The sequence below is a fragment of the Delftia sp. BGA-UO-ETr-SB1 genome, from assembly GCF_059567865.1.
The window spans coordinates 649,927-874,606 of sequence record NZ_JCAQOW010000006.1; the positions used below are offsets into that span (position 1 = coordinate 649,927).

General features: G+C 67.5%; 191 protein-coding genes, 3 rRNA genes, 1 pseudogene, 1 riboswitch and 1 other annotated feature (2 of these 197 running past the window's edge). Of the genes and pseudogenes, 110 read left to right on the plus strand and 85 right to left on the minus strand.

All coding sequences use genetic code 11. The features are described from left to right. The 5 genes from AC57B5_RS21795 to AC57B5_RS21815 form a co-directional block, all read left to right on the plus strand. Window positions 1-1,408: ribosomal RNA gene (locus AC57B5_RS21795) — 23S ribosomal RNA — on the plus strand (it extends 1,475 nt beyond the left edge of the window). A gap of 31 nt (window positions 1,409-1,439) precedes the next feature. After that, a 5S ribosomal RNA gene (rrf, locus tag AC57B5_RS21800) occupies window positions 1,440-1,552 on the plus strand. Window positions 1,553-1,681: 129 nt separating this feature from the next. Beyond that, entirely contained in the window at window positions 1,682-2,425 is a 744-nt protein-coding gene (locus AC57B5_RS21805) for a 16S rRNA pseudouridine(516) synthase (RefSeq protein ID WP_013803370.1), read from the plus strand. A 19-nt stretch (window positions 2,426-2,444) separates the two neighbouring features. Continuing rightward, entirely contained in the window at window positions 2,445-3,863 is a 1,419-nt protein-coding gene (gene guaD, locus AC57B5_RS21810; RefSeq protein WP_496400302.1) for a guanine deaminase, read from the plus strand. Window positions 3,864-3,910: 47 nt separating this feature from the next. Beyond that, window positions 3,911-5,284 (plus strand): uracil-xanthine permease family protein, encoded by a 1,374-nt coding sequence (locus AC57B5_RS21815; protein WP_063326716.1) that lies wholly within the window; start codon window positions 3,911-3,913, stop codon window positions 5,282-5,284. Between the two features lie 106 nt (window positions 5,285-5,390). On the opposite strand, the gene AC57B5_RS21820 is transcribed toward AC57B5_RS21815, so the two are convergent. Genes AC57B5_RS21820 through AC57B5_RS21830 form a run of 3 tightly spaced genes read right to left on the minus strand, consistent with a single transcriptional unit; the run spans window position 5,391 to window position 8,085 of the window. Continuing rightward, window positions 5,391-5,840 carry an RNA-binding S4 domain-containing protein gene (locus tag AC57B5_RS21820; protein ID WP_063326715.1) on the minus strand — a complete coding sequence of 150 codons (450 nt, stop codon included), beginning with the start codon at window positions 5,838-5,840 and terminating at the stop codon, window positions 5,391-5,393. A 4-nt stretch (window positions 5,841-5,844) separates the two neighbouring features. Then, entirely contained in the window at window positions 5,845-7,332 is a 1,488-nt protein-coding gene (locus AC57B5_RS21825; protein ID WP_496400303.1) for a sensor histidine kinase, read from the minus strand. 30 nt (window positions 7,333-7,362) lie between these two features. Beyond that, the gene (locus AC57B5_RS21830; RefSeq protein WP_043819580.1) at window positions 7,363-8,085 is read right to left on the minus strand and encodes a response regulator transcription factor; all 723 of its coding nucleotides are present in this window, start codon (window positions 8,083-8,085) and stop codon (window positions 7,363-7,365) included. Between the two features lie 100 nt (window positions 8,086-8,185). Between AC57B5_RS21830 and AC57B5_RS21835 the strand changes: the two genes are divergently transcribed. The 15 genes and pseudogenes from AC57B5_RS21835 (at window position 8,186) to AC57B5_RS21905 (ending at window position 22,750) form a co-directional block, all read left to right on the plus strand. Then, window positions 8,186-9,145, plus strand: a complete 960-nt coding sequence (locus tag AC57B5_RS21835) for a Bug family tripartite tricarboxylate transporter substrate binding protein (RefSeq protein ID WP_013803365.1) — start codon at window positions 8,186-8,188, stop codon at window positions 9,143-9,145. Window positions 9,146-9,360: 215 nt separating this feature from the next. Next, window positions 9,361-9,930: a tripartite tricarboxylate transporter TctB family protein gene (locus AC57B5_RS21840; protein WP_043819577.1), complete on the plus strand. Its 570-nt coding sequence runs from the start codon at window positions 9,361-9,363 to the stop codon at window positions 9,928-9,930. Beyond that, on the plus strand, window positions 9,930-11,444 hold the full coding sequence (locus AC57B5_RS21845) for a tripartite tricarboxylate transporter permease (protein ID WP_012204439.1): 1,515 nt from the start codon (window positions 9,930-9,932) through the stop codon (window positions 11,442-11,444). The genes AC57B5_RS21840 and AC57B5_RS21845 overlap by 1 nt, the downstream gene beginning before the upstream one ends. 517 nt (window positions 11,445-11,961) lie before the next feature. After that, a pseudogene (locus AC57B5_RS21850) lies at window positions 11,962-12,327 on the plus strand (DUF6531 domain-containing protein); the annotation flags it as partial. Between the two features lie 200 nt (window positions 12,328-12,527). Then, window positions 12,528-12,729 (plus strand) — a sequence feature (23S ribosomal RNA rRNA prediction is too short). Between the two features lie 137 nt (window positions 12,730-12,866). Next, a 5S ribosomal RNA gene (rrf, locus tag AC57B5_RS21855) occupies window positions 12,867-12,979 on the plus strand. Between the two features lie 259 nt (window positions 12,980-13,238). Beyond that, window positions 13,239-13,640, plus strand: coding sequence for a MerR family transcriptional regulator (locus AC57B5_RS21860; protein WP_013800379.1), 402 nt, complete (start codon window positions 13,239-13,241; stop codon window positions 13,638-13,640). A gap of 36 nt (window positions 13,641-13,676) precedes the next feature. After that, the gene (locus AC57B5_RS21865) at window positions 13,677-14,135 is read left to right on the plus strand and encodes a PaaI family thioesterase (RefSeq protein ID WP_496400304.1); all 459 of its coding nucleotides are present in this window, start codon (window positions 13,677-13,679) and stop codon (window positions 14,133-14,135) included. Between the two features lie 43 nt (window positions 14,136-14,178). Beyond that, window positions 14,179-15,366, plus strand: coding sequence for an isovaleryl-CoA dehydrogenase (locus tag AC57B5_RS21870; RefSeq protein WP_034397421.1), 1,188 nt, complete (start codon window positions 14,179-14,181; stop codon window positions 15,364-15,366). A 55-nt stretch (window positions 15,367-15,421) separates the two neighbouring features. Then, entirely contained in the window at window positions 15,422-16,084 is a 663-nt protein-coding gene (gene can / locus AC57B5_RS21875; RefSeq protein ID WP_012207787.1) for a carbonate dehydratase, read from the plus strand. A 33-nt stretch (window positions 16,085-16,117) separates the two neighbouring features. Then, window positions 16,118-17,905 (plus strand): bifunctional isocitrate dehydrogenase kinase/phosphatase, encoded by a 1,788-nt coding sequence (aceK, locus tag AC57B5_RS21880; RefSeq protein ID WP_013800382.1) that lies wholly within the window; start codon window positions 16,118-16,120, stop codon window positions 17,903-17,905. A gap of 46 nt (window positions 17,906-17,951) precedes the next feature. Then, window positions 17,952-19,139, plus strand: a complete 1,188-nt coding sequence (locus AC57B5_RS21885) for an acetyl-CoA C-acyltransferase (RefSeq protein ID WP_013800383.1) — start codon at window positions 17,952-17,954, stop codon at window positions 19,137-19,139. A gap of 165 nt (window positions 19,140-19,304) precedes the next feature. Further along, window positions 19,305-19,928, plus strand: coding sequence for a pyridoxamine 5'-phosphate oxidase family protein (locus tag AC57B5_RS21890; protein ID WP_013800384.1), 624 nt, complete (start codon window positions 19,305-19,307; stop codon window positions 19,926-19,928). Between the two features lie 28 nt (window positions 19,929-19,956). Beyond that, entirely contained in the window at window positions 19,957-20,619 is a 663-nt protein-coding gene (locus AC57B5_RS21895; RefSeq protein ID WP_013800385.1) for an SDR family oxidoreductase, read from the plus strand. 66 nt (window positions 20,620-20,685) lie between these two features. Continuing rightward, entirely contained in the window at window positions 20,686-21,816 is a 1,131-nt protein-coding gene (locus AC57B5_RS21900) for an acyl-CoA dehydrogenase family protein (protein WP_012207782.1), read from the plus strand. Window positions 21,817-21,958: 142 nt separating this feature from the next. Continuing rightward, window positions 21,959-22,750, plus strand: a complete 792-nt coding sequence (locus tag AC57B5_RS21905) for an alpha/beta fold hydrolase (protein WP_013800386.1) — start codon at window positions 21,959-21,961, stop codon at window positions 22,748-22,750. A gap of 2 nt (window positions 22,751-22,752) precedes the next feature. On the opposite strand, the gene AC57B5_RS21910 is transcribed toward AC57B5_RS21905, so the two are convergent. Next, window positions 22,753-23,250 (minus strand): DUF421 domain-containing protein, encoded by a 498-nt coding sequence (locus AC57B5_RS21910; protein WP_012207780.1) that lies wholly within the window; start codon window positions 23,248-23,250, stop codon window positions 22,753-22,755. Between the two features lie 166 nt (window positions 23,251-23,416). Between AC57B5_RS21910 and AC57B5_RS21915 the strand changes: the two genes are divergently transcribed. Together AC57B5_RS21915 and AC57B5_RS21920 are read left to right on the plus strand one after the other, a co-directional pair. Then, a complete protein-coding gene (locus AC57B5_RS21915; RefSeq protein WP_496400305.1) occupies window positions 23,417-23,830 on the plus strand; it encodes a YchJ family protein in 414 nt (137 codons plus the stop codon). Next, window positions 23,814-25,667: a hybrid sensor histidine kinase/response regulator gene (locus AC57B5_RS21920; RefSeq protein ID WP_496400306.1), complete on the plus strand. Its 1,854-nt coding sequence runs from the start codon at window positions 23,814-23,816 to the stop codon at window positions 25,665-25,667. The genes AC57B5_RS21915 and AC57B5_RS21920 overlap by 17 nt, the downstream gene beginning before the upstream one ends. Here AC57B5_RS21920 and AC57B5_RS21925 read toward each other — a convergent pair. After that, window positions 25,637-26,374 carry a response regulator gene (locus AC57B5_RS21925; RefSeq protein WP_496400307.1) on the minus strand — a complete coding sequence of 246 codons (738 nt, stop codon included), beginning with the start codon at window positions 26,372-26,374 and terminating at the stop codon, window positions 25,637-25,639. The genes AC57B5_RS21920 and AC57B5_RS21925 overlap by 31 nt on opposite strands. A gap of 187 nt (window positions 26,375-26,561) precedes the next feature. On the opposite strand from AC57B5_RS21925, the gene AC57B5_RS21930 reads away from it, so the two are divergent. Together AC57B5_RS21930 and AC57B5_RS21935 are read left to right on the plus strand one after the other, a co-directional pair. Continuing rightward, on the plus strand, window positions 26,562-27,614 hold the full coding sequence (locus tag AC57B5_RS21930) for a hypothetical protein (protein ID WP_012207776.1): 1,053 nt from the start codon (window positions 26,562-26,564) through the stop codon (window positions 27,612-27,614). 99 nt (window positions 27,615-27,713) lie between these two features. Continuing rightward, a complete protein-coding gene (locus AC57B5_RS21935) occupies window positions 27,714-28,406 on the plus strand; it encodes an HAD family hydrolase (RefSeq protein WP_012207775.1) in 693 nt (230 codons plus the stop codon). Between the two features lie 19 nt (window positions 28,407-28,425). Here AC57B5_RS21935 and AC57B5_RS21940 read toward each other — a convergent pair whose 3' ends face one another. Continuing rightward, window positions 28,426-29,091: a glutathione S-transferase family protein gene (locus tag AC57B5_RS21940; RefSeq protein ID WP_013800391.1), complete on the minus strand. Its 666-nt coding sequence runs from the start codon at window positions 29,089-29,091 to the stop codon at window positions 28,426-28,428. Between the two features lie 75 nt (window positions 29,092-29,166). Continuing rightward, entirely contained in the window at window positions 29,167-30,243 is a 1,077-nt protein-coding gene (locus tag AC57B5_RS21945; RefSeq protein ID WP_496400308.1) for an AraC family transcriptional regulator, read from the minus strand. 136 nt (window positions 30,244-30,379) lie between these two features. Here AC57B5_RS21945 and AC57B5_RS21950 point away from each other — a divergent pair, with 136 nt between their 5' ends. After that, window positions 30,380-32,098 (plus strand): AMP-binding protein, encoded by a 1,719-nt coding sequence (locus tag AC57B5_RS21950; RefSeq protein WP_496400309.1) that lies wholly within the window; start codon window positions 30,380-30,382, stop codon window positions 32,096-32,098. 44 nt (window positions 32,099-32,142) lie between these two features. On the opposite strand, the gene AC57B5_RS21955 is transcribed toward AC57B5_RS21950, so the two are convergent. After that, window positions 32,143-33,876 carry a Na+/H+ antiporter gene (locus tag AC57B5_RS21955; protein ID WP_013800394.1) on the minus strand — a complete coding sequence of 578 codons (1,734 nt, stop codon included), beginning with the start codon at window positions 33,874-33,876 and terminating at the stop codon, window positions 32,143-32,145. Window positions 33,877-33,968: 92 nt separating this feature from the next. On the opposite strand from AC57B5_RS21955, the gene AC57B5_RS21960 reads away from it, so the two are divergent. The 5 genes from AC57B5_RS21960 (at window position 33,969) to AC57B5_RS21980 (ending at window position 40,273) form a co-directional block, all read left to right on the plus strand. Next, the gene (locus tag AC57B5_RS21960; RefSeq protein WP_034397395.1) at window positions 33,969-35,576 is read left to right on the plus strand and encodes a carboxyl transferase domain-containing protein; all 1,608 of its coding nucleotides are present in this window, start codon (window positions 33,969-33,971) and stop codon (window positions 35,574-35,576) included. A 34-nt stretch (window positions 35,577-35,610) separates the two neighbouring features. Then, complete coding sequence (locus AC57B5_RS21965; RefSeq protein WP_012207769.1) at window positions 35,611-36,396, plus strand: enoyl-CoA hydratase/isomerase family protein; 786 nt, start codon at window positions 35,611-35,613, stop codon at window positions 36,394-36,396. Between the two features lie 66 nt (window positions 36,397-36,462). After that, window positions 36,463-37,212 (plus strand): DUF4126 domain-containing protein, encoded by a 750-nt coding sequence (locus AC57B5_RS21970; RefSeq protein WP_496400310.1) that lies wholly within the window; start codon window positions 36,463-36,465, stop codon window positions 37,210-37,212. Between the two features lie 51 nt (window positions 37,213-37,263). Further along, entirely contained in the window at window positions 37,264-39,282 is a 2,019-nt protein-coding gene (locus AC57B5_RS21975; protein ID WP_496400311.1) for an acetyl/propionyl/methylcrotonyl-CoA carboxylase subunit alpha, read from the plus strand. Window positions 39,283-39,352: 70 nt separating this feature from the next. Then, the gene (locus AC57B5_RS21980) at window positions 39,353-40,273 is read left to right on the plus strand and encodes a 2-hydroxyacid dehydrogenase (protein ID WP_496400312.1); all 921 of its coding nucleotides are present in this window, start codon (window positions 39,353-39,355) and stop codon (window positions 40,271-40,273) included. A 9-nt stretch (window positions 40,274-40,282) separates the two neighbouring features. Here AC57B5_RS21980 and AC57B5_RS21985 read toward each other — a convergent pair whose 3' ends face one another. The 3 genes from AC57B5_RS21985 to AC57B5_RS21995 all read right to left on the minus strand — a co-directional run bounded on the left by AC57B5_RS21985 (window position 40,283) and on the right by AC57B5_RS21995 (window position 43,250). Continuing rightward, window positions 40,283-41,317 carry a Bug family tripartite tricarboxylate transporter substrate binding protein gene (locus tag AC57B5_RS21985; protein WP_496400313.1) on the minus strand — a complete coding sequence of 345 codons (1,035 nt, stop codon included), beginning with the start codon at window positions 41,315-41,317 and terminating at the stop codon, window positions 40,283-40,285. 92 nt (window positions 41,318-41,409) lie between these two features. Continuing rightward, window positions 41,410-42,291: a beta-keto acid cleavage family enzyme gene (locus AC57B5_RS21990; protein ID WP_496400314.1), complete on the minus strand. Its 882-nt coding sequence runs from the start codon at window positions 42,289-42,291 to the stop codon at window positions 41,410-41,412. Then, on the minus strand, window positions 42,288-43,250 hold the full coding sequence (locus AC57B5_RS21995; protein ID WP_496400315.1) for a 3-hydroxyacyl-CoA dehydrogenase family protein: 963 nt from the start codon (window positions 43,248-43,250) through the stop codon (window positions 42,288-42,290). The genes AC57B5_RS21990 and AC57B5_RS21995 overlap by 4 nt, the downstream gene beginning before the upstream one ends. A gap of 91 nt (window positions 43,251-43,341) precedes the next feature. Here AC57B5_RS21995 and AC57B5_RS22000 point away from each other — a divergent pair, with 91 nt between their 5' ends. The 7 genes from AC57B5_RS22000 (at window position 43,342) to AC57B5_RS22030 (ending at window position 49,212) form a co-directional block, all read left to right on the plus strand. Continuing rightward, complete coding sequence (locus AC57B5_RS22000; RefSeq protein WP_496400316.1) at window positions 43,342-44,250, plus strand: LysR family transcriptional regulator; 909 nt, start codon at window positions 43,342-43,344, stop codon at window positions 44,248-44,250. Window positions 44,251-44,359: 109 nt separating this feature from the next. Next, window positions 44,360-45,301: a hydroxymethylglutaryl-CoA lyase gene (locus AC57B5_RS22005; protein WP_043820259.1), complete on the plus strand. Its 942-nt coding sequence runs from the start codon at window positions 44,360-44,362 to the stop codon at window positions 45,299-45,301. Between the two features lie 2 nt (window positions 45,302-45,303). After that, window positions 45,304-45,807 (plus strand): YbaK/EbsC family protein, encoded by a 504-nt coding sequence (locus AC57B5_RS22010; RefSeq protein ID WP_013800403.1) that lies wholly within the window; start codon window positions 45,304-45,306, stop codon window positions 45,805-45,807. Further along, entirely contained in the window at window positions 45,807-46,049 is a 243-nt protein-coding gene (locus AC57B5_RS22015; protein ID WP_049801477.1) for a DUF1289 domain-containing protein, read from the plus strand. Before AC57B5_RS22010 ends, AC57B5_RS22015 begins: the two co-directional genes overlap by 1 nt. Before the next feature lie 23 nt (window positions 46,050-46,072). Further along, window positions 46,073-46,708, plus strand: a complete 636-nt coding sequence (locus AC57B5_RS22020; protein WP_207442743.1) for a DsbA family protein — start codon at window positions 46,073-46,075, stop codon at window positions 46,706-46,708. Then, window positions 46,709-48,562 carry a DUF294 nucleotidyltransferase-like domain-containing protein gene (locus AC57B5_RS22025; protein WP_099732655.1) on the plus strand — a complete coding sequence of 618 codons (1,854 nt, stop codon included), beginning with the start codon at window positions 46,709-46,711 and terminating at the stop codon, window positions 48,560-48,562. After that, window positions 48,559-49,212, plus strand: coding sequence for a 3'-5' exonuclease (locus tag AC57B5_RS22030; RefSeq protein ID WP_496400317.1), 654 nt, complete (start codon window positions 48,559-48,561; stop codon window positions 49,210-49,212). The genes AC57B5_RS22025 and AC57B5_RS22030 overlap by 4 nt, the downstream gene beginning before the upstream one ends. 21 nt (window positions 49,213-49,233) lie before the next feature. Here AC57B5_RS22030 and AC57B5_RS22035 read toward each other — a convergent pair whose 3' ends face one another. From AC57B5_RS22035 to AC57B5_RS22045, 3 genes are all read right to left on the minus strand, one after another. Continuing rightward, window positions 49,234-49,869 carry a YbhB/YbcL family Raf kinase inhibitor-like protein gene (locus tag AC57B5_RS22035; RefSeq protein ID WP_063328542.1) on the minus strand — a complete coding sequence of 212 codons (636 nt, stop codon included), beginning with the start codon at window positions 49,867-49,869 and terminating at the stop codon, window positions 49,234-49,236. 217 nt (window positions 49,870-50,086) lie between these two features. Then, window positions 50,087-51,820: a cation acetate symporter gene (locus tag AC57B5_RS22040; protein WP_012207754.1), complete on the minus strand. Its 1,734-nt coding sequence runs from the start codon at window positions 51,818-51,820 to the stop codon at window positions 50,087-50,089. After that, complete coding sequence (locus AC57B5_RS22045) at window positions 51,817-52,125, minus strand: DUF485 domain-containing protein (RefSeq protein ID WP_013800408.1); 309 nt, start codon at window positions 52,123-52,125, stop codon at window positions 51,817-51,819. Before AC57B5_RS22045 ends, AC57B5_RS22040 begins: the two co-directional genes overlap by 4 nt. Before the next feature lie 303 nt (window positions 52,126-52,428). Here AC57B5_RS22045 and AC57B5_RS22050 point away from each other — a divergent pair, with 303 nt between their 5' ends. The 3 genes from AC57B5_RS22050 to uvrA all read left to right on the plus strand — a co-directional run bounded on the left by AC57B5_RS22050 (window position 52,429) and on the right by uvrA (window position 61,884). Beyond that, window positions 52,429-54,111 carry an MFS transporter gene (locus AC57B5_RS22050; protein ID WP_013800409.1) on the plus strand — a complete coding sequence of 561 codons (1,683 nt, stop codon included), beginning with the start codon at window positions 52,429-52,431 and terminating at the stop codon, window positions 54,109-54,111. A gap of 396 nt (window positions 54,112-54,507) precedes the next feature. Continuing rightward, window positions 54,508-55,491, plus strand: coding sequence for a porin (locus AC57B5_RS22055; protein WP_013800410.1), 984 nt, complete (start codon window positions 54,508-54,510; stop codon window positions 55,489-55,491). 435 nt (window positions 55,492-55,926) lie between these two features. Then, a complete protein-coding gene (uvrA, locus tag AC57B5_RS22060; protein WP_496400318.1) occupies window positions 55,927-61,884 on the plus strand; it encodes an excinuclease ABC subunit UvrA in 5,958 nt (1,985 codons plus the stop codon). Between the two features lie 3 nt (window positions 61,885-61,887). On the opposite strand, the gene AC57B5_RS22065 is transcribed toward uvrA, so the two are convergent. Further along, on the minus strand, window positions 61,888-63,066 hold the full coding sequence (locus AC57B5_RS22065; protein ID WP_043820249.1) for an MFS transporter: 1,179 nt from the start codon (window positions 63,064-63,066) through the stop codon (window positions 61,888-61,890). 129 nt (window positions 63,067-63,195) lie between these two features. Between AC57B5_RS22065 and AC57B5_RS22070 the strand changes: the two genes are divergently transcribed. After that, complete coding sequence (locus AC57B5_RS22070) at window positions 63,196-64,161, plus strand: LysR substrate-binding domain-containing protein (protein WP_492806022.1); 966 nt, start codon at window positions 63,196-63,198, stop codon at window positions 64,159-64,161. A gap of 22 nt (window positions 64,162-64,183) precedes the next feature. On the opposite strand, the gene AC57B5_RS22075 is transcribed toward AC57B5_RS22070, so the two are convergent. The 3 genes from AC57B5_RS22075 to AC57B5_RS22085 form a co-directional block, all read right to left on the minus strand. Further along, window positions 64,184-65,044, minus strand: a complete 861-nt coding sequence (locus AC57B5_RS22075) for a hypothetical protein (protein WP_496400319.1) — start codon at window positions 65,042-65,044, stop codon at window positions 64,184-64,186. A 179-nt stretch (window positions 65,045-65,223) separates the two neighbouring features. Next, on the minus strand, window positions 65,224-66,552 hold the full coding sequence (locus tag AC57B5_RS22080; RefSeq protein WP_454707968.1) for an MFS transporter: 1,329 nt from the start codon (window positions 66,550-66,552) through the stop codon (window positions 65,224-65,226). 48 nt (window positions 66,553-66,600) lie between these two features. After that, window positions 66,601-68,253: a GMC family oxidoreductase gene (locus AC57B5_RS22085; RefSeq protein WP_496400320.1), complete on the minus strand. Its 1,653-nt coding sequence runs from the start codon at window positions 68,251-68,253 to the stop codon at window positions 66,601-66,603. A gap of 165 nt (window positions 68,254-68,418) precedes the next feature. Between AC57B5_RS22085 and AC57B5_RS22090 the strand changes: the two genes are divergently transcribed. Next, window positions 68,419-69,219 (plus strand): IclR family transcriptional regulator, encoded by an 801-nt coding sequence (locus AC57B5_RS22090; RefSeq protein WP_496400321.1) that lies wholly within the window; start codon window positions 68,419-68,421, stop codon window positions 69,217-69,219. Window positions 69,220-69,352: 133 nt separating this feature from the next. On the opposite strand, the gene AC57B5_RS22095 is transcribed toward AC57B5_RS22090, so the two are convergent. From AC57B5_RS22095 to AC57B5_RS22200, 22 genes are all read right to left on the minus strand, one after another. Then, window positions 69,353-70,639 (minus strand): TRAP transporter large permease, encoded by a 1,287-nt coding sequence (locus AC57B5_RS22095; RefSeq protein ID WP_013800418.1) that lies wholly within the window; start codon window positions 70,637-70,639, stop codon window positions 69,353-69,355. 134 nt (window positions 70,640-70,773) lie between these two features. Beyond that, the gene (locus AC57B5_RS22100; RefSeq protein ID WP_013800419.1) at window positions 70,774-71,289 is read right to left on the minus strand and encodes a TRAP transporter small permease; all 516 of its coding nucleotides are present in this window, start codon (window positions 71,287-71,289) and stop codon (window positions 70,774-70,776) included. Window positions 71,290-71,436: 147 nt separating this feature from the next. After that, entirely contained in the window at window positions 71,437-72,423 is a 987-nt protein-coding gene (locus tag AC57B5_RS22105; RefSeq protein WP_016450058.1) for a TRAP transporter substrate-binding protein, read from the minus strand. A gap of 232 nt (window positions 72,424-72,655) precedes the next feature. Continuing rightward, a complete protein-coding gene (locus AC57B5_RS22110; protein WP_013800421.1) occupies window positions 72,656-72,988 on the minus strand; it encodes a helix-turn-helix domain-containing protein in 333 nt (110 codons plus the stop codon). Continuing rightward, window positions 72,985-73,329, minus strand: coding sequence for a type II toxin-antitoxin system RelE/ParE family toxin (locus AC57B5_RS22115; protein WP_013800422.1), 345 nt, complete (start codon window positions 73,327-73,329; stop codon window positions 72,985-72,987). Before AC57B5_RS22115 ends, AC57B5_RS22110 begins: the two co-directional genes overlap by 4 nt. Before the next feature lie 152 nt (window positions 73,330-73,481). Then, complete coding sequence (putP, locus tag AC57B5_RS22120; protein ID WP_012207739.1) at window positions 73,482-74,984, minus strand: sodium/proline symporter PutP; 1,503 nt, start codon at window positions 74,982-74,984, stop codon at window positions 73,482-73,484. A 79-nt stretch (window positions 74,985-75,063) separates the two neighbouring features. Continuing rightward, the gene (putA, locus tag AC57B5_RS22125) at window positions 75,064-79,101 is read right to left on the minus strand and encodes a trifunctional transcriptional regulator/proline dehydrogenase/L-glutamate gamma-semialdehyde dehydrogenase (RefSeq protein ID WP_496400322.1); all 4,038 of its coding nucleotides are present in this window, start codon (window positions 79,099-79,101) and stop codon (window positions 75,064-75,066) included. A gap of 183 nt (window positions 79,102-79,284) precedes the next feature. Next, complete coding sequence (locus AC57B5_RS22130; protein WP_197944411.1) at window positions 79,285-80,292, minus strand: fimbrial protein; 1,008 nt, start codon at window positions 80,290-80,292, stop codon at window positions 79,285-79,287. A gap of 150 nt (window positions 80,293-80,442) precedes the next feature. After that, window positions 80,443-81,231, minus strand: coding sequence for a hypothetical protein (locus tag AC57B5_RS22135; protein WP_496400323.1), 789 nt, complete (start codon window positions 81,229-81,231; stop codon window positions 80,443-80,445). 115 nt (window positions 81,232-81,346) lie between these two features. Further along, the gene (locus AC57B5_RS22140; RefSeq protein ID WP_496400324.1) at window positions 81,347-84,241 is read right to left on the minus strand and encodes a fimbria/pilus outer membrane usher protein; all 2,895 of its coding nucleotides are present in this window, start codon (window positions 84,239-84,241) and stop codon (window positions 81,347-81,349) included. 123 nt (window positions 84,242-84,364) lie between these two features. Beyond that, complete coding sequence (locus AC57B5_RS22145) at window positions 84,365-85,105, minus strand: fimbrial biogenesis chaperone (protein ID WP_232245260.1); 741 nt, start codon at window positions 85,103-85,105, stop codon at window positions 84,365-84,367. A 150-nt stretch (window positions 85,106-85,255) separates the two neighbouring features. Further along, complete coding sequence (locus tag AC57B5_RS22150; RefSeq protein ID WP_199960208.1) at window positions 85,256-85,918, minus strand: fimbrial protein; 663 nt, start codon at window positions 85,916-85,918, stop codon at window positions 85,256-85,258. A 521-nt stretch (window positions 85,919-86,439) separates the two neighbouring features. Then, entirely contained in the window at window positions 86,440-89,466 is a 3,027-nt protein-coding gene (locus AC57B5_RS22155; RefSeq protein ID WP_496400325.1) for a fimbria/pilus outer membrane usher protein, read from the minus strand. Window positions 89,467-89,740: 274 nt separating this feature from the next. Then, a complete protein-coding gene (locus AC57B5_RS22160) occupies window positions 89,741-90,502 on the minus strand; it encodes a fimbrial biogenesis chaperone (RefSeq protein WP_197944405.1) in 762 nt (253 codons plus the stop codon). A 113-nt stretch (window positions 90,503-90,615) separates the two neighbouring features. Further along, window positions 90,616-91,203 carry a fimbrial protein gene (locus AC57B5_RS22165; protein ID WP_013800427.1) on the minus strand — a complete coding sequence of 196 codons (588 nt, stop codon included), beginning with the start codon at window positions 91,201-91,203 and terminating at the stop codon, window positions 90,616-90,618. 640 nt (window positions 91,204-91,843) lie between these two features. Next, window positions 91,844-92,641, minus strand: a complete 798-nt coding sequence (locus tag AC57B5_RS22170; RefSeq protein WP_496400326.1) for a Cof-type HAD-IIB family hydrolase — start codon at window positions 92,639-92,641, stop codon at window positions 91,844-91,846. Between the two features lie 86 nt (window positions 92,642-92,727). Continuing rightward, entirely contained in the window at window positions 92,728-94,566 is a 1,839-nt protein-coding gene (locus tag AC57B5_RS22175; protein ID WP_496400327.1) for a hypothetical protein, read from the minus strand. Window positions 94,567-94,607: 41 nt separating this feature from the next. After that, the gene (locus AC57B5_RS22180) at window positions 94,608-95,564 is read right to left on the minus strand and encodes a glycosyltransferase family 2 protein (protein ID WP_496400328.1); all 957 of its coding nucleotides are present in this window, start codon (window positions 95,562-95,564) and stop codon (window positions 94,608-94,610) included. A gap of 16 nt (window positions 95,565-95,580) precedes the next feature. After that, entirely contained in the window at window positions 95,581-95,925 is a 345-nt protein-coding gene (locus AC57B5_RS22185; RefSeq protein ID WP_043790455.1) for a DMT family transporter, read from the minus strand. A gap of 20 nt (window positions 95,926-95,945) precedes the next feature. After that, window positions 95,946-97,217 (minus strand): hypothetical protein, encoded by a 1,272-nt coding sequence (locus AC57B5_RS22190; RefSeq protein ID WP_496400329.1) that lies wholly within the window; start codon window positions 97,215-97,217, stop codon window positions 95,946-95,948. Between the two features lie 733 nt (window positions 97,218-97,950). Continuing rightward, window positions 97,951-99,579 carry a peptide chain release factor 3 gene (locus AC57B5_RS22195; protein WP_496400330.1) on the minus strand — a complete coding sequence of 543 codons (1,629 nt, stop codon included), beginning with the start codon at window positions 99,577-99,579 and terminating at the stop codon, window positions 97,951-97,953. Window positions 99,580-99,725: 146 nt separating this feature from the next. After that, window positions 99,726-101,123 (minus strand): hypothetical protein, encoded by a 1,398-nt coding sequence (locus AC57B5_RS22200; RefSeq protein ID WP_496400331.1) that lies wholly within the window; start codon window positions 101,121-101,123, stop codon window positions 99,726-99,728. Between the two features lie 207 nt (window positions 101,124-101,330). On the opposite strand from AC57B5_RS22200, the gene kdpF reads away from it, so the two are divergent. From kdpF to AC57B5_RS22255, 11 genes are all read left to right on the plus strand, one after another. After that, window positions 101,331-101,429 carry a K(+)-transporting ATPase subunit F gene (kdpF, locus tag AC57B5_RS22205; protein ID WP_034397326.1) on the plus strand — a complete coding sequence of 33 codons (99 nt, stop codon included), beginning with the start codon at window positions 101,331-101,333 and terminating at the stop codon, window positions 101,427-101,429. A 114-nt stretch (window positions 101,430-101,543) separates the two neighbouring features. Further along, window positions 101,544-103,250, plus strand: coding sequence for a potassium-transporting ATPase subunit KdpA (kdpA, locus tag AC57B5_RS22210; protein ID WP_496400332.1), 1,707 nt, complete (start codon window positions 101,544-101,546; stop codon window positions 103,248-103,250). Window positions 103,251-103,328: 78 nt separating this feature from the next. Next, complete coding sequence (kdpC, locus tag AC57B5_RS22215) at window positions 103,329-104,063, plus strand: potassium-transporting ATPase subunit KdpC (RefSeq protein WP_496400333.1); 735 nt, start codon at window positions 103,329-103,331, stop codon at window positions 104,061-104,063. A gap of 3 nt (window positions 104,064-104,066) precedes the next feature. After that, window positions 104,067-106,151, plus strand: coding sequence for a potassium-transporting ATPase subunit KdpB (gene kdpB / locus AC57B5_RS22220; RefSeq protein WP_197944397.1), 2,085 nt, complete (start codon window positions 104,067-104,069; stop codon window positions 106,149-106,151). A gap of 83 nt (window positions 106,152-106,234) precedes the next feature. Then, window positions 106,235-107,098 carry a TorF family putative porin gene (locus AC57B5_RS22225; RefSeq protein ID WP_496400870.1) on the plus strand — a complete coding sequence of 288 codons (864 nt, stop codon included), beginning with the start codon at window positions 106,235-106,237 and terminating at the stop codon, window positions 107,096-107,098. Between the two features lie 34 nt (window positions 107,099-107,132). Beyond that, a complete protein-coding gene (locus tag AC57B5_RS22230; protein ID WP_496400334.1) occupies window positions 107,133-109,847 on the plus strand; it encodes a DUF4118 domain-containing protein in 2,715 nt (904 codons plus the stop codon). 26 nt (window positions 109,848-109,873) lie between these two features. Continuing rightward, entirely contained in the window at window positions 109,874-110,617 is a 744-nt protein-coding gene (locus tag AC57B5_RS22235) for a response regulator (protein ID WP_197944395.1), read from the plus strand. 7 nt (window positions 110,618-110,624) lie between these two features. Next, window positions 110,625-110,709: riboswitch (S-adenosyl-L-homocysteine riboswitch) on the plus strand. A gap of 70 nt (window positions 110,710-110,779) precedes the next feature. Next, window positions 110,780-112,210: an adenosylhomocysteinase gene (gene ahcY, locus AC57B5_RS22240; RefSeq protein ID WP_013800445.1), complete on the plus strand. Its 1,431-nt coding sequence runs from the start codon at window positions 110,780-110,782 to the stop codon at window positions 112,208-112,210. A gap of 175 nt (window positions 112,211-112,385) precedes the next feature. After that, window positions 112,386-113,573 carry a TlyA family RNA methyltransferase gene (locus AC57B5_RS22245; RefSeq protein ID WP_099752520.1) on the plus strand — a complete coding sequence of 396 codons (1,188 nt, stop codon included), beginning with the start codon at window positions 112,386-112,388 and terminating at the stop codon, window positions 113,571-113,573. Window positions 113,574-113,595: 22 nt separating this feature from the next. Continuing rightward, entirely contained in the window at window positions 113,596-114,423 is an 828-nt protein-coding gene (gene metF / locus AC57B5_RS22250; RefSeq protein ID WP_034397320.1) for a methylenetetrahydrofolate reductase [NAD(P)H], read from the plus strand. A 78-nt stretch (window positions 114,424-114,501) separates the two neighbouring features. After that, window positions 114,502-115,413: a septal ring lytic transglycosylase RlpA family protein gene (locus AC57B5_RS22255; RefSeq protein ID WP_496400335.1), complete on the plus strand. Its 912-nt coding sequence runs from the start codon at window positions 114,502-114,504 to the stop codon at window positions 115,411-115,413. A 7-nt stretch (window positions 115,414-115,420) separates the two neighbouring features. On the opposite strand, the gene AC57B5_RS22260 is transcribed toward AC57B5_RS22255, so the two are convergent. Further along, a complete protein-coding gene (locus tag AC57B5_RS22260) occupies window positions 115,421-116,293 on the minus strand; it encodes a 23S rRNA (adenine(2030)-N(6))-methyltransferase RlmJ (RefSeq protein WP_063328516.1) in 873 nt (290 codons plus the stop codon). A 247-nt stretch (window positions 116,294-116,540) separates the two neighbouring features. Between AC57B5_RS22260 and rplM the strand changes: the two genes are divergently transcribed. The 7 genes from rplM (at window position 116,541) to AC57B5_RS22295 (ending at window position 125,316) form a co-directional block, all read left to right on the plus strand. Next, window positions 116,541-116,969, plus strand: coding sequence for a 50S ribosomal protein L13 (rplM, locus tag AC57B5_RS22265; RefSeq protein WP_496400336.1), 429 nt, complete (start codon window positions 116,541-116,543; stop codon window positions 116,967-116,969). Between the two features lie 10 nt (window positions 116,970-116,979). Beyond that, a complete protein-coding gene (gene rpsI, locus AC57B5_RS22270; protein ID WP_012207710.1) occupies window positions 116,980-117,372 on the plus strand; it encodes a 30S ribosomal protein S9 in 393 nt (130 codons plus the stop codon). A gap of 214 nt (window positions 117,373-117,586) precedes the next feature. After that, on the plus strand, window positions 117,587-117,961 hold the full coding sequence (gene erpA, locus AC57B5_RS22275; RefSeq protein ID WP_013800449.1) for an iron-sulfur cluster insertion protein ErpA: 375 nt from the start codon (window positions 117,587-117,589) through the stop codon (window positions 117,959-117,961). A 116-nt stretch (window positions 117,962-118,077) separates the two neighbouring features. Beyond that, window positions 118,078-119,520, plus strand: a complete 1,443-nt coding sequence (gene mdtD / locus AC57B5_RS22280) for a multidrug transporter subunit MdtD (protein ID WP_043820192.1) — start codon at window positions 118,078-118,080, stop codon at window positions 119,518-119,520. Between the two features lie 279 nt (window positions 119,521-119,799). Beyond that, window positions 119,800-121,413: a xanthine dehydrogenase small subunit gene (gene xdhA / locus AC57B5_RS22285; protein WP_496400337.1), complete on the plus strand. Its 1,614-nt coding sequence runs from the start codon at window positions 119,800-119,802 to the stop codon at window positions 121,411-121,413. A gap of 1 nt (window position 121,414) precedes the next feature. Beyond that, window positions 121,415-123,841 carry a xanthine dehydrogenase molybdopterin binding subunit gene (xdhB, locus tag AC57B5_RS22290; RefSeq protein WP_063328514.1) on the plus strand — a complete coding sequence of 809 codons (2,427 nt, stop codon included), beginning with the start codon at window positions 121,415-121,417 and terminating at the stop codon, window positions 123,839-123,841. A gap of 176 nt (window positions 123,842-124,017) precedes the next feature. Then, window positions 124,018-125,316, plus strand: coding sequence for an NCS2 family permease (locus AC57B5_RS22295; RefSeq protein ID WP_012207705.1), 1,299 nt, complete (start codon window positions 124,018-124,020; stop codon window positions 125,314-125,316). A 197-nt stretch (window positions 125,317-125,513) separates the two neighbouring features. Here the strand turns inward: AC57B5_RS22295 and AC57B5_RS22300 are convergent, their stop codons facing one another. After that, the gene (locus AC57B5_RS22300; RefSeq protein ID WP_496400338.1) at window positions 125,514-126,662 is read right to left on the minus strand and encodes an anhydro-N-acetylmuramic acid kinase; all 1,149 of its coding nucleotides are present in this window, start codon (window positions 126,660-126,662) and stop codon (window positions 125,514-125,516) included. Window positions 126,663-126,767: 105 nt separating this feature from the next. Next, window positions 126,768-128,162: a peptidoglycan DD-metalloendopeptidase family protein gene (locus AC57B5_RS22305; RefSeq protein ID WP_012207703.1), complete on the minus strand. Its 1,395-nt coding sequence runs from the start codon at window positions 128,160-128,162 to the stop codon at window positions 126,768-126,770. Window positions 128,163-128,329: 167 nt separating this feature from the next. Between AC57B5_RS22305 and tyrS the strand changes: the two genes are divergently transcribed. Further along, a complete protein-coding gene (gene tyrS / locus AC57B5_RS22310) occupies window positions 128,330-129,562 on the plus strand; it encodes a tyrosine--tRNA ligase (protein ID WP_012207702.1) in 1,233 nt (410 codons plus the stop codon). A 127-nt stretch (window positions 129,563-129,689) separates the two neighbouring features. Here tyrS and AC57B5_RS22315 read toward each other — a convergent pair whose 3' ends face one another. Further along, entirely contained in the window at window positions 129,690-130,664 is a 975-nt protein-coding gene (locus AC57B5_RS22315) for a LysR substrate-binding domain-containing protein (protein ID WP_012207701.1), read from the minus strand. A 104-nt stretch (window positions 130,665-130,768) separates the two neighbouring features. On the opposite strand from AC57B5_RS22315, the gene glmU reads away from it, so the two are divergent. Both glmU and AC57B5_RS22325 read left to right on the plus strand, forming a co-directional pair. Beyond that, on the plus strand, window positions 130,769-132,199 hold the full coding sequence (glmU, locus tag AC57B5_RS22320; RefSeq protein ID WP_454707984.1) for a bifunctional UDP-N-acetylglucosamine diphosphorylase/glucosamine-1-phosphate N-acetyltransferase GlmU: 1,431 nt from the start codon (window positions 130,769-130,771) through the stop codon (window positions 132,197-132,199). A 94-nt stretch (window positions 132,200-132,293) separates the two neighbouring features. Next, on the plus strand, window positions 132,294-133,154 hold the full coding sequence (locus tag AC57B5_RS22325; RefSeq protein ID WP_012207699.1) for a sensor histidine kinase: 861 nt from the start codon (window positions 132,294-132,296) through the stop codon (window positions 133,152-133,154). 25 nt (window positions 133,155-133,179) lie between these two features. Here the strand turns inward: AC57B5_RS22325 and AC57B5_RS22330 are convergent, their stop codons facing one another. After that, a complete protein-coding gene (locus tag AC57B5_RS22330) occupies window positions 133,180-134,340 on the minus strand; it encodes a sensor domain-containing diguanylate cyclase (RefSeq protein WP_099732678.1) in 1,161 nt (386 codons plus the stop codon). A gap of 217 nt (window positions 134,341-134,557) precedes the next feature. Next, the gene (locus AC57B5_RS22335) at window positions 134,558-135,073 is read right to left on the minus strand and encodes an Lrp/AsnC family transcriptional regulator (RefSeq protein ID WP_012207697.1); all 516 of its coding nucleotides are present in this window, start codon (window positions 135,071-135,073) and stop codon (window positions 134,558-134,560) included. A 137-nt stretch (window positions 135,074-135,210) separates the two neighbouring features. On the opposite strand from AC57B5_RS22335, the gene glmS reads away from it, so the two are divergent. The 3 genes from glmS (at window position 135,211) to AC57B5_RS22350 (ending at window position 138,949) form a co-directional block, all read left to right on the plus strand. Beyond that, window positions 135,211-137,130 carry a glutamine--fructose-6-phosphate transaminase (isomerizing) gene (gene glmS, locus AC57B5_RS22340; RefSeq protein ID WP_496400339.1) on the plus strand — a complete coding sequence of 640 codons (1,920 nt, stop codon included), beginning with the start codon at window positions 135,211-135,213 and terminating at the stop codon, window positions 137,128-137,130. A 268-nt stretch (window positions 137,131-137,398) separates the two neighbouring features. Continuing rightward, a complete protein-coding gene (locus AC57B5_RS22345; RefSeq protein ID WP_016448437.1) occupies window positions 137,399-137,557 on the plus strand; it encodes a hypothetical protein in 159 nt (52 codons plus the stop codon). Between the two features lie 345 nt (window positions 137,558-137,902). After that, window positions 137,903-138,949 carry a hypothetical protein gene (locus AC57B5_RS22350; protein ID WP_496400340.1) on the plus strand — a complete coding sequence of 349 codons (1,047 nt, stop codon included), beginning with the start codon at window positions 137,903-137,905 and terminating at the stop codon, window positions 138,947-138,949. Window positions 138,950-139,039: 90 nt separating this feature from the next. Here the strand turns inward: AC57B5_RS22350 and AC57B5_RS22355 are convergent, their stop codons facing one another. The 8 genes from AC57B5_RS22355 to AC57B5_RS22390 all read right to left on the minus strand — a co-directional run bounded on the left by AC57B5_RS22355 (window position 139,040) and on the right by AC57B5_RS22390 (window position 150,516). Next, on the minus strand, window positions 139,040-141,157 hold the full coding sequence (locus AC57B5_RS22355; RefSeq protein WP_065347283.1) for a TonB-dependent siderophore receptor: 2,118 nt from the start codon (window positions 141,155-141,157) through the stop codon (window positions 139,040-139,042). A gap of 175 nt (window positions 141,158-141,332) precedes the next feature. Continuing rightward, on the minus strand, window positions 141,333-143,816 hold the full coding sequence (locus AC57B5_RS22360; protein ID WP_496400341.1) for a TonB-dependent siderophore receptor: 2,484 nt from the start codon (window positions 143,814-143,816) through the stop codon (window positions 141,333-141,335). Window positions 143,817-143,969: 153 nt separating this feature from the next. Then, a complete protein-coding gene (locus AC57B5_RS22365; RefSeq protein WP_496400342.1) occupies window positions 143,970-145,031 on the minus strand; it encodes a FecR domain-containing protein in 1,062 nt (353 codons plus the stop codon). Continuing rightward, window positions 145,028-145,543 (minus strand): sigma-70 family RNA polymerase sigma factor, encoded by a 516-nt coding sequence (locus tag AC57B5_RS22370; protein WP_012207690.1) that lies wholly within the window; start codon window positions 145,541-145,543, stop codon window positions 145,028-145,030. Before AC57B5_RS22370 ends, AC57B5_RS22365 begins: the two co-directional genes overlap by 4 nt. A gap of 137 nt (window positions 145,544-145,680) precedes the next feature. After that, window positions 145,681-148,197, minus strand: coding sequence for a TonB-dependent receptor (locus tag AC57B5_RS22375; RefSeq protein ID WP_496400343.1), 2,517 nt, complete (start codon window positions 148,195-148,197; stop codon window positions 145,681-145,683). A 97-nt stretch (window positions 148,198-148,294) separates the two neighbouring features. Then, window positions 148,295-149,248, minus strand: a complete 954-nt coding sequence (locus AC57B5_RS22380) for a FecR domain-containing protein (protein WP_496400344.1) — start codon at window positions 149,246-149,248, stop codon at window positions 148,295-148,297. 2 nt (window positions 149,249-149,250) lie between these two features. Next, a complete protein-coding gene (locus AC57B5_RS22385; RefSeq protein WP_051941123.1) occupies window positions 149,251-149,730 on the minus strand; it encodes a sigma-70 family RNA polymerase sigma factor in 480 nt (159 codons plus the stop codon). A gap of 147 nt (window positions 149,731-149,877) precedes the next feature. Then, the gene (locus AC57B5_RS22390; RefSeq protein WP_063328501.1) at window positions 149,878-150,516 is read right to left on the minus strand and encodes a TetR/AcrR family transcriptional regulator; all 639 of its coding nucleotides are present in this window, start codon (window positions 150,514-150,516) and stop codon (window positions 149,878-149,880) included. Between the two features lie 140 nt (window positions 150,517-150,656). Here AC57B5_RS22390 and AC57B5_RS22395 point away from each other — a divergent pair, with 140 nt between their 5' ends. From AC57B5_RS22395 to AC57B5_RS22430, 8 genes are read left to right on the plus strand one after another with little or no spacing between them, the layout of a single operon-like run. Beyond that, window positions 150,657-152,003, plus strand: coding sequence for an NAD(P)/FAD-dependent oxidoreductase (locus tag AC57B5_RS22395; protein ID WP_043825165.1), 1,347 nt, complete (start codon window positions 150,657-150,659; stop codon window positions 152,001-152,003). Next, window positions 152,000-152,752: a DUF1365 domain-containing protein gene (locus AC57B5_RS22400; RefSeq protein ID WP_013800469.1), complete on the plus strand. Its 753-nt coding sequence runs from the start codon at window positions 152,000-152,002 to the stop codon at window positions 152,750-152,752. The genes AC57B5_RS22395 and AC57B5_RS22400 overlap by 4 nt, the downstream gene beginning before the upstream one ends. Then, a complete protein-coding gene (locus tag AC57B5_RS22405) occupies window positions 152,749-154,017 on the plus strand; it encodes a class I SAM-dependent methyltransferase (protein ID WP_496400345.1) in 1,269 nt (422 codons plus the stop codon). The genes AC57B5_RS22400 and AC57B5_RS22405 overlap by 4 nt, the downstream gene beginning before the upstream one ends. Continuing rightward, window positions 154,014-154,613, plus strand: a complete 600-nt coding sequence (locus tag AC57B5_RS22410) for a hypothetical protein (RefSeq protein WP_496400346.1) — start codon at window positions 154,014-154,016, stop codon at window positions 154,611-154,613. Before AC57B5_RS22405 ends, AC57B5_RS22410 begins: the two co-directional genes overlap by 4 nt. Before the next feature lie 18 nt (window positions 154,614-154,631). Then, window positions 154,632-155,969 carry an MFS transporter gene (locus AC57B5_RS22415; RefSeq protein ID WP_496400347.1) on the plus strand — a complete coding sequence of 446 codons (1,338 nt, stop codon included), beginning with the start codon at window positions 154,632-154,634 and terminating at the stop codon, window positions 155,967-155,969. Next, on the plus strand, window positions 155,966-156,526 hold the full coding sequence (locus AC57B5_RS22420; RefSeq protein WP_063328496.1) for a DUF3833 domain-containing protein: 561 nt from the start codon (window positions 155,966-155,968) through the stop codon (window positions 156,524-156,526). The genes AC57B5_RS22415 and AC57B5_RS22420 overlap by 4 nt, the downstream gene beginning before the upstream one ends. A 5-nt stretch (window positions 156,527-156,531) precedes the next feature. Further along, on the plus strand, window positions 156,532-157,323 hold the full coding sequence (locus AC57B5_RS22425; RefSeq protein WP_496400348.1) for an SDR family NAD(P)-dependent oxidoreductase: 792 nt from the start codon (window positions 156,532-156,534) through the stop codon (window positions 157,321-157,323). A 5-nt stretch (window positions 157,324-157,328) separates the two neighbouring features. After that, window positions 157,329-157,769 (plus strand): nuclear transport factor 2 family protein, encoded by a 441-nt coding sequence (locus tag AC57B5_RS22430; protein WP_496400349.1) that lies wholly within the window; start codon window positions 157,329-157,331, stop codon window positions 157,767-157,769. Here the strand turns inward: AC57B5_RS22430 and AC57B5_RS22435 are convergent. Continuing rightward, window positions 157,753-159,120, minus strand: a complete 1,368-nt coding sequence (locus tag AC57B5_RS22435) for an aminotransferase-like domain-containing protein (protein WP_496400350.1) — start codon at window positions 159,118-159,120, stop codon at window positions 157,753-157,755. The two genes, AC57B5_RS22430 and AC57B5_RS22435, sit on opposite strands and share 17 nt — an antisense overlap. 69 nt (window positions 159,121-159,189) lie before the next feature. Here AC57B5_RS22435 and AC57B5_RS22440 point away from each other — a divergent pair, with 69 nt between their 5' ends. The 3 genes from AC57B5_RS22440 to AC57B5_RS22450 all read left to right on the plus strand — a co-directional run bounded on the left by AC57B5_RS22440 (window position 159,190) and on the right by AC57B5_RS22450 (window position 161,102). Next, on the plus strand, window positions 159,190-159,594 hold the full coding sequence (locus tag AC57B5_RS22440) for a VOC family protein (RefSeq protein WP_192368273.1): 405 nt from the start codon (window positions 159,190-159,192) through the stop codon (window positions 159,592-159,594). A gap of 67 nt (window positions 159,595-159,661) precedes the next feature. After that, on the plus strand, window positions 159,662-160,519 hold the full coding sequence (locus AC57B5_RS22445) for a PhzF family phenazine biosynthesis protein (RefSeq protein ID WP_496400351.1): 858 nt from the start codon (window positions 159,662-159,664) through the stop codon (window positions 160,517-160,519). A 22-nt stretch (window positions 160,520-160,541) separates the two neighbouring features. Beyond that, a complete protein-coding gene (locus tag AC57B5_RS22450; protein ID WP_199962437.1) occupies window positions 160,542-161,102 on the plus strand; it encodes a DinB family protein in 561 nt (186 codons plus the stop codon). On the opposite strand, the gene AC57B5_RS22455 is transcribed toward AC57B5_RS22450, so the two are convergent. The 9 genes from AC57B5_RS22455 to AC57B5_RS22495 all read right to left on the minus strand — a co-directional run bounded on the left by AC57B5_RS22455 (window position 161,072) and on the right by AC57B5_RS22495 (window position 170,606). Then, complete coding sequence (locus AC57B5_RS22455; RefSeq protein ID WP_013800478.1) at window positions 161,072-161,830, minus strand: glycosyltransferase family 2 protein; 759 nt, start codon at window positions 161,828-161,830, stop codon at window positions 161,072-161,074. The two genes, AC57B5_RS22450 and AC57B5_RS22455, sit on opposite strands and share 31 nt — an antisense overlap. Beyond that, entirely contained in the window at window positions 161,827-162,435 is a 609-nt protein-coding gene (locus AC57B5_RS22460) for an SAM-dependent methyltransferase (RefSeq protein ID WP_013800479.1), read from the minus strand. The genes AC57B5_RS22455 and AC57B5_RS22460 overlap by 4 nt, the downstream gene beginning before the upstream one ends. Further along, on the minus strand, window positions 162,432-163,190 hold the full coding sequence (locus AC57B5_RS22465) for a PIG-L deacetylase family protein (RefSeq protein WP_496400352.1): 759 nt from the start codon (window positions 163,188-163,190) through the stop codon (window positions 162,432-162,434). Before AC57B5_RS22465 ends, AC57B5_RS22460 begins: the two co-directional genes overlap by 4 nt. Next, entirely contained in the window at window positions 163,178-164,266 is a 1,089-nt protein-coding gene (locus AC57B5_RS22470) for an acyl-CoA dehydrogenase family protein (RefSeq protein ID WP_496400353.1), read from the minus strand. The genes AC57B5_RS22465 and AC57B5_RS22470 overlap by 13 nt, the downstream gene beginning before the upstream one ends. A gap of 111 nt (window positions 164,267-164,377) precedes the next feature. Continuing rightward, window positions 164,378-165,904: an alpha,alpha-trehalose-phosphate synthase (UDP-forming) gene (locus AC57B5_RS22475; protein WP_496400354.1), complete on the minus strand. Its 1,527-nt coding sequence runs from the start codon at window positions 165,902-165,904 to the stop codon at window positions 164,378-164,380. Continuing rightward, complete coding sequence (otsB, locus tag AC57B5_RS22480; RefSeq protein WP_496400355.1) at window positions 165,901-166,656, minus strand: trehalose-phosphatase; 756 nt, start codon at window positions 166,654-166,656, stop codon at window positions 165,901-165,903. The genes AC57B5_RS22475 and otsB overlap by 4 nt, the downstream gene beginning before the upstream one ends. A gap of 100 nt (window positions 166,657-166,756) precedes the next feature. Next, a complete protein-coding gene (locus AC57B5_RS22485; protein WP_496400356.1) occupies window positions 166,757-169,306 on the minus strand; it encodes a cbb3-type cytochrome c oxidase subunit I in 2,550 nt (849 codons plus the stop codon). Further along, window positions 169,285-170,223 carry a cytochrome c oxidase subunit II gene (locus tag AC57B5_RS22490; protein WP_496400357.1) on the minus strand — a complete coding sequence of 313 codons (939 nt, stop codon included), beginning with the start codon at window positions 170,221-170,223 and terminating at the stop codon, window positions 169,285-169,287. The genes AC57B5_RS22485 and AC57B5_RS22490 overlap by 22 nt, the downstream gene beginning before the upstream one ends. Beyond that, window positions 170,220-170,606 (minus strand): c-type cytochrome, encoded by a 387-nt coding sequence (locus AC57B5_RS22495; protein ID WP_496400358.1) that lies wholly within the window; start codon window positions 170,604-170,606, stop codon window positions 170,220-170,222. The genes AC57B5_RS22490 and AC57B5_RS22495 overlap by 4 nt, the downstream gene beginning before the upstream one ends. Before the next feature lie 72 nt (window positions 170,607-170,678). On the opposite strand from AC57B5_RS22495, the gene AC57B5_RS22500 reads away from it, so the two are divergent. Further along, window positions 170,679-171,557, plus strand: coding sequence for a c-type cytochrome (locus AC57B5_RS22500; RefSeq protein ID WP_496400359.1), 879 nt, complete (start codon window positions 170,679-170,681; stop codon window positions 171,555-171,557). A 7-nt stretch (window positions 171,558-171,564) separates the two neighbouring features. Here the strand turns inward: AC57B5_RS22500 and AC57B5_RS22505 are convergent, their stop codons facing one another. Genes AC57B5_RS22505 through AC57B5_RS22515 form a run of 3 tightly spaced genes read right to left on the minus strand, consistent with a single transcriptional unit; the run spans window position 171,565 to window position 172,705 of the window. After that, complete coding sequence (locus AC57B5_RS22505) at window positions 171,565-171,798, minus strand: hypothetical protein (protein ID WP_013800488.1); 234 nt, start codon at window positions 171,796-171,798, stop codon at window positions 171,565-171,567. Window positions 171,799-171,832: 34 nt separating this feature from the next. Further along, window positions 171,833-172,354: a low affinity iron permease family protein gene (locus AC57B5_RS22510; protein WP_043821626.1), complete on the minus strand. Its 522-nt coding sequence runs from the start codon at window positions 172,352-172,354 to the stop codon at window positions 171,833-171,835. A gap of 27 nt (window positions 172,355-172,381) precedes the next feature. After that, window positions 172,382-172,705: a hypothetical protein gene (locus AC57B5_RS22515; protein ID WP_043821628.1), complete on the minus strand. Its 324-nt coding sequence runs from the start codon at window positions 172,703-172,705 to the stop codon at window positions 172,382-172,384. 271 nt (window positions 172,706-172,976) lie between these two features. Between AC57B5_RS22515 and AC57B5_RS22520 the strand changes: the two genes are divergently transcribed. After that, on the plus strand, window positions 172,977-173,183 hold the full coding sequence (locus tag AC57B5_RS22520) for a hypothetical protein (RefSeq protein ID WP_013800491.1): 207 nt from the start codon (window positions 172,977-172,979) through the stop codon (window positions 173,181-173,183). Window positions 173,184-173,247: 64 nt separating this feature from the next. Here AC57B5_RS22520 and AC57B5_RS22525 read toward each other — a convergent pair whose 3' ends face one another. Beyond that, the gene (locus tag AC57B5_RS22525; RefSeq protein ID WP_013800492.1) at window positions 173,248-173,598 is read right to left on the minus strand and encodes a hypothetical protein; all 351 of its coding nucleotides are present in this window, start codon (window positions 173,596-173,598) and stop codon (window positions 173,248-173,250) included. Window positions 173,599-173,930: 332 nt separating this feature from the next. On the opposite strand from AC57B5_RS22525, the gene AC57B5_RS22530 reads away from it, so the two are divergent. Then, window positions 173,931-174,896, plus strand: a complete 966-nt coding sequence (locus AC57B5_RS22530; protein ID WP_012207662.1) for a ferritin-like domain-containing protein — start codon at window positions 173,931-173,933, stop codon at window positions 174,894-174,896. 36 nt (window positions 174,897-174,932) lie between these two features. Here the strand turns inward: AC57B5_RS22530 and AC57B5_RS22535 are convergent, their stop codons facing one another. Beyond that, window positions 174,933-176,345 (minus strand): short-chain fatty acyl-CoA regulator family protein, encoded by a 1,413-nt coding sequence (locus AC57B5_RS22535; protein WP_496400360.1) that lies wholly within the window; start codon window positions 176,343-176,345, stop codon window positions 174,933-174,935. Between the two features lie 117 nt (window positions 176,346-176,462). On the opposite strand from AC57B5_RS22535, the gene AC57B5_RS22540 reads away from it, so the two are divergent. Genes AC57B5_RS22540 through acnD form a run of 3 tightly spaced genes read left to right on the plus strand, consistent with a single transcriptional unit; the run spans window position 176,463 to window position 180,733 of the window. After that, the gene (locus AC57B5_RS22540) at window positions 176,463-176,861 is read left to right on the plus strand and encodes an acyl-CoA thioesterase (protein ID WP_012207660.1); all 399 of its coding nucleotides are present in this window, start codon (window positions 176,463-176,465) and stop codon (window positions 176,859-176,861) included. Then, window positions 176,858-178,045, plus strand: a complete 1,188-nt coding sequence (gene prpC / locus AC57B5_RS22545) for a bifunctional 2-methylcitrate synthase/citrate synthase (RefSeq protein ID WP_496400361.1) — start codon at window positions 176,858-176,860, stop codon at window positions 178,043-178,045. Before AC57B5_RS22540 ends, prpC begins: the two co-directional genes overlap by 4 nt. A gap of 60 nt (window positions 178,046-178,105) precedes the next feature. Continuing rightward, window positions 178,106-180,733, plus strand: coding sequence for a Fe/S-dependent 2-methylisocitrate dehydratase AcnD (acnD, locus tag AC57B5_RS22550; RefSeq protein ID WP_496400362.1), 2,628 nt, complete (start codon window positions 178,106-178,108; stop codon window positions 180,731-180,733). Here the strand turns inward: acnD and AC57B5_RS22555 are convergent. Together AC57B5_RS22555 and AC57B5_RS22560 are read right to left on the minus strand one after the other, a co-directional pair. After that, window positions 180,721-181,635: a LysR family transcriptional regulator gene (locus AC57B5_RS22555; RefSeq protein ID WP_097205711.1), complete on the minus strand. Its 915-nt coding sequence runs from the start codon at window positions 181,633-181,635 to the stop codon at window positions 180,721-180,723. The two genes, acnD and AC57B5_RS22555, sit on opposite strands and share 13 nt — an antisense overlap. A gap of 144 nt (window positions 181,636-181,779) precedes the next feature. Beyond that, window positions 181,780-182,346: a TetR/AcrR family transcriptional regulator gene (locus AC57B5_RS22560; protein WP_496400363.1), complete on the minus strand. Its 567-nt coding sequence runs from the start codon at window positions 182,344-182,346 to the stop codon at window positions 181,780-181,782. A gap of 137 nt (window positions 182,347-182,483) precedes the next feature. On the opposite strand from AC57B5_RS22560, the gene AC57B5_RS22565 reads away from it, so the two are divergent. The 3 genes from AC57B5_RS22565 to AC57B5_RS22575 are packed head-to-tail and all read left to right on the plus strand — an operon-like array spanning window position 182,484 to window position 188,370. Continuing rightward, entirely contained in the window at window positions 182,484-183,704 is a 1,221-nt protein-coding gene (locus AC57B5_RS22565; protein ID WP_496400364.1) for an efflux RND transporter periplasmic adaptor subunit, read from the plus strand. Between the two features lie 26 nt (window positions 183,705-183,730). After that, window positions 183,731-186,886 (plus strand): multidrug efflux RND transporter permease subunit, encoded by a 3,156-nt coding sequence (locus AC57B5_RS22570; RefSeq protein ID WP_496400365.1) that lies wholly within the window; start codon window positions 183,731-183,733, stop codon window positions 186,884-186,886. Between the two features lie 5 nt (window positions 186,887-186,891). After that, entirely contained in the window at window positions 186,892-188,370 is a 1,479-nt protein-coding gene (locus AC57B5_RS22575) for an efflux transporter outer membrane subunit (RefSeq protein WP_496400366.1), read from the plus strand. 24 nt (window positions 188,371-188,394) lie between these two features. Here the strand turns inward: AC57B5_RS22575 and AC57B5_RS22580 are convergent, their stop codons facing one another. The 3 genes from AC57B5_RS22580 to AC57B5_RS22590 form a co-directional block, all read right to left on the minus strand. Continuing rightward, window positions 188,395-189,072, minus strand: coding sequence for a glutathione S-transferase family protein (locus AC57B5_RS22580; protein WP_232240429.1), 678 nt, complete (start codon window positions 189,070-189,072; stop codon window positions 188,395-188,397). A gap of 58 nt (window positions 189,073-189,130) precedes the next feature. Then, window positions 189,131-189,733 (minus strand): thiol:disulfide interchange protein DsbG, encoded by a 603-nt coding sequence (dsbG, locus tag AC57B5_RS22585; protein ID WP_016448401.1) that lies wholly within the window; start codon window positions 189,731-189,733, stop codon window positions 189,131-189,133. Window positions 189,734-189,897: 164 nt separating this feature from the next. After that, window positions 189,898-190,602, minus strand: coding sequence for a hypothetical protein (locus AC57B5_RS22590; protein WP_496400367.1), 705 nt, complete (start codon window positions 190,600-190,602; stop codon window positions 189,898-189,900). Between the two features lie 70 nt (window positions 190,603-190,672). On the opposite strand from AC57B5_RS22590, the gene AC57B5_RS22595 reads away from it, so the two are divergent. Further along, complete coding sequence (locus tag AC57B5_RS22595) at window positions 190,673-191,383, plus strand: LexA family protein (RefSeq protein ID WP_096914122.1); 711 nt, start codon at window positions 190,673-190,675, stop codon at window positions 191,381-191,383. A 54-nt stretch (window positions 191,384-191,437) separates the two neighbouring features. On the opposite strand, the gene AC57B5_RS22600 is transcribed toward AC57B5_RS22595, so the two are convergent. Beyond that, window positions 191,438-192,553 (minus strand): FecR family protein, encoded by a 1,116-nt coding sequence (locus AC57B5_RS22600; RefSeq protein ID WP_496400368.1) that lies wholly within the window; start codon window positions 192,551-192,553, stop codon window positions 191,438-191,440. A gap of 18 nt (window positions 192,554-192,571) precedes the next feature. Further along, window positions 192,572-194,335: a methyl-accepting chemotaxis protein gene (locus tag AC57B5_RS22605; RefSeq protein ID WP_315532912.1), complete on the minus strand. Its 1,764-nt coding sequence runs from the start codon at window positions 194,333-194,335 to the stop codon at window positions 192,572-192,574. A gap of 247 nt (window positions 194,336-194,582) precedes the next feature. Here AC57B5_RS22605 and AC57B5_RS22610 point away from each other — a divergent pair, with 247 nt between their 5' ends. The 4 genes from AC57B5_RS22610 to cobJ are packed head-to-tail and all read left to right on the plus strand — an operon-like array spanning window position 194,583 to window position 198,037. Continuing rightward, window positions 194,583-195,830, plus strand: a complete 1,248-nt coding sequence (locus AC57B5_RS22610) for a ferredoxin-like domain-containing protein (protein ID WP_496400369.1) — start codon at window positions 194,583-194,585, stop codon at window positions 195,828-195,830. Then, the gene (locus AC57B5_RS22615; protein WP_034397236.1) at window positions 195,830-196,459 is read left to right on the plus strand and encodes a precorrin-8X methylmutase; all 630 of its coding nucleotides are present in this window, start codon (window positions 195,830-195,832) and stop codon (window positions 196,457-196,459) included. The genes AC57B5_RS22610 and AC57B5_RS22615 overlap by 1 nt, the downstream gene beginning before the upstream one ends. Beyond that, on the plus strand, window positions 196,449-197,219 hold the full coding sequence (gene cobI / locus AC57B5_RS22620; protein WP_034397234.1) for a precorrin-2 C(20)-methyltransferase: 771 nt from the start codon (window positions 196,449-196,451) through the stop codon (window positions 197,217-197,219). The genes AC57B5_RS22615 and cobI overlap by 11 nt, the downstream gene beginning before the upstream one ends. Next, window positions 197,213-198,037, plus strand: coding sequence for a precorrin-3B C(17)-methyltransferase (cobJ, locus tag AC57B5_RS22625; RefSeq protein WP_496400370.1), 825 nt, complete (start codon window positions 197,213-197,215; stop codon window positions 198,035-198,037). Before cobI ends, cobJ begins: the two co-directional genes overlap by 7 nt. On the opposite strand, the gene AC57B5_RS22630 is transcribed toward cobJ, so the two are convergent. Further along, window positions 197,980-198,765 carry a cobalt-precorrin-6A reductase gene (locus AC57B5_RS22630; RefSeq protein ID WP_199961958.1) on the minus strand — a complete coding sequence of 262 codons (786 nt, stop codon included), beginning with the start codon at window positions 198,763-198,765 and terminating at the stop codon, window positions 197,980-197,982. The two genes, cobJ and AC57B5_RS22630, sit on opposite strands and share 58 nt — an antisense overlap. Here AC57B5_RS22630 and cbiE point away from each other — a divergent pair. The 6 genes from cbiE to AC57B5_RS22660 all read left to right on the plus strand — a co-directional run bounded on the left by cbiE (window position 198,764) and on the right by AC57B5_RS22660 (window position 202,924). Further along, window positions 198,764-199,966, plus strand: coding sequence for a precorrin-6y C5,15-methyltransferase (decarboxylating) subunit CbiE (gene cbiE, locus AC57B5_RS22635; protein WP_496400371.1), 1,203 nt, complete (start codon window positions 198,764-198,766; stop codon window positions 199,964-199,966). The two genes, AC57B5_RS22630 and cbiE, sit on opposite strands and share 2 nt — an antisense overlap. Continuing rightward, complete coding sequence (locus AC57B5_RS22640) at window positions 199,963-200,451, plus strand: cobalamin biosynthesis protein (RefSeq protein WP_496400372.1); 489 nt, start codon at window positions 199,963-199,965, stop codon at window positions 200,449-200,451. The genes cbiE and AC57B5_RS22640 overlap by 4 nt, the downstream gene beginning before the upstream one ends. Beyond that, window positions 200,448-201,326, plus strand: coding sequence for a precorrin-4 C(11)-methyltransferase (gene cobM, locus AC57B5_RS22645; protein WP_496400373.1), 879 nt, complete (start codon window positions 200,448-200,450; stop codon window positions 201,324-201,326). Before AC57B5_RS22640 ends, cobM begins: the two co-directional genes overlap by 4 nt. Further along, the gene (gene cobF, locus AC57B5_RS22650; RefSeq protein ID WP_496400374.1) at window positions 201,323-202,141 is read left to right on the plus strand and encodes a precorrin-6A synthase (deacetylating); all 819 of its coding nucleotides are present in this window, start codon (window positions 201,323-201,325) and stop codon (window positions 202,139-202,141) included. The genes cobM and cobF overlap by 4 nt, the downstream gene beginning before the upstream one ends. Before the next feature lie 103 nt (window positions 202,142-202,244). Further along, the gene (locus AC57B5_RS22655) at window positions 202,245-202,502 is read left to right on the plus strand and encodes a FitA-like ribbon-helix-helix domain-containing protein (protein WP_180318715.1); all 258 of its coding nucleotides are present in this window, start codon (window positions 202,245-202,247) and stop codon (window positions 202,500-202,502) included. After that, entirely contained in the window at window positions 202,499-202,924 is a 426-nt protein-coding gene (locus AC57B5_RS22660; RefSeq protein WP_180318716.1) for a type II toxin-antitoxin system VapC family toxin, read from the plus strand. The genes AC57B5_RS22655 and AC57B5_RS22660 overlap by 4 nt, the downstream gene beginning before the upstream one ends. A 38-nt stretch (window positions 202,925-202,962) precedes the next feature. On the opposite strand, the gene AC57B5_RS22665 is transcribed toward AC57B5_RS22660, so the two are convergent. Next, window positions 202,963-204,012, minus strand: coding sequence for an NAD(P)-dependent alcohol dehydrogenase (locus AC57B5_RS22665; protein ID WP_496400375.1), 1,050 nt, complete (start codon window positions 204,010-204,012; stop codon window positions 202,963-202,965). A 140-nt stretch (window positions 204,013-204,152) separates the two neighbouring features. Here AC57B5_RS22665 and AC57B5_RS22670 point away from each other — a divergent pair, with 140 nt between their 5' ends. From AC57B5_RS22670 to AC57B5_RS22680, 3 genes are all read left to right on the plus strand, one after another. Then, window positions 204,153-205,046 (plus strand): LysR family transcriptional regulator, encoded by an 894-nt coding sequence (locus tag AC57B5_RS22670; protein ID WP_496400376.1) that lies wholly within the window; start codon window positions 204,153-204,155, stop codon window positions 205,044-205,046. Between the two features lie 157 nt (window positions 205,047-205,203). After that, on the plus strand, window positions 205,204-206,661 hold the full coding sequence (locus tag AC57B5_RS22675; RefSeq protein ID WP_496400377.1) for a chloride channel protein: 1,458 nt from the start codon (window positions 205,204-205,206) through the stop codon (window positions 206,659-206,661). Window positions 206,662-206,776: 115 nt separating this feature from the next. Then, window positions 206,777-207,289 carry an MgtC/SapB family protein gene (locus AC57B5_RS22680; protein WP_012207634.1) on the plus strand — a complete coding sequence of 171 codons (513 nt, stop codon included), beginning with the start codon at window positions 206,777-206,779 and terminating at the stop codon, window positions 207,287-207,289. 176 nt (window positions 207,290-207,465) lie between these two features. Here AC57B5_RS22680 and AC57B5_RS22685 read toward each other — a convergent pair whose 3' ends face one another. Beyond that, window positions 207,466-209,706, minus strand: coding sequence for a TonB-dependent receptor (locus AC57B5_RS22685; RefSeq protein ID WP_123695672.1), 2,241 nt, complete (start codon window positions 209,704-209,706; stop codon window positions 207,466-207,468). A 421-nt stretch (window positions 209,707-210,127) separates the two neighbouring features. Here AC57B5_RS22685 and AC57B5_RS22690 point away from each other — a divergent pair, with 421 nt between their 5' ends. Next, window positions 210,128-210,481: a hypothetical protein gene (locus tag AC57B5_RS22690; RefSeq protein WP_496400378.1), complete on the plus strand. Its 354-nt coding sequence runs from the start codon at window positions 210,128-210,130 to the stop codon at window positions 210,479-210,481. Window positions 210,482-210,538: 57 nt separating this feature from the next. Here AC57B5_RS22690 and AC57B5_RS22695 read toward each other — a convergent pair whose 3' ends face one another. Then, the gene (locus AC57B5_RS22695; RefSeq protein ID WP_496400379.1) at window positions 210,539-210,943 is read right to left on the minus strand and encodes a hypothetical protein; all 405 of its coding nucleotides are present in this window, start codon (window positions 210,941-210,943) and stop codon (window positions 210,539-210,541) included. Between the two features lie 28 nt (window positions 210,944-210,971). Continuing rightward, on the minus strand, window positions 210,972-211,634 hold the full coding sequence (locus AC57B5_RS22700) for a pyridoxamine 5'-phosphate oxidase family protein (protein WP_216294705.1): 663 nt from the start codon (window positions 211,632-211,634) through the stop codon (window positions 210,972-210,974). 70 nt (window positions 211,635-211,704) lie between these two features. On the opposite strand from AC57B5_RS22700, the gene AC57B5_RS22705 reads away from it, so the two are divergent. Further along, window positions 211,705-212,538, plus strand: coding sequence for an AraC family transcriptional regulator (locus AC57B5_RS22705; RefSeq protein WP_013800526.1), 834 nt, complete (start codon window positions 211,705-211,707; stop codon window positions 212,536-212,538). Between the two features lie 34 nt (window positions 212,539-212,572). Here the strand turns inward: AC57B5_RS22705 and AC57B5_RS22710 are convergent, their stop codons facing one another. Further along, a complete protein-coding gene (locus AC57B5_RS22710) occupies window positions 212,573-213,265 on the minus strand; it encodes a GntR family transcriptional regulator (RefSeq protein ID WP_096914109.1) in 693 nt (230 codons plus the stop codon). Between the two features lie 57 nt (window positions 213,266-213,322). Then, on the minus strand, window positions 213,323-215,095 hold the full coding sequence (locus tag AC57B5_RS22715) for an IlvD/Edd family dehydratase (protein WP_012207628.1): 1,773 nt from the start codon (window positions 215,093-215,095) through the stop codon (window positions 213,323-213,325). Window positions 215,096-215,289: 194 nt separating this feature from the next. Between AC57B5_RS22715 and AC57B5_RS22720 the strand changes: the two genes are divergently transcribed. Beyond that, window positions 215,290-216,309 (plus strand): Bug family tripartite tricarboxylate transporter substrate binding protein, encoded by a 1,020-nt coding sequence (locus AC57B5_RS22720; protein WP_496400380.1) that lies wholly within the window; start codon window positions 215,290-215,292, stop codon window positions 216,307-216,309. 9 nt (window positions 216,310-216,318) lie between these two features. Here AC57B5_RS22720 and AC57B5_RS22725 read toward each other — a convergent pair whose 3' ends face one another. After that, window positions 216,319-217,587, minus strand: coding sequence for an MFS transporter (locus tag AC57B5_RS22725; RefSeq protein WP_496400381.1), 1,269 nt, complete (start codon window positions 217,585-217,587; stop codon window positions 216,319-216,321). A 181-nt stretch (window positions 217,588-217,768) separates the two neighbouring features. Between AC57B5_RS22725 and AC57B5_RS22730 the strand changes: the two genes are divergently transcribed. The 7 genes from AC57B5_RS22730 (at window position 217,769) to AC57B5_RS22760 (ending at window position 224,340) form a co-directional block, all read left to right on the plus strand. Next, window positions 217,769-218,542 carry an AraC family transcriptional regulator gene (locus tag AC57B5_RS22730; RefSeq protein WP_013800531.1) on the plus strand — a complete coding sequence of 258 codons (774 nt, stop codon included), beginning with the start codon at window positions 217,769-217,771 and terminating at the stop codon, window positions 218,540-218,542. A 154-nt stretch (window positions 218,543-218,696) separates the two neighbouring features. Next, a complete protein-coding gene (locus AC57B5_RS22735) occupies window positions 218,697-219,638 on the plus strand; it encodes an AraC family transcriptional regulator (protein ID WP_016448374.1) in 942 nt (313 codons plus the stop codon). Window positions 219,639-219,768: 130 nt separating this feature from the next. Next, on the plus strand, window positions 219,769-220,353 hold the full coding sequence (locus AC57B5_RS22740; protein WP_016448373.1) for a carboxymuconolactone decarboxylase family protein: 585 nt from the start codon (window positions 219,769-219,771) through the stop codon (window positions 220,351-220,353). Continuing rightward, window positions 220,343-221,440: an acyl-CoA dehydrogenase family protein gene (locus AC57B5_RS22745; RefSeq protein ID WP_496400382.1), complete on the plus strand. Its 1,098-nt coding sequence runs from the start codon at window positions 220,343-220,345 to the stop codon at window positions 221,438-221,440. The genes AC57B5_RS22740 and AC57B5_RS22745 overlap by 11 nt, the downstream gene beginning before the upstream one ends. After that, the gene (locus AC57B5_RS22750; protein WP_013800535.1) at window positions 221,437-222,252 is read left to right on the plus strand and encodes an ABC transporter ATP-binding protein; all 816 of its coding nucleotides are present in this window, start codon (window positions 221,437-221,439) and stop codon (window positions 222,250-222,252) included. The genes AC57B5_RS22745 and AC57B5_RS22750 overlap by 4 nt, the downstream gene beginning before the upstream one ends. A gap of 97 nt (window positions 222,253-222,349) precedes the next feature. Continuing rightward, complete coding sequence (locus AC57B5_RS22755) at window positions 222,350-223,591, plus strand: ABC transporter substrate-binding protein (RefSeq protein WP_016448371.1); 1,242 nt, start codon at window positions 222,350-222,352, stop codon at window positions 223,589-223,591. Next, on the plus strand, window positions 223,588-224,340 hold the full coding sequence (locus tag AC57B5_RS22760; RefSeq protein WP_496400383.1) for an ABC transporter permease: 753 nt from the start codon (window positions 223,588-223,590) through the stop codon (window positions 224,338-224,340). The genes AC57B5_RS22755 and AC57B5_RS22760 overlap by 4 nt, the downstream gene beginning before the upstream one ends. A 21-nt stretch (window positions 224,341-224,361) precedes the next feature. Here the strand turns inward: AC57B5_RS22760 and AC57B5_RS22765 are convergent, their stop codons facing one another. Next, window positions 224,362-224,680, minus strand: the 3' end of a protein-coding gene (locus AC57B5_RS22765) for a LysR family transcriptional regulator (protein ID WP_207442446.1). Its footprint extends 608 nt past the window's final position; 319 of the gene's 927 nt are visible here — the last part of the coding sequence; the start codon falls outside the window, past its right edge — the gene reads right to left on this strand; it ends in the stop codon at window positions 224,362-224,364.

The window sequence follows — 224,680 nt, forward strand, 5'->3', positions numbered from 1 at the left end:
TGCCTGGTAGGCAAATCCGCCGGGCTTAGATGAGGGGTGATAACGAGTCTGCTTGCAGACGAAGTGAGTGATACCCTGCTTCCAGGAAAAGCCACTAAGCTTCAGCTACACACGACCGTACCGCAAACCGACACTGGTGCGCGAGATGAGTATTCTAAGGCGCTTGAGAGAACTCTGGAGAAGGAACTCGGCAAATTGATACCGTAACTTCGGGAGAAGGTATGCCGCAAGTAGGTGAACTTGAACAAAGGGAGCCCAAAGCGGTTGCAAAAAATCGGTGGCTGCGACTGTTTAATAAAAACACAGCACTCTGCAAACACGAAAGTGGACGTATAGGGTGTGACGCCTGCCCGGTGCTGGAAGATTAAATGATGGGGTGCAAGCTCTTGATTGAAGTCCCAGTAAACGGCGGCCGTAACTATAACGGTCCTAAGGTAGCGAAATTCCTTGTCGGGTAAGTTCCGACCTGCACGAATGGCGTAACGATGGCCACACTGTCTCCTCCAGAGACTCAGCGAAGTTGAAATGTTTGTGATGATGCAATCTCCCCGCGGAAAGACGGAAAGACCCCATGAACCTTTACTGTAGCTTTGTATTGGATTTTGAACGGATCTGTGTAGGATAGGTGGGAGGCTTTGAAGTGAGGACGCTAGTTCTCATGGAGCCGACGTTGAAATACCACCCTGGTGCGTTTGAGGTTCTAACCCAGGTCCCTTATCGGGATCGGGGACAGTGCATGGTAGGCAGTTTGACTGGGGCGGTCTCCTCCCAAAGCGTAACGGAGGAGTTCGAAGGTACGCTAGTTACGGTCGGACATCGTGACGATAGTGCAATGGCATAAGCGTGCTTAACTGCGAGACTGACAAGTCGAGCAGATGCGAAAGCAGGACATAGTGATCCGGTGGTTCTGTATGGAAGGGCCATCGCTCAACGGATAAAAGGTACTCTGGGGATAACAGGCTGATACCGCCCAAGAGTTCATATCGACGGCGGTGTTTGGCACCTCGATGTCGGCTCATCTCATCCTGGGGCTGTAGTCGGTCCCAAGGGTATGGCTGTTCGCCATTTAAAGAGGTACGTGAGCTGGGTTTAAAACGTCGTGAGACAGTTTGGTCCCTATCTTCCGTGGGCGCTGCAGATTTGAGGAAGCCTGCTCCTAGTACGAGAGGACCGGAGTGGACACACCTCTGGTGTATCGGTTGTCACGCCAGTGGCATTGCCGAGTAGCTAAGTGTGGAAGAGATAACCGCTGAAAGCATCTAAGCGGGAAACTCGTTTCAAGATGAGATCTGCCGGGGCCTTGAGCCCCCTGAAGAGTCGTTCAAGACCAGGACGTTGATAGGTCAGGTGTGGAAGCGCAGTAATGCGTTAAGCTAACTGATACTAATTGCTCGTGAGGCTTGACCCTATAACTTTGATGACGTNGACAACAAGTTATGCCTGATGACCATAGCAAGTTGGTACCACTCCTTCCCATCCCGAACAGGACAGTGAAACGACTTTGCGCCGATGATAGTGCGGGTTCCCGTGTGAAAGTAGGTCATCGTCAGGCTCTTACAGCCCAAGAAACCCCGTAGCCTAAAGCTACGGGGTTTTTTGCTTGTTTGCGCAGAAGTACTTGTATCGTCGCCTGCGCGATGTGCGTGCGCCATGGTGGGCGCAAACGGCTTGAAAGATGAACATGCAACTGCAAGACATTCTGTATTCCCAAGGGTTCGGCATCCGCCGCGTGTGTTCCGGACTGGTCCAGCAGGGCTGGGTGGAACTGTGGGACACCGAGGCCAATGACTGGGTGCGTTGCCTCGACTCCACGCAGGACATCGATCCTGAAGGCCTGCGCTATCGCGTGCAGGGCGTGGAGTGGGCCTATCACGCGCTGGGCTATGTGCTGCTGCACAAGCCGGCGGGCACGGAGTGCTCGCAAAAACCGTCGACCTATCCGAGCATTTACTCGCTTTTGCCCTTGCCGCTGCGGCTGCGCCCGAACAAGGGTGCCGTGCAGGGCGTGCAAGCCGTGGGGCGGCTGGACCAGGACACGACGGGCCTGCTGCTGCTCAGCGATGACGGCCAGTTCATCCACCGCATGAGTTCGCCCAAGAAGCATGTGCCCAAGATCTATCGCGTGACCACCAAGCATCCGGTCGATGCCGGCCAGGTGCAGCGCCTGCTCGACGGCGTGGTGCTCGACGATGACCCCAAGCCCGTCAAGGCCGCTGCCTGCGAGCAGGTGAGCGAGCATGTGCTGGACCTCACGCTGACCGAAGGCAAGTACCACCAGGTCAAGCGCATGATCGCGGCCGTTGGCAACCGCGTCGAGGGCCTGCATCGCTGGAAGATCGGCGAGCTGGAGCTCACCGAGGACCTGCAGCCGGGCCAGTGGCGATGGTTGACGGCCGAGGACCTGGCCAAGCTCAAGGCCAAGTGAGGCAAGGAGCCGCGTTTCCATGATGAATTCCGCTGACCCTGGCCGGGGCTGGGCCCTGTTGTGCACTGCTTTCGATGCGCCCGTGCCGGATGCGCTGCGCATCCAGCAGGACGTGCTGATCGTGGTGGATGGCCGCGGCATGATCGATGCCGTGCTGGAGCGCGGTGATCCCCGCCGCGCCGCCCTGGAGGCCGCGCATGCGGCCGCAGGCACGCTGCAGCGCCTGCCCGAGGGCCAGTACCTTTTGCCCGGCATGGTGGACCTGCATGTGCATGCCCCGCAATGGCCGCAAAGCGGCAAGGCCCTGGATGTGCCGCTGGAAACCTGGCTGCAGGAGTACACCTTTCCCCTGGAAGCGCGCTACGGCGATGCCGGCTTTGCCACATCGGTCTACGACAGCGTGGTACGCACGCTGCTGGCCAATGGCACGACGACGGCCATGTACTTCGGCACCATCCACGCCGTGGGCAACCAGGTGCTGGCCGAACGCTGCCTGGCCCTGGGCCAGCGCGCCCTGGTGGGCAAGGTGGCGATGGACGAGCCGTCGCAATGCCCCCCGTACTACAAGGACGACAGCGCCGCCGAAGGCATTGCCGAGACGGCACGCTTCATCGACTGGCTGCGCCAGCATCCGGACAACGCGCAGCAGCGTGTGCTGCCGGTGATCACGCCGCGCTTCATTCCTTCGTGCACCGACGAGCTGCTGCGCGGGCTGGGCGACTTGGCTGGACGCACCGGCGCCCATGTGCAAACCCATTGCTCCGAGAGCGACTGGGCGCATGCCCATGTGCTGGAACGCCAGGGCCGCACCGATGCGCAAGCGCTGCATGATTTCGGCCTGCTCACGCGCCGCACGGTCGTGGCCCATGCCAACTTCCTCACGGCCGATGACGTGGCACTGATGGCGCGCACGGGCGCCTCGGTAGCGCATTGCCCTCTGTCCAACTTCTATTTCGCCAACAGCGTGTTCCCGGCCCGCAGCGGCCGTGAGCAGGGCCTGGGCATGGGGCTGGCCACGGACATCTCGGGCGGCTACAGCCCCAGCATGCTCGATGCCTGCCGCCACGCCATGACGGCCTCGCTGGCCTTGCATGAGGGGGTGGACCCGGCCCTGGGCGCTTTGCAGCGCGGCAGGGCGGGGCAGGGCGTTCAGGCCCGCATCGACCACGTCTTTGCGCTGTGGCTGGCCACGGCGGCGGGGGGCGATGCGCTGGACCTGCCGATTGGCCGCATCGAGCCCGGCCATGCCATGGACGCCCTGGCCATCGACTGCCAGGGGCCTGACTCCAATGTCCAGATCTGGCCCGGCGCGGATGGCCCGGCCGACATTCTGCAAAAGATCATCCACCACGCCACGCGCGCCAATGTGACCAGCACCTGGGTGCAGGGCGAGTGCGTGCACCGGCGCCAGGCCGCCGGCGCTGTCACTGCTGTCTGAGCGCCGCAGTCTTTGCGCTGCGGCCGTTTTCCGCATTTTTCCGTCCCATGACCGAACCGACCTCCTCCTACGAAGGGCGCCTGATCGCCCGCCCCGACGACCGCGTCTCGCTGTCACAGGCCCTGTTGCTGGGCCTGCAGCATGTGATGGCCATGGACGTGTATGTCGTGCCCTTCATCATTGCCTCGGCCCTGGCGCTGTCGCAGGCCGATGCGGCGTCCATGATCCAGTCCACTTTTCTTGCCGCAGGCGTGGGCACGTTGATCCAGACCGCCTGGTGCATGCGCATGCCTGTTGCGCAAGGGCCTTCCTACATTCCGCTGGGTGCCATCCTGGCCGTGGCCTTTGGCGCGGGCGGTGGCTTCGGCGGCATGGGAGCGGTCTATGGCGCGCTGATTCCGGGAGCGCTGATCGTCATTGCGCTGGGGGCGCTGGGCTGGTTCCACCGCGTGATCCGCTGGCTGGTGCCGCCCATCGTCGGCGGCACCATCATCCTCGTGGTGGGGCTGTCGCTGCTGCCGATTGCGCTCAGCGCCAACGTGTTCTCGGTGCATGGCGGCATGACGGTCAACCAGTCCATTGCCCTGGCTTCGGTGTCGGCGGCGCTGCTGATCGCGGCCATGATGCTGGGCCTGCGCTTTGACAACCGGCTGGGCCGCTGGATGCGCCTGTCGTCGGTGATCATTGCGCTGGCCGGCGGCACGGCCGTGGCCTGGGCCATGGGCCTGTTCGCCTGGCAGCCGGTTGCGGATGCGCCCTGGCTGACACTGCCCAAGCTGGCCGGCATCGACTACCCGCTGCAGTTCAGCCTGCCTGCCGTGCTGACCTTTGTCGTGATCTATCTGGTGGTCATGGCGGAAACCACGGGCACCTGGTTTGCGGTATCGGCCGTGATCAACCAGCCCATCACCAGCCGCCAGCTCGACCGTGGCGCCGTGGGCGAGGGCCTGAGCTGCAGCGTGGCCGCCCTGATAGGCGCAACGCCCGTCACCGGCTACTCCACCAATGCGGGCGTGATCTCTATCACCGGCGTGGCCAGCCGCATGGTTTTCATTGCAGCCGGCCTGGTGCTGGCCTGCCTGGGCTTTCTGGGCAAGTTCTCGGCGCTGATTGCGGCCATTCCCTCGCCCGTGATCGGCGGCATGTTCGCCGTGGTCTGCGTGACCATTGCCATGGCGGGCATCCGCATCCTGCGCCATGTGCGCCTGGACGAGCGCGCCATGCTGGTGGTGGGCGTGCCCATCATCTGCTCCTTCTTCGCCACGCTGGCTCCCAAGGACTGGGTCCAGACCCTGCCGGACATGCTGCAGTACCTGCTGGGCTCGGCCGTGACCGTGGGGGCCATGGCCGCCATGGTGATGAACCTCATCCTGCCCCGTGCGCAGGGGGACGACGCACCGGCCAAGGACCAGGTGGTCTGAACGCCGCAGGGGTCTGCGCCCGCAAACCCATGAGAAAAGGCCATGCGCAGCGGTTGCGCATGGCCTTTTTGCTGGAAGAGGCGTGAGGCGGGCAGGGCCGCGGGATTCAGCGCCGGTCCAGGTCGTCGATGGATGCGCTCCAGCGGCTGTCCCAGTTGCCGCGCTCGCGCACCTGATCGATCTGGCGGCGGTCGCGCTTGGTGGGGCGGCCGTCGTGCTGGTCGGCAATGCTGCTGGCGGGCTCGGGCGCCAGCCGGCGCTGCTCGGCCAGGCGCTCCCGCTCGGCCAGGCTTGCGGCGGTTTCTTCGTACAGGGCCTGGGCCACGGGCGCGGGGCCACGCATTCCGGACAGGCCACGAATGACCACGGTGCGCGGAATCTGGCCCTGGCGCAGCGCCACGGTGTCGCCGCAGCGCACCTCGCGCGCGGGCTTGACCAGGGCTCCGTTGACGGTGATGCGGCCCTTGCCGATCTCTTCTACCGCCAGGCTGCGCGTCTTGTAGAAACGCGCGCACCACAGCCATTTGTCCAGACGCATGGATTCGATATCGGTCATGGCGTTATTGTGCGCGCGGCGCGGGGTGCTTGCCAGTGGCCGGTTGCAGCGGAATCGCCACGTGCGCGTGCAATCCGCAGACCAGGCCTTGCCGGTAGATGTTGCGCAGTTCGATGGCGCCGCCCAGCGTCTGCACGATCTCGTGGCAGATGGCCAGCCCCAGGCCCGAGCCGCTGCGCGCATTGCCGGCCGAGAACGGCTGGAACAGCCGCTGGGCCAGATCGCTGTCTATGCCTGGCCCGCTGTCGCGCAGGCTGAGCACGGCCTGGCTGCCGGCCTGGTGCACGCTGATGTGCAGGCTGCCGGCTGCAGGCATGTGGCGTATGGCGTTGTGCAGCAGGTTGCGCGTGAGCTCGCGCAGCATCCATTCATGGGCCGGCACGGGGCAGGGCTCGGTGTCTATGGAGAAATCGATGTCCTGCTCGGCAATCAGCGGCGACAGTTCGATGGCCACGTCGCGCACCACTTCGTCCAGCAGGCTGGGGGCGGGCGACGCCGGCTCGGCGCTGTCTTCCTGCCGTAGCTGCTCGACCTTGGCCAGCGCCAGCATCTGGTTGGCCAGCCGCGTGGCGCGGTCCACGGTGGCGCCGATTTCCTCGAAGGCCTGCTCGGCCGGCACATCGCCGCGCTGGGCCGACTGCAGCTGGGCCTTGAGCACGGCCAGCGGTGTGCGCAACTGGTGCGATGCATCGCGCACAAAGCGCTTCTGGTCCGACAGCAGCTGGCGCAGCCGCAGCATGAGCTGGTTGATGGCCTCCAGCAGGGGCTGCAGTTCACGCGGCGCAGCGGGGGCCGACAGCGGGCTCAGGTCGCCGCGCGGGCGCGAGCGCAGGTCGCTGCTGAGCTGTCGCACGGGCTGGGTGGCCCGCTGCACCACAAAGATCACGATCAGCGCCACGGCAGCCACCAGCAGGGCCTGGCGTGCCAGCGTGGTGCGCAGGATCTGCAGGGCCAGGGTCTCGCGCAGCTCCAGCGTCTCGGCCACCTGGATCACGGCCATGCCGCGCCCGTTGGCGCTGGCCACGGGCTGCAGCAGCACGGCCATGCGCACGGGCCGGCCGCGGAACTGCGCGTCGTAGAAATCGACCAGGGCCGCGTAGGGCGGGCGCTGGGGGATGACGCCGTGCCACATGGGCAGCTCGCCAAAGCCCGACACCATTTCCCCGTCCAGCGTGGAGACGCGGTAGAACATGCGGCTCTGGTTGTCGGCCTCGAAGATCTCCAGCGCCGAGTAGGGAACGATGGCATGCAACTGGGCGGACTCGTCATAGCCCGTCACATCCAGCTGCTCGCTGATGCTCTTGGCCGATGCCAGCAGCGTCCGGTCATAGGCCGTGTTCAGCGCAGCCAGCGTCTGGTGGTACAGGCTCCAGGTATTGAAGCCAATGAACAGAATGACGGGTACGAGAATGCCCGTCAGCAGCTGGCGGCGCAGCGACCAGGGCTGGCGCGCGCGGGCGGGGGCGGGAAGGGGAAGACCGGGGTCGCGCATGGGCTTGCGGTGCGGGAATGCGGCAATGTGTCAGGCCGACTCGGCCTTGAGCAGATAGCCCAGGCCGCGCAGCGTGACCAGTTGCACGCCCGTGCCCGACAGCTTCTTGCGCAGCCGGTAGGCGACTACTTCCACGGCCTCGTACTGCACGTCGGACTCGCCGGGAAACACCAGCGCGAACAGCCGTTCCTTGGCCACGGCATGGCCGGGGCGCGCCAGCAGGGCGTGCATCAGGGCCAGCTCGCGGGGCGTCAGCTCCATGATCTCGCCATCGCGGTGGATGGCGCCGCTGGCCTTGTCGTAGCGCAGCGCGCCCATGGCAATGGTCTCGGGCGGCGGCTTGGGCGCGAAGCTGTCGCTGCTGCGGCGCAGCAGGGCGCGCAGCCGGGCCTCCAGCTCGTCGAGGTCGAAGGGCTTGGCCAGGTAGTCGTCCGCGCCGGCGTTCAGGCCCAGCACGCGGTCGCCCACGGTGCCGCGCGCAGTCAGGATGAGCACGGGCGTGCGCAGGCCCTGGCCGCGCGCACGCTCCAGCACCTGCAGGCCGTCCAGGCCGGGCAGGCTCAAATCCAGCACCACGGCGTCGGGCTCGCGCACCAGCCACTGCGCCAGGGCCGAGGGGCCGTCGGCCGCCGTCTCCACCTGGATGCCGCGCCGGATCAGCGTGCGCTGCAGCGTGGTGCGCATGGCGTTGTCATCTTCTACGAGCAGCAATTGCATGGCCCGCACGTTAGCACCGGGCGCGATGCAGGCCATCGCGCCAGGAGCGATCTAGGGATTCCCCTAGGGGTTTGGACAGCCATTTGACAGGTAGCGAACCGATCATCGACAGCCTTACAACACAAGGAGTCAAACCATGCGTCGTGATACTTTTCTGAAGTCGCTGGCCGCACTGGCCGCCGCAGGCAGCCTGCCGCTGTCTGCCCAGGCTGCGGTCGCCGTCAAGATGATGCTGCCGGCCAACCCCGGCGGCGGCTGGGACACCACGGGCCGTGCCCTGGGCAAGGCTTTGCAGGACGCTGGTCAGGCTGCTTCCGTCACCTATGACAACAAGGGCGGCGCCGCCGGCGCCATCGGTCTTGCGCAGTTCGTCAACGGCAGCAAGGGCGATCCCAACGCCATGATGGTCATGGGCGCCGTCATGCTGGGCGGCATCATCACGGGCAAGCCGCCCGTGAACCTGACGCAGGCCACGCCGCTGGCGCGCCTGACCAGCGAATACAACGTGTTCGTGCTGCCCGCCAACTCGCCCTTCAAGAACATGGCCGAGGTGATCGCCCAGCTCAAGAAGGACCCGGGCTCCGTCAAGTGGGGCGGCGGCTCGCGCGGCTCCACCGAGCACATTGCGGCGGCCATGATCGCGCGTGAAGTCGGCGTCGATCCCTCCAAGATCAACTACGTGGCTTTCCGTGGAGGCGGCGAGGCCATCTCCGCCATCCTGGGCGGCAACGTCACCGTGGGCGGCAGCGGCTTCAGCGAGTTCGCCGAGTACATCAGCACCGGCAAGATGAAGCCCATCGGCGTGACCTCGGGCCAGCGCCTGAAGGGCGTGGATGTGCCCACGCTCAAGGAGCAGGGCATCAACGTCGAGATCGGCAACTGGCGCGGCGTGTACGGCGCGCCCGGCATCACCAAGCCCCAGCGCGATGCGCTGGTCGCCATGCTGGAGAAGGCCACCAAGAGCAAGGCCTGGGCCGAGGCTCTGCAGAAGAACGACTGGACGCCCGCGTGGCTGGCCGGCGATGCCTTCGGCGAGTTCGTGGACCAGGAGTTCGCGAGCCTGCGCGCCACCATGGTCAAGTCCGGCATGGTGTGATCGAACGGCTGCACCGGCCTCCTGCGGGGCCGGTGCGGCCACAGGCCTGCACTCCTGCGGGCCACGGCAGGCGCCAGTCGCAGCGCCTGCTTCAAGAAGCGGAAGATGCCCGCGCGCCGCGCCAGCGGCCCGCAGGCCCCGGCGGCTTAATTTTTCCCCACGTCTGCAGCGGTGGCCAGCCCGGTCGCCGGTTCCGCTGCGGCCAGGAACTGACCATGTCCGAGTCCTCACAACCCAATCCACTTGCCACGGATGCCGCCCAGGCCGATGAGCCCAGCGGCTTTCCCTCGGTTCGCGCGCAGACCATCGTCGGCTCTGGCGTGCTGCTCGTCGCTGCAGGCCTGGCCTTCGGCGCGCTGCAGATTCCTTCCGACTCCGGCTACGGCGGCGTCGGCCCCAATTTCCTGCCCTGGCTGTGCGCCGTGGTGCTCGCGGTCTGCGGCGCCTGGCTGGTCTGGGAGGCGCGCACGGGCGGCTATCGCGAAGCCTCCGCACCTGGCGGCCATCCACGCGCCGACATCGGCGCCTTCGTCTGGGTGTCGGCCGGCCTGATGGTCAACGCCGCACTGATCGGCACCGTGGGCTTCATCGTCAGCTGCACCGTCTGCTACGTGCTGGCCGTGCAGGGCCTGCGCCGTGCTGGCGGCCAGGCCCAGGCGGGCGCACCCATCACCTGGGTCAAGGACGTGGTCACCGGGCTGCTCATCTCGGCGCCCGTGTTCTGGGCCTTCACGCAATTCCTGGCAATCAACCTGCCGGGCCTGACTGAGACGGGGTGGCTGTAATGGAAATCTTTGACGCACTGATGGCGGGCTTCGCCACCGCCATTACACCCGCCAACCTGCTGTGGGCCCTGGTCGGCTGCGCCCTGGGCACGGCCGTGGGCGTGCTGCCTGGCATCGGCCCGGCCGTGGCCGTGGCCATGCTGCTGCCCATTACCGCCAAGGTCGAGGTCACCGCCTCGATGATCTTCTTCGCGGGCATCTACTACGGCGCCATGTATGGCGGCTCCACCACCTCCATCCTGCTGAACACGCCCGGGGAGACCGCGAGCATGGTCACGGCCATGGAGGGCAACAAGATGGCCAAGAGCGGCCGCGCGGGCGCCGCGCTGGCCACCTCCGCCATCGGCTCCTTCGTGGCCGGCACCGTGGCCACCGTGGTCGTCACGCTGTTCGCGCCGTCGGTGGCCGACTTTGCCGTCAAGCTGGGCCCGCCCGAGTACTTCATGCTGATGGTGCTGGCCTTCACCACCGTCAGTGCCGTGCTCGGCCAAAGCGCGCTGCGCGGCATGACGGCCCTGTTCCTGGGGCTGGCGCTGGGCTGCATCGGCATGGACCAGATCTCGGGCGCTGCGCGCTACACCATGGGCAAGATGGAACTGCTGGACGGCGTGGACATCGTGCTCGTGGCCGTGGGCCTGTTCGCCGTGGCCGAGGTGCTGTATGCCGCCATGTACGAAGGCAAGGTCGTCGATACGCAAAACAGGATGGGCCGCGTGCACATGACCGGCCGCGACTGGAAGCGTTCGTGGCCCGCCTGGCTGCGCGGCACCGTCATCGGCACACCCTTCGGCTGCATCCCTGCCGGCGGCACCGAGATCCCCACCTTCCTGAGCTACGCCACCGAAAAGAAGCTGGCCAAGGGCGAGAACCGCGCCGAGTTCGGCACCAAGGGCGCCATCGAAGGCGTGGCCGGCCCAGAGGCCGCCAACAACGCCACCGTGACCGCCGCGCTGATCCCGCTGCTGACCCTGGGCATTCCCACCAGCAACACCACGGCCGTGCTGCTGGGCGCGTTCCAGAACTACGGCATCAACCCCGGCCCGCAGCTGTTCAGCTCTTCGGCTGCCCTGGTCTGGGCGCTGATCGCCTCGCTGTACATCGGCAACCTGATGCTGCTGGTGCTCAACCTGCCCATGGTGGGCCTGTGGGTCAAGCTGCTCAAGATCCCGCGTCCCCAGCTGTACGCAGGCATCCTGATCTTCGCCACCGTGGGTGCCTACGGCATGCGCCAGAGCGCCTTCGACCTGTTCCTGCTGTACGGCATCGGCGTGCTGGGCGTGATCATGCGCCGCTTCGACTTCCCCACCGCGCCCGTCGTGGTCGGCATGATCCTGGGCCCCCTGGCCGAGGCACAGATGCGCAATGCCGTGTCCATCGGCGAAGGCAGCTGGTGGATCTTCCTGCAGCGCCCCATGTCGCTGACGCTGATCATCATCGTGGCCTGCGTGCTCATCGTGCCGCGCGTGCTCAAGCGCCTGCAGCCCAAGCCCTCGCCGGAGGCGGCTGCCGGCTGATGCCAACCCGTTGCTAGCCGGCCCGGCGGTGCCACGCATGGCGCCCCGGGCCCCTGACAGCCCCTGCCTTTCGAGGCAGGGGCTTTTTTTATTGGCGCGCCTTGATGCGGGTCAGCAGGCGCCTCATCCCCATTGCACCAATGGCATGAGAAATTTATCGATATGTCCTTCCATTGGTGAGGCGGCATTCAATTGCTGATGTATCCAAGATAATCAATTTGCTTACATTTATAAGAGGAGTCTGACGCATAAATCAATTGCGCCATTGCCAGTGGCCTGTCTATGATTCCCGCTCATCGAGAGAGGGGGCCGTCCGTAGGGCGGTTGACACAATGACACGACCATTTGCCATCCGCACGCCATGGGGCGAGCCACTGCATTCTCATGAAATGCCTGGCCATCAGAGAATCCGCCACTGTTTCCATCTACCCGGAATGAGGCAATGTGAAGCAATTGCCGCCCTGGATACAGCGATACAGTGCGACTGCGCCATCAAGTCCACTCAGGAGAAGTCTGCATGAGTGGCAAACCCGCAGCCCGCATCACCGACAGCGTCGTCAAGGGCAAGATCGTCACCGGCTCGCTCACCGTGCTCATCGGCAGCCAGGGGGGCCTGGCCTGCTCCGTCTGCCCGGACGGCATCACCGTCAGCTCCCCCGTCAACCCCCAGCTGGGCGCCAAGGTCCTGCTGGGCGCACAAGACCTGGACTTTGCCCTGCCCTCGGCTGCGCTGCCTGTGGCCTGGCAGCGCCAGTACAGCAGCTACGTCAACCCCGAGCACGGCGCGGCCTGCGGCCTGCTGGGCCATGGCTGGCACCTGCTGCAGGAGCTCAGCATCCGCCTGCAGGACGAGGCCACCTTGCTGCTGGATGCCAGCGGCCGCGTCATCACCTTCGACCAGCCTCTGGTGCCGGGCGGCCAGCTGCACAGTGCCAGCGAGGACATCTGGCTGCTGCGCGGCGGCAGCACGGAGCCGGACGGAGGTACTGCGCCCTGGGCCGCCAATCCTCGGTGGTCGCATGTGGAACAGGCACTGGTGCGCAACCCGCAAGCCATCCTCGCGGTCAGCGGCGATGGCGACACGCTCTGGGGCTTTGGCCCTGCGCCCGGTGAACCTGTCGACGGTCNAGAGATAACCGCTGAAAGCATCTAAGCGGGAAACTCGTTTCAAGATGAGATCTGCCGGGGCCTTGAGCCCCCTGAAGAGTCGTTCAAGACCAGGACGTTGATAGGTCAGGTGTGGAAGCGCAGTAATGCGTTAAGCTAACCAGTACTAATTGCTCGTGAGGCTTGACCCTATAACTTTGATGACGTGATCATCAAGGTGGTTATGCCAAGTAAGGCGCAGTCAAAATACAAAGCTGATTACAGACTCTATGAATTCGTTGTGTTGCTCCGTGAGCAGCATGACAACAAGTTATGCCTGATGACCATAGCAAGTTGGTACCACTCCTTCCCATCCCGAACAGGACAGTGAAACGACTTTGCGCCGATGATAGTGCGGGTTCCCGTGTGAAAGTAGGTCATCGTCAGGCTCTTACAGCCCAAGAAACCCCGTAGCCCAAAGCTACGGGGTTTTTTGCATTGGGGTGCAGGAAACGGGAAACAGCCAAAACGAACATCCAAAACGGGCATCCCAAAAAAAAGAGAGCGCTGACGCGCTCTCTTTTTATTCCCGCACCCGGATGCGACATCCGGCGCAGTTTCCTGTGGCCAATTCCGCTAGCATTGACGTTAACGTCAACGTCGCATTCCCATGGCCGCCGGCTGTGGATGCTGGCGGACTCTCCAGCCATGTCGACCACCTACACCATCAGCGATCTTGCCAAGGAGTTCGATCTCACGACCCGGGCCATCCGCTTCTATGAAGACATGGGCTTGCTTGAGCCCGAGCGCGCCGGGCCTGGCGGGCGCAATCGCGTCTACAGCGCGCGTGATCGCACACGTCTTCGCCTGACCTTGCGGGCCAAGCGGCTGGGACTGTCTCTGAACGAAGCCAAGGAGATCATCGATCTCTACGACAGCCCCCGCGACACTGGCGTGCAACTGCGCAAATTCCTGGAAGTGCTGGCTGTGCATCGCCGCCAGCTCGAGGACCGCCTGGCCGATCTGCAGGCCAACCTGGCCGAGGTGCGAGAACAGGAATCCGAGGCCCGCACTCTGTTGAAACACCTGGATGGGAAAAATGCTTCATAATTGACGTTTACGTAAACGTAATTTGTGAGGCTTGCCTTGACCGTGCCCCGCCTGGAACCTGCCAACAGCGACTTTGCCCGCCGTGTGCGAGACAGTTTTGCACGCCAGGGCGCGATGCACACCCTGGGCGCCGAGCTGTCCCTGCTGGAGCCCGGTGCCGTCGATGTCTGCCTGGCCTGGGCCCCCGGGCTGACGCAGCAGCATGGCTTTTTGCATGCCGGCATGGTTTCCACGGCGCTGGATTCCGCCTGCGGCTATGCAGGGCTGACCCTGATGCCGGCCGATGCTGCCGTGCTCACCATCGAATTCAAGATCAATCTGCTGGCCCCCGCCAAGGGCCAGCGCTTTCGCATGGAAGGCCGGGTGATCAAGCCGGGCCGCACGATCATCGTGACCGAGGGGCGCGCCCATGCCATCGACGAAGGCCGCGAAAAACTGATTGCAACCATGGGCTGCACGCTGATGTGCGTGCAGGGCCGCGATCTGGCCGACTGAGCCGGGCGGCGTTCTTTCACCAAATTTCCACAGGAGACACGAGATGAGCCTTTCCAACCTGCCGGGCCTGAACTTCCAACTGGGCGAGGACATCGACGCGCTGCGCGATGCCGTGCGCGAGTTCGCACAGGCCGAGATTGCACCGCGCGCCGGCGAGATCGACCGCGACGACCAGTTCCCCATGGACCTGTGGCGCAAGTTTGGCGATCTGGGCGTGCTGGGCATCACCGTGTCCGAGCAGTACGGCGGCGCCAACATGGGCTACCTGGCCCACATGGTGGCGATGGAGGAGATCTCGCGTGCCAGTGCCTCGGTGGGCCTGTCCTATGGCGCGCACAGCAATCTTTGCGTGAACCAGATCAACCGCAACGGCAACGAGGCGCAAAAGGCCAAGTACCTGCCCAAGCTGATCAGCGGCGAGCATGTGGGCGCGCTGGCCATGAGCGAGCCCGGTGCCGGCTCGGACGTGATCAGCATGAAGCTCAAGGCCGAGGACAAGGGCGGCTACTTCCTGCTCAACGGCACCAAGATGTGGATCACCAATGGTCCCGATGCCGACACCCTGGTGGTCTACGCCAAGACCGAGCCCGAGCTGAACGCACGCGGCGTGACTGCCTTCCTGATCGAGAAGGGCATGAAGGGCTTTTCCATTGCCCAGAAGCTGGACAAGCTGGGCATGCGTGGCAGCCACACGGGCGAGCTGGTGTTCGAGAACGTCGAGGTGCCGGCCGAGAACGTGCTGGGCGGGCTGAACAACGGCGCCAAGGTGCTGATGAGCGGCCTGGACTACGAGCGTGCCGTGCTGACCGGCGGGCCGCTGGGCATCATGCAGTCGGTGATGGACAACGTCGTGCCCTACATCCATGACCGCAAGCAGTTCGGCCAGAGCATTGGCGAGTTCCAGCTCATCCAGGGCAAGGTGGCGGACATGTACACCGTGCTGCAAGCGGGCCGCTCATTTGCCTATACGGTCGCCAAAAACCTCGATCTGCTGGGAACGGAGCATGTTCGCCAGGTTCGCAAGGACTGTGCCAGCGTCATTTTGTGGTGCGCCGAGAAGGCGACATGGATGGCCGGCGAAGGCGTTCAAATCTATGGAGGTAATGGGTATATCAACGAATACCCACTGGGTCGCCTCTGGCGGGATGCGAAACTCTACGAGATCGGCGCCGGCACCAGCGAGATCCGTCGCATGCTGATCGGCCGCGAGCTGTTCGCAGAGACCTGCTGATCCCGCACCCGCCTGCCGCGCCGTTCTTGAGTTTGACCCAACAAAAGGATTGCTTATGAGCACAACCTCCATCGAAGAACTGTTTGTCCATAACCGCGAATGGGCCCAGCAGATGGAGCGTGACCGGCCCGGTTTCTTCACCGGGCTGTTGTCGCAGCAAAAACCCCGCTACATGTGGATCGGCTGTTCCGACAGCCGCGTCCCTGCGAACCAGATCACGGGCCTGGAGCCCGGCGAGGTGTTCGTGCACCGCAACGTGGCCAACGTGGTCGTGCCCAGCGACCTGAACTGCCTGTCCACCATCCAGTACGCGGTGGACCAGCTCAAGGTCGAGCACCTGATGGTCGTGGGCCACTATGGCTGCGGCGGCGTGCTGGCGGCACTGGAGGATGTGCGCGTGGGCCTGGCCGACAACTGGATCCGCCATGTGAAGGATGTGCGCGACAAGCACCAGGCGCTGCTGGCCAGCCTGTCCCCGCAATGGCGCCACGATGCGCTGTGCGAACTCAATGCCATCGAGCAGGTGATCAATGTGGCGCAGAGCACGGTGATGCAGGATGCCTGGGCGCGCGGCCAGAAGGTCACGCTGCACGGCTGGTGCTATGGCCTCAAGGACGGCCTGATCACCAATCTGCAGATGACCGTGCCCGGTGTCGGCGGCATCGCCAACATCCATGCCGAGGCTGTCGAGCTGGTCGCCAGCCGCCAGCGCGACTGAGCGGCCATGGCAGGCGGGACCCCGGGAGACTTCATGCCGATGCCTGCCCAGGACACCCTGCTTGCCCATGACATAGCGCGGGCGATGATGGATGGCTTCAATCGCCATTACCGCCTGTTCCGCGCCGAATCCGCCCGCGCCAAGCACCGCTTCGAAACCGCCGACTGGCTGGGCCAGCAGCGTGCCCAGCGCGAGCGCATCGAGTTCTACGACCTGCGTGTGCGCGAATGCGTGCGCCGGCTTGAAAAGGAATTTGCAGCGGGCGCCCAGCCCATGCCGGTCTGGCAGCAGATCAAGCGCCACTACATCGGGCTCATGGTCAACCACCTGCAGCCGGAGCTGGCCGAGACCTTCTTCAACTCGGTCACCACCAAGATCCTGCACCGCACGCATTTCCACAACGACTTCATCTTCGTGCGGCCCGCCGTCAGCACGGAATACATAGAGAACCAGGAGCCGGCTGCGCGCCCGGCCTACCTGGCCTTCTACCCCACGCGCGAGACGCTGCCGCAGACGCTTCGCGAAGTCGTGGAGCAATTCGCGCTGCAGCGCCCCTTCGAGGACCTGGAGCGCGACATCGCCCGCCTGGCCGAGCGCCTGGAGCCGCAGCTGCAGGCCATGCGCCTGTACGCCAACTTCCAGATCCAGGTGCTGTCCAGCCTGTTTTTCCGCAACAAGGGCGCCTACATCGTCGGCAAGATCATCAACGGCTTTGCCGAGCTGTCCTGGGCCGTGCCCATCCTGCACGGCGACAACGGCCGGCTGGTTCTGCATGCGGCCCTGTTCGGCGAGAAGGACTTCCACGGCCTGTTCAGCTTTGCGCGCGCCTACTTCATGGTCGATACCGACGTGCCCAGCGCCTATGTGCAGTTCCTGCGCAGCCTCATGCCGCGCAAGCCGCGCGCCGAGCTGTACAACGCCCTGGGCCTGGCCAAGCAGGGCAAGACGCTGTTCTACCGCGACTTCCTGCACCACCTGCGCCATTCGCGCGACCAGTTCCGCATCGCGCCCGGTATCAAGGGCATGGTCATGCTGGTGTTCGACCTGCCCAGCTTTCCCTATGTGTTCAAGCTCATCAAGGACCGCTTCGCCGCGCCCAAGGAGATCACGCGCGAACAGGTCAAGGCCAAGTACCGCCTGGTCAAGCAGCACGACCGCGTGGGGCGCATGGCCGACACGCTGGAGTACAGCCTGGTGGCCTTCCCGCGCGAGCGCTTTTCGGATGCGCTGATCGCCGAGATCCTGGAGCATGCGCCCAGCCAGGTCGAGATCAGCGACCGCGACGGCGATGGCCGGCAGGAGGTCATCATCTCCCACCTCTACATAGAGCGGCGCATGGTGCCGCTGAACATGCTGCTGCAGGAGTGCTTCGATGACGGGCTGGACCTGCCGGCACCGCGGCAGCGGCTGGAGAGCGCCGTGATCGAGTACGGCAATGCCATCAAGGATCTGGTCGCGGCCAACATCTTCCCGGGCGACATGCTGTGGAAGAACTTCGGCATCACGCGCGGCGGCAAGGTGGTGTTCTACGACTACGACGAGATCGAATACCTGACCGACTGCCACTTCCGCCAGGTGCCCGCTCCGCGCAACGAGGAGGACGAGCTCAGCGGCGAGGTCTGGTACCCCGTGGGCCCGCGCGATGTGTTCCCGGAAACCTTCGCGCCCTTTCTGCTGGGCAACCCGGCCGTGCGCGAAGTCTTCATGCGCCACCATGCCGACCTGCTCGACCCCGCCTTCTGGCAGGCGCACCAGCAGCGCATCCGCGAAGGCCATGTCCACGATGTCTTCCCCTACGAGCGCAGCCGCTGGCTGGCCTGACCCGTTTTCCCTTTCTTTCACCATCACGACACCCCAGGAGACAAGCATGCAAGACCCCATCGTCATCGTCGGCGCAGCCCGCACCCCCATGGGCGCCTTCCAGGGCGACTTCGCCGACCTCGCGGCCCATGATCTGGGCGGCGCCGCCATCAAGGCGGCCGTGCAGCGCGCGGGCGTGGCGCCCGAGAAAGTGGACGAAGTGCTGTTCGGCAACTGCCTGATGGCGGGCCAGGGCCAGGCGCCCGCCCGCCAGGCCGGCTTCAAGGGCGGCCTGCCGCGCAGCACGGGCGCCGTGACCCTGTCCAAGATGTGCGGCGCCGGCATGGAGGCCACCATCCTGGCGCACGACCAGCTGGTCGCAGGCAGCCGCGATGTGGTGGTCTCCGGCGGCATGGAAAGCATGACCAATGCGCCCTACCTGCTCAAGAAGGGGCGTGGCGGCTACCGCATGGGTCACGACAAGGTCTATGACCACATGATGCTCGACGGCCTGGAGGACGCCTACGAGCCTGGCCGCTCCATGGGCACTTTTGGCGAGGACTGCGCCGCCAAATACCACTTCACGCGCGAGCAGCAGGACGCCTACGCCATCGAAAGCGTCAAGCGCGCCCAGGCGGCCACTGAAAGCGGCGCCTTCGCCGCCGAGATCACGCCCGTCACCGTCTCCACGCGCAAGGGCGACGTCACGGTCAGCATCGACGAAGGCCCGGCCAAGGCCAAGCTGGACAAGATTTCCAGCCTCAAGCCCGCCTTCAAGAAGGACGGTACGATCACGGCCGCATCGAGCTCCAGCATCAACGACGGCGCCGCCGCCCTGGTGCTGATGCGCGAGTCCACGGCCAAGGAACTGGGCTGCAAGCCGCTGGCGCGCATCGTTGCCCATGCCACGCATGCCCAGGAGCCCGAATGGTTCACCACGGCCCCCGTGGGCGCCACGCAGAAGGCCCTCAAGAAGGCCGGCTGGACGGCGGCGGACGTGGACCTGTGGGAAGTCAACGAAGCCTTTGCCGTCGTGCCCATGGCCCTGATGGCCGAGCTGGGCGTGCCGCGCGACAAGGTCAACGTCAACGGCGGCGCCTGTGCGCTGGGCCACCCCATTGGCGCCAGCGGTGCACGCATCCTGGTCACGCTGCTGCACGCCCTGCAGGCGCGCGGCGGCAAGCGCGGCCTGGCCACGCTGTGCATAGGCGGCGGCGAGGGAACAGCCATGGCGATAGAAATGGTCACCCCCTGAGGCGCTGCGCGCCCTCCCCCTGAAAGGGGGACGACACCCTCGGTGCGGGGCGGCCCTTCCTCGGTGTCTCTGATTTGCATTGCGCCAGTTTTATGGGCAGCGCCACAGACGTCCAGAGAGCTAGACTTGGATCGGCCGATCCGCTATTACCTTAACCTCTCGACCATGATTACCAGCGAAGAACAGTTGCGCAGCCTGTATGCCATGCCGGCCGAAAGGGCCTTGCTCAAGCAGCAGGTGGACCTGGACCGGCACTGCCTGCGCTTCATCGCGCTGTCGCCGCTGTGCATCGTGGCCACGGGGGGCGGGGCGGGCGCGATGATGGATGCCTCGCCGCGCGGCGGCAAGCCGGGCTTCATCAAGGCGCCCGACAACCAGACGCTGCTGATTCCCGATTCGGGCGGCAACAACCGCCTGGACAGCTTCAGCAACCTGATCGCCGATCCGCGCATCGGCCTGCTGTTCATGGTGCCTGGTTTCGACGAGACCCTGCGCGTCAACGGCGTGGCCAAGCTGCGCGACGAGGCCCACTACACGGCGCTGTTCGCCAGCGAAGGCTTCCGGCCCAAGATCGTTCTGGAGATCCAGGTGCACGAGGCCTATCTGCACTGTGCCAAGGCCCTGATGCGCGCCCGGCTCTGGAAGCCAGAGTCCCAGGTGTCGCGCAACGTCATGCCCTCGGTGAACCAGATGGTCCACCAGCAGATCGGCCTGCCTGCGCCCACCGAGACGCAGGAGGCCATGGTCGAGCGCTACGAAAAACAGATCGCGGACGAGCAGGGCCGCTGACCGCATTCCATTTGAAAGGTCGAAAGACATGGCAGTCACTCTGGTGTTGGGAGCCTCGCGCGGGCTTGGTTTTGCCTTGGTGGAGGCCTATGCGGCCCAGGGCCGCAGCGTGGTCGCCACGGTGCGCAGCGAGGCCGACCGCGAGCGCGTCGAGGCCACGGGCGCCAAGGTGCTGCTGGTGGATGTGGCCGACCCGGCCAGCGTCAGCGGCCTGGCCTGGCAGCTCGACGGCGAGAAGATCGAGCTGGCGCTGTACGTGGCCGGAGTGTGGGATGCCCACAGCTCGGCCACGCCGCCCACGCGCGAGCAGTTCGACCGCGTCATGCACACCAATGTGCTGGGCGCCATGCAGGTGCTGCCCCAGGTGGCGCCGCTGGTCGAGGCGGCGGGTGGCGTGTTCGGCCTGTTCTCCAGCCAGATGTCGCTGCTGGCCGACGCCGAATCCGACGCCTGGCTCTACCGCGTCAGCAAGGCTGCGCTCAACATGGTCGTGGCCAGCGCCCAGCCGCAATGGCCGGGCGCCACCGTGGTCGCGCTGGACCCGGGCTGGGTGCAGACCGACATGGGTGGCGCGGCTGCCACCTTCACCGTGGAGCAAAGCGTGCAGGGCCTGGTGCGCACGCTGGCCGGCGTCACGCCGGCCGACCGGGGCCGCATGCTGCGGCATGACGGGCAGCGCATCGCCTGGTAGATCCGACGGTAGATCCGACCAGCGCAACGGACAACGAACAACGAAACAAGAATCAGGAGACAAGACATGCTGCTCAACGCAGACCAGGAAATGATCCGTGACGCGGTGCGCGACTTCGTGCGCACCGAAATCACGCCCCATGCCGCACGCTGGGACAAGGAACACCACTTTCCCAAGAACGTGCACCAGGGCCTGGCGGCGCTGGGCGCCTACGGCATCTGCGTGCCCGAGGAGTACGGCGGCGCCGGCCTTGACTACCTGAGCCTGGCCCTGGTGCTGGAGGAGATCGCAGCCGGCGACGGCGGCACCAGCACGGTGATCAGCGTCACCAACTGCCCCGTCAACGCCATCCTCATGCGCTACGGCAGCGAGGCGCAAAAGCAGCAATGGCTGGCGCCGCTGGCGCGCGGCGAGATGCTGGGCGCCTTCTGCCTGACCGAGCCGCATGTGGGCTCGGACGCCTCGGCGCTGCGCACCACGGCCACGCGCGACGGCAGCGACTACGTGATCAACGGCGTCAAGCAATTCATCACCAGCGGCAAGAACGGCGACGTGGCCATCGTCATCGCCGTCACCGACAAGGCGGCGGGCAAGCGCGGCATGAGCGCCTTCATCGTTCCGACCTCCGCACCCGGCTACCAGGTGCTGCGGCTGGAGGACAAGCTGGGCCAGCACAGTTCGGACACGGCCCAGATCCAGTTCGAGGGCTGCCGCATCCCCGCCGCCAACCTCATTGGCGCCGAGGGCGAGGGCTACAGGATTGCGCTGTCGGCGCTGGAAGGAGGGCGCATCGGCATTGCCGCGCAGAGCGTGGGCATGGCGCGTGCGGCCTTCGATTGCGCGCTGCAGTACTCCAAGGAGCGCGAGAGCTTCGGCCAGCCCATCTTCAACCACCAGGCCGTGGGCTTTCGCCTGGCCGACTGCGCCACGCAGATCGAGGCCGCGCGCCAGCTGATCTGGCATGCGGCCAGCCTGCGCGATGCCGGCCTGCCCTGCCTCAAGGAAGCAGCCATGGCCAAGCTCTTTGCCAGCGAAATGGCCGAGCGCGTGTGCAGCGCCGCCATCCAGACCCTGGGCGGCTATGGCGTGGTCAGCGACTTCCCCGTGGAACGCATCTACCGCGACGTGCGCGTCTGCCAGATCTACGAGGGCACGAGCGACGTGCAGAAAATTCTCATCCAGCGCGCCCTGGCCTGAGGCCAATCCCCCACGCTGCGGGTCGGGCCGGATGGCCCTGACACCCGCAGGGCTTAGCATGGAGCATCGCCGGCACGGTGCCCGAGAGAGGCGGGCAGCCGTTTCCGGCAGGTTTGTGACCACCTTCGCAGGAGATCCCGACATGCCCATCGCTTCCGTCAACGGCCAGAACCTGTACTACGAAGACACGGGCGGGAGAGGCCCGGTCCTGGTGTTTTCGCACGGGCTGCTCATGGACCACACCATGTTCGCCCCCCAGGTCCAGGCACTGCAGGGGCGCTTTCGCTGCATCAGCTGGGACGAGCGCGGCCATGGCCAGACGGCAGACCCCGAGCAGTGCGCACCCTTCGACTACTACGACTCGGCCGACGACCTGGCCGCCCTGCTTGAGCACCTGGGCGTGGAGCGCGCGGTGCTGGTCGGCATGTCGCAGGGCGGCTATCTGTCGCTGCGCTGCGCGCTCATCCACCCCGAGATCGTGCGCGCGCTGGTGCTGATCGACACCCAGGCCATGCTGGAAGACCCCGAGCAGATGCCCCACCACGAAGCCTTGCTGCGCGCCTGGATGGAGCATGGCCTCAGCGACGACATGGCGACCACGGTGGAGCGCACCATCCTGGGCCAGGGCTGGAGCGGCGCGGCCGCCTGGCGTGCCAAATGGAAGAAGGCCACGCCCATCAACCTGGGGCAGAGCTTTCTGGCGCTGGCCCAGCGCGATGACATCAGCCCACGCCTGCCCGACATCCATGTGCCGGCCCTGGTCATCCATGGCACGGACGACACCGCCATCGCGCCCGACCGTGCACGCGCCATGGCCAAGGCCTTGCCCAGGGCGCAGTGGGTGGAGGTGCCGGGTGCCGGCCATGCGGCCAACCTCACGCATCCGCAGCCCGTGAACCTGGCCATCGAGCGCTTCCTGGAGCAGCTCGACTAGGCTCAGACCGGCGGATCGCCGTCGTTCTCGCTGTCGCGGCGGCGCAGGACGACGGTGATGCTGCCGTCGGTCTCCAGCGTGGCGCGCTCCACCTCGCGCAGGTGCAGGCAGCCGCCCGCACGCAGCGCGGCCTCGATATCGTCGCGCGTGATGCGTTCCTCGCGCATCAGGTCCTTGTTCAGGTGTCCGTCCCTGATCAGGGCCTTGGCCTTGCCATCGATGAGCCGCTCCAGCGCGGGAAAGCGAAAGGTCAGCCAGGACAGCAGCAGATGGCACAGGATCAGCGTGGAGGCCGAGACCATGCCGCCGATCAGCGAGTTGTCCCCGGCATTCATGGAGTTCTGCACCGCATTCGACAGGATGAGCAGCAGCACCAGGTCAAAGGGCGCGTACTGCCCCGTCTGGCGCCGCCCCGTCAGCCGAAGGAACACCAGCAAAAACAGGTAGACGGCCACGCCGCGCACCACGAACTCCCACCACGGGACCGACATTGAAAACATGGGCTCTCCTTACAGGCCCGAGGGCCCGCGGTCAGTATCATGGCCCGCCTGTCCTCCATCAAGAACCCGGTCGCAGCAAGGCGGCCGTGACTGACATGCATTCCTGCTCCCGCGCCGTCCTCTCCCAAATTCCGCAAGTTCCGCAAGTTCCGCAGGGCCAGCCGCTATGAGCGCTGCCGCCACCTCCCCGGCCTGTCCCTGCGGTCTTCAGGATGCCAAGGGCCGTCCCCTGGCGTTCGATGCCTGCTGCGGCCGCTACCTGGACCATTTCGACGACTGCCCTGCGCCCGACGCCCAGGCCTTGATGCGCTCGCGCTACAGCGCCTTCGTGCGCGAGGACGCCGCCTATCTGCTGGCCACCTGGCACGCCAGCCAGCGGCCTGCCACGCTGGACTTCGAGCCTTCGGCACGCTGGCTGGGGCTGGCGGTCAATGACTTCCGCAGCACCGGCGAGGACAGCGCCGAGGTGGAATTCGTCGCGCGCTACCGCGTGGGCGGCCGCGCCGTGCGCCTGCATGAGCGCAGCCGTTTCGTGCGCGAAGCCGGGCGCTGGCTCTACGTGGATGGCGACCAGTTCTGAACACGGCGGCGGCCCTGCGGAGCCGCTGTGGAAACTGCAGCAGCGCCAGCGGCTGCTGCTGTCCATCGCATCGCGGGGCTCGTCCGAGGCGGCGGCCCTCATCATCCCCGGCATCGTGGTCTGGTTGCAGCGGCACGAAACGGGCGCCTTCCAGGTGCCGCTGCTGCTGTGGTGGCTGGGCATGGCGTTCATGGCCTGCGTCTTTGTCGGGTTGCGGCGCCAGTTGCGCCGGGACCTGGGTGCCGCCGTGCCCTCGGCCGAGTTGCCAGCGCGGCTGCAGCGCTGGGAGCGCGTGATGGGCCGCATGGCCTTGCTCAACGCCGGTTCCTGGGCGCTGGCGATACCGCTGACCCATGGCAGCGGCCATGAATTCCGGCTTTTCATCTACCTGGTGCTGTGCGGCGTCGTGGCCTCGGCCGCCACCTTCCTGGCGCCGGCATCTGCCGTGTTCAAGCGCTTCTTCGGCGTGCTGTACGGCGCCATGCTGCTGGCCGTGGTCTGGTACTTCCCGAACAGGGGCCTGTACCTGCTGCCGCTGCTCATGCTGTATGGCGCCACCATCGCGCGCCATGCCTGGGGGGCGCGCCAGCTCATGCTGCAGCAATGGGCGCAGGAGCGCGACCGCCAGCTGCTGGCCGAACGCTACCTGGCCGCCAAGGAGCAGGCCGAACAGGCGCTGGAGGCCAAGAGCCGCTTCCTGTCGGCCGCCAGCCATGACCTGCGCCAGCCCCTGCATGCCCTGGGCCTGCTGGTGGAAACCGCCCGCCAGCGCAATGCCGACGGCGCACTGGCAGGCGTGCTTGACGATGCCCAGGCCTGTGCCCAGTCGCTGGGCACCATGTGCAACGACCTGCTGGACCTGTCGCGGCTGGAGAACGGCACCTGGGAGCTGCGCGCCCAGGTGATGGACCTGCGCATTCTGCTGGGCGATGCCACGCGCCTGTTCGCGGCCGAGGCGCGCCAGCGCGGGCTGGTGCTGCGCTGGCGCGTGGCGCGCGGCATGGACAGCCTGGTGCGTGCCGACGAGGCCCTGCTGCGCCAGATGGTGTTCAACCTGCTGCACAACGCCCTGCGCTACACCCAGCGCGGCGGCGTGCTGCTGGCCGCCCGCGTGCATGGCGGGGGCTGGCGTATCGAGGTCTGGGACACGGGCCTGGGCATTGCGGCCGAAGACCGGCCCCATGTCTTCGCACCGCATTTTCGCGCGCGCTCAGGCCAGGCGGCCCGGCGCGCGGCCCAGCCTGCGGCCGACCACCTGCCCGGCGTAAGCAGCCAGGGCCTGGGCCTGGCCGTCGTGGCCGCAGCCGCGCGGCGCATGGGCGTGGACCACGGCCTGCTGTCCACGCCAGGGCGGGGGTCCTGCTTCTGGCTGCAACTGCCGTCCAGCCTGAATGTGCAGGCGGCCTTGCCGCAGTCCGAGGGACCGTCCGAAGGACCGCAGGCGCAGGCCCGGCCGCCCCTGCTCCAGGGCCGGTGCTGGGTGGTCGATGACGATGCGCAGGTGGCGAGGGCCCTGGCCGGCCTGCTGCGCGATTGGGGGCTGCAGGTGGATGTGGCTGCCACGGGCCGCGAGGTGGCCGACTGGCTGGCGGCGGGGCAGCATCCCGATTTCGTGCTATGCGACCACCATCTGGCCCAGGGCGAGAACGGCTTTGCGCTGCTGCAGAACGTGCTGGCGCAATCGCCGCAGGCGGCGGGCGCCCTGCTCAGCGGCGAGCCGTCACCGGCGCTGGAGCAGGAGGCGCAGGAACTGGGCTATCTGCTGCTGCGCAAACCCGTGGACCCGCTGGCGCTGCTGGCCCTGCTTCAGCGCAGGCTGGCCGTGGCCGGCGCCTGAACCGTATCGGTCGGCGGGACGGAGGGCGGCAGCTCCAGCGCAATGCCCTGCATGCGCGTGATGGCGTCGATGCGGCTGTGCACGCCCAGGCGCTGCAGGGCGCCCGCCACATGCTCCTTGACCGTGTGCGGCGACAGGTGCAGCAACTGCGCAATGCTGGGATTGGGCAGGCCGCGCAGCACCAGGTCCAGCACCTGGGCCTGGCGCGGGGTGAGGCCCAGCTCGGCCGCCGTCATGCGGATGGCATGGGCGCCGCCCGGTGACTGCGGCGCCAGCGGGGCGGCGGGGAACCAGGTCTCGCCGCGCAGCAGGGCCGCCAGGGCCTGCTCCAGCACCTGCGGCGGCTGCGACTTGAGCACAAAGCCATGGGCCCCGGCCGCGCGTGCCTTCAGGGCAATCGCGCCATGCGTGTCGCCGCTGGTCATGAGCACGCGGCAGGCGGGCGCCAGCGTGCGGATTTCGCGCACCACGTCCGTGCCCGCGCTGGCACCCAGCCAGAAATCCACGATGGCCAGATGCGGCGATCCCCTGCCGGCCATGCACTGCAGGCCTTCGCCCGCATCGGCCACGGCATGGACTTCGGACAGGCCGAATTGTTTCAGGAACTCGGACACGCCCATGGCCGTCAGCGGGTGGTCGTCGATCACCAGGGCATAGCGCCCCGATTGGAGACAGGAGGAATCGGTCAGGAGGGGATGGCTGTGCATGGTCCGCGCAAAGGCATGTCGAAAGGGCTGGAGCGCCAGGGCGCGCCCGGATACACCTTGCGCACATCGTAACGATTACCCCCCGGCCGGGGGGTGACCGGATGTCGGCCAACTCCCCAAAATCGCCGCCGATGCCCTGAGATTCCGCATGGAACGGGCACGTATTCAACGAGAAGGGGAGATAGTCATGAAGATGGTACAGCTCACGCGCCGCAGTGCGGCATTGATGCTTCTGGGAACCCTGGCCGCCTGTGGCGGCGGCGGTGGTGGTGGATTGGGAGAGCCGGGCGGCGGAGATCCCGGCAATGGCGGAAATCCTGGCAACCCCGGCACGCCCGGCAACCCCGGCGGCGGCACAACGACCCCGGTGACCGGCCAGTACCGCATGGAGACGGCTGCCGAAAACTTCGACGCGGCCCTGTCCGCCATGAACACGCTGGGGGCGCAAGGCTATGCCTTCACCTACAGCCTGGCCTCGGGCGGCACGACCTTCCCCGTTCCCATCGGTGACTTCTACGTCACCGACACGGCCCACACCGGCACGCGCCTGGACTACCGCATGGTGGCCGACGTGGCGGGCGTCTCGGCCCTGGTGGCCCAGCTCAATGCGCAGGGTGCGCAGGGCTACCTGTACAAGTCGGGCATGGCGTTCCCCAGCAGCACGCAGGACCTGCGCAACCTCTATGTGCGCAGCAGCAGCGCCGCCGCCACCTACAGCTACGAGACGCGCCCCGCCGTGGGTGCGCTGGACACGTCCGGCTTCACGCAGCAACTGGCCGAGATGAGCGGCCGGGGTTTCCGCTACACGGGCCCGCTGATCTCGGGCGACGAGATGTTCAACCTCTACGTCAAGGACTCCAAGGCACCGGCCTTCGAGTACGCGGTGTTCGCCCTGGCCGCGCCCTTCGGCATGGCCAACGGCACGGCGCTGAAGCAGCGCCTGGATGAGATGGGTGCCAAGGGCCACCTGCTGCGTGGCGCCCTGGTGCTGCGCGGCAATACCGAAGGCGTGCAGCTGTACGAAAAGAGCGGCGACCAGCAGGGCGCCATCGAGTACCGCCTCGAATCCGTGTCCAACAACGCCAGCCTCGCGCAGCGCCTGGAGCAGTTCAACCGCAACGCGGCCGAAGGCTTTTTCGCCTTCGGCGATGTGGTCACCGACGATGGCCAGTTCCATTCCATCTCGGTGCGCAACGTCAAGCGCATGGTCCATCCGCTGGCCGGTGCCTCCTTCCCCTGAACAGGGCACAGGCATGCGCGGCCGGCGCATAATCCGGCCATTTTCCGCAGCAAGGGCGCCCCAGGGCGCCCTTGCTCAGTTTGTTTCGAGAATCCATCCATGACTGCTTTCGAGGCCGTGCTCTTCGACTGTGACGGCGTGCTCGTCGACAGTGAATCCATCACCAACCGCGTGCTGTGCACCATGCTCAATGAATCGGGCTGGCCCATCAGCACCGAGGAATGCCTGCGCGAATTCATCGGCAAGACCGTGCGCAGCCAGGCCGCGCTGATCGAGGCGCGCACCGGCAAGCCGCTGACCGACGCATGGATGGCCGCCTTCTACGAGCGCCGCAACGCCGCGCTGCGCGCCGAGCTGGTGGCCATTGACGGCGCGCTGTCCGCCGTCAGCGAGTCCCATGCGCTGTGCGCTGGCCGCATCGCCTGCGCCTCGGGCGCGGACCGCGCCAAGGTGGAGATGCAGCTGGCCCAGGTCGGCATGGCCCCGTATTTCGAGGGCCGCGTCTTCAGCGGCCATGAGCTGCCGCGCAGCAAGCCCTTTCCCGATGTGTACCTGGCCGCCGCCGCCGCCCTGGGCGTGGAGCCGGCGCGCTGCCTGGTCATCGAGGACACGGTGACCGGCGTCACCGCCGGCGTGGCCGCAGGCGCCACGGTCTGGGGCTACTTCCCGGCCGACCAGGGCCATGCCTCGGCCGAGCAACTGCTCGAAGCCGGCGCCAGCTGCGTGTTCGGCGACATGGGCGAGCTGCCGGCCATGCTGCGCGCCATCGGGCAGGCCAGCGCCAGCGCTTGAGCTTGAACTTGAGCCGGCCCTAGCGCAGCCGCGGCGAAGGCGTCTCGTCCACGGCCTGCGCACGCGCGGCCTGCTGCTCGGCCTGCAGCGCCCGCTGGAAGGCGGGCCGCTGCTGCAGGCGCTGCCAGTAGGCCTGGGTGGCAGGCCCCCATTGCGGCTCCATCTCCAGGTGCGCCGACAGCATCAGCGCATAGCCCACAGCCACGTCGGCAGCGGTGAAGCGGTCTGCCGTGAGCCAGTCGCGCTGCTCCACGGCCTGCTCCACGGCGCGCAGCCGCGCGAGGAACCAGCGCTGGTAGTCCTGGGCCACCTGGGGCTGGCGCCGTTCGGCCGGCTCGAAGTGCGCATAGCGCAGCACCAGGGTCTGCGGGAAGGTCAGCGTGGCATCGCTCATGTGCAGCCAGTTGAGGTAGGCCGCGAAGCCCGCCTCCTGCGGCTGCACGGACAGGCCCGCCCCGGGGTGCAGGGCGGCCAGGTATTCGCAGATGGCGGCTGACTCGGTCAGCCTGGCCTCGCCGTGGCGCAGCAGCGGCACCGTGCCCAGCGGGTTGAGCTCCAGGTAGCTGCGCTGCAGCACGCGCGGCGGAAACGGCAGCATGTGCAGCGTGTAGGGAAGCTGCAGTTCTTCGAGCATCCACAGCGCGCGGAAGGAGCGCGCGCTGACGCAATGGTGGAGATGGTGCATGCGCAAAGCCTAGGCCAGATGCGCGGACGGCGGCAGTCGCGCAGGATGCAAATCGCGCCAGGATGCGCGCGGCCCTCACTCGGGCCGGACTCGCGCGCTCTTGCGGAATTCGGAAGGCGACAGCCCCGTCCACAGCCTGAAGGCGCGGATGAAGCTCTTGTCGTTGAGAAAGCCGCAGGACTGGGCGATGCGCTTGATGGGCCGGCTGGTGCGCAGCAGCAGGGCCACGGCACGCTCGCGCCGCACCTCGTCCTTGAGCGCCTGCAGCGAGGCGCCTTCTTCCTTGAGCTGGCGATGCAGGCTGCGCTGGGACAGGTGCAGCTGGCGCGCCAGCGTGTCGGCCGTCTGCAGGCATTCGGCGTCGGCCGCCAGCAGCTGGCGCACGCGCTGCACCAGCTGGCGCTCGCGCCGGTAGGGGCGCACCTGCAGCGGCAGGGCGCGCTGCAGCATGCGCTGCAGCGCAGGCTCGTCGCGCGTCAGCGGCATATCCAGAAAACGCGCGTCGAACTGTAGGCAGGCCCGGGCCGCGCCAAACTCCACCTCGCCCGGCGGGAACAGCAGCGCATACACGCCCGCATGCGGCGGGGGAGCGAAGGGAAAGCAGGCGCGCCGCAGAGGCAGCGGCTCATCGATGAACCAGCTGGCCAGGCCGTGGATATTGCGCAGCACCGACAGCAGGCAGAACTCGCGCATGGCGCCCAGCGTGGAAAGCTCCTCGATGGCCAGCGTGGCCAAACCGTCTTCCTGCGTCAGCGTGAGGCGGATGTCGTCGGCCAGCAGGCCATGGTGGCGGCACCAGCGCGCCAGCGCCAGGCCCAGCTGCTCGCTGCCCATGCTGGCGCGTGCCAGCATGCCGTAGCTGCCCCAGGGCAGGCGCCGGGAGAACCAGCCCAGGGCCTCGTCGTCGAGTTCGCGCATGGCGGCATCGGACAGTGCCTCCATCTGCAGCGCCGTGATGCACTCGTTGCGCTCTTTGACGGAGTCTGGCGCGATTTGTGCCTTCTCCAAGGCGGACAGGGCGCTGATGCCCCGGCGTTCGTAGGCCAGCATAATGGCCTGCACAAAGGCCATGGGCGTGACTGCAGGGTGTGCGGAGGCCATGGTGGCGGCCGCCTGGGGCAGGGGGGTCTTGACCAGCGAGGGGGTGAACATGCTGGCAATTATTGCAACCTTCGTGGCCTGTTCTGCTCGGGGTTGGCCCTTATGCTGCCACGCAATAGCTGCCGTGACGGGGCAGGCCACTGCATTTGCCCGTCCCAGGCGCCGCCGACGACACAGGAGACAACGCATGCCCGCCCAGAACGCCCCGCTCGCTTCCAGCCATGCCCAAGGCCGCACCGATGTGCCGCTGATCGAGCAGACCATCGGCGATTTCTTTGCCGACATGGCGGCCCGCCAGCCCGATCGCGAGGCCCTGGTCAGCCGCCACCAGGGCCTGCGCTACAGCTATGCCGGCCTGCACAGCGAGGCGCGCCGCCTGGCCAGCGCGCTGCTGGGCCTGGGGCTGGACAAGGGCGACCGCGTCGGCATCTGGTCGCACAACAACGCCGAATGGGTGCTGATGCAGCTGGCCACCGCCCAGGTCGGCCTGGTGCTGGTCAACATCAATCCGGCCTACCGCACCTCCGAGGTGGAGTACGCGCTCAACAAGGTCGGCTGCAAGGCCCTGGTGACCATGGCGCAGTTCAAGACCAGCGACTACCTGGGCATGCTGCGCGAACTGGCCCCCGAGCTGGCCACGGCCGAGCCCGGCCGCCTGCATTGCGCGCGCCTGCCCCAGCTGCGCAGCGTGGTCTGGATCGACGTCGCAGGCCAGGGCGAAGAGCAGCCCGGCATGCTGCGCTTTTCCAGCCTGCTGGCGCGCGGTGATGCGCAGGATGCGCGCATCGACACCGTGGCCGCCACGCTCAAGAACACCGACCCCATCAACATCCAGTTCACCAGCGGCACGACGGGCTTTCCCAAGGGCGCCACGCTGACCCACCGCAACATCCTGAACAACGGCTTTTTCATTGGCGAGTGCATGCGGCTGACGCCCGAGGACCGGCTGTGCATTCCCGTGCCGCTGTACCACTGCTTCGGAATGGTGCTGGGCAATCTGGCCTGCTTCACGCATGGCTCGGCCATCGTCTACCCGAATGACGGATTCGATCCGCTGCTGGTGCTGGAGACCGTGCAGGCCGAGCGCTGCACGGGCCTGCACGGCGTGCCCACGATGTTCATCGCCGAGCTGGACCACCCGCGCTTCAAGGAGTTCGACCTGAGCACGCTGCGCACCGGCATCATGGCCGGCTCGCCCTGCCCCATCGAGGTGATGAAGCGCGTGGTCAGCGACATGCACCTGTCCGAGATCACCATCGCCTACGGCATGACCGAGACCAGCCCCGTCAGCTGCCAGAGCGATGCCGATACGCCGCTGGAGCGCCGCGTGTCCACCGTGGGCAAGGTGCAGCCGCACCTGGAAGTGAAGATCGTCGACCCGGCCACGGGCGAGGTCGTGGCGCCCGGCGTCTCGGGCGAGCTGTGCACGCGCGGCTACTCGGTCATGCACGGCTACTGGGGGGACGAGGCCCGCACGCGCGAGGCCATCGACGACGATGCCTGGATGCACACGGGCGACCTGGCCACCATGGATGAGCAGGGCTACGTGAACATCGTCGGCCGCATCAAGGACATGGTGATCCGCGGCGGCGAGAACATCTACCCGCGCGAGATCGAGGAATTCCTCTACCGCCATCCCCAGGTGCAGGACGTGCAGGTGGTCGGCGTGCCCGACGCGCGCTACGGCGAGGAGCTGTGCGCCTGGATCATCGTCAAGCCCGGCCAGGCGCTGACCGAAGACGGCGTGCGCGACTTCTGCAAGGGCCAGATCGCCCACTACAAGGTGCCGCGCTACATCCGCTTCGTCGAGGCCTTCCCGATGACGGTGACCGGCAAGATCCAGAAATTCAAGATCCGCGACGAGATGATCGCCATGCTGGATCTGCGCCCGGCCAGGACCGCCTGAGGGCTGCTTTCATGCACTGCCGCCAGCTGTCCACCGCGTGCCGCCTAGTGCGTGCCGCCTTCGGGCGCGGCCACGGCCGAGGCTGCAGCGCGGCGCGCCACCACCAGGCGCTTGCGCAGCGAGATCTCCTGCATGTCCAGCTCGCTGACCAGGCGGCGCAGCGACTCGTCGTTGATGCGGTGGGCCTGGCGCTCGGCGTAGAGCGCGTCGCGCTCCTGGTGGATGCAGCGCAGGCGCAGCTCGATCTCCAGCAGGTAGCGCAGCTTGCGCTGGCGCACGACTTCGGGCGCCTCGCGCTGGATCTCGATGCTGGAGGCCGTGCCGCTGCCGTCGTCCAGCAGCTGGACGCGGTTGCGGTACTCCTGCGTCAGGTGGCCCATGACTTCCTGGTGCATGGCCACCCATTCGGGCGTGTGGCCCTGGATCTCTTCCTCGCTCAGCGTCAGCCCGCCAATGGCGGACTGGCAGGCGGCCACGCGCGCCAGGCGCTCCTCGCGCACCGTGGGCGATTCGCCGGGCTGGGGCATGCGGCGCAGGATCAGCGGCAGGGCGATGCTGCCCAGCACCAGGGTGAACAAGATGGTGCCCGTGGCCAGGAAGATCAGCATCTCGCGGCCCGGAAAGGGCTGGCCGTTGTTCAGCAGCATCGGCACGGACAGCGCGCCGGCCAGCGTCACGGCGCCGCGTATGCCGGCCATGGTGGTGGCCAGGTTCAGCAGGTGCGAGGGGCGCTCTGCCATCTTTCCCTGGAAGTGGGCGCGAGCCAGGCTGCGCTGCACGCCCAGGGTCAGCCAGATCCAGCGCATCAGCAGCAGCGCGCTGGAGATGATCACCACATAGCCCACCAGCACCCACCATTCGCTGCCCGCATCGTGCAGCGTCACGCCGATGATGGACGGCAGCTGCAGGCCCAGCAGCAGGAAGATGGCGCCGTTGAACGAGGCTTCCACCATGCTCCAGGTGCCCTCGGTCTGCAGCCGCTCGCTGATGTAGCTGCTGCGCTCCAGGTCGGCGAAGTTGGTGGCAATGCCCGCGGCCACGGCCGACAGGATGCCCGACACGCCGATCTTTTCGCCCACGATGTAGGCGGCGAAGGGCAGCAGGATCAGCAGCAGCACCATCTGCGTGGCCGCCACGTCGCCCAGGCGGCGCGTGATGGTGCTGCGCGCATAGGAAAAGCCCCAGCCGATCAGCGTGCCCACGCCCAGGCCGCCCAGGGCCATCCACATGAATTCCTTGGCCACCTCGGTCCACGAGAACAGGCCGGTCAGCGTGGCGGCAATGGCGAACTTCAGCGCCACCAGGCCCGAGGCGTCGTTGAGCAGGGACTCGCCCTCGAGGATGTGCATGGTCTTCTCGGGCATGCCCAGGTTGCGCGTGATGGCCGAGACGGCCACGGCATCGGTGGGCGAGACCACGGCGGCCAGCGCGAAGGCCACGGTCAGCGGCATGCCGGGCACCAGCCAGTGGATCAGCCAGCCCAGCCCCACCACCGTGAACAGCACCAGGCCCAGCGCCAGGCGCAGGATGGGGCGGTACAGCGAAAAGAACTCGCGCTTGGGGATGCGCCAGCCGTCGGCGAACAGCAGCGGCGGGATGAACAGCAGCAGGAACAGCTCGGGATCGAAGGCGATGTGCAGGCCCTTTTGCGGCCAGGCGATCAGCGCTCCCAGGGCGATCTGTATCAGCGGCAGCGGGATGGCGCGCACATAGCGCGCGGCAATGCCGGTCAGTGCCCCCAGCAGCAAAACGAGCAAGACGATTTCAACGGTGTGCATACGGCATTTTCCCCAGCCCGGGCCGCCGTTCTTTGCAGCACATTCGAAAAAACCAAGCGCCCGCATCGGGCAAACACAAGAAGAGGCCACACATGAGCATTCTGGGCACCCAACTCAATCCGCGTTCGGCGGACTTCCTGGCCAATGCCGCCGCCATGCGCGCCGTGGTCGAAGACCTGCAGGCCCAGGTGGCCAAGGTCGCCGAGGGCGGCGGCGAGGCCGCGCGCGCCAAGCACGTGGCGCGCGGCAAGCTGCTGCCGCGCGACCGCGTGGCCATGCTGCTGGACCCGGGCACGCCCTTTCTGGAGATCGCGCCGCTGGCCGCGCTCAACATGTACCGCAACGACGCACCCGGCGCGGGCCTGATCGCCGGCATCGGCCGCGTCAGCGGCGTGGACTGCATGATCGTGTGCAACGACGCCACGGTGAAGGGCGGCACCTACTACCCGATGACGGTGAAGAAGCACCTGCGCGCCCAGGAGATCGCCGCGCAGAACCGGCTGCCCTGCATCTACCTGGTGGACTCGGGCGGCGCCAACCTGCCCAACCAGGACGATGTGTTTCCCGACCGCGAGCACTTCGGCCGCATCTTCTTCAACCAGGCCAACATGAGCGCCGAGGGCATTGCCCAGATCGCCGTGGTCATGGGCTCGTGCACGGCCGGCGGCGCCTATGTGCCGGCCATGAGCGACGAGTCCATCATCGTCAAGAACCAGGGCACCATCTTCCTGGGCGGCCCGCCGCTGGTGAAGGCCGCCACGGGCGAGGTGGTCAGCGCCGAGGACCTGGGCGGCGGCGACGTGCACACGCGCCTGTCGGGCGTGGCCGACCACCTGGCCCACAACGACACCCACGCGCTGGCGCTGGCGCGCCAGTCCGTGGCCAACCTCAACCATGCCAAGCAGCCTTCGGCTGGCGACCTGCCGCCCGAGGCGCCGCTGTTCGACGGCGGCGAGCTGTACGGCGTGATCCCCGTGGACACGCGCAAGCCCTTCGATGTGCGCGAGATCATCGCCCGCGTGGTGGACGGCAGCCGCTTCGACGAGTTCAAGGCCCGCTTCGGCGCCACCCTGGTCTGCGGCTTTGCGCGCATCGAGGGCATGCAGGTGGGCATCATCGCCAACAACGGCATCCTGTTCAGCGAATCGGCCGTCAAGGGCGCGCACTTCATCGAGCTGTGCTGCCAGCGCAAGATCCCGCTGGTCTTCCTGCAGAACATCACGGGCTTCATGGTGGGCCGCAAGTACGAGAACGAAGGCATTGCCCGCCACGGCGCCAAGCTGGTCACGGCCGTGGCCACGGCGGCCGTGCCGAAGTTCACCATCATCATCGGCGGCTCCTTCGGCGCGGGCAACTACGGCATGTGCGGCCGCGCCTACTCGCCGCGCTTCCTGTGGATGTGGCCCAACGCGCGCATCTCGGTCATGGGCGGCGAGCAGGCGGCCAGCGTGCTGGCCACCGTCAAGCGCGACGGCATCGAGGCCAAGGGTGGCCAGTGGACGGCCGAGGAGGAAGAGGCCTTCAAGGCCCCCATCCGCCAGCAGTACGAGGATCAGGGCCACCCCTATTACGCGACGGCGCGCCTGTGGGACGATGGCGTCATCGACCCCGCCGACACGCGCCGCGTGCTGGCGCTGGGCCTGGCGGCCACGCGCAACGCTCCCATAGAGGACACGCGCTTCGGCGTGTTCCGCATGTGACGGCGGCCCCTCTTTCCTTGCAGCGAGGTACTTCATGAAAACCACCGCACTGACCCTCGAATTCCAGGGCCCCCTGGCCACCATCACGCTGACCCAGCCCGAAGTGCGCAATGCCTTCAGCGACGAGGTCATCGCCGACATCACCCAGGCCTTCCACTCCGTGGGCAAGCGCAGCGACGTGCGCGCCGTGGTGCTGGCCGCCGAGGGCCCGGCCTTTTGCGCAGGCGCCAACCTCAACTGGATGCGCCGCATGGCCGACTACTCGCGCGACGAGAACCGCGAGGACGCCGGCCTGCTGGCCGAAATGCTGCGCGTGATCTACGAATGCCCGCAGCCCACCATCGCGCGCGTGCAGGGCGATGTCTATGCGGGCGGCATGGGCCTGGTCGCTGCCTGCGACATGGCCGTGGCCGCCGAGGGCGCGGGCTTTTGCCTGTCCGAGGTGAAGATCGGCCTGATCCCCGCCACCATCAGCCCCTACGTGATCCGCGCCATGGGCGCGCGCGCCGCCCACCGCTACTTCCTGACCGGTGAGCGTTTCGACGCGGCCGAGGCGCTGCGCATCGGCTTCGTGCACCGCGTGGTGGCGGCAGACGAGCTGGACAACGCCGTGGACGGCCTGCTCAAGCACCTGGTCAGCGCCGGTCCCGCCGCCGCCCGCGCCTGCAAGCGCCTGGTGATCGACGTGGCCGAGCGCGAGATCAACGAGCAGCTGATCGCCGCCACCGTCGAAGGCATCGCCGACATCCGCGCCAGCGCCGAGGGCAAGGAGGGCGTGCAGGCCTTCCTGCAAAAGCGCAAGCCGGCCTGGCTGGCCTGACACGCGCGGGCTGCCCATTCATCGCGCCACCACCGAGCAACGCCGAGCCAACGCCGAGTCAACACCATGAGCACCCTGACCGACTCCCTCGTCCAGTGGCTGCAGTCCGTGGGCCTGTACCCGGGCCCGGCCGTGCACCACACGGTCAGCGAGGCGGCTGGCGAAGTGGCCGAGCGCGTGGGCCAGGCCACCAGCGGCATGGACATGGCCGGCCTGCTGGCGCTGGCCGCCGCACTGGGCTGGGCCAGCGGCTTTAGGCTCTACGCCGTGGTCTTCGTGACCGGCCTGCTGGGGGCGCTGGGCTGGGTGGCGCTGCCGGGCGGGCTGCATGTGCTGGAGCATCCGGCCCTGCTGTTCGCCAGCGGCGCGCTGCTGTTCGTGGAGTTCTTCGCCGACAAGATCCCCGGCGTGGACTCGGTCTGGGACCTGCTGCAAAGCGTGATCCGCATCCCGGCGGGCGCGGCGCTGGCGGCCGGCGTCTTCGGCGCCGACAGCGCGACCATGGCCACCATGGCGGCCCTGATGGGCGGCTCGCTGGCCCTGTCCAGCCAGGTGGCCAAGAGCACGGCGCGCGCGGCCATCAACACTTCGCCCGAGCCGTTTTCCAACGTGGGCGCGAGCCTGGTGGAGGACGGTGCCTCGGTGGGCGCGATCTGGCTGGCGCTCACGCATCCGCTGGCCTTCGCCGCCGTGCTGCTGGTCGTGGTCATCGCCCTGTGGCTGCTGACCTGGGCGCTGTGGCGCTTTCTCAAGGCCGTGGTGCAGCGCCTGGGCTCGCTGTTGGGCGGGTCTCCCGCGATGAACCAAAAACCATAGCCGCCGGTCGCCGAATGACCGGGGCTGCAGAGAAAACACTGGAGATAACGCATGTTCAAGAAGATCCTGATCGCCAACCGCGGTGAAATCGCCTGCCGCGTCGCGGCTTCCGCCCGCCGCATGGGCGTGCGCACCGTGGCCGTGTACTCGGACGCCGATGCCCGCGCCAAGCATGTGCAGGCCTGCGACGAGGCCGTGCACATCGGCGGCAGCGCGCCCAAGGACAGCTATCTGCGCTGGGAACGCATCCTGGAGGCCGCCAAGGCCACGGGCGCCCAGGCCATCCACCCCGGCTACGGCTTTCTCAGCGAGAACGAGGAATTCGCCCAGGCCTGCGCCGATGCCGGCCTGGTCTTCATCGGCCCGCCGCCCTCGGCCATCCGCGCCATGGGCCTGAAGGCGGCCTCCAAGCAGCTCATGGAAAAGGCCGGCGTGCCCCTGGTGCCCGGCTACCACGGGGCCGACCAGGACCCGCAGCTGCTGCAGCGCGAGGCCGACCGCATCGGCTACCCGGTGCTGATCAAGGCCAGTGCCGGCGGCGGCGGCAAGGGCATGCGCCTGGTCGAGCGCAGCGAGGACTTTGCCGCCGCCCTGGCCAGTTGCCAGCGCGAGGCCATCAACAGCTTCGGCGACGATGCCGTGCTGGTCGAGAAATACGTGCTGCGCCCGCGCCATATCGAGATCCAGGTCTTTGGCGACACCCAGGGCAACTGCGTCTACCTGTTCGAGCGCGACTGCTCGGTCCAGCGCCGCCACCAGAAGGTGCTGGAGGAGTCCCCCGCGCCCGGCATGACGCCTGCGCTGCGCCAGAAGATGGGCGAGGCCGCCGTGGCCGCCGCCCAGGCCGTGAACTACGTGGGCGCGGGCACGGTGGAATTCATCGTCGAGCAGCCCGGCGGCTACGACCAGCCCGAGGCCATGAAGTTCTACTTCATGGAGATGAACACCCGCCTGCAGGTCGAGCACCCGGTGACCGAGGCCATCACGGGCGAGGACCTGGTGGACTGGCAGCTGCGCGTGGCCAGCGGCCTGCCCCTGCCCAAGCGCCAGGACGAGCTGCGCATCACCGGCCACGCCATCGAGGCGCGCATCTGCGCAGAGAACCCCGACAACGGCTTCCTGCCCGCCACCGGCACCCTGCATGTCTACCGCAAGCCCGACTGCGCCAGCTTCCATGTCGGCGACGTGCGGGTGGACGACGGCGTGCGCGAGGGCGATGCCATCAGCCCCTTCTACGACTCCATGATCGCCAAGCTCATCGTGCATGGCGACACGCGCGACCAGGCGCTGGCGCGGCTCGATGCCGCCCTGGCCGAGACACGCATCGTGGGCCTGGCCACCAATGTGCAGTTCCTGCGCCAAGTCATCGCCAGCGATGCCTTTGCAACCGCCAAGCTGGACACGGCGCTGATCGAGCGCGAGAAGCAGCACCTGTTCCACCAGCAGCGCCTGCCCCAGGCCCAGGCCGTGGCCGCCGCCGTGGCCCAGGTGCTGCAGGCCGAGCGCGCGCAGGAAACCGCCGACCCCTTCAGCCGCCGCGACGGCTGGCGCTCGCACGGCCTGGCCGAGCGGCGCTGGGACTTCCGCCAGGGCGAGGCCGCCGTGCCCGCGCGCCTGCGCTACCTGCATGACGGCGCGCTGCAACTGGCCGTGGGCGAGGGCGAGTCCCTCGCCGAGGGCCTGCTGTCCTGGCAACAGGCCGGGGACGGCGCCTTCGACGTGCAGTTCGCGGGCCAGCGCCTGCGCGCCCAGGTCCATGTGCTGGGCGAGCAATGCCATGTGTTCGCCCCCCAGGGCGCAGCCGTGCTGGGCCTGGCCGATCCGCTGGCCCACGCGGGCGAGGTGCAGTCCGAAGGCGGCCGCCTGACGGCGCCCATGCCGGGCAAGGTGGTCTCCTTTGCCGTCAAGGCCGGCGACAAGGTCAGCAAGGGCCAGCCGCTGGCCGTGATGGAGGCCATGAAGATGGAGCACACCATCGCCGCGCCCGGCGACGGCGTGGTGGCCGAGCTGCTGTATGCGCCCGGCGACCAGGTGACCGAAGGCTCCGAGCTGCTGCGCCTGGAAAGCTGAGCCCGCAGGCAAGACAGTTTTGCGCAAAAGTCGCGCGTGGGCGTCGCCAGGCCGTTAGGCTTGTCCACCTATGCGAGTGACTTTCTGCTGCGAAGACACCAGGCCCGACGCCTGGCTGCAAGGACTGCGCGCGGCCCTGCCGGGCGCCGAGGTGGACATCTGGTCGCCGGGCGCGCCGCAGGCCGACTACGCCCTGGTCTGGGCGCCACCCCAGCGCTTCATCGACGAGCAGCCGGGCCTCAAGGCCCTGTTCAACATCGGCGCCGGCGTCGATGCGCTGCTGCCGCTGCGCCTGCCGGCCGGGCTGCCCGTCTACCGCCTGGAGGACGCCGGCATGGCCGTGCAGATGGCCGAATACGTCAGCCAGGCCGTGATCCGCTTCTTCCGCGGCCTGGACGGCTACGAGGCCGACATGGCCGCCGGCCTGTGGCAGCACCGGCCCAATCCCCGGCGTGCCGACTACCCCGTGGGCGTCATGGGGGTGGGCCGCATGGGCGAGCGCGTGGCGCGCGCGCTGACGGTGTTCGATTTCCCCGTCAACGGCTGGAGCCGTACGCCGCATGCCATCGACGGCGTGCGTGGCTTCTGCGGCCCGCAGGACTTCGACGCCTTTCTGCGCGCCACCCGCATCCTCGTCAACCTGCTGCCGCTGACGCCCGAGACCGACAGCATCATCGACGCGCGCAGCCTGGCCCTGCTGCAGCCGGGCGCTTATGTCATCAACGTGGGACGCGGCGGCCATGTGGCGGACGAGGACCTCATCGCCGCCATCGACGGGGGCCATGTGTCCGGCGCTTTGCTCGACGTGTTCCGCACCGAGCCGCTGCCCGACGGCCATGCCTTCTGGCGGCATCCGCGCATCACGCTCACGCCCCACACCTCGGCCCGCACCCTGGCGCGCGACAGCGTGGAACAGATCGTGGGCAAGGTCGCGGCGCTGAGCCGGGGCGAAGCCGTGAGCGGCCGCGTGGACCTGCAGCGCGGCTACTGACGGGCGCGCTCAGTCCAGCGTCACGCCGGTGCTGCGCACCAGCGCGCCCAGGCGCTGGGAGTCGCTCTTGATCAAGGCACCGAATTCGGCGGCCGTGCCGCCCACGGCCGGCGTGCCGATGGCCTCCCAGCGCGTGCGAAAGGCCGGATCCTTGAAGATGGCGTTGACCGTGGCATTGAGTTTGTCGATGGCGGCGGGCGGCGTGCCCGCGCGCACGGCAATGCCATGCCAGCCCGTGATCTGGTAGCCGGGCACGCCGGCCTGGGCCATGGTGGGCACATCGGGCAGCACCTTGGTGCGCTCGGCCGAGGTGACGGCCAGCGGGATCAGGCGCCCGCCCTGGATGTGCTGCAGCGAGCTGCCCACGATGTCGAACATCACGCCCACCTGGCCGCCGATCAGGTCGTTGAGTGCCGGTCCCGCACCCCGGTAGGGCACATGGCCCAGCTTGACCTGCTCCATGGAGTTGAACAGCTCGCCCGCCAGGTGCTGGGGCGTGCCGTTGCCGGCCGAGGCAAAGCTCAGCGTCTTGCCCGTTTTGGCCAGGGCCAGCAGCTCGGCCACGGACTTGACGCCCAGCGAGGGATGGACCTCCAGCACCAGCGGGAAGGCCGACAGCTGCACCACGGGCTCCAGGTCCTTGAGCGGGTTGAAGGGCATGCTCTTGTACAGCGAGGAATTCACGGCCATGGGGCCGCTGGCGGCCAGCAGCAGGGTGTGGCCGTCGGCGGGCGCCTGGCGGGCCACCTCGGCGCTGCCCAGGTTGCCGCCCGCGCCGCTCTTGTTCTCCACGATGACGGTCACGCCCAGGCGCTGCTGCAGCTCGGGCTGCAGCATGCGTGCCATCAGGTCGGTGGGGCCGCCGGGCGGATAGGGCACGACGAAGCGGATGGTCTTGCTGGGGAACGCCGGCGACGGGGTCTGGGCCGAGGCCTGGCCCGCCAGGCCCAGGGCCATGAAGGCCAGGGGAAGCGCCGTGAATGCGGTGGCTGCCTTGATTTTGGCGATGGCGTCACGCCGCGTGCCGTGGGTGGGCTGTTGCATGGTTGTGTCTCCTGCCTGTGGTTGGAATGGAAGGCCCGTCTTGTGCGGGCTCATGGGCCTATCGGCTTATGGGCCTGTAAGGCGCCTGGTGCTCAGCCCGGTGTGAAGCGCCGGCGTATGTCGTCGGCCGTGGCCAGGGGGCGGCCCAGCGCCTGGGCGGACACCACGGCCTGGCGGACCAGGGCGGCGTTGTCGGGCGCGGTGTGGCCGTCCTTGGCCAGCAGGTTGTTCTCGAAGCCCACGCGCGCATGGCCGCCAAACGCGGCGGCTGCCGCGATGCAGGTGTTTTCCGTGGCGCCGAAGGCGCACACGGCCCAGGGCTCGCCGCCGTCATGCGCCGCAAGAAAGGGCAGCAGGTCCTGCGGCCGCGAGGTCTGGCCCGCGCTGTAGCGGCCCAGCACGAAGAGCAGGAACCACGGCGCCTCGGGCACCACGCCCTGGGCGCGCAGCGCCTGCCAGCGGCGCAGGTCGGCCACGTCGTAGAGGATGACCTGCACCATGACCTGGTCGCGCACCAGGCCCGTGAAAAAGTGCGCCAGTCCCGCATCGCCGATCTCGGGCTGGTCGATCTCGCGCAGGCCGATGGAGACGGCCTCGGGCCGCAGCGCCTGCACCATGGCGATCTGCTCGGGCGCGCGGTAGACGCCTGCGGCCTCGCTGGTGATCTGCACCACCATGTCCGTGCCCACGGCCTCGCGCACCACGCGCCAGGCTTCGCGGTAGCCGTCCACATCCAGGCTGTGGCGCCCCTGGGCGTCGCGGATGTGCATGTGGATCATCGCCGCGCCGGCATCCAGGCAGGCGCGTGCCGTGGCGGCCAGCCTCTGTGGCGTGATCGGCAGTGCAGGGTGGTCGGCCGGCTGCTTGTAGGCGCCATTGGGGGCCACGGTGATGATCAGCGGGTCGCTCCACTGCGACGTGGTTGACGTGGGCGCTGTGGACGACGCGGTTGACGTGGGGACCGGCGTGCTCATGGCGTGTCCTGTGCCTGCTCCGGCACCGGCAGCTCGCTGGCCAGCAGGGCCAGGCCCTGGCGCAGCAGCGCGTCGTAGCGGGCACGCTCGGCCAGGCGGCGCTCCTCGGGCCAGTCGAAGAAGCCCTTGCCGGTCTTCATGCCCAGATCGCCGCGTGCCACGCGATCGCGCAGTGCCTGGGCCGGCACATCGGTGTTGGACAGCGTGGGGTACATGGTGGCGGCCGCCGCGCAGTGCACCTCGATGCCCGCATGGTCGCGCTGCAGCACGGGGCCGGCTGCCAGGAAGCGGAAGCCGAAGCCGAAGCGCACGGCGGCATCCACATCCTCGGGCGAGGCAATGCCCTCGTCGATGAGGGCGAAGGCCTCGCGTGACAGCGCGTGCTGCATGCGGTTGGCCAGAAAGCCGGGCTTGTCCTTCTTCACCAGCACCGGCACGCTGCCGCAGCCGCGCATGAAGGCATGCAGCCACTGGCCCAGGGCCGGATCGCTGCGTTCTCCCAGCACCACTTCCACCAGTGGCACCAGGTGGGCGGGCATGAAGAAGTGCAGGCCCAGCATGCGCTGCGCCGTGGGCAGGCCGCTGGCGATGGCGCTGATGGGAAAGCCCGAGCTGTTGCTGGCCAGCACGGCGTCGGCCGGCGCATGCGCCTCAAGTTCGGCGAACAGCGCCTGCTTGGCATCCAGTCGCTCGGTGATGCATTCCACCACGAGGGCGACGCCGTCCCAGGCCACATCCTCCAGCGCCGCGCAGACCGAGACCTGGGCCGCGCACCTTGCAAAGCCGGCCGTGGCCAGCTCGATGGCAATGTGCTGCAGCAGCAGCTCGCGCCGTGCCGCGCCGGGGTCGACCACGGTCACCAGGGCGCCGCCCCGGGCCAGGACCACGGCCACATCGGCACCCATGGTGCCTCCCCCGACGACCACCGTGCGCGCGTTGCGCGGCGAACTGCTGTGCATGCTGTCTCCTGCTGATTTCATGGATTTGAGGCGCAGTCTAGGTAGCCGTCATTGAACGGTAAAGACGCATTTTTCGATAAACTGATCGGCCATGAAGATCAATTGGTCGGCCCGCGAGGTCGATGTCTTTCTGGCGCTGGCCGATTCGCTGAGCTTTCGGCGCACGGCGCTGCAGATGCACCTGTCGCAGTCGGCCGTCTCGGGCACGCTGGCGCGGCTGGAAGAGATGCTGGGCGCGCGCCTGTTCGAGCGCACCACGCGCGCCGTGGAACTGACCCAGGCCGGCGAGGTCTTCGCCGAGCAGGCGCGCATCCTGCGCCACCAGATGGACGAGACCGTGCGCCGCGTGCAGGAGGTGGCCCAGGTGCAGGTGGGCCGGCTGGCGCTGGCGGCCCTGCCTTCGCTGGCCGCGGGCCTGCTGCCCCGCGTGCTGGCGCGCTTTGCGGCCGAGCATCCGGGCGTGCACCTGGAGCTGTTCGACAGCCTGGCCGGGCCGGCCTTCGACATGGTGCGCGCGGGCCGCGTGGACTTTGCGCTCACGGCGGCCAACCCCGCCTATGCCGACCTGGACTACCTGCCCCTGGCCTCCGACCGCTTCGTGCTGCTGCTGGGCAGCGGCCATGCGCTGGCGCGCGGGCGCGGCGATCTGGGCTGGGCCGACGTGGCCCATCTGCCCCACATCTCCATGCCGGCCGGCACCAGCGTGCGGCAGTACGCCGACGAGGCCCTGCTGACCCACGGCATACGCTTTGCGCCCCAGTACGCCGTGGAGCACCTGGCCACCATCGCGGCCATGGTGGCTGCCGATCTGGGCGTGAGCGCGCTGCCCCTGCTGGCCGCCCAGGTGGTGCAGCGGCCGGAAGTGGTGGCGCGCCCGCTGGCACGGCCGGTGCTGCGCCGCCCCATCGGCCTGGTGCGCCTGAGCGGCCGCCGCCTGTCGCCGGCTGCCGCGCGCATGGTGGAGATGCTGCGCGAGGAAATGGCGGCCCTGCCGGGCTGAAGGGGGTGCTGGCAGCCGTTGTGCATGGCCCGGCAGGATATGGGGTGGTGCCCGGACCTGCAAGACTGGACAATAGGGGCCGTACCCGTCATCCCGGTGAGAACACCCCATGAGCATTCCTTCCCGCGTCAAACTCGTCGATGTAGGCCCCCGCGACGGCCTGCAGAATGAAAAACAGCCCGTGCCCGCCGCCGTCAAGATCGAGCTGGTGCACCGCCTGCAGGAAGCCGGCCTCAAGGAAATCGAGGTCACCAGCTACGTCAGCCCCAAATGGGTGCCGCAGATGGCCGACAACGCCGAAGTCATGGCCGGCATCGTCCGCCGCCCCGGCGTGCGCTACAGCGTGCTCACGCCCAACATGAAGGGCCTGGAGGCCGCGCTGTCGGCGCCGCGCGAACTGTGGCCCGACGAGATCGTGGTCTTCGGCGCAGCCAGCGAGGCCTTCAGCCAGAAGAACATCAACTGCTCCATTGCCGAAAGCATCGAACGCTTCGCCCCCGTGGCCGAGGCCGCACGCGCCCAGGGCATCTACGTGCGCGGCGCCATGAGCTGCACCGTGGGCTGCCCCTACGAAGGCGAGATCGCCCCCGAGCGCGTGGCCTACCTGGCCGGGCTCATGAAGGGCATCGGCGTGCAGCATGTGGGCGTGGCCGACACCATCGGCGTGGGCACGCCCGTCAAGGTGCGCAAGGCCATCGAGGCCACGCTGCAGCACTTCGCCATCGACGATGTCTCGGGCCACTTCCACGACACCTACGGCCAGGCCGTGTCCAACACGCTGGCCGCGCTGTCGCTGGGCGTGTGGCAGTTCGACACCTCGGTGGCGGGCCTGGGCGGCTGCCCCTACGCCAAGGGCGCCACGGGCAATGTGGCCACGGAGGACGTGGTCTACATGCTGCAGGGCATGGGCATAGAGACCGGCATCGACCTGGACAAGCTGATTGACGCCGGCCAGTTCATCAGCGACCACCTGGGCCGCCCCACGCAGTCGCGCGTGGCCAAGGCACTGCTCACCAAGCGCGCCAGCGCGGCTGCATGCGAGGCGGTGTGAGCATGTGCGGATCTGAACTCCACCATCTTCCCGAAGGCGTGCAGCGCGTGGCGGCCTTCCTGCAGCAGGCCGGCCACGGCGACGGACCGCGCATGCTGGACGGCGCCGCGCGCACGGCCCAGGAAGCGGCCGACCAGCTGGGCATCCTCGTGGGCCAGGTGGCCAAGAGCATCATCTTCCGCCGCCGCAGCGACGGCGTGGCCGTGCTGGTCGTGGCCTCGGGCGACCGCCGCGTGGACGAGAAGAAAGTCGCCGCCCTGGTCGGCCCCGTGGGCCGTGCCGACGCCGATTTCGTCAAGGCGCAGACGGGCTTTTCCATCGGTGGCGTCAGCCCCGTAGCCCATGCCAACACGCCCGTGACCCTGGTGGACAGGGAACTGCAGCGTTTCGACACGGTCTGGGCGGCCGCCGGCCATCCGCATGCGGTGTTCGCGGCCACGCCGGCCGCGCTGCAACTGCTGGCCGGTGCGCCCTGGGCCGACGTGGTGCAGGAGGTGGCGGCATGATGGGCCCCAAGGAAATGCTGGCCCAGAAGGCCCGCGCCGCATACGCTCCGCGTGCCGAAGAGGAGCCCGTGCTCTCGCCCTGCATCTCGGTCTGCCGCATGACGCCCGACCGCAGCCATTGCGAAGGGTGCTTTCGCACCATCGACGAGATCCGCGCCTGGTCCAAGTCCGATGCGCCGCAGCGCCTGGCGATCTGGAACGCGCTGCTGGAGCGCGCAGGCATCGCGGCCACCGCACCCTAGATCCCCATCACGACGCACCCGCCATGAAGCAGATCACCTTCCATCTCGACTTCATCTCGCCCTATGCCTGGCTGGCGTTCGCGCAACTGCCGCAGGCGCTGCAGGGCATCAGCCACCACATGCAGTACCGCCCCGTGCTGCTGGGCGCGCTGCTGCAGCGCCACGCCAACCCGGGACCGGCCGGCATCGCGGGCAAGCGCGAATGGACCTACCGCCATGTGAGCTGGCTGGGCCATGCCACGGGCGTGGGGCTGGACATGCCGGCCCGCCATCCGTTCAACCCGCTGCCGCTGCTGCGCCTGGCGCTGGAGTGCAGCGATGACGGCACCATCAACCGCTTTGTGGCGGACGCCGTGCTGCGCCATGTCTGGCTGGGCGGCGCCGACGCGCTGGACCCCGCGCGGCTCGACGCACTGCGCGCCACGCTGGCGCCGCAGCTGCGCACGGATGCGGCGGACAACGCCAAGCGCCTGCTGCGCGAGAACACCGAGGCCGCGGCCGCGCAAGGCCTGTTCGGCGTGCCGGCCTGGGAGGTCGATGGCCGCCTCTTCTGGGGCCTGGACAGCCTGCCCATGCTGCGTGCCTACCTGGAAGGCGATGGCTGGTTCGACAGCGGCTGGGACGCGGCTGCAAGCGTGGAGCAAGGCCTGAAGGTTTGAATGGCGGGGCTGGAACAACGGCCCCGCCCCATGCCCAACGCCTTCAACTTCGCCGCCTCTCCCTTCGACTGCCTCACGCCCGACGAACAGGCGCTGGTGCGCGATGGCGTGGACATCGCCTACTTCCCCGAAGGCGCCGTGGTGCTGGACGCCGGCTCTGCGCCCACCCACCTCTTCGTCATCATCAAGGGCCATGTGGTGCAGACCGAGGGCGATGAGGTGCTGGCCAGCTACGGCCCCGACGACAGCTTCGACGGCCGCGCCCTGGTGGCCGGCCGCACGGGCAGCCGCTTCACCGTGGCCGAGGAACTCATCGCCTACCAGCTTGCGCGCGAAACCGTGGGCGAACTGATCGCGCGCAACACGGCCTTTGGCGCCCTGCTGTTCTCCGACCTGGGCCACAAGCTGGGCACATTGGCCCAGCGCGCCGACCGGCACGAATTGCAGTCGCTGACGCTGGCGCGCGTGGACCAGGCCTATCTGCGTGCCGCCCATGTGGTGGACGCGGCCACCGACATCGTCTCCGTGGTGCGCCTGTTCCATGCCGAGCGCACGACCTGCGTGCTGGTCTCGGGACTGCCGCAGGGCGGCCTGGGCATCTTCACGGGCACCACGCTGCAGCGCACCATCCTTGACGGCCGCCCGCTGGACCGGCTGGCCGTGGGCGAGTTCGCCAGCCAGCCCGTGTTCACCGTGCGCGCCGACGACCAGCTGGGCGATGCCCTGGTCGTGCTGCTGCGTGCACGCGTGCACCGGCTGGCCGTGCTCGATGCACAGGGCCAGGTGCTGGGCATCCTGGAGGCGCTGGACCTGTTCAGCTTCCTGGCCAACCACTCCCACCTGATCACCGTGCAGATCGAGCAGGCCGCCGACCTGCAGGCGCTGGAGCAGGCCGCCGCCCAGATCACGCGCCTGGTGGCCGCCCTGCACCGGGGCGGCACGCGGGTGGCGCTGATGGCGCGGCTGGTGCAGCAGCTCAATGCCCGCCTGTTCGAGCGTGCCTGGCAGATGCTGGCGCCGCCGGACCTGGTGGCCCACAGCTGCCTCTTCGTCATGGGCAGCGAGGGGCGCGGCGAGCAATTGCTCAAGACCGACCAGGACAACGGCCTGCTGCTGCGCGACGGCTATGCGCCGCCCCAGGACCTCGATGCCATCTGCGCGCGCTTTTCCGCGCAGCTGCAGCGCTTTGGCTACCCCGAATGCCCGGGCGGCATCATGCTCAGCAATCCGCAGTGGCGCGGCACGGTGGCCAGCTTCGGCAGGCAGGTGCGCGAATGGCTGATCCTGCCCGGCCCCGAGGGCCTCATGCACCTGGCGATCTTCCTGGACGCCCATGCCGTGGCCGGCGATGCCGCGCTGCTGGCCACGGTGCGGCGCGACCTGATGGCGCTGGCCCTGGACAGCGATGCCCAGGTGGCGCGCTTCGCCTCGGCCGTCGACGCCTTCGCGCACGAGCCGGGCAGCTGGTGGGAGCGGCTGCTGGGCCGCGGCGGCGAGGGCGCGCCCGTGCACCTCAAGAAGGCCGGCATCTTCCCCATCGTGCATGGCGTGCGCAGCTTGGCGCTGTCCCAGCGCATCGCCGCCACCGGCACGGCCGAGCGCATCGCGGCCCTGGTGGACAAGGGCGTGCTCGACGGTGCCCAGGGCCAGGAGCTGCTCCAGGGCCTGCATTTCCTCATGGGCCTGCGCCTGCAGGCGGGACTGGCCGAGATCGACCTGGGCCGCCCCGTCACCGGCCATGTGGACCCGGCTCGCCTGAGCAGCCTGGAGCGCGACCTGCTCAAGGACACGCTGGCCGTGGTGCGGCGCTTCCGCGAACTGCTGCGCCAGCGCCTGCGGCTGGACGCCGTATGAGCGCGGCGCCCTTGCAGCGCTGGTTGGCGGGCCTGCGGCGCAACTGGCAGCGGCGCAGGCTGGCGGACCCCGCCTATGCCTTTCTCTTCGACGCGCCGCCGCCCGGCGAATGGGTGGCGCTGGACTGCGAGACCACGGGCCTGGATGTGCGCTGCGACCAGATCATCTCCATCGGCGCCGTGCGCATCGTGGGCGAGCGCATCCTGTCCAGCGAACGCCTGGAACTGCTGGTGCGCCCCTCGCGCAGCGTGCCTGGCGACAGCGTGCGCATCCACCGCCTGCGCGAGCGGGACCTCGCCCGGGGCCTGGCCATCGAGGACGCGCTGGCGCAGCTGCTGCGCTTCATCGGCAGCCGCCCGCTGGTCGGCTACTACCTGGAATTCGACGTGGCCATGATCGAGCGCGTGCTGCGCCCCTGGCTGGGCACGGGCCTGCCCAACGAGCGCATCGAGGTCTCGGCCCTGTACTACGACCACCGCTTCCGGCAACTGCTGCCCTGGCAGCAGCAGGCGCCCGAAATCGACCTGCGCTTTGCCACGCTGATGGCCGACCTGGGCCTGCCGCAGCGCGAGGCCCACGACGCGCTCAACGACGCCGTGATGGCGGCGCTGGCCTTCATCAAGCTGCGCAGGCTGGCCGGCGCGACGTAGGGCGCCCGGAAAGGCGTTCGCTCAAGCGGCGGAGACTGACGGGTTCAGGCTGTACAGGCCGGTGATGCTGGCCTTGCCCAGCACCTGGCCGGCTTGCAGCGCCGCGCGCACATTGGCGCCGGTCAGCTCGCCGGAGACCGCCAGCGTGGGCGTGGCCAGCGCATAGACGGTGAAGATGTAGTGGTGGACGATGCTGTCGTTCCACGGAGGGCAGGGGCCGTCGTAGCCGAAGTAGTCGCCCTTCATCTGCTCGTCGCCCGCGAACCAGCCCGTGTAGTCGTTGATGCCGTGGCGCAGGCCGCCGGGGGCGGCCGGGCCGCTCTTGCCGCGCGGCGTGACGCCGTCGGACTGGGCGCCTGCCGCGATCTCGGTGGTGGCGGCCGGAATGTCCAGCAGCAGCCAGTGGAAGAAATCCACGCGCGGCAGGCTGGCCGGCACTTCGCGGCCTTCCTGGTTCACATCGTCGCCGCGGCTGGGCACGTCGGGGTCATGGCAGACCACGACGAAGGACTGCGTGCCTGCGGGCGCGCCGCTCCAGGCCAGGTGCGGGTTGCGGTTGGACGACAGCGCCACGTGCGAGGCCGCATCGGGCACCGCGAACGCGAATTCGCCGGGAATCGCCTGGCCGTCCTGGAAGCTTTGGCTGATGAGTTGCATGTCGGATCTGTCCTGTGCGTTGAAGAGGGAAGCGGTGCTGCACAGGCGAAGCTGCGCAGACCCCGCAAGTCTAGAGGCCTGGACGGCGCCGGCCATCGCAGATCCGATCACTCGCCTTCTCCAGCCGATCAATCTGAGGGCGGCTGCTGCCACGCCAACGAAAAAGCCGGGCGCTGGGCCCGGCTTTTCATGGTGGGAGCCTGAGGGGCTCAGTGGCTCAGTGGCCCGAAGCTCCCGAGGCGCCAAGGCCTGTTTCCGAGCGCACCTGCTGCGCGGGGAAGATGGCGCGTTCCTTGGCGGCCTGGGCGCTCTTGTCGAGCACCGAGAACAGCCACACGCCCACGAAGCCGATGGTCATGGAGAACAGCGCGGGCGAGGCGTAGGGGAACCAGGCCGAGCCTGCGGGGTTGCCCAGCGTGGCCTCCCACACCGGGGGCGAGACCACGGTCAGGCCCACGGAGGAGATCAGGCCCATGAAGCCGCCGATCACCGCGCCCTTGGTGGTGCAGTCCTTCCACAGCACCGACAGCAGCAGCGGGGGGAAGTTGGCCGAGGCCGCGACCGCGAAGGCCAGCGACACCATGAAGGCGATGTTCTGCTTCTCGAACACGATGCCCAGCAGCACGGCGATGGCGCCCAGCGTCAGCGTGGTGATGCGCGAGACGCGCAGCTCGGCGGCGCTGTCGGCCTTGCCCTTCTTGATCACGGTGGCGTACAGGTCATGCGACACGGCCGAGGCGCCCGACAGCGTCAGGCCCGCGACCACGGCCAGGATGGTGGCGAAGGCCACGGCCGAGATGAAGCCGTAGAACACGTCGCCGCCCACGCTCTTGGCCACCAGCACGGCCGCCATGTTGGCCGTGCCCGCGCCGCCGTGGATCACGCCCTTGACCGTATCGGCCATCTCGGGGTTGGTCAGCACCAGGGTGATGGCGCCGAAGCCGATGATAAAGATCAGCACGTAGAAGTAGCCGATCCAGGTCGTGGCCCAGAACACGCTCTTGCGCGCTTCCTTGGCGTCGGGCACGGTGAAGAAGCGCATCAGGATGTGGGGCAGGCCCAGCGTGCCGAACATCAGCGCCATGCCGAAGCTGATGGCCGAGATCGGGTCCTTGATGAAGCCGCCCGGGCCCATGATGGCCAGGCCCGCCTTGGCGGCGGCCGAGGGGTCGGCGCCGTTGTTGGCAGCGATCTCGGAGCGCACGCGCACGCCTTCGGCGAACAGCGCCTCGGGGCTGAAGCCGTACTTGGCCAGCACCATGAAGCCCATGAAGGTCACGCCGGCCAGCAGCATGCAGGCCTTGATGATCTGCACCCAGGTCGTGGCCGTCATGCCGCCGAACAGCACGTAGATCATCATCAGGCCGCCCACCAGCACCACGGCGATCCAGTAGTCCAGGCCGAACAGCAGCTTGATCAGCTGGCCCGCGCCCACCATCTGCGCGATCAGGTAGAAGGCCACCACCACCAGCGTGCCGCTGGCCGCGAAGGCGCGGAACGGCGTCTGGGAGAAGCGGTAGCCTGCCACGTCGGCGAAGGTGAACTTGCCCAGGTTGCGCAAGCGCTCGGCCAGCAGGAAGGTCAGGATGGGCCAGCCCACCAGGAAGCCGATGGAGTAGATCAGGCCGTCATAGCCGCTGGCCATGACCGAGGCCGAGATGCCCAGGAAGGAGGCGGCCGACATGTAGTCGCCCGCAATCGCCAGGCCGTTCTGAAAGCCCGTGATTCCGCCGCCGGCCGTATAGAAGTCGGCGGCCGACTTGGTGCGGCCTGCGGCCCACTTGGTGATCCACAGCGTGGCCACGACGAAGGCCGTGAAGAGAATGATGGCGGTCCAGTTGGTGGCCTGCTTGGCGGCCACGCCGACATCGCCGCCGGCGGCCAGCACGGGCCCCGTCAGGGCCAGCGCCACGGCGGGCGCCAGCAGCATGCGTTGTGCGGAATTCTTCATTTCGTGGCGTCCTTCAGGATGTCCTGGGTGAGCTTGTCGTACTCGCCATTGGCGCGGCGCACGTAGAGGCCGGTGATGATCACCGAGAAGACGATCACGCCCATGGCGATCGGGATGCCCAGCGAGGTCACGCCCGCGCCAATGGGCTGGGCCAGAAATGATTTGTCGAAGGCAATCAGCGCGATATAGCCGTAATAAACGACCAGCATCAGCAGCGTCAGAAAAAGGCCCAGGCGATTGCGTCTGGATCGCAACTCCTGGTATTTGGGATGGCGCTGTATTTTGTCTACCACCGGATCGGTCATGGTTTGTCTCCTGAAGTTGGAATCGCGGCGGCAGCCCCATGGATCTGCAGCCTTGCGGCGCATTCTGGAAAGCGCTTCTGACCGAGTGCTTACGCAGTGCAGCATGGTTTGGCAGGGTTTTTACGGTGCTTTTCACATGGAAAAAGACGGCATCAGGGTTGCTGCTGAGTTAGTAAGAAATCGTTCAGTTCGCCGTCAATTTCTGTAAGAGGTGAGTCAGATTCGCGTCAGCAGGCAGGCGGATAGTGAATCGGCGGGCCTATGGCAAGCCCGCTAAATATTCAATAAATCAAGGAGACAGACATGGCTATCAACGCATCGCAAGGCGCGGGGGTCAAGGCGACCCCGCGGCCCATGACTCCGGAAGAACGCAAGGTGATCTTTGCCTCGTCGCTAGGCACGGTTTTCGAGTGGTACGACTTCTATCTCTACGGATCGCTGGCGGCCATCATCGCCAAGCAATTCTTCAGCGGGCTCGATGCGGGATCGGCCTTCATCTTCGCGCTGCTGGCCTTCGCGGCCGGCTTCATCGTGCGGCCCTTCGGCGCACTGGTGTTCGGGCGGCTGGGCGACATGATCGGGCGCAAGTACACCTTCCTCGTGACCATCCTGATCATGGGCCTGTCGACCTTCATCGTCGGCATCCTGCCCACCTACGCCAGCATCGGCGTGGCGGCGCCGGTGATCCTCATCGGCCTGCGCATGCTGCAGGGCCTGGCCCTGGGCGGCGAGTACGGCGGTGCGGCCACCTACGTGGCCGAGCATGCGCCGCACGGCAAGCGCGGCGCCTACACCTCATGGATCCAGACCACCGCAACGCTGGGCCTGTTCCTGTCGCTGCTGGTGATCCTGGGCGTGCGCACCTCCATCGGCGAGCAGGCCTTTGCGGACTGGGGCTGGCGCATTCCCTTCCTGCTGTCCATCGTGCTGCTGGGCATCTCGGTGTGGATCCGCATGACGCTGTCCGAGTCGCCTGCCTTCCAGAAGATGAAGGCCGAGGGCAAGGTCTCCAAGTCCCCGCTGACCGAGTCCTTCGGCCAATGGCGCAACCTCAAGATCGTGATCCTGGCGCTGATCGGCCTGACCGCCGGCCAGGCCGTGGTCTGGTATACGGGGCAGTTCTATGCGCTGTTCTTCCTGACGCAGCAGCTCAAGGTCGATGCGGTGACGGCCAACCTGCTGATCGCGGCGGCGCTGATCATCGGCACGCCGTTCTTCGTGATCTTCGGTTCGCTGTCCGACAAGATAGGCCGCAAGCCCATCATCATGCTGGGCTGCGTGCTGGCCGTGGTGACCTACTTCCCCGTGTTCAAGGCGCTGACCGAAGCGGCCAACCCCGACCTGGCTGCGGCACAGGCCAAGAACAAGGTGGTCATCGTCGCCGATCCCAAGGAATGCTCGTTCCAGTTCAATCCCACGGGCACCTCCAAGTTCACCAGCTCCTGCGACGTGGCCAAGCAGTTGCTGGCCGCAGGCTCGGTCAGCTATGACTCCGAGGACGCAGCGCCCGGCAAGACGGCCTTCATCCGCATCGGCAGCACCGAGATCCCCTCGTTCTCCATCAAGGGCCTGAGCCCCGAGGAAGCCAAGGCCAAGGACGCCGAGTTCAAGAAGACCGTGGCCAAGGTGCTGGCCGAGGACGGCTACCCCACCAAGGCCGACCCCGCGAAGATGAACAAGGTCATGATGGTCGCCATCCTGACCTACCTGGTCATCCTCGTGACCATGGTCTACGGGCCCATCGCCGCCATGCTGGTGGAACTGTTCCCCACGCGCATCCGCTATACCTCGATGAGCCTGCCGTATCACATCGGCAATGGATGGTTCGGCGGCCTGCTGCCCACCATGTCCTTCGCCATCGTGGCCCAGACCGGCAATATGTACAGCGGCCTCTGGTACCCCATCGTCATTGCAGGCGCCACGGCCATCATCGGCACGCTGTTCCTGCGCGAGACCAAGGATGTGGATATCTACGCGAATGATTGAGGGCTCCCCCTGAGGCGCTGACGCGCCTTCCCCCTCTCTCGCTTCGCGGGAGGGGGACGACGCCATCGCCGCGAGGCGGCTCTTGCTCGGCGTCTCTGAGTTGGGCCGCGCCGGTTGCATGCGGTATGCGCAGTATCCGGCGGTGTTTTGCGGCTCTGCATTGATGAAAGCCCATGGCGGTTTGCCGTGGGCTTTTTCTTTGGGTGCTTCTAATGGTTTTCCATGTCATGCCTGTGGCAGCAAAGCATCAGATGGCGCATTTTCAGAGGCGGGCATACATTTTTTGACATGCCCGCACCTAGAATCCGCAGCAGCCGCAAATGGCACTGATCTAGAGCCGGAGTCGGCCCTGAGATTTCAAGAATACCCACTCAACAATCCCAAGGAGATGCCGAGATGATCAAGATGAACCGCGTTGCCCTGGCCGTGCTGGCCGTGCTGGGTTCCACCACCGTGATGGCGCAAAGCAGCGTGACGATTTATGGCCGTATCAACACGACCATCGAACGCGAAAAGATCGGTGACCAGACCGTCAACAAGATGGAGAACAACTCCTCGCGTTGGGGCATGCGCGGTGTCGAAGATCTGGGCGGCGGCCTGAAGGCCGGCTTCGTGCTGGAAAGCGGTTTCGCTTCCGACACCGGCATGGGTTCCTCCTCCACGGGCGCGCTGACCTTCGGCCGCCAGAGCGAAGTGAACCTGTCGGGCAGCTTCGGCAAGATCCGCATGGGCAACTTCTTCCCCGGTTCGTACTTCGCCACGGCCGACTACGTGAGCATGCACAACCATGACACGGGTACCTCGTCCGACGCGCTGTACTTCGATCCCGTCTGGTTCGCCAGCGGCCTGGGCACCGCCAACAAGATCTCCTACACCACCCCCAACATCGGTGGCCTGACGGTCGAAGGCTCGGTCTCCATGCACGAGAAGGCCACGCCCGCCCGCAAGAACGGCTATGACCTGGCCGTCAACTACGATGTGGGCCCTCTGGCCCTGGGCGCCGGCTACAGCCAGGTGGACGAAGACAAGCAGGCCGCCTTCCGCGCTGCCTACACCTTCGGCCAGTTCGTGGTCGGTGGCTACTACCAGCGCAACGACGAGCAGATCCGCGGCACGCGCAACAACTTCCGTCTGTCGGGCATGTACACCCTGGGCGCTTCCGAGTTCCACGTGAACCTGGGCCACGCCAACAAGTGGAGCAACATTGCCGACTCCGGTGCCAACCAGTGGACCCTGGGCTACAACTACAACCTGAGCAAGCGCACCAAGGTCTACGGCTACTACACCAAGGTGGACAACAAGGCCGGCGCCAACTACATGACCGGTGTGAAGGGCGCGGACTTCTCCTCCTTCGCCCTGGGCGTGCGTCACGCATTCTGATCGCCGCGCGGCGTAAGCCGCGAGCAAAGCAGGTCTGTTCCAATCAGCACCTGCCTGCCATATCAGGCCTCGTACCGAAAGGTGCGGGGCCTTTTTGTCTGGGCTCGTCTTTTCAAAGCCTGATCAAGGAAAAAACCATGAGGATCATCGCGGCCGGTTGCCTGGCCTTTGTCGTCGTCTCGCTGCTGGCCGTCACCCAGGTGAAGGGTGTGCCGGGTGAGCAGGCCATGCCTGCCTCCGTGCAGATGGCCAAGTAAGCCCTCGGCAAGAGGCACGAGCCCCGGACTGGTTCCGGGGTTTTTTAATGGTCGCGCGGATGCGTCGAGGCGGTGTCTTTTTGTTTAACCTGTATGAAAATACAGGTATTGAGAAGCGTCTGATGCCTGACGCATGGACTGCCTAGAATGTTTGGCTCCCACTGACCACAGAACACCCATGACGCACGGTCTGATTCGAATTCGCGGCGCACGCCAGCACAATCTCCAGAACCTGGATCTCGACATCCGTACCGGCGAGCTGACCGTGGTCACGGGGCCCAGCGGCTCGGGCAAGTCCAGCCTGGTGTTCGATACCCTGTATGCCGAAGGCCAGCGCCGCTATGTCGAGACCTTCTCGGCCTATGCGCGCCAGTTCCTGGACCGCATGGACAAGCCGGCCGTGGACCGTGTGGAAGGGGTGCCGCCGGCCATCGCCATCGACCAGACCAACCCCGTCCGCAACTCGCGCTCCACCGTGGGCACGATGACCGAGCTCAACGATCACCTGAAGCTGCTGTTCGCGCGCGCAGCCCAGCTGTTCGACCGCGACACCGCCGTGCCCGTGCGCCACGACACGCCCGACAGCGTGCTGGAGGAGCTGGCCGAGCGTTGCCGGCAGGCCGGTGATCCGCGCATCGCCATCACCTTCCCCGTCGAGCTGCCCGCCAACACCACGGCCGCCGAGGTGGAGCAATGGCTGTCGGCCAGCGGCTTCACCAAGGTCCAGGCCGAGCGCGAGGCCGAGAAGGCCGGCGCCGTGGAGCCTGCCGCTGACGCCAAGGGCAAGAAGGCCAAGGCGGCGGCGCCGCTCAAGGTCAAGATGCTGGACGTGGTGGCCGACCGCTTCCGCCTGGGCAATGTGGAGCGGGCCCGTGTCTACGAGGCCATCGAGGTCGCGCTCAAGCGCGGCAGCGGCCACATGACGGTCTATGTGCTGCCTGAATCCGCCGTGGAAGCCGCAGGTGCCCAGCCCACCGAGCCCCAGCTGTGGAAGTTCTCGCTGGGCCTGCATTGCCCCGAAAGCGGCCTGAGCTACCAGGAGCCGATTCCTTCGCTGTTCTCCTTCAACTCCGCCGTGGGTGCCTGCGAGGCCTGCCGTGGCTTTGGCCGCGTGATCGGCGTGGACTGGGGGCTGGTCATTCCCAACGACAAGCTCACCCTGCGCACGGGCGCCATCAAGCCCGTGCAGACACCGGCCTGGAAGGAGATCCAGGATGACCTGATGCGCCACGCCGAGGCCGAAGGCATTCCGCGCGACACGGCCTGGGCCAAGCTCACCGATGCGCAGAAAAGCTGGGTGCTGGACGGCTCGCCCAACTGGAATGGCAAGTGGACCCAGACCTGGTACGGCATCAAGCGCTTCTTCGAATACCTGGAGAGCAAGGCCTACAAGATGCACATCCGGGTGCTGCTGTCCAAGTACCGCAGCTATACCGAATGCCCCACCTGCGGCGGCGCGCGCCTGAAGACCGAAAGCCTGCTGTGGCGCCTGGGCGGCAAGCAGGCTGCCGATGCCGTGCTGCCGCCCGGCGACGAAGGCCGCTACCGCCGCTTCATGCCGAAGGGCGTGGCCTGGAGCCGCGAGCAGCTGGACGCGCTGCCGGGCCTGTGCCTGCACGACCTGATGCAGCTGCCCCTGGTGCGGCTGCGCGACTTCTTTCAGCAGCTGGCGCCGGCTGCCGACGCCCCATTGCATGACGGCGAGGCCCAGGCCCTCAAGATGCTGCACGCCGAAATCATGGCGCGCGTGCAGTACCTGTGCGACGTGGGCATCGGCTACCTCACGCTGGACCGCCAGAGCCGCACGCTGTCGGGCGGCGAGGTGCAGCGCATCAATCTGACCACGGCCCTGGGCACCTCGCTGGTCAACACCCTGTTCGTGCTCGACGAGCCCAGCATCGGCCTGCACCCGCGCGACATGGAACGCATCACCGAGGCCATGCAGCGCCTGCGCGATGCGGGCAACACCCTGGTCGTGGTCGAGCATGACCCGGCCGTGATGTTCGCCGCCGACCGCATGATCGACATGGGCCCCGGCCCCGGCGCGCGCGGCGGCCAGATCGTGTTCGACGGCACGCCCGAGGACCTGCGCCATGCCGACACGCTGACCGGCGCCTACCTGGGCGGCCGCAAGCAGGTGGGCTTCGGCCTCAAGCGCATGGTGACCGAGTCCACGCCACGCCTCATCCTCGAAGGCGCGCGCGAGCACAACCTGCGCAGCATCGACGTGGACTTTCCGCTGCAGCGCCTGGTCACCATCACCGGCGTCAGCGGCTCGGGCAAGTCCACGCTGATCCAGGACGTGCTGGTGCCCGCGCTGATGCGCCACTTCGGCAAGCCCACGGATGCGGCCGGCGCCTTCGAGCGCCTGCTGGGCGCCGACCACCTGAGCGACGTGATGTTCGTGGACCAGTCGCCCATCGGCAAGACGGCGCGCTCCAACCCGGCCAGCTACGTGGGTGCATGGGACTCCATTCGCGAGCTGTTCGCCATTGCGCCGCTGTCGCGCCAGCGCGGCTACACGGCCGCCAAGTTCAGCTTCAACAGCGGCGACGGCCGCTGCCCCACCTGCGGCGGCTCGGGCTTCGAGCATGTGGAGATGCAGTTCCTCTCCGATGTCTACCTGCGCTGCCCCGACTGCAACGGCACGCGCTACCGCCCCGAGATCCTGGAAGTCACGATCGAGCGCCACGCGGCCGGCGAGCTGCAGCCGCGCAAGCTCAACGTGGCCGATGTGCTGGAACTCACCGTGGCCGAGGCGGCCCTGCTGTTCGCGCAGGACCGCGAGGTCATCCGCGCCCTGCAGCCCATCGTCGACGTGGGCCTGGAATACGTGAAGCTGGGCCAGCCCGTGCCCACGCTGTCGGGCGGCGAGGCCCAGCGCCTCAAGCTCGCGGGCTTCCTGGCCGAGGCGGCCAAGTCCCAGGCCAAGTCGAAGCAGGCGCTGGCCAAGAAGGGCACATTGTTCCTGTTCGACGAGCCCACCACGGGCCTGCACTTCGACGACATCGCCAAGCTCATGCGCGCGCTGCGCAAGCTGCTGGAGACCGGGCACTCGCTGATCGTCATCGAGCACAACCTCGACGTGATCCGTGCCAGCGACTGGCTGATCGACCTCGGCCCCGAAGGCGGCGACGGCGGCGGCGCCATCGTGGCCCAGGGCACGCCCGAGGAAGTGCGCCAGATTCCCGGCTCGCACACGGCCCAGGCGCTGCGCGAGTACGACCTGGCCATGGGCGTGGGCGGCGAGGCGGTGCGCGAGGTCGCTCCCATGCTCTACAAGAGCCAGCGCAAGGCGCATGCCATGTCGGGCGCCGCGGCCAGGAATGCCATCGAGATCGTCAACGCCAAGGAGCACAACCTCAAGCAGCTGTCGGTGGAGATCCCGCGCGGCAAGTTCAACGTGGTGACGGGCGTCTCGGGCTCGGGCAAGTCCACGCTGGCCTTCGACATCCTGTTCAACGAAGGCCAGCGCCGCTACCTGGAGTCGCTCAACGCCTATGCGCGCTCCATCGTCCAGCCTGCGGGCCGGCCCGAGGTGGACGCGGTCTACGGCATTCCGCCCACCGTGGCCATCGAGCAGCGCCTGTCGCGCGGCGGGCGCAAGTCCACCGTGGGCACGACCACCGAGGTCTGGCACTTCCTGCGCCTGCTCTACGTCAAGCTGGGCACGCAGCACTGCATCCACGACGGCGCCGCCGTGCAGCCGCAGACGGCGGAAAGCATCGCGGCCCAATTGCTCACGCAGTTCAGGGGCCAGACCATCGGCCTGCTGGCGCCGCTGGTGGTCAACCGCAAGGGCGTCTACACCGAGCTGGCCGACTGGGCGCGCCCGCGCGGCTACACCCATCTGCGCGTGGACGGCGAATTCCTGCCCACCACGGGATTCCCGCGCATCGACCGCTTCAAGGAGCACACCATCGAACTGCCCGTGGCCAGCGTCACCGTCACGGCGGCCAACGAGCGCGAACTGCGCGGCCACCTGGCGCAGGCGCTGGAAACAGGCAAGGGCGTGCTGCATGTGCTGTCCGGCCTGGACAACCTGGCCGATGCCATGGCCGGCGGCCGGAGCACGGCCGGCATCGGCAGCCTGCAGGTGTTCTCCACCCAGCGCGCCTGCCCGGTCTGCGCCACCAGCTATGCCGAGCTGGACCCGCGCCTGTTTTCCTACAACAGCAAGCACGGCTGGTGCCCCGACTGCGTGGGCACGGGCGTCAAGCTCACCAAGGACCAGCGCAAGGTCTATGACGACACCCTGCTGGTCGAGGACAACCGGGGCCGGGAGGTCAAGTTCGAAGGCCAGGAAATCGAGGACCTGGCCGAAGTGACCTGCCCCACCTGCCAGGGCACACGCCTGAACGCCACGGCGCGCGCCGTGCGCTTCCATGGCGTGGGCATTGCCGAGATCGCCCAGCTGTCGGTCAACGACGTGCGCCAATGGGTGCAGGCGCTGGCCCTGTCCGGACGCGAGTCCGACATTGCCCGCGACCTCATCCCCGAGATCCAGAGCCGCCTCGAATTCCTCGAGGAAGTGGGCCTGGGCTACCTGACGCTGGACCGTGGCGCGCCCACGCTGTCGGGCGGCGAGGCCCAGCGCATCCGCCTGGCCGCGCAACTGGGCAGCAACCTGCAGGGCGTGTGCTATGTGCTGGACGAACCCACCATCGGCCTGCATGCACGCGACAACCAGATCCTGCTCAACGCCCTGCACAAGCTGGGCGACAAGGGCAACACCCTGGTCGTGGTCGAGCATGACGAAGACACCATCCGCCGCGCCGACCACATCATCGACATCGGTCCCAGCGCCGGCATTCGCGGCGGCCGCCTCGTGGCCCAGGGCACGGCGGCCGACATCATGGCGGCCGAGGACTCCATCACGGGCCGCTACCTGCTGCATGCCATGCGCCACCCGTTCCAGCCGCGCCGCTGGGTGGGCGAAGGCCAGCCGCCGCAGGCGGCCGCCGAGCTTGCCGCCGTGGCCGAACCGGTGCCGGAACCCGCGCCTGTCAAGGTATCCAAATCCAAAAAGAAGGCCGCGCCTGTCGTTGTCGACGCCGAACCCGCCTCCGACGCACTGGGCTGGCTGACCGTGCGCGGCGCCCACTTGCACAACCTGCAGAACGTGGATGCGCGCGTGCCGCTCAAGCGCCTGGTGGCCGTCACGGGCGTCAGCGGTTCGGGCAAGTCCACGCTGGCGCGCGACGTGATGCTGGCCAATGTGGCCGCCTGGGTGGGCCAGCGCGCCACCAAGGCCGGGCGCGATGCCATGGACGCCGGCAAGGCGCCGCCGCTGTCCGGCTGCAAGGGCCTGCAGGGCTTCGAGGGCATTGACCGCGTGCTCGAGGTCGACCAGACCCCCATCGGCAAGACCCCGCGCAGCTGCCCGGCCACCTACATCGGCTTCTGGGACACCATCCGTAAGCTCTACGCCGAAACGCTGGAGGCCAAGGCGCGCGGCTACGCGGCCGGCCGCTTCTCGTTCAACACCGGCGAAGGCCGCTGCCCGGCCTGCGAGGGCCAGGGCATGCGCACCATCGAGATGAGCTTCCTGCCCGACGTGAAGGTGCCCTGCGAGGTCTGCCACGGCGCGCGCTTCAACCCCGAGACCCTGGCCGTCTCCTGGCGCGGCAAGAGCATTGGCGACGTGCTGCAGATGGAGGTGGACGAGGCCGTCGAGTTCTTCGCCAGCATGCCCAGCATCGCCCACCCGCTGCAACTGCTCAAGGACGTGGGCCTGGGCTATCTCACGCTGGGCCAGCCCTCGCCCACGCTGTCGGGCGGCGAAGCCCAGCGCATCAAGCTCGTCACCGAGCTGACCAAGGTGCGCGACGACGTGACCCGGCGCGGCAACAAGGCGCCGCACACGCTCTATGTGCTGGACGAACCCACGGTGGGCCTGCACATGGCCGATGTGGACAAGCTCATCCGCGTGCTGCACCGCCTGGTGGATGCGGGCCACAGCGTGGTCGTCATCGAGCATGACCTGGACGTGATCGCCGAGGCCGACTGGATCATCGACCTCGGCCCCGAAGGCGGCAAGGACGGCGGCCGCATCATTGCGGCCGGCACGCCCGAGGATCTGGTGGCTGCGGGCACGCACACGGGCAAGGCGCTCAAGCCCGTGCTGGCCCGTTGAGCCTCAGGCGCAGGCCACGCCTGCGCTGCGTGCGGAGCCTGCGGACAGGCGGCTGCTCCAGAAGACCAGCACCAGGCCCACGGCCGTCAGCGCGGCGGCGGCCCAGCCCAGGTTGACCAGGCCCAGGCCACCGGCCAGGGCCAGGCCGCCGACCCAGGCACCCAGGGCATTGCCCAGGTTGAAGGCCGCAATGTTCAGGCTGGAGACCAGGTTGGCGCCCTGGGGGCCGGCCTGGTCCAGCACGCGCATCTGCATGGGGGCCACCGTGGCGAAGGCCACGATGCCCAGCACGATCACATAGGCCATGGCCACGGCCTGGTTCCCGAAGGCCCAGCGGCCTGCCGCCAGCACCACCATCAGCGCCGCAATGCTCCACACCAGGGCGCGCATCACGCCCCGGTCGGCCAGCTTGCCGCCCAGCAGATTGCCTGCGGCCAGGCCCGCGCCGAACAGCAGCAGGGTCAGTGCCACCAGGCTGTCGCCCATGCGGGTCACCTGGGTCAGCAGCGGCTCCACATAGGTGTAGAGCGCAAACACGCCCGCAAAGCCGAAGGCCGTGATGCCCAGGCCCAGCCAGACCTGGCCGTTGGCCAGCACGGCAAGCTCCTGCGCCAGCGGCGTGACCTCGGGGCGGCCCTGGTCGCGCGGCACGAAGGCGGCCAGGATGGCAAAGGCCAGAACGCCGATCGCGGCCACGGCCAGGAAGGCGCTGCGCCAGCCGAACATCTGGCCGATCCAGGCGCCGGCAGGCACGCCCAGCAGGGTGGCCAGGGTCAGGCCCGAGAACATCAGCGCAATCGCCGACGCCTTCTTGTCCACCGGCACCAGGCCCGTGGCCACCACGGCGCCCACGCCGAAGAAGGTGCCGTGGGTCAGCGAGGTCAGCACGCGCGCCGACATCAGCCATTCATAGCTGGGCGCGAACGCGGCGGCCAGGTTGCCGGCGATGAAGATCAGCATCAGCGCCAGCAGCAGGCGCTTGCGCGGCCATTGGCGCGTCAGCAGCGTGAGCACGGGCGCGCCCACGGCCACGCCGATGGCGTAGCCCGAAATCAGCGAGCCCGCCGTGGGAATGCTGATGTGAAGATCCTGGCTGACCTGTGTCAGCAGGCCCATGATGATGAATTCCGTGGTGCCGATGCCAAAGGCACCGGCCGCCAGGGCGAGTAGGGAAAGAGGCATGGACGGATTCCTTGTGATCCTTGGTGTGATGTCCATTAATGTCGCACTGCAACATACCTTTGTGTAGATGGAATAATGGAAACGGATCTGTTCCTGTGTGGAATAGATGACCTCTTTTCAGGAGACGCCATGCCCGCACTTGCCCCACTCACGGCCACCGACACAGGCAACGCCGAGGCCAACCGCTTTGCCGAGCTGGAAATGCTGATCCTGGTGGCCGAGCGCGGCAGCCTCTCGGCCGCTGCACGCCACCTGGGCATCTCGCCCTCGGCCGTCAGCAAGAGCATGTCGCGGCTGGAGGCGCGCCTGGGCGTGCAACTGCTGCAGCGCAGCACGCGGCGGCTGCACCTCACGCCCGAAGGCTGCCAGCTGTTCGAGCGCGGCAAGCGCGTGCTGGCCGACCTGGAGGAACTGGAGGCCTGCGTGGCCGTGCGCAGCGAACCACGCGGCCTGGTGCGCATCAACACCAGCTCATCGACCGGAAAAATGCTGCTCGTGCCCCTGGTGCCGCAATTGCTGCAGCGCCATCCCGGGCTGAGCCTGGAACTGAGCTTTACGGACCAGATCGTGGACCTGGTCGAGGCCGGCACGGACATCGCCGTGCGCTGGGGTCAGCTTCCGCCCTCGGACATGGTGGCGCGGCTGCTGGGCCACACGCGGCAGGTCATCCTGGCCTCACCGCAGTACCTGGCCCGCATGGGCAGACCCCTGCATCCAGACGAGCTGGGCCACCATGTGCGCCTGGGCTGGAGCTACCAGCGCGCCATACCGCACTGGCCATTTCTGGTGGACGGCCAGCGCGTGGCCGTCGATATCGGGGAGGTGGTGCGCGTCAACGACGGCGACGTGATGCGCGAGCTGGCGCTGCACGGCACGGGCCTGGCCCGCCTGTCGCTGTACCACGCCTGGGCCGACGTGCTCGCCGGCCGGCTGGTGCCCGTGCTGGAGGAATTCAACACGGGCGACCTGGAACCCATCCACGCCGTCTACCTGGGCAAGCCCGACCGCCTGCCCCCGCGCACGCGTGCCGTGCTCGACTTTCTGCAGGCGCATGTGGACCTGCGGCATGCTGAGCAGCTGCCGGCACTGCCCTGAGGGGTAGCCGGCAGCGGGGGCGTCACTCCTGCTCGGCTGGCAGAGGTGCTGCGTTGAAGGACAGGTTCTCGATGATGTCGTGCAGCACGGTGGGCGTCGGGTCCACGGGCGCATCGGCCGCGTAGACGATGCCGGTGCCCACACCCTGTGGGTCGAGCAGGCGCTTGACCACCAGCACCTGTTCAGGCCGGGTTCCATTGGTGCGGGAATTGCCTTCGCCCTCGTTCACGCTGTAGACGAAGTAGTAGGAACGCAGCAACTGGCCGGAGCTGGTGATCTTCACGCACAGCACGCCGCCCGCCAGATTGCCCCGGACCTGGTGTTCGCAGCCAAACAGCCGGTCCGTCGTTTCCATCAGGCCATTGCCGTTTGCGGTGGCAGGCGTTTGCAGCTGCATATTCACGACGTCGGAGAAAACGCCTTCGCCACCGAACGAAGTCAGCGCCCAGATGCCCCGCAGGCTGGATGCCACGGCGGGATAACCGAAGTTGAAACGTGAAATCGCCACTTCAGGCTCGCCGGGCAGCGTGATGAATCCCGAAACGCCGCTGGTGAAGCGCATGCTGACCTGGCCCATATTGCGGTCTTCGGAGCCCGACAGCGGGCCGCTGCCCAGATAGCGGCCGCCCTTGTAGCGCATCAGCGGCGCTGAAAAGCGGTTGTTGGTCAACGCGCCCGACGTCATGTAGAAGCTCGGCTGCCCGCTGGGCTCGTAGGCATACATCTGCATGACCAGGGTGCCGTTTTGCGCATCAAGGGCCAGACCGCGGCCGGGCTTGCCGTTGAGTTCGGAGGTCACGACCCAGGTGCCATTGCTGGGCATGAACGCGTGTGCCAGGCCGCAGCCCAGCAAGATGGCTGCTGCCAATGTTTTCTTGAACATGGTCCCTCTCTGTCTGATTAAGAAAATGCATGGGCATTCTAGCCATCGTCTTTACAAAGAGAAACAGTGCGATGGTTTGAGTGGTTTTTGCTGGAGTCCCTGAAATGGGTTCGTACGCCGGCAATGTGTTTTCCGGCGTGCGTATTCAACTTTCTTGAAAGCGCCCGAATTCCATCCATTCACAGGCCTGCCCTGGCATTGCCCACGGGCCGAAAGGCGCGGGCACCCTGTCCATCCCGACCGATCGCCCAGGCACACCAGGCCGATACCGCTCCCGCAAACACCACATAAAGGCACACCAGCCATGGGCTGCCACCGGCTGTCTTGACCAGCGCCGTCGCAATGATGGGCGTGATGCCGGACGCGAAAATGCCCGAGAACTGGTAGACGAAGGAAATGCCGGTGTAGCGCACCTTGGCGTCGAACAGGTCGCAGAAGAGGGCGGCTTCGGGACCGTAGACCGCCGCGTAGAGAATGCCGAAGGGCACGACGATGGCGATCCATATCAGCAGCACATTGCCGCCGCTGTGGGCCATGAGCCAGAAGGCCGGGAAGGCAGAGACCGCGGTGATCAGCGATCCCCACAGATACACGCGGCTGCGGCCCATGCGGTCGGACAGGCGGCCGAACAGCGGAATCGTGAAGCACATCACCACGGCGGCGATCATCACGCCGATCAATGCGTCGGTGCGGCTGATCTGCAGGGTGGAGGTCAGGTAGCTGATCGAGAACACGCCGAAGACGTTGAAGAAAACGCCGTCGATATAGCGTGCGCCCATGCCCTTGAGCACATTGCCCGGATAGCGCCGCATCATGTCCATGAAGGGAATCGCGGTCTCGGCATTGCGTGCCTTGACGGCCGCGAATTCGGGCGTCTCCTTCACATGCAGGCGGATGTACATGCCCACGGCCACCATGAGTCCCGAGATCAGGAACGCGACGCGCCAGCCCCAGGCCATGAATTGCTCTTCGGTACACAGCCAGGACAGCAGGGCCACCACGCCCGAGGCCATGAACAGGCCGATGGCCAGGCCCACCTGGGGCAGGGAGGCATAGAAGCCCCGCTTTTCCTTGGGCGCGTATTCGTAGGCCATGAGCACGGCACCGCCCCATTCGCCGCCCAGGCCTATGCCCTGGGCCACGCGCAACAGCAGCAGCAGGATGGGCGCGGCCACGCCGATCTGCGCATGCGTGGGCAGCAGGCCGATCAGGAAGGTGGACACGCCCATGATCATCAGCGTGACCACCAGGATGCTCTTGCGTCCCACGCGGTCGCCGAAGTGCCCGAAGATCACCCCGCCCAGCGGCCGTGTGACGAAGCCCACGGCAAAGGTGGTGTAGGCCAGCAGGGTGGAGATCAGCGGATCGTCGCTGGGAAAGTACAGCTTGCTGAACACGATGCCGGCGACCACGCCGTACAGGAAGAAGTCATACCACTCGATGGTTGCGCCGATGAGCGCGGAGGTCACCACCTTGCGGATGACCCTGGGATCGGTTGCCGTCGTCATGCTGTCTCCTGGTTGTCTGTCGCATTGCCGGGATGCAGGAACGGGCAGTCATGCGACCTTGAGCTGCCCTGTCTCTCCGTGCCTGTCTTCGCGAACCATGTCGGCGGCCTTCTCGGCCATCATCACCACGGGCGCGTTGGTGTTGCCCGAGACCAGGGTGGGCATGACCGAGCAATCGATCACGCGCAGGCCGGCGATGCCGTGCACGCGCAGGCGCGCATCGACCACGGCCAGGGCGTCGCTGCCCATGCGGCAGGTGCCGCTGGGGTGGAAGATGGTGGCGCCGTGGTTGCGGCAGAACTCCAGCAGCTCCGCATCGCTGTGCGCATCGGGGCCGGGCTTGACCTCGCGCTTCACGAAAGGGCGCATGGCCGGCGTGTCGGCAATGGCGCGTGCCGCGCGCACGGCCGCCACGTTGGTGCGGCGGTCCAGGTCGGTGGCCAGGTAGTTGGGCTGGATCGAGGGCGGTTCGAAGGCATCGCGCGAGCGGATGCGCAACTGCCCGCGTGACTCGGGCCGCAGCTGGCAGACCGACATGGTGAAGCCCGAGTACGGATGGACCTGGCCGCCTGCCATGTCGGCCGACAGCGTGGAGACGTGGAACTGGATGTCGGGCGTGGCCGCCACGGGCCGGCCCTGCTCGTCCCTGAGCGCACGCATGAAGCAGCCGCCCTGATTGATGCCCACGGCCAGCGCGCCCGAGCGGAACAGCAGCCACTCCAGCCCCAGCCTTGTCCTGCCCACCCAGGAATTGAGCTGGTCATTGGTGGTGATGGGCTGGCTGCATTCGTAGCCCAGGCGGATCTGAAGATGGTCCTGCAGGTTCTCGCCCACGCCCGGCAGATCGTGCACCACGGGAATCCCCAGGGACTGCGACAGCGCGGCCGGGCCTATGCCCGACAGTTGCAGCAGTTGCGGCGACTGGATGGCGCCTGCCGACAGAATCACCTCGGCCCGCGCCTGGGCCTGGCGCTCCTGCCCGCCTTGCCGGTAGCGGATGCCGACGGCGCGCCGGCCACGCACTACCAGCTGCGTGGCCATGGCGTCGGTTTCAATGCGCAGATTGGGGCGGCGTCGGGCCTCGCCCAGATAGGCCTTGGCCGTGCTGCAGCGCAGGCCCTTGTGGGTGGTGAGCTGGTAGTAGCCTGCGCCCTCCTGGTCGCGGCCGTTGAAGTCTTCGGTGCGGGGCACGCCGACCTGGCCTGCACCGGCGATGAAGGCCTCGATCAGCGGATGCTGTGCGCCGATGTCCGAGACCTTGAGCGGCCCGTCCGCGCCATGGCCCGGGAAGGCGCCGCGCGCATTGCCTTCGGACTTCACAAAGTAGGGCAGCACCTCCTCATACGACCAGCCCGCATTGCCCAGCGCCGCCCAGTGGTCGTAGTCCTCGCGCTGGCCGCGCACGTAGATCAGGCCGTTGATCGAACTGCTGCCGCCCAGCGTGCGGCCGCGCGGCCAGTAGATGCGCCGGCCGTTCATGTTGGGGTCCGGGTCGGTCTCGAACTTCCAGTTGTAGACGGGGCTCCACATGGTCTTGCCGTAGCCGATGGGCAGGTGGATCCAGGGCGAGCGGTCCGGCGGGCCGGCCTCCAGCAGCAGTACCCGCGTGGCCGGGTCCTCGGACAGGCGCGCGGCCAGCACGCAGCCGGCCGAGCCTGCTCCCACGATCACGTAGTCATAGCTGTCGATGGGGTCCGGCATGCAGTGGCTCCTTTTGAGTTTCTTTTGAAGGAACTATTTGTTCCTTTGGGTGAAACTTATTCGTTGCCGCCGTGGACTGCAACCCCGCGCAAACCCTTGCCGCCTCCTGGCGATCAGGCATGATCGAAAGCGTTTCCGGCCTTCCACACGACACGACACCGCCCCATGCCGCCATCCCTTGCCAGCGCTGCCCCGGACCCCACCCCTGCACGGCAGGACGAAGCGAACTCGGTCTCCGATCGCTCCCTGGCCGTGCTCGATTTCGTGACCCAGGCCGAGGCCCCGCCAGGCCTCATGGACATCGCAGCCGCGCTCAACCTGCCCAAGGCCACGGCCTCGCGCCTGTGCTCCCACCTGGAGGTGCGGCAATGGCTGCTGCGCCATGAGGGTGACCGCAGCTTCTCCCCCGGCCCCAAGCTGCTGAGCCTGGCTGTGCGCGCCCTGCAAGCCGACCCACGCCAGGCCCTGCGCCATGAGCTGCTGTCCCAACTGGTGGCCCGTCTGGGCGAGACCTGCAACCTCACCGTGCTGGACGGCACGCGCGTGCGCTACCTGGACCGTGTCGAGACCCACTGGCCGCTGCGCATCCAGCTGGAGGCCGGATCGATGGTGCCCATCCACGCCACGGCCAGCGGCAAGCTGTTCCTGGCCCATATGCCTGCGGCCCGGCGCGCCGCCATTCTGGACAGCGTGGAACTCACCGCCTGCACGGCCAACACGCTGACCACGCCCGAGGCGCTGGCACAGGAGTGCGCGCGCATCGTGCGCGAAGGCCACTCCTGCGACCGCGAGGAATTCATGCGCGGCATGATCGCCGTGGCCGTGCCCGTACGCGATGCCAAGGGCCAGTGCCGCGCCACGCTGGCCGTGCATGCGCCCGAGGCGCGCATGCCGCTGGCGCAGGCGCTGGAGGGCCTGCCGCACCTGAAGGAAACGGCCCAGCGCATGGCCGGCCTGCTCTTCTGAGGCGCTGGGCACCCCAGAAAAAAGGCCCCCACGCTACCCTTGTTGCGCAAGGTCCGTTGCCCCCAGGGGGCCGCTTTTTGCCTTGGGGCGGCCCGGCGGCAAGAAAAAGGGCCTCACTCGGAGGCCCTTGTCGTCACTGGAAGCCCAGCGTATGCGGCAACCAGGTGGACAGCGCGGGGATGAAGGTCAGCAGGCACAGCACCACGAAGTGGGCCAGCAGGAACAGCGGCATCTCGCGCGTGAGATCGGTGATGGACACGCGCGTGGCCACCGAGGTCACGAACAGCAGCCCGCCCACGGGCGGCGTGATCATGCCCAGCGTCAGGTTCACGATCACCACCATGGCAAAGTGCGTGGGATCGATGCCCAGGCTGAACGCAATGGGCGCCAGGATGGGCACCAGGATCATCACGCCGGGCAGCGGCTCCATGAAGATGCCGAACACCAGCAGCAGGATGTTCACCGCCACCAGGAACAGGGTGGGCGACAGCTCCCAGCTCACGATCAGCTCGGACAGGTACTGCGGAATGCCCTCCACCGTCAGCACCCAGGCAAAGGCGGCCGAAGTCGCCATCACCAGCAGCACCGAGGCCGTCAGCATGGCCGAGCGCGCCGCAATGCCCGGCAGCGCCGACCACTGCAGCGTGCGGTACACCCACTTGCCGCAGACCAGGGCGTAGAACACGGCCACCACCGACGCCTCGGTGGGCGTGAAGATGCCGAAGCGGATGCCCACCACGATGAGCACGATCAGCATCAGCGCGGGAATCGCCTTGAAGCTGTTGATCCACATCGTGCGGCCGTCGGGGCGCGGCTCGGTGGAGCGGTAGTCGCGCTTCCTGCACACCCACCAGTTCACGGCGGCCATGGCCAGCGCAATCAGGATGCCGGGGATGAAGCCGGCCATGAACAGCCCGCCCACCGACACGTTCTCATCCTGCAGCGCGTAGATGATCATGCTCACCGACGGCGGAATGATGGGCCCCACGATGGCCGTGCTGGCCGTCAGCGCCGCCGCGTAGGAGCGCGCGTAGCCGGCCTTGTCCATCATCTTGACCATCATCGAGCCGGGACCGGCCGCATCGGCCAGGGCCGAGCCCGAAATGCCCGAGAACAGCGTCAGCGACAGCACATTGGCATAGCCCAGGCCGCCGCGCAGATGGCCCACGAACTGCGCGGCAAAGCGCAGCAGCACATGCGTGAGCGCGCCGCCCGACATCAGCTCGGCCGCCAGGATGAAGAAGGGCACGGCCATCAGCGGAAAGCTGTCTATGCCCGTGAACATCTCCTTGAACACGATGAGCTGCGGATAGCGGCCGCCCACGAAGACGGCCAGCGCGGCGGAGATCGCCAGCGCGAAGGCCACCGGAAAGCCCAGCGTGAGCAGGACGATGATGGCGATGAAAAGCGTGATACCCATGATGTGCGTTCGAATCAGTTATTCATGGCAGAGCGATGGAACTGACACGCTCCAAGGCAGGAGACACCAAGCAAGGGCCGCCCCGCAGCGAGGGTGTCGTCCCCTGGGGGAAGGCGCGCAGCGACTCAGGGGGGTCATATGGATGCGGCTGCGTCGGCATCCATCTCATCCGACTCCGCGAACGAGCCGTCTGCGATATACCCGCGCGCAATGAACAGCAGATGCACCAGCATCAGCACGAAGCCCACGGGCATGGCCGCGTAGACGAAGGAGATCGGAATGTCCGTGGCCGCCGTGGTCTGGAAGCGCGTGGCCCAGACGTACTGCGACGAGGCCACCGCCATCACCGCGCAGAACAGGCCCACGCCCAGCACCACGAGGCGGCGCAGCCATTGCGCCTTGCGCGTGCCCACCGAGCGGTGCAGGTTGTCGATGGCCACATGGCCGCCGAAGCGCAGCACCAGCCCCGCGCCCAGGAAGGTGACCCAGATCATCATGTGCCGGGCCACTTCCTCGGCCCAGACAATGGAGTCGCCCGTGGTGTAGCGCAGCACCACATTGGCAAATACGATGCAGGCCATGGCCAGCAGCAGCACGATCAGCAGCCAGCGGTTGCAGGCCACAAGGGCGCGTTCGATTCGGTTGAGCATAGGAGTGGGCGAGGGCAGGAGGGGAGTGGCGCAAGGGCCGGGCTGCCGTCGGAGGTCAGATCATCGGCGTGGGCGCCGTGCGGGGCCATGGGGCTTGCCCGCAGCGGCGGCCCGGTGCCACGGGCAGGCCGCCCGTGGCAGGAAGGATTACTTGGCGTTGGCGATGGTGTCCAGCGTCTTCTGGCCGAACTTCTTCGCGTATTCCTTGTAGGCCGGCTCCAGCGCGGTGCGGAAGGCGGCCTGGTCCACCTTCTCCACCACCTGCATGCCGTGGCTCTTGGCCTCTTCCACGCCCTTCTTTTCCACCGTGTCCACGAACACGCGCGAAGCGATGGCGCCCGACTTGGCGCCCTGCGTGAAGGCCGCCTTCTGGCTGTCGTTCAGCGTGCCCCAGAACGAGGGCGACACCAGCAGGGCCATGGGCGCGTACACATGGGCGGTCAGCGTCAGGTGCTTTTGCACCTGCCACAGCTTGGCCGAGGCCAGCACCGAGATCGGGTTCTCCTGGCCGTCGATCGTGCCCTGCTGCAGTGCACCGATCACTTCGGGCCAGGACATGGGCGTGGGCGATGCGCCCAGCGTGCGGAAGGCCGTGATGTGCACGGGGTTCTCGGTCACGCGGATCTTCAGGCCCTTGAGATCGGCCACGCCGTTGACGGCGTGCTTGTTGTTGGACAGGTGGCGAAAGCCCTGCTCGCCCCAGGCCAGCGCGACCAGGCCGCGCTTGCTGAACTTGGCCAGCAGCTCCTGGCCGAAGGCGCCGTCCAGCACGGCGCGCGCATGCTGCGTGTCGCGGAACAGGAAGGGAATGTCCACCACGCCCACATCGGGCACGAAGTTGCTGATGGCGCCCGTGGAGACGATGGCCGCCTCCACCGTGCCCAGCTGCAGGCCCTCGATCAGCTCGCGTTCGCCGCCCAGGGCGGACGCGGGGAACTGCTTGAACTTGTAGGCGCCGTTCGTGCCCTTTTCCACCGCATCGGCCCAGGCCTGGGCAGCCGCGCCGTAGTGCGAATTCACGGCCAGGGCGTAGCCCACCTTGACCTCCTTGGTCTGGGCCAGTACGGCGCCAGCCGAAGCAGCCGCCATGGCGGCCACGCAGGTCGAAAGAAGGGTGCGGCGGATCATTTGCATAGCGGCAGTCTCACTTGTTGTGTGTTGAAAAATGGCCCCCACGCTCCCCTTGCAGGGCAAGGTCCGCGGTCCCCTGCAGGGGGCCGCTTTTCATCCTGGGGCGGCCCGGCGATGAAAAAAAGAGCCCATGGATTGTAGTGACCACTCCCCTTGTGGCGACCACGTACAAAGCGCTCGTCATGTGCGTTGAGGTGCATCTGATTTGGCGATGTCGTGGGCAGCGATCGGCATATCAACCAATGGACAGACGCACCGGCTTTCCCACGCGGCTCAACATTTCAACCAGGGCGTCAATGGTGAACTTTGCAGTCTTTCTGTTCACCACATCCGAGATGCGCGGGCGGGACACCATCAGGATCTCTGCCGCGTCTGACTGCTTCAGGTGGTGCTGTGCAATCCATTGCGCCAGCTCCGCCATCAGTTGCTCCTTGAGAAGATGGGTGTCGTTGATCTGCTGGCGCGATGCGGCTTGCAGCTTCAATGCCTCGTCTTCAGGAAAGCCCAGCTCCAGAAAGAGGTTTGCCTTCGCCTTGGTCACATGGCGGATTTCTGTATCGATCTTCATTTGTTGGCCTTTCTCATGTGGACCACGGCACGGTAGCGCGCCGATGCGATGTCCTTGTCGTGCCGGCTTGTCACCTGTGATTTCTTCTGGAAGCAGTGCAAGACATAGACCGCTTCCTCGAACTTGGCCACATACATCACCCGGAACGCTCCGCTGGCGTCCCTCACGCGGATCTCCCGTGTCCCGGCGCCCACGTCGTCGAAGGGTTTCCAGTCCTCCGGTTCCTGGCCTGCCTGAACCTTGCTCAACTGAAAGCCCGCATCTCGCCTGGGGCCTGCGGGAAAGTCCCGCAGATCGTCGTATGAGGATCCGACCCAGCGGATGTCTTTGTCCTGCTCCATGGAAGATCCTTGTATAAAATTTTATACAGGCATGCCGAAGGCGTAAAGCGGCTGTATGGCCTATTGATTGCGTGCATCAAAGCAAAAACGCCCGAGGCGCAGGCATCGGGCGTTTTGCGTCATGGCAGGGGTGCCGTCTTCGTACGCACGGCTCAGCGTGCCCCGATCCGCTCGAACTCGCTCTCCACCGCCGCATGCGCCTTCAGGATGCTTTGCGAAGGCGCAGGGCCCATGCGGCTGACGACCACCGTGGCCAGCCAGGCCAGGATGAAGCCGGGGATGATCTCGTACAGGCCCAGCCAGCCGAACTGCTTCCACACCAGCACCGTCACGGCGCCGGTGATGATGCCGGCCAGCGCGCCGCCGCGTGTCATGCGGCTCCAGAACAGCGACAGGATGATCACCGGGCCGAAGGCGGCGCCGAAGCCGGCCCAGGCGTAGCTGACCATGCCCAGCACCTTGGAGTCGGGGTTGCTGGCGATGGCGATGGCGATCAAGGCCACCAGCAGCACCATGGCGCGGCCGATCCAGACCAGTTCGATCTGGCTGGCGTTCTTGCGCAGGAAGGTGCGGTAGATGTCTTCGGTCAGCGCGCTGGAGCACACCAGCAGCTGGCACGACAGCGTGCTCATCACGGCCGCCAGGATGGCCGCCAGCAGCGCACCCGAGATCCAGGGGTTGAACAGCTGCTTGGTGATCTCCATGAACACCGTCTCGGCATTGGCGTTCACGGCGGCGGCGCCACCGGGGTTGGCCGCGAAGTAGGGGATGCCGATGAAGCCCACGGCCACGGCGCCGGCCAGGCACAGGATCATCCAGGTCATGCTGATGCGGCGCGCCGAGGGAATGGTCTGCACCGACGAGGCTGCCATGAAGCGCACCAGGATGTGCGGCTGGCCGAAGTAGCCCAGGCCCCAGGCCAGCAGCGAGACCACGCCCACGAAGCTGGCGCCACGGAACAGGTCGAACTTCTCTGCCGCCACGATGGCGTGCAGGTCCTGGCCCGGCTGCAGATGGCCCTGCACGGCCAGCCAGGCGATCACGGGCGCCAGGATCAGCGCCGTGATCATCATCGAGGCCTGGATGGTGTCCGTCCAGCTCACGGCCAGGAAGCCGCCGATGAACACATAGGCGATGGTGCACAGCGCGCCCACCCACAGGGCCGTGCTGTAGGGCATGCCGAACATGTTCTCGAACAGGCGCGCGCCCGCCACCACGCCCGAGGCGCAGTACAGCGTGAAGAACACCAGAATCACCACGGCCGTCACGATGCGCAGCACGTTGGAGTGGTCCTCGAAGCGGTTGGCCAGGTAGTCGGGCAGCGTCAGCGCATTGCCGGCGCGCTCGGTGTACAGGCGCAGCCGCGCCGCCACCAGGCGCCAGTTCAGGTAGGCGCCCAGGATCAGGCCGATGGCGATCCAGGCTTCCGACAGGCCCGACAGGTAGATGGCGCCGGGCAGGCCCATCAGCAGCCAGCCGCTCATGTCCGAGGCGCCGGCCGACAGCGCCGTCACGAAGCTGCCCAGGCTGCGGCCGCCCAGGATGTAGTCGGAAAGATTCTTGGTGCTGAAGTAGCCGATGGCGCCGATGCCGAGCATGGCGACCAGGTAGATGGCGAACATGATCGCCGTCGGGTCGTTCCAGTTGAATTGCATTGAAGTGTCCTGCGTTGGTCGTGTTTTCTCGGGTGGTGCGGGGCGCTTGCCAGGGGCCGGTTGTGCCGGCCCCGGCGGTTCAAGCCATGGTCATGAGCTGTGCATTGCCGCCTGCGGCGGCGGTATTGGTGCTGATGGATTGCTCGTGGAACAGCGCGGCCAGGTCATAGCCGCGTCCCGCATGCAGCTCGTCGCTGTTGCGGCTTTCCACGCGCACCAGGGCACCGTCGCGCGCGGCGACCTGGGCGCAGACCTGCAGCAGGGCGTCGCCGTCGCCCTCGAACAGCAAGGCCGCCATGGGCGCTTGTGCATCAGCCAGGGAGTCGGCGCTGGCGCTGTGCAGCCACGACACGCCGGCATCGCCCGCAGCGGCGCGCAGCGCCTGCCAGGTGGCGGCGCAGCCGCTGTCGGCGCCTGTTCCGTTGTCGGGCAGCACCGCATGGCAGGCGTTGCCGCTGGCCAGGGCTGCTGCCACCTGGGCCACCAGGCCCAGCGGCGTGCGCGGCAGTGCCCAGACGGGGCCGCGCGGCAGCAGGCGGTAGCGGTTGGATTCGCCCGTGGGGCCGGGCAGCAGCATGGCGGCGTCCAGGCGCGAGGCGGCCAGGGCCTCGTCGCAGGCGGCCAGGGCCTGCACCTGCTCATCGGCGGACATGTCTTGGGGCGGTGCCTTGGACAGCGTCTCGCGCAGCAGGCCCAGCAATTGCAGCGGTGCCTGGGCGGACGATTCGGCCCGCGCAAAGACGGACAGCGCCGCGCTGGCCGGCCCCTGCGCCAGCCGGTGCAGGTACAGCGGGCCGCCGGCCTTGGGGCCGGTGCCGGACAGGCCCATGCCGCCAAAGGGCTGCACGCCCACCATGGCGCCGATCACATTGCGGTTCACATAGATGTTGCCCGCATGCACGCGCTGGGTGAGGTGGGCAATGGTCTCGTCGATGCGGCTGTGCACGCCGAAGGTCAGGCCGTAGCCGGTGGCGTTGATGCCATCGACCAGCGCGTCCAGCTGCTCGCGCTTGAAACGGATCACATGCAGCACGGGGCCGAAGACCTCGCGCTGCAGGCGCGTGGTGCTGTCGATCTCGATGAGGGCCGGGGCCACGTAGTGGCCATTGAGCACGCCGTCCTTGCGTTCCACGCGGGTGACCTTCTGGCCCGCTGCGGCCATCTGCTCTATGTGCTGCTCGATCTGGCGGCGCGCCGCATCGTCGATCACGGGGCCCACATCGGTGCTCAGGCGGTCGGGATTGCCCAGATTCCACTCCTGCAGCGCGTCGCGCAGCATGGTCAGCGTGCGGTCGGCCACCTCGTCCTGCAGGCACAGCAGGCGCAGGGCAGAGCAGCGCTGGCCGGCCGAATCGAAGGCCGAGGCCAGCACATCGGCCACCACCTGCTCGGCCAGGGCCGAGGAGTCCACCACCATGGCGTTCTGGCCGCCGGTCTCGGCAATCAGCGGAATGGTGCGGCCTGCAGGCGACAGGCGGCGGGACAGCTGGCGTGCAATCAGGCGCGCCACCTCGGTGGAACCCGTGAACATCACGCCCGCCACCTGGGCATGGGCCACCAGGGCTGCGCCCACGGTCTCGCCCGTGCCCGGCACCAGCTGCAGCGCGTCGCGCGGCACGCCAGCCTCGTGCAGCAGGGCCACCATGGCGGCGGCCGTCAGCGGTGTCTGCTCGGCAGGCTTGGCCAGCACCGTGTTGCCGGCGGCCAGGGCCGCAGCCACCTGTCCGCAGAAGATGGCCAGCGGGAAATTCCAGGGACTGATGGCCAGCACCACGCCCAGAGGGCGCTGCGCGGCGTTGTCGAAATGCGCGGCCGCCTGGGCGCCGTAGTAGCGCAGGAAGTCCACGGCCTCGCGGACCTCGGCCACGGCGTTGGAAAGGGTCTTTCCCGCCTCCCGCATGATCAGGCCCATCAGCGGCTGGCTGCGTTGCTCCAGCAGGTCGGCGGCGCGGGCCAGCGCGTCGGCGCGGGCGGCGGGCGGTGTGCCGGCCCAGATGGGCGCGGCCTGTGCGGCTCGCGCGGCGGCGGCTTCGGCCTCGGCCGCCGTGGCCTCGCGCACCCAGCCCACGATGTCGGACAGCTCGGCCGGGTTGCGCATGGGCTGCCAGCCTTCGGTACGCGCCGGGTCGGCAGGCAGGTCGGCATCCGCGGGGGCGGCCAGATAGGTCTGGCGCGTGCTGTGCAGCAGCGCGGCGGCCAGCGAGGCCAGTTGCTGCTCGTGCGCCAGGTTCAGGCCCTGGGAATTGGCCCGGGCCTGCCCTGCCTTGTCTCCCTGCTGCGCGAACAGATCTGCCGGCAGCGCAATGCGCGGGTGGGGGGCGCCCAGCCGGCCTTCGTTGCGCGCGATCTTCATCACCTCGTCCACCGGGTCGGCCACCAGGTCGGAGACCGGCACGGAGGCATCGCCGATGCGGTTCACGAACGAGGTATTGGCACCGTTCTCCAGCAGGCGGCGCACCAGATAGGCCAGCAGCGTCTCATGGCTGCCCACGGGCGCATAGATGCGGCAGGGGCGGGCCAGCTTGCCTTCGGAGGCCGGGCCCGTCACCTGTGCGTACAGAGGCTCGCCCATGCCGTGCAGGCACTGGAACTCGTACTGGCCGCTGTAGTAGCTGCCGCCCACGGCCTGGGCCAGGTGGTAGATGCTGGCCAGGGTCTGCGCGTTGTGCGTGGCGAACTGGGGGTAGATGGCATCGGGCGCATCCAGCAGCTTGCGCGCGCAGGCCAGGTAGCTCACATCGGTATAGACCTTGCGCGTATAGACGGGGTAGCCGGCCTGGCCGCCTTCCTGGGCGCGCTTGATCTCGCTGTCCCAGTAGGCGCCCTTGACCAGGCGCACCATCAGGCGGCGGCGGCTGCGGCGGGCCAGGTCCACCAGGTAGTCCAGCACCTGCGGGCAGCGCTTCTGGTAGGCCTGGACCACAAAGCCTATGCCGTTCCAGCCCTTGAGCGAGGGCGCGGCACACAAGGCCTCCAGCAGGTCCAGCGACAGCTCCAGCCGGTCGGCCTCTTCGGCGTCGATGTTCATGCCGATGTCGTACTGCTTGGCCAGCTCGGCCAGCTGCAGCACGCGCGGCAGCAGCTCGGCCATCACGCGCTCGTACTGCGCGCGGCTGTAGCGCGGGTGCAGGGCCGACAGCTTGATGGAGATGCCCGGCCCCTCGAAGATGCCGCGTCCGTTGGAGGCCGCGCCAATCGCGTGGATGGCCTGCTCGTAGGCCTGCAGGTAGCGCTGTGCGTCGGAATCGGTGGCGGCCGCCTCGCCCAGCATGTCGTAGCTGTAGCGAAAGCCCTGTTTTTCATAGGCGCGGCTGTTGGCCAGCGCCTCGGCAATGTCCTGGCCCGTCACGAACTGCTCGCCCATCAGCTTCATGGCGCGGTGCACGCCCTGGCGGATCAGCGGCTCGCCGCCCTTGCCGATCACGCGCGTCAGCGCCGACGACAGGTTCTTCTCGCTGCTGGTGGACGTGAGCTTGCCCGTCAGCACCAGGCCCCAGGCCGCCGCGTTCACGAACAGCGAGGGCGAGCGGCCCACATGGGCACGCCAGTCGCCCTTGCTGATCTTGTCGCGGATCAGCGCATCGCGCGTGGCACGGTCGGGAATGCGCAGCAGCGCCTCGGCCAGGCACATCAGCGCCACGCCTTCCTGGCTGGACAGCGAGAACTCCTGCACCAGCGCCGCCACGCCGCTGCCGGCCGGCGCATCGCGCAGGCCCTGCACCAGCCGGGTCGCCAGCTCGCGCACCTTGTCGGCCTGCTGGGCATCCTGGGCGCGTGCCAGCGGCAGCAGCACCGGCAGGCACTCGGGCTCGGGTCGGTGCCAAGCGGCCGTGATGGCAGCGCGCAACGGCGTCTGCGGCAGGATGGACTGGGCGAATTCCAGAAAGGGTTGCACCTCTTGCGGGCTGCTGGGTTGCGCTTCTTCCAGCGCCACATCGCCCTGGCTGTCGCCCGCGCTGGACAGCCGGATGGTGGTCGCGCCGCGCTCCAGGGCATCGACGTACTGGACAACCGCCTGCTTGATCAGCCAGTGCGGTGTGCGCCCTATCTGCTGGGCGGCGATGCGGATGCGCTCGCGCAGAGCGTCATCAACCTTGATGCCTACGGTGGTGGACATGGTGTGCCAGTGAGGAATGGAAAAGGTGGGGAAATGCGAATGGACATGCACCATGAAGAAAACATGGTGCAACCTTGCTTGGTTGAAATGTCGCAGAGGTTGCGACGTTTTTGGACTGGGGTTAACCCTTTTGTCTCATGGCCCAAGCCGATACCGCCGTGTTGCGGCCGTGCTGCGACCGGCCTACTGGTAGTCGATGGTGAAGGTCGCCAAGGCATTTGCACTGCCACCGCCGCTCACGGTATTCCTGATCTGCCGGTAGCGCGCCTCCAGGTCGATCTGGAAATTTGCCGTGCCCTGCGAAATCGTGCCCGCCTGCCAGCCGTTGGCTGCGCCAAAGCCCTGGATCGCGCCATTTCTCAGCACCTCCACGCCAACGCCGCTGACCTGCGAGCCGGTCAGCGCCAGCACCGAGGGGACTTGCGTGTCCGTCGTGCCCGACAGCGTCACGAAAGGCTTGATCTGGGTGTTCGGGTCGCCGCCGGAGCAGCTCAGCTGGATGGAGAAGGGCACCTTGTCCGTGGTCGCACCCAAACCCGTGAAGCGTGTGTCGGGATGCGTGCCCAGCGGTACGCTGATGCTGTCCGACACCAGCGTGCAGGTGGGATTGATGGGGACCAGGGTGACACCGGAGAAAACGTATTGCGCGGCGAGTGCTCCGGCAATTTTCATTTCCATGTATGGTCCTGCCAGTTGGATCTCTCCAAAAATAGTACTGATGGGTCCTGTTTTTATGAAATCTATTGTAATGGTGGATTTTTCTCCTTCGGGAATGGTGTATGAATTCGTTAGTGTAGGTCGATCGCTGGGAATTGTTCCAATCCCTTCCATTGACATGCGCAATCCTATTCCGGGGACATTGCTGGGATAGATTCTGTCATCAGGGACTCCGAATCCTGAAAATGAAGGTCTGCCAAAGCCTGAGCAAACCACTCGCGCAGGTATTGAGGAATATCTCTTGTTGTCGATTACTGGGTTAAGCGAAATTACTGCAAACACTTTGCCGTTTGGTTCGGAGTTTATGTTGATGGGTAAACTCAGGGCCTGATTCACGGGGTAAGATGCAATGTAATGGTTCTTTCCATCAGTGGTCGGATTGGAGTCAGCCGGCATGCAGAATGCTGCATGGGATTCGGAAATGGTGGAAAAAATGATTCCCATGGAAAATGCGAAAAGCTTGTACATATTCATTCTGGTTCTCCATCTGGAATCAAGGCGGCAGTTCGAAAGAACAACGCGGCGTCTTGTGCCGTGTGCCGTTAGCCCTGGCATGTGCAGGCGCATGGCATCTCTGAGGAGTGCAGCGCCTGCTCCAAGGCCCTCGCAAAGGCAGGCTTGGGATCAGTGGCGGTTGAGCGAAAGCTGGGCGACACTGGAACTTCCCATGACCGGCTTGATGCCTGGCAGTGCATCAGCAAGGCAGGATGGAGCTTTGGCGATCATTTCCGGCAGCCTGCCCTCAGCAGCGGGGCGACCGGAAGAATGGGCGACAGCGGCCGTGGCCGGGTTCTCTGCGCTGAGGCTCGCGGTGCAGAACGGACCGGTCGGAGCGGCGGCCTCACGGTCAAACTGGTATTGGGCAATGACCACGTCGTCGACCTTGTATTGAAGAAAAACCCCTTTGAGGGGCCCTGCCTGTTTGATCGGGCCAATCTTCACCAGATAGATATAGATGGGAGCATCGGACAGTTCCTGGATGGGAAAGTAGCTCTGTATTGCATTGCTTGGGTCGGTCGGAATAGGCATTTTTCTGAAATCTATGCGCAGTCCTATGCCGGGAATGGAGCTCTCATAAGCCCGGTGCTTCTGGTGAAAGGTGCCCACGCCATACCAGCCAGAGGTTTGGTATTTTGCACAGAACATTGCACCCCCTTTCATTCCAGTATATTTCTTGTTGATGATATAAGGGAGAAAGGCGACGCGGCCCACTACACTGCCGATTGCACGAGATTCAATATCAAACGGCAGTGGGACCTCCAGCGTTCTACTGGGCAGAAGGACATAGTGATTTTTGCCATCGTTGATGGAATTGCCGACTCCATCGTTAGAGCAAAAAGCTTGCGCATGTGCCTGGCCTATGGAAAAAATGAAGAGTACTGAGGACAATGCGATGGCACGGGTAATGGTCATGAAAATGCTCCGTTGCTGAATGAAAAGGCGGTTCTTGGATTTCAATATCGCAGGGCAGGTGACCGGCGGACCGCGTGCCGGAAAGGGGGTGGGCACCGCCATGTACCGCGTCGGTTCAGACGCCGACCGAGGCCTGGGCTTGTGTTGGCGAGTCTCGCAATTCACCCACCAGGCTGCGATCGATCCGCAGGCCAGGGCTGTTGTCTGCCTGGCCGTCCGGCGCCAAGGGCGGTTGCGCCTGGCCCGTGTACTGCTTCGCATCGGCCGTGGTGCGCAAGACACTGATGCGCAGGCTCAGTCGCAAATCGCCAAGATGCTTCTCGGCCTGGAAGGGCAGGCTGGACTGGCGGATGGCGATGGGACGCGAGGTCTCGGCTCTGTGTGTCAGCGCGGCCTGATGGGACGGCGCTGCGGCAAGATGGGACGGCACGCAGTGCAGGTCCATGCTGGCTGGCACACGGGAGCCGGTGGAGCGCTCCCGCGCCGGCAGCGAATAGGCCATGCTGCAATGGGCCGTGCCATCTCCGGCCTTCCACTGGGCGTGCAGCTGCCCCTGGTCCGACAGGCCGCGCAGCATGAGCTTGCCGGCCTGGCCGACCATGCCCAGGTCCTTGCCGCTCTCATCTGACACGACGGCGCCGAAAGGCACGGGCGACGTGTCCGCCTGCGTCAGGCGCAGCACGGCTGAGCGGCTGTAGCTCGTCTTGAACACCACCATGGCGGCGGCACCGGCCACCGGTGCGACGCGCCGGTTGGCCTCCTGCAGTTCCACATCCATGGACATGCCCTTGGGGTCCAGCGACACCTCGTTCATGGCATAGGGTGTCATGTAGGGCACCACGGCATAGCCCCGTGCATCGATGCGTACGCCGGGCGCATTGGTGAGGCGCGCGCCCTCGGCATGCGGGGCCTGCACGATGGCGAAGGTCTCGCCCAGGGGCTGCGACAGCGTGACCCCTCCGGGGTGGGCGACCAAGGCGCCGCGCGCGCCCAGTGACAGTTGCTGGCCGGCCCGGCCCGCGCTCACGCTGCCGCTGAACAGCGTGTACGGGCGGCGGTAGAGGGCATTGGCGCCTGCATTGAGGCGCGATCCCTGGTTGCCGCTGCTGCCGTATTCGGCATTCAGGCCATAGGAGAGATCGCTGCCGGCCTGCCCGTAGGTGCTGGCCTGCAACTGGTTGCCGCCGCGCGAGTCATGTGTGAAACGGCTCATGACTCTGGGCTTTCCCGCCCCCAGCGGAATTGTCACCCCTGCGTACAGCTGCGTGCTGGGGCGGCCCCAGGCATCGCGCTGGCGCGAGGCCGACAGGTTGTAGGGAACGCCCAGCCACGAGCTGCTGTAGTTGAGCGTGTAGTCCACGCGGCGGCCCGCGCGGTTCCAGTAGTTGTCCATGGAGGCGGAAATGCTCAGGTTGCCGCCTTGCTCGCCCAGGCGCTGGCTCAGTGTCATTGCGGCGCGCGTGCGCGGGCGCGACAGCGGGGGCGGTGCGCCGCTGGCAGCGGGCCGGGTCAGGTCGCGCGCCCGCATGGCCTCGTTGATGCCGAAGAACCCGTTGGTGGAATAGCGGTAGGCAGCCAGGGTGATGCCCGTGCCGGACTCCGGGAAGGTCTTGGCGTAGGTGACTCTCAGGCTTTGTCCTGAGTAGCTGCGGTCATGGGGAATGCGGGTGTTGGCGTGTGTGAGGTCCAGGCCAAAGGCACCCCATGGTGTATTGAACACGGCGCCCAGCGTGGGCGAGAAATAGCCCCTGGCGACCGTGGCGCCGCCATAGGCCGTGAGCATGTTCGAGAAGCCGTACTGCCAGCCTGCCTGCGAGAAGAACGGAGCGCTCTCACGCAGGCCGCGCACCGCGCCCGCCGTGAGGCTGTAGCGGTGCTGGGCCTCGCGCAGCGAACGAGGAACGGCCGCATAGGGCACCGAGAAGGAACGCACGGAGCCGTCGGCCTCCTCGATGTCCACCTGCAGGTCGCCGCCATAGCCGGTGGGGTACAGGTCATTGATCACGAAGGCGCCCGGTGCCACCGTGGTCTCTTGCAGCTTGATGCCGTTCTGGCGGATGACCACCCGGGCGTTGGAATTGGCCACGCCGCGCACCACGGGCGCGAAGCCGCGCTGCGACTCGGGCAGCATGCGGTCGTCCGTGCGCAGCCGCAGGCCGCGGAAGGAGACCGAGTCCATGATCTCCCCGTCGGTGTAGGTGTCGCCCAGGATCAGTTGCGAAGACCAGTCGGCGATGTCGCGCTGCACATAGGCCGAGATGCTCTGATAACGGCTCGGTCCCTGATCGCTCCAACTGAACGAGCCACTGTGCCGGAAATGCCAGCGCGCATAGTTGAAGCCGCTGTTCAGGCCCAGGTAGCCCTGGGTGCTGCTGCCAGCCCGCCCGCCGCGTGCATGGTAGGTGTTGAAGTCGTAGCCCAGGAGGCCCGCCGGCACGCCTGCGTCCCATTGCTCCGGGCCGACATGGCCGCTGGTCACGCGCCGCATCAGGATCTGGGGGATGGTCACCTCCAGCCGCTGCGAAGCGATGTTGAAGCGCGCGGATGCGCCGGGCACCGACTGTTCGATGCGCAGGCAGGCCGGGCCGTCGCCTGCATCCGCTTCGATGGCGGGCACGCGGGCCAGATCAACGCCGATGCCCTCCAGCAGGGCGGGGTCGAAACAGGGTTGCGCGACGGTGCCGGGCGCAGGCTCGGTGAACCGTACCTCAGCCCGGCCCACCCAGTCGCCGTTGACCTGGAGGTCGGGGTGGTACAGACCCGGCTCCACCGCGTTGCCATCGGCAAAGCGCGAGATATCGATCGCGCTGCCTCCTCCCCGCAGAAATTCGCTGTTGAATTCCATCCGCTGAGGGCGCGCGGGTGGCGTCTGTTCCGTGGTGCGTTCCGTCTGCGAGGCGCGCATGTCCACTTGCCAGCAGGCCAGAGCTGTCAGCAGCAGGGCATGAAATGGTCTGGCATTGAATGGCCATCGGCCTGCATGGCGTCCCGTGCCGGGTCTTTTCTTCATTGCAATCCCTCCCCAAAGGGCTAGCTTTTGCGCGCCGTCGTGTGTCGCGGCGCTGTTTGCCATGGCCGAATACGCCGGCTGCGCGTGAAGCCTTTTTGTGCAGTCGTGGCGCATGGGTGGACGTCAGCGCGCCAACTCGACCCTGTGGCCCTCGGTTCCGCCCCAGTCATCGACGCTGGTATAAACAACGGCTGCGCCTGAGGGAGGCTGCGGCGGCGGGTGCTCGCCTTTGTTTGCCTTGCTGATGAATGCAAACGTTGCGGTTTCCCCTGGCAGTACTTGGCCCACACCCGCTTCGAAGGTTTTGCCACCCGCCTCCAGGGCGACACGGCCCAGGTTGGCTATGTAAGCGGTCATGTTGTGCGCCTTCAGCACGATCTGCCCGTCCTCGACCGTGTCTGTAATCCACTGCAACTGCTTGGGTGCATCCCGTGGCTTGCCCGGCAGTCCCTCAGGCCGGTACATCAGCTTGATGCGTGTGCGAAATGCAAGCGCCAGAGCGCCGGAGGAGTCCTTCTGGTTCTCGACCTTGGGCGGCACATCGAGCACGTTGAGCCAGAACAGCGACTCCCTGTCCTGCGGCAGGGCCTGGCCCGAATGGATGATGCGCAGCATCTGCTGATCACCTGGTTCCATGCGGGTGAGCGATGGAGTGACCACGAAAGGCACTTCGATGCTGTCGGGTGATTCACCCTCATCGCCCCTGTCCAGCCAGGACTGTGCCAACACCGGCCTTTTCCCCTTATTGAAGATCTTGAGGGTGACTTCGGTTTCAGCGCCTGGAAATACGACCCGCGTTCCATAGAGAATGATGCTGGCATGGGCGGAAATGGCACAAAGGAGCAATGAGGCCATGGCCAGCATGTGCAACAGTATGCTGCAGTGGCGATTTTTCCACGACATAGATGATCCTGTTATTGGGGATTGGAAGAAATGTCGCTGGTGTGGGTGAATTGAAGGCGCCAGCCTTAAAATATCGGCTGGCGCCTTTCGTTTTTATTAAACGACCGGCTCCTATGGATACACCAGAGTGAACGTGGCAGCGGAGTTTGCTATTCCTGTTTTGAGGGTCTCAGCTACCCGGTATCTGGCGCCGTAGGTGACTGTGACTGTAGTATCTGTGAGTGCAAACAGGCTGCTGGGATTATTCAGGTTTATGGCGGAGCCTGATTCCAGAATTTGAATGTCTACACTGCTGTTTGTGGTTGAGAGATTTCCAGCCCTCTGAGTGTTGTAGCCGGGCCCGGCTGCGAATTTGAATTGGCCGGTGTTCGGGTGACCGGTAGTGGTGCCGGGGGTGCAGCCAAGTAGCCGGATGGTGAAGGTCTTTGTGTAGTCGTTGGTTGCAACGTCGTTAACGGCAACGGCGGTGCCGGCGACACCGGCGAAGCCGGTACGGTCTGGAGGCACGGCACCAAAATCGACGGGTATATTCCTGGTGGTTGAATCAATTTCACATGTGGCGGGAGTAATGTTGCCTGTGAAATTGATTCTTCCCTCCAGAACCCTCTGTGCATGGGCAGAGCCAAATGCCCCAATGGATAGGGCGGCGATCAAGAGTTTCAGTGCTGAAAACTTCATTTGTATATGCCTGTTGAGAATGGTTTGCATGAATCTGGTGTATCGCTTGAATACATGTGATGTGGTTGCTTGTAATTGGCTTTCCTTGATGTACATCCTCCCATGAAAATCATGAATCAGAAATGGCTTGGATAATGTTTGAGCAAAGGTTCCTGTCCCGTTTGGGAGGAGATGTCCTTCGCTCCTGCGAAGCAAGAAAGCCGCTGCTCTATGGAAGCGGAAGATATGGCGCTATTGTTGGATTTAAGGGCGCAGTGCATGGAGACGCCCCCGTGGATAGGGCCGGGCAATGATTGCCCATTACAAGCAAGACTATGTCATGCGAGAAATTCTGGCGAAATATCAATTGAATGAATATAGGCCTGCTCCGAATTTCGCCGGATTTTTCTAGGAATGTTCCTGCTCTTTGGGGATGTTTGCGTTGATTCCTGGAATTGTTCTTGGCTGCTTCCAGGTGGCAAAGAAAAAGACGGCTGTTGGTGCCGTCATGAGCCATTCAGATGCGGGGCCGTGCCGCCTGGCGAGGCGGCAAGGGGGCTGTGGCGCAACGGGGCCGGGATTGTGCTGCCGAAGCAGGATTGCGTGCAGCACGGTCCTAGGCACGCACCAGAGGGTATTCATGTCCTGCCGGTGGGGCTCAAGGCGCTGATCTTCAGGCTGGGCTGCAAGACTGCCATCTGGCGGTTCGTTTTGAATCCATGCGCTTGAGGCATGGCTGCAGGCTGTGCGGACTTTTCGTCGGGAGAGACGCTCTTGTCCAGGCTCCTGGCGGTACGGGTTGTCGTGGGCAGTGCACTGATCTTGATGCTCATGCGCAGTCCACCGATATCGCGCTCCGGCCTCGTTGCGGGCTGGGCTTCTGCCAAGGGCTTGCTTGCCTGGGCCAGAGCCACGGAGGTGGCTGGGGACGCGTTCATGGATGCAGGATTCGAGGACGCGGAGGTTGAAGCCGATGGGGCCGTGCTTGCTGCAATCTTTGCCGCGTCGGCCGATGCTGCGACGGCCTTGGCAGGCATGCCCGCCATCATCAGAGGAACCAGGTCATTGCTGGCCACGCACGGCAGTTCCAGGCTTTGCGGCGGCTGGTAGGTGGTGTTGCGCTTTCTTTCAGGAAGGGTATAGGAGAGGTTGCAGCCCACCATGCCGGTGTCGGTCTTCCATTGCACCTGCAGTTCGCCCTGGTCTGACAGCCCACGCGCCAGAAGCTTGCCGGCCTGGCCGATCATGCCCAACTCCTTGCCGTCCATGTCCAGCACGCTGGCGCCAAAGGGCACAGGCATGTTGCCGGCCTGCCGCGCGCGGATCACGGCCGAGCGGCCATAGGCTGTCTTGAACACCAGCAGTGGCACGGCGCCGGCCAGCGGCGCGACGTGCTGGCTGGTTTCCTTGAGTTCCACGTCCGTCGACAGGCCCTTGGGATCGATGGAGACCTCGTTCATCGAGAACGGCGTCAGATACGGGACGACGGCATAGCCCCGGCTGTCCACCTTCACTCCGGGCGCGTTGTTGATGCGCGCGCCTTCCGCGTTCTTGGCCTCCACGATGGCAAAGGTGTCAGACACCGATTGCGACAGCGTCACGCCGCCCGGGTGGGCCACGATGGCGCCACGCGCGCCTACCGAGAACTGCTGGTAGCCGCTGCTGGCGCTGACGCTGCCGCTGAGTTCGGTCTGCGATGCGCGGTAGGTGGCGTTGGCGCTGGCACTGGTGCTGCTGCCATTCATGCCACCGGTGTTGTGGTTGGCGCTGAGGCCGTAGGAGATGGCGTTGTCGTCGCCCAGCAGCCCGGACAGGTTGGCCTGGGCCTGCACGCGGCCGCGCGAGTCGCGGTTGGTATTGGTGGAGAGCATCATGCCGCGCTCCATGCTGAGCGGAATCGACAGGCCCACGTGCAGGAACGTGTTGGACTGTCCCCATGCATCGCGCTGGCGCGCCGCGGAGAGGTTGTAGGAGATGTTGCGGAACGAGTTGCTGTAGCCAATGGCGTAGTCGACGTTGGAGCCCTGGCGGTTCCAGTACTTGGCAGTGGACGCCGTGAGGCTGAGGCTGCCTCCCCCGGGGCCAAACTGCTGGCCCATGACCAGAGAGGCGCGATTGCGAGGCCGGTACAGGTCCGTGGAGGGCCGTAGCAGATTGGCCTGATCCCGTGCGCGCATGGCGTCGTTGAGGCCGAAGAATCCGTTGGTGGAGTAGCGATAGGCGGCAATGGCCACGTGGGTGCCGGTCTGCGCAAAGGACTTGGCGTAGCTGGCACGCAAGCTCTGTCCGGAAAAGGAGCCGTCATTGGGAATGCTGGTGGAGGCGTGCGTGATGTCTGCACCAAAGGCACCCCAGGGCGTGGTGAGCGCCGCGCCAATCATGGGCGAGATATGGCCCTTGGCCACGGACACGCCGCCGTAGCCGGTCAGCATGTTGGTGAAGCCGTGCTGCCAGGTCGCCTGCGAGAACAGCGGCGAAGTATTGGGCAGGTGGCGCACCACGCCCGCCGTGAGGCTGTAGCGGTCCTGCCCCTCGCGCAGCGACAGCGGCACGGCCGCGTAGGGCACGGCAAAGCTGCGCACGGCCCCATTGGCCTCGGTGATGCTGACTTGCAGGTCGCCGCCGTAGCCCGTGGGGTAGAGGTCGTTGATGACGAAGGCGCCGGGCGCCACCGTGGTTTCGTAGAGCTTGATGCCGTTCTGCGTGATGGTGACTCGGGCATTGGTGTTGGCCACGCCGCGCACCACGGGCGCGTAGCCGCGCTGGGAGTCGGGCAGCATGCGGTCGTCACTGTTCAAGCGTATGCCGCGAAACGAGGTGGAGTCCATCAGGTCGCCACCCGTGTAGGTGTCGCCCAGTATGAGTTGGGAAGACCAGTCGGCAATGTCGCGCTGTGCGTAGGTGGAGATGTTCTGGTAGTTGCCCCGTCCAGTGTCCGCCCAGCTGAAGGAGCCGTTGTGCCGGAAATGCCAGCGGTCGATGTTGACGCCACCGTTCAGGCCCAGGTAGCTCTGCGTGGTGTTTTCTGCGTTGCTGGAGCGTCCGTGATAGGTATTGAACTGGTAGCCGAGCAGGCCGACAGGCACGCCGGCGCTCCATTGGTCGGGGCTGACATAGCCGCGCACCGAGCGGCGCAGCGCGGCCTGGGGCACGCTCAGGTCCAGTCGCTGCTTGCCGAAGTCGAAACTGGTGAAGGCGCCCGCGATGATCTGGTCCAGACGGTTGCAGCCACCGTCGGCCACCAGCTTCAAGGCGGCCTCGGGCGGCAGGCGCGAGAGGTCGATGCCCACCTTCTCCAGCAGTGCTTTGTCCAGGCAGGGCAGCGCGTCTTGCGAACCAGCCAGTGCCTTGAACTGCACTTCGCTGCGGCCAACCCAGTTGCCGTTGATGTAGATGTCTGGGTTGTAGCTGCCTGCCGTGACCACGTTGGCGCGCGAGTAGCGCGAGACGTCAATGGTCTGCTTGCCGGTGTTCAGAAAGCTGGGATCGAAGTCGACGGCAGCCGGCGTGGGCTGCCACTGGCCGGTGGACGTGGAGGTCGTGACTTCCTTGACCTGCTGGCCCTGCTGGGCCTCGGACTGCCAGCACACCAGCACGGAGAGCAGCAGCGCATGGCCGGGCTTCAGTTGGAAATATCCGGCAGGGCCTTGGCCTGGCCCCGGCATTGTTCCTTGTCCTTGCCTTGTATGCCGGCTTTTGATTCCCTTTTCTGAATATGGAAAGACTGGCCTGATCATTTGCTTATCTCCTAATGCTGTGCGCCCGATGCAAAGCGAACGGCCAAGGCCGATGTGCCAGTCCCGGTAAAGAGACCGATGCAGTTTCGCTGGGTATTAACGCTGGGTATCGGTGTGCTGGCCGGGCTGAAAATGCAGTGGCATTAGATAATCAGACCGGAGAGGACGGGGGATTCGTGTGGCTGTGCTCGCATTGCCCTGTTTAATTGGCGGAATTGCCAATCCTGGCTTCGTGGTTGAGACTGGCACCCCAATCATTGATGCTGCTGAACATCACCGTGGCACCGGTCGCGCCAGCCATATTGGCACCCGCAGGTTCCTTGATTGGGAAGGCGGCCACCTGGCCGGGAAGAACGGGCCCGACACCTGCCTCGAAGGATTTGCCGTTGAGCTGCAATTCAACGCCAGCCACATTGACCACAAAGGCGCTGGGATTGCGTGCTTTCAACACAGGCTGGTTTTTGGCGTCAACGCCTGCCGACCATTGAAGCTGGGCAGGAGCTTCCTGGGCATTGCCGGGCAGATTGCCGGGCCGGTACATGAGCTTGACGCGTGTGCGAAAGGCGAACTGGAGATTGTTGGAGTCGCCTTCCATTTCCGCCTTGGGCGGGACGTCCAGCACGTTGAGCCAGAACAGGGATTCCTTGTCAGCAGGCAGTGCTTCGCCCGAATAGATGATGCGCAACGTCTGGCTCTTGCCCGCCTCGATGCGCATGATGGTGGGCGTGATGACGAAGGGAACGTCGATGTTCTCAGGCGATTCCTGGTTGTTGCCCTTGTCCAGCCAGGTCTGCACCAGGGCAGGTTTGCTGCCTTCGTTGGTGAGCTGGATGGTGGCTTCCTTCTCGCCACTGGGGAAGATGATGCGCGTGCCCGTCAATGTCACGCTGGCCTGTGCCGCCGTTCCAAGAAGAAGGGACAACAGGATGGCAGCAAGCCCATATGAACGTTTGATCGTCAGCATCGGAGAACTCTCTGGGTTTTGAGCGAAAGAATGGGGCCAGGCCCATGTCGGGAAAGCAGAAGACACGGCATATCGACCACCGCAAGGCGGCCGATATGCCTGAAAGTCAGTGATTACTGATAGACCAGCGAGTAGGTCACCGAGGTGTCGGTACGGCCGGCCGTCACGGGGCCGGTGGCCACGTATTCGGAGGCGAAACGCATGATGGCCCGGCCATTGCCACCGACCTTGTTGTCGATGTCCACGAAGCGCGATTGGGCAGAACCGATCTTCAGGCGCTCGTTGTTGCTGGGATCCACGATGGCGATCTGGACACCGGAGGCCACGGTGGGCGCACCAGTACCGCTGGCCGCTGCGGGCTTGAGCATGCCGGTGACCAGATCCACGTTGGGGCCGGCTTCGAAGAACACGGCGACCTTGGAGACGGGCGCTGTGGAGGTGGCGGTGGCCAGCTCACAGCCGCTGAGTTCCAGCGAGAACGCCTGGCGGCCGACCGTGGCACCCACGGTGGCCAGCTGGTTGTTCGCCACGTTGGGCAGCTTCACGCCGTCCTTGGCGGCGCCGGCGACCGTGGTGTCCACCTTGCAGGTGGTGGTGACCACCTCGCCCGTGAAGTTGATGGTGCCGTCTGCTGCTTGAGCGGTGTTCATGGCCATCATGACCAGGCCGGCAACCGATGTCAGCAATGCGATCTTTTTCATGGGTATTCCCTCGAGTTGAAGAGATAAATGAAATTCCAGCAGCGATGAATGCGCTGATGGAATAAGAGAGTGTGTGAATGGTTGAGTGGTTAATAAATCATCAGTGTTCCATGTTCACCTCATCAATCCAATGGTTGGTAACTGTCAGCATGGTCAAGGATTTGCAGGGGTTGCGATCATGCTGGAATAGGTGGTGGCGCTGACATGGAGAAATTGTTCGGATGAGGGAGCGTTGGCGAGGGATGGGCGAGGTTTGTTTCTCTGGCATGTTTGAAGTTGAATTCTTCAAATACACCAGTGCCCAATGGCGCGGATGGGATGCAGGAGAGAATCTGTCAAAGAAAAAGGCGAAACAAAGACCTGTTCTTTGGGTATGTGATGGATTCTAGGTGTGCACCGCCACTATATGAAATAGGGCGCATTCTGATAATTGATGCTTGATCTAGGAATAGTCCTAGATTTGCTCTGTCGAATGGGGGGAAGAGGGTGCACAGCCCGCCTGCGCCGGGCGGTTGGCTGTGCTGAGGGTGATGGTGTCTGCGGGGGGAGCGCGGGTCCCGCAGATCAGGAGGGACCGATGGGGTAGTCGAAGGCGAAGGCGCAGGCCTGCAAGGGCTGCACCGGCCCTCGGCCCTGTGGATCAGGGGCGCTGGGTCAGCAGGTACTGCGCCATTTCGGCAAAGCCGTCTCCACGCTCGGCCTGGGTGACATGGCGAGGCAGGTGCTTGAGCTGGGGCACGAAGCGCGCGATGTTGGCCACGCCCAGGCTGTGGGGCATGTGCTCGAACATGAGCTGGTCGTTGGTGGAGTCGCCGATGTAGATCCAGCGGTCCAGCGTGGCGTCGAGGTCGATGTCGAACAGCGTGCGCAGGATCCAGCGTGCGCCTTCGAGCTTGTTGTGCGCACCGAACCAGCCGTTGATGTGGATGGAGCTGACGGTGGCGTTCATGCCCGCCGCCTTCATGATGGCCACGCAGCGGTCAATGTCCTGCTGGGGCATCTGGGTGAATTCGCTGTGGTCCACGGCAATGTCGCATTCGCGGCCCGCCGAGTCGGTGGCGCGCAGCGCCCCTGGCACGGTGGCCTCGATCTCGGCCAGCACCTGCTGCATGCGCGCGTAGTTGGCGGTGCGAGTGGCCTGGTCCTGCTGGTAGAGCTTGTCCAGCCCGCCCTGCGCATTGCGCCGCAGTGCCACGGCGCCGTTCTCGGCCACGATGGCATCCACGGGCCAGGCCTGGGCAAACGGCTCGCTCCAGCCCACGGGCCTGCCTGTGATCGGCACCACGCGCAGGCCGGACTGCTTGAGCCGGGCGATGGCATCGACGACATGGTCCGGCACCACGCCCTCGGTGGTCAGGGTGTCGTCGATGTCGGTGAGGATGCCGAGCGGCGATGCGGGAGGTGTCCAGAGGGACAGCGGCTGGAGGGTTGTAGGCACGGTCGTCAAAATGCAAAAAGCCGCCCGGGGCGGCTTGTAAAAGGGCAGCGTTTGCGCGCACGGACCGTGCGCGCTAGGGCTCCATCCTACTGCCTGGCGAATTCGACGATGGCCTTGTAGAACTTGTCGGAGCCGTCCTTGGGGTTGTCTGGGGACAGCTCCATGCGGTTGACGCCGTGTTCGGCTGCGCCGCTCAGGCGGGCAGGAATCAGGGAGAAGTAGTAAGGGCTGATGAAGGTTGCACCTCCGTCATAGTGCGACTGCAGGGCTTTCAGGTGCCCTCCTTCGCGCTTCCACTGCTGCGGGTTGAACTCGGGGACGCCGTAGCTGGTGATGCCGCGCTGCTTCATGAAGCTGCGCATCCATTCGCTGTTGGTGGTGCCTCCGTACATGTTCACGCCGGTTCGCCAGGGCGTGTCGCCTCCGATCGTTGTCCCGGATGCAAGCAACTGCGGGTTCCAGGACGAGTTCACATTGGCCGCGATCTGATGCGAGTAGATCTTGTCGGCCGGCAGTCCTGCATCCAAGGCCCTTTTGTGGAAGGCTTTCAGAAGGCCGTATACCTGCGATTCGCGATAGGTGTTCCAGTCTTGCGCCAACGGGTTGTAGTAGAGGTCTTGCGGGCCGGCCGGCATGTCCAGCCAGGAGCGCACTCCGCGCAGCGTTGAGATCCGCTGCATCCATCCCAGTCGCTTGGGAGGCTGTGCCGATACCTTGCTCTGATCGCGCGGGACGACCATGAACTCCACATTGGCCAGCAGGTAACGTCGTTCATGGGTTGCGGCAACGACCTGCGCGATGTGTTTGCCTGGTGGCAGGTCTCGGTAGTCCAAGTCATGCCGAAAGCCAGTGTTGGGATCGGTGATTGCATCCACGGCACGGTAGACATCCAGCCTGCCCAGCCCGCGGGCAACAGGCGCGACGAAGTTGCCATCCAGGTACAGATCCAGCTTTTTCACGGCCTGCTCAGGGTCCCACAGCCAGCCTGCAATCGGCAGCGTGCCATCTGAGAAGGCGTCATAGTGCTCGCCAAAGGAACTCAGGCGCTCCTTGCGAATGTCCTTGGAAGGTGCAGGAACGGCATCAAACGATGGGTAGTCCAGTCCGGTCTGCTTTTTCAACTGTCCCACATCCTTGTACTTGGACTGCAGCCAGCGCCGAAAGCCTGCAACGGAATCCGGACTGTAGTCTGTGACCTGGATGGATTGGTAGGCGCCCATGCCGTTCTCGAAGTCAGGGAACATGTGGTGCAGTTCGCCCGGCAGCGTATAGGCGACGATGCGCTTTTGCACAGGCTCAGGGAGTTCCAGGATTTTTTTTGCGACGTACTGAAGTGCCTTGAAGCGGTACTGGTTGACAGGAACTGCAGGATCGGCCGATAGCGTGTAGGGCATGATCCGGTAGCCGAAATAGCCCAGGTCCAGCGATTTGCCGTCGCGCAACTGCATCAGATTGCGAGGGTCTTTGGCAAGCTCGTCGACGATGGCACCGGTGGAGTCGAAATGGTCAGCCATGAGATAGACCACGACTGGGCGCTCCACCTTGCGAATGACATTCAGGAAACTATCCACGCGGGATGCGTCGATGTCCCAGCCTTGGGGGGTTGGCCGATACAGCGTCAATAGAGGCAGGGTGATGGTGTACCCGACCTGGACGGAGCCTTGAGGCCCACCCGGCTCCAGCTCGTTCAGCAATTGCTCGATGGCTGAAGCGCCATCAAGGCCTCTCGTGCGGCAGAAACTGAACAGTTCCTCGAGTGTTCTCAACTTCACATTGCCAGCGGCCTCATCGCAGATGAACCATCCCTCGATGCTGGGGGCGATGATGAGCGGCGGCCGAGGAGGTGAGGCCGCTTGCGTTCCACTGCCAAAGGCTGTGCACGCGAGCGCAATCACCGCCAAGGAAAGACGAAGATGTTTTTGCATTGAATGTGCAACGGGGTGGCGTGCTGGAAGCGCTGAACCGATCAATTGGCCGATTCTTCCAGAGACAGGCTGACGGGCTCGGAGGGAACGCTGTCGACGTCATAGTGCAGAAAGGCGATCAGGCATTGGATGCCGATGATGATGGGCAGAGCGGCAAGCATGACGGTGCCGCTGGTCGCGGGATGGCCGCTGCTGCCAATCCAATGCCAAAGACCAAAGAGGGTGCCCACCAAGACAAGCAACATACCGCTCAGGCTGTATACCGTGCCTATGTTGAAGTCGCGAACCAGATAGTTGTAGACGTAGCGCCGCCATAGGCGCGAAGCATGCTTGCGCAGGAATTCCGGCAGCACCTTGCCGATCTTGAGGTTGGACTCCTCGTCGGCATAGACGGAATCCATGGGCACATCCTTGACGACGGCGCGCACGGTGTTCAGGCGGAACAGCATGTCGGTCTCGAAGAAGTAGCGATTTTCCAGCTTGTCCAGCGGGAGTTCGGCCAGCACGCAGGTGCGTACTGCCGTATAGCCATTGGTCGGGTCCATCACGTTCCAGTAGCCGCAGCTGAGCTTGGTCATGAAGGACAGCACGGCATTGCCGAAGAGGCGTACCGGCGGCATGTCCTGTACCGACTCAGGTCGGTAGAAGCGGTTGCCCTTGGTGTAGTCGGCCTGGTGGCGCAGCAGGGGGCGCACGAACAGCGGCAGCAGCGTGGGATCCATCTGGCCATCGCCGTCGATCTTGACAACTATGTCCATGCCGTCGGCAATGGCTGCCTTGTAGGCCGTGACTATGGCTCCTCCGACGCCTCGATTCTCGGGGTTGAAGAGCACGCGCACGCGGGGATCCGTGTTGTTCTCCTCAATGAAGCGTCCACTGCCTGCGGGGCAGGCATCGTCCACGGCATAGATGGACTCGACCTCGGGACCGATGGCATGGATGACACCGAGTACATGCTGGGTGACCTTGTAGCAGGGTATGGCGACGGCTATACGCATGTTCTGTTCTTTCTATTTACTGAGACGCTAAAGCGACACCGGCAAGTATCAGTGTGCCTCCGACAAGCGTGCGCCAGTGCAAGGGCTCACCCAGAAGCAACCACGCCAGAGTAGGAACAATGATGAAGGCGAGGCCCATGAAAGGATAGGCAAGGTGCAACGGCGCTTGGCGCAGTATCCAAATCCAGCCCAGCGTTGTAAGCCCATAAAGCGCAAGAGATGTTATCAACCACCCGTTTAAGACCCAGTCAATCCACGTCGCACCAATCGGAATGGCAAAGGCCGCCTTCTTGAAAAGAATCTGGCCCAAGGAGATGCATATAACACAAAGTATTGTGAGGGACGTGAGAAGCGGTGTCATAAAATGATTTCCGGATTACATCATGGTTTGCTGGGCCCAATTTTCCGTAATGAAAAAATTGGCAATAAAACTATTGAGAGTGTGAAGAATGGCATTAAATATCGATATTCTGCGGCAATCGAGAATACGAAGATTGCCCCCAGCTGAACGAGCATGGGAATGGAAATTAACAATAATGGTATATCGCGCAGATGGACTCCCCGGTGAATTGCCCATATCAGCAGTGCGATTCCGAAGAATGGAGTCCAGAATATCCAGCGGTATGTATAGCTGATGTCAAACATGCCGAAGAGAAAATCTTCTGATGTTTTTAGATTGAATTTACGGAAAATGGATTCTGATTTCACGGAATCCAAGACATGCTTGGCATAGCCAAATCCTGGAAGTCCCCCGTCAGCCAATGCTGATGCCAAAAAGATATTAACTCTGCTGCCCATAAATTTTGGAATGTTGTGCCATATGTTGTAGCGCAGAAATTCCTTGGTGATTATGTTTCTGTCGGGCTTGGGAATGGACATTACGCGTGGTCCATCCGGCTTGAAATTCAGTGTGTCCCAATAATCAGGATCGTAGTTTTTTATGTAAGTTTCCAAAGGATGATTTTTTTGCATCGTCTGGATAGTCAGAGGTGACAGTCGAGGGCTTGCCGTCCACAAATTCATGGGACGAGGTTGCAAGAAATTGACAGTTTCGAAGATGGCCATCGGGTAGATGGCACCATGGCTTGCAGACCGGTGGGCATTCATGCCTGCTGCCATTAATGTGGTCCAAGAAAGGAGAATGACGCCCAATAAAATCTTGCTTCGACGTTCAACGAGAAATATCAGTATGATGATCGGTATGAGAAATATTATTCCGTTGGGTCGGGCAAATGCGGAAATAGGTAGTGTCAGCGCAATCATGAACAACGAGGCTACACTGGCCTTTTTTTCTCTTGCTGTGAGCCATGTTTCAAAAAGCAGTCCAGCGATGGCGATGGAGTAAACTCCATCTGGATAAAGAGAGCCCGCAAAGAAAATCAAATGTGGCGTCAGGCAGAAAAAGATCAGAAGAAAGATCGTTGTCTTGTATATTCTCTGATTCCAACACCATGCCAGTATACGAGCCAGGATGGCGGCACTTATGAGAAGCATGGCTCCGATGGGTACTTCGGCCTTCTGATGTCCCTCATAGAAAATTCGAACAAAATAGTACCAGAAGGCCGGTTTCCCTGAATTCTGCTTTGCTGGGTCCAAAACTTCCAAAAGGATTCCTAGACTGTCTTCGCCAAGAATCCCTGGCCAGAAAGTCATGAGCCAGTACCCATAGAAGACTATCAGCAGAGAGAAAAGTAAAATAAAAGGGTGATGTATTTTTTTGGGCATAATAGAATATTGAAGATTATCTTTAATATTGTAGTATTAATAATCCTTGAAGTATCAATGATTTTTCTTGCTTTATTGTAGGGTATCTTCTTGATAAGGATTAATAGGCATACCATCTCGTATGAAGACACGAGCGGCGTGGGGAGTAGCGACACCTAGCAATTCGGCCGCGCACCAAGTCACCAGGGTTTCTGGAGGACAGGGAAAGCTGATCTCAAAATGGCCTGTGCTAGCAGGGCGAAATTGATCGTTCTCGGAGATTGCGTAGGTATGCATGCCCGCATCAAGCTTCAAATTGATAGCCTGTCCCACCGAGGTGGTTACAGCTGGTAGGAATATGGCCGCTATCAATGCATGCATAGTTGGTGGTCCACGAGATTGCTCCCCCCAAGAGCGCTGGCCAAACATAGCCCATAGGTACTACATGGTAGCTTTCAGATGATTACGTTAAAAATTCCCAAGGGTCGATAAGATTTCTCTTTGCATTGGTTATGTAAACCCAATGAGCCTCTAAATAAGAAGCGCACCAGAATATCGAATCAGGCGCTTGATAGCTTCGTAGAGTATCCATGCGAGCCATCCAATATTTTCATAAATTCCCGATGATATGATTTTTTTATTGAGCATCGGACTGCTGGTGCGCCTATAGATTGTCAGTAAATCAGGCGTTGACTTGCAGCGCCAACCCCGCATGCTCGCGCAGCGGATGGAAATGGATCTTCGGAAACCGCTCCTGCGCCAATCGCACGTCATAGGGTGACGTGCACAGATAGGCCAGCGTATCGGCCGCATCGCGCGCCATGCGCAGCGGGTAGGCGTTCTCGAATTCGCGCAGTTCGGCCGGGGTGTCGGCAGTGATCCAGCGAGCGCCGGTGTACTGGCAGCCTTCCAGGCGGATGTCGCAGTCGTATTCGGCGTTCAGGCGGTGCTGGACGACTTCGAACTGCAGTTGGCCCACGGCGCCCAGCAGCATGTTGCCGCCGGCCTCGGGCTTGAAGACCTGGATGGCGCCTTCCTCGCCCAGCTGCATCAGGCCCTGCTGCAGCTGCTTGGTGCGCAGCGGGTTCTTGAGCACCACGGTCATGAACATTTCCGGGGCGAAGAAGGGCAGGCCCGTGAATTGCAGGTTGGTGCCGTCAGTGATGGTGTCGCCCAGCTGCACGCCGCCGTGCGTGGTGAAGCCGATGATGTCGCCCGCATAGGCTTCTTCCACGGCTTCGCGGCGCTGGCTCATGAAGGTCACGACGGAGGTGGGGCGCAGTTCCTTGGCCGTGCGCTGGACCTTCATCTTCATGCCGGGTGTGTACTTGCCCGAGGCCACGCGCACGAAGGCGATGCGGTCGCGATGGTTGGCATCCATGTTGGCCTGGACCTTGAAGACCACGCCGGAGAAGCCTTCGTCCTCGGGGTGGATGATCTTTTCCACAGGCTGCTTGTTGACCAGCAGCGAGCTTTTGCGGGGGCCGGGCGGGGGCGACATGTCGACCACGGCATCCAGCACTTCCATGACACCGAAGTTGTTCACGCCGGAGCCGAAGAAGACCGGCGTGAGCTTGCCTGCCAGGAAGGCCTCGTGGTCCCAGGGGGCCGAGGCGCCCTGGGCCAGTTCCATGCTTTCCAGCGCATCGTCGAAGGACTGGCCGAAGCGCGCGCGCAGCTTGTCGGCCTCGGCCAGGGGAATGGCCTCGAAGTCCTGCGGGCGGCGTTCGCTGCCAGGCTGGAACACCGTCATGGTTTGGGTGAGCAGGTTGATGATGCCGCCGAACTGCCGGCCCTGGCCCACGGGCCAGGTGACGGGGCAGCAGGGCATGCCCAGCTCGCGCTCGACTTCGTCGAGGATGTCCAGCGGATCGCGCACTTCGCGGTCCATCTTGTTGACGAAGGTGATGATGGGCGTGTCGCGCTGGCGGCAGACCTCGATCAGGCGGCGGGTCTGCGATTCCACGCCGTTGGCGGCGTCGATGACCATCAGCGCCGAGTCCACGGCCGTGAGCACGCGGTAGGTGTCTTCCGAGAAGTCCTTGTGGCCGGGCGTGTCGAGCAGGTTGACCACGTGATCACGGTAGCTCATCTGCATGACCGAGCTGGCCACCGAGATGCCGCGTTGCTTTTCGATTTCCATCCAGTCGGAGGTGGCATGGCGGCTGGCCTTGCGGCCCTTGACGGCGCCCGCGATCTGGATCGCGCCCGAGAACAGCAGCAGCTTTTCGGTCAGCGTGGTCTTGCCCGCGTCAGGGTGGGAAATGATGGCAAAAGTCCGGCGGCGCCGGGTTTCCAGGGCGTAAGTCAAGGGGAAATCCAGGAGATGGGCTGTCGAGAGCGCACGGGTGTCTGGCACCCGTGGCGAATCGACGCATTTTACAGAGCGTGGGCAAAAGATGGCTTTTACACGGTGTCCCTGATTGGCCCATGCATTGACCTGCCGCCTGGGGGCTGTTACGACCTGTTTTCGTGCGCTGACGAAATCATTATGGGAATGAGTACCAGCGGGATGGTGAAGAAAAGCAGTAAGTAACGATATTCGCCTGCCGAAGCGAATGCAGCGATACCTGCCAGTTGAAACGCCAGGGGAATTGTCACAAGCAGGGCTGGCAGGTCCTTGCCGCGGCAACTGCGCCACAGCAGCAAGACCAGCAGGCCCATGCCCAGCCAAGGTGTCCACAGCAGCCACCGCCACGCGTAGCTATATCTGTGCACGGCGCGTAGTGCCTGTTCTGCCTGGTCCAGCCCGAACCGGCGCATCTGCGACTGTGTCTGGGTGCGCTTCAGGACGTATTGCGCATAGTCCAGCGCAGGAAATCCACCCTGCGCAAGCGCCGCAGCCAAAAAAACGTTCACACGGCTGGCCACCACGTCCGGCAGGTTGTGCCACAGGTTGTAGCGGAAGAATTCCTGCACCAGTTCCTTGCGCTGGCCCTCGGGCAGCCCGAAGAGCTGGGGGCCTGACGGATGGAACACCAGCATGTCCCAGTAGGCTGGGTCCGAGTAGGTGAGCATCAGCTCCCGGGGGCGGTAGCTGTCGAGGATTTCCAGGGTGCGCGCGGAAAGCTTGGGCTCCTGCAGTACCCAAGGGTCGTTCATGAGGGGCTGCTTTTGCCATAGATCGTTCATGGCCCTGGGCTGGAGCAGCTTGACGGTCTCGAAGAGGACCAGTGAATCCGTGGCGCTTTGCGCGGTCGATTTGTGCAATTGGGTTCCTGCATAGACCGTGGCGCACCAGAACGCGATGATGGTCCCGAGATACCAGCGGCTGCGGCGGTCGGCGAGAAACAGGGCCAGCATGGCAGGTGCCAGGAAAACGATCCCGTTGGCGCGCACGAACACGGCGAAGGGCAAGGCAAGGGCAATCACGGCCAGGGATGCCCGACTGTGCTGGCGCCGGCTGCACAGCAGCCAGAGCTCGAACAGCAGCGCGCAAGAAGCCACGGCGAAGATGGCGTCCGGGTACAGCGTGCCTGTGAAATAGACCATGTGCGGCGCCGCGCAGATGAAGAGCAGCAGAAAGACGCACAGCGCGCGGTGCCGCGAGGTCCAGTACCAGGCCAGCATGCGGGCGAAGAACATGGCGCACAGCAATATCAACGCGATGATGGGTACTTCCACCAAGTGGGTGGCGCCGTAGGTGAGACGGATGAAGTAGTACCACAGCACCCCCTTGCCGGAGCGGAATTTGTCCGGGTTGTCCACTTCCATGAGGACGGCCGCACTGTCCTCGCCCAGCACGCCGGGCCAGAAGATCAGCAGCCATCCCAGGTACAGGAGGCTGAGCAAACCCCAGAAACGAAGGAAAGTCCTGCCATCGGTTGCCTGGCCTGTCGTGGAAGTGTTTTTCACTGGGAATGCAGGTGTCATAAGGGTGGGATGGCAGAGGGTGAAGGGCGGGGTTCTGAACCATTCGATAAGAGGCATCGGTAGACATCTTGATGGCGTCTTGATACGGCATGCCGCAATCTCAATCCGCTTTTGACAGCCCCGGCCCTAGAGTTTTCCCCATCGCAACAACAGGTGCCGCCAAGCGGTGCCGATGCGGGAGAAATTCCTATGACCCTGACCGAAATCACCGGATGGCTGGGCGCCTTGGGCGCCCTGGCTCTGTTTGTCTACCTGGGATACGCCTTGCTGCGGCCCGAGCAGTTCTGAGGTGGCGCAGATGCAAGACCTGATCTTTATCGCCCTGAGCCTGGGCTGCTTCGGGGGCCTGCTGGCCTTCGTGGCGGCGCTGGGCCGGATTTGACTGCCTGAAAGGAGACCGCCATGTGGTTGACCTGGATGGAATATGCACTGGTGCTGCTGTTGATGACGGCGCTGGCCGTGCCCATGGGGCAGTGGCTGGCACGCTGCTTCACGAGTGAGCACCATGTCTGGATCGAGCGGCTGAGCTTTCGCGCCCTGGGCGTGAACCCGGCCGAGCGCATGGGCTGGCAGCGCTACGGGCTGGCGCTGCTGCTGTCCAACGGCGCCATGCTGCTGCTGGGCTATGCGCTGCTGCGCCTGCAGGGCTGGCTGCCGCTGAATGCGCTGGGCAATGCGGCGCAGACGCCGGACCTGGCCTTCAACACGGCCGCGTCCTTTGTGACCAACACCAACTGGCAGGCGTATTCGGGCGAGAGCAGCCTGTCCAACGCCACGCAGATGGTGGCCATTACCTTCATGATGTTTGCGGGTGCTATCACGGGCGTGGTCGCGGCTGCGGGCTTCATCCGCGGCCTGGCGCGCTCCAGTGCGTCGGACCTGGGCAACTACTGGGTGGACTATGTGCGCGTGCTGTGGCGCGTGATGCTGCCGCTGAGCTTTGTGGTGGCCCTGGTCTATGTGTGGCAGGGGGTGCCGCAGGCGCTGGATGGCCAGGTCTGGGCGACGACGCTGGAGGGCGCGCGCCAGCAGATCCTGCTGGGCCCCGTGGCCAGCCTGGAGAGCATCAAGCACATCGGTACCAACGGTGGCGGATTCTTCGGCATGAACGCGGCCCATCCGTTCGAGAACCCCACGCCGCTGACCAATGCCATCCACATCCTGGGCATGCTGCTGATTCCCTCGGCCATGACCTATGCCTTCGGCTCCATGCTGCTGCGCCGCCGCCAGGGCTGGGTGCTGTTCGGCGCCTGCCTGGTGATGTTCGTGGGCTTTCTGGCGCTGGTGTTCACGGCCGAGCAGGCCGGCAATCCGCTGCTCACGGCCGCAGGTGCCGACCAGCAGATCAGCGCCACCCAGCCGGGCGGCAACATGGAGGGCAAGGAGCTGCGCTTCGGCATCGCCGACACGGCGCTGTTCGTGGCCACGACCACGGCCGCTACCACGGGCTCGGTCAATGCCATGCATGACTCGCTGACGCCGTTGGGCGGGCTGGTGCCGCTGGCGCAGATGATGCTCAACTGCGTGTTCGGCGGTGATGGCGTGGGCCTGATCAACCTGCTGCAGTACGCCATCCTCACGGTCTTCCTGGCCGGCATGATGATCGGCCGCACGCCCGAGTTCCTGGGCAAGAAGATCGAGGCGCGCGAGATCAAGCTGGTGATGCTGGCTGTGATGGCGCATCCCATCTCCGTCCTGGGCTTCACGGCGCTGGCGGCGGTCTGGCCCGACACGCTGGCCAGCCTGGCCAACCGGGGGCCGCATGGCTTCTCGGAAGTGCTCTATGCCTATGCCTCGGGCACGGCCAACAACGGCTCCGCCTTTGCGGGCCTGAATGCGAACACGCCGTTCTTCAACACCACCATCGGCCTGGCCATGCTGGCGGGCCGGTATCTGACGCTGCTGCCCATGCTGGCCCTGGCGGGCAGCCTGGCGGCCAAGCCCACCGTGCCTGCGGGGCCGGGCACCTTCCCGACGGCCACGCCGCTGTTCATGGGGCTGCTGGTCTTCGTGGTGGTCGTGGTCGGCGGGCTGACCTTTCTGCCTTCGCTGGCCCTGGGGCCTGTGGTCGAGCAGCTGCAGATGCTGTCAGGACAGGTCTACCCCTGAATCCCTGAGCCAGCTGAGCCCGTTTTTTTCTTGGCCGCCGGTTCTGCCTTGGCAGGGCCGTGCGGCGGAGGTTTCGAGATGCAAGTTCAAACACATACTTCCGGCCCCTTGCCGGTGCTGCGCGCTGATGCGCAGGCCCAAACGCAGGCCGTTCCAGGCGGGCTGCGCTCGCTGTTCGGCCACAGCCTGCGGTCGGCGCTGTTCGTCGCCGTGGTCACGGGCCTGGCCTATCCGCTGGTCACCACACTCGTGGCCCAGGCTGCGTTTCCCAAGACCGCCAATGGCAGCCTGGTCATGCGCCAGGGCTCGGTCGTGGGCTCGGCCCTGATCGGGCAGGAGTTCGCCTCGCCGCGCTATTTCCAGGGCCGGCCCAGCGCCACCTCGGCGCCTGATCCCGACAAGGCCGATGCCACGATGGCCGCGCCCTACAACGCTGCGCTGTCGGCTGCCACCAACCAGGGTCCGACCCATGCGGCGCTCAAGGAGTCCGTGGCGGCGCGCGTGGCGGCCTACCGCGAACTCAATGGCCTGGCTGCAGATGCTGCGGTGCCTGTGGATGCCGTGACGGCCTCGGCCTCCGGCCTGGACCCGCACATCTCGGTGGCCAATGCCGAGCTGCAACTGCCGCGCGTGGCCCGCGAGCGCCAACTGCCCGTGGCCAAGGTCCAGGAACTGCTGCGCCAGCAGGTGGAGCCGCGCGTGCTGGGCCTGCTGGGCGAGCCGCGCGTGAACGTGCTGCAGCTGAATCTGGCGCTGGACGATCTTTCGGCCGCGACGCTGCAGCCTGCGGCAGTCCATGCCGCCAAGGAGTAAGCCATGTCGCGCAAAACTGCTTTGTCCCTGTTCGATCCTTCGCTTGTGCGCCAGGCGCTGGGTGACTCCATCCGCAAGCTGGCACCCAGCGCGCAATGGCGCAACCCGGTGATGTTCGTGGTCTACCTGGGCGCCATCTTCACCAGCCTGCTCTGGGCTCAGGCCCTGGCGGGCGAAGGCGAAGCGCCTGCGGGCTTCATCCTGGCGATTGCGCTGTGGCTGTGGTTCACCGTGCTGTTCGCCAACTTTGCGGAGGCGCTGGCCGAGGGGCGCAGCCGCGCCCAGGCCGCCAGCCTGCGCAGCATGAAGCGCAGCACCGTCGCCAAGAAGCTGGAGCAGGCCAACTACCAGAGCCGCTGGCATCCCGTGGGTGCCGAAGAACTGCGTTCGGGCATGTGGGTGCTGGTGGAGGCCGGCGACACCGTGCCGCTGGACGGCACCGTGATCGAGGGCGTGGCCTCGGTGGACGAGAGCGCCATCACCGGCGAATCGGCCCCCGTGATCCGCGAGGCCGGCGGCGACTTCTCTTCGGTCACCGGCGGCACGCGCGTGCTGTCAGACTGGCTGGTGGTGCAGATCACCGTCAATCCCGGCGAGTCCTTCCTCGACCGCATGATCTCCATGGTGGAGTCGGCCCGCCGCCACAAGACGCCCAACGAGCTGGCGCTGACCATTTTGCTGGTCGGGCTGACGCTGCTGTTCCTGCTGGTCATCGTCACGCTGCGGCCCTATTCGTCCTTTGCGGTGGAGCTGACGGGCAGCGGCCAGGTCGTGGGACTGACGGTGCTGATCGCCCTGCTGGTGTGCCTGATCCCGACCACCATCGGCGGCCTGCTGTCGGCCATTGGCGTGGCGGGCATGAGCCGCATGATGCAGGCCAACGTGATCGCCACCTCGGGCCGCGCCGTGGAGGCGGCCGGCGACGTGGACGTGCTGCTGCTGGACAAGACCGGCACCATCACGCTGGGCAACCGCCAGGCCAGCGAGTTCCTGCCCGCGCCCGGCGTGACGGCCGCGCAACTGGTGGATGCGGCGCAGCTGGCTTCGCTGGCCGACGAGACGCCTGAAGGCCGCAGCGTGGTCGTGCTGGCCAAGGAAATGCATGGCCTGCGCGAGCGCGACCTGGCAACCCTGCATGCCGTCTTCGTTCCCTTCACGGCCCAGACGCGCATGAGCGGCGTGGACATGCCGCAGCCCGACGGCGGCACGCGCAGCCTGCGCAAGGGCGCGGCCGACGCCGTGCGCCGCCACGTCGAAGCCATGGGCGGCAAGTTCCCGCCCGCCATGCTCAAGGTGGTGGAGGATGTGTCGCGGCGCGGCAGCACGCCGCTGGTGGTGGCCGATGGCGCCCGCGTGCTGGGCGTGATCGAGCTCAAGGACGTGGTCAAGCACGGCATACGCGAACGCTTTGCCGAGCTGCGCCGCATGGGCATCAAGACCGTGATGATCACGGGCGACAACCCGCTCACGGCGGCGGCCATTGCGGCCGAGGCCGGCGTGGACGACTACCTGGCCGAAGCCACGCCCGAGGACAAGCTGCGCCTGATCCGCGAACACCAGGCCGCAGGCCGCCTGGTGGCCATGACCGGCGACGGCACCAATGACGCGCCCGCCCTGGCCCAGGCCGACGTGGCCGTGGCCATGAACAGCGGCACCCAGGCGGCCAAGGAGGCCGGCAACATGGTGGACCTGGACAGCAACCCGACCAAGCTCATCGAGGTCGTGGAGACCGGCAAGCAGATGCTGATGACGCGCGGCGCGCTGACCACCTTCAGCGTGGCCAACGACGTGGCCAAGTACTTCGCCATCATCCCGGCCGCCTTCGTGGGCACCTATCCGCAGCTGTCGGCGCTCAACGTCATGGGGCTGGCCAGCCCGGGCTCGGCCATCCTGAGTGCCGTGATCTTCAACGCGCTGATCATCATCGTGCTGATACCGCTGGCCCTGCGCGGCGTGCCCTACCGTGCCATCGGTGCCTCGGCCCTGTTGCGGCGCAACCTGCTGATCTACGGGCTGGGGGGCCTGGTCGTGCCCTTTATCGGCATCAAGCTGATCGACATGCTGCTGGTAGCTCTGAACCTGGCGTGACCCTGTGCGGCCCGCCTGCCCGCCCGGGCAGGCCCCGCTTTGCTCTTCTCTTCAAGAAAACCAAGATGAAATCCGTTTCTTCCATGGCGGCCGCTGGTGCCGTCCCCCGTTTCTCTCTGGCCGCACTGCTGTCGCTGGCGGCCGCATCCTGCCATGCGCAGGCCGAGACCTCCCCCGTCAGTGCTGCCAGCGCCGCTGCCCAGCAATCGCCCGCACCCGCCTACGCCCTCACCGGCAGCGTGACGCTGCTAAGCGACTACCGTTTCCGTGGCATCTCGCAAAGCTGGATGGGGCCGGCGCTGCAGGGCGGGCTGGAGCTGTCGCTGCCGCGCGGCGCCTACCTGGGCGTGTCCGGCTCCAGCGTGTCGCGCCACAGCTATCTGGATGGCCGCGCGCTGGAGCTGGACCTGTACGGCGGCTGGCGTACCGAGCTGCTGCCGGGCTGGACGGGCGACATCGGCCTGCTGCACTACAACTACCCCGGCGCGCGCGTGCCCCGCGGGGATGGCAGCGGCGGCGTGCGCTACGACACCACCGAGGCCTATCTGGGCGTCACCAACGGCGGCTTCAGCGCCAAATGGTCGCTGGCGCTGACGCCTTACTTCGGGCTGCGCGACAGCACGGCGGCCACGGCCTTTGCCGAGGCACTTCCCGGCAGCGGCAGCTCACGCGGCAGCAGCTATCTGGACCTGAACTACCAGCACCCGTTGGGCGACTGGGCCGTGCTGGGCCTGCATGCCGGCCACACGCAGGTGCGCAACTACAGCGAACTGTCGTATGCCGACTGGCGCGTCTCGCTGGCCCGCAGCTGGGGACCGTGGACGGCCACGCTGGCCTGGGCCGGTACCTCGGCCGACACGCGCTACTACCGCGCGGCCAACGCGGCGGGCCAGATGCAAAGCCTGGGCCGCAGCGGCTGGGTGCTGTCGCTGTCGGCGGCGTTCTAGTGTGGGAGCACGCTCTGGTGCTAGGCTGAGAACCATGCCCATTTCGTCCTCTGCCGAGCCGGCGCCGCCCGGTCTGCCGCGCCCCGATCCCGACGCCCTGGTCGCTCGCCTGCGCCATGAGCGGGCGCAGGAGGGACGGGGCAAGCTGCGCATCTACTTCGGATCGAATGCAGGCGTGGGCAAGACCTACGCCATGCTGGCCGCCGCCCAGCGCGAACGCCAGGGGGGCCGCGAGGTTCTGGTGGGACTCGTGGAAACCCATGGCCGCAAGGAAACGGCGCAGCAACTGCATGGCCTGGAGCAGTTGCCGCTGCGCGAGCTGCCGCACCAGGGGCGGACGCTGCGCGAGTTCGACCTGGATGCGGCGCTCGCGCGGCGGCCGCGCGTGCTGCTGCTCGATGAACTGGCGCACAGCAATGCGCCGGGTTCGCGCCATCCCAAGCGCTGGCAGGACGTGCAGGAGCTGCTGGACGCAGGCATCGATGTCTGGACCACGATCAATGTCCAGCACCTGGAAAGCCTGAACGACGTCGTGGGCGGCATCGTCGGCATCACGGTGCGCGAGACCGTGCCCGACCAGATCTTCGACGATGCCGATGAGGTCATCGTCGTCGACATCTCGCCCGACGAGCTGCTGCGCCGCTTGAAGGATGGCAAGGTCTACATGCTGGAGCAGGCCGAGCGGGCCTCGCGCAACTTCTTTCGCCGCGGCAACCTGCTGGCGCTGCGCGAGCTGGCGCTGCGCCGCACGGCCGACCGCGTGGACGAGGACATGCGCGACTACCGGCGCGAGCGCTCCATAGGCACGGTATGGCCTGCGCGCGAGCGCCTGCTGGTGGCGGTGGCCGGCCACGCGGGCGACGACGCGCTGGTGCGCCAGGTCGCGCGCATGGCGCGCCGGCTCGATGCGGACTGGATGGTGGTCTACGTGGACGCCCCCCAGCGCCAGCACCGTCCGCGCAGCGTGCAGGCCGCCGTGCTCAAGACCCTGGCCCTGGCCGCGCGCCTGGGCGCCGAGACGGCCACGCTGCCGGGCGCCGATGTGGCCGAGGCCCTGGTCGCCTTCGCGCGCGAGCGCAACGCCAGCCGCCTGGTGCTGGCCCAGCCGCCACGCCCGGCCTGGTCGCCCTGGCGCTGGTGGACGCGCAGCCTGCCCGATCGCATCACGCACCTGCATCCCGATATCGATGTGCTGGTGCTCTCCGGCGGCTCCAGCGCGGCCCGGACCGAGGCCGCTCCTGCCGCGCCTTCCGCGCTGCCGCGGCGCGCACCGCTGCCGTGGAAGGGCTATGCCGGCGTCACCCTGGCCTGCCTGGCCGCCACGGCGCTGGCCGAGCAGCTGCTGCGCGTCTTCGACCCGGCCAACGTGGTCATGCTGTTCCTGCTCATCGTCGTGCTGTCCTCGCTGCGCTGGGGGCGGGGCCCGGGTGCCTGGGCCGCGCTGCTGTCGGTGCTGTGCTTCGACTACTTCTTCGTGCCGCCGCGCGGCTCCTTCCATGTCAACGACACGCAGTACCTGTTCACCTTCGTGCTGATGCTGGGCGTGGCCCTGGTCTGCGGCCAGCTCATGGCGCGGCTGCGGCATGAGGCGCGCGTGGCGGCCGAGCGCGAGCGCCGCGCAGGCGCCCTGGCACGGCTGGCGCGCGACCTGTCGGGCGCGCTCACGCAGGAGCAGGTGGTGGAGATCGCGCTGCGCACGGTCTCGGGCGTGTTCGACGCCCAGGCCGGGCTGCTGCTGCCCGATGCCGACGAGCGCCTGCGGCCCGCGGGCGGCGGCCCCTGCGCCATGGACGACAGCATCGCGCGGTGGGCCATGGACCATGGCCAGCAGGCCGGCCAGGGTACGGACACGCTGCCGGCCGCACCGGCCCGCTATGTGCCGCTGGCCGCGCCCGTGCGCATGCGCGGCGTGCTGGTGCTGCAGCTGCGTGCGCCGCAGCGCCTGGAGGTGCCCGAGGAGCAGCGCCTGCTGGAGGCCTGCGCCAGCCAGGTGGCGCTGGCGCTGGAGCGCCAGCACTTCGTGGCCGTGGCCCAGCAGACCCAGATCGCCATGGAGGGCGAGCGCATGCGCAACACCCTGCTGTCGGCCGTCTCGCACGACCTGCGCACCCCGCTGACCACCATCCTGGGCGCGGCCGAGGCCGCGCAGCGCCATGTGCCGCCGGGCGGCGCGGCCGACATGCTGGAGCAGGTCCGCATCCAGGCGCAGGCCATGCAGCGCCTGGTGGAGAACCTGCTGGACATGGCGCGCCTGCAGCAAGGCGGCGTGCACCTGCAGCGCGAATGGCTTCCGCTGGACGAAGTGGTGGGCAGCGCGCTGCGCCAGATGCGCGCGCGCCTGGGCCAGCATCCCGTGAGCACCGACGTGCCCGCCAGCCTGCCGCTGCTGCAGCTCGATGCCCTGCTCATGGAGCGCGTGCTGGTCAACCTGCTGGACAACGCCGCCAAGTACACGCCGGCCGGCACGCCGCTGGCCATCAGTGCGCGTGTGCAGGACGGCGAGCTGCTGCTGTCCGTGCGCGACGGCGGGCCGGGCCTGCCATCGCATCTGCCGGTGGAGACGCTGTTCGAGCCCTTCACGCGCGGCACGGCCGAGTCCACCGTCTCGGGCATCGGCCTGGGCCTGGCGCTGGTGCGCAGCATTGTCGAGGCGCATGGCGGGCGCATCGAGGCCGCCGCCGCGCGGCCCGGCCCGGGCACCATCTTCACGCTGCGCTTTCCCGTGCCCGAGCAGCCTGCGCTGGATTAGAGTCCCGCCATGCACGAAAGCCCCCCATGAGCACGCCCGCCAACCGCATCCTGATGATCGAGGACGATCCCGGCATCCGCCGCTTCGTGCGCCTGGTGCTGGAAGACGAAGGCTGGCAGGTCTTCGAGGCCGACAGCGCGCGCCGCGGCCTGATCGAGGCCGCCAGCCGCCAGCCCGACCTGGTCATCCTCGACCTGGGCCTGCCGGACGCCGATGGCAAGCAGGTCCTGACCGAGCTGCGCGGGTGGTCCTCCGTGCCCGTGCTCGTGCTCTCCGCGCGCGAGCGTGAGGACGAGAAGGTGGCCGCATTGGATGCCGGCGCCGACGACTACCTGGTCAAGCCCTTCGGCGTGCCCGAGCTGCTGGCCCGGCTGCGCGTGATGCTGCGCCGCCGCCAGCAGCTGGGCGCCGCTGGGGGGGCGGGCGGCACCGCCGCGTCCAGCAAGGTGCACTTCGGCCCGGTGCAGGTGGACCTGGCCACGCATGAGGTGCGGCGCGCGGGGCAGCCGGTGCACCTCACGCCCATCGAATTCCGCCTGCTGGCGGCGCTGATCGCCGCCCAGGGCCGTGTGATGACCCACCGCCAGCTGCTGCTGCAGGTCTGGGGCCCCGAGTACCTGGGCCGCGCCCACTACCTGCGCGTGCACATGGCCAATCTGCGCCAGAAGATCGAGGACGAGCCGGCCCAGCCGCGCCACCTGGTGACCGAGCTGCAGGTGGGCTACCGGCTTGTGGGGCTGGGCGGTGAGGCATCCCCGGGATCGGTATAATCAGCGCCTCTCCGAGGAGCGTTGCAGCGGCCCCCACACATCAGGCGTGGTCGCGAGGCTCGGAGTCATACCTGCAACGACGCTCGCCCACGCTTTCTGTGCGGTGAGCTTTTTTCCGTCTCCCGCAGAACGTGGTTTTTCATTCATCTTTTGGAGAAAACCATGAACGCTGCTGTTCGTCCCGTTTCCGCCGACACGGCCATCGCTGACATTTCCCTCGCTGCCTGGGGCCGCAAGGAAATCCTGATCGCCGAAACCGAAATGCCCGGCCTGATGGCCACGCGCGAGGAATTCGCCGCTGCCCAGCCCCTCAAGGGCGCGCGCATCACCGGCTCGCTGCACATGACCATCCAGACGGCCGTGCTGATCGAGACGCTCAAGGCCCTGGGCGCCGAAGTGCGCTGGGCGTCGTGCAACATCTTCTCGACGCAGGACCACGCTGCTGCCGCCATCGCGGAAACCGGCACGCCCGTGTTCGCCATCAAGGGCGAATCGCTGGCCGACTACTGGGACTACACCCACCGCATCTTTGAATTCGGCGCCGCCGGCACCGAAGGCGAAGGCCCGAACATGATCCTGGACGACGGCGGCGACGCCACCATGCTGCTGCACCTGGGCATGCGCGCCGAAAAGGACCTGTCCGTGCTGGACAACCCCGCCTCCGAAGAAGAGAAGATCGCCTTCGCCGCCATCCGCGCCAAGCTGGCCCAGGACCCCACGTGGTACACGCGCAAGAGCGCCCACATCATCGGCGTGACCGAAGAGACCACGACCGGCGTGCACCGCCTCAACGAGATGTCGGCCAAGGGCACGCTGAAGTTCCGTGCCATCAACGTCAACGACTCCGTCACCAAGAGCAAGTTCGACAACCTCTACGGCTGCCGCGAATCGCTGGTGGACGGCATCAAGCGCGCCACCGACGTGATGATCGCCGGCAAGGTTGCCGTGGTGGCCGGCTACGGCGACGTGGGCAAGGGCTGCGCCCAGGCGCTGCGCGCGCTGTCGGCCCAGGTCTGGGTCACCGAGATCGATCCCATCAACGCCCTGCAGGCGGCCATGGAAGGCTACAAGGTCGTGACCATGGAGTGGGCAGCCGACAAGGCCGACATCTTCGTGACCACCACCGGCAACCGCGACATCATCCGCCACGAGCACATGGTGGCCATGAAGAACGAAGCCATCGTCTGCAACATCGGCCACTTCGACAACGAGATCGACGTCGCCTCCATCGAGCAGTACCAGTGGGAAGAGATCAAGCCCCAGGTGGACCACATCACCTTCCCTGACGGCAAGAAGATCATCCTGCTGGCCAAGGGCCGCCTGGTGAACCTGGGTTGCGCCACCGGCCACCCCAGCTTCGTGATGAGCGCCTCGTTCGCCAACCAGACCATCGCCCAGATCGAGCTGTTCACCAAGCCCGATGCCTACGAGGTCGGCAAGGTCTACGTGCTGCCCAAGATCCTGGACGAGAAGGTTGCCCGCCTGCACCTGAAGAAGGTCGGCGCCATGCTGACCGAACTGACGGACGGCCAGGCTGCCTATATCGGTGTGAGCAAGCAGGGTCCCTACAAGCCCGAAACTTATCGCTACTAAGCACCCCCTGAGCGGCTTGCGCCGCTTCCCCCTCTCCACTTGCTTCGCAAGGGAGGGGGACGACACCCTCGCGGCGGGGCGGCCCTTGCTCGGTGTCCCTGAGTTGGGCCCTGCCAGTTGTGGGGTGTGGCGCCGCTTGGCGTCATTGGTTTAGAGATTTCCTGGGAACGACGCTATGCGCGCAGATGTATTTTTGGTGGAAGCCGGCCATGCGGCCACGCGCTCGCAGGCGCAGCGGCTGATTGCAGGCGGCGTGCAATGGCGCATGACGCCGCTGACGCCTTGGAAGAAGGTTGCCAAGAACGGCGACGAGATTCCTGCGGGTGCCGAGCTGCAGCTGCTGGACGGAGCCGAGGCCCGGTTCATCTCGCGCGGCGGGCTGAAGCTGGAAGGCGCGCTGGCGGCCACCAAGCTGTCGGTGCAGGGCCTGCGCTGCCTGGACGTGGGCCAGAGCACGGGCGGTTTCACCGACTGCCTGCTGCAGGCGGGCGCCGCCCAGGTCATCGGCGTGGATGTGGGCCATGGCCAGTTGCACGACCGGCTGCGTTCGGATGTGCGTGTGATCTGCGTCGAGGGCGTCAACGCCCGCGCGGTGACGGCCGAGGGCCTGCAGGAGTCCTGCGAGGAAGTGCTGTCCGAACGCTGGGAAGAAGATCCCGACGACAACGACACCCAGCCCGTGGCGCCCTATGCCTGGATGCGCAACGGCGGTCTGGTCGATGAAGACTATGACGATAGCGACGACGCCAAGGAAAAAGAGATCGAGGCCTTCAAGGCCGAGCGCGCGGCCAAGGGCAAGGCCCGGGAAGAAGGCACGGTGGCCACGCAGCGCCGCCGCCGCGCCGAGTTTGCCGACGTGGACATCACGCCGCAGTTCGACTTCGTCACGGGCGATCTGTCCTTCATCTCGCTGACCCTGGTGCTGCCGGCCGTCACGCGCCTGCTCAAGCCGCACGGCCAGCTGCTGATGCTGGTCAAGCCGCAGTTCGAACTGCAGCCGGGCCAGGTCGGCAAGGGCGGCATCGTGCGCGATGCGGCCCTGTTCACCGAGGTGGAGCAGCGCATCCGCACCTGCCTGGGCGAGCTGGGCCTGGAGGTCAAGGGCTGGATGGAGTCGGCCATCGAAGGCGGTGACGGCAACCGCGAATTCTTCGTGCATGCCCAGCAGGCGGCCGTGGTGAAGGAGCCAGAGCAGCCTGAAACGCAGGACGACGACGAGCCCCGTTCGGCCGTGAAAGCCGCGCCCAAGCGCGTGTCCCGCACCGTGCTGCGCGAGCAGCGCAACGAACGTGTGATCGACACCAGCACCGAGTTCGGCGTGCCCGGACCGGGGCGCGCCAAGCTGCGCAAACGCAACGAATGAAACACTGAGCAGTGAGTCTTACATGAGCTTTCCGATCAGCTTCGAATTCTTCCCGACCAAGACGCCCGAAGGCGCGGCCAAGCATGTGCAGGTGCGCAAGAACCTCTATGCGCGCAAGCCCCAGTTCTGCTCCGTCACCTATGGCGCGGGCGGCTCCACGCAGGCCGGCACATTCAACATGGTGCGTGACATCCAGAGCGAAGGCGTCAGCGCGGCATCGCATTTCTCCTGCGTGGGCGCCACGCACGACAAGGTGCGTGCCGAGCTGCAGGAGCTCAAGGCCATGGGCGTGCGCCGCATCGTCGCGCTGCGCGGCGACCTGCCCAGCGGCTATGGCCTGGGCGGTGAATTCCAGTACGCCAGCGACCTCGTGGAATTCATCCGCCGCGAGTTCGGCGACTGGTTCCACATCGAGGTGGCAGCCTATCCCGAGGTCCACCCGCAGGCGAAATCCCCACATTCCGATCTGGAAGCGTTTGCGGCTAAAGTGCGCGCTGGCGCGGATTCCGCGATCACCCAATATTTCTACAATGCCGACGCCTACTGCCGTTTCGTTGATGCGGCGCGCGGCATGGGGCTTGATGCACCGGTTGTTCCCGGCATCATGCCCATCACCAGCTCTACGCAGCTGATGCGCTTCTCGGACGCCTGCGGCGCCGAGATCCCGCGCTGGATCCGCCTGCGTCTGCAGGCTTACGGAGATGACACGGCGTCCATTCGCGCCTTCGGCCTCGATGTCGTGTCCCGTCTATGCGAGCAGTTGCGCAGCCAGGGCGCTCCCGGGCTGCACTTCTATACGATGAACCAGAGCGTCGCCACGCTGGAAATCTGCGATCGATTGGGCCTTTGAGCGCGCAGCCACTGCGCCGGCCCCGGGCGGCCCTCTAGAACTTGGGAACGGTCAGGCGTTCCCTGGAGGTTTTTGCCCATGGATCGTAATTTTCGACGCCTGCACTGGCGCTGGCTGGCCATGTGTGCCATCACCGCCACCCTGGCTGGCTGCGCACCGGCTCCCGTGGCCGAAACCGATGCCGAGTCCGGCGCCCTGATGGCCGGTTCTGCAGGTTCGGCAGGTGCCGAGGCCATGGCTGAAGGCCAGACGCCTGCGGCCGTTCCCTCCGCAGGCAAGCGCAGCAGCCGCGCCTCGCGGGCCGCGCAGCCCGCCACCAGGTCCGCGGATGCCAGGCCCTCCGAACCGGCTTCGCCCGAAGAGAGTGCCGACACTCCCTCCAATCCCGATTTCGCCCTCGTCCCCTCGCGCGACAGCGACCAGCAAGGCCTGGCCTCCTGGTATGGCCCGGGCCTGCATGGCCGGCTGACGGCCAGCGGCGAACGTTTCGACAAGGAAGAACTGACGGCTGCCCACCGCAGCTTCGCCTTCGGCAGCCGTGTCTGCGTGCGCAGCGCCGCGACAGGCAGGACGGTGGTGGTGCGCATCAATGACCGGGGGCCGTTTGCGCCCGGCCGCGTGATCGACCTGAGCCAGGCCGCTGCGCAGGAGCTGGGCATGGTCGGCCTGGGCATCAAGCCCGTGGAGCTGTGGCAGCTCGACGAAGGCGAGGAAGAATGCCCCGAAACCCTGGTCACGGCCAGGAAGGCAGAGTCGCTCAAGAAGACGCAGCAGGCCAAGGGACAGACACAAACACAGGCGCGGACCCAGGTTCAGGCAAAGGCCCCGGTCCGGCCGCGTGTGCAGGCCAAGGCGCCCGCATCCAGGCCCAATGCACGCACGGCCGTGGCCAGCCGTGCCGCCCCTGCCGCCAAGCCGGTGGCGAAGGCCGCAGCGCCCGCCGCAGCCTCGGCCACGGCAGTGGCCTCTGCGGCGTCGAGCTCGCGCTGAACCGTGTTCAGCCGCCCGATTCGAGCGTGAAGGCCGCGTTCTCGTCCTGACCGAGCAGCTTGACCAGCTGCGGCATGGCCGGCTTGAGCTGTTCCTTGAGATTGAACGGCGGATTGATCAGGAACATGCCGCTGGCCGGCAGGCCGCCGCGCTCCGACGTCTTGTTGCTCTTGACCGTGAGCTCCACGTGCAGCCAGCTCTTGCCGGCCTTGGTGGTCATGGTCTTCAGGCGGCGCGGCAGATCGTGCGCCTCGGGGCGCGGGATGATCGGATACCAGACCGCATACGTGCCTGTGGCAAAGCGCTTGAGGCTGTCGGCCGCCATGTCCAGCACCTTGGCGTAGTCGCTCTTGAGCTCGTAGCTGGGGTCGCACAGCACCAGGGCGCGGCGCGACGGTGGCGGCAGGAATTTCTTGATGCCCTCGAAGCCGTCCTCGTGCAGCACGGCCACCTGGCGGCCCGCTTCAAGCTGGGCAATGTTGCCCGCCAGCGAGCGCATGTCGGTGGGATGCAGCTCGAAGACCTTGAGCTTGTCGCGCTCCTGCACGCGCAGCAGGGACTGGATGATGAAGGGCGAGCCCGGGTAGTTGCGCAGCTGCGCGCCCTGGTTGAAGGAGCGCACCGTGGCCAGGTAGGCCTGCAGCACCGGGGCCAGCTCGGCCTCCTTGGCCTGGGCCAGGCGCATGATGCCGTCGGCCGACTCGCCGCTCTTGTTGGCGTAGTCGCCGTCCAGTCGGTACAGGCCGGCGCCGGCGTGCGTGTCCAGCACCGTGAGGGCGGCATCCTTCTGGAGGAGGTATTGCAGGGTGGCGATCAGCACGGTGTGCTTGAGCACATCGGCATGGTTGCCTGCATGGAAGGCGTGGCGGTAACTGAACATAGGCGTATGGTAACCAGCCGCGCTGCCGGGTGGTTGTCCGTGGCGGCTGAAGGATGGGGGCCGGCGCTGAAGCCAGGGCGGCGCAACGGGGGATGGCGAAGACCTGCCGTTTTTGTATAATGGAGGGCTTCGCAGCGATTCTAGGGTCCCGCGGCGAAGTTTACATCCCCGCCTAAGAGGCTTCCTTTTTGAAGAAGCGCCGACCGCGGAAAAGGACCCGCCAAACCTTTCTTGAAAGAGAAAACTCATGTCTACATTCAGCGCAAAGCCCGCTGAGGTGCAACACGAGTGGTTTGTGATTGACGCCACCGATAAGGTGCTCGGACGTGTCGCCAGCGAAGTGGCACTCCGTCTGCGCGGCAAGCACAAAGCCATTTACACACCTCACGTTGACACCGGCGACTTCATCGTCATCATCAACGCCTCCAAGCTCAAGGTCACCGGCACCAAGAGCCTGGACAAGGTGTACTACCGCCACTCTGGTTTCCCCGGCGGCATCACTGCCACCAACTTCCGCGACATGCAGGCCAAGTTCCCCGGCCGTGCTCTGGAAAAGGCCGTCAAGGGCATGCTGCCCAAGGGTCCCCTGGGCTACGCAATGATCAAGAAGCTCAAGGTGTACGGCGGTGCTGAGCATCCCCACACCGCCCAGCAGCCCAAGGCTCTGGAAATCTAAGGAGACCTAGATGATTGGTGATTGGAACAATGGCACCGGCCGTCGCAAATCCAGCGTCGCACGCGTGTTCCTGAAGAAGGGCTCCGGCAAGATTACCGTGAATGGCAAGGACATTCAGGAATACTTCGGCCGCGAAACCTCGATCATGATCGCAAAGCAGCCCCTGGCTCTGACGAGCAACCTGGAAGCTTTCGACATTCAAGTGAACGTCCACGGTGGTGGTGAATCCGGCCAGGCCGGCGCTACCCGCCACGGCATCACCCGCGCCCTGATCGACTATGACGCAGCGCTCAAGCCCGTCCTGAGCCAAGCCGGCTTCGTGACGCGTGACGCTCGTGAAGTCGAACGTAAGAAGGTCGGCCTGCGCTCCGCACGCCGCGCCAAGCAGTTCTCCAAGCGTTAATCCGCTGGCACTGCAGGAAAGTCCCCCGGGGCTTTCCCCAGAAAAAAACCGCCTTTGCCGGCGGTTTTTTTCTGGGCGATGCAAACCCTTCGCATTCACCTTCGCCGTCGGTGGCCAATGCCCCCACTTGCACTGTCGTCAAGCTGGCGGCCCCGGGAATTCCCGAGCCCTTTGCTGTACCATTCGGGCCAATTGAGAACTTCGGAGTATCCCCATGAGCGCCGTCGCAGAAATCACCGAAACCACCACCGCCGAAATGCCCACCCCGATCGTCTTCACCGACAGCGCAGCTGCCAAGGTGGCCGATCTGATCGCCGAGGAAGGCAACCCTGACCTGAAGCTGCGCGTGTTCGTGCAAGGTGGCGGATGCTCGGGCTTCCAGTACGGCTTCACGTTCGACGAGATCACCAACGACGACGACACGACCATGACCAAGAATGGCGTGTCGCTGCTGATCGACGCCATGAGCTACCAGTACCTGGTGGGTGCCGAGATCGACTACAAGGAAGACCTGCAGGGCGCGCAGTTCGTGATCAAGAACCCCAACGCCTCCACCACCTGCGGCTGCGGATCGAGCTTCTCGGTGTAAGCCTTGTCGGCCGCGCTGCAGTGAAGCCCGCAGCAGCCCGCCGCACAACACGCCACCAACCGCCGCGCAGCAATGCGCAGGCGGTTTTTTAACGCCTGCGCCCTTCCTGCCTTGCCATGATTCCTGAAGACAAAAGCGCTTCCGCCTCCTCCACATCCTCCTCGCGTTCGGTGCTGCTATGGCTTGTGGCCATCGGCTTTTTCATGCAGACGCTGGACGGCACCATCGTCAACACCGCGCTGCCCACCATGGCCGAGGCCCTGGGCGAGAGCCCGCTGCGCATGCAGTCGGTCATCGTCGCCTATTCGCTGACCATGGCCATGCTGATCCCGGCCTCGGGCTGGATGGCGGACCGCTTCGGCACGCGGCGTGTCTACCTGTGGGCGATTGCGCTGTTCGTGCTGGGCTCGGTGATGTGCGCGATTGCGCCCAACCTGCAGCTGATGGTGGCTGCGCGCGTGCTGCAGGGCATGGGCGGGGCGCTGCTCATGCCGGTGGGGCGGCTGGCCGTGCTGCGCGCCTTTCCGCGCGAGCAGTTCCTCAAGGCCATGAGCTTCGTGGCCATCCCCGGCCTGGTCGGGCCGCTGATCGGCCCCACGCTGGGCGGCTGGATGGTGGAGTACGTGAGCTGGCACTGGATCTTCCTGGTCAACGTGCCCGTGGGCCTGATCGGCCTGGCCGCCACGCTGCGCTTCATGCCGGTGGGCGACCGCTTTGCCGTCAAGCGCTTCGACGGCGTGGGCTATGCGCTGCTGGCCTTCGGCATGGTGGCCGTGTCGCTGGCGCTGGACAGCATGTCGGGCAAGGGCATCCACGGCGCCATGGTCTTCGTGCTGCTGATCTTCGGCCTGGCCAGCCTGGCCGCCTACTGGCTGCACGCGCTGCGCCGGCCAGACCCGCTGTTCGCCCCCGAGCTGTTTGCCGTGCGCAGCCTGCGCGTGGGCCTGCTGGGCAACCTGTTCTCGCGCCTGGGCAGCTCCTGCATGCCCTTCCTGATCCCGCTGGTGCTGCAGGTCTGCCTGGGCTTTTCGCCGCTGCAGGCCGGCATGATGATGCTGCCCACGGTACTGGCCAGCATGGCCATGAAGCGCCAGACCACCACCCTCATCCAGCGCATCGGCTACCGCCGCGTGCTCATGGGCAACACCCTGGTGCTGTCGCTGATGATCGCCAGCTTCGGCACGGTCTCCACGGCGCTGCCGCTGTGGGTGGTCATCGTCCAGCTGCTGATCTTCGGCGCCACCAACTCCATGCAGTTCACGGCCATGAACACCGTCACGCTCAAGGACCTGGATGCCGGCAACGCCAGCAGCGGCAACAGCCTGCTGTCCATGGTGCAGATGCTGGCCATGGGCATGGGCGTGGCCGCCGCAGGTGCGGTGCTGGCCGGTTTCAGCGAATGGTTCGGCGGCGACACGCCGCAGCACACCCTCAATGCATTCCGCGCCACCTTCGTCTGCATGGGCGCGGTGACGCTGGCCTCGACCATGATCTTCTCGCAGCTCGGCGACGATGAGGATGTGCGGCCCAAGCCTCTGGAGCCGGCCGAGCACGAGTGAGGGCTGTGCATAGCGCTTGAACCCTGAACCGCTGCAATCCACACTTTTGTTGCGGGTTTACCCTTGTTTTTGGCAAGGATATATGGCAGCCCGCATAGGAAATATCGAGGCCGCCTTATGCGTTTGGGCGGGGCTGGACTTAATCTCGGGTACATCCGCAGGACTTACGCAAGCAGGAACGCAAACACGCCATCGCCACAGGGCCAGCGGCTTTCTTCCTCGGAATTTGCGTAAGTCGTGATCCGAACAGTCCACGCACCAGCAGTTGCCCCCACGAGCATGAGCCAGAGCCCCAGTTCCCAACCCATCCGCTTCTATCACCGCGGCCAGATCGTCGAGGTACAGGGGCCGCATCCCACGCGCTCGGTGCTCGACTGGCTGCGCGGCGACGCGCGCTGCACCGGCACCAAGGAGGGCTGCAACGAAGGTGACTGCGGCGCCTGCACGGTGGTCATCGCCGAGCTGGCCGAAGACGGCGCGCCCGACGCCGTGGGCGGCCTGCAGCTGCAGACGGTCAATGCCTGCATCCAGTTCCTGCCCACGCTGCATGGCAAGGCGCTGTTCACGGTGGAGGACGTCAAGGGCCAGTGCGCCGGCAAGCAGGGCTGTGCCACCGGCACGCCCGCAGGCGGTGCCGAGCTGCACCCCGTGCAGCAGGCGCTGGTGGACTGTCACGGCTCGCAGTGCGGCTTTTGCACGCCGGGCTTCGTGATGTCGCTGTGGTCGGCCTACGAGCACCACCAGCAGGCCGGCACGCGCCCCTCGCGCCAGCAGCTGGCCGACGAGCTGTCGGGCAATCTGTGCCGCTGCACGGGCTACCGTCCCATCCTGGACGCAGGCCAGCGCATGTTCGACCTGCCCGCCACGCGCATGGCCACCGACCCCGTGGTGCAGGCACTGCAGGGCCTGCGCGCGCAGGATGCCGGCTTGGACTACGCCGCGCCCAACGCCGCCCAGGGTGGCCGTGTGGACAGCTTCCACGCTCCGCGCACGCTGGATGAGCTGGCCGCCGTGTGCGAGGCCAAGCCCCGCGCGCGCCTGCTGGCAGGCTCCACCGATGTGGGGCTGTGGGTGACCAAGCAGTTCCGCGACCTGGGCGACATCGTCTATGTGGGCGACGTGGCCGAGATGAAGCGCGTCGAGGAGCGCCGCGGCGTGGGCAGCCTGGAAGGCGGCGAGCTGTACATAGGCGCCGGTGCCTCGCTGGAATCGGCCTGGTCCGCGCTGTCGCAGCGCTTCGAGGGGCTGACCGATGTGTGGCTGCGCTTTGCCTCCGTGCCCATCCGCCATGCGGGCACCATGGGCGGCAACGTGGCCAATGGCTCGCCCATTGGCGACTCGCCGCCCGTGCTGATGGCGCTGGACGCGCAGATCGAGCTGCGCAAGGGCGCACGCGTGCGCCGCATGCCGCTGCATGACTTCTATCTGGACTACATGAAGAACCAGTTGGAACCGGGCGAGTTCGTGCAGGCATTGGCCGTGCCGCTGGACGCTGCACGGCGCAAGACCCGGGCCTACAAGATCAGCAAGCGCTTTGACTGCGACATCTCGGCGCTGTGCGCGGGGCTGGCCATCGAGCTCGATGGCGAGGTGGTGAAGTCCGCCCGCCTGGCCTTTGGCGGCATGGCTGCCGTGGTCAAGCGTGCGGCCCTGGCGGAGGCGGCCATCGTGGGCCAGCCCTGGGACCAGGCCGCAGTGAAGGCCGCCCAGGCCGCGCTGGCCCAGGACTTCAAGCCCATGTCCGACATGCGCGCCAGCGCCGACTACCGGCTCAAGGTGGCGCAGAACCTGCTGCAGCGCCTGTGGCTGGAGACACGTCCGCAGCAGCCGCTGCCGCTGCAGGCCACCAGCGTCTGGAGCGTGATGCCCCACGCAGTGCACCAAGGAGCCTGAAATGAACCGCCCCATCGATCCCTCCCTGCTGCACTCGTCCGAGGCCTTTGCGCATTACCTGAAGAACACCGCCTTCCGCGTGGACGAGCGTGCCGAGGCCGGTGCCCACACCCAGGGCCAGCGCGTGGGCATCAGCCGCCCGCATGAATCGGCCCATCTGCATGTGGCCGGCGAGGCCGCCTACATCGACGACCTGCCCGAGCTGGACGGCACGCTGCACTGTGCGCTGGGCCTGTCGCCCGTGGCCAATGGCCGGCTCAATGCGCTCAGGCTCGACGCCATCCGCGCCATGCCCGGCGTGGTGGCCGTGCTCACGGGCGAGGACATTCCCGGCGTCAACGACTGCGGCTCCATCATCCACGACGACCCCATCCTGTGCAGCGGCGAGATCCGCTACCTGGGCCAGCCGCTGTTCGCCGTGATCGCCGAAAGCCGCGAGGCTGCGCGCCTGGCTGCGGCCCAGGCCAAGGCGGCGGCCGACATCGCGGCCGAGCCGCCCGTGCTCACGCCCCAGCAGGCGCATGAGCTGGGCCAGTACGTGCTGCCGCCCATGCACCTGGCGCGCAGCACGAATGAAGGCGGCGCGCGCCGCGCCATGGACGAGGCGCCGCACCGCCTGAAGTCATCGTTCTACGTGGGCGGCCAGGAGCAGTTCTACCTGGAAGGCCAGATCAGCTACGCCATTCCCAAGGAGGACGGCGCCGTCCACCTGTACTGCTCCACCCAGCACCCCAGCGAGATGCAGCACCTGGTGGCGCATGCGCTGGGCGTGGCCTCGCACGCCGTGCATGTGGAGTGCCGCCGCATGGGCGGCGGCTTCGGCGGCAAGGAGTCGCAGTCGGCCCTGTTCGCCTGCGTGGCCTCGGTGGCCGCGACGCGGCTGCGCCGGCCCGTCAAGCTGCGCCTGGACCGCGATGACGACTTCATGATCACGGGCCGCCGCCACTGCTTCTGGTACGAGTACGAGGTGGGCTACGACGACGAGGGCCGCATCCTGGGCGCCGAGATCTCCATGGTCTCGCGCGCCGGCCACTCGGCCGACCTGTCCGGTCCCGTGATGACGCGCGCGCTGTGCCACTTCGACAACACGTACTGGCTGCCCGATGTGTCCATGCACGGCTACTCGGGCAAGACCAATACGCAGAGCAACACGGCGTTCCGCGGCTTCGGCGGCCCGCAGGGCGCGATCGCCATCGAGAACATCATGGAGACGGTGGCGCGCGAGCTGGGGCGCGATGCGCTCGATGTGCGCCGCGTCAACTTCTACGGCAAGACCGAGCGCAATGTCACGCCCTATAGCCAGGTCGTGACCGACAACGTGATCCACGAGCTGGTGGCCGAGCTGGAGACCTGCAGCGACTACCGCGCGCGCCGCGACGCCATCGCCGAGTTCAATGCGGCCAGCCCCGTGCTCAAGCGCGGCCTGTCGCTGACGCCGCTCAAGTTCGGCATCTCCTTCAACGTCAAGCACTTCAACCAGGCCGGCGCCCTGGTCCATGTCTACAACGACGGCTCCATCCTCGTGAACCACGGCGGCACCGAGATGGGCCAGGGCCTGAACACCAAGGTGGCCCAGGTCGTGGCGCATGAACTGGGCGTGGGCTTCGGTCGCGTGCGCGTCACGGCCACCGACACCACCAAGGTGGCCAATACCTCGGCCACGGCGGCATCGACGGGGGCCGACCTCAACGGCAAGGCCGCGCAGGACGCGGCGCGCCAGATCCGCGAACGCCTGGCCGCCTGCGCCGCAGAGCGCCATGGCGGCCGCGCCGAGGACGTGCGCTTTGCCAACGACCAGGTCCACGTCAACGGCAAGGTGCTGGATTTCAAGGCCGTGGTGGGCGAGGCCTACATCGAGCGCGTGCAGCTGTGGTCCGACGGCTTCTATGCCACGCCCGGCCTGTCGTGGAACAAGGACACCATGCAGGGCCGGCCCTTCTTCTACTACGCCTACGGCGCGGCCGTGAGCGAGGTGGTGGTGGACACGCTGACCGGCGAGTTCAAGCTGCTGCGCGCCGACGTGCTGCACGACGTGGGCCGCTCGCTGAACCCGGCCGTGGACGTGGGCCAGGTCGAGGGCGCCTTCATCCAGGGCATGGGCTGGCTGACCACGGAAGAGCTGGTCTGGCACCCGCAAAGCGGCAAGCTCACCACGCACGCCCCGAGCACCTACAAGATCCCGACGGCCAATGACTGCCCGCCCGTGTTCAACGTGCGGCTGTTCGAGGGCGACAACTTCGAGGACTCCATCCACCGCAGCAAAGCCGTGGGCGAGCCGCCGCTGCTGCTGCCGTTCTCGGTGTTCTTCGCCATCCGCGATGCCGTCTCGGCCGCGGGCGGGCACCGCAGCAACCCGCCGCTGCAATCGCCGGCCACGCCGGAATCCATCCTGCGCGCCATCGAGGCCGTGCAGGCCGCCGGGAGCTGAGCGGACCGGCGCCGCCCCCTCATTCCTTGAATCGGCGCGCAGCGATGCGCGCCACCAGGTCCATGGCCGCCCGGCAGGGTGCCATGCCTTGTGCCGGCCTGGACAGCCGGTGCTCAACCCTGGGCGCTTTCACAACCGTTGCGCCCCGCATGCGAAAACAACACGGAGACAATGCGATGAACTGGATGGAACGGGTGTTCAAGCTCAGTGAGCACGGCACCAATGTAAGAACCGAGCTGGTCGCGGGCCTGACGACCTTTCTGACGATGGCCTACATCATCTTCGTCAATCCCTCGATCCTGGGGGATGCGGGGATGCCCAAGGGGGCCGTCTTCGTGGCCACCTGCCTGATCGCGGCGCTGGGCACGACCATCATGGCGCTGTACGCCAACTATCCCATCGCGCTGGCGCCGGGCATGGGCCTGAACGCCTACTTCGCCTACGTGGTGGTGCTGCACATGGGCTTCACCTGGCAGGCCGCGCTGGGCGCGGTCTTCGTCTCGGGCTGCCTGTTCCTGCTGGTGACACTGTTCGGCCTGCGGGAGCTGATCATCAAGGGCATACCGCAGTCCATACGCATAGCGATCACCGTGGGCATCGGCCTGTTCCTGGCGCTGATCGCGCTCAAGAGCGCGGGCATCGTCGCCGCATCGCCGGCCACCTTCGTGACCCTGGGCGACCTGCACAAGCCCGAAGTCATCCTGGCTTCGCTGGGCTTTCTGATCATCGTGGTGCTGGACCGCCTGAAGGTGCCGGGCGCCATCCTGATCGGTATCGTCGCGGTCACCGTGGCCTCGTTCTTCTTCGCAGGCAACGAGTTCCACGGCGTGTTCTCTGCGCCGCCCTCCATTGCGCCCACCTTCCTGCAGCTGGACATCAAGTCCGCGCTGACGGGCGGCATCCTCAACGTGGTGCTGGTGTTCTTCCTGGTCGAGCTGTTCGATGCCACGGGCACGCTGATGGGCGTGGCCAAGCGCGCGGGCCTGCTGGTGCCCAGCCGCATGGGACGCTTCAACCGCTCGCTGCTGGCCGACAGTGGCGCCATCTTCGCGGGCTCGCTGCTGGGCACCTCCAGCACCACGGCCTACGTGGAAAGCGCGGCCGGCGTGCAAGCGGGCGGCCGCACGGGCCTGACGGCGCTGACCGTGGCCGTGCTCTTCCTGTGCTGCCTGTTCCTGTCGCCGCTGGCCGGCGTGGTGCCCGGCTACGCCACGGCGCCCGCGCTGTTCTTCGTGGCCTGCCTGATGCTCAAGGAGCTGACCGAGATCGAATGGGGCGAGACCACCGAGGCCATCCCCGCTGCCGTCACGGCCCTGCTCATGCCCTTCACCTACTCGGTGGCCAATGGCCTGGCCTTCGGCTTCATCACCTATGCCGTGCTCAAGCTGTTCACGGGGCGCGCCAAGGAAGTGCACTGGATGGTGTGGCTGATCGGCGGCGTCTTCCTCTTCAAGTTCGTCTATATAGGCGGATAGCACCCCCTGAGGCGCTTACGCGCCTTCCCCCGTATGCACGGCGCCCTCTCTCGCTTCGCGGGAGGGGGACGACGCCCTCGCCGCGAGGCGGCTCTTGCTCGGCGTCCCTGCTTTTGGGCCGCGCCAGTTTCATAGGCTTTGGGCTCAGGCAAGATGTTTGGTGGGCCCATGCTTGGCGGATGCCTTGCATGGTTTTTTTATGCGGGGTGGATGGCGCCCAGGATGCGCGGGCCGCGTGCGCCCGTCACGGCGGGCAGGTTGCCCGGCAAACCCAGCAGGGCCTGGCGCGCCAGCCAGGCAAAGGCGGCGGCCTCCACCTGCTGCGGCGGCAGGCCGCGCGCGGCCGTGGTGTCCACGGCCACGCCGGGCAGCAAGGCGGCGATGCGCTGCATCAGTTGCGTGTTGAAGGCGCCTCCGCCGCAGACCAGCAGCTCGCCGCCGCCACGCCCGAAGCGCTGCACGGCACCGGCGCAGGCGCGGGCCGTGAATTCGGTGAGCGTGGCTTGCACGTCGGCGGGGCGGGCATCGGCAGGGCTGGTCGCACTGGCGGAAAGATGGCCGGCCAGCCAGTCCGCGTGGAACAGGTCGCGCCCCGTGCTCTTGGGCGGCGGCTGCTGCAGGAAAGGCTCGGCCAGCAGGCGGTCGAGCAGGGCGGGCAGCACCTGGCCCGTGGCCGCCCATTGGCCGCCGTCGTCATAGGGCTGGCCGGTGTGGGTCTGGCACCAGCCGTCCATCAGCGCATTGCCGGGGCCGCAGTCGAAGCCCAGCACCGTGCCATCGCCCGCCAGCACGCTGAGATTGGCAATGCCGCCGATGTTGAGCACCAGCACCGTCTCGCCGGGCCGGCCGAACACGCCCTGGTGGAAGGCCGGCACCAGCGGCGCGCCCTGGCCGCCTGCGGCCACGTCGCGGCTGCGCAGGTCGGCCACCACGGCAATGCCGCTGAGCTCGGCCAGCAGGGCCGGGCTGTTGAGCTGCAAGGTGTAGCCCGTGCCGTCGAACATCTGGGGCCGGTGCCGCACGGTCTGGCCGTGGGCGCCAATGGCGGCGATCTGCGCGGGCGCCAGGCCCGTGGCCTGCAGCAGTTCCCGAACCACCTCGGCATAGCTGCGCGCCAGCGCATTGGCCGCCAGCGCCGCGCGGTGCAGCTCGTCGCGGCCATCGGGGGTGTTCAGCGCCAGCAGCTCGGCGCGTAGCGCGGCGTCGAACCCCCGGCTGGCATGCCACAGCACCTGCGTGCCTTCGGCAAAGTCCACAAGCACGCCGTCCACCCCGTCAAGCGAGGTGCCGGACATCAGGCCTATGCAGTAGCGGTGGGCGATGGGAGAGGGGATGGGCTGGTTCATGCCGGCAATGGTAGCCCTGCGGCCCGGTACCCGCGATCACAAAAGGATGCGCCTGAAACAACAAAGGCTGCCAGGGCAGCCTTTGCGGGATGGGAGCGCGGTGGCTCAGCGTTCGCTGGCCAGGGCCAGTGCTTCGTTCGATGCCTGCAGCTCGATGCGCATCTGCGCGGCCATCTTGTCGAAGGCGGCGCGGCCGGCCTTGGAGACGGGGCGGGCGGCATCGGTGGCCTGGACGATGGTCATGGGATCGCGGTGCTCGCCGTTGACGCGGAACTCGAAGTGCAGGTGCGGGCCGGTAGCCCAGCCCGTGGAGCCCACGTTGCCGATGATGTCGCCCTGCTCCACGCGCTGGCCGCGCGTGACGCCGATGTGGCTCAGGTGGGCGTAGACCGTGGTGTGGTTGTTGGCGTGGTCCACGAAGATCACGTTGCCGTAGCCGTTCTGCACACCCGCGAAGGAGACGGTGCCGTCGCCCACGGTACGCACCTTGGTGCCCGTGGCAGCGGCGAAGTCCGTGCCCAGGTGGGCGCGCCACGTCTTGTGGATGGGGTGCATGCGCATGGCAAAGCCGCTGCTGATGCGCGAGAACTCCACGGGCGAGGTCAGGTAGGCCTGGCGGCGGCTCTTGCCGTCCATGGTGTAGTAGTCGCCCTTGGCCTTGCCTTCGTCCTGGAACCACAGCGCCTGCACGACCTTGCCGTTGTTGTGGAACTCGGCGCTGAGCACGCGGCCGGCGCGCAGCGGCTCGCCATCGGCTTCCAGCGATTCGTAGACCACGGAGAAGCGGTCGCCCTTGCGCAGGCTGCGGCGGAAGTCCACGTCGCCCTGGAAGATGTCGGCCATCTGCATGGCCACGGCGTCGGGGATGGAGGCCGCGTCGGTGGCGGCAAACAGCGAGCTGCGGATGATGCCGCCGGCCAGGCGGGGCGAGGCCGTCAGCTTGCCCGTCTCGATGCGGGTGCTCAGTTCATTGTTCTTGCGCTCGACCACAAGGCGGCGGAAGCTGCCGTCCTCGTCGGGCGCCCAGCGCACGGTCAGCTGCGACAGCTGGTGGTCGGGCGTGGTCTCGGCCGTCACCAGGCGGCCGGCGCGGCCCAGCACATGCTGGCGAACCTGGTCGTTGCCGCGCATGAAGGCGGCGGCGGCCGGATCGGCCACGCCCAGGCGCTGGAGCAGGGTTTCGGCGGTGTCGCTGCCGCGCGTGTATTCGGAACGGTACAGGGACATGCCCTGCACGCTGTCGGTCAGCTCGGCCAGGGTCTGGCCTTCGGCCAGCGATTCCACGGGCGTGGAGAGCATGCGCACCGGCAGGTCGGCAGGATCGGGTCCCAGGTTGGCCACGGCGAAGGCGCCGCCGCCGCCCGTGAGCAAGATGGCTGCCAGTGCTGCGGTGACACGCTTGGGGTGTTGCTGGATCACGGAGGTCAGCCGCGCAACAAGAGCACCGCTGGCATGGTTCAAGCCATATTTCACAACATCAGATCCTTGGGTTGCGCGCATCCGGCCCTGCGGGGGCCGGACAGCATCGCAGCGGCGGGATACGCTCTCCAGACGGGCAACAAGTCCGCGCTCTGCGGTGCGGATAGGCGGGCGTCTAGAATTCGCCGCAGCGGGAAAATCCCCGGAGTATACCGACGCAGTCCTACGCGGCCTGGCGAAAAACCCTTATGAATCAATCTGCTGTTACAACATACCCGGTCACCGACGGTGTAAGCCAAGCGCTTGAAACCACCCTGCGCGGCGTGGATGAGCTGCTGCCCCAGGCGGACTGGGTGCAAAAGCTGGCCCGTTCCGAGGCCACCGGCGTGCCGCTGCGCATCAAGCTGGGTCTGGACCCGACGGCGCCCGACATCCATCTGGGCCACACCGTGGTGCTCAACAAGATGCGCCAGCTGCAGGACCTGGGCCACCAGGTGATCTTCCTGATCGGCGACTTCACCACCCTGATCGGCGACCCTTCGGGCCGCAACAGCACGCGCCCGCCGCTGACGGCCGAGCAGATCAAGGTCAACGCCGAGACCTACTACACCCAGGCCGCCAAGGTGCTGGACCCCGCCCGCACCGAGGTGCGCTACAACAGCGAGTGGTGCGACAAGCTGGGCGCGCGCGGCATGATCGAGCTGTCGGCCAAGTACACGGTGGCCCGCATGATGGAGCGCAACGACTTCCACCAGCGCTTCACCGACGGCAGCTCCATCAGCCTGCACGAGTTCCTCTACCCGCTGCTGCAGGGCTATGACTCGGTGGCGCTGCGCGCCGACCTGGAGATGGGCGGCACGGACCAGAAGTTCAACCTGCTCATGGGCCGCCATCTGCAGCAGGAATACGGGCAGGACACGCAGTGCGTGCTCACCATGCCGCTGCTGGTGGGCCTGGACGGCGAGCACAAGATGTCCAAGTCCAAGAACAACTACATCGGCATCACCGAGGACGCCAACACCATGTTCGCCAAGGTGCTGAGCATCTCGGACACGCTGATGTGGAACTGGTACACCCTGCTGTCGTTCAAGAGCCTGGCCGAGATCGCCGCGCTCAAGGCCGAGGTGGAAGGCGGGCGCAATCCCAAGGACGCCAAGGTGCTGCTGGCCAAGGAAATCACGGCGCGCTTTCACAGCGCGGCGCTGGCCGATGCGGCCGAGCAGGATTTCAACAACCGCAGCAAGGGCGGCATTCCCGACCAGATCGACGAGGTCAGCCTGTCGGGCGCGCCGCTGGGCATCGGTGCCCTGCTCAAGCAGGCCAACCTGGCGCCTTCGACCAGCGAGGCCAACCGCCTGATCGACGGCGGCGGCGTGCGCGTGGACGGCACGGCCATCAGCGACCGGGGCCTCAAGCTCGAAGCTGGCACCTATGTGGTGCAGGTGGGCAAGCGCAAGTTTGCGCGCGTGACGCTGGGCTGATGCCCGCGCCGGGCCATGCGCCCGGCTGCACTGGAATGAAGGACGCCGGCATGCCCGCGTCCTTTTTTCATCGCCGGGCCGCCCCAAGATGAAAACGGCCCCTTCGGGGGAGCGTGGGGGGCATTTTTCAAGCCGGGGGCGATTCGACGGTTTCGCGCGTGACCTCGGCCTGCTCCTGCAGCCACCGGCAGAAGGCGGCCACCTCGGGACGCGCGGCGCTGCGCGGGCCCACGATCAGCCAGTAGGCCAGCGGCGATTCCAGCCGGTGCGCGGGCAGCACCTCGACCAGGTCGCCAGCCGCCAGCGCATCGGCCACCAGCGGCAGCCGCGCAATCGCCAGGCCCTGGCCGGCCAGTGCGGCCTGCACGATCTGGTGGGCGTAGTTGAAGTACAGCCAGCGCGGCGGCTGCAGCTGGTCGCAGCCCTGCACGCCGAACCAGCGCTGCCAGCCCAGCCATTCCAGCTGGGGCATGCGGTGGGCGTCGCCGGTCTCGATCAGCGTGTAGCGCGCGGCATCGGCCGGCGTCCTGAGCGGCGGGCCGCCGGCCAGCAGGCGCGGGCTGGCCACCACGGCCAATTGCTCGCCGAACAGGCGCTGCGCCTGGGGCCAGCCGTCGCCCGCGCGGCCGTAGCGCAGGGCCAGGTCCACGTCGGTGGTGTCCAGGTCCATCACGGTGTCGCTGGTGTCGATGCGGATGTCGATATCGGGCCAGGCGCGCTGGAAGGACTCCAGGCGCGGGATCAGCCACATGGCGGCAAAGCTGGCCCAGGTGGTGATGGCCACGCTCTTGCGGCCCACGGTCTGGCGGATCTGGCGCACCGAGGCGTCGATCTGCTCCAGCGCGGGCGCCACCGAGCGCAGCAGCTGGGCGCCGGCCCCGGTCAGCTCCACGGCGCGCGTGTGGCGCAGGAACAGCGGCACGCCGACTTCATCCTCCAGCGACTGGATCTGGCGGCTCACGGCCGACTGCGTCAGCGACAGCTCGTCGGCTGCCGCGCGGAAATTCAGGTGCCGGGCCACGGCCAGGAAGGCACGCAGATGGCCGGCTCCGATGGCGCGTGTGCGCAGCAGGGGAACGGGTGCAGTGGTGGCATGGGGCATGGCGCCGCCAGCATACGTCAATCGTGTGACCGGCCGCAGCCCTTGGCGGGCAGATAATCGGCGGCGTTGCCGGCACAGGTTCTGGCGTTTTGGATGAATCACCTATGACAGCACCTCTGGATCTCGTCATCATGGCCGCGGGCAAGGGCACGCGCATGAAAAGCCGCCTTCCCAAAGTCCTGCAGCGCCTGGCGGGGCGCCCGTTGCTGGGCCATGTGCTGTCCACGGCGGCGCAGCTGGATGCGCGCTCGGCCGTGGTGGTCACGGGCCACGGTGCGGACCAGGTGGAGCCCGCCATGGCGGCGGCCTGCCAGGGCGGCTCCATGGCGCTGAAGTTCGTGCGCCAGGAGCCGCAGCTGGGCACGGGCCACGCGGTGCAGCAGGCCGTGCCCGCGCTGGCGGGCGACGGCATGGTCATCGTGCTCTCGGGCGATGTGCCGCTGACGCAGGCCGACACGCTGCGCGCCCTGGTCGATGCGGCCGATGGCCAGCGGCTGGCCCTGCTGACCGTGCGCCTGCCCGATCCCACGGGCTACGGCCGCATCGTGCGCGGCGAAGACGGCACGGTGCAGCGCATCGTCGAGCAAAAGGATGCCAATGACGCCCAGCGCGCCATCCAGGAAATCTACAGCGGCATCATGGCCGTGCCGGCCCGCCACCTGGCCGGCTGGCTGGCCCGCCTGACCAATGACAACGCCCAGGGCGAGTACTACCTGACCGACGTGGTCGCCATGGCCGTGGCCGACGGCGTGCCCGTGGTCGCGCACTGCATTGCCGACCCGGTGCAGGTGGCGGGCGTCAACAGCCCGCTGCAACTGGCCGAGCTGGAGCGCGCCCACCAGGGTGCCCAGGCCCGTGCGCTGATGGAGCAGGGCGTGCGCCTGGCCGACCCCGCGCGCTTTGACCTGCGCGACGACCCGCGCACGGGCCGCGCCGCACGCCTGGCCTGCGGGCAGGATGTGGAGATCGACGTGGGCTGCATCTTCAGCGGCCATGTGGAGATTGGCGAAGGCGCGCGCATCGGCGCCTATTGCAGCATTGCCAACGCCACGATTGCGGCGGGCGCCGTCCTCCATCCGTACACGCATGTCGATGGCGAGAAGGCCGGCGTCAGCGTGGGCGAGGGCGCCCTGGTCGGCCCGTTTGCGCGCCTGCGCCCCGGAGCGCAACTGGGCCGCGAAGTGCACATCGGCAACTTCGTCGAGGTCAAGAACTCCGTGCTGGCCGATGGTGCCAAGGCCAACCACCTGGCCTACCTGGGCGATGCCTCGGTGGGCGAGCGCGTCAACTACGGCGCCGGCTCCATCACGGCCAACTACGACGGCGTGAACAAGCACCGCACGGTGATCGAGGCCGACGTGCACATCGGCAGCAACTGCGTGCTGGTGGCGCCCATCACCATTGGCGCGGGTGGCACGGTGGGCGGCGGCTCCACGGTCACCAAGAGCACCGAGCCCGGCGTGCTCACGGTATCGCGGGGCAGGCAGGTGAGCATCACCAGCTGGAAGCGCCCAGTCAAACTGCCCAAGTCCTGAGACTTCCGAGACACGTGGGCTCGAGGGCCCGCATCGCCGGCGGGTCCCGTACGGGGTACGCCGATTTGCCGAATCTCCTGACCCTGTCCATGCCATGACGGAACCTTTCGCACCCCATCCGCCCCCCGACCCCGCCGCCGACCTGCAGGGCCCTCCCCGCACGTTGCAGGATGCGCTGGAGCGCCTGGCCCAGCGCGAGCAGGAACTGCAGGCCCTGCGCGCCGCGCAGCAGGAATGGCTGCATGCGGTGTCGCACGACCTGCGCGCGCCGCTGCGCCATGTGCTGTCCTTCGGCCCCCTGGTCGATGAGCTGCTGTCGCAGGCCGCGCCTTCGCCGCAGGAGCTGCAGGAGGCGCGCGGCTTCCTGCAGACCATGGACCAGTCGGCGCGCCGCATGGGCGGCATGCTCGACGGCCTGCTGGCCCTGTCGCGCGCCGCGCGCACGCCCATGCAGTGGCAGCCCGTCGCCTTGCAGGAACTGCTGGAGCAGGCGCGCACGGCGGTGCTGGCGCAGCCGCGCTGGGCGGCCTGCGGCGCAGCGGCGCGGCTGCAATGGAGCCTGCCGCAGCAAAGTCCCGCCGTGCGTGCCGACGCGGCCCTGCTGCGCCAGGTGCTGGAGGCGCTGCTGGACAACGCCGTCAAGTTCACCCGGCCCGTGGACCAGCCGCGCATTGCCATCGATGTGGAGCGCCATGCCGACGGCGGCATCACGCTCAGCGTGACGGACAACGGCGTGGGGTTCGACCCCTCGCGTGCGGGAGCGCTGTTCGGCATCTTCCAGCGCATGCACCGCGAATCCGAGTTCCCCGGCCTGGGCACGGGCCTGGCCCTGGTGCGTGGCGTCATGCGCCGCCACGGCGGCGAGGCCACCATCCGCGCCACGCCCGCGGGCGGCTGCTGCGTTTGCCTGAACTGGCCCGGCGGCGAAGTGCGGCGCGCCGATCGCGGGCTCTGAGACCGCCTGCCGCTGGCGCCTGCCCTCAGATCAGCGTGTCGTCCGGCTCGGGCTGGTGGGTGGGGCGGGAGTCCCTGGTGTCCGGGCCCGTGTCGGAGCCTGTATCGGGGTCTGCGTCCGAGCCTGTTCCCGCTCGGGCAGGCGCGCTGCCGGCCATCAGCGGCGCGGCGGGAATCACCTGGTCGCGCCCGGCATCCTTGGCGCTGTAGAGCGCGCTGTCGGCCGCATTGATCCAGTCCTTGACCGACAGAAAGCTCGGGTCCGCCGCCGCCACGCCAATGCTGGCGCTCACGCGCAGCTGGGGATGCTCGCGCACGCGCAGCTGGCTCAACTGGTTGCGTATGCGCAGCGCCACCGCATAGGCGTCGTCCAGCTGGGTGTGCATGCACAGCACGGCGAACTCGTCACCGCCATAGCGGCCCGCCGCGTCGTGCGAGCGCAGGCAGTGCCGGATGGTCAGGCCTATGGCCTGCAGCACCTCGTCGCCCACGGTGTGGCCAAAGCTGTCGTTGATGCGCTTGAAGTGGTCTATGTCCACGATCAGCAGGCAGGCCGAGGCCTGCGTCTGCCGGTAGTCGCGCAGCGCGGCGCGGGCCTTTTGCCACCAGTAGTCCCGGCTGTACAGCGTGGTCAGCGGGTCGATGCGGCTGAGCACCTGCAGCTTCACGTTCTGGCGCGCCAGCTTGCGCACCAGCTGGCGCGTGGACCAGCTGGAGAACACGCTGTGCAGCAGGAGCAGGGGCAGCATGCTCAGCTGCACGGCCAGGCTGGCCTCCCAGTCGGGCACGGGCCGCAGCAGCAGGGCCACCAGCGCGGCGGCCAGCAAGGTGGCCACCAGCGATTGCAGCCAGCCGTCGCGCGTGGCCGTGTGGTTGCGGTCGGCAATGCTGATGGCCAGCAGCGCAATGCTGGGCAATGCGCAGAAATGCATCACGGGAATCCAGCTGCCGATGATCAGCGCGTCTATCTGCAGATTGGCGTGTTCGGCGCGGTGGCTGTCACGGCTGTGGCGGGCGTGCAAAAAGGCGATGTGCGGCCAGACCAGGGCGCTCACCAGCACAAAGCCCCAGACCGCCGGGCTGGCGCCCATCTCGGTCATGGCCGTGCCCACGACGAGGCCGCCCAATGCCATGCTGGAGACGCGCAAGGGGTAGGTTCGGCGATGGATGCGCTGGCGCAAGGACATGGCGGTGCGAGCCGAGTGCGCGCCGATTGCCTAGCGCGTCAGAAAGTGTTGTTGCATCAATTTGTATCATTGTCCCCGTGCGTGCGCAACGCCTTAAAGTTTAACGTTGCCCAAAGTTGGCGTTCGGGACACATTGCAGGCCTCTTGTCCTACGCGGGCCCGATGCAGCGTAGCTTCCTGATGAGCACAAATACTCACAAAATCAAGGCTCCTGGCCTCATTCGGCGGCTGTTCCGGGATTTGTGGACGGCAGCGGCATGGCGGTGGAAAACTTGGCGCGCTTGACGCTGAAAAAACTCTTGACATTGCGCACGTTGGCGTCGCCCGTGAATAGCGCGCGGCTCAGCTCCAGGTAGGCCGGCATGTCGGGCGCGGCCACCACGAGGATGAAATCAGGCCCGGCCGACACGCGCCAGCACTGCTGCACGGCGTCCAGCGCCACGGCGCGGCGCTCGAAGCTGTCCAGCGAATCACTGTCCTGGCGGTCCAGCGAGACTTCCACGATGGCCTGCAGCCCGTGGCCCAGGGCGGCGGCCAGGCGTTCCGGCTGGAGGATGGCCACCTGCCGCTCGATCAGCCCGGTCTCCTGCAACCGCCGCACGCGGCGCAGGCAGGTGGGCGGCGACAGCTGCAGCAGCGCGGCCAGGGCCTGGTTGCTGCGGCTGGCATCGACCTGCAGCAATTGCAGCAACCGCAGATCGGTGGCGTCCAGTTCTATGGAATTTTGTGTCATTGAATTCTGTGAATTGAAATAATATTTCTTTTGCTGGTTTTGATGAAATATTAGTTCAATAGATAAGGAAATTTGGCGAGAAATTTCTTTTCAACCTGCGTAGCATCCGTCGTCATCTCGAAACAAGGAGCTTGTCCATGTGTGGCATCGTCGCAGCGGTTTCCTTCCGCGATATCGTCCCCGTTCTCGTCCAGGGCCTGCAGCGCCTGGAATATCGCGGCTATGACTCCTGCGGCGTGGCCGTGCAGGCGCTGGACGCCCAGGGCGTGCACAGCCAGGGCCTGCAGCGCGCCCGTTCCACGGCGCGCGTGGCCGAACTCATGGCCCAGGTGCAGCAGGACAAGGTCATCGGCCACACCGGCATTGCCCATACCCGCTGGGCCACGCATGGCGAGCCGGCCGTGCGCAACGCCCATCCGCATTTCAGCCACGGCCCCGGCGTCTCGCCCGTGGCCGATGCCGACCAGCCGGCCCGCGTGGCCCTGGTGCACAACGGCATCATCGAAAACTACGAAGCCCTGCGCGCCGAGCTGCAGTCCAAGGGCTATGTCTTCGCCAGCCAGACCGATACCGAGGTCATCGCCCACCTGGTGGACAGCCTCTACGGCGGCGACCTGTTCGAGGCCGTGCAGGCCGCCACGCAGCGGCTGCATGGCGCCTTCGCCATCGCCTTCATGCACAAGGACGAACCGCAGCGCGTGGTCGGCTCGCGCGCCGGCTCGCCGCTGATCCTGGGTGTGGGCCAGGACGGTGCCGAACACTTCCTGGCCAGCGACGCCATGGCCCTGGCCGGCGTGACCGACCAGATCGTCTACCTGGAAGAGGGCGACATCGTGGACCTGCAGCCCGGCCGCTACTGGCTGGTGGGCAAGGGCGGCGAGCGCCTGGCGCCCGAGCAGCGCCCCGTGCGCACCGTGCACGCCCACAGCGGCGCGGCCGAGCTGGGCCCCTACCGCCACTACATGCAAAAGGAAATCTTCGAGCAGCCGCGCGCCATTGCCGACACGCTGGAAGGCGTGCAGGCCATCGTGCCCGAGCTGTTCGACGGCGCAGGCTCGGACGGCAAGGCCGGCACCTCGGCCTGGCGCGTATTCAAGGAAATCGACCGCGTGCTCATCCTGGCCTGCGGCACCAGCTACTACAGCGGCTGCACGGCCAAGTACTGGATCGAAGCGCTGGCCGGCCTGCCCTGCAGCGTGGAAGTGGCCAGCGAGTACCGCTACCGCACCAGCGTTCCCCATCCCAAGACCCTGGTCGTCACCATCAGCCAGTCGGGCGAGACCGCCGACACCCTGGCGGCGCTGCGCCACGCGCAGAGCCTGGGCATGAAGCACACGCTGACCGTCTGCAACGTGGCCACCAGCGCCATGGTGCGCGAATGCGAGCTGGCCTACATCACGCGCGCCGGCGTGGAGATCGGCGTGGCCTCCACCAAGGCCTTCACCACCCAGCTGGCGGGCCTGTTCCTGCTGACCCTGGCCCTGGCCCAGTCGCAAGGGCGGCTGAGCGAGGAAAAGGAGCAGCAGTACCTTGCCGCCATGCGCCACCTGCCCGTGGCCCTGCAATCGGTGCTGGCGCTGGAGCCCCAGGTCATCAGCTGGTCCGAGGACTTCGCCAAGCGCGAGAACGCGCTCTTCCTGGGCCGTGGCATCCACTACCCGATTGCGCTGGAAGGCGCGCTCAAGCTCAAGGAAATCAGCTACATCCACGCCGAGGCCTATCCGGCGGGCGAGCTCAAGCACGGCCCGCTGGCCCTGGTGGACAGCGCCATGCCCGTGGTCACGGTCGCGCCCAACGACGAGCTGCTGGAAAAGCTCAAGAGCAACATGCAGGAAGTGCGCGCGCGCGGCGGCGTGCTCTATGTGCTGGCCGATGCCAAGACCAACATCGAAAGCAGCGAAGGCATGCACGTCATCCGCATGCCCGAGAACTACGGCGCCCTGAGCCCCATCCTGCACGTGGTCCCGCTGCAGCTGCTGGCCTACCACACGGCCTGCGCACGCGGCACCGACGTGGACAAGCCGCGCAACCTGGCCAAGAGCGTGACGGTGGAGTGAGGCAGGGGGCAGCAGGGCGCCGGGGGGCAGCAGGGCGCAGGTCGTGGCCTGCCCTGGTCCTTCGTTGCCCCTGTGCGAAATGTCCGTCGGACACCCGGCGGCTGGCCTACCTGCGGTGTCGCAACATGGGGCTGCGCACGCTCTGGCCGGTCCTACGGCTGAGCCGCATGTCTGGTCCCACACTGGTTACCAGCGCAGTGCATATCTGCGCTGCAGTCGGGCGCTTCGTTTGACGCGCCTCTTTGACCACCATGTGAAGGAGATACCCATGGCTCAGCAAAACGACCAGCAACAGCAGCAGCAAAACAACCCGCAGCAGCAGAACCCGAACCAGCAAAACCCGGGACAGCAGCAGCAGGACAACCCCCAGCACAAGCAACCTGGCCAGAACCAGCCAGGCCAGCAGCAGCCCAATCAGCCCCGCTGACGGGCTGGGCGGCGTTCCGTTTGACGTGAGGATGGAACCATGAAACAGCTTCTTCCCACGAGAGGCCCGCTGCATCCGGTCCATGTTCCCATGCAGATGGGGCAACCCATCACGGACAGGAACTACAGCCAGATGCAGTGCAAGGCGAACGTCCGCCAACAAGGGCAGCCTTTGCGCCAGCCACAGCAACGCTGATTGATCGCAGCCAGCGCTGGTGCAGCGCTCCCTGGAACCGGCCGCCTTCGGGCGGCTTTTCCGTGTCGAGGGCCTGCCCCTGGCCGGGGCCGCCGGAGATCTCCCCGCAAAATGACGCCTTTCCAGCATCAACCCCGAAGGATTTCAACGATGACACTGCAGCGCCCCTGTTTCGTTCTGCCGACCCTGGTGCTCGCCCTGGGATTGTCAGGGTGTGCCGCGCCGCTTTCCAGCGGGCAGCTCGAGAAGGAGGAAGCGGAGCAGGCGAAGACGCTGTGGGTGATCAGCGAGGCCTTGAAGGCCAATATGGCCGTGGTGCTGGTGGCCGATCTGACGCCGCACAAGTCGCTGGCCGACGCCGATGGCATGTCGAAGTGGACTCCCAACGTGGTCTGGACCCATGAGGACAAGCCGGAGATCGTGTTTGGCCGCAAGTTCCAGAACAACGCGCTGCAGCGCGACCCCAAGACCACCTATCTGTTCAAGGCCTTCGAGGTCCATGTGCTGCCGCCGGGCAAGTACCTGATGACGGGGGGTGACGACTACCGGCTCAATGCCCAGCTTGACCAGCTGGGTGCCAAGGCCGGGGCGACCGGCTCAGGCCGCGGCACCCTTGGAACGGCCACGTTGTCGCCGGAAACCTATCGCCAGTTCTATACCGAGATGAACTGGAAGGAGGGCACGACGCACTCGCAAAGCCGGATCGAGAAGTACTGCACCACGGTGCACCGCGCCTCGGGCAATTGCGTGGCCTGGGGCGAGCGCATGGTCACCGACAGCACGCCGGGCATGGCGGCGGGCTACTACCAGGACACAGATTCGCGCGACATTCCCGCACTCAAGGTCCAGGTGCGCGTGCCGCCCAGGCAGGCGCTGGCCAGCTTCACGCTGCAGGGCGGCCAACTGGTGCTGAGCCAGCGTTCGCACCTGAAGACGCCCAGCTACCAGTTCCGCCAGGCCGGCTGCCGCAAGGTGGCGGCCGAGAAGGTGGAATGCCCGCTGGAAGACTTCACCGTCCACACACTGCCGCCGCCCATGGAGTTCACGCGCAACTATCTGGCCACGCGCGCCAATCTCAACGCCGAGCAGGAAAAGCTGATGGCACGCCTGGTGCCCATGCAGGTCACCACGCTGGGCCGCCAGGGCGCGGCCGACCCGGTGTGGGGCACGCCGATCTCGCTGCGCAAGGGGCCATGAAGCCGGGGCGCAGCCGGCGCCCGCCTATCGGCGGCGCCGGGTTGCGCACCTTGGCTGAAAGGCTCGCATGCTTGAAGGAGCCAGCCAGCCTCAGTACTTGAACCTGGCACTCACCATCAGCGTGCGCGGGCTGCCGAAGCTCAGCAGCTGCGCGTTCGGCGTGGTGCCCTGGACGTAGTCCTTGTCCAGCAGGTTCTTGATGGCCAGGCTCAGGCCCCATGACTTCGCTTCATAGCCCAGGTTCAGGTCGAGCAGGGTGTACTTGGCCAGGTTGACGAAGGCCGTGCCGCGCTGTGCCGTGCGGGCACCCTGCATGCGCAGGCCTGCGCCCATGTTCCAGCCCAGGCGGTCGGGGTTGAAGTAGTACTGCGTGAAGACGGAGCCCGCGTTCTTGGGCACATGGTTGATGCGCTTGCCGATTTCGCTGGCCGTCAGGCTTTGGGAGGTCCGGGCCGAGGGGATGTAGCTGTAGGCGGCCGAGACATTCCATTGCCGCGTCAGCGAGGCGGCGACTTCCGCTTCGAAGCCCTTGGTGGTCTGCTCGCCGGTCTGGACGGCGTAGCCCAGGGTGGCGTCGTTCTCGGTGACGTTCTTGCGCCGCAGGTCATACACCGCCAGATAGCCTTGCACGCGCCGGTCCAGGGCCTGGAATTTCACGCCCAGTTCGGTCTGCTTGCCTTCCTCGGGATTGAGCAGCGTGCCGTTGATGCCGGCATCCGTCACGGGCATGAAGGAGGTGGAGTAGCTGACGTAGGGTGCCAGGAACTCGCTGGCCTGGTACATCAGCGAGGCGCTGCCCGTGAAGGCGGTGTTGCTGTTGCTGACCGAGCCGCCGGCCAGCCTGTCCTGGATTTCCACGCGCGTCCAGTCATGGCGGCCATTCAGGCCGACGATCCATTTCTCATCGATCTTGATGGTGTTGCGCAGGTACAGGCCCACGTACTGGCTGTAGGTCAGGTTGTGCGAGGGCTTGCCCTCCTTGATGGAGGTGACGCCATAGACCGGGTTGTCGGCGTTGAAGGGGTTGATGTTGTCCACGCGCTGGTAGTAGTCGCTGCGCTCTCGCATCATGTCGATGCCGGCGGTCAGCTCGTAGTTCACGCGGTCGAATCGGAAGTTGCGCTGCAGGTAGTTGTCCAGGGCGATGTTGACGTCCTGCTTGTCCTGGTAGTTGATCTGGCGCGCCACCAGGGGAAACCTGGCATTGGCCGCCGCAAAGACCGAGTTGCTCAGGCTGCTGCCCTTGGTAAGCGCGAAGTTCTGGCGGAACACCCATTCGTTGTCGAAGTAGTGCGCGTAGTTGGCTCCCAGGCGGTAGGAGTCCACCTCGTAGCTGCGGTCGGGTTCGCCGATGAAGACATTGCGCCCGTACTTCTCGTAGTTCTGCGGAATGCCCTGGTTGCGGATGTAGTTGCGGTGCTGGTAGCTGGCGATGACGGACAGCTCGTTCCTGCCGTCCAGGTCGAAGTTGTACGAGCCCGCCAGGTACTGGTTCTTGAAGTAGACGTAGTCCGTGGGATCGTTCTGGTCGGACGCGCGGCCCACGATGCGGAAGGCGCCCTTGCGGCTTGCGTCGGGCGAGTAGTTCAGGTCGAAGTTGGCCTCCTTCAATCCATAGCTGCCCACGCTGATGCCGGCGCGCGAGAACGACTCGGCCTGCGGGCGCTTGGTGGTCAGGTTGACCAGGCCGCCCGGCAGGGCCAGGCCGAAGCCCACCGAGGTGGGGCCCTTGACCACTTCGATGGAGCCGATGCCGAAGATGTCCTCGGAGCGCAGCACATTGGTGGAGGTCTGCGCCCGCAGGCCGTCCACATAGGTTTGCGCGCTGGAGATCTGGCCGCGGATGATGAAGTCATCCCAGCCGCGCCGGCCGTACGAGCCGGACGCAACGCCGGCCACGCTCTCCAGCGCCTCGGCCACGGACCTGACCTGTTTTTCTTCGATCTGCCGCTGGGTCACCACGCTGATGGACTGCGCGGTCTCGAACAGCGGCGCATCGGAGCGCAGCACGCCCGTGGTTTTGCGGGCGACGAAGTTGTCTTCGTTGTTCTGCTGCTTCTCGGCCTGGATCTGCACGGTTTCCAGTTGCGTGGACGGTGCGTCGGCGGCCTGGGAGAAGGCCATCACGGGGATGGCAGCCAGGGCAAGGCACAGGCAGGAACGGGGCATGCCGGCAATGGTGGGGAGGGTGTGGAAGGAGGAAGGCATGCGCAATGGCCAGTCAATAGAGGAAAAAAGCGTTTGGCAGGGCGTTCGGCGAGGCGATAAGCGGGGAGATAAGTTCATGGAGGTGATGCGTGATGCGTGATGCGCGGCATCGCATGCGGCTGCGGGCCGGGACAGACACGGAAAAGGAAAGGGCGGGGGCGGGGCTGGCGCGCGCTCAGAACTCGACCGTGGCGCGCAGCAGCACCTGGCGCGCGTCGCCCATCGAGATGAAGTAGGTGTTGGCGCTCGACGGGTAGTAGGTGCGGTCGAACAGGTTCTTCACGTTGAGCTGAAAGCGCGTCCTGTAGCCGTTGATCCGCGTGTCATACGTGGCAAAGGCATGGGCCACGGTGTAGCCCGGCAGCCAGAAGGAGTTGGCCGAGTCGCCGGGCCGCCTGCCCACGTACTGCAGGCCGCCGCCCACGCGCAGCCGGCCCTCGCCCAGCACATCGCCCAGCACATCGCCCAGGACTTGGCCAAAGTCGTACACGGCCGACAGCGAGGCCGTCTGCCGCGCCACGTTCCACAGCTGGTTGCCCTGGTAGAGCGGGTCCTGCGTGGTCTTGGCATCCACATAGGCAAAGGCCGCGATGGCGCTCCAGTGGCGGCCCAGCTCGCCGGCCACATCCACCTCCAGACCGCGCGATCGCGCCGCGCCCGAGGTGCGCCAGTCGGTCAGCTTGGTGGCGTCGTTGAACTGCGAGACCAGCACGTTCTTCTTGCGGATGTCGAACAGCGCCAGCGTGCCGGTGAGCTGCCCTGGCAGGTCCAGCTTGGCGCCGGCTTCCCAGGACCGGGCCTCCTCGGGCGCCACGCCCGAGTCGATCACGGTGCCGCTGGCCAGCGGCGCGATGGTGGAGGTGGGCCTGAGCGACTGCGAGTAGTTGCCGTAGAGCGACAGGCCGTTGGCCAGTTGGTAGACCAGGCCGGCGCGCGGCAGCCAGGCCGTGCCGTCGGCCTGGGTGTTGGCCTTGAACGGGCGGCCCCGGCCGGCGGTCTGGCGCCAGGTCTGGTAGCGCAGGCCGGTGGTCAGCACCCAGCGGTCGCCCAGGTGGATGGCGTCCTGCAGGAACAGCGACTGGTTGTGCAGCTGGTCCCTCTGGTCGCTGTCGCTGGCCGAGACGGTGGCCGAGGGCTGCTCCAGCCCATAGACGGGATTGGTGTAGCTGAAGGTGGAGGTCACGGCCTGGCGCAGCAGGTCGGAGCGGTAGATCAGCCGGTACTCGGCATCGGCGCCGAACTGCAGGTCATGGCGCAGGCCGGCCAGCTGCACGCTGCCGTCCACATAGGCAGAGCCATAGCTGTCGGTGCTGAGTGCGCCGTGCGTGGCGTCGTTGCTGCGCTGCAGGGTGCCGCGCGCGGTGTTCACGCCGTTCACGCGCAGCTGGTTGGCGTCGTAGATCTCGCGGTTGTAGCTCAGGTTCAGGTGGGCGGCCCAGCCGCTGCCCAGGCGGTGGTCCACGGAGAGCTGGGCCAGGTGGGTCTCGCCCGTCATCTGGTTGAAGGGCTCGTCCAGCCGGCGCGTGGCGGGAAGGTCCAGCGGGCGCCGGGTGACCGGGTCCAGCGCCGTGCCGCGATCGAAGGGCGTCAGGTACTTGCGGTACTCGTACCAGAGCACGGCCTGCGTGTCGTCGCCATACCAGGCCAGCGACGGCGCCACCAGCGTCTCGCGGTGCTGGCCGAAGTTGCGCCAGTAGTCCTCGTCCACATGGTCGACGACCAGGCGGTAGGCCAGACCGTTCTCACCGATGGGGCCGGTGGTGTCCAGCGTGGCACCCGTGCCGTTGCGCCCGCCCGCGTAGCCCGAACCCTGCAGCGACAGCGCCGTGCGCTGGCGCAGCTGCGGCTTCTTGCTGACCACGTTGATCACGCCGCCCGGGTCCATGAGGCCGTACAGCAGCGAGGACGGGCCCTTGATCACTTCCACGCTCTCGGCGGCGGCGTTCATGCCGCGCCCCTGCACCAGTGGCATGCCGTTGTGCATGACGGAGCCGTCGCGGTTGGTGCCGAAGCCGCGCTTCATGATGGTGTCCTGCGTGCTGGCCAGGGTGTTGCCCTGGGTGACGCCGCTGACATTGGCCAGCGCCTCGTCCAGGTTGCGCGGGCGCTGGTCGCGGATCACCTGGGCCGGCACCACGTTGACCACCTGCGGGATCTCCAGCACGGGTGCCGTGGTGCGCAGGCTGGAGGCATCGGGCGTGGGCTGGTAGCGCTCGTCGGCATCGACCGGGGCAGGGGCCGCCCGGGCCACGACGCGCACGGCGGGCAGCTCGGTGGCGTCGGCCGCTGCAGCGCCCGCCGTTGCAGGCATGGCCGCCTTGCGCACGATGAATTCACCCGCGCCGCCTTCCACCGCCTCCAGCCCGGAGCCCGCCAGGATGGCTGCAAAGCCCGCGCCCACGGTATAGCTGCCGCGCAGGCCGCCCGACTGCCGCTGGCGCGTGCTGGCCGGGTCATAGGACAGGGCCACGCCTGCGGCCGCCGCAAACTGGCCCAGCACCGAGGCCAGCGGGCCGGCCCCGATCTCATAGGCCCTGGCGGCCTGGCGGGTCTGCGCCAGGGGCTCGGCCGCATGGCCGGGGGCCGCACATGCCACCGCCGCAGCCAGCAGGCAGGTCAGCGCCGCGCGGGCGGGTGTCGGTGTGAAGGGCGTTTGCATTCGGGTTTCCTGGCCATGAACAGCGGTGAGACAAGGGCTTTCATGAAGGGAGCCGAACGAGATCGCAAAAGATGAAAATGGGCCGCGAAGTTTTTTGCGCGGCATGGGGAAATGGCTGACCCTGGCTGGCCCTAGGCTGGCCCTAGGCTGGCCCTAGACGGGCACCAGGGTCAGCCAGTAGCGCGACAGGCCGGCCGCGCGCACCGGGAAGGCGCGCGTGATGACGGCCAGCGCCTTGTCCGTGTCGGCCAGGGGAAACACGCCGGACACGCGCAGGTCGGCCACGGCCGGGTCGCAGGCCAGGCGGCCGGGCCGGTAGCGTGCGAGTTCACGCACCACGTCCTCCAGCCGCCAGCCGTCCACGATAAGGCTGCCGCCCAGCCAGCTGACCAGGGCCGGGTCGGCGGCCTGGGCGGGCAGCATGCCGTTGCGGCTGAAGCTGGCCTGCTGGCCGGCCTGCAGCCGCAGGCTGCGGCTGGGGTCCTGCAGGGGCTGGATTTCCACGGCGTCCTGCAGCACGCTCACCACGGTGTCACCGCCCTCGCCGCCCTCGCTGCGCACGGTGAAGCGCGTGCCCAGCGCCAGGATGCGGCCCTGCGGCGTGTGCACCATGAACGGGCGGCCATCCTTGGCGCCCGCGCCGGGCCCGGCCAGGGAATGGGCGGTCTGCACCAGGATCTCGCCCTCGCGCAGCACCAGCAGCCGGCGCGTGGGATCCATGGACACATCCACCGAGGTCCGGGTGTTCAGCGTCAGCTCGGACCCGTCGGCCAGCGTGACGGTGCGCCGCTCGCCCGTGCCGGTGCGGTAGTCGGCCAGCCAGGAGCGCACGCCGCCCTGCCTGCCGGCCAACTGCCATGACAGGCCCGCCACGGCCCCGCTGCCCACCAGTGCGCCGATGCCGCGCAGCACCCGGCGGCGGCTGCGCCGGCTGGCCTGCAGCGTGGAGGCGGCCAGGTGGCCGGGCACGCGCTGCAGCATGGACTGCAGGGCGTCGAAATGCCGCCATGCGCGCTGGTGCTCGGGGTGGGACTCATGCCAGCGCTGCCAGGCGGCACGGTCGGCGTCGGTGGCATCGCCGGAGCACAGGCGCGCGTACCAGGCAATCGCTTCCTGGCGGATGCGGGCCTGCGCCTGGGCTGGGGTGGTGGTGTGGGTGGGCGAATGTGCAGCCGCGTCCAGGGCGCTGTCGCTGTTCGAGGGCAAGGCCGTCATGCGCCGTCTGCCACGATGAGGTAGCAGTGCTCCAGCGCCTTGAGCATGTAGTTGTTGACGGTGCGCACGGTCACCTGGAGCCGCGCGGCGATCTGCGCATAGGTCAGGCCTTCGAGCTGGGAGAGGATGAAGGCCTGGCGCACGGCGGGCTTCATGCCGTCGAGCATGGCGTCGATGGCCACCAGGGCCTCCAGCACGATGGCGCGTGCTTCGGGCGAAGGCGCCTGCGGCTCGGGCAGGGCAGCCAGCGATTCCAGATAGGCCCGCTCCAGCGCCCGGCGCCGGTGGAAATCCACCACCAGGCCGTGGGCGATGGTGGTCAGGTAGGCGCGGGGGTCCACCGGGTCCGCCCGCTCCTTGCGGCCGAGCAGGCGCACGAAGGTGTCGTGGGCCAGGTCGGCGGCATGGTGGGAACAGCCCAGTTTTCTGCGCAGCCAATCGCGCAGCCATCGGTGATGGTCACGATAGAGCGACTGGACCTCGTTGTGCAGCGCGAATTCGCCGGATGACATGCTGACCCCCACAACCGCAAAGATGAATCCCCTGATATCAATGACTTAATGCGATTGGTTCTCATTTTAACCAGGGGGTCATCCGGGCTGCACGGGTGGGTATTGGCAGGCCCCGGCGATCGGTGCCTGCCCGCGGGTCACCAGGTGTGCGCGTAGCTGATCTTCAGCACCGTGCCGGCCGCTGGCAGGCGGCTGGTGTTGTTGTTGCTGCGCAGCAGCTGGCTGTAGAGCGGGAAGTACTGGCGGTTGAACAGGTTTTCCACGCCCAGGGACACGCGGTTCTTGGGGTCGATCTTCCACTGGCTGATCAGGTCCACCGTGGTGTAGCCCCGCGTGTCATAGCGGCCAAAGCCGGTCTTGCCGTCCAGGCGGTAGTCCTTGGCGGCATACGAGGTTGCCTGCAGGCGGTGGCTCCAGCGGGCATCGGGCCGGTACTCCACATAGGCCGTCAGCTTGAGCGGTGGGATGCGAAAGCCCGTCATGTCCTGGTAGCCGCTGGCGGCCTGGGGCAGCTCGCGGCCCTTCATCCAGGTGAAGCTGCCGCCCGCGCTCCAGTGGTCGTCATCGCTGAAGTAGTCCAGGCCGCCTTCGATGCCGTGGATCTTCTCGCGGGTGCGCAGCAGGGACAGGCCGTTGTTGAAGCTTTGCACGGCGCCCAGGTTGGAGCGCGACTGGAAGACGCTGAGATTGGCCATCACGTTGGAGAACTTGCCGCGCCAGCCCATTTCATAGGTGTGGGTCTTGACCGCCTGCAGGTTGGAGTTGCCCAGGTTGAAGGCCGGCGTGGCATTGCGCACCACCACGCCGATGTCCGGCAGCTCGAAGCCCTGGCTGTACGAGGCATAGAACTCCTGGCCCTTCACCGGCGTGAAGACCGTGCCCAGGTTGTAGGTCCAGGCGTTGTACTGGACGGTGCCGCCATTCACGGACTGGGGGTTGGGCACCCGCGATTGCGACAGCGGCGTGAAGTCGTTGAAGCTGGCCTGGGCGCGGTCGTAGCGCAGGCCGCCTTCGGCCGACCATTGGTCGCTGAACTGGTGCTGCAGCTGGGCGAAGGCGCCGATGCTGCGCGTGGTGACCGGGGGCATGTAGATCAGGCGCCCGGTCTTGTTGAAGACCAGGCCGCCGCTGGCGTCATAGGCCCTGGGGTCGAAGATGTCGATGGGCATGTCGGTGCGCTCCTGGTGGAAGTCCGCACCCCAGATCAGCAGGCTTTTCTTGCTGGCGCCCAGCGGCGTCTTCAGTGTCAGGCGCCCGCCAAAGACCTCGGAGTTCTGCATGGACTGGTCGACATTGGCGCCCCGCACCGGCACGGCGCGTGCGTCGAAGGGCGCAAACCGCGTGAAGAAATCCCGGTAGTAGAGCTGGGCGGCCAGCGTGCTGCCTGCGATGTCCCGGTTCTCGTAGTCCAGGCCCAGCATGGTGTTCTTGATCTGGTTCTGGTCTGCGAGCACCAGGCCCTTGATGGGGCGGGCCGCCGCCGTTCCGGCCGGCAGCCGCGCCACCGACGGGTCGGAGGCGTAGTCCGTATCCTGGGCCGCGTTGTAGTGGCTGGCGGTCAATTGCAGGCGCTGGTCGGCGTCAAGCTTGAAGCCGATCTTGGCCGAGGCGTTGTAGATGTTGGAGTCGAACAGGTCGCCCTGGCTGGGCTCGGGCGCAATGCGGTTGCCCTTGGCGTCAAAGGCACCGCCCATGTGTTTTGCGCCCAGGCTCACCGAGTAGTCGACCACCTCGCCGCCGCCGGACAGGTAGTGCTGCACCTCGCCGCCCAGCCCCGCGCCGCGCAGGCGCGACAGCGGGGCCGAGCCGGTGACGATGGTCTCGGCCCGCGTCTCGCCAGAGGGCCGCTTGGTGCGGATGGAGACAATGCCGCCCGCCGCACCGCTGCCGTAGATGGCGCTGCTGCCGCGCAGCACCTCGATCTGCTCGATGTCGGCCGGGTTGATGTTGGCCAGGTTCCTGGACGAATCGCGGTTGGTGTTCAGCGGAACGCCGTCCACCAGCACCAGCATGTTGCGGCCCCGCAGCGTCTGGCCGTAGTCGGTGATGGTGTGGCTGGAGTCCGCCATGCCAGGCACCACCTTGCTGAGCATGGTGGCCAGGCTGTCCGAGCCCTGGCGCAGCTGCTCCACCTCCTGGCCTTCCAGAATCGTGACCTGCCGCGAGGGCGCGACCAGGTTGTTCTGCGTGCGCGCGGTCACCGTGATGGCGGCAAGTTCCGTGGCCTCTGCTGCGGCTTGGGCTGCTGCGGGCACGGCCGCTGCAGCGGACGGCGCCTGGCGGGCCGCCGCAGGCGGCTTCTCCAGCGCATAGTTGCCCGCACCCACGCGGCGCGCTGTCCAGCCTGACGTGTTCAGCAGCTGCGCAAAGCCGTCCTCCACGGAGAACGTGCCGGACAGGCCGCGTGTCTCCATGCCGCCGAGCTGCTGCAGGTCCATGCCCAGGTTCACGCCTGCCTGTGCGGCAAAGGCCATCAGCGCCGGGCCCAGCGGTCCCGGCTGGATCTGGTAGCTCCGGGCAGCGGCGCTGGCGGCCGGCTCGGCCGCCTGGACTGGCAGCGCGTGCAGCAGCAGCGAGGTGCTGACGGCCAGGGCCGCCAAGGCGGTGGCGCGCAGGCTGGCGCGTGGTCCGGCGGTGGAAGAAGGGGAGTGCATGGTGTTCTGTCCTCTGGGCGGTCGATGAAAGTGCTTTTCACACCCCTTGACAGGCGAGAGTGAAAAACCGGACAGCCCTGGCAGAAAAAAATCCAAATCAGCGCCGCGCCACCGTCACCCAGTACCGGCTGCGTTCGTGCACGCGCACCGGCAGGGTCTGGGCCAGAAGGGCCAGGATGCGGTCGGTGTCTTGCAGCTGGTACGTGCCGGAGACGCGCAGGTCGGCGACATCGTCATCGCACCGCACAAGGCCTTCCCGGTAGCGCGACAGCTCGGCCAGGAAGTCCTGCAGCCGCAGGTTCTCGGCATAGAGCACGCCCAGCGTCCAGGCCGAGTCCCGCGCCGCCACCGGGCGGGTGGCGCTGGTGCCATGGCCGTCGAAATGCAGTTGCTCGCCCGCATGCACCACCACGGCCGTGGCCGATGCTGCCGGCGTGACGCGCACCGCGCCCTCCAGCACGGCCAGCGCCGTGCCGTGCTCCAGCTTGCGCACGATGAAGCGCGTGCCCAGGGCCTGCATCTGGCCGTCGTCTGTCTGCACCATGAAAGGCTGGGAGGCGTAGGGCGGGGCATGCGCGGTCTCGACCAGGATTTCCCCCGCATGCTGGCGGATGCGCCGCGCCGTGCCATCCATGCGCACGCTGATGGCCGAGGCCGTGTTCAGCTGCACGCGGCTGCCATCGGCCAGCGTGACCGCGCGGCGCTCGCCCTTGGCCGTGCGGTAGTCGGCCGTCCAGTCCTGCCAGGGCAGGTGGCGCCAGGCCAGCCAGCCCAGCGCGGGCGTGGCCAGGGCCAGCACGGCCGAGCGCAGCAGCTGGCGCCTTGCGGCCGAGGGACGCGCGCGGTTGAGCGTGGCCATGCCGACGGCGCCGGGAACGGCGTTGAAGCGGCCCTTGAGCTGCTCGGCGCACTGCCAGATCTGTTCATGCCGGCTGCTCTGGCTGCGCCAGCGTGCCAGCTCGGCCTGCTCGGCGGCGCTGAAGTCCGAGGCGTGCCTGCGGGCCAGCCAGCGGGCAGCCTCGTCCAGGATGCGTGCGTCTGCGGCCTGCATGCTCAGCGCTCCAGCATCACCAGCAGGCATTGCCGAAAGCCCTGGGCCATGTAGCGCGTCACGGTGCGCACGCTCAGTTGCATGTGGGCGGCAATGTCCTCGTAGGACAGGCCTTCGAGCTGGGACATGAGAAAGGCCGTGCGCACCTTGGCGGGCAGGGCGTCCAGCAGCGCATCGAGCTCCTGCAGCGTCTCCAGCAGGATGGCCCGCGCCTCCACGGACAGCACGGTGGCCTGGGGCAGAAGGTGCAGGGAGGCCAGGTAGGCCTGCTCCAGCGAGCGGCGCTCCAGGTGGTTGACCAGCAGCCGACGGGCCACCGTCGTCAGGTAGGCGCGGGGCTCCTGGATGTCCTCGATGGCCTGTGTCCTGGCGCTGACCCAGATGCGCGTGAACGTGTCCTGGGCCAGGTCGGCCGCATCGCAGCGGTTGCCCAGCCTGCGCTGCAGCCACGCGACCAGCCAATGGTTGTGCTGCGCGTACATGCTGCCCAGAGCCTGGCTGGCGCCACTGTCGGTGGATGGATGCACGTGCCGGGCCTTTCCTCTTGTGCGTCAAAGAACTCCCGGCATTTTATCCAGTTGATATGAATTCTCATTTGCATTGAGGCCGCAGTGGCCCGGGCCGGCCGTTCAACCGGCTGCGGCCAGCCCGTCGAAGGTCGTGCTCGTGACCCAGTCGATGATCTGCGCGTGCGTGTACTGGCCCGATTCCTTGAGCAGGGCCACCACCGGATCGCAGGCCCGCGCGAACAGCGTGTAGAGCACCAGCTCGGCCGGCAGCGCGGGCTGCAGCTGGCCGCTGGTCTGGGCCTCGGTGATCCAGATGCTCAGGCGGTTGCTCAGGGCGATCAGCCGGTCCATGTAGGCATCGTTGGATTGCAGGGAGGCGCTGAGGTTGGAGTTCTGCGCCGGCAGGGAGGGCATTTCGCCTTCCAGCTGGGTCTGCATGGCCCAGCACGTCACGGCCTTGAGCTGGTCCAGCGGGCGCACCGGCGTGCCGGCCTCGGCGGCCTGGGCCGCCGTGTCGCGCAGGCCGTCCACAAAGGCCAGGGCGCGGTCCAGCACGCCCACCATGGCGGCGCCCGCCAGTTCTTCCTTGGAAGTGAACAGCTTGTACAGGCTGGCCTTGGCCATGCCGGCCTCGGCCGCGACCTCGTCCACCGTCATGGCGTCGTAGCCCTTGGTGGCAAGCAGCCGGTTGACGGCCGCCACGATGGCCTGCTCGCGCACGCGCTGTATCTGTTCTTTGATGGAGGAGCGGCTAGTCATAGCGATATTTTAGACCTCGCAGGTCATATCTGATACCAAATAGTGCAAAGCGGGTATGTTTGGTTTATAGTTTGAACTCATCAGTTCACTATTTGGTCTTTATGGTCTAGTCGGGCTGTTCAACCAAGAAGGGCGCCTCCATGCATCGCATTGCTGTCATCGGTTCGGGGATTGCGGGGCTGGCCGCAGCGAGCCGCCTGGCCGCGGCGCCGGGCGGGCCTGCCGTGACCTTGCTGGAGGCGGGCGGCCATTTCGGGGGGCACGCCAACACGGTGGACCTGACGCTGGGCGGCGTGAGCCAGGGCGTGGACACCGGCTTTCTGGTCTTCAACCACCGCACCTATCCGCTGCTGACGCGTTTGTTCGAGCAGCTGCAGGTGCCTACGGCTGCCGCCGAGATGTCGTTTTCCGTGCAGGTGCCTGAGGCGGATGGCCGCGCGGGCCTGGAATGGAGCGGCAGTTCGCTGGGCGGCGTGTTCGCGCAGCGGGGCAATCTGCTGCGCCCGCGCTTTCTGAAGATGCTGGCCGAGATCCTGCGCTTCAACCGCCTGGCCACGCGCATCGCCCAGGAAGGCGATGAAGCGCGGCTGCGCAGCGCCATCGGCGATTTTCTGGACGACCACGGCTTTGGCGCCGCCTTCCGTCAGGACTACCTGCTGCCCATGATGGGCTGCATCTGGTCCTGCCCCACCGACCAGATGCTGCGCTTTCCCGTGGCCACGCTGATCCGCTTTTGCCACAACCACGGCCTGATCCAGGTCACGGACCGGCCGCAGTGGCACACGGTGCGCGGCGGCTCGCGCCAGTACGTGCGGCGCATGGTGGCCGCGCTGCTGAAGGACGGCCGCCACGAGGCGCGCCTGAATGCGCCCGTGCTGGGCCTGCGCCGCGCCGCGCACGGCGCGCTGCTGCAGACGGCGAACGGCACGGAGCCGTTCGACGCCGTGGTGCTGGCCTGCCACAGCGACCAGGCCCTGCGCCTGCTCGGCAGCGATGCCACGCCACAGGAGCGCAGCGTGCTGGGCGCCATCCGCTACCAGCCCAACCAGGCCGTTCTGCACACCGATGCCAGCGTGCTGCCGCGCAGGCAGGCGGCCTGGGCCGCCTGGAACTACGAACGCGCGGCCGACCCGGGGCGGGACCAGGCCGGCGTCTGCCTGCACTACCTGCTCAACCGCCTGCAGCCCCTGCCGTGGCAGCAGCCCGTGATGGTTTCGCTGAACCCGGTGCGCCCGATCGATGAAGGCCAGGTCCATGCGCGCATCGAGTACAGCCACCCGGTGTTCGACCTGGCGGCCATCGAGGCCCAGGGCCGCGTGGCCGGCGTGCAGGGCCAGCGCCGGACCTGGTTCTGCGGCGCATGGTGCGGCTACGGCTTTCACGAAGACGGCCTGCGCTCGGGCCTGGACGCGGCCGATGGCCTGCTGCGTGCCCTGCCGGCCTTACCCGTCCTGCCCGCCAGCGCGGCCTTCGAGGGGGTTGCATGACGGCCCGCCCCCTCATCGGCTTCGGCCATGTCTGGCACCGCCGCCTGCGGCCTGTCGAGCATGCCTTCCGCTATCCCGGCTACTTTCTGATGCTGCCGCTGCGCAGCCTGCGCACGCAGCCGGACGCCGCGCTGCGGCGCAACCGGCTGGGCTGGCTGAGCTTTCATGACAGCGACCATGGCGAGGGCGGCTGCGACGCACTGGCCTGGTTCGAGCAGCTGCTGCACAGCGAAGGCATAGCCGACGCCGATGGCGAGGTCTGGCTGCACACCTTCCCGCGCGTGCTGGGCTACGTGTTCAAGCCCGTGAGCTTTTGGTATGCGCACCGCGCCGACGGCTCGCTGGCCGCCGTGCTGGCCGAGGTCAACAACACCTTTGGCGAGCGCCACGCCTATCTGCTGGCGGGGCCGGACCTGGACTGGGGCCGCGAGCAGGTGGCGCGCAAGCAATTCCATGTCTCGCCGTTCTGCGAGGTGCGCGGCGAGTACCGCTTCCGCTTCGAGCGCGGCGAAGACCGCACCCTGGCGCGCGTGGACCTGCACGACGAGGACGGCCCGCTGCTGCAGACCAGCGTGGGCGGCGTGCTGCACCCGCTCGACGGCGCCACCGTGCGCCGCGCCTTCTTCGGCACGCCCCTGATGACGCTGGGCGTGGTCGCCCGCATCCACTGGCATGCGCTGCGCCTTTGGGCCAAGCGCGTGCCTTTCCATGGCAAACCCTCCGAGCCCAAGCGCTTCGTCACACGATGAACACTACCGCCGCCCCCTTGCTGAGCCCCTCCGCGGCAGCGCCGCGCCGCACGCCTGCACGGGCGCGCCGGGTGCTGAACCTGCTCGAACGCCTGCCCCACGGGCAGCTGGACCTGGAGCAGCCCGATGGCCGCCTGCTGCACCTGCCCCGCCCCCCGTCGGGGGCTGCCGATGCGCATTGCGTGCTGCACGACTGGCAGGCGCTGGAGCGCACGCTCAAATCGGGCGACATCGGGCTGGCCGAAGGCTATATCGCCGGCGAGTGGGACAGCCCCGACCTGGCCGCCCTGCTGCGGCTGTGCATGGCCAACCGCGACCATGTGCAAAGCCTGGTCTATGGCAGCTGGTGGGGCCGGCTGAGCTACCGCCTGCGCCATCTGCTGCAACGCAATACGCGGGCCGGCAGCGCCAGGAACATCCATGCCCATTACGACCTGGGCAATGATTTCTACCGCCTGTGGCTGGACCCGGGCATGAGCTACAGCGCGGCCTGGTTCCAGGGCCGCACGGGCCAAGCGCTGTGCAACGCGGACCTCCAGGAGGCCCAGCAGGCCAAGCTCAGGCGCACGCTGGACGAGGTGCGGCTGCAGCCCGGCCAGCGCCTGCTGGAAATCGGCTGCGGCTGGGGCGGGCTGGCCGAGGCGGCGGCGCAGGAGTTCGGCGCCCGGGTCACGGGCGTGACGCTGTCGCGCGAGCAACTGGTCTGGGGGCAGCAGCGCATGCAGCAGTCGGGCCTGGCCGACGCGGTGGAGCTGCGCTACCAGGACTACCGCGACCTGCCCGCGCGCCATGCGGGCGAGCCCTTCGATGCCATCGTCTCCATCGAGATGTTCGAGGCCGTGGGCCGCGAGTACTGGCGCGGCTACTTCCAGACGCTGCGCGACTGCCTCAAGCCAGGAGGGCTGGCCTGCATACAGACCATCACGCTGCGCGAGGACCTGTTCGCGCGCTATCTGCGCTCCACCGACTTCATCCAGCAGTACATCTTCCCGGGCGGCCTGCTGCCCAGCATCCCCGCCTTCGAGCAGGAGGCGCGCCGCGCCGGCCTGGTGGTGGAAGGCCGCATGTCCTTCGGCCGCGACTATGCGGAGACGCTGCGGCGCTGGCGCCAGTCCTTCGAGGAGCGCATGGAGGCCGTGCGTGCCCAGGGCTTTGACGAACGCTTCGTGCGCATCTGGACCTTCTACCTGGCCTACTGCGAGGCGGCCTTCGACACCGGCAACACCGATGTCGTCCAGTTCACGCTGCGCAAGCCCCTGCCATGACAGCCCCGCAACCCCACGCGCGCCGCGCCCCCCGCCGCCAGGCCCTGGTCTGGGGCGCCGCCTGCGTCCTTGCCCCTTCATTGATCACCATGTCCAACGCCCTGCACGCCATCACCCCGACCGCCGAACTTCCGGCCGAACTGCGCAGCGCCCTGCCGTCCGCGCGCCTGATGGGCACGGCCGTGCTGCGCTTTTTCGGCCTGCGCGTCTATGAGGCGCGGCTGTGGGCCGCGCCCGGACTGCTGCCCGAGGACTACGCCCGCCACCCATTTGCGCTGGAGCTGGTCTATGACCGCAAGCTCGAAGGCGCGGCCATTGCCGAGCGCTCCATCGCCGAAATGCGCAGGGTCGGCAGCTTCACCGAAGAGCAGGCCCGCCAATGGCTGGACCTGATGAAGCAGGCCTTTCCCGATGTGGTGGCCAAGGACCGGCTGCTGGGCCTGAACGACGGCCAGGGCGATGTGCGCTTTTTCCACAACGGCCGGCAGACGGCGCAGCTGCGCGATGCCGACTATGCGCGCCTGTTCTTCGGCATCTGGCTGGCGCCGCAGACCTCGGCGCCTGCCATGCGCACCTCGCTGCTGGGCCAGGGCTGAACGCCAGCGGACCATGCCATGACCTCCGTCCCGGCCCCCGCTCCCGCCCCCGTGCTGCCCTGGCGCACAGGGCTGGCCTATGGCGGGCTGGCCGCGCCGCTGGCCTTTGTGTCCCTGCCCCTGTATGTGAACCTGCCCTACCACTACGCCAGCGTGGCCGGCGCGCCGCTGGCCGGGCTGGGCGCGGTGCTGCTGGCCACGCGGGCGCTCGATGCCGTGGTCGATCCGGCCATTGGCCGCCAGGCCGACAGGCTGCTGCGCGGCGGTGTGCGGCCGGCCTGGCGTGCGGCTGCGCTGGGCAGCCTGCTGATGGTGCTGGGTTTCGGGGCGCTGTGGCATCCGCCGCGCGGCTCCGAGGCCGCCATGCTGGGCTGGCTGGCCGGCAGCCTGCTGGTGTGCACGCTGGCCTACAGCTTCGTCACCATCCTCCACCAGGCCTGGGGCACCCGCTGGGGCGGGCAGCCCGCCTGGCGTGCCCGTGTGACGGCCTGGCGCGAGGGCGCCACGCTGGCGGGCGTGCTGCTGGCCAGCGTGCTGCCGGCCGTGATGGGCCTTGACGCCACCAGCGCCGTGCTGGCACTGGGCCTGGTGCTGGGGCTGATGGGGCTGTACCGGCTCCGGGCGCCCGTGGCTCCTGTGCCCCATGTGTCCCATGTGTCCTTTGCGCCCCGCATGCCGCAATCGGAGTCCCCGGCCTCGGCCGCCCTGGCCTCTTCCACTTCTCCGTGGGCAGATGCCGGGTTTCGCCGGCTGCTGGCCATCTTCATGCTCAATGGCGTGGCCGCGGCCGTTCCCGCCACCTTGCTGCCCTTCTTTGTGGCCGACAGGCTGCAGGCGCCTGCACTGCAGCCTCTGCTGCTGCTGTGCTTCTTTGGCGCGGCGGCCCTGGGCCTGCCGCTGTGGGTGAAGGCCGTCTCGCGCTGGGGCCTGGCGCCCAGCTGGCGCGCGGGCATGCTGGCCAGCGTGATGGCCTTCGGCTTCACGCCCTGGCTGGGCGCGGGCGACGCCATGGCCTTTGCCGTGATCTGCCTGGCCAGCGGGCTGGCCCTGGGCGCGGACCTGGCCTTGCCGGGCGCACTGCTCACGGGCGTGATCCACGAGTCCGGCCAGGGCGGCCGGGGCGAGGGCCGCTACCTGGGCTGGTGGACCTGCGCCACCAAGCTCAACCTGGCCCTGGCTGCGGGCCTGGCCCTGCCCCTGCTGTCCGCCGCGGGCTACCGCAGCGGCGGCACCGACCCGGCCGGGCTGCAGGCGCTGGCCTGGGCCTATGGCGGGCTGCCCTGCCTGCTCAAGCTGGCGGCGGCGCTGCTGCTTTGGCGCGCCGAGCGATTGCATTCTTCCTGGAGTCACACATGAGCCACATCACCCACTGCGCTTCGTTTTCGCCGCTGCGGCGCGTCTGCCTGGGGGCGGCATTGGCACTGTCCCTGGCGGGCTGTGCCGGGCCTTCGGTCCAGGACTACGCCAAGGAGCAGCCGCAGCTGGACCTGCGCCAGTATTTCAACGGGCCGCTGACGGCGCACGGCATGTTCACGGACCGATCGGGCAAGGTGGTCAAGCGATTCACCGTGCGCATGACGGGCCGCTGGAATGGCGACGAGGGCTCCCTGGAGGAGCACTTCGTCTACAGCGACGGCAGCACCCAGGAGCGGGTCTGGCATATCCGCCACCTGGGCGAGGGCCGCTACAGCGGCCGGGCCGACGACGTGGTGGGCGAGGCCCAGGGCCAGAGCGCGGGCAATGCCATCCGCTGGAGCTATGTGCTGGCCCTGCCCGTGAATGGGCGGGTCTGGAACGTCCACATGGATGACTGGATGTACCTCATGGACGGGCGCACCCTGCTCAACCGCACGGCCATGAGCAAGCTCGGCGTGCACCTGGGCGATGTGACGCTGTCCTTTGTCAAGGAGTGATGGCCATGCCGCTGTTCTCGCGCGGGCTGAACCCGCTCCTGGCTGACTGGAAGGGACGCTCGGCATGGGTGGTGGGCGCCTCCTCGGGCATAGGGCGTGCCACCGCCGAGGCGCTGCACCGGCACGGCGCCCGCGTGATCGTCTCCGCCCGGCACGGCGGCGCGCTGCAGGACTTCGTGCGCAGCCGCGAGGGCTGCCTGGCCTTGCCGCTGGATGTGACCGATGCCGCCGCCGTGGATGCGGCCGCCCAGGCCGTGCTGGCCCACGCGGGCGGGGCGCCCGACCTGATCCTCTACTGCGCAGGCCACTACCGGCCCCTGCGCGCCACCGAGTTCGACCTGGCCGAGATGCAGCACCACCTGGCCGTGAACTATGGCGGCGTGCTGCACCTGCTCGATGCCGCGCTGCCCATGCTGCTCAAGGCTGGCCGGGGCCATCTGGCCCTGGTCGGCTCGGTGGCCGGCTACCGGGGGCTGCCCATGTCCCTGGCCTACGGCCCCACCAAGGCGGCGCTCAACAACCTGGCGGAAAACCTCTATCTGGACCTGCATGGCCTGGGCCTGGGCGTGTCCATCATCAATCCCGGCTTTGTCGATACGCCGCTGACGGCGCAAAACAGCTTCAGCATGCCGGCCCTGATCGGCGCCGACGAGGCGGCCCGGCATATGCTGCAGGGCTGGGCGCAGGGGCGTTTCGAGATGAATTTCCCGCGCCGCTTCACACGCTGGGTGCGCCTGCTGCGCTGCCTGCCCGACGCCTGGTATTTCTCTGCGGTCCGCCGCTTCACCGGAGCATGAAACCCATGAGCAGCGGCATATCCGATCCGCGACTGGCCCGCTTGGCCCAGGCCTACGAGGCCCTGCGCCGCGACAACCTGCCGGCGCTGCTGTCCCTGTATGCCGAGCAGGCCCTGTTCAAGGACCCGTTCAACGAGGTGCGCGGCCACGCCGCGATCGAGCGCGTGTTTTCCCACATGTTCGAGCAGCTCGACCGGCCCCGCTTCGCCGTCAGCCACGGCGCGGTGCAGGGGGACAGCGGCTTTCTGCTGTGGGAGCTGGGCTTTGTGCGGGCATCCGGCCAGCCCATGCACATCTGTGGCACCAGCTACCTGCAGTTCGATGGCGACGGGCTGGTGGCAGTGCACCGCGATTTCTGGGACCCGGTGGAGGAAATCTTCGCCAAGGTCCCTGTGCTGGGCGCCGTGGCCAGGGCGCTGCAGCACAAGCTCAGGGCGCCGCAGTAAGCAGCCGGGCCAACTGCGCCAGGGCGCCGTCCAGCGCGTCGAAACGCGGCGCACCCAGGCAGATGCGCAGCCCGCTGGCCTGCTCCTGCGGGTCCACCATGAGCGAGCCCGGATCGGTCAGCTTCAAGCCCAGCGCCGCTGCGGCCGATACCAGGCGGCCGGCGGCTTCGCGCTCCATGGGCAGCCAGGCGTTGTAGGCCTCGGGGTGCAGCACCAGGCCGGAGCCACTCAGGTGCGGGGCGAGGTGTGATGCGGCCAGCCGGCAGCGCCGCTGTGCCTCATGGCGCAGGTCGGCCTGCAGGGAAGCGACCACGCCGTGCGACAGCCATTCATCGATCACGGCGCAGGAGAGGGCCGAAGGCGCCATGGACATCTCCTGCACAAGCTCCACAGCCGCGCCGCACAGCGAAGCGGGCAGCACCAGCATGCCCACCTGCAGCCCCGGGCCCAGCGACTTGGACAGCCCGTTCACATGCAGCGTGATCTCGGGCGCCAGCGTGGCCAGATGGGCCAAGGGGGCGTGATCGGGCAAGCAGGCGGCATACACGCCGTCTTCGATGATCCAGGCGCCTGCGCTGCGGCAGATGTCCACGATCGCCTGCCTGCGCTCCGCGCCCATGGTGGCCGTGGTCGGGTTGTGCAGCGTGGGGGTGAGGTAGACCACCTTGCCTTCGGCGGCGGGAATGCCCTCCAGCGCATCGGCCAGCGCCTGCGGCAGCAGGCCCTGCGCGTCGATGGCCAGGCCCTGCAGGGCGCAGCCCTTGCGCCGGGCCAGGGCAATGGCGCCGGGGTAGGTGATGCGCTCGGTCAGCAGCCGGCCCCGGGGCTGGCAGACCAGATCGAAGGCCAGGGACAGCGCCTGGCGCGCGCTGCTGGTCAGCACCATGTGGTCGGGTTCCACATTCAGGCCCAGCGTCTGCAGCCAGCGCACGAGCACGCGCCGATGCTCCAGGTGGCCCTGGGGCGGGGCATAGAAGTTGAAATGATCGGCATCGATGCTGCGCGCAATCCCGGTCAGCGTACGAGCCAGGACGCGCGCACTGATGGCGGCCGGCGGCGCGTTGGAAGACAGGTCGATGTCCTCGCCAGCCTGCGCCTGCTGTGACGCCACGAAGGTGCCCCGGCCCTTGACGCTGCGTGTCAGCCCCCGGCGCTCCAGCAGCGCATAGGCCCTGGTCACCGAGCCCAGGCCGATCTGCAGCCTGTCGGCCAGGTCCCTGTGGGCGGGCAGGCGGTCGCCGCCGGCCAGCCGGCCTTCGACGATGTCGTCGGCCAGGGCGCGCGCCAGCCGCTCGGCGGCACTGGCTTCAATGCGCGCAAGACGGGGCGTCCAGGGGGAGGGCAGGAGCATGGTCGGGGCAAGGAAAAAATGAGTGTGCCGTGACACTATTTCATTTGTCGATAGTGTAACGTTCACTCCATGTTCAGCCACATCACCGTCGGCGCCCGTGATCTCGAGCGGGCCGGCCGCTTCTATGACGCGGTGCTTTTCCCGCTGGGACTGCAGCGCCGTGCCGTCCAGCCCGATGGCGGGCCGGCCGCGCTGTGCTGGGTGGCGCCGCCGGCGGCCTTGCCGCGCTTTTATGTCTACAGCCCCTTCAACGGCGAGCCGGCCACGGCGGGCAATGGCGCCATGGTGGCCTTTGTGGCCCCGTCGCCCGACGCGGTGGACGCGGCCCATGCCGCCGGCCTGGCCCGGGGCGGCAGCGACGAAGGCCCGCCCGGCCCGCGCCCGCATTACGGCGATGGCTACTACGGCGCCTACCTGCGCGATCCCGACGGCAACAAGGTCCATGTGGTGCATCGCGCCGATGTGCAGTCGTAGCGCAGATCGGGCCCGCCGCCCGTCTCCCTTTCTTTCTTTTCCTTTCCATGCAACAAGGACCGTCTTCATGAGCATTGCCGTTCATATGGTCGACGTTTTCGCCAGCGGCCCGCTGTCCGGCAATCCGCTGGCCGTGATCACCGGTGGGCAGGCGCTGACCACCGCACAGATGCAGCAGCTGACACGCTGGTTCAACCTCTCCGAAACCGCGTTCCTGCTGCCGCCCACGCAGGCGCAGGCCGACTACCGCGTGAGGATTTTCACGCTGGACCGGGAGATGCCTTTTGCCGGCCATCCCACGCTGGGCAGCTGCCATGCCTGGCTGTCCCAGCACGGTACGCCCAGGAACGCAGGCCACATCGTCCAGGAGTGCGGGGCGGGACTGGTGCAGATACGGCAGGAGCATGGGCGGCTGGCATTCGCCGCGCCGCCCATGCTGCGCTTTGGCGCGCCCACCGCCGATGAGCTGGATGCCGCGCTGCGCATGCTGGGCATCACTGCCGAAGAGGTGCAGGCCGCCTCGTGGATAGACAACGGCCCCGGCTGGCTGGGCATCCGCCTGGCCTCGGCCGAGCAGGTGCTTGCGCTGAACCCGGCCCGGCAGTGGCCGACGCGCATGGACGTGGGCGTGGTGGGACCCTATGCCAGGGGTGTCGGCGGTGCCAGCCCTGCCGCCTGCGAGGTGCGCGCCTTCTTCTCCGATCACCAGGGCGCCATCGTCGAAGACCCCGTCACCGGCAGCCTCAACGCCTCGCTGGCGCAGTGGCTGTTTGCGACGGGAGTGATGGACAGCGACTACGTTGCCGCCCAGGGCCGCCGCCTGGGCCGTGACGGCCGCATTTTCCTGACCCGTGACGGCACGGGCCAGGTCTGGGTGGGCGGCACTGCGCGCACCCATGTCGAAGGCGCACTGAGCGGCCTTTGATCCACACCGAAAGAACCCACGAATGACAGCGATCCAAGAGAGCCCGCGCGCTCCCGTCTCATCGGCCAGGGCCAACCTGAAAATGCTGGTGCGCTACAAGGCCTGGGCCAACGGCCTGACCTTCAAGAGCGTGATGGAGTTGCCCGAAGGCGAGGCTCTGAAGCAGCGGCCCACGAGCTTCGGCAACATGGTGCGCACGCTGAACCACGTCCTTGTGGTGGAGGACATCTTCAGGCACCACCTGCAGGGCCGCAAACATGGCTACACCATGCGCAACACCGACCACACGCCCACGCTGCCGGCGCTGTGGGAATCGGTGCAGGAAATGGACCGCTGGTATGTGGAGTTCGTCGACGCATGCCCGGACGAGGAACTGGCGAAGGTCGTGCACTTCGAGTTCGTGGGCGGCGGGCAGGGCGCCATGACGCGCGAGCAGATCGTGCTGCACGTGGTGAACCACGGCAGCTACCACCGTGGCTTTGTCAGCGACATGATGTACCAGGTGCCCTTCGTGCCACCGGCCAACGACCTGCCGGTGTTCCTCAGGGACTGCTACCGCGTGGACGAGCCGGCCTGCGGTTGAGGCAGGGCCAGGGCCTGCTGCGCCAGGGCGCCCTGGAGCACGGGCAGCTCAGGTGGCGTGTTGCCGGGCAGGGCCCATCCCTGGCGCAGCGCACCGGCAAAACCGTCGGCCACACGCGAGTAGGCGCGGCCGCTGGTCATCACCCGGGGCCGGGCCGACCAGGCGATGCGTGCGCCGCCGGCCGCCAGGCGGTCCACCAGGTCCTGGTCCTCGCCGCAGGTGCGTGCGTCGAACCCGCCGGCCTGGCGGTAGTGCCAGGCTGAGATGCCCAGGTTGGCGCCGTGCACGTGGCGGTGGCCGTCGCGGTCCGTGTAGGTGGTCTCGAAGTGCCGCCGCGCCGTGTCCGCCTGGACGCCGTGGGCCGACCAGTCGGCCACTTGCACCGTGCCGCAGACCACGTCGGACTGAAGCGCCAGCTGGTCGGCCAGCCAACTCTGAGAGACCGTGGTGTCGGCATCCGTGAAGGCCAGCCAGCGGGCGCCCAGCAGCAGCAGGTACTCCGACCCCAGGGCCCGCGCCTTGCCCACGTTGCGCGCGGCAATCGGCAACGGGATGGCGGGCCAGCGGCGCACGGCCGATTCGGTGGCGTCCTGGCAGCTGTCCAGCACCACGACGACGGCCACGGTCTCGCCCTGCAGGTCGGCATGGGCGGCCGCGCAAAACACGCTGTCCAGGCAGCGGCCTATGAGGTCTTCCTCGTCATGGGCTGGGATGCACACGCCGATCATCTGTCCGTCCTTTCAGGGGTTTTCTGCCAGATGTCCAGCTGGAAATCCGGCTCGCTGTGGCTCAGCAGCAAGTGCAGCTGCGCATGGGCCGACACGCTGTCATGCAGGGTGCGAGTGGTCTGCAGGTGATCGTGCGCCCCATGCCGCCAGTGGCACATGAGCCAGTGGCCGCCGCCCTGCAGCGAGGCCAGGCACTGGCGGTTGAAATGCGCCAGTGCCGCGTCGTCGAAGTAGTAGGCGAGCTCCGAGACCACGATGAGATCGAAGCCTTGCTGCGGCATCTGTGGCACCTGTGGCCATTGCCAGGGCAGGGGCAGGGCCTGCAGGTCCAGGCGTGCGCGGTCCTGCGGCGCAATCCGCTGGCGGCACAGATCCACGGCCCTGTCCGAGAAATCGACGGCGCACAGCCGGTCGCAGCGCTGCAGCAGGCGCTGCGTGGCCTCGCCATTGCCGCAGCCGGGCTCGAAGCCGTGGGCATAGCGCTCGCGCGGCAGGGCGGCCAGCAGCAGGTCGCGCTTGCGCCGCTCGTACCAGCGCGATGCGACCTGCCAGGGGTCGGGGTCGGCCTGGTACATCTGCTCGAAGTGCTGCCTGGCGCCGTTCATAGAAACACCACTTCAAACGGGCGCAGCAGGCGCTGCGTGGCCCATGGCGGCAGGATGGCGTCGCGGCCCGTGGACGGGTCGGGCAGCAGCTGGCTGCGAAAGCACGACAGGGCCTGGCGCTTGAGTGCGAGTTCTCCGGGTGACAGCGCAATGGCGGCGGCCCGGTGCCATGGCACGCGCCTGTCGCCGGGCTCGGCCCAGTGCCAGGCCCAGATGGGCAATTCGACAAGCCGGCAGCCCGTGCGCGCGGCCGCCGTGGCGCAAGCCTGGCCAGTGGCCTCGTGGTCCGGGTGACCGTCTTCGCGCCAGGTGCACAGCAGCGCATCCGAGGGCTGCAGCAACTGCTCCAGCCGCTGCAGCAACTGCGCGGCATGCTCGGCGATATGGCCGTCGGGCAGGCCCAGCCGCAGCACCTGCGCCTGCGGCGCAAGCAGGGCCAGGGCCTGGGTGCTCTCCTGCACGCGCTCGCGCACCAGACGCTGCGGTGGCCACAGCGTCGAGTCGGGGTGGCTGGCTCCGCCATCGGTCACGGAGACGATGAGGCAGGGCATGCCCCGCTCGGCACAGCGGTGCAGCAGGCCGGCGCAGCCCAGGATTTCGTCATCGGGGTGTGGCGCGACGATGACGGCGCGGCGCCGGCCGTCCAGCAGGTCGTCCATGGATACCTGCGCTGGCCGGCGCTGCGCAAACCAGGCCTGCCAGCGCGATTCGGGCGTGCCCCGGCCCTCGATGAGGCGCGGCTTCACAGCATCCATGCCGCGCCTCCCGGTGCCTGCGAGGCCTGTGCCTTCTCGGCCAGCAGGCGGCCGAGCGCCGCCTGGTCGCGCTCGGCATGGCTTTGGCGGATGAAGACGGGCAGGTCGGCCATCAGCTGCGCCAGGCCCCTGTTCTTGCACAGCGGGCCGGGACCGATGGCGCGCGGCACGCGCCGCAGCACCTCTTCGGCGGCGGCTTCCACGGCCAGGCGGGCGCGGCTGACGGCCAGCAGGCAGGGGTCCGATGGCGTGGCATCGATGCGGGCCGCAGCGTCGCGCAGCAGGCCGGCCGCGCTGGCCAGCGCCACGTCCAGCGCGCCCAGGTGGGCCTGGCGGTGCGGGTCCTCGCCTTGACTGACGGCCTGCTGCAGATGGCTGGCGATGCGCGCTGCCGCGCCATGCCAGCAGGCCGCAACGCCTGCGCCGCCATGGTGAAAGCCGGGGCGGCTCAGGTACTGGCCCGGGGCCCCGACCAGCACGCCGGTGGCGCCGCCGAAGTGCACATCGGCGCTGGCGCTGGAGGCCATGCCCACGGCCTGCCAGTGGCTGTCGTCCCTGCGGATGCCGGGCTGGTCCATGGTGACGGCGATCAGGCAGCGCTGGCCGTCTGCCAGCCAGCCGCTGACCAGGGCGCGGTCCACGGCGCGGGCGCCGGAGCACCAGGGCTTGTGGCCGGACAGGCGAACCGCCGAGCCTGCCTGCAGCGTCGTGCGTTGCGTGGCGTCGGGAGATGCCGCCGTGGCCTGCACGCGCTCGCCCGGCGGCTCGGCGCACCAGACGGCCCAGCGCAGTCCTTCGGTGGCCAGGTCGGCCTGCAGTTCGGACAGGATGGCCAGGGCATCGGTATGGCCTTCATAGAGCTTGGCCAGGCCCAGGCTGTGGGCGGCCACTTCGGCCAGTGCTCGCCAGCGCTGCAGCGTGTGGCCATGGCCCGGCAGCGGCAGGCGGTCGGCGCCCTGCGCTACCAGCAGGGCCAATTGGTCCGCTGGCGACAGGTCCGCATGGCCGCGCAAGGCCTGGGCCAGCGTGTCGCTGCATGTCCACGCATTGGCGTGCTCGTCGTTGTGCTGGGCCATCACCGCTCACCTTCCTTTTTCGTGCCTTGCGCAGCCTGGAATTGGGGGGAGGCGCCAGGCGTTGCCATGGTGCCGGGAGGATGAACGCGGCGCCGCAGGAGCAGGAAGGCATTACCTGTCGGAGATCACCGACCGGCAGGCGTCCCGTTCCACACCATCGGCAGGGCAGGCGGCCAGTTCCAGGCGCAGCGGCGCCTGCTCCTGCCTGATCGAGGGAACGGGGATGCCGAAGCCTTCCCTTTCCCTGTGCTCCATCGGCCTGGCCTCTTTCAAGGCAGACAGAAAGGCCTTGCGCCACCAGTGCACGTCCTGCTCGGCAATGCGCTGCAGCAGCCGCTGGTGCCGCTGGCGCCTTTCCTGCAGCGGCATCTGCAGGGCCTGCTGCACCACGGCTGCCGTGCCGTGCACGTCGTAGGGATTGACCAGCAGCGCCTCCTGCAGCTGCTCGGCAGCGCCGGCAAAGCGCGACAGCACCAGCACGCCCGGGTCGGCCGGGTCCTGGGCCGCCACGTACTCCTTGGCCACGAGGTTCATGCCATCGCGCAGCGGGGTGACCAGCCCCACGGCCGCCGCGCGGCACAGGCCCGGAATGCCATCGCGCGGCAGGGTCTGGTGGATGTAGCGCACGGGCATCCAGTCCAGCTCGCCGTAGTCGCCGTTGATGGCGCCACACAGCGATTCGAGTTCACGCCGTATGTCGGCATACGCGTCCAGGCCCTCGCGCGTGGGCGATCCGATCTGGATCAGCGTGGCGCTGCGGCGCTGCTCGGGATGGCGGGCCAGCAGCTCCCGGAAGGCGCGCAGGCGCTGCGGCAGGCCCTTGGAGTAGTCCAGCCGGTCTATGCCCAGCAGCAGGCGGCGCTGGGCGTATTCGTGCTTCATGCGCTCGTACATGTCCCGCGCGGCGCCGCCCTGTGCAAGCGCCATGAAACCATCCACATCAATGCCAATGGGGAAGGCGCGGCAGACCAGGCGCTGGCCATGGGCGCGGAATGCGCCGTCGCCCAGGGCCTGGCCGCCCGCCTCCTCGCAGACATAGCGCTCGAAATGCTGCACGTCCTGGCGGGTCTGCAGGCCCACGAGGTCATAGGCAAACAGGCAGCGCATCAGCCATGCATGCTCGGGTATGGCCGCCAGCAGGGTCGGCGGGGGCAGCGGGATGTGCAGGAAAAAGCCGATGCGCTGGCGGCAGCCCAGGGCGCGCAGCTCGGCCGCCAGCGGGATCAGGTGGTAGTCATGCACCCAGAGGATGTCGTCCTCCGCCAGCAGGGGCAGCAGCCGGCGCGCAAGCAGCTGGTTCACGCGGCGGTAGCCGGCCGCAAGGCCCGTGTCGAAGTTCGCCAGGTCCAGCCGGCCATGGAAGACGGGCCACAGCACGCCGTTGCTGTAGCCCGCGTAGTAGCTGTCGTGGTCTGCACGGTCCAGGTCCACCGTGGCCAGCGTGACCTTGCCGGCCTGGGAGCGGTGCACATGGCCGGCAGGCGCGGCCTGGGCACCGTCGTCGGTGACGGTTCCGCTCCAGCCGAACCACAGGCCGCCCGTCTGCCGCAGCGCATCGCCCATGGCCACGGCAAGGCCCCCGGCTGCAGTCCTGCCCGGATCGGCCACGCGGTTGGAGATCACCACCAGCCGGCTCATGGCAGGGCCTCCGCGCAGGTCTGTGCCGCCAGGTGCATGCATGCGCACTGCAGCCAGGCGTGGACGGCCTGCGGGCTGTCCAGCCGGTGGCGGGCCCCGCTTGCGCCTTCGCCCACCTTGATCGCCATGCCGCCGTGCGCCTGCACCACGGCAAAGCCGCTCTCGTCTGTGACATCGTCACCGGCAAACACGGGGGTGCGGCCGGCGAACGGCTCTTCGCGCAGAAAGGCCGCAATGGCGCGGCCCTTGTCCACGCCCGCAGGCCTGACCTCCAGCACGCATTTGCCGTGCAGCAGCTCCAGACCGGGCAGGTGCCGCAGTGCGCGGCTCAATGTATCCAGGCACAGCGCCGCCAATTCTGGCGCGCGCCGGTAGTGCAGTGCGACCGAGGAGCGCTTGCGCTCCACCAGCAGGAAAGGATGATCGGCCGCCAAGGCATTGCACAACTGCAGCACGGTCTCTGGCATGGCCAATGGCTGCGGGTGCAGGCGGCCTGCGGCATCCCGCCGCTGCAGGCCATGCTCGCAGGCGGCGGGCAGATGCAGAGGCGTCAGAAAGTGGTCCAGCACCTCGATCTGACGGCCTGTGACGATGGCCAGCGCGCCATCGAGCCGGCCCTGCAGGCCGGCCAGCAGCGGGAGCAGGGCGGGATCCGGCCGGATGGCGTCCGGTGTCTCGGCCAGGGGCACGAGCGTGCCATCGAAGTCGAGGAACAGCGCGGATCTGCAGGTGGGGAGCGGAGGTGTTTCCATGGAGAGACCAAGGTATCGAGTGCCGGGTCCATCGGCCGTCAGCCGAGCGCTTGTGCGGGGATCGGCCATGCGCCGCAGTCTCTCGATGAAAGCGGTCCGGTCAGCCCATGAGCGCCGGCACCAGGCGCAATATGGCCTCGCCCAGAATGCCCTGCAGGGCTGCGGCCTGCCAGAGCAGGCCCACGTTGTCCAGCGTGGCGCGCGCCCGGGGCTGCAGATGGCCGGACCATGATCGGGCCAGCAAAAAGCCGCCTAGCACCATCATCAGCACGCAGTGAAAGCCCTGGTAGGCCACGATGACGCCCACGGCCGCGCTCCAGCCGTCCGCACGCGGTGAAAGCCCCGCATCCAGATGGCCTGCCAGTGACAGACCAAAGGCCCCCACCGCGCACACCAGGGCCCCCAAGGCGCAGGCACGCAGCAGGCGCTGCCTGTGCGGCCCGTCTCCCAAAGGTGAGCGCGTGCAGTGCCGCAGCAGCAGGGCACTGGCGGCCAGCAGCAGCACGTTGGCCATGGCCCGGGAGGGCGTGGGCAGGGCCGCGCCCGGCGGAGGGCAGACCTCCAGCGCCATCGACAGGTGGATGTAGGCATAGGCGAAGGAGGCGAAGACCGTGAAGTCCACGGTGCACAGGATGAGCACGGCCCACCAGGAATGCGATCGCCTGCCGGCCGGCTGCACGGGCAGGAAGATGCCCGTGGCCACCTCGGCCCGGGGGGCCGGCGCAGTGCGGTCCAGCTGCCAGATCCAGGCCAGCATGGCGGCGATGGCGCCCAGGCCACAGGCAAAGGCCAGCGCCACCCATTCCACGGTCAGCAGCAAAAAGAAGGCGGCCGTGCCCGCTGCGGCCAGCAGCGGCGGCCAGCCGTCGGTGGGCAGGCGCAGCAGTTGCACGGGCCGGGCGCTGCGCGCATCGGTGAGCAGGGTTTCCCGGCCGCCGAAGACGGTGCCGGGCAGCCAGTAGCGGCCTTCCTCCACTTCCTGCGCCAGCGATGGCCGGTCCCACAGCGGCTCGGTACCGCGCACTTCGGGAATGCTGCGCACGCCGTACTCGCGCGGCGGCAGCCATTCCAGCGTGCCTGCGCGCCAGGGATTGCCATGGTCGCGGTCCGGCCGGCGCACGGCCCGGGCCACGTCGATGAACAGCAGCAGCACGCCCAGCGCAAAGATGAAGGCGCCCACGGTGGACAGCAGGTTCAGCCCGTTCCAGCCCAGCGCGTCCGCGTAGGTGTAGACACGGCGCGGCATGCCCAGCAGGCCTGTCAGGTGCATGGGGAAAAAGGCGATGTTGAAGCCGCCGAACAGCAGGGCGAATATCCAGCGCCCCAGCCGCTCGGACAGCGCCGCGCCGTTGAACACGGGCAGCCAGTAGTACAGGGCCGCGAACACGGGGAACACCATGCCGCCGATCAGCACGTAGTGCAGGTGGGCGACGATGAAGTAGCTGTCATGCGCCTGCCAGTCGAACGGAATCACGGCCACCATCACGCCCGTCAGCCCGCCCAGCACGAAGATGAAGTGAAAGCCCAGCAGGAACAGCGTGGGGGTGTCCATGCGCACGCGGCCCTGCCAGAAGGTGGCAATCCAGGCGAAGACCTGAAGCCCGCTCGGAATGGCCACCACGAAGCTGGCGATGGAAGTCAGCAGCAGCGCCGTCAGCCCCAGGCCGGCCGCGAACATGTGGTGTATCCACAGCAGCAGGCTGACCACGCCCACGCCGGCCAGCGCCCAGACCACGGCGCGCTGGCCCACCAGGGGCGTGCCTGCCATGGCGGGCACCATCATGGACACCATGCCGGCCGCAGGCAGGAAGATGATGTAGACCTCCGGGTGGCCGAAGAACCAGAAGAGATGCTGCCAGAGCACCGGGTCGCCGCCGGACTGCGGATTGAAGAAGGGCCAGTCGAAGGCGCGCTCCAGCTCCAGCAGCGTGGTGGCCGCGATCACGGCCGGGAAGGCGAACACGATCATCAGCGCGCTGACCAGGGTGGCCCAGGCGAACACCGGCATCCGGCCCAGCGTCATGCCCGGTGCGCGCGTGAAGAGGATGCCGACGATCAGCTCTATGGCGCCCGCAATCGCCGAGATTTCGATGAAGCCGATGCCCAGCAGCCAGAAGTCCGCGCCGATGCCGGGCGAGTACTGCTTGTTCGTGAGCGGCGGGTACATGAACCAGCCGCCATCGGGCGACACGCCCCAGAAGATGGTGCAGAAGAACGCCAGGCCGCCGATCGCATAGGCCCAGAAGGCATAGGCGGACAGCCGGGGAAAGGGCAGGTCCCGGGCGCCCAGCATGCCCGGCAGCAGAAAGACTGCAATCGCCTCCACCACGGGCACGGCGAACAGGAACATCATCACCGTGCCGTGCATGGTGAACATCTGGTTGTAGGTGGCGGCGTCCAGCAGGTCGTTGTCGGGCACGGCCAGCTGCACGCGCATCACCAGCGCCAGGATGCCGCCCAGCACGAAGAACAGCAGAGCCGTCACGATGTAGAAGGCGCCAATCTGCGTGTTGTTCACGGCGCTGAAAATGCGCCAGCCGCGCGGGCGTGCCCAGGCACGCTCCAGTGCTTCGCGCTCGCCGGCGGGGCGGGGCAGGGCGCTGGGAAAGCCGTGCGGCGGGGCAGCATCTATTTCAGGGTGCTCAGCCATGCGGCGATGTCTTCCAGTTCGTGGTCGGGCACACGCCCGGCGCCCGAGGGCATGCGCGCCCCGGCCTTGAGCTGCTGCGTATGGGTGATCCAGGAGCGAAGATTCTGTGGCGTATTGGGCAGGCTGGCGGCGGCCAGCGACAGGCGGCCGCCCACATGGGTCAGGTCCGGCCCCAGGCCGCGCGAGGCCTCGTCGGCCACGCCGCGCACGCGGTGGCAGAAGCTGCAGCGGTGCTTCTCGAAGGCCTGCAGCCCCGGGTGGTTCACGGCAACGGAGGCGGGCCGCGCCTGCCCGGCGGACCAGCGCTCGAACGCCTGCGGCGCCACCACCAGTACGTCGAGCGCCATGCGCGCATGCTGCTCGCCGCAATACTCGGCGCATTGCCCGCGCCAGCGGCCCTCGGCTGTGGGCTGTACCAGCAGGTGCTGCAGACGGCCCGGCACCATGTCCATTTTTCCGCCCAGTGCCGGCACCCAGAAGCTGTGGATCACATCGCCGCTGGCCAGCGCGAAGTACACGGGCCGGCCCACGGGCAGCCGGACCTCGTTGGCCGTCACGAACTCGGCGCCCGTGCGCGGATCGCTGTAGCGTATGTCCCACCACCACAGGTGTGCCGTCACGGTCACCACCAATGCGTCGGCCGGGGGCATGGGGCGCCAGTCGGGGCGGCGGCTTTCTCCGTAGAAGAACAGGGCTGTCAGCACGGCAACGGGCAGGGCGATGCCGCCACCCACCAGCCACAGGCGCACGCGCACCGGGCGCGCGCGGCCCAGTGACAGGGCCAGCAGCAGCATCACGCCCAGCAGCAGCGCCGCCGCGCCCACGGACAGCACGGCACTGAGTTCTCCGAACAAAGCCGCCTGCACGCTGCCCGCATGCAGCGATGACTGGGGGGTGGCGGCTGCCGCGCCGCTCATTGGAGGCTGCCCAGGTAGGCCGCCATGTCGCGCGCCTGCGCGGCCGATACGCCCAGCGACGGCATGGTGGTGGAGGGCACCAGTGCCTGCGGGTGCACGATCCAGGCGCTCAGGATGTCCGGAAGGTTGGGCAGCCGCCCGGCGATATAGCTGCGCCGTCCGAAACCGTCCAGCGGCGTGGCGTCCCGTCCCCGGGCATCGGCCACCCCCGGAATGCTGTGGCAGCTGCCGCAGCGGTACTGGGCCAGCAGGAGCCTGCCGCGCTCGACCGACGCGCTTTCCTCTCCAGCTGCCGCACCGCCGCACGCAAGCCAGAAAGCGGCGCACAGGCTTGCGGCGACTCGCTGGCGCCGGTGCAGGAAGGAAGGGAGCGCCTCGGGCATGGGGAAATTATTCCGCGTCCCCAATCAGGATCTGCTGACATTCGCGCAGCAGGGCAGGTAGGACAATTTCTCATGGCCTCCACCAAGCTGCGCACCGTGGCACTCACGCTTTTGGCCGTTGCCTGCGCGGCAGCGGGGCTGGCTGCCGCCCTGGTGTCCAGCGGCGTCTACAACGTGGCCGCCAATCGCCAGCACCTGAAGCCGGTCTACCAGCTGCTGGACATTGCCATGCGCCAGTCCGTGCGCTACCACGCGCGGGGCCTGGAGCCGCCGCGCGCGGCGGACGAAGCCATGCTGGCGCGCGGTGCGCAGTGCTATCGCCAGCACTGCGTGCAGTGCCACGGCGGCCCCGGCGTGGCCCAGGGGGCGGCGGGCCAGGGCATGCAGCCACTGCCCGGGCCCCTGATCGACGCCACGCAGCGATGGAACGCCGGCCAGCTGTACTGGCTCACGCGCAACGGGCTGAAGATGACGGGCATGCCTTCCTGGGAGTTGCGCCTGTCGGAGGACGATCTCTGGGCGGTGGTCGCCTTCGTGCAGAAGATGCCGCAGCTGTCGCCGCCGCAGTTCGCCGCGATGGCGGGGCAGGACTGGGTGGTGGGCTCCGCAGGACACGCGGGCCGGGACGATGCCTTCCAGCCGTGCAGGCCGCCCGTGCAGGCGCTGCGGCCCGGTGATGCCGTGCGCGGGCAGCGGGCCCTGTACCAGTACGCCTGTGTGGGCTGCCACACGGTGGCGGGCCAAGCCCAGGCCAGCCCGCAGGTGGGGCCGCCGCTGGACGGCATGGCGCGCCGCACCCGCATTGCCGGCGTGCTGGACAACACGCCCGACAACATGGTGCGCTGGCTGGTGCAGACCGACGCCGTCAAGCCGGGAACCGCCATGCCCGCCATGGGGGTCGCCGAGCAGGATGCACGGGACATTGCTGCCTACTTGGCCAGCTTGCGCTAGCGCTGGCTCAACGCTCGGCCTTGATGGAGCCGCGGATGTTGGTGATGGCCAGGCAGGCCTGCAGCGTCACCAGCGCCCAGGCGCCGGAGGACCATCCCCACAGCGCCCACAGCACATTGCTGAGCATCAGGATCCAGAAGCCCACATTGCGCCGCCCGGCGGAACGCGAGCCCACCCACCATGCGCCGATGAGGGAGGCCGCAAAGGCAGGCCACTGGAGCCAATCGGGAATGTCTGGCATGGGTTCTACCTGGATGGAGTGCAGTCAGGCCGCCTCAGTTGCCGGGCCGTGCCGGGTCGTCCTCGTCGATGGAGTGGCATTCCTTGCAGGCTCCGCTTTCGCGCGCGCGGGCGGCCAGGTTGACGTAGAAGGCCGCCACTTGCTGCAGCTGCTCCTCGTCCAGCCCCTCGATGCCGATCATGCGGTTGCTGGCAATCTTGTTGGCTGCCAGCAGTTCGTTGAGCTTCAGGTGCAGGGCCACGCTGTCCTTGTTCTGGCTTTGCTGGATGAGGAACACCATCAGAAAGGTCACGATGGTCGTGCCCGTGTTGATGACCAGCTGCCAGTTCTCCGAGAAGTGGAACATCGGCCCCGCCACGGCCCATACGGCCACGCAGATCAGGGCCACGCAAAAGGCCATGGGCGTGCCGGCCCAGCGCGTCACCCTGCTGGCGAAATGATCGAAGGCCGACAGCAGGCGCGAGTGGTCGGCATACGAGGCACTGCTGGTCTCGGGCATGGAGCCCAGGGCGTCTCCCGGTGTGCGGCGGCTTGGTGTGGAACTTGTGCTTTGCATGGGGGAAAACCGTCCGGAAAAAATCGATCAAGGCTGCTTGCGTACCATCTTCTTGCGCTGCTCGGCATCCAGTCCCGGCGTCTGCCGCATGTCGGTATCCACCTGGCCGGAAACAATGTCGTCATGGGCCTGGCGCATCACCGGATCGGGCGCATCGCTGGTGGCGTCCAGACTCTGGTCGCGCTCGTGCGGAAGGCGCAGGCCTTGCTCGGATGCGTCGGCTGCATCGGATTCACCGGGTGCATGGGGCGCCTTGCCGACCTGTCCGGGCAGCTTGGTCTGGCCATCGCCCGACGGCTTCGCCTGTGTGGGTGCAGAGGACTTGGATGCGGATGGGGTCTTGTCTTTCATGGCGTCTTCCTTTCGTTCGCGGGCCTGCGCAGGCGGCGCTTGGGCCATGGTCTCTTCGCCCGCGCGCAGCCGCCGTGGGACCACGCCGAAAGCACAGGAACGAAAAGATGCCTCGCGCCTGAACGCCGTTCTCAGGCACGTCGTTTGCCCTGTGGGAGACGCCCCACGCCGGCGGGCGCCCATGACCCGCTGCCTGCGCCTTGCGCGCTGCCTAGACTGGAAGTCCGGCCCTGCAGCGATGGGGCCCGGCACCCTAGACAAGGAGCGCGATATGAGCAGCGACAGACAGGAGCCCGGCAAGGGCAAGGTGGAGAACGATCACAACCGCCAGGGCGCGAAGCCGCCCACGCAAAGGAACGAAGGCCAGCGAACGCCCGAAAGCCGCCATGACCGCGAGGCCCATGTCGGCAGCGGCAACCAGGCCCAGACGCGCCAGAACAAGGGCGGCGGACCAGGCGGTGACCGCGGCGCTGGATGAATTGCCGGTTCCTAGCGACAAGGGCACCCTCGGGTGCCCTTTTTTCATGGCGTGCGAGGGTGCATCACCGCCCGTTCTTGCGGTCGCTGGGGCCATTGCGGTCGGACAGGATTTCGGCGGGCGGCCTGAGGCTGCCGCTGTCCGCGCCCTCGGCCTGCCAGGTGCCGCCTTCGCGCTGCGTGTTGCCGCGCGGGTGGCCCATGTCGGTTCCATCGTCGAAGTTCAGCGGGCCGTCCTGCGGCATGTCGTCGAAACGGTGCGCCGAGGCCTCGGCGATGGAATCGGCCACATCCTTTTCCGCGCTCAGGTGCTCGTTGATGTCCTTGCCTTCGGGCAGGTCGGCGCTGGCGTCTTCGCTGCGGTCGATCTGGGGAGTGTCGCTGCCGGTGGCAGCCGTGTTGTTCGGGGTGCGCATGGTGATCTCCAAGGGGGTCCAGCCACCGTGGCCGGGTCATGGACCAAGCCTGCCTGCGCGGGCTTGCGGCGGGGGTGGGCACAGCACTTTCCTGGAGGTAGGAGCGTGCCGATGCGCTCGGATGCAGTCCGATGCGGGAGGGCCGGCAGGCACGCCGATTGCCCTGTGCTTGCCCTGTGCCGGGGTGCGAAAAATGGCCACAGGCCGCTGGCGCGATGTCCGCAAGGGCAGGGCGCTGCGTTCCTACGGCACATGGCCGCAAGCGCGCACGCCGGACGGCCGCCGCGGCCATCAGCATAGGAATCACTTTCAACTGCCAAGGAGCACATTCCATGACGCAATCGAACCCCGCAAACCGTGACCCGCTGTCCGACGCACCCGGCGCGCACCCGGTGGGCACCGGCATAGGCGCAGCAGGCGGCGCCGTCACCGGCGCTGCATTCGGCGCAATGGGCGGCCCCATCGGCGCTGCCGTGGGCGGCGTGGCCGGTGCCGTGGTCGGCGGGCTGGCCGGCAAGGGTGCAGCCGAGGCCGTGAACCCCACGGTTGAAGATGCCTACTGGCGCGATGCCTACCAGAGCGAGCCCTATTACGTGGCTGGCCGCAGCTACGAGGAATACCGTCCCGCCTACGAGCTGGGCTGGAACGCTGCCGCCGCACGCCGCGATGCCGACTTCGATGCCTTCGACGCCGAGTGGGAGCGCGAATGGACCACCCGCCGTGGCGCCAGCCATCTGGACTGGGACCAGGCCCGGCCCGCAGCCCGCGCCGCCTGGGCGCGCGCAGGCAGCCGTGATGTCCGTGACGAGACGGGCACCATCGTCGCCCCCGCCTATACGGGCGATATCGACAACGACGATGTGGTGGACGTGCTCAACGACCTGCTTGAATCCTGCCGCGATGGCGAGTACGGCTTCCGCACCTCCTCCGAGAACGCCGACTCGCCCGACCTCAAGGCCCTGTTCATGCGCCATTCCACCGAGTGCGGTGTTGCCGCGCGGGAGCTGGAAGCGGAAATCCGCAGGCTCGGCGGAGAGCCGGCATCGGGCGGCACGGTGGCCGGCGCGCTGCACCGGGGCTGGGTGTCCGTGAAGACGGCCCTGACCTCGCAGGACGACAAGGCGGTGCTGGAGGAATGCGAGCGCGGCGAGGACTCCGCCCTCGCCCAGTACCGCAAGGCGCTCAAGCAACCGCTGCCACCGGCCGTGCGCGTGGTGGTGGAGCGCCAGGCACAGGGTGCCCAGCGCAACCACGATGAAGTGCGCGACCTGCGCGACCGTTACCGCAGCGCAGCCTGACCGCGCATCCCGCGCACCGCGCGGGCCACGGAATCGTCAGCCGCCCACGCCATAGGGCGCAAAGCGGCTGGCGTTCTCATCCACATGCAGCGCCTTTCCCACATAGGGAAAGGCGCGCTGCGTGCACTGGTCGCGTTCGCAGACCTTGCAGCCCATGCCGATGGGCGTGGCCGATTCCGGGTCGCCCAGGTCCAGCCCCTTGGCATAGACCAGGCGCGCGGCATGGCGTATGTCGCAGCCCAGGCCGATGGAGAAGGTCTTGCGCGGCGAACCATAGCCGCGCTGCCCATGCGAGACCGAGCGTGCAATCCACAGGTAGCGCCGCCCGTCGGGCATGCTGGCGAGCTGGCGCAGCACCTGGTCGGGCTGGCCGAAGGCCTCGTACACCGTCCACAGCGGGCAGGTGCCGCCCGTGCGGCTGAAGTGGAAATGCGTGGCCGACTGGCGCTTGGAGATATTGCCCGCGCGGTCCACGCGCACGAAGAAGAAGGGCACGCCCGGCGCGCCCGGCCGCTGCAGCGTGCTCAGGCGGTGGCAGACGGTTTCAAAGCCCACCCCAAAGCGCTGGCCCAGCAGGTCGATGTCGTAGCGCAACTGCTCGGCCGCCTCCAGGAACAGGTCGTAGGGCAGCAGCAGCGCACCCGCAAAGTAGTTGGCCAGGCCCACGCGGGCGAGCTTGCATGACGCCGGATCGCCCTGGAAGGCGGCGGTGGCGATCAGCCGGTCCAGCGTCTCGCCCATCTCCAGCAAGGCCAGCTGCGTGCCCAGCTGGAAGGCCTGCTGCGCAGGCTCCAGCGCCGAGGACAGCCACAGCGAGCGCGTGGCCGGGTCGAAGCGGCGCTGGCTTTGCCGGGAGTCTTCCGAGCGATGCACCTGAACACCGTGGCGCTGCTGCAGCCGCCGGACCAGCCAGTCCGCCAGATGGCCCGGGTCCGCGCGCTCCTCGCCGGCCAGGGCCTGGGCCGCGCGGTCCACTTCATCGAAATAGTTCTGGTGCGCAAAGAAGAAATCGCGCACGGCCTCGAACGGCATGGTGCGCGCCACCGGCATGTCCGAGCGGTCATCGCCCAGCCTGAGCGACATGCTCTCGATGCGCTCCAGGGCTTCCAGATGGCGGCGGTGCAGCGCCATCACCGCACGCCCCAGCGCCGGCATCTGCGCGGCGACTTCCTGCAGCTCGGGCAGGGCAATGGATTCGGGCGCCTCGGCAAGGGCCTCGCGCAGGCCGGCGACCAGGCGCGCTTCCTCGTCTTCCGAGAACTGCTGGATATCGACGCCCAGCGCACGGTTGAGCTTGAGCAGCACCGACACCGTCAGCGGCCGCTGGTTCTGCTCCAGCTGGTTCAGGTAGCTGGGCGACAGGCCCAGCGCGTGGGCCAGGGCGATCTGGGACAGGCCGTGCTCCGCGCGCAGTTTGCGCAGCTTGACGCCCATGAATGTCTTCTTCATGCCTGTTTCCTCGGGTGGCTGTTATTCGCAGAATTCGCAATATCGTGGGATTCGTTTCGCAAGAATTCGCCTTTTCAGCCCTATGGCTGAGGCGCTATTTTGCGTAGATTGCGAAGCATGACAACACCTGCTGGAACCGCCGAGCTGCGCGAACTGGTATTGCCCGCGCTGGCCAACCACCACGGCACGCTGTTCGCAGGCCAGGGCCTGCAGCTCATGGCCAAGGCCGCCTTTCTGGCAGCGCGCAGCCTGGCGCAGCGCGAGGTGGTGATGGCCGCCGTCACCGGCATCGACTTCCTGGCGCCCGTGCCCGTGGGCCACGAGATCGTCCTGCGCGGCTGGGTCAGCCGCGTGGGGCGCAGCTCCATGACGGTCTGCGTCACCGCGTCGGCCCAGGCACCGGGCATTGCCTGCGAGGACGTGCTCAAGGGCCTGTTCGAGATGGTGGCTGTCGATCACAACGGCCTTCCTGCCGCCATTGCCCATTCCTATCTGAACCAGGAGACCCTTCCATGAGTACCACGATCATCGACGCGCCATCTGCGTCAACAGCACCATCTGCGTCCGCATTCAAGCCCAAGAAATCCGTGGCCCTGTCGGGCGTGACCGCCGGCAACACGGCGCTGTGCACCGTGGGCCGCTCGGGCAACGACCTGCACTATCGCGGCTACGACATCCTGGACATTGCCGAGGTCTGCGAGTTCGAGGAAATCGCCCATCTGCTGGTGCACGGCAAGCTGCCCACGCGCCCCGAACTGCAGGCCTACAAGACCAAATTGCAGGCGCTGCGCGGCCTGCCGGCCAGCGTCAGGCAGGCGCTGGAGCAACTGCCTGCCGGCGCCCACCCGATGGACGTGATGCGCACCGGCGTCTCGGCCCTGGGCTGCGTGCTGCCCGAAAAGGACGACCACAACCTGGCGGGTGCCCGCGACATTGCCGACCGGCTCATGGCCAGCCTGGGCTCCATGCTGCTGTACTGGTACCACTGGAGCAATTCGGGCCGGCGCATCGAGGTGGAGACCGACGACGACTCCATCGGCGGCCACTTCCTGCACCTGCTGCACGGCCACCGGCCGTCCGAAGGCTGGGTGCGCGCCATGCACACCTCGCTCAACCTCTATGCAGAGCATGAGTTCAACGCCTCCACCTTCACGGCGCGCGTGATCGCGGGCACGGGCAGCGATATGTATTCGTCCATCGCGGGCGCCATCGGTGCGCTGCGCGGCCCCAAGCATGGCGGTGCCAACGAGGTGGCCTTCGAGATCCAGAAGCGCTACGACACGCCCGACGAGGCAGAGGCCGACATCCGCCGCCGCGTCGATGCCAAGGAAGTGGTGATCGGCTTCGGCCACCCGGTCTACACCGTCAGCGACCCGCGCAACGTGGTCATCAAGGGCGTGGCCAAGCGCCTGTCCGACGAGGCCGGAACCACCCGCATGTACGACATTGCCGACCGGCTGGAAGCGGTGATGTGGGAGGTCAAGAAGATGTTCCCCAACCTGGACTGGTTCAGCGCCGTCAGCTACCACATGATGGGCGTGCCCACGGCCATGTTCACGCCGCTGTTCGTGATCGCGCGCACCAGCGGCTGGGCCGCGCACGTGATCGAGCAGCGCCAGGACAACAAGATCATCCGCCCCAGCGCCAACTACACGGGGCCGGAGGACCAGAAGTTCGTGCCCCTCGATGCGCGCGCCTGAGCCGCCGCTGTCCTGAACCTAGGCGGGCGGGCTGCAGGCCCGCCCGCATTGCATCCCCCCATGAACCACACCCACAAGAAACCCCTGCCCGGCACCACGCTGCATTACATCGACGCCCGCACCGCCGTCGATGCCCTCTCGCCCGGCTCCTGGGCACGCCTGCCCTACACCGCCCGCGTCCACGCCGAGAACCTTGTGCGCCGCGCCGATCCCGCGCAACTGGACAGCTACCTGCTGCAGCTCATCGAGCGCCGCCGCGACATCGACTTTCCCTGGTACCCCGTGCGCGTGGTCTGCCACGACATCCTGGGCCAGACCGCCCTGGTGGACCTAGCCGGCCTGCGCGACGCCATCGCGGCCGAAGGTGGCGACCCTGCCCAGGTCAACCCCGTCGTGCCCGTGCAGCTCATCGTGGACCATTCGCTGGCCGTGGAGTGCGGCGGCTTCGATCCCGACGCCTTTGCGAAGAACCGCGCCATCGAGGACCGCCGCAACGAGGACCGCTTCCACTTCATCGAGTGGACGAAGAAGGCCTTCGCCAACGTGGATGTGATTCCCGCAGGGAACGGGATCATGCACCAGATCAATCTGGAGAAGATGTCCCCCGTGGTGACCGTGCAGGATGGCCTGGCCTTCCCCGATACCTGCGTGGGCACGGACAGTCACACGCCCCATGTGGACGCGCTGGGCGTGATCGCCGTGGGCGTGGGGGGCCTTGAGGCCGAGAACGTCATGCTGGGCCGCGCCTGCTGGATGCGCCTGCCCGAGATCGTGGGCGTGCGCCTCACGGGCCGGCGCCAGGCGGGCATCACCGCCACCGACATCGTGCTGGCCCTGACCGAATTCCTGCGCCAGCAAAAGGTGGTGGGCGCCTATGTGGAATTCTTTGGCGAGGGCGCTGACAGCCTGAGCATCGGCGACCGCGCCACCATCTCCAACATGTGCCCTGAATACGGCGCCACGGCGGCCATGTTCTCCATTGATGACCAGACGCTGGCCTATCTGCGCCTGACCGGCCGCGACGAGGCCCAGGTGCGCCTGGTCGAGGCCTATGCGCGCACCGCAGGTTTCTGGAGCGACAGCCTGGCCGATGCCCAGTACGAGCGCCTGCTCCAGTTCGACCTGTCCACCGTGGTGCGCAACATGGCCGGCCCCTCGAATCCGCACCGGCGCCTGCCCACCTCGGCCCTGGCCGAGCGCGGCATTGCCGATGCGGCCAAGCTGCAGGCCGCCCGCGCCCAGGAGGCGCAAGGCCTGATGCCCGATGGGGCCGTCATCATCGCCGCCATCACCAGCTGCACCAACACCAGCAACCCGCGCAATGTCATCGCCGCGGCCTTGCTGGCGCGCAATGCCAATCGCCTGGGTCTCACGCGCAAGCCCTGGGTCAAATCCTCGCTGGCGCCGGGCTCCAAGGCCGTGGAGCTGTACCTGAAGGAGGCCGGGCTGCTCACCGAGCTGGAGCAGCTGGGCTTTGGCATCGTCGCCTTTGCCTGCACCACCTGCAACGGCATGAGCGGCGCGCTGGACCCCAGGATCCAGCAGGAAATCGTCGAGCGCGACCTCTACGCCACGGCCGTGCTCTCGGGCAACCGCAACTTCGACGGGCGCATCCATCCCCAGGCCAAACAGGCCTTCCTGGCCTCCCCCCCGCTGGTCGTGGCCTATGCGCTGGCGGGCACCATCCGCTTCGACATCGAGCAGGATGTGCTGGGCGTGGTGGACGGCCGCGAGATCCGCCTCAAGGACCTGTGGCCCGCCGACGAGGAGATCGACGCCATCGTTGAACAAGCGGTCAAACCTGCGCAATTCCGCGCTGTGTACGAACCCATGTTCGCCATCCGCAAGGACGACGGAGACAAGGCCCTGCCCCAGTACGACTGGCGCCCGCAGTCCACCTACATCCGCCGCCCGCCGTACTGGGATACCGAAGGCGTGGGCGCGCTGGCGGCCTTCCCGCGCACGCTGCGCAACATGCGGCCACTGGCCCTGCTGCCCGACAACATCACCACCGACCACCTGTCGCCCTCCAACGCCATCCTGGCCGACAGCGCGGCGGGCGAATACCTGGCGCGCATGGGCCTGCCCGAGGAAGACTTCAACTCCTACGCCACCCACCGCGGCGATCACCTGACGGCCATGCGCGCCACCTTCGCCAACCCGCAGCTGGTCAATGAAATGGCCGTCATCGACGGTGTGCAGCACAAGGGATCGCTGGCGCGCATCGAGCCCGAAGGCCGCGTGGTGCGCATGTGGGAGGCCATGGAAACCTACCTGAACCGACGCCAGCCGCTGATCATCATCGCGGGCGCCGACTACGGCCAGGGCAGCTCGCGCGACTGGGCGGCCAAGGGAGTGCGGCTGGCCGGAGTCGAAGCCGTGGTGGCCGAAGGCTTCGAGCGCATCCACCGCACCAACCTCATCGGCATGGGCGTGCTGCCGCTGCAGTTCCTGCCGGGCACCGACCGCAAGACCCTGGCCCTGGACGGCACGGAGATCTATGGCGTTGAGGGCGAGCGCACGCCACAGGCACAACTGACGCTGGTGATTGAGCGAAGAAGTGGCCAGACGCTGCGCGTGCCGGTGACCTGCCGGCTGGACACGGCCGAGGAGGTATCGGTCTACGAAGCGGGCGGCGTGCTGCAGCGCTTTGCGCAGGACTTCCTGGCGCAGGCTCAGGCAGCCTGAGCAGGGAGGGTGCCAGCGGCCAGCGGCTGGCGCGCCAGCTCGATGAAGGCCTGCAGATAGTCGGTCTGCAGGTCCGCCACGCGCGCGCCCAGGAAGATCTGCTTGGCAATGCCCTTGGCGCCCAGGCGCACGGGCACCACGTCCAGCTTGCCCGCGTACTCCTGCACCAGCCAGCGCGGCAGGGCGGCCACGCCCCGGCCGCTGGCCACCATCTGCATCATGATGTCCGTGGTCTCTATGGCCTTCTGGCGGCGCGGCGTGATGCCGGCCGGCATGAGGAACTGGTTGTAGATGTCCAGCCGGTCCATGGGCACGGGATAGGTGATCAGCACCTCGGGCGCGAGCTGGGCGGCTTCCGCGAAATCGGCCCCTGCCAGCGCATGCGCGCTGGAGACCACCAGCACCTGCTCGTAGTCGAACACGGGCACGAACTCCAGGCCCGTCTTGAACAGCGGATCGGGCGTGACCAGCAGGTCAATCTCGTAGCCGAACAGGGCGCCGATGCCGCCGAACTGGAATTTCTGCTTCACATCCACATCCACATCGGGCCAGCTCGCCAGATAGGGCGCGACGATCTTGAGCAGCCACTGGTAGCAGGGATGGCACTCCATGCCGATGCGCAGCGCGCCGCGCTCGCCCTGGGCGAACTGGCGCAGCCGCTCCTCGGCCAGGTCCAGCTGGGGCAGCACGCGCTGGGCCACGGCCAGCAGGTACTGGCCGGCCTGCGTCAGGCGCAGGCTGCGGCCTTCGCGCAGCCAGATGTCCGTGCCCAGCTGCTGCTCCAGCTTCTTCATGCTGTGGCTCAGCGCCGACTGCGTCACGCACAGCACGCCGGCCGCAGCCGTCAGCGAGCCCTGTTTTTCGACTTCACGGACGATGGCGAGGTGGGTGCGTTCGAGCATTTTGGTGAGAAAAATTCATGGATTTGTGAGCTAAAAAAATTCTAGTTCATTGATGTGAATCCATTCCATGGCTGCCTTCATCGATTGAAAGCAGTGCATGACCATCATTCATCACCTCGGTTTCCCCCGTCGGCGCCGGGCGTGCTACGCGGCCGGTGCGCCGGGCTGCAGGGCGCCGTGCAGGAAGGACTGCTCCATCACGGCCGCCACGCTGGCCCGCGCAACACGGCCGCGCCGCTCCGCATCCAGCAGGCCCACGGCCATGGAAAGCCACAGCTCGGTCATCGCCGCTGCCGTGATGTCGATGCGGAACACGCCGGCCTGCTGGCCGCGCAGGAAAAAGGCATCCATGGCCGCCACCCATTCGCTCTCTATCTGGCCGACCACCGAGATGTCGGAGCGCCAGAAATACATCAGGAACAGCAGCAGCGTCTGGTGGTCCTGGCAGTGGGCGGTGAGGCGGCGCAGCGCCTCCAGCGGCGCGTGGCGCTCCAGCTCGGCCGCGTGCATGGCGCGCGACAGGGTGTCGGCCGCATGCCCTATGAGCCGGTCGATGAGCTGGTCGCGCGTGGGGCAGAAGCGGTAGAGCGTGGCCTTGCTGATGCCGATGGCGCGTGCCAGCTCCTGCAGATTGGCCTTGGGATCGTCCAGCAGCGCCAGTGCCATTGCGCCCAGCAGCTTGCCTTCGTCCTCTTGCTTGGTGCTCGTCATCGCTTGTCATGCCTCCTTGGAAAGTGCATGGATTTTATCTGTTGATGTTCCAAAGCATCAAATGAATCGATGTTGACTCATTTGATTCTGATATGTACCATCGCGGCCTTCGTATCGAACTCAATCAGGTTGTGAACATGAGCATGCGTCTGAACAAGCGACGTGGCCTGCCGCTGGCGGCCCTGGTGCTGGCCGCCCTTGCAGCGGGCTGCGGCCGCAACGAGGCTCCGGCCGCAGCAGGTGACGCGCTGCCCGTGGTGCAGGCCGTCACCGTGCAGCCCGCGCCGCTGGCCCTGTCCAGCGAGCTGCCGGGCCGTATCGAGCCCGTGCGCGTGGCCGAGGTGCGTGCGCGGGTGGCCGGCATCGTGCTGCGCCGCCATTTCGAGGAAGGCGCCGATGTCCGGGCCGGCCAGGTGCTGTTCCAGATCGACCCGGCGCCCCTGCGCGCCGCCCTGTCCCGCGCCCAGGGCCAGCTGGCCAGCGCCGAGGCGGCTCTGCTCGATGCGCGTGCCGTGGTCGGCCGCAACGCGCCGCTGGTGGCGCAGGAGGCAGTCAGCCGCCAGGACTTCGAGGCCATGCAGGCCCGCCTGCAGGCGGCCCAGGCCGCGCGGCAGTCCGCCCAGGCCGAGGTGCAGGCGGCCGCCCTGAACCTGGAATACGCCACGGTCAGGGCGCCGATCGCGGGCCGCATCGGCCGTGCGCTGGTCACCGAGGGCGCCCTGGTGGGCCAGGGCGAGGCCACGCCCATGGCGCTGGTCCAGCAGCTCGACCCGGTCTATGCCGACTTCCAGCAGCCCGTGGCCGAAGCCCAGCGCCTGCGCGCGGCCCTGGCCGAGGGCCGCCTGGCACAGACGGCGGGCAAGGACGGCACGCCGGTTTCCCTGAAGGTGGACGGCACGGGCCTGCAGCGCACGGGGCGGCTGATGTTCTCGGATGTGACGGTGGACCGCGGCACGGGCCAGATGGCGCTGCGCGGGCGCTTCGACAACCGCGACGGCATGCTGCTGCCCGGCATGTATGTGCGCGTGACCGTGGGCCAGGGCGTGGACCCTGCCGCCATCCTGGTGCCGCAGCGGGCCGTGCAGCGCAGCACCGACGGGCAGGCCCACGTGCTGGTGGTGGATGGCCAGGACACGCTGCAGATGCGCCCCGTGCAGACCGCGGCCATGCATGGCGCGCAGTGGCAGATCAGCGCAGGCCTCAAGGGCGGCGAGCGCGTGGTGGTGGGCCGCATGGCGGGCCTGCAGCCCGGGGCGCGGGTTCAGGTCACGGCCCTTTCCGATGCCGCGGCCTCCCCTACGGCGGGGCTGTCCGGCACCTTCAGCGCCTCCGGCAGCTCCGCCACGTCCAGCGACTGAGCCGGCGCGTGCCCAAGGAATAGACCATGTCCAAGTTCTTCATCAACCGCCCCAACTTCGCCTGGGTGGTGGCCATCTTCATCATGCTCGCCGGGCTGCTGGCCATACCGGCGCTGCCCGTCTCCCAGTTTCCCAACGTGGCGCCGCCGCAGATCTCGATCACCGCCAACTATCCGGGCGCCTCCGCCACCACGGTGATGGAGTCGGTGACCAGCGTCATCGAGGAGGAGCTCAACGGCACCAAGGGGCTGCTGTACTTCGACTCCTCCAGCGGCTCCACGGGCCTGGCCGAGATCACGGCCACCTTCGCTCCGGGCACCGAGCCCGCGCTGGCCCAGGTGGAGGTGCAAAACCGCATCAAGAAGGCCGAGGCGCGCCTGCCCGCGTCCGTGATGCAGATGGGCCTGCAGGTCGAGCAGGCCAGCGCCAACTTCCTGATGATCTACTCGCTGACCTACAAGGACGGCAGCGGCAGCGGCAGCAACAGCGAGGTGGCCCTGTCCGACTACGCCGTGCGCAACATCAACAACGAGATCCGCCGCGTGCCCGGCGTGGGCAAGGTGCAGTTCTTCGCGGCCGATGTGGCCATGCGCGTCTGGGTCGATCCGAACAAGCTGCTGGGCTACGGCCTGTCGGTGGCGGACGTGAACGCGGCCATCGCCGCCCAGAACGCGCAGGTGCCTGCCGGCAGCTTTGGCGCCTCGCCCGCAGGGCCCGGCCAGGAGCTGAGCGCCACCATTGCCGTCAAGGGCACGCTGGCCTCGCCCGAGGAGTTCGGCCAGATCGTGCTGCGTGCCAGGGCCGATGGCTCGGCCGTGCGCCTGGCCGATGTGGCGCGGCTGGAGGTCGGCCAGCTGGACTACAGCTTTTCCTCGCGCGAGGACGGCCGCCAGGGCGTGGCCGCCGCCGTGCAGCTGGCGCCCGGGGCCAACGCCATGCAGACGGCCAAGGCCGTCAAGGCGCGCCTGGCCGAGCTGTCGCAGAACTTCCCTGCCGGCATCCAGTACGCCGTGCCCTATGACACCTCGCGCTTCGTGGAAGTGGCCATCGGCAAGGTCATCCAGACCCTGGTGGAGGCCGTGGCGCTGGTGTTCCTGGTGATGTGGCTGTTCCTGCAGAACCTGCGCTACACGCTGATTCCTACCATCGTCGTGCCCGTCTGCCTGGCCGGCACCCTGGGCGTGATGTATGCGCTGGGCTTTTCGGTGAACATGATGACCATGTTCGGCATGGTGCTGGCCATCGGCATCCTGGTGGACGACGCCATCGTGGTGGTGGAGAACGTGGAGCGCCTCATGGCCGAGGAGGGGCTGTCGCCGCTGGCGGCCACGGTCAAGGCCATGCAGCAGGTCTCGGGCGCCATCGTCGGCATCACCCTGGTGCTGGTGGCCGTGTTCCTGCCGCTGGCCTTCATGAGCGGCTCGGTGGGCGTGATCTACCGGCAGTTCTCGCTGTCGCTGGCCGTGTCCATCCTGTTCTCGGGCCTGCTGGCTCTGACCTTCACGCCGGCGCTGTGCGCCACGCTGCTCAAGCCCGTTGCCAAGGGCCACCACGCCGAGCGCAAGGGCTTCTTCGGCTGGTTCAACCGCCGCTTCGCGGCGCTGACCGAGCGCTTCGACCTGCTCAACCAGCGGCTGGTGCGCCGCGCCGGGCGCTGCATGCTGGTGTATGCCGCCATCGTGGCCGGGCTGGGCGTGGCGTACACGCGCATGCCCGAATCCTTCGTGCCCTACGAGGACATGGGCTACTACATCGTCGGCGTGCAGCTGCCGCCGGGCGCCACCACGGAGCGCACCAAGGCCATGGTCAAGGACATGGAGGACTACATCCAGGGCCGCCCCGCCACGGCCCAGGCCGAGTTCCTGATGGGCTACAGCTTCTCGGGCATGGGGCAGAACGCGGCCCTGGCCTTCGTCACGCTCAAGGACTGGTCGGTGCGCGGCGCCGGGCAGGCGTCTTGGGACGAGGTGCAGGCCTTCAACCAGCGCTTTGCCCGCCTGTCCGACGGCACCGTCATGGCCGTGGACCCGCCGCCCATCGACGGCCTGGGCAACTCCGGCGGCTTTGCACTGCGCCTGCAGGACCGCGCCAACCTGGGCCGCGAGGCGCTGATCGCCGCGCGCGACCAGCTGCTGGCCAAGGCCAATGCCTCGCCCATCATTGCCTACGCCATGATGGAAAACCTGGAGGATGCGCCCCAGCTGCGGCTGGACATCGACCGGCGCAAGGCGCAGGCCCAGGGCGTGGATTTCAGCGCCATCAACACGGCCCTGTCCACGGCCTACGGCTCGGCCGTGATCAACGAGTTTCCCAACGCCGGCCGCCTGCAGCGCGTGGTGGTGCAGGCCGATGCGCAGGCCCGCGCGCGGCCCGAGGACATCCTGCGCCTGCACGTGCCCAACGCCGGCGGGCAGCAGGTGCCGCTGTCGGCCTTTGCCACGGTGCGCTGGGAAAGCGGGCCGGTGCAGATCTCGCGCTACAACGGCTATCCGGCCTTCCGCATCTCGGGCGATGCCAGGCCCGGCCACACCACGGGCGAGGCCATGGCCGAGCTGGAACGCATCATGGCCGAGATGCCGCGCGGCATAGGCTACGAGTGGACGGCCCTGTCCTTCCAGGAGAAAGCCGCCGGTGCCCAGGCGCCCAAGCTGTTCGCGCTGGCCATCGTGGTGGTGTTCCTGCTGCTGGTGGCCCTGTACGAGAGCTGGAGCATTCCCGCCGCCGTGATGCTGATCGTGCCCATCGGCGCGCTGGGATCGGTGCTGGCCACCTCGGCCGTGGGCCTGTCCAACGACGTGTACTTCAAGGTGGGCCTGATCACCATCATCGGCCTGGCGGCCAAGAACGCCATCCTGATCGTGGAGTTCGCCAGGGACCTGCATGCGCAGGGGCACAGCCTGGCGCAGGCCGCGCTGCAGGCGGCGCGGCTGCGCTTTCGGCCCATCGTCATGACCTCGCTGGCCTTCATCCTGGGCGTGGTGCCGCTGGCGCTGGCCTCGGGCGCGGGCGCCTCCAGCCAGGCCGCCATCGGCTTCGGCGTGATCGGCGGCATGCTGTCGGCCACGCTGCTGGGGGTGGTCTTCGTTCCCGTCTTCTTCGTCTGGGTGCTGTCCCTGTTCCGGCGCAAGGCGCCGGCCGGCACCCCGCCTGCCCTGCAGGCCCCGGCAACCTCCACGGAGTAAGCGCCATGTCCATGCACTTCTTCCCACGCGCCCTGTGTGCGCTGGCCGCCAGCCTGGTGCTGGCGGGCTGCTCCCTCGCCCCGGTCCACCAGCGTCCGCAGGCGCCCATTCCCACGCAGTGGCCGCAGCAGGATGCCGCGCCCGTGCTGTCCTCGTCGGCGGCCACGCTGGACTGGAACAGCTTCATCGCCGACCGCCAGCTGCGCCAGCTGGTGGACCTGGCCCAGGCCCACAACCGCGATCTGCGCCAGACCCTGCTCAACGTGGAGGCGGCACGCGCCCTGTACCAGGTGCAGCGCGCCGACCGGCTGCCGGGCGTGGGCCTGCAGGGCGGCGGCACGCGCCAGCGCCTGCCGGGCGACATGAATGCCACGGGCCAGCCGCAGGTGCAGGGCAGCTGGCAGGCCGGCTTGGGGGTGGCCGCCTTCGAGCTGGACCTGTTCGGCCGCGTGCGCAACCTGTCCGAAGCCGCCCTGGGCGAGTACCTGGCCACCGAAGAGGCCGCGCGCGCCGCCCGCATCAGCCTGGGCGCCGAGGTGGTGCAGGCCTACCTGTCCCGCGACGGGGCCCTGCGCCGGCTGCAACTGGCGCAGCGCACGCTGCAAAGCCGTGAATCCTCGCTGCGCCTGACCGCGCAGCGGCGCCAGGCGGGCACGGCCACCGCCCTGGACCACCAGGACGCCCTGGGCCTGGCCGCCCAGGCCCGCGCCGACGTGGAGCGCAGCGAACGCGAGCTGCGCCAGGCCGGCAACGCCCTGCTGCTGCTGACGGGCGTGGAGGATCTGGGGCCGTACCTGTCCGCAGGGTCTGCACAGTCGGCAAAGTCGTCCGACGTGCCCATGCTGCTGCAGGATTTGTCGGCCGGCACGCCTTCCGAACTGCTCATCCACCGGCCCGACATCCAGGCGGCCGAGCACCGGCTGCGCGCGCGCAGCGCGGACATTGGTGCGGCGCGCGCGGCCTTCTTCCCGCGCATCTCGCTCACCGGCTTCCTGGGATCGTCCAGCGCCGATCTGTCCGACCTGTTCCGCTCGGGCCAGCGCGCCTGGTCGTTCACTCCCCAGGTCACGCTGCCCCTCTTCGACGGGGGGCGCAACCGCGCCAACCTCGACCTGGCCGTGCTGCGCAAGGACATGGCCGTGGCAGCCTACGAGCATGCCATCCAGACCGCCTTCCGCGAAGTGGCCGATGCCCTGGCCGCCACCGACACGCTGCGCCGCGAGGAGGCCGCGCGCCTGGCGCTGCGCGACAGCAGCCGCGAAAGCCTGCGGCTGGCGCAGGCCCGTTACCAGGCGGGGGTGGACGACCATCTGCGCTACCTGGACGCACAGCGCAGCGCCTTCGCCAATGAAAGCGCCTACATCGATACCGTGACCCAGCGGCAGTTGGCGCTGGCCCAGCTGTTCCGCGTGCTGGGCGGCAGCTGGACTGCGCCGCCGCCACCACCGCAGTCCCAGCCTGTGGCGGCCGTCCAGCAGCCCTGAGCACCGAACAGCCCTGAGCCCCGGCTACGCCGCCTCCACCCGCGCGTTGTAGGCCGCCAGGGTCCGCTGCCAGGCGGGCCGGGCCAGGCATCTGTCGCGGTAGGCCACCACGGCGGGGCAGGGCGCGGTCAGCGTGCTGTCCGGGATGCAGGCGAGCACATGCGCCATCAGGATGTCGGCCACCGTGAATTCGTCGGTGGCAATGAAGCGGCGCCCGTCCAGCCAGCGCTCCAGGTTGCCCAGCATGCGATGCGCCCAGCCCACCAGGAATTCGCGGTGCTTGCCGCAGCTGCCATCGGCCGTCCAGTCCAGCACCATCAGGCTGAGCAGCGGCGGCTCCACCGTGTTCATGGCTGCAAAGCACCAGCGCAGCACCTGGGCCTCGCCGGTTGCATCGGAGGGCATCAGCCGGCCGCACTTCCTGGCCAGATGCAGCACGATGGCGGCCGACTCCGAAATCACCTGCCCGTCATCGTCCAGCGCCGGAATCTGCTCGAAGGGGCTGAGCCGGCGGTAGGCCTCTGTGTTCAGGTCGTGCGCGGGATGGTCCATGCCCGCGATCTCGAAGGGCAGCTGCATCTCTTCGAGTGCCCACAGCACGCGCAGATCGCGCGTGCGGCCGCGCGCGCCGGCATTGACCCTGGAAAAACCGTAGAGCTTGAGCATGGTGGCGTTCTCCGCAGTGGTGATCCTACCGGCCATGCTACTCGCGGCTGCCGAGGTGTGGGCATCACCTGGCGTCCCGTTCACGGCAGCGCGTTCACAGCGCCCCGAACACCTCGGGCAAGGCCGCATCGCGCGGCATGCCGCCATAGCTCTTGGTGCCGCCCTGGCTGTCGATCACCACGATGCCCGGCGTGCCACGGAAGCCCAGGGACATCATCAGCTTGCGGTGGGCCTCCAGCGTCTTGCGCACGTCGGGGCTGACGCTGAAGGCGGGCGCTATGCCGCCCTGGGCGGACTTCTTCTCGTGCTCCATCAGTGCGGCCGCGCGGTCCGGGGCCTGCAGGATGGCGGCGGCCTTGGCCGGGCTGTCGTCCCGGATCACGCCCACCAGGATGTGGCGCAGCTGCACCTTGCCTGCGTCCACCCAGGGACGCGCGGCCTCCCAGAACTTGTGGCAGTACTTGCAGTTGGGGTCGGTGAAGGTATAGATCACGCGCGGCGCATCGGCCTTGCCGTCGGGCACCCAGGTGGAGGTCTCCAGCTGCGCCTGCACGGTGTCGCCCGCCGGCTTGGCGGCCTGTGCCTTGGCCTGGGGGGCCTGGGCCGTGGCAGGACCTTCTGCGGCCGTGGCCCATCCCGCCGCCAGAAAGAGGCTGGCAGCCATGCCTGCAAAAAGGACGGTGCGTTGAAGATGCATGGGAACTCCTTGAAACGGTTGAATGAATGAGGGTGCGGCGCTGTGCGGCAAGCGTGCAACGCCTGGTGCTGTGGCAACAGCGGCGGACGGTGTGAGTCGGAGTGCATCCGCCGCGTTCCATCGTTATAGGAAATCGCTTGCGCCATCTGGCCCCATCTGGCCCTTCACAGGGATACGCGCTCATCCTGAACGCGCGAGACCGGCTTCAGCAACACGGCATCCAGGCCACTGTCTTCAAACCAGCAGCCGTCCTGCGCAACCACTTCATGCGGCCCGCGCAGTTGAGGCCCCCGTGCATGCAGGCGTACCCGGGCGGTATGGCCGGTGGCCCAGGGCAAGTCCTGGCCGAAGGGAACGATCAGCAGGGCTCGCGGGGACAGGTGCCCGGCTTGCAGGTTGCCTGGCGCAGGAGCCAGCCCCTGAAGGGATTGGCGCGCCTGGACCTCCACCCCAACCACCCATGCCCAAAGAATGCTGGGCGCGCTCCTGGCCCAGACATGCAGCTGCAGCAGCGCACTGCCGCCGTTCTCAAGCGCGTGGGTACAGACCTGCACGCTGGCCGGCGCAGCGCTCCAGCCCGGCAGCCATTGCTGCAGGACATGCGCCATCTGGCGGGCATCCGGCTGCGCAGGCAGGCCGGGCGGCAGTTGCATGAGCCGCCATGGCCGCTGAGCCAAAACGGCGGCGCACCGCTGCGCACACCACCATGCGCCATGGGGATCGGCCTGCGCACAGGCGTCGGAGACCATGGGCAGCCGCGCCCAGCGCACCCTGCCCGTGGAGCCGCGCGCCTGGTAGTACCAGAACGAGTGGAAGCGCAGGCCGGGGATGAAACGGTGGAACAGGGTTTTGCTGGCTGCATTTTTCATGGGAAAAATTTAGCATAGCTATCGAAAAATGAAAAGCATTGCTAATGGTTTCGATTATTAGCATCGCTACATGAAAGTTTGGACCACCGAGCAAGAGGCGGCGAACCTGAAGCGCCTGCTCTCTACTGTGAAAAGCAAGGCCGAGTTCGCAGAGAAGGCAGGCATTCCTGGCGGCTCCTCCATGGTCTCCCAGCACCAAAGCGGCAACCGGCCCATCAGCCTGGAGGCGGGCATTGCATATGCCAAGGGCTTGAAGGTTTCGCTTTTCGAAATCAGTCCCAGGCTGGTGAAGATGGTTTCCGATCTGCCGCCCCTGCTTCCAGAGGGGGACACGCCCGGCACCAATCTGCCCGAGTTTCCCAAAGGATTGCGCCAATATCCCGTTCTCTCGCATGCCCAGGCTGCAGCCCTGGCAGATGACGGCGCATTCCCCGATCCCGCTGAAACCCTGGACATCGAATTCGGCAAGGACAACGCATCGCCCGGTGCGTTTTTTCTTGCGCTGGAGGGCGATGCCATGTCGCCCGAATTGCGCGAGGGCGACCGCGTGCTGATCGATCCCCAGGCCAGCCCCCGGCCCGGCGACCATGTGCTGGCCAGGAATGGCAAGCGGCAGGTGCTGCTCAGAAAGTACCGCGTGCGCGGTGTGGGAGAGGACGGCATCGAGGTCTTTGATCTGGTACCGCTCAACGAAGACCATGCCGTGCTGCGCAGCGACAGGAACCGGCTGGTTCTGCTGGGCACGGTGATCGAACACCGGCGCCGGCTGCGGGGAAGCTGACGACCGAGCTGTTTCGATAGACCGCCGCGCGGCCCCGGCGCCCCGCCTCCGTGCTCAGGGCGCAGCGGCAATCTCGGTCTGGCCATCGGGCCTGGCCACCAGAGTGACGGGCAGGATCTGGGCCAGCATGCGTGCGAACTCGGCGGGGCGGCTGGCCTGGTAGCTGCCGCCAATGCGCATCGCCGCCATGGCCGGGTCGTGCACCACCAGGCCGGTCGGCCCGTAGCGCTCCAGCTCGGCCAGGGCGTCGGCCAGGGGCGTGTTCTCGAAGCGGATCAGGCCCTTGCGCCACAGCGCAATGCTGCCGGGCGCCACAGCCGACACCGGACCGAGCACGCCTGCAGGCGACACGCTCAGGGCCTGGCCAGCGACCAAGGCGGCGGGCGCGGCGCCAGCGGCTGCAGTGCCTTGCGCACTGGCCACGCGCACATGGCCTTCCTGCACGGCCACCTGGGCGCTGCCCGCCTCCATGCCCGTGGCGCGATAGCGCACGGAAAACCGCGTGCCGCCCACGGTGACGCGCGCCGGGCCGGCCAGCACATGAAAGGGCCTGGCGGCGTCGGGCGCCACGGCGAACAGGATCTGCCCTTGCGTGATGCGCACCTCGCGCCGGTCACGGTACAGAGTTACCTGCGCCTGGGTATCGGCATCCAGGGACAGTGCGGTGCCATCCGGCAAGGTGATGGTCCTGGCCTGGCCGCGTGGGGTCAGGTGGCTGCTGGTGAAGGTGGGCTGCTGCTGCCACTGGTGCCAGCCCACGCCCACGGCCAGGGCCACCGTGCAGCACAGGGCCGCCAGGGCAGGGCGCGGCAGCAGGCGGGACCAGCTCCAGCCTTGGCGCTGCGCGGCCGGTTCCGGAGGGGCGTGAGGCGCCGACTGCGAGCGCCGGCGTGCCTGCTCCGCGCGCAGGCGCGCCACCTGTTCGGGGGGAGTGGACCGCGCCGCCGCCAGGCTCTGGCCCAGGTGGCGCAAGGCAGCCTCGTGCGCCGTGCTGGCTGCCAGCCATTCAGTGAATTCGGCTTCTTCCTCGGCGGTCAGGCCTTGCTCCATGCGCGTGTGCCAGTCGGCCGCAGCGAGGTCGATGGGGTTTTGCCCGCGGAAGAACTCTTCCAGTTCGCGCACCTGCGCAGCCTTGTCCAGGGGCGCGGTGCAGGAGCGGTAGCGGCGCATGCGTGCGGATTCCCGGCCTCAGAAGCTGGTCCAGTCCTGCGATTCGGCAGACGGTTTGGCCGCAGCGAGGCGTACAGGTCGTGCAGGGCGCGCACCGGCTGAGGGTTGTGCCGGCGCAGGCCTGGCCGGGGCCAGCGCAGATGCCGTGGCCGCGCGGGTGGGCACGGACGCCGGCAGGGGCGCCTGCAAACGCGGCTGCTGTGCCGCGCCGTCCTGGTCGCCCAGGCGGAAGATGGCCACGGCCTGCACCAGGCGCTGGGCCTGGGACTTGAGGCTGGAGGCCGCCGCCGCGCTTTCCTCCACCAGAGCGGCGTTTTGCTGCGTGACCTGGTCCATCTGGCTCATGGCCTGCCCGACCTGGGCCACACCGGCGCTTTGCTCGTCGCTGGCATTGCTGATCTCGCCCATGAGGTCGGTCACGCGCTGTATGGATTGCAGCACCTCGGCCATGGTGGCGCCGGCCTGGTCGGCCAGCTCCGCGCCCTGGCTGACGCGCGTGGCGCTGTCAGTGATGAGCTGCTTGATCTCGCGGGCGGCCTGCGCGCTGCGCTGGGCCAGGGTGCGCACTTCGGCGGCCACCACGGCAAAGCCCTTGCCCTGCTCGCCGGCACGCGCGGCCTCGACGGCGGCGTTCAGGGCCAGGATGTTGGTCTGGAAAGCGATGGAGTCGATCACGCCCACGATGTCGCCGATCTGGCGCGAGCTGGCATGGATGTCCTGCATGGCGCCCACGACTTCCTGCACCACGGTGCCGCCCTTGGCCGCGATCTGGCTGGCGCCGCGCGCGAGCTGGTTGACCTGGCGTGCGTTGTCCGCGTTCTGCTGCACGGTGGAAGACAGCTCGTCCATGGAGGCTGCGGTTTCCTGCAGCGCGCTGGCCTGCTGCTCGGTGCGGCGGCTCAGGTCGGCATTGCCCTTGGCGATCTGCTCGCTGGCCACGGCCACGCTGTCGGCGTTGTTGCGCACATCGCTGACCACGCTGGCCAGGCTCTGGTGCATGGCGTTGAGCGAGGCCTGCACGCTGCCGGCGGGCGCTTCGCTGCGCACCAGTCCGGGGTCGAGGTTGCCGTCGGCGATCTGGCGGGCGACTTCACCGAGCTGGGCAGGCTCGGCCCCCAGCGCGCGTGTCAGGCCGCGTGCGATCAGCCGGCCCATGAGCAGGGCCAGCACGAAGGCGACCGCGCTCACGCCGATCTGCATGTTGCGTTGCTGCACATAGGACTGCGTGGCCTGCTCCACCATGACCTGGGCGTGCTGGCGCGTGAGCTGGCTGTACTCGTCGGTGGCCGCGATCAGCTGGGCCAGCAGCGGCCGGCACTCGCTGTTCATCTTGGCAATGGCCTCGTCCCTTTGCTGGCGCAGCGCCAGCGAAACGATGTCCAGCGCCACCGGGCCGTATCGCTGCTCTATCTGGTCGATGCGGGCGACCAGGGCGCGAGCCTCCTCGCCCACCCCGGGCAAGGCCACCAGGGCCTTGAGCTGGTCCAGGTGGGACTTGACCGCGGCATGGGCGGCGTACACGGCCGTTTTTTCCATGTCCAGATCGGCTGGCGTGTTCACCAGCACCAGGTTGCGCGCCGCGATGGCGCGGCTGTCCACGGCCGCGCGCACCTGTTCGGCCAGATGGGCGCGGGCGTTCACGCCGTCGACGAACTGCGTCAGGTTGCGGTCGGAACCGTCCAGCGCATGAAGGGCAGATACGGAAACCAGTGCGACCAGTAAAGCCAGGGCGGTAAAGGCGGCGTAGAGCTTGGTCTTGACGGTCCAGGTGCGGAGATTCATGGCGCTTTCCAGGTAGGTGGTGCAAGTATCAGTTTCTATCAAAAATAAATGATCAATTTGATAAAACCCTAAGGGTGAATTGTTAAATTTCAACTTGAATTGACAAATTCAGGCTAGGTGGGGGCCAGGCGTCACCAGCCCGCTTCCCAGGCGGGCTGGATCAAGAAAGCCCGCATTTCATGAACGCATGCGGGTCTTGCACCTGGGATGCCGGGTGCGCCGGCGCTACAGTCGGGGCCCCTACCCCATGCATACCCCTCCCCACATCCAAGGCTGGTGCCCCGGCGCCTGGCAGCCCATGGCCTCCGGCGATGGGCTGGTGCTGCGCGTGCGCCCGCTGGGCCGCCTGACGGTGGCCCAGGCGCGGCGGCTGGCGCGCCTGGCCTGGGTGCATGGCAACGGCGCGCTGGAGCTGTCCAGCCGCGCCAATGTGCAGTTGCGCGGCATTGCGCCCGGGCGGCACGCCGCCGTGCTGCGCGCCCTGGCGGCCGTGGGCCTGCTCGATGCCGATGCAGGCCGCGAGCGCCGCCGCAATCTGGTGATCGACCCGCTGTGCCGGCCGCAGGAGGCCGTCCATGCGCTGGGCCAGGCCCTGCAGCAGGCACTGGATGCGGCCGACGACCTGGCCGGCCTGCCGGCCAAGTTCGGCTGGTCGGTGGAAGGCGCGCCGGGCCGGCTGGCGGGCGTGTCCGCCGATATCCGCCTGCAGCGCACAGCCACCGGCTGGCTGGTGCAGCCCGATGGACGGCAGCAGGCGCTGGCCGTGGCCGACGCAAGCCAGGCCGTGGCCGCAGGCCTGGCGCTGGCGCGCTGGTTTGCCGGTCAGGCCTCCCTTCGCCGCGCCCAGGGCTTGCGGCCCGGACGCATGGCCGCGGTGGCGGCGCAACTGCAGCCGCCCCCCGGACTGGACTGGGTGGAGACAGAAACCCCGGCGCACGGCGAAGGACCGGCGCCCGGTGCCGTGCCCGGCGTGGGCTGGCTGCTGGGCGCGCCGCTGGGCCGCTTGCCGGCCGTGGCGCTGGCGCGGCTGGTGCGTGCCTTGCCTGAGCAGGCTTTTTTGCGTGTGACACCCTGGCGCATGCTGCTGGTGGAAGACGAAGACGCAGAAGCTGGCGCGGCCCTGCCTTGCTGGTGGGCGGCTGCAGGGCTGGACGACGCCGCTGACTGGATCACCCACGCCCATGACCCGCGCCTGCGCGTATCCGCCTGTACCGGCGCGCCGGGCTGCACCCAGGCCCTGGGTCCCACGCAGGCCCTGGCGCTGGAGCTGGCGCCGCAGGTGCCCCATGGCGCTCACCTGCATGTGACCGGATGCGCCAAGGGCTGCGCGCGGCAGGCGCCGGCCACCGTGGTGCTGCGGGCAGAAGGTGAAGACGAGGGCGAAGGCCCTGTCTATTCCGTAGTGCGCCACGGCCGTGCCGGGGATAGGGCGCAGGAGCAGCGGACCCTGGCCTCGGTGCGAGACAATCCGGGATTGCTGTTTTCAAAAGAATAATGCTGCACCGCTACGAAACCGATGGCGCCGAGATCTACCGGCAGTCCTTTGCCACCATCCGCCGCGAGGCGGCGCTGGAACGCTTCACGCCTGTCGAGGAACGCGTGGTGGTGCGCATGATCCACGCCGCCGGCCTGGTGGAGCTGGCCCCGCACGTGGCCTTCTCCCCCGGCATGGCCGAGGCCGCCGCGCAGGCCCTGCAAAACGGCGCGCCCGTGCTGTGCGACGTGCGCATGGTCAGCGAGGGCATCACGCGCTCGCGCCTGCCCGCCGCCAACCCCATCATCTGCACGCTGCCGGACGAGCGCGTGCCCGCGCTGGCCCGTGACATGGGCAACACGCGCAGCGCCGCCGCGCTGGAGCTGTGGCGCCCGCACCTGGCCGGGGCCGTAGTGGCCATCGGCAATGCGCCTACGGCCCTGTTCCACCTGCTCAACATGCTGCAGGACCCGGCCTGCCCCCGGCCGGCCGCCATCATCGGCTGCCCCGTGGGCTTTGTGGGTGCCATGGAATCCAAGCAGGCGCTGATGCAGGACCTGCCCGTTCCCTGCATGGCCGTGCATGGCCGCCTGGGCGGCTCGGCCATTACCGTGGCCGCCATCAACGCACTGGCCAGCCATGTCGAGTAGGCAGCCGCGTCCCAGCCAGGGCGGGCCCGGCATTGTCTGCGTGGGCCTGGGCCCGGGCGACCCCGAACTCATGAGCGTCAAGGCCGACCGCCTGGTGCGCGGCGCCCGCCAGGTGGCGTTCTTCCGCAAGAAGGGCCGGCCCGGCAAGGCCCGCCAGCTGGTGGACGGCCTGCTGGCCCAAGGCGCTGCCGAGCACGCCATGGAGTACCCGGTGACCACCGAGCTGCCCGTGGACAGCCCCGCCTATGTGGACCTGCTGGCGCGCTTTTACGACGACTGGTGCCTGCGCCTGGAAGCGCTGGCGCAGACCGAGCAGGTGGTGGTGCTGTGCGAGGGCGACCCCTTCCTCTACGGCTCCTTCATGCATCTGTACACCCGGCTGCGCGAACGCGGCCAGGTGCCGCTGGACGTGGTGCCCGGCATCCCCGGCATGGTGGGCTGCTGGCACGCCACGGGCGAGCCCATCACCTGGGGCGACGACGTGCTCAGCGTAATGACCGGCACCCTGTCGGAAGACGAGCTGGTGCGCCGCATGCAGACGGCCGAGGCCCTGGTCGTCATGAAGGTCGGCCGCAACCTGCCGCGCATCCGCCGCGCCCTGCAGCGCACGGGCCGGCTTGACGCCGCCTGGCTGGTGCAGAACGGAACCACGGACAGCGAGCAGGTCGCGCGCCTGGGCGATGTGTCCGACGACGCCTGCCCCTATTTCGCCATCGTGCTCGTGCACGGCCAGGGCCGCCGGCCGGAGGCCGCATGGTGAGCGCCGGCCGCCTGACGGTGGTGGGGCTGGGCCCGGGCGCACTGGACCAGATCACGCCCGAAGCCGCAGCCGCCTTGCACGGGGCCGACGATGTGGTCGGCTACCTGCCCTATGTGTCCCGCGCGCAGGCCCTGCTGGCGAAGGCGGGTCAGGGCCAGGCCGTGGCCTGGCATGCCTCCGACAACCGCGTGGAGCTGGAGCGCGCGCGCCAGGCGCTGGCGCTGGCCGCACAAGGCCGGCAGGTGGTCGTGGTGTCCTCGGGCGACCCGGGCGTGTTCGCCATGGCGTCGGCCGTGTTCGAGGCCATGGAATCCGCCGATGCGGCGCAGGCTGCCGCCTGGCAGGCGCTCGATATCCAGGTGCTGCCCGGCATCACCGCCATGCTGGCCGCCGCCGCGCGCGCTGGCGCGCCGCTGGGCCATGACTTTTGCTGCATCAATCTCTCGGACAACCTCAAGCCCTGGCCGGTGATCGCGCGGCGCGTGGAACTGGCGGCCGAGGCCGACTTCGCCATGGCCTTCTACAACCCGCGCTCCAAGAGCCGGCCCGAAGGCTTTGTGCGCCTGCTGCAGCTGCTGCGCACCCATTGCGAGCCGCAGCGCCTGCTGGTGTTCGCGCGCGCCGTGTCCACGCCCGAGGAACACTTGCACGTATGCACGCTGGCCGAGGCCACGCCCGAGATGGCCGACATGCGCACCGTGGTCCTGGTGGGCAACAGCGCCACGCGCCGCGTGGGCCGCTGGGTCTACACGCCACGCCACTACGGCATGGATGGCGGCGCGGGCGGTGCTGTCGGCGCCGTCGGCAGCACGCCATGAGCAATCCAGTGCAGCACCGCAGCCACCGACCCGGTGCGCTGGCGCTGCGGCAGCGCCGGGCGCTGCACCATCACCACGGGCAGGCCCAGGGCGCGTGCGGCATCGAGCTTGCCGCGCGTGGCCTCGCCGCCCGCGTTCTTGGCCACCAGCCATTCGATGCCGTGCGTGCGCAGCAAGGCTTCATCGTCGTCCGCACTGAAAGGACCGCGCCCCAGCACCACCGTGGTGTGGGGCAGGGGCAGGCTGCCGGGCTCGGGCGCATCGACCAGGCGCAGCAGGTAGTGGTGCTGCGGCTGGCCCGCAAAGGCCGCAAGCTGCTTGCGGCCCACGGCCAGAAACACCCGGGCGGCTGCCTGGGGCAGGGCGGCAGCGGCGGCTTGCATGTCGGGCACGTCGATCCAGGCGTCGCCGGCACTGGCCTGCCAGGGCTCGCGCTCCAGCGCCAGCAGCGGCGTGCCGGTGGCGGCGCAGGCCTGGCAGGCATTGCGGCTCATCTGTGCGGCAAACGGGTGGGTGGCATCGACCACATGGCTGATGGCCTGCCCGCGCAGGAATTGCGCCAGGCCCTGGGCACCGCCAAATCCGCCCACGCGCGTGGGCAGGGGCTGGGCCACGGGCGACTGCGTGACGCCCGCATACGAGAACACGGCGGCAATGCCGGCGCGGTGCAGGGCCTGGGCCAGCTGGCTTGCGCCGCTGGTGCCGCCCAGCAGGAGAACATGGGGCATGACTGATCCCTGGTTGACATTGGTGGGCCTGAACGAAGACGGCCTGGACGGCCTCTCGCCCGCCGCGCTGCGCGCGCTGGACGCGGCCGAGACCGTTTTTGGCGGGCCGCGCCACCTGGCGCTGGCCGGTGCCGGCGAGCGGGGCCGTCCCTGGCCCGTGCCCTTTGACGTGGCGCCCGTGCTGGCCTGCCGTGGCCGGCCCACGGTGGTGCTGGCGTCGGGCGATCCGTTCTGGTTCGGGGCGGGCGGCAGCCTGGCGGCGCATCTGGCGCCGCAGGAGTGGCGCTGCCACGCCCAACCTTCGACATTTTCGCTGCTGGCGTCCCGCCTGGGCTGGAAGCTGGAAGACACGGTCTGCCTGGGCCTGCACGCCGGCCACGTGGAGCAGCTGCTGCCGCACCTGTCGCCAGGCCGCCAGTCGCTGGTGCTGCTGCGCGATGGCGCCGCCGTGGCCGCATTGGCGGACTGGCTGGTGCAGGAAGGCTGGGGCGACAGCCGCCTGGAGGTCATGGAATCCGTGGGCGGCCCGCGCGAGCGCCGCCGCGCATGGCGCGCCGCCGAAGCCGCCCAGGCCCTGGCCGCCGACCCTGCCTGCGCGCCCGTGGCCGTGGCCGTGCTCGCCCAGGGCGGCGCGGCCCTGCCGCTGGTGCCGGGCCGGCCCAATCACTGGTACGCCAACGACGGCCAGATCACCAAGGCCCCGGCCCGCGCGCTGACCCTGGCGGCTCTTGCGCCGCGCCACGGCGAATGCCTGTGGGATGTGGGCGGCGGCTCGGGCTCGGTGGCCGTGGAGTGGTGCCTGGCCGGTGGCTCGGCCATCAGCCTGGAGCAGCATGCGGCGCGTGCGGACAACATCCGCCACAACGCCCGGCGCTTCGGCCTGCAGGCGCGCCTGCGCGTGGTGCAGGGCGTGGCGCCCGAGGCGCTGGCCGGGCTGCAGGCGCTGGCCCAGCCCCAGGCCGTGTTCGTGGGCGGGGGCTTTGACGCCGAATTGTTCGAGCGCCTGCAGGCCCTCGTGCCCGCAGGCTGCCGCCTGGTGGTCAATGCCGTGACGCTGGAGACCGAGGCCCTGCTGGTGCAACTGCAGGCCGAGCACGGCGGCCAGCTGCTGCGGCTGGAGATTTCCAGCGCCGAGCCGCTGGGCCGCATGCGCAGCTGGAAGGCTGCGCGGCCGCTGGTGCAGTGGAGCTGGCAGCGGTGAACCCGGGCGAAGCCACCCCCCACCGCTGCGGCGTGCTGGGCCTGGGCCTGCACACCGACGCACTGCCCGATGCGCTGCAGGCGCTGTGGCAGCGGGCCCAGGCGCACCTGCTGCAGCAAGCCTGCGCGCCGCAGCCCGTCTGCGCCGTGGCCGTGCTGGACACCAAGGCCGGCCATCCGGCGCTGGAGGCCTGGATGTCGGCGGTCGTGCCCTCGGCCGTCCTGGTCCGTGTGCCGTCCGCGCAATTGCCGGGCCAGCCGGTGGTCACCCAATCGCCGCGCATGCTGGCGCGCTACGGCACCGGCAGCGTGGCCGAGGCGGCGGCACTGGCCGCAGCAGGACCTCATTCCGCGCTGAGCGTCACCCGCCTGGTGGCGGACGACGGCAGCGCCACCCTGGCCCTGGCCTTCGGCCAGGCCGGGCCATTGAACTGTTGCCTGGCCCTTGCCGGCAAGGCATGCAACCCCAAGGAGCAAACGGCATGACCGTGCATTTCATCGGCGCCGGCCCCGGCGCCGCCGACCTGATCACCGTGCGCGGGCGCGACCTCATGGCGGCCTGCCCGGTCTGCCTGTACGCAGGCTCGCTGATACCGCGCGAGCTGCTGGCGCACTGCCCGCCGGGCGCGCGCATCGTCAACACCGCATCCATGAGCCTGGACGACATCGCGGCCGAGATCCAGGCCGCCGAGGCGCGTGGCGAAGACGTGGCGCGCCTGCACTCGGGCGACCTGTCCGTCTGGTCGGCCATGGGCGAGCAACTGCGCCGCCTGCGCGAGGCCGGCATTGCCTACACCGTCACGCCCGGCGTGCCCTCGTTCGCGGCCGCCGCCGCCACGCTGGGCGCGGAGCTGACCCTGCCCGGCCTGTGCCAGTCCGTGGTGCTGACGCGCACCTCGGGCCGCGCCACGGCCATGCCCGAGGGCGAGAACCTGGCCGCCTTCGCGGCCACGGGCGCCGTGCTGGCCATCCATCTGTCCATCCATGTGGCCGCCAAGGTGCAGTCCGAGCTGCTGCCGCACTACGGCGCCGACTGCCCCGTGGCCATCGTCTGGCGCGCCAGCTGGCCTGACGAAACCGTGGTGCGCACCACGGTCGGCAGCCTGACCGAGGCCGTGGCCACCCATATGGAGCGCACGGCCCTGATCCTGGTGGGCCGCAGCCTGCAGGCCGAGGACTTCGGCGAAAGCCGCCTCTACGCGGCCGACTACGACCGCCGCTACCGCCCGCTGGGCACCGAGCCGCGCTTTCCCGCCACCGATGTGCATGCGAATGCCGCGCTGGATACCGCGAGGGATACCTTGAGGGACACCGTGAGCGACACCGTGAGCGACGTGCCCCTCGGGAACCCCGCCCCATGAGCGCGGCCCTGCCGCCCGTGGCGCTGAGCCTGATCGGCATCGGCACGGGCAACCCCGACCACCTCACGCGCGAAGCCCAGGCCGCCATGCAGGCCGCCGACCTGATCCTGCTGCCGCACAAGGGCGAGGACAAGGCCGAACTCGCCGCCCTGCGCCGCGACCTGTGCGATGCCGTGCTCACTGCGCCCGGCCCGCGCATCGAAGGCTTCGACATGCCCGTGCGCCGCAGCGTGGGCGACGACTACCTGGCCCAGGTCGATGAATGGCATGCGGCCATCACGCGCTGCTGGCAGGCGGCCATCACCCGGTCCCTGGACGAGGGGCTGCAGCCGCGCACCCCCGGCCAGCCCTTGCAGGTCGCACTGCTGGTCTGGGGGGACCCGGCTCTGTACGACAGCACCCTGCGCATTGCCGCGCGCATGCAGCCGGCGCCGCACAGCGTGCGCGTGGTGGCGGGCATCAGCTCCATGCAGGTGCTGTGCGCCGCGCATGCGATTGCGCTCAACGGCATAGGCCAGCCCTTCGTGGTGACCACGGGCCGCCAACTGCGCGAGCAGGGCTGGCCACCGGGCGTGGACACGGCCGTGGTCATGCTGGACGGGCAGTGCAGCTTCACCGAGCTGCTGGACTCGGACGGCAGCGACATGGACGCCGGCCTGCACATCTGGTGGGGCGCCTACCTGGGCATGGACCGCCAGATGCTGGACAGCGGCCCGCTGGCCGAGGCCGCCCCGCGCATCGCGCAGGCCCGAGCCGCAGCGCGCGAGCGGCATGGCTGGATCATGGACATCTACCTGCTGCGGCGCGGCAGTTGACTGCAGCGCGGCACAACGCAGGCATGGTCATGCGAATGGTGGGCTTGATATCTAAATCATCGAATTGATATCATTGCTGGCGAACTTTGCGAAAGGCTGCGCAATGGCCAATGTGACTGTGAGAAACCTGCCCGATGCCGTGCACCGGGCCTTGCGGGTACGCGCTGCCCACCATGGCCGCAGTACGGAGGCGGAAATCCGCGACATTCTGGAAGCCGCCGTCCGGCCGGCAGAGCGTGTCAGGCTGGGCTCCATGCTGGCGTCCATTGCCCGCGAGGCAGGAGGACTGACCGACTCCGAAGCCGAGGGCTTCAACCGCCTGCGCGACAGGGCGCCAGCCGAGCCCATGGACTTTGAATGATCGTTGTCGATACCAACGTCATTTCGGAACTCTGGAGGCTTGCGCCCGACTCCAGAGTGCTTGCCTGGATGGATGCCCAGGCCATTGAAACGCTGCATCTGTCTGCCGTCACCGTGGCAGAACTGCGCTACGGCATTGCAGCGATGCCTGAGGGAAGGCGCCGCACTATCTACCAGGAGCGACTGGAGCATGAGGTTCTGCCGGCCTTCGCCGGCCGTGTCCTGGCCTTTGACCTGGACGCGGCAAAGGCCTATGCCGATCTGATGGCGAGCGCGAAGACGCAGGGCAGGGCCATCGCCAAGGCCGATGGCTATATAGCGGCCACTGCCATGGCGCATGGGCTGGTGGTGGCAACGCGCGACACCAGTCCGTTCGAGGCCGGTGGGCTGCAGACCATCAATCCCTGGACGGCAGCGCCCTAGACAGACCAGGGCGCCGGCCTGCCTTCCGGGCTGCAGCCTCAGGCCGCCAGCGTGGCGTTGTCGATCACGAAGCGGTACTTCACATCGCCTTGCAGCATGCGTTCGTAGGCGGCGTTGATCTCGTCGGCGCGGATCATCTCGATATCGGCCACGATGCCGTGCTCGGCGCAGAAATCCAGCATCTCCTGCGTTTCGGGAATGCCGCCGATCATGGAGCCGGCCAGGCTGCGGCGCTTCATGATCAGGTTGAATACCTGGGGCGAGGGATGGGGCGTGGCCGGCGCGCCCACCAGGGCCATGGTGCCGTCGCGCTTGAGCAGGGTGAAGAAGGCGTCCAGATCGTGCGGCGCGGCCACGGTGTTGAGGATGAAGTCCAGGCTCTTGGCGTGCGCCGCCATCTCGGCCGCGTTGCGCGAGACCACCACTTCGTCGGCACCCAGGGCGCGCGCCGCCTCGCGCTTGGACTCGGAGGTGGTGAAGGCCACCACATGCGCGCCCATGGCGTGGGCCAGCTTGATGCCCATGTGGCCCAGGCCGCCAATGCCCACCACGCCCACCTTGTGGCCCGGCCCCACGCCCCAGTGGCGCAGCGGCGACCAGGTGGTGATGCCCGCGCACAGCAGCGGCGCCACGGCGGCCAGCTGTTCCTCGGGGTGGCGGATGTGCAGCACATAGCGCTCATGCGCGACGATGCTCTGCGCGTAGCCGCCCAGCGTGTGGCCGGGCGCATCGGGCGTGGGGCCGTTGTAGGTGCCGACCATGTGGTCGCAATAGTTCTCCAGGCCCTCGTCGCAGTCCGCGCAATGGCGGCAGCTGTCCACGATGCAGCCCACGCCGACCAGATCGCCAGCCTTCACGCCCGACACATGGGCGCCCACGGCCGAGACGCGGCCCACGATCTCGTGGCCCGGCACGCAGGGGTAGAGCGTGCCCGCCCATTCCGAGCGCACCTGGTGGATGTCGGAGTGGCAGACGCCGCAGAAGGCGATCTCGATCTGCACATCGTGCGCGCCCGGTGCGCGGCGCGTGATGTCCAGGGATTGCAGGGGCAGGTCGCCCGCATGGGCTCCATAGGCTTTGACGGTCATGGGATGTTCCTCGTGGGATGCCTGGTGGGTGTGGAAGGGATGCGGGCATTCTTGCCGCCGCCTGCCCTGCTGACTAGCTAATCAATGCTTAATGGGCTTATCAGCACAGCTAATCAATGGATGGCGCTAGGCTTGCGGCCATGGCAAGACGCAACCTCAATGACCTGCTGGCCTTCGTCACCGTGGCGCGCGAGGGCAGCTTCACGCGCGCGGCGGCTGCGCTGGGCGTCACCCAGTCGGCGCTGAGCCAGACCCTGCGCGCGCTGGAGGAGCGGCTGCAGATCCGCCTGCTCACGCGCACCACGCGCAGCGTCTCGCCCACGGCGGCGGGCGAGCGGCTGATGCAGGCCATAGGCCACCGCTTCGACGAGATCGAGGCCGAACTCGACGCCCTGACCGCGCTGCGCGACAAGCCTGGCGGCACGGTGCGCATCACCTGCGGCGACTACATGCTGCAAAGCACCCTGCTGCCCCGGCTGGCGCCGCTGCTGCTCGCCTATCCGGACATCTGCATGGAATTCGACGTGTACTACGGATTCCGCGACATCGTGGCCGAGCGCTTCGACGCCGGCGTGCGCCTGGGCAGCACTATCGACAAGGACATGATCGCCGTGCCCATCGGCCCGCCGCTGCGCATGGCCGTGGTGTCCTCGCCCTGGTATTTCGCGGAGCACGGCATTCCGAAGAATCCGCAGGACCTGATGGCGCACCGCTGCATCAACCAGCGCATGGTGACCTCGGGCGGCCTGTATGTGTGGGAGTTCGAGCGCCGGGGCCGCAAGATGAATGTGCGCGTGGACGGGCCGCTGATCTTCAACACCACCCAGCCCCAGATCGATGCGTCGCTGGCCGGGCTGGGCATCACGCTGCTGCCCGAGGACGAGGTCATGCCCTGGATCCAGAGCGGCCAGCTGCAGCGCGTGTTGGAGGACTGGTGCCCAAGATTCGACGGCCACCACCTGTACTACCCCAGCCGCAGGCAGCCCTCGCCCGCGTTCTCGCTGGTGGTCGATGCGCTGCGCTGGCGCGGCTGAGGCGCCTGGCCATCAACGCAGCGGCGAAGTAGGCATTGCCGCCCGTGACATACGCGGCCGGTCAGCTTGGGCACAATGAACGGCTTTCGCCCAGCCTCTTTCGCGGTCCTTGGACGCGACTCCTTCACGCGATTTCCTTACGCGATCTCTTCACGCGATGCAGCAAGAACCCGACTTCCTCCACAACCTGAACCAGGAATTCCGGGACGGCAGGCGCTGGCTGGACCGCACCATCGTGCTGGCCTATGCGGCGGCCGCCGGGCTGTGCGTGGTGGCCTTCACGCTGATGGCCGACGCGGGCTTTGAACTCTTCGAGAGCATCTACCACTGGCAGGGCGGCTGGGCCGTTCTGCTGTGGATGCCTGCCGTCACGGCGGGCGCCGTGTGGCTCACGCGGCGCTGGGCGCCGGGCGCGGCGGGATCGGGCATTCCACAGGTGATCGCCACGCTGGACCCGGCGCTGGACCCCGCGCAGCGCGGGCGCTTCGTGTCGCTGTGGCTGTCCTTCGCCAAGATGGTCCTGGCCAGCGCGGGCTTTGCGGCGGGGCTGTCGATCGGGCGCGAGGGGCCTTCGGTGCAGGTGGCCGCCGGTGTCATGCACCATGCGCGGCGCTGGTTCGGGCCGCATTCGGGCATCAGCCACCATGCGCTGCTGGTGGCCGGCGGCGCGGCCGGCATTGCGGCGGCCTTCAACGCGCCGCTGGCGGGCGTGGTCTTCGCCATCGAGGAGCTGTCGCGCAAGCTGGAGTCGCGCTCCAGCGGCCTGATCATCGCGGCCATCGTGCTGGCCGGCCTGATGGGCGTGTCGGCCTTCGGCAACCTCAGCTATTTCGGGCGCATCCAGGTGCCCCACCTGACCTGGGACGCGCTGCTGCCCGGCCTGTGCGTGACCCTGGCCTGCGGCGTGCTGGGCGGCCTCTTCGCCAAGCTGCTGGCCGCTTCGCTGACCCGCACGCCCGAGCGGCTCAACCAGCTGCGTGCGCGCTTTCCCATCCGCTTCGCGGCGGCGATCGCGCTGGTGATCGCCGTCATCGGCATGGTCACGGGCGGCGCCACCTTCGGCGCGGGCTCGGAGGCAGTCAAGCACATGCTGGCGGGCCAGGCCGACGTGCCCTCGTTCTACGTCACCCTGAAGTTCATCGCCACCTGGCTGTCGGCCTGGGTGGGCGTGCCGGGCGGCATCTTCGCGCCCTCGCTGTCGATTGGCGCGGGCGTGGGCCACAACGTGGCCGGCCTCATGGGCGCAGACATCGCGCCCGCCCTCATCGCCATGGGCATGGCCGCCTTCCTGGCCGCAGTGACGCAGGCGCCGCTGACGGCCTTCATCATCGTGATGGAGATGGTGGACGGCCACTCCATGGTGCTCAGCCTCATGGCCGCTGCCATGCTGGCCAGCCTGGTCTCGCGCATGCTGGCCCGGCCGCTGTACGAGACGCTGGCCCAGCACATGCTGAGTCTGGTGCCTGCTCCTGCTCCTGCTCCCGAGCCTGCACCTGCAACTGAGCCTGCACCTGCAACTGAGCCTGCACCGGCCGCCGTGCCGGAACCGGAGCCCGCCAGCCCCGCAGAGCCGGCTGCACCCCCCAAGGACCAGGACAAGCCCGCAAGCGCCTGAGCCGGGCGCGCTTGGCTGACAGGCAATGGCGAAGGGCGATGGCCTGGGCGCGCTGCACGCCACGCCATGCTCGCTTCCTGAGTCCTGACGCACAACCCGAGGAAAGGAACGCGCCATGTGGGAGGAAGTAACCAGCACCCTGGCCGAGGAATTCTCCAGCCTGCCCGATGCGGCCGAGGTCACGCGCGTCATGGTGCGCCTGCTGCTGGCGGCCCTGCTGGGCGGCATCGTCGGCTACGAGCGAGAACACAAGGGCAAGGCCGCCGGCCTGCGCACCCACATGCTGGTGGCCATGGGCGCGGCGCTGTTCGTGCTGGTGCCCGAGCGCGGCGGCATGGGCATTGCCGACATGAGCCGCGTGATCCAGGGCGTGGTGGCCGGCGTAGGCTTCCTGGGCGCGGGCGCCATCATCAAGCGCCACTCAGAGGAACAGGTGCAGGGCCTGACCACGGCCGCCGGCATCTGGATGACGGCCGCCATCGGCGTGGCCTGCGGCCTGGGGCGCGAAGCCATCGCGCTGCTGGCCACGCTGCTGGCCATCGTCATCCTCGTGATGCTGCCGCACGTGGTCAGTGCGCCGCCCCCGCAGGCGGACGCGGAGCCGGATACCAAGCCGCGCGAGACTTGAGGGCGGGCGGCCGCCTGAAGCCTGGCATTCCGGCTTTGTTCGCTTTTTCCTGATGTTCGTGCTACGTGAACATGGCAAACATCACGAACGCAGCCAGTGAGGCTTGCGAGGCTCTCGCCAACTACCGATAGGCAGTCACCTGCGTGCATGGCATCTCTGGCCATGCACGCATGCCATTAGAAATCCACACTCGCACTCAGCGAGAACGTGCGCGGACCGCCCACCGTCAGGTAGCCCGAACCGGGGTAGCCGCCTACGGAGGCCCAGTAGTTGCGATCCGTCGCGTTGTCCACGCGCAGGCGCAGCGTGAGCAGCTTGCCCTGCACTTCGGTCATGTAGCGCACGCCCAGGTCCAGGCGGTTCCATCCGGCCACGCGCAGGGTGTTGACGTCGTTGGCGTAGCTGGCGCCGGTGTGCACCAGGCGGCCGTCCAGCGCCAGGCCGTTGATGCCCGGCACATCCCATTCCACGCCCGCTGTGGCCTGGAAGCGCGGCACGCCGATGACGCGCTTGCCGTCGGTGGTGGCGCGGCCCGTGCTCTGCTGCCTGGCGTCCAGCCAGGTGGCGCCGCCCAGCAGGCGCAGGCCGCGCATGGGTTCGCCGAAGACGTTGAATTCCACGCCCTGGTGGCGGTCCTTGCCGGCCGAGGTGAACAGGTTGCCGTCGATCAGCGAGCGCGGCTTGTCGGTGGAGAAGAAGGCCAGGCCGCCGCCCAGCTTGCCGCCGTCGTACTTGACGCCCACTTCCTTTTGCTTGGTCACGTAGGGCGACATCTGCTGGCCCGCGTTGGCGATGATGGTGTCGCCCGACTTGGCCGGCGCCGTGTCGCCCTGGGCCAGTCCCTCGATGTAGTTGCCGTACAGCGATACCTGGGGCGTGAGCTTGAACACCGCGCCCAGCACCGGGCTGGTGCGGCTCTGGTCATAGGCCGTGCGCACGCCGCCCTGGCTGGTGACCGCGCCGTTGCTGACGATGCGGTAGCTCACCGAGTCGGTCTCTATCGTCTGGCGGCGCACGCCGGCCGTCACCAGCATGCGGCCGTCCATCAGCGACAGCGTGTCGCCCAGCGCAAAGCTGTTCAGGCGCGTGCCCCGGTTGTAGGCGGGGTTGGACAGGTCGTTGCCCAGGTAGTTGAGCGGCGTGATCGCGTAGTAGCGCGGGTCGTAGAGATTGGTGGCCAGCGTGTTGCTGCCCCCGCCGGTGCTCATGCCATAGGCGTTGTAGACCTTGAGGTCGAAGGCCGAGTAGCTGGCCACGATCTCATGGCCCACGCTGCCCGTATTCAGGCGTGCGCGCACGCCCAGCTCGCCCGTGCTCACGCGATCCTTGCGCGCGTTGTCGAAGCGGCTGGTGGTGGCCGCGCCATTGCCGGCCGCCGCCAGCGTGATGTTGGCCAGCGAGTTGTTCTCGGAGCTGCGGCGCAGGCCGTAGGCGGCCCAGGCCGTCACATTGCTGTTGATGTCCCATTCGCCGCGCAGCGTGCCGAACAGGTCGCGCTCGTCGGAATAGGTCCAGGGCTGGGCCCAGTTGGAGGAAGCATCGGGCGCCGCAGGAATGGCCGCCAGCCCTGCGCCCGGCGTGACATTGGTGCGCGTGCGCTTGAGGCGGTTGTCCTGCCAGCCGATGTCGCCCGACAGGCGCACATTGCGGCTGCGCCAGTCCATGCCCACGGACAGCAGATCGAGCTTGGAGCTTTCCTGGTCGATGGCCGTATCGCCGCCCCGGTGCGCGGCGTTCAGGCGGATGCCCGTGGCCTGGTCGGGGCCGAAGCGCCGGCTCACGTCGGCCGCCACGAAGGCCTGGCCGCCGCTGGCAATGCCCGCCGTCACGCGCGACAGCGGGTCGCTGCCCGCGCGCTTGGGCAGCAGGTTGATGTTGCCGCCCAGGCCGCCGCCATTGGGGCTGGCGCCCATCAGAAAGGCCGATGCGCCGCGCAGCAGCTCCACGCGCTCGAACAGCTCGGTGGCGATGTACTGGCGCGGCAGCAACGCATACAGGCCGTTGTAGGCCACGTCGTCCGAGCCCAGCACGAAGCCGCGCACGAAGTAGGACTCCTGGAAATTGCCGAAGCCGCGCGCCACGCGCACGGAAGGATCGTTCTGCAGCACATCGCCCACGCTCTTGGCCTGGCGGTCCTGGATCAGCTCGTTGGTGTAGCTGGTGATGGAGAACGGCGTCTCCATGTTGTCGCGCGTGCCCAGAATCCCGGCCCGCCCGCCGCGCGCCACCTGGCCACCCGCGTAGGGCCTGGACAGGCCTTCAGCCGACGCATCGGCGCTGGCCTCGACGGTGACGGTGCCCAGCTCGGGCGCGGCCGTTGCCGTGGAAGGGGCAGGCTGGGCCCATGCGGCGCCAGCAGACAAAAGAAGGGCCAGGGCCCCGGCGATCGGGGTCAGCGTGTGGAGGGGGGAGTGCATGGAGAAAACGGGATGAGAATGCGGGATGAGAATGATTCCCAATAATTTTATCGATGCGACTCCCCCGTATGGAGCTTGTAGGGAGATGTGTCTGTTTGTGCCCACATCCCTGCCAGCGCATCGCTGCCGAAGCTGCGCTTGTGTCGGCTGTGGAAACTTGCCTATCATCCGGTCGGCCCCCTGTTCCGGGGCTGGTGCGTAAGAACACCAATACACAGCGGTTGAGCCTCCCCGAAAGTGAGTTCTGTCCCTTACCGGAGCACGGAACGATGATCACCGTTTCTCACCCCTTGGTCTGCGCCCAGTTCACTGGTATCGCAGGCTTTTTCATGACCGCAGTCACTTCGGCCGGTCTTTTCCATACCTTGTCACCCCTTCAACTGGGGCACTCTTTGCGCCACTTCGCACGGAGGGCGCAGCCATGAAGCAGACCAAGGAACAGGCCAAGACCTCGGCCGCCAGGATCGAGCGGCTGACGCGCGATATCTCCGAGATCCACAAGCTGGTGGATGAGGGCTGCGCCGAGATCTCGGCCACGGCGCAGATGGCCTTGAAGTGGCTGGAGACGCCGGAGGGCTGCCAGCGGCTGGACGTGGTGGCCGAGGCCTTGAAGATGATTCGCCACAGCGCCCTGTTCACGGGCGACTGCTCCAGAAGCAAGGCGATCACGGCTGGCAGCACCTACCGCAATCTGGCCCAACGGCGGCTGCGCGAGGCCGAGAAGGCAGCCGATGAGGCGCGCGTGGCGCAGGCCTTGCGGGATTCGGCGGCTTAGCGCCGCAGCGTGCAGCGTGCACCGGGCCAGGTGCGCGCCGAGGGGACCGGCGCCTGCTCAGGCGCTGGCCAGCAGCTCCCACGAGCACGCCTGCGCCTCATCCTCCCCCTGCACGAACGCAACCCGCATGCCCAGCGCCTTGCCCATGCCTTGCACGGCCAGGCGCAGGGCCATTGGCACGGCGCGGTCGCCCGTGATGACGACCATGCCCCGGCACAGCTGGCGCATGCGTTCGCGGTTGCGCTTGAAGAACAGGGCGCGCTGCTTGCGTTCTTCGTGGCTTTCCTCGGGGTGGTCGCCGGGCAGGTGGTCGGTGAGCAGCACGAAGTGCCGGCCCTGGTCGAGCAGGGATTCGATCTGGGCTTCGGCCGATGCGTCATTGCCGTGGCCTGCGTCTGCAGGTGCCTGCGCTTCGAGTTCGCGCAGGTAGACCAGGGGAAAGCGGGAGGTATCGATCAGCATGTCATGGTTCCTGGGAAAAAGCAGGGCATCAGTACAGGTCGTGCCTGACCGCATGGGCGTAGTGGGCGTTGGCCTGTTCCTGTTGCGCGGCATCCATGGCGGGCGCCGTGGCATCGGCCAATTGCGTGAGGGCGGCCATCATCTGGCCCACGGTGGGCAGGGCGGCGCGGTCCAGCTGGCTGGACGGGTTCCACAGGCCGGAGCGGTGGATGGCCTTGCCGCAGTGCAGCAGCACCTCGTCGACCAGGACCACGGTGGCGGTCTTGGGCGTGCCCCGGCCTTCGCTCAGCTCCTGCAGCAGATGGGGGTCGGTGGAGATGCGGCCCCGCCCGTTGATGCGCAGGAAGATGTCCAGCCCCGGGAACAGGAAGAGCATGGCCAGGCGGTCATCGGCCTGCAGGTTGCGCAGGGATTCGATGCGGTTGTTGCCGGGCCAGTCGGCAAAGGCCACGGTGCGCTCGTCCAGCACCTGCACAAAGCCGGGCGGCCCGCCGCGCGGCGAGGCGTCCAGGCCGCGTTCGCCGGCCGTGGCCAGGCAAAAGAAGCTGGCCTGGCGCAGATAGGCCTCGTGGAAGTCGGACAGGCGGTCGCGCACGGCCTTCTGGATTCTTTCTGCCGGGGCGGCGTAGAGCGAGTCCAGGTCGATGGCCGGGCCTGGCGACTCTGCAAGGGCGGTGTTGTCTGTGTGCATGGCACAAGCGTAAGAACAAAGGTGTTGGCGGCTGTAGACTGGATCAGCCAACAAATAGCTCAAAGACGCCATGCCCGATGCCATTCTTGAACTGGTCAGCCATGTGAACCGTGCCGATGGCCCCGTGCTGATCGCGGCCGTGGGCAATCAGGACGAGGAGCTGGCCTCCGAGCCGCACCGCCACGCGCGCGGCCAGCTGTTCGGCTCGCTGCGCGGGCTGTTGTCGGTGGGCGTGGAAGACGCGGTCTGGGTGGTGCCCGCCATCCATGCCGTGTGGCTGCCGCCGCACCAGCTGCATTCGGGCCGCTCCCATGGTCCCTTCCACGGCTGGAGCGTCTATGTGGCGGAGCCGGCCTGCGCCGACCTGCCGCAGCGGCCCTGCGCCATCCGCACCTCGGGCCTGCTGCGCGAGGCCGTGCTGCGCGCCGCCGGCTGGGGATGGCAGCAAGGCGTGCCCACAACGCAGCCCGTGCAACCAGGCCCTTCGGCGGACCAGGCCCGCGCCCATGTGATGGCGGTGATCCTGGACGAGATCCGCACCCTGCCCGTGGAGCCCCTGGGCCTGCCCCTGCCCGCAGACCCGCGCCTGCAGCGCATCGCCCGCGCGCTGATCGCCGACCCGGCCGATGCCCGCGACCTGGAGGCCTGGGCACGCTGGGCAGCGGTCAGCTCGCGCACGCTGAGCCGGCGCTTTGTGTCGGAGACGGGCTTCAGCTTCACCGCCTGGCGCCAGCGCGCGCGGCTGATGCGCTCGCTGGAGATGCTGGCCGCCGGCGCGCCGGTGACGAACATCGCGCTGGACCTGGGCTACGCCACGGCCAGCGCCTTCATCGGGCTGTTCCGGCGCACGTTCGGGGAGACGCCTGCGGCGTACCGGGGGCGGCTGGGGGCTGCGCGGGACTGAGGGGCTGCGGTGCCCTCGTGGCTAACGGCTTCGCCTACAACCGCTGCAACTGCGCATTCAGATACGCATCGCGCGAGGGCAGCAGGTGCTCGGCGCACAGGCGCACCAGGGCGTCGCGGTCCTGGGCACGCAGGGCTTCGATCATTTGCCAGTGTTCCTGGCGTGCGCGCTCGCGGTAGTCGGCCGAGACCAGGGAGGCGAAGCGGATGGGGTGCGTCTGGCGCGCGTATTCGGTGATGGCCTTGTGCAGCGTGTCGTTGCCCGCCAGCGCAAACAGTTCCTGGTGAAAGGCCAGGTTGATGCGGAACACCAGGCGCGCATTGCCTTCGGCCACGGCGGCGTCGTGCTGCTGCTGGATGGAGGTCAGGCGGTCCAGGCTTTCGGGGGGAACGGGCAGGGGGATCTTGCGGGCGGCCTCCACTTCGAGCATGCCGCGCAGCTCGTACAGTTCCTGCACTTCCTGGGTGGAGAACGAGCGCACCAGGGCGCCCACGTTCTTGCGGCGCTCGATGAGGCCCATGCGGTCCAGCGCGGCCAGGGCCTCGCGGGCGATGTGGCGCTTGACGTCGAAGCGGGCCATGAGGTCGTCTTCCACCAGGCGCTCGCGCGGGTGCAGCCGGCCGAAGACCACGTCCTCTTCCAGCGCGGCCACCATGGCGCCCAGGGCGTCGGCTGCGGGGGCGGGTTCGGCATCCAGGGAAATCGGCAGTGAGGCGGCAGCGACCATCAAGACAGGCGGTTGGGACAAAGACGCCATTTTGTCCGAATTGACCGCCTGCGCCGACTATTCACGCGGGCCGGGAATGGTGCCGCGTTCGGTGGCGCAGCGCAGGAAGTCGAAGTCCACGCCCTGGTCGGCCTGGTTCACGGTGGTGAGAAAGAGCTTGCGGTAGCCGCGCTCGGCCGTGGGCTCGGTCACGGGGTGGAGCCGGGCGCGGCGGGCCAGTTCCTCGTCGCTGACCTGCAGCGTGAGCTCGCGCCGCGCCACCGACAGCGTGATGCGGTCGCCGTTGTGCACATGGGCGAGCGGGCCGCCCACGGCCGACTCCGGCGTGACGTGCAGCACGATGGTGCCGAAGGCCGTGCCGCTCATGCGCCCGTCGGAGATGCGCACGATGTCCTTGACGCCGGCCCGCGCCAGCTTGCGCGGGATGGGGATGTAGCCCGCCTCGGGCATGCCGGGCGCACCCTTGGGGCCGATGTTCTTGAGCACGAGGATGTCGTCGGCGGTCACGTCCAGATCGTCGCTGTCGATGCGGTGGGCCAGGTCGGCCGCGTTCTCGAAGACCACGGCGCGGCCTTCGTGCTCCATGAGCCGGGGATGGGCGGCCGACTGCTTGATGATGGCGCCGCCCGGCGCCAGGTTGCCCTGCAGCACGGCGATGCCGCCCTGCGGGTAGATGGGGTTGGAGCGCGGGCGCACCACGTCCTGCGCAAAGCCGGGGCCGGCGCGGTCGATCTCTTCGCCCAGCGTGCGGCCGGTGACGGTGAGGGCGTCCAGGTTCAGCAGGGGCTTGAGCTCGCGCAGCAGCGTGGCCATGCCGCCCGCGTGGTGGAAGTCCTCCATGTAGTGGTCGCCCGAGGGCTTGAGGTCCAGCAGCACGGGCGTGTCGCGGCCCATGCGGTCCAGGGCCTTGAGGTCGATGTCATAGCCCATGCGCCCCGCGATGGCGGCCAGGTGGACGATGCCGTTGGTGGAGCCGCCGATGGCCAGCAGCACGCGCATGGCGTTCTCGAAGGCGGCGGGCGTGAGGATTTTGTCGATGGTCAGGCGCTCGCGCGCCATGCGCACGGCCTCGGTGCCGGTCTGCTCGGCGATGCGGATGCGGTCGGCCGTGACGGCGGGGGGCGAGGCGCCGCCGGGCACGGTCATGCCCAGCGCCTCGGCAATGCAGGCCATGGTGCTGGCCGTGCCCATGACCGAGCAGGTGCCCACGCTGGCCACCAGCTGGTTGTTCACGTCGGCGATCTCTTCGGCGTCGATCTCCTCGGCGCGGAACTTGCCCCAGTAGCGGCGGCAGTCCGTGCAGGCGCCCACGCGCTCGCTGCGGTGCGAGCCGGTGAGCATCGACCCGGTGATCAGCTGGATGGCCGGGATGCCGGCCGAGGCCGCGCCCATCAACTGGGCCGGCACCGTCTTGTCGCAGCCGCCGATGAGCACGACGGCATCCATGGGCTGGGCGCGGATCATCTCCTCGGTGTCCATGGACATGAGGTTGCGCAGGTACATGCTGGTCGGCGCCGAGAAGCTTTCGTGCACCGAAATGGTGGGGAAGTCCATGGGCAGGCCGCCCGCCAGCATGACGCCGCGCTTGACGGCCTCGATCAGCTGGGGCGCGTTGCCGTGGCAGGGGTTGTAGCTGCTGCCCGTGTTGGCAATGCCGATGACGGGGCGCTGCAGCGCCGAGTCCGTATAGCCCGCGCCCTTGATGAAGGCCTTGCGCAGGAACAGCGAAAAGCCGCGGTCGCCGTAGTTGGTCAGGCCCTTCGATATGCCGCTTTCGGCGTCGGCGGGGGTGATGTCGTGGGCCGGGGAGGGCGTCTTGGGGTCGGTCATGGCGGCGGTCCGTGGGTCTGGAGTGGGGAGCGAAGGCAGGCGCTGCCTTGCGTTGACGGCAGGATAGCGGCGCTTCCCTCAAATTATCATCGGCGTTATCACCTATATTATTAATAATCTAATTGACCAACCATGCGACCGTGTCCGGTCTGCGTGCCGGACATGTTTTTCCGACACAAGACAAGGAGACATCCATGACCGCCGCACACCGCTCTCATCCGCCCAACCGGCGCGCCCTGCTGGGCGCCGCACTGCTGACCCTGGGCGCAGGCCTGGCGTTGCCCACCGCAGCCAGTGCCGCAGCCGACGCTGGGTATCCGGCCAGGCCCATCAAGCTCGTCGTTCCCTACACGCCCGGCGGCGCCACCGACGTGATCGGGCGCGTGGTGGGGCAAAAGCTCTCGCTGGCGCTGGGCCAGCCGGTGGTGGTGGAGAACCGGGCGGGCGCGGCCGGCAACCTGGGCGCCGCCGCCGTGGCCAAGGAAAGGCCAGATGGCTATACGCTGCTGCTGGGCGCGCTGACCAGCCATTCCATCAACAGCGTGCTCATGGCGTCCACGGCGGGCTTCACCATGGACAAGAGCTTTGCGCCCATTGGCGTGGTGGGGCGCGTGCCGCTGGTGGTGACCGTGGGCCCGTCGGTGAAGGCGGCCAGCCTGGGCGAGTTCATCGCCCTGGCCAAAAGCCGGCCGGGCGGGCTGAACTACGGTTCCTCGGGCAATGGCTCGCCCCAGCATCTGGCGGCCGAGCTGTTCAAGCGGCAGGCGGGCGTGCCGCTGACGCACGTGCCCTACAAGGGCAGCACGCCGGCGCTCAACGATTTGATGGGCAGCCAGGTGGATGTGGTGTTCGACACCCTGCCCGCCACTCAGGGCTTCATCAAGGGCGGCCGCCTGCGCGCCCTGGCCGTGACCACGGCGCAGCGCGTGCCCTCCATTGCCGACATTCCCACCACGGCCGAGGCCGGGCTGTCGGGCTTCGAGGTGACGTCGATGTTCGGCCTGCTGGCGCCTGCGGGCACGCCCGCGCCCATCGTCGCCCGGCTCAGCGGCGCGCTCAAGGAGGTGATGGGGCAGCAGGAAGTGAAGGACGCCCTGGTCGCCCAGGGCGCCATGCCCACCTTCACCACGCCTGCCGAGGCGCGTGCCCAGATCGCCGAGGAGGTGGCGCGCTGGTCCGCCGTGATCCGGCAGGCGGGCATACAGCCGGATTGAGGCTGCGCCTCAGCGTCGCCGGGCCCGCGTTTCCGGCAGAAAGGCCGTTGCCAGCCCCAGCAGCGGCAGGTAGGCCACCAGGCTGTACACCCAGACGATGCCGTGGGTGTCGGCCAGGTTGCCCATGCCGGCGGCCCCCAGGCCGCCGATGCCGAACATGAGGCCGAACATCAGCCCCGAGACCAGGCCCACGCGGCCGGGCACGGCCTCCTGGGCGTAGACCACCAGCGCCGCAAAGGCCGAGGACATGACCAGGCCGATGACGATGGACAGCGCGGCCGTCCAGAACAGGTCGGCATGCGGCAGCAGCAGCGCAAACGGCGCCACGCCCAGGAAGGACACCCAGATCACGGCCTTGCGCCCTATGCGGTCGCCCACCGGGCCGCCCGCGAAGGTGCCCGCCGCCACGGCCGCCAGGAAGGCGAACAGGTACAGCTGCGACTGCTGCACGGGCAGGGCAAAGCGCTCGATCAGATAGAAGGTGAAGTAGTTGGCAAAGGCCGCGATGTAGACGAACTTGGCGAACATCAGCACGCAGATCACAGTCACCGCGCGGATGACCTGCGAGCGGTTCAGCGCCGTCAGCGCATGCTGGCCGGCCGCCACCACCTTGGCCGGCGCATGGTGCAGGCGCCAGTGCGTGATGCGCAGCAACACCCAGATGGCCAGCAGCGCCACCAGCATGAACCAGGCGATCGCATGCTGGCCAAACGGAATGACGATGGCCGCCACCATCAGCGGGCCGATGGCCGAGCCCGTGTTGCCGCCCACCTGGAAGGTCGATTGCGCCGTGCCGAAGCGACCGCCCGAGGCCAGCCGCGCCACGCGCGAGGCCTCGGGGTGGAAGGTGGACGAGCCCACGCCGATCAGCGACGCGGCAGCCAGCAGCATGGGGTAGCTGGTGGACAGGGCCAGCAGGCCCACGCCCACCAGCGTCACCACCATGCCCAGCGGCAGCAGGTAGGGCTTGGGATGCTTGTCGGTGTACAGGCCGATCCAGGGCTGCAGCAGCGAGGCCGTGACCTGGTAGACCAGGGAAATCCAGCCGATCTGCGCGAAGCTCAGCGAGAACTCCGTCTTGAGCATGGGATAGACAGCCGGCAGCACGGCCTGGATCAGGTCGTTGAGCAGGTGGGCAAAGGCGGCGGCGCCGACGATGCGCAGCAAAAAGCCCTGCGCGGCATGGCTGGGTGCTGGATGGGCGGGCGCCGTATGGGCATGCGTTGCAGGCGCGCCCAGCTCGCCCGGGGCGCCAAGAGTGGTGGTGTTGCTTGTCATGGAGGAAAGGGCCCCGCAGGGCGGCACGGTCAGGGTCCGGCGTTGACGAAGGTCAATGGGCCGTGGGACCGAAGATAGGTGTTTGGTGCCCGTCTGTCTCTCTCTATACTGACTTCAATTGTCGAGATCGGGACAGAGAGCCGCATAGAGCCGCATAGAACCGCACAGGATGGGAAGCCCCATGGCCGCAGAACTGCCGCGCATATACCTCAAGTACCACCAGACCGGGCGCCCCATGGCCGCCATGGAGGCCAACTGGGCGCATGGCACCAGCACGGGCTGGCACTCCCACCCGCGCGGCCAGCTGCTGTATGCGATCGAAGGCGTGATGTCGGTGCAGCTGCATTCCGGCTCCTGGCTGGTGCCGCCCAACCGGGGGCTGTGGATAGAGGCCGACGCCGAGCACGATGTGCGCATGTCGGGCGACGTGAAGATGCGCACGGCCTACATCGACGCCTCGGCCTTTGCGGACCTGCCCGCGCGCACCTGCGTGGTCAATGTGTCGCCCCTGCTGCGCGAGCTGGTGGTGGCTGCCGTCGGCGTGCCGCTGGACTATGCCGAAGGCAGCCGCGACGAGCGCCTGATGCACCTGCTGGTCGATGAACTGCGCGCCGCCGAGGTCCTGCCCCTGCACCTGCCCCTGTCCGCCGATGCGCGGCTGCGCCAGGTCTGCGAGGCCCTGATGCGCGAGCCTGCCGACACCGCCACCGCTGAACACTGGGCGCAGCGCCTGGGCGTGAGCGCCAAGACGCTGCAGCGCCTGTTCGTGAAGGAAACCGGCATGCCCTTCGCCCAGTGGCGCGAGCAGGCGCGGCTGATGTTCGCGCTGGGCCGCATTGCGGCGGGCGAGCGCATCATCGACATCGCCCTCGATTGCGGCTACGCCAGCCAGAGCGCGTTCACGGCCATGTTCAAAAGGCATTTCGGAGTGCCGCCTTCGGGCTTCCAGCGCTGAGGCACGACCGGACCAAGGTCGGGCCGGGCGGACTTGGATGCAGATCCAGATATCGATTGCGGCACAAGCATATGCCCAAAGATTCGTTCCCCCGCGCCTGCATCGTGGCGATACTGGCCGGCCGCATTCCATCCACTGCCTGGCCTGTACCACCGTGCTACCCGACCCAGTCCCCGACAGCGCGGCCGAAGCGCAGGTCGATCGCGTCATCGACGGCCTGCTCAACGGCCTGCAATGGCGCGCCAGCGTGTTCCACGTGGGGCAGTACTGCGGGCGCTGGCGGGCCTCCACGGCGGGGCGCGCGCGGGCCAGCTTTCACCTGATCCTGGACGGGCGCTGCTGGCTGCACCTGCCGGGCCAGCCCTCGGTGGAGCTGCAGCCGCGCGACGGCGTGTTCCTCTCGCGCGATGTGCCGCATTTCATCTCGCCCTATGCCGACCCGGACATGGCCTGCGCCCCGCAGGCCATGCGTCCCGCCACGGGCGATGCCGGCATCGGAGAGACGGCGCTGGCCTGCGGCTTCTTCACCTTCGAGGGGCCCATGCGCGGCCTGCTGGTCGATGCCTTCCCCGACCACCTGGTGCTGCGCGGCGACGACCATGCGATGAGCGGCGCCTCCATGCTGTTCGACCTGATGCGCGCCGAGGCGCTGCGCACGGGCACCGAGCCCTCGGCCGTGATGGACCGGCTGGTGGGCCTGCTGTTCTTCTACGGCCTGCGCCAGCTCGCGCATGGCGATGCGCGGGCGCGCGGCATCTGGAGCCTGCTGCGCCGGCCGGGCTTTGCGCCGCTGGTGGCCGAGCTGCTGCGCGAGCCGGCCCGCAACTGGAGCGTGGCCGACATGGCCGCGCGCGTGTGCCTGTCGCGCGCCACGTTCTTTCGGCAGTTCGCCGAGGCCTGCGGTCAGCCGCCCCAGCAATTCCTGCTGCTGCTGCGCATGCAGCTGGCCGCGCGCCGCCTGGCCCAGGGCGAGGCCATAGGCCAGGTGGCCGAGGCCGTGGGCTACGAGTCCTATGCGGCCTTCTCGCGCGCCTTCAAGCGCGTGATGGGCGAGCAGCCCGGCGCCTGGCAGCGCGCGCAGGCACGCTGCTGCTGAGCCGCCATCCGAGCCCGCCGCATCTGCCTGCGGGTTGACACGTTCGGGCATAAATCCGCGACGCGGCGGCATTGATGGCAAGGGGGGCGCGGCCGATCATGAAGGCATTCCTTCATTCCTGCAAAGCACCATGGCACGCCTGACCCTGCACACCCCGCAAACCGCTCCTGAAGCCAGCCGCCCCTTCGTGGAGCGCGCCCTGGCCGGCAACGGATTCCTGCCCAACCTGATCGCCATCCTGGCCAACTCGCCCCAGGCGCTGGAGACCTATGTGACCGTGGGCCAGATCAACGCGCGCGCCCAGCTCACGCTGGCCGAGCGCGAGGTGGTGCAGATCACGGCGGCGCGCATCCATGGCTGCGACTTCTGCGTGGCCGGCCACACCAAGCTGGCCTTCAAGCAGGCCGGCCTGACCCAGGCCGAAGTGGTGGCGCTGCAGGACGGCCGCGACACGGGCCAGCCGCGCCTGGACGCCGTGCGCCGCTTTGCCGAAGCCGTGATCGCCACGCGCGGCGCCGTGGCCGACGAGGCCCTGGCCGCCTTCCATGCGGCCGGCCTGAGCGAGCAACAGGCGCTGGAGGTGGTGCTGGGCATCAGCCTGGCCACGCTGTGCAACTTTGCCAACAGCCTGGCGCAAAGCCCCGTCAACCCGCAGCTGCAGCCCTATCTGCCCGAACAGTTCCGACAACCGCAGGAGAACGCACATGCTGGCTGATTCGCTGCGGCAGTGGCTGGACGCCCATGCCGACTCCCTGGACGAAGGCCCCGCGCATGCGCACGAAGTGCTGCCCCGGCTGGCGCAGCAAGGCCTGTTCGGCCTGGGCGTGCCCGTGGCCGAGGGCGGGCAGGGCGGTAGCCTGGGCGATGCGCTGGAGGCCATTGCCGGCGTGGCCGGGCATTCGCTGACGGCGGGCTTCGTGTTCTGGGCGCAGCGCGCCTTTGTCGAATACCTGCTGCAGTCGCCCAACGCGGCGCTGCGCCAGCGCTGGCTGCCGGGCCTGCTGCAGGGCACGCAGGCGGGTGCCACGGGCCTGTCCAACGCCATGAAGTACCTGGGCGGCATCGAGGCCCTGCAGGTCGAGGCCACGCCCGTCGGCACTGGCGGCGCTGTCGGCGCCGACGGCCTTGCACTGCGCGGGCGCGTGCCCTGGGCCACCAACCTGGTGCCGCCGGGTCGCTTCGTGGTGGCCGTTGCCGTCTCGCGCAGCGACGGTGCAAGGCCCTTCGTGGCCGCGCTGCCCGGCGATGCGGCGGGCCTGCAGCGCAGCGCCGACCTGGACCTGATCGCGCTGCGCGGCAGCCATACGGCGGCGCTGTCCATCGAGGTGCTGCAGATCGGCCCGGCCGATGTGATCCATGCCGACGCCAACCATTTCCTGCCGCGCGTGCGGCCCGCCTTCATGGGCCTGCAGCTGGGGCTGTGCATCGGGCTGGCGCGCGCCTCGCTGGCGGCGGCCTCGGCCCGTGCCGGCGCCGGGCGCGATGTGCTGGGCGGGCCGCTGCAGCAGCAGCGCCACGCGCTGGAACTGGCCACGGCCACGCTGCATGCGGGCCTGTCCGACGGGCGTTTTCTTGACCGACCTCAAGCCCTGTTCCGCCTGCGCCTGGAATTGAACGACATCGTGCAGCAGTCCCTGCAGCTGGAGCTGCACGCCAGCGGCGGGCGCGCTTATCATCGCGACCAGCCGCTGGGATTTGCGCGCCGTTGGCGCGAGGCGGCCTTCATCCCCATCGTGACGCCCAGCGTCACGCAGCTACAGGGTGCGCTGGCTGGCGCGGCCCTGGCAACCACCAGTTCATGACCCAGACGGAAGCTTTCTCCCCTGACGCTCCCGCGCCCGTGCTGCAGGCACGCGGCGCGGGCTTTGGCTATGCGCCCGGCAAGGCCGTGTTCGAGGACATCTCCCTGAGCATTGCCCCGCGCGAGATCGTCTGCCTGCTCGGCGGCAGCGGCTGCGGCAAGTCCTCGCTGCTGCGCGTGCTCGGCGGCCTGGAGTCGCCGGACGGCGGCGCCTGGAGCCGGGGCGAGCTCCAGTTCCTCGGCCAGCCGCTGACCGCGCCGCACCCGCGCGCGGGCTTCGTGTTCCAGCAGCCCAGCCTGCTGCCCTGGCTGGACGCGCGGCGCAACGTGGGCTTCGGCCTGGACTTCGAGCGCCAGCCGAAGCTGGAGGCCGAGGCCCGCCGCCAGCGCGTGGAGCAGGCGCTGCAGGCCGTGGGCCTGGGCGGCAGCGGCGCGCTCTACCCCTCGCAGCTGTCGGGCGGCATGGCCCAGCGCGTGGCCCTGGCGCGCGCCCTGGCCCGCGAGCCGCAGCTGCTGCTGGCCGACGAGCCGTTCTCGGCCCTGGACGCCATCACGCGCGCCGAGATGCAGGAGCTGATGGTGGACGTGGTCCACCGCTGGCACACGGCCGCGCTGCTGGTCACGCATGACATCGACGAGGCCATCCTCGTGGGCGACCGCATCCTGCTGATGGGCGGGCGGCCCGGCCACATCGTGCGCGAATGGCGCGTGGACATAGCGCGCCCGCGCGAGGACCAGGCCGCCGCCGTGACCGCGCTGCGGCTGGACATCCTCTCGGCCCTGCACGGCGTGCGCCATGCGGCCCAGGCCTGATCCGGCTCGCCTGCCTGCCTGCCCGCCTGCCTGCCGAACCGCCTGCAGATCCGCCATTTCTTCGACTTCAACCATGCTCTTCTGAAAGGTCTTTCGCATGAGCTTCCAGGACCACCCTTCCTACACCCACATCTGCGCCTCGTCGGACTGCGGCTGCGGCCTCACGCGGCGCGACATGCTGCGCCTGGGCGCGCTGGCCACGGCCTCGGTGGCCGCGCCGCTGCTGGCCGCAGGCGATGCGCGCGCCCAGGCCTTCAAGGGCGATGACCAGCCCGTGAAGATCGGCTACCTGCCCATCACCGACGCCACGCCGCTGCTGGTGGCCCACGGCAACGGCCTGTTCGAGGCCGAAGGCCTCAAGGCCGAGGCGCCGCGCCTGTTCCGCTCCTGGGCCCAGATCGTCGAGGCCTTCGTCTCGGGCCAGGTCAACGTCATCCACCTGCTTACGCCCTCCACGCTGTGGGTGCGCTACGGCGCCAAGTTCCCCGCCAAGATCGTGGCCTGGAACCACGTCAACGGCTCGGGCCTGACCGTGCTGCCCGAGATCCAGAAGGTGCAGGACCTGGGCGGCAAGACCGTGGCGATCCCGTTCTGGTACTCCATCCACAACATCCTGCTGCAGGACGTGCTGCGCAAGGCCGGCCTCACGGCCGTGACCCGCGCGCGCGGCGGCGCCATCGCGGCCAACGAGGTCAACCTCGTCGTGCTGGCACCGGCCGAAATGGTCTCGGCCCTGGCCGGCAAGTCGATTGCGGGCTTCATCGTGGCCGAGCCCTTCAACGCCGCCGCCGAGATCGCGGGCGTGGGCAAGATGCTGCGCTTCTCGGGCGATGTCTGGAAGGACCACGCCTGCTGCGTCACCTTCCTGGCCGAGCGCGATATCGCCGACAAGCCCGAATGGGCGCAGCGCGTGACCAATGCCGTGGTCAAGGCCCAGCTGTGGACGCGCGACAACCGCCTGGCCGCTGCGCGCCTGCTGTCGAGCACCGGCGAGCGCCGCTACACGCCGCATCCGCAGCAGACGCTGTCCAAGGTGCTGGCCGCCACCGACTACGCCAGCTACGAGGCCAGCGGCGTGGTCGTCAACAAGGGCTGGCACCAGCGGCGCATCGACTTCCAGCCCTATCCCTATCCCTCGTACACCGAGCAGCTGGTGCGCGCCATCAAGGCCACCAAGGTCGAGGGCGACACGCGCTTCCTCGACAAGCTGGAGCCCAGGTTTGCGGCCACCGACCTGGTGGACGACCGCTTCGTGCGCAAGGCCATCCAGGCCGTGGGCGGCCCGCAGGTCTTCGGCATTCCGGCCGATTTCTCGCGCCGTGAAACCATCGTGGTGTGAGCCAGGTGTTGCGACGTATTGGATTGCCGCTGCTGGGCGCGGCCCTGGTCCTGGCCCTGTGGTGGGTGGGCGGCGCGCTGCTGGCGCGCAGCACGCCCGTGGCTGCGGCCTTTGCGCCCTGGCCTTCGCTGCAGGCGCTGGGCCAGCTGCTGACGGGCGCCGACATCTGGATGCACACCGTGCTGAGCCTGCAGCGCGTGGCCGTGGGCCTGCTGCTGGCCTTCGTGGTCGGCGTGCCGCTGGGCGTGCTGGTGGGTCTGTCGCGTGGGTTCTCGCAGGCGTTCTCGCCCGTGTTCCAGTTCCTGCGCATGATCTCGCCGCTGTCGTGGATGCCCATTGCCGTGATGGTGCTGGGCGTGGGCGACGCGCCCGTGTACTTCCTGCTGGCCTTCGCCGCCGTCTGGCCCATCTTGCTGAGCACGGCGGCCGGCGTGGCGCAGCTGGACCGCAACTGGCTGCTGCTGGCGCGCAGCCTGTCGGCCACGCGCACCGAGACCGTGCTGCGCGTGGTGCTGCCCGGCATCACGGCCCAGATCCTCACGGGCGTGCGCCTGGCCATCGGCATCATCTGGATCGTGCTGGTGCCCGCAGAAATGCTGGGCGTATCGGCCGGCCTGGGCTACTTCATCCTCGACACGCGCGACCGCCTGGCGTATTCGGAGCTGATGGCCGCCGTGGTGCTGATCGGCGCCCTGGGCTATGCGCTGGACCATGCGGCGCGCTGGCTGCACCAGCGCTGGATGCACTGAGCGGCCGGCATCATCGGGGCATCAGGCCTTCGGCATGTCGCCCACCGGGGCGGCATGCCCGGTGGCCACGATGGCCTGGACCAGCAGGGCGATCAGCGTGTCCTGCAGGGGCGACGGCGCCGCCGCCTCCAGCGAGGCAATGGCCAGCTGGTAGCGGATGCGCGGCCTGAACGGGCGGCTGGACAGGGCGCCGGGCTGGCAGTAGCTGGCCAGCAGGCCGTTGACCATGGACACGCCCAGGCCCTGCGCCACATGGGCGCAGGCCTCGCCCACGGAATGCACCTCCACGGCCACGCGCGGCTGCACGCGCGCATGGCGAAAGGCCATGTCGATCTCCTGG

What these genes read in the sequence shown, in the direction of transcription:
- AC57B5_RS22020 (WP_207442743.1), top strand. Translation starts at nt 46,073, where the DNA reads ATGAAGCAGATCACCTTCCATCTCGACTTCATCTCGCCCTATGCCTGG.
- AC57B5_RS22450 (WP_199962437.1), top strand. Translation starts at nt 160,542, where the DNA reads ATGACAGCGATCCAAGAGAGCCCGCGCGCTCCCGTCTCATCGGCCAGG.
- AC57B5_RS22245 (WP_099752520.1), top strand. Translation starts at nt 112,386, where the DNA reads ATGCGCGCAGATGTATTTTTGGTGGAAGCCGGCCATGCGGCCACGCGC.
- AC57B5_RS22090 (WP_496400321.1), top strand. Translation starts at nt 68,419, where the DNA reads ATGCCGCCATCCCTTGCCAGCGCTGCCCCGGACCCCACCCCTGCACGG.
- AC57B5_RS22050 (WP_013800409.1), top strand. Translation starts at nt 52,429, where the DNA reads ATGGCTATCAACGCATCGCAAGGCGCGGGGGTCAAGGCGACCCCGCGG.
- AC57B5_RS22365 (WP_496400342.1), bottom strand. Translation starts at nt 145,031, where the DNA reads ATGACGGCCTTGCCCTCGAACAGCGACAGCGCCCTGGACGCGGCTGCA.
- putA (WP_496400322.1), bottom strand. Translation starts at nt 79,101, where the DNA reads ATGTCCACCACCGTAGGCATCAAGGTTGATGACGCTCTGCGCGAGCGC.
- ahcY (WP_013800445.1), top strand. Translation starts at nt 110,780, where the DNA reads ATGAACGCTGCTGTTCGTCCCGTTTCCGCCGACACGGCCATCGCTGAC.
- AC57B5_RS22140 (WP_496400324.1), bottom strand. Translation starts at nt 84,241, where the DNA reads ATGAAGAAAAGACCCGGCACGGGACGCCATGCAGGCCGATGGCCATTC.
- AC57B5_RS22690 (WP_496400378.1), top strand. Translation starts at nt 210,128, where the DNA reads ATGAAGCAGACCAAGGAACAGGCCAAGACCTCGGCCGCCAGGATCGAG.
- AC57B5_RS22440 (WP_192368273.1), top strand. Translation starts at nt 159,190, where the DNA reads ATGTTCAGCCACATCACCGTCGGCGCCCGTGATCTCGAGCGGGCCGGC.
- AC57B5_RS21830 (WP_043819580.1), bottom strand. Translation starts at nt 8,085, where the DNA reads ATGGCCTGCATCGCGCCCGGTGCTAACGTGCGGGCCATGCAATTGCTG.
- AC57B5_RS22570 (WP_496400365.1), top strand. Translation starts at nt 183,731, where the DNA reads ATGTCCAAGTTCTTCATCAACCGCCCCAACTTCGCCTGGGTGGTGGCC.
- AC57B5_RS22315 (WP_012207701.1), bottom strand. Translation starts at nt 130,664, where the DNA reads ATGCCCCATGCCACCACTGCACCCGTTCCCCTGCTGCGCACACGCGCC.
- AC57B5_RS21990 (WP_496400314.1), bottom strand. Translation starts at nt 42,291, where the DNA reads ATGAGCACGCCGGTCCCCACGTCAACCGCGTCGTCCACAGCGCCCACG.
- AC57B5_RS22470 (WP_496400353.1), bottom strand. Translation starts at nt 164,266, where the DNA reads ATGGCCCAGCACAACGACGAGCACGCCAATGCGTGGACATGCAGCGAC.
- AC57B5_RS21860 (WP_013800379.1), top strand. Translation starts at nt 13,239, where the DNA reads ATGTCGACCACCTACACCATCAGCGATCTTGCCAAGGAGTTCGATCTC.
- AC57B5_RS22080 (WP_454707968.1), bottom strand. Translation starts at nt 66,552, where the DNA reads ATGACGACGGCAACCGATCCCAGGGTCATCCGCAAGGTGGTGACCTCC.
- AC57B5_RS21915 (WP_496400305.1), top strand. Translation starts at nt 23,417, where the DNA reads ATGAGCGCTGCCGCCACCTCCCCGGCCTGTCCCTGCGGTCTTCAGGAT.
- AC57B5_RS22030 (WP_496400317.1), top strand. Translation starts at nt 48,559, where the DNA reads ATGAGCGCGGCGCCCTTGCAGCGCTGGTTGGCGGGCCTGCGGCGCAAC.
- mdtD (WP_043820192.1), top strand. Translation starts at nt 118,078, where the DNA reads ATGATTCCTGAAGACAAAAGCGCTTCCGCCTCCTCCACATCCTCCTCG.
- AC57B5_RS22015 (WP_049801477.1), top strand. Translation starts at nt 45,807, where the DNA reads ATGGGCCCCAAGGAAATGCTGGCCCAGAAGGCCCGCGCCGCATACGCT.
- kdpC (WP_496400333.1), top strand. Translation starts at nt 103,329, where the DNA reads ATGCAAGTTCAAACACATACTTCCGGCCCCTTGCCGGTGCTGCGCGCT.
- AC57B5_RS22580 (WP_232240429.1), bottom strand. Translation starts at nt 189,072, where the DNA reads ATGGCCGGTAGGATCACCACTGCGGAGAACGCCACCATGCTCAAGCTC.
- xdhB (WP_063328514.1), top strand. Translation starts at nt 121,415, where the DNA reads ATGAACCGCCCCATCGATCCCTCCCTGCTGCACTCGTCCGAGGCCTTT.
- AC57B5_RS22135 (WP_496400323.1), bottom strand. Translation starts at nt 81,231, where the DNA reads ATGACCATTACCCGTGCCATCGCATTGTCCTCAGTACTCTTCATTTTT.
- kdpB (WP_197944397.1), top strand. Translation starts at nt 104,067, where the DNA reads ATGTCGCGCAAAACTGCTTTGTCCCTGTTCGATCCTTCGCTTGTGCGC.
- AC57B5_RS22360 (WP_496400341.1), bottom strand. Translation starts at nt 143,816, where the DNA reads ATGCAAACGCCCTTCACACCGACACCCGCCCGCGCGGCGCTGACCTGC.
- AC57B5_RS22380 (WP_496400344.1), bottom strand. Translation starts at nt 149,248, where the DNA reads ATGCAGGCCGCAGACGCACGCATCCTGGACGAGGCTGCCCGCTGGCTG.
- AC57B5_RS22155 (WP_496400325.1), bottom strand. Translation starts at nt 89,466, where the DNA reads ATGCCGGGGCCAGGCCAAGGCCCTGCCGGATATTTCCAACTGAAGCCC.
- AC57B5_RS22755 (WP_016448371.1), top strand. Translation starts at nt 222,350, where the DNA reads ATGAGCTTCCAGGACCACCCTTCCTACACCCACATCTGCGCCTCGTCG.
- AC57B5_RS22355 (WP_065347283.1), bottom strand. Translation starts at nt 141,157, where the DNA reads ATGCCTTCCTCCTTCCACACCCTCCCCACCATTGCCGGCATGCCCCGT.
- tyrS (WP_012207702.1), top strand. Translation starts at nt 128,330, where the DNA reads ATGAATCAATCTGCTGTTACAACATACCCGGTCACCGACGGTGTAAGC.
- AC57B5_RS21955 (WP_013800394.1), bottom strand. Translation starts at nt 33,876, where the DNA reads ATGCACACCGTTGAAATCGTCTTGCTCGTTTTGCTGCTGGGGGCACTG.
- AC57B5_RS22160 (WP_197944405.1), bottom strand. Translation starts at nt 90,502, where the DNA reads ATGCTGACGATCAAACGTTCATATGGGCTTGCTGCCATCCTGTTGTCC.
- AC57B5_RS22005 (WP_043820259.1), top strand. Translation starts at nt 44,360, where the DNA reads ATGAGCATTCCTTCCCGCGTCAAACTCGTCGATGTAGGCCCCCGCGAC.
- AC57B5_RS22130 (WP_197944411.1), bottom strand. Translation starts at nt 80,292, where the DNA reads ATGAATATGTACAAGCTTTTCGCATTTTCCATGGGAATCATTTTTTCC.
- AC57B5_RS22375 (WP_496400343.1), bottom strand. Translation starts at nt 148,197, where the DNA reads ATGCACTCCCCTTCTTCCACCGCCGGACCACGCGCCAGCCTGCGCGCC.
- AC57B5_RS21905 (WP_013800386.1), top strand. Translation starts at nt 21,959, where the DNA reads ATGCCCATCGCTTCCGTCAACGGCCAGAACCTGTACTACGAAGACACG.
- AC57B5_RS22700 (WP_216294705.1), bottom strand. Translation starts at nt 211,634, where the DNA reads ATGCACACAGACAACACCGCCCTTGCAGAGTCGCCAGGCCCGGCCATC.
- cbiE (WP_496400371.1), top strand. Translation starts at nt 198,764, where the DNA reads ATGACTGATCCCTGGTTGACATTGGTGGGCCTGAACGAAGACGGCCTG.
- AC57B5_RS22430 (WP_496400349.1), top strand. Translation starts at nt 157,329, where the DNA reads ATGAGCAGCGGCATATCCGATCCGCGACTGGCCCGCTTGGCCCAGGCC.
- AC57B5_RS22685 (WP_123695672.1), bottom strand. Translation starts at nt 209,706, where the DNA reads ATGCACTCCCCCCTCCACACGCTGACCCCGATCGCCGGGGCCCTGGCC.
- AC57B5_RS22400 (WP_013800469.1), top strand. Translation starts at nt 152,000, where the DNA reads ATGACGGCCCGCCCCCTCATCGGCTTCGGCCATGTCTGGCACCGCCGC.
- AC57B5_RS21845 (WP_012204439.1), top strand. Translation starts at nt 9,930, where the DNA reads ATGGAAATCTTTGACGCACTGATGGCGGGCTTCGCCACCGCCATTACA.
- AC57B5_RS22740 (WP_016448373.1), top strand. Translation starts at nt 219,769, where the DNA reads ATGGCACGCCTGACCCTGCACACCCCGCAAACCGCTCCTGAAGCCAGC.
- AC57B5_RS22175 (WP_496400327.1), bottom strand. Translation starts at nt 94,566, where the DNA reads ATGCAAAAACATCTTCGTCTTTCCTTGGCGGTGATTGCGCTCGCGTGC.
- AC57B5_RS21870 (WP_034397421.1), top strand. Translation starts at nt 14,179, where the DNA reads ATGAGCCTTTCCAACCTGCCGGGCCTGAACTTCCAACTGGGCGAGGAC.
- AC57B5_RS21890 (WP_013800384.1), top strand. Translation starts at nt 19,305, where the DNA reads ATGATTACCAGCGAAGAACAGTTGCGCAGCCTGTATGCCATGCCGGCC.
- AC57B5_RS22065 (WP_043820249.1), bottom strand. Translation starts at nt 63,066, where the DNA reads ATGCCTCTTTCCCTACTCGCCCTGGCGGCCGGTGCCTTTGGCATCGGC.
- AC57B5_RS22495 (WP_496400358.1), bottom strand. Translation starts at nt 170,606, where the DNA reads ATGCCCGAGGCGCTCCCTTCCTTCCTGCACCGGCGCCAGCGAGTCGCC.
- AC57B5_RS21930 (WP_012207776.1), top strand. Translation starts at nt 26,562, where the DNA reads ATGAAGATGGTACAGCTCACGCGCCGCAGTGCGGCATTGATGCTTCTG.
- AC57B5_RS22525 (WP_013800492.1), bottom strand. Translation starts at nt 173,598, where the DNA reads ATGCGCACCCCGAACAACACGGCTGCCACCGGCAGCGACACTCCCCAG.
- AC57B5_RS22305 (WP_012207703.1), bottom strand. Translation starts at nt 128,162, where the DNA reads ATGCGCGCAACCCAAGGATCTGATGTTGTGAAATATGGCTTGAACCAT.
- AC57B5_RS21945 (WP_496400308.1), bottom strand. Translation starts at nt 30,243, where the DNA reads ATGTTCACCCCCTCGCTGGTCAAGACCCCCCTGCCCCAGGCGGCCGCC.
- AC57B5_RS22615 (WP_034397236.1), top strand. Translation starts at nt 195,830, where the DNA reads ATGCTGCACCGCTACGAAACCGATGGCGCCGAGATCTACCGGCAGTCC.
- AC57B5_RS21920 (WP_496400306.1), top strand. Translation starts at nt 23,814, where the DNA reads ATGGCGACCAGTTCTGAACACGGCGGCGGCCCTGCGGAGCCGCTGTGG.
- rpsI (WP_012207710.1), top strand. Translation starts at nt 116,980, where the DNA reads ATGATTGGTGATTGGAACAATGGCACCGGCCGTCGCAAATCCAGCGTC.
- AC57B5_RS21900 (WP_012207782.1), top strand. Translation starts at nt 20,686, where the DNA reads ATGCTGCTCAACGCAGACCAGGAAATGATCCGTGACGCGGTGCGCGAC.
- AC57B5_RS22180 (WP_496400328.1), bottom strand. Translation starts at nt 95,564, where the DNA reads ATGCGTATAGCCGTCGCCATACCCTGCTACAAGGTCACCCAGCATGTA.
- AC57B5_RS22665 (WP_496400375.1), bottom strand. Translation starts at nt 204,012, where the DNA reads ATGACCGTCAAAGCCTATGGAGCCCATGCGGGCGACCTGCCCCTGCAA.
- AC57B5_RS22425 (WP_496400348.1), top strand. Translation starts at nt 156,532, where the DNA reads ATGCCGCTGTTCTCGCGCGGGCTGAACCCGCTCCTGGCTGACTGGAAG.
- AC57B5_RS22255 (WP_496400335.1), top strand. Translation starts at nt 114,502, where the DNA reads ATGGATCGTAATTTTCGACGCCTGCACTGGCGCTGGCTGGCCATGTGT.
- AC57B5_RS21885 (WP_013800383.1), top strand. Translation starts at nt 17,952, where the DNA reads ATGCAAGACCCCATCGTCATCGTCGGCGCAGCCCGCACCCCCATGGGC.
- AC57B5_RS22460 (WP_013800479.1), bottom strand. Translation starts at nt 162,435, where the DNA reads ATGAACGGCGCCAGGCAGCACTTCGAGCAGATGTACCAGGCCGACCCC.
- erpA (WP_013800449.1), top strand. Translation starts at nt 117,587, where the DNA reads ATGAGCGCCGTCGCAGAAATCACCGAAACCACCACCGCCGAAATGCCC.
- AC57B5_RS22085 (WP_496400320.1), bottom strand. Translation starts at nt 68,253, where the DNA reads ATGCCGGACCCCATCGACAGCTATGACTACGTGATCGTGGGAGCAGGC.
- AC57B5_RS21820 (WP_063326715.1), bottom strand. Translation starts at nt 5,840, where the DNA reads ATGACCGATATCGAATCCATGCGTCTGGACAAATGGCTGTGGTGCGCG.
- AC57B5_RS22045 (WP_013800408.1), bottom strand. Translation starts at nt 52,125, where the DNA reads ATGACCGATCCGGTGGTAGACAAAATACAGCGCCATCCCAAATACCAG.
- AC57B5_RS22000 (WP_496400316.1), top strand. Translation starts at nt 43,342, where the DNA reads ATGAAGATCAATTGGTCGGCCCGCGAGGTCGATGTCTTTCTGGCGCTG.
- AC57B5_RS22070 (WP_492806022.1), top strand. Translation starts at nt 63,196, where the DNA reads ATGCCCGCACTTGCCCCACTCACGGCCACCGACACAGGCAACGCCGAG.
- AC57B5_RS21805 (WP_013803370.1), top strand. Translation starts at nt 1,682, where the DNA reads ATGCAACTGCAAGACATTCTGTATTCCCAAGGGTTCGGCATCCGCCGC.
- AC57B5_RS21815 (WP_063326716.1), top strand. Translation starts at nt 3,911, where the DNA reads ATGACCGAACCGACCTCCTCCTACGAAGGGCGCCTGATCGCCCGCCCC.
- AC57B5_RS22590 (WP_496400367.1), bottom strand. Translation starts at nt 190,602, where the DNA reads ATGAAAAATGCAGCCAGCAAAACCCTGTTCCACCGTTTCATCCCCGGC.
- AC57B5_RS21960 (WP_034397395.1), top strand. Translation starts at nt 33,969, where the DNA reads ATGAGCATTCTGGGCACCCAACTCAATCCGCGTTCGGCGGACTTCCTG.
- AC57B5_RS22010 (WP_013800403.1), top strand. Translation starts at nt 45,304, where the DNA reads ATGTGCGGATCTGAACTCCACCATCTTCCCGAAGGCGTGCAGCGCGTG.
- AC57B5_RS22695 (WP_496400379.1), bottom strand. Translation starts at nt 210,943, where the DNA reads ATGCTGATCGATACCTCCCGCTTTCCCCTGGTCTACCTGCGCGAACTC.
- AC57B5_RS22655 (WP_180318715.1), top strand. Translation starts at nt 202,245, where the DNA reads ATGGCCAATGTGACTGTGAGAAACCTGCCCGATGCCGTGCACCGGGCC.
- AC57B5_RS22745 (WP_496400382.1), top strand. Translation starts at nt 220,343, where the DNA reads ATGCTGGCTGATTCGCTGCGGCAGTGGCTGGACGCCCATGCCGACTCC.
- AC57B5_RS22475 (WP_496400354.1), bottom strand. Translation starts at nt 165,904, where the DNA reads ATGAGCCGGCTGGTGGTGATCTCCAACCGCGTGGCCGATCCGGGCAGG.
- AC57B5_RS21950 (WP_496400309.1), top strand. Translation starts at nt 30,380, where the DNA reads ATGCCCGCCCAGAACGCCCCGCTCGCTTCCAGCCATGCCCAAGGCCGC.
- AC57B5_RS22095 (WP_013800418.1), bottom strand. Translation starts at nt 70,639, where the DNA reads ATGGGTATCACGCTTTTCATCGCCATCATCGTCCTGCTCACGCTGGGC.
- AC57B5_RS22385 (WP_051941123.1), bottom strand. Translation starts at nt 149,730, where the DNA reads ATGTACGCGCAGCACAACCATTGGCTGGTCGCGTGGCTGCAGCGCAGG.
- AC57B5_RS21935 (WP_012207775.1), top strand. Translation starts at nt 27,714, where the DNA reads ATGACTGCTTTCGAGGCCGTGCTCTTCGACTGTGACGGCGTGCTCGTC.
- AC57B5_RS22055 (WP_013800410.1), top strand. Translation starts at nt 54,508, where the DNA reads ATGATCAAGATGAACCGCGTTGCCCTGGCCGTGCTGGCCGTGCTGGGT.
- AC57B5_RS21925 (WP_496400307.1), bottom strand. Translation starts at nt 26,374, where the DNA reads ATGCACAGCCATCCCCTCCTGACCGATTCCTCCTGTCTCCAATCGGGG.
- AC57B5_RS22730 (WP_013800531.1), top strand. Translation starts at nt 217,769, where the DNA reads ATGGCCGCAGAACTGCCGCGCATATACCTCAAGTACCACCAGACCGGG.
- AC57B5_RS22610 (WP_496400369.1), top strand. Translation starts at nt 194,583, where the DNA reads ATGCATACCCCTCCCCACATCCAAGGCTGGTGCCCCGGCGCCTGGCAG.
- glmU (WP_454707984.1), top strand. Translation starts at nt 130,769, where the DNA reads ATGACAGCACCTCTGGATCTCGTCATCATGGCCGCGGGCAAGGGCACG.
- AC57B5_RS22705 (WP_013800526.1), top strand. Translation starts at nt 211,705, where the DNA reads ATGCCCGATGCCATTCTTGAACTGGTCAGCCATGTGAACCGTGCCGAT.
- AC57B5_RS21940 (WP_013800391.1), bottom strand. Translation starts at nt 29,091, where the DNA reads ATGCACCATCTCCACCATTGCGTCAGCGCGCGCTCCTTCCGCGCGCTG.
- AC57B5_RS22490 (WP_496400357.1), bottom strand. Translation starts at nt 170,223, where the DNA reads ATGAGCGGCGCGGCAGCCGCCACCCCCCAGTCATCGCTGCATGCGGGC.
- cobJ (WP_496400370.1), top strand. Translation starts at nt 197,213, where the DNA reads ATGGTGAGCGCCGGCCGCCTGACGGTGGTGGGGCTGGGCCCGGGCGCA.
- glmS (WP_496400339.1), top strand. Translation starts at nt 135,211, where the DNA reads ATGTGTGGCATCGTCGCAGCGGTTTCCTTCCGCGATATCGTCCCCGTT.
- AC57B5_RS21910 (WP_012207780.1), bottom strand. Translation starts at nt 23,250, where the DNA reads ATGTTTTCAATGTCGGTCCCGTGGTGGGAGTTCGTGGTGCGCGGCGTG.
- AC57B5_RS21980 (WP_496400312.1), top strand. Translation starts at nt 39,353, where the DNA reads ATGCGAGTGACTTTCTGCTGCGAAGACACCAGGCCCGACGCCTGGCTG.
- AC57B5_RS22350 (WP_496400340.1), top strand. Translation starts at nt 137,903, where the DNA reads ATGACACTGCAGCGCCCCTGTTTCGTTCTGCCGACCCTGGTGCTCGCC.
- AC57B5_RS22040 (WP_012207754.1), bottom strand. Translation starts at nt 51,820, where the DNA reads ATGAAGAATTCCGCACAACGCATGCTGCTGGCGCCCGCCGTGGCGCTG.
- AC57B5_RS21965 (WP_012207769.1), top strand. Translation starts at nt 35,611, where the DNA reads ATGAAAACCACCGCACTGACCCTCGAATTCCAGGGCCCCCTGGCCACC.
- AC57B5_RS22505 (WP_013800488.1), bottom strand. Translation starts at nt 171,798, where the DNA reads ATGCCAGACATTCCCGATTGGCTCCAGTGGCCTGCCTTTGCGGCCTCC.
- AC57B5_RS22500 (WP_496400359.1), top strand. Translation starts at nt 170,679, where the DNA reads ATGGCCTCCACCAAGCTGCGCACCGTGGCACTCACGCTTTTGGCCGTT.
- AC57B5_RS21995 (WP_496400315.1), bottom strand. Translation starts at nt 43,250, where the DNA reads ATGCACAGCAGTTCGCCGCGCAACGCGCGCACGGTGGTCGTCGGGGGA.
- metF (WP_034397320.1), top strand. Translation starts at nt 113,596, where the DNA reads ATGAGCTTTCCGATCAGCTTCGAATTCTTCCCGACCAAGACGCCCGAA.
- AC57B5_RS22150 (WP_199960208.1), bottom strand. Translation starts at nt 85,918, where the DNA reads ATGTACATCAAGGAAAGCCAATTACAAGCAACCACATCACATGTATTC.
- AC57B5_RS22725 (WP_496400381.1), bottom strand. Translation starts at nt 217,587, where the DNA reads ATGACAAGCAACACCACCACTCTTGGCGCCCCGGGCGAGCTGGGCGCG.
- AC57B5_RS21970 (WP_496400310.1), top strand. Translation starts at nt 36,463, where the DNA reads ATGAGCACCCTGACCGACTCCCTCGTCCAGTGGCTGCAGTCCGTGGGC.
- AC57B5_RS22555 (WP_097205711.1), bottom strand. Translation starts at nt 181,635, where the DNA reads ATGCTCGAACGCACCCACCTCGCCATCGTCCGTGAAGTCGAAAAACAG.
- AC57B5_RS22595 (WP_096914122.1), top strand. Translation starts at nt 190,673, where the DNA reads ATGAAAGTTTGGACCACCGAGCAAGAGGCGGCGAACCTGAAGCGCCTG.
- AC57B5_RS22405 (WP_496400345.1), top strand. Translation starts at nt 152,749, where the DNA reads ATGAACACTACCGCCGCCCCCTTGCTGAGCCCCTCCGCGGCAGCGCCG.
- AC57B5_RS22515 (WP_043821628.1), bottom strand. Translation starts at nt 172,705, where the DNA reads ATGAAAGACAAGACCCCATCCGCATCCAAGTCCTCTGCACCCACACAG.
- AC57B5_RS22370 (WP_012207690.1), bottom strand. Translation starts at nt 145,543, where the DNA reads ATGTCATCCGGCGAATTCGCGCTGCACAACGAGGTCCAGTCGCTCTAT.
- dsbG (WP_016448401.1), bottom strand. Translation starts at nt 189,733, where the DNA reads ATGCATCTTCAACGCACCGTCCTTTTTGCAGGCATGGCTGCCAGCCTC.
- kdpF (WP_034397326.1), top strand. Translation starts at nt 101,331, where the DNA reads ATGACCCTGACCGAAATCACCGGATGGCTGGGCGCCTTGGGCGCCCTG.
- AC57B5_RS22530 (WP_012207662.1), top strand. Translation starts at nt 173,931, where the DNA reads ATGACGCAATCGAACCCCGCAAACCGTGACCCGCTGTCCGACGCACCC.
- AC57B5_RS22750 (WP_013800535.1), top strand. Translation starts at nt 221,437, where the DNA reads ATGACCCAGACGGAAGCTTTCTCCCCTGACGCTCCCGCGCCCGTGCTG.
- AC57B5_RS22025 (WP_099732655.1), top strand. Translation starts at nt 46,709, where the DNA reads ATGGCGGGGCTGGAACAACGGCCCCGCCCCATGCCCAACGCCTTCAAC.
- cobM (WP_496400373.1), top strand. Translation starts at nt 200,448, where the DNA reads ATGACCGTGCATTTCATCGGCGCCGGCCCCGGCGCCGCCGACCTGATC.
- AC57B5_RS21895 (WP_013800385.1), top strand. Translation starts at nt 19,957, where the DNA reads ATGGCAGTCACTCTGGTGTTGGGAGCCTCGCGCGGGCTTGGTTTTGCC.
- AC57B5_RS22575 (WP_496400366.1), top strand. Translation starts at nt 186,892, where the DNA reads ATGTCCATGCACTTCTTCCCACGCGCCCTGTGTGCGCTGGCCGCCAGC.
- AC57B5_RS22420 (WP_063328496.1), top strand. Translation starts at nt 155,966, where the DNA reads ATGAGCCACATCACCCACTGCGCTTCGTTTTCGCCGCTGCGGCGCGTC.
- aceK (WP_013800382.1), top strand. Translation starts at nt 16,118, where the DNA reads ATGCCGATGCCTGCCCAGGACACCCTGCTTGCCCATGACATAGCGCGG.
- AC57B5_RS22075 (WP_496400319.1), bottom strand. Translation starts at nt 65,044, where the DNA reads ATGTTCAAGAAAACATTGGCAGCAGCCATCTTGCTGGGCTGCGGCCTG.
- AC57B5_RS22395 (WP_043825165.1), top strand. Translation starts at nt 150,657, where the DNA reads ATGCATCGCATTGCTGTCATCGGTTCGGGGATTGCGGGGCTGGCCGCA.
- AC57B5_RS22335 (WP_012207697.1), bottom strand. Translation starts at nt 135,073, where the DNA reads ATGACACAAAATTCCATAGAACTGGACGCCACCGATCTGCGGTTGCTG.
- AC57B5_RS22225 (WP_496400870.1), top strand. Translation starts at nt 106,235, where the DNA reads ATGGCGGCCGCTGGTGCCGTCCCCCGTTTCTCTCTGGCCGCACTGCTG.
- AC57B5_RS22465 (WP_496400352.1), bottom strand. Translation starts at nt 163,190, where the DNA reads ATGGATGCTGTGAAGCCGCGCCTCATCGAGGGCCGGGGCACGCCCGAA.
- AC57B5_RS22565 (WP_496400364.1), top strand. Translation starts at nt 182,484, where the DNA reads ATGAGCATGCGTCTGAACAAGCGACGTGGCCTGCCGCTGGCGGCCCTG.
- AC57B5_RS22605 (WP_315532912.1), bottom strand. Translation starts at nt 194,335, where the DNA reads ATGAATCTCCGCACCTGGACCGTCAAGACCAAGCTCTACGCCGCCTTT.
- AC57B5_RS22110 (WP_013800421.1), bottom strand. Translation starts at nt 72,988, where the DNA reads ATGAAGATCGATACAGAAATCCGCCATGTGACCAAGGCGAAGGCAAAC.
- AC57B5_RS22145 (WP_232245260.1), bottom strand. Translation starts at nt 85,105, where the DNA reads ATGCTGGCCATGGCCTCATTGCTCCTTTGTGCCATTTCCGCCCATGCC.
- AC57B5_RS22600 (WP_496400368.1), bottom strand. Translation starts at nt 192,553, where the DNA reads ATGCGCCGCTACCGCTCCTGCACCGCGCCCCTGGACAAGGCTGCGCAG.
- AC57B5_RS22165 (WP_013800427.1), bottom strand. Translation starts at nt 91,203, where the DNA reads ATGAAAAAGATCGCATTGCTGACATCGGTTGCCGGCCTGGTCATGATG.
- otsB (WP_496400355.1), bottom strand. Translation starts at nt 166,656, where the DNA reads ATGGAAACACCTCCGCTCCCCACCTGCAGATCCGCGCTGTTCCTCGAC.
- AC57B5_RS22445 (WP_496400351.1), top strand. Translation starts at nt 159,662, where the DNA reads ATGAGCATTGCCGTTCATATGGTCGACGTTTTCGCCAGCGGCCCGCTG.
- rplM (WP_496400336.1), top strand. Translation starts at nt 116,541, where the DNA reads ATGTCTACATTCAGCGCAAAGCCCGCTGAGGTGCAACACGAGTGGTTT.
- AC57B5_RS22035 (WP_063328542.1), bottom strand. Translation starts at nt 49,869, where the DNA reads ATGCAACTCATCAGCCAAAGCTTCCAGGACGGCCAGGCGATTCCCGGC.
- AC57B5_RS22230 (WP_496400334.1), top strand. Translation starts at nt 107,133, where the DNA reads ATGCCCATTTCGTCCTCTGCCGAGCCGGCGCCGCCCGGTCTGCCGCGC.
- AC57B5_RS22345 (WP_016448437.1), top strand. Translation starts at nt 137,399, where the DNA reads ATGGCTCAGCAAAACGACCAGCAACAGCAGCAGCAAAACAACCCGCAG.
- AC57B5_RS22260 (WP_063328516.1), bottom strand. Translation starts at nt 116,293, where the DNA reads ATGTTCAGTTACCGCCACGCCTTCCATGCAGGCAACCATGCCGATGTG.
- AC57B5_RS22540 (WP_012207660.1), top strand. Translation starts at nt 176,463, where the DNA reads ATGACAACACCTGCTGGAACCGCCGAGCTGCGCGAACTGGTATTGCCC.
- AC57B5_RS22560 (WP_496400363.1), bottom strand. Translation starts at nt 182,346, where the DNA reads ATGACGAGCACCAAGCAAGAGGACGAAGGCAAGCTGCTGGGCGCAATG.
- AC57B5_RS21825 (WP_496400303.1), bottom strand. Translation starts at nt 7,332, where the DNA reads ATGCGCGACCCCGGTCTTCCCCTTCCCGCCCCCGCCCGCGCGCGCCAG.
- AC57B5_RS22300 (WP_496400338.1), bottom strand. Translation starts at nt 126,662, where the DNA reads ATGAACCAGCCCATCCCCTCTCCCATCGCCCACCGCTACTGCATAGGC.
- cobF (WP_496400374.1), top strand. Translation starts at nt 201,323, where the DNA reads ATGAGCGCGGCCCTGCCGCCCGTGGCGCTGAGCCTGATCGGCATCGGC.
- AC57B5_RS22710 (WP_096914109.1), bottom strand. Translation starts at nt 213,265, where the DNA reads ATGGTCGCTGCCGCCTCACTGCCGATTTCCCTGGATGCCGAACCCGCC.
- AC57B5_RS22105 (WP_016450058.1), bottom strand. Translation starts at nt 72,423, where the DNA reads ATGCAAATGATCCGCCGCACCCTTCTTTCGACCTGCGTGGCCGCCATG.
- AC57B5_RS22190 (WP_496400329.1), bottom strand. Translation starts at nt 97,217, where the DNA reads ATGACTTTCTGGCCAGGGATTCTTGGCGAAGACAGTCTAGGAATCCTT.
- AC57B5_RS22415 (WP_496400347.1), top strand. Translation starts at nt 154,632, where the DNA reads ATGACCTCCGTCCCGGCCCCCGCTCCCGCCCCCGTGCTGCCCTGGCGC.
- cobI (WP_034397234.1), top strand. Translation starts at nt 196,449, where the DNA reads ATGTCGAGTAGGCAGCCGCGTCCCAGCCAGGGCGGGCCCGGCATTGTC.
- AC57B5_RS22630 (WP_199961958.1), bottom strand. Translation starts at nt 198,765, where the DNA reads ATGCCCCATGTTCTCCTGCTGGGCGGCACCAGCGGCGCAAGCCAGCTG.
- uvrA (WP_496400318.1), top strand. Translation starts at nt 55,927, where the DNA reads ATGACGCACGGTCTGATTCGAATTCGCGGCGCACGCCAGCACAATCTC.
- putP (WP_012207739.1), bottom strand. Translation starts at nt 74,984, where the DNA reads ATGCAATTCAACTGGAACGACCCGACGGCGATCATGTTCGCCATCTAC.
- AC57B5_RS22720 (WP_496400380.1), top strand. Translation starts at nt 215,290, where the DNA reads ATGACCGCCGCACACCGCTCTCATCCGCCCAACCGGCGCGCCCTGCTG.
- AC57B5_RS21840 (WP_043819577.1), top strand. Translation starts at nt 9,361, where the DNA reads ATGTCCGAGTCCTCACAACCCAATCCACTTGCCACGGATGCCGCCCAG.
- AC57B5_RS22435 (WP_496400350.1), bottom strand. Translation starts at nt 159,120, where the DNA reads ATGCTCCTGCCCTCCCCCTGGACGCCCCGTCTTGCGCGCATTGAAGCC.
- AC57B5_RS22510 (WP_043821626.1), bottom strand. Translation starts at nt 172,354, where the DNA reads ATGCAAAGCACAAGTTCCACACCAAGCCGCCGCACACCGGGAGACGCC.
- AC57B5_RS22235 (WP_197944395.1), top strand. Translation starts at nt 109,874, where the DNA reads ATGAGCACGCCCGCCAACCGCATCCTGATGATCGAGGACGATCCCGGC.
- AC57B5_RS22715 (WP_012207628.1), bottom strand. Translation starts at nt 215,095, where the DNA reads ATGACCGACCCCAAGACGCCCTCCCCGGCCCACGACATCACCCCCGCC.
- AC57B5_RS21835 (WP_013803365.1), top strand. Translation starts at nt 8,186, where the DNA reads ATGCGTCGTGATACTTTTCTGAAGTCGCTGGCCGCACTGGCCGCCGCA.
- guaD (WP_496400302.1), top strand. Translation starts at nt 2,445, where the DNA reads ATGATGAATTCCGCTGACCCTGGCCGGGGCTGGGCCCTGTTGTGCACT.
- AC57B5_RS22485 (WP_496400356.1), bottom strand. Translation starts at nt 169,306, where the DNA reads ATGGCTGAGCACCCTGAAATAGATGCTGCCCCGCCGCACGGCTTTCCC.
- AC57B5_RS22295 (WP_012207705.1), top strand. Translation starts at nt 124,018, where the DNA reads ATGAACTGGATGGAACGGGTGTTCAAGCTCAGTGAGCACGGCACCAAT.
- kdpA (WP_496400332.1), top strand. Translation starts at nt 101,544, where the DNA reads ATGTGGTTGACCTGGATGGAATATGCACTGGTGCTGCTGTTGATGACG.
- AC57B5_RS22115 (WP_013800422.1), bottom strand. Translation starts at nt 73,329, where the DNA reads ATGGAGCAGGACAAAGACATCCGCTGGGTCGGATCCTCATACGACGAT.
- AC57B5_RS22185 (WP_043790455.1), bottom strand. Translation starts at nt 95,925, where the DNA reads ATGACACCGCTTCTCACGTCCCTCACAATACTTTGTGTTATATGCATC.
- AC57B5_RS22670 (WP_496400376.1), top strand. Translation starts at nt 204,153, where the DNA reads ATGGCAAGACGCAACCTCAATGACCTGCTGGCCTTCGTCACCGTGGCG.
- AC57B5_RS22100 (WP_013800419.1), bottom strand. Translation starts at nt 71,289, where the DNA reads ATGCTCAACCGAATCGAACGCGCCCTTGTGGCCTGCAACCGCTGGCTG.
- can (WP_012207787.1), top strand. Translation starts at nt 15,422, where the DNA reads ATGAGCACAACCTCCATCGAAGAACTGTTTGTCCATAACCGCGAATGG.
- AC57B5_RS22455 (WP_013800478.1), bottom strand. Translation starts at nt 161,830, where the DNA reads ATGATCGGCGTGTGCATCCCAGCCCATGACGAGGAAGACCTCATAGGC.
- AC57B5_RS22680 (WP_012207634.1), top strand. Translation starts at nt 206,777, where the DNA reads ATGTGGGAGGAAGTAACCAGCACCCTGGCCGAGGAATTCTCCAGCCTG.
- AC57B5_RS21985 (WP_496400313.1), bottom strand. Translation starts at nt 41,317, where the DNA reads ATGCAACAGCCCACCCACGGCACGCGGCGTGACGCCATCGCCAAAATC.
- AC57B5_RS22520 (WP_013800491.1), top strand. Translation starts at nt 172,977, where the DNA reads ATGAGCAGCGACAGACAGGAGCCCGGCAAGGGCAAGGTGGAGAACGAT.
- xdhA (WP_496400337.1), top strand. Translation starts at nt 119,800, where the DNA reads ATGAGCCAGAGCCCCAGTTCCCAACCCATCCGCTTCTATCACCGCGGC.
- AC57B5_RS22390 (WP_063328501.1), bottom strand. Translation starts at nt 150,516, where the DNA reads ATGACTAGCCGCTCCTCCATCAAAGAACAGATACAGCGCGTGCGCGAG.
- AC57B5_RS22330 (WP_099732678.1), bottom strand. Translation starts at nt 134,340, where the DNA reads ATGTCCTTGCGCCAGCGCATCCATCGCCGAACCTACCCCTTGCGCGTC.
- AC57B5_RS22675 (WP_496400377.1), top strand. Translation starts at nt 205,204, where the DNA reads ATGCAGCAAGAACCCGACTTCCTCCACAACCTGAACCAGGAATTCCGG.
- AC57B5_RS22535 (WP_496400360.1), bottom strand. Translation starts at nt 176,345, where the DNA reads ATGAAGAAGACATTCATGGGCGTCAAGCTGCGCAAACTGCGCGCGGAG.
- acnD (WP_496400362.1), top strand. Translation starts at nt 178,106, where the DNA reads ATGAACCACACCCACAAGAAACCCCTGCCCGGCACCACGCTGCATTAC.
- prpC (WP_496400361.1), top strand. Translation starts at nt 176,858, where the DNA reads ATGAGTACCACGATCATCGACGCGCCATCTGCGTCAACAGCACCATCT.
- AC57B5_RS22660 (WP_180318716.1), top strand. Translation starts at nt 202,499, where the DNA reads ATGATCGTTGTCGATACCAACGTCATTTCGGAACTCTGGAGGCTTGCG.
- AC57B5_RS21975 (WP_496400311.1), top strand. Translation starts at nt 37,264, where the DNA reads ATGTTCAAGAAGATCCTGATCGCCAACCGCGGTGAAATCGCCTGCCGC.
- AC57B5_RS22325 (WP_012207699.1), top strand. Translation starts at nt 132,294, where the DNA reads ATGACGGAACCTTTCGCACCCCATCCGCCCCCCGACCCCGCCGCCGAC.
- AC57B5_RS22410 (WP_496400346.1), top strand. Translation starts at nt 154,014, where the DNA reads ATGACAGCCCCGCAACCCCACGCGCGCCGCGCCCCCCGCCGCCAGGCC.